Annotated in this window: 216 protein-coding genes and 2 pseudogenes (2 of these 218 running past the window's edge); 133 read left to right on the top strand and 85 right to left on the bottom strand. The window is 64.7% G+C overall.

The window, feature by feature from the left end:
- A protein-coding gene (locus WN72_RS26785; RefSeq protein WP_092213998.1) for a hypothetical protein crosses the window boundary here: on the top strand, positions 1-659 show its 3' portion. It extends 64 nt beyond the left edge of the window; 659 of the gene's 723 nt are visible here — the last part of the coding sequence; the start codon falls outside the window, past its left edge; its stop codon occupies positions 657-659.
- 244 nt (positions 660-903) lie between these two features.
- On the opposite strand, the gene WN72_RS26780 is transcribed toward WN72_RS26785, so the two are convergent.
- The 4 genes and pseudogenes from WN72_RS26780 to WN72_RS26765 form a co-directional block, all read right to left on the bottom strand.
- Positions 904-1929 carry an ABC transporter permease gene (locus WN72_RS26780; RefSeq protein ID WP_027559462.1) on the bottom strand — a complete coding sequence of 342 codons (1026 nt, stop codon included), beginning with the start codon at positions 1927-1929 and terminating at the stop codon, positions 904-906.
- Between the two features lie 11 nt (positions 1930-1940).
- Complete coding sequence (locus tag WN72_RS26775) at positions 1941-3443, bottom strand: sugar ABC transporter ATP-binding protein (protein WP_092214000.1); 1503 nt, start codon at positions 3441-3443, stop codon at positions 1941-1943.
- Between the two features lie 6 nt (positions 3444-3449).
- Positions 3450-4472 (bottom strand): sugar ABC transporter substrate-binding protein, encoded by a 1023-nt coding sequence (locus WN72_RS26770; RefSeq protein WP_027559460.1) that lies wholly within the window; start codon positions 4470-4472, stop codon positions 3450-3452.
- Positions 4473-4613: 141 nt separating this feature from the next.
- A pseudogene (locus WN72_RS26765) lies at positions 4614-5016 on the bottom strand (globin).
- A gap of 475 nt (positions 5017-5491) precedes the next feature.
- On the opposite strand from WN72_RS26765, the gene WN72_RS26760 reads away from it, so the two are divergent.
- The 11 genes from WN72_RS26760 to WN72_RS26710 all read left to right on the top strand — a co-directional run bounded on the left by WN72_RS26760 (position 5492) and on the right by WN72_RS26710 (position 16705).
- Positions 5492-5869, top strand: coding sequence for a DUF2946 family protein (locus tag WN72_RS26760; RefSeq protein ID WP_027559459.1), 378 nt, complete (start codon positions 5492-5494; stop codon positions 5867-5869).
- Between the two features lie 84 nt (positions 5870-5953).
- The gene (locus WN72_RS26755) at positions 5954-8353 is read left to right on the top strand and encodes a TonB-dependent receptor family protein (protein ID WP_092214002.1); all 2400 of its coding nucleotides are present in this window, start codon (positions 5954-5956) and stop codon (positions 8351-8353) included.
- Between the two features lie 26 nt (positions 8354-8379).
- Positions 8380-9591 carry a sialidase family protein gene (locus tag WN72_RS26750; RefSeq protein ID WP_092214004.1) on the top strand — a complete coding sequence of 404 codons (1212 nt, stop codon included), beginning with the start codon at positions 8380-8382 and terminating at the stop codon, positions 9589-9591.
- On the top strand, positions 9588-10085 hold the full coding sequence (locus WN72_RS26745) for a TlpA family protein disulfide reductase (RefSeq protein WP_092214006.1): 498 nt from the start codon (positions 9588-9590) through the stop codon (positions 10083-10085). The genes WN72_RS26750 and WN72_RS26745 overlap by 4 nt, the downstream gene beginning before the upstream one ends.
- A gap of 29 nt (positions 10086-10114) precedes the next feature.
- Positions 10115-10645: a copper chaperone PCu(A)C gene (locus WN72_RS26740; protein WP_092214008.1), complete on the top strand. Its 531-nt coding sequence runs from the start codon at positions 10115-10117 to the stop codon at positions 10643-10645.
- Positions 10646-10656: 11 nt separating this feature from the next.
- Positions 10657-11079 (top strand): hypothetical protein, encoded by a 423-nt coding sequence (locus WN72_RS26735; RefSeq protein ID WP_231164036.1) that lies wholly within the window; start codon positions 10657-10659, stop codon positions 11077-11079.
- A gap of 20 nt (positions 11080-11099) precedes the next feature.
- A complete protein-coding gene (locus tag WN72_RS26730) occupies positions 11100-11618 on the top strand; it encodes a YcnI family copper-binding membrane protein (protein ID WP_092214342.1) in 519 nt (172 codons plus the stop codon).
- Positions 11618-13180 (top strand): copper resistance CopC/CopD family protein, encoded by a 1563-nt coding sequence (locus WN72_RS26725; protein ID WP_092214009.1) that lies wholly within the window; start codon positions 11618-11620, stop codon positions 13178-13180. The genes WN72_RS26730 and WN72_RS26725 overlap by 1 nt, the downstream gene beginning before the upstream one ends.
- Positions 13181-13322: 142 nt before the next feature.
- Complete coding sequence (gene proS / locus WN72_RS26720) at positions 13323-14642, top strand: proline--tRNA ligase (protein WP_092214011.1); 1320 nt, start codon at positions 13323-13325, stop codon at positions 14640-14642.
- A 73-nt stretch (positions 14643-14715) separates the two neighbouring features.
- Positions 14716-15996, top strand: coding sequence for a lipoprotein-releasing ABC transporter permease subunit (locus WN72_RS26715; RefSeq protein ID WP_027559450.1), 1281 nt, complete (start codon positions 14716-14718; stop codon positions 15994-15996).
- A gap of 7 nt (positions 15997-16003) precedes the next feature.
- On the top strand, positions 16004-16705 hold the full coding sequence (locus WN72_RS26710) for an ABC transporter ATP-binding protein (RefSeq protein ID WP_027559449.1): 702 nt from the start codon (positions 16004-16006) through the stop codon (positions 16703-16705).
- Positions 16706-16835: 130 nt separating this feature from the next.
- Here the strand turns inward: WN72_RS26710 and WN72_RS26705 are convergent, their stop codons facing one another.
- Positions 16836-17915 (bottom strand): MDR/zinc-dependent alcohol dehydrogenase-like family protein, encoded by a 1080-nt coding sequence (locus WN72_RS26705; protein ID WP_092214014.1) that lies wholly within the window; start codon positions 17913-17915, stop codon positions 16836-16838.
- 111 nt (positions 17916-18026) lie between these two features.
- On the opposite strand from WN72_RS26705, the gene WN72_RS26700 reads away from it, so the two are divergent.
- Entirely contained in the window at positions 18027-18800 is a 774-nt protein-coding gene (locus WN72_RS26700) for a helix-turn-helix transcriptional regulator (RefSeq protein ID WP_027559447.1), read from the top strand.
- Between the two features lie 196 nt (positions 18801-18996).
- Positions 18997-22143, top strand: coding sequence for a GAF domain-containing protein (locus tag WN72_RS26695; protein WP_092214016.1), 3147 nt, complete (start codon positions 18997-18999; stop codon positions 22141-22143).
- Between the two features lie 32 nt (positions 22144-22175).
- Here WN72_RS26695 and WN72_RS26690 read toward each other — a convergent pair whose 3' ends face one another.
- On the bottom strand, positions 22176-23432 hold the full coding sequence (locus tag WN72_RS26690) for a hypothetical protein (protein WP_092214018.1): 1257 nt from the start codon (positions 23430-23432) through the stop codon (positions 22176-22178).
- A 108-nt stretch (positions 23433-23540) separates the two neighbouring features.
- Positions 23541-24947 (bottom strand): MocR-like pyridoxine biosynthesis transcription factor PdxR, encoded by a 1407-nt coding sequence (gene pdxR, locus WN72_RS26685; RefSeq protein ID WP_092214020.1) that lies wholly within the window; start codon positions 24945-24947, stop codon positions 23541-23543.
- Positions 24948-25065: 118 nt separating this feature from the next.
- On the opposite strand from pdxR, the gene WN72_RS26680 reads away from it, so the two are divergent.
- The gene (locus WN72_RS26680) at positions 25066-25527 is read left to right on the top strand and encodes a carboxymuconolactone decarboxylase family protein (RefSeq protein WP_092214022.1); all 462 of its coding nucleotides are present in this window, start codon (positions 25066-25068) and stop codon (positions 25525-25527) included.
- A 50-nt stretch (positions 25528-25577) separates the two neighbouring features.
- The gene (locus WN72_RS26675; protein WP_092214024.1) at positions 25578-26216 is read left to right on the top strand and encodes an HD domain-containing protein; all 639 of its coding nucleotides are present in this window, start codon (positions 25578-25580) and stop codon (positions 26214-26216) included.
- Between the two features lie 12 nt (positions 26217-26228).
- Here the strand turns inward: WN72_RS26675 and WN72_RS26670 are convergent, their stop codons facing one another.
- The 4 genes from WN72_RS26670 to WN72_RS26655 form a co-directional block, all read right to left on the bottom strand.
- Entirely contained in the window at positions 26229-27539 is a 1311-nt protein-coding gene (locus tag WN72_RS26670; RefSeq protein WP_167380695.1) for an MFS transporter, read from the bottom strand.
- Between the two features lie 173 nt (positions 27540-27712).
- The gene (locus WN72_RS26665; protein WP_143130560.1) at positions 27713-29044 is read right to left on the bottom strand and encodes a hypothetical protein; all 1332 of its coding nucleotides are present in this window, start codon (positions 29042-29044) and stop codon (positions 27713-27715) included.
- A gap of 106 nt (positions 29045-29150) precedes the next feature.
- On the bottom strand, positions 29151-29399 hold the full coding sequence (locus tag WN72_RS26660; protein WP_092214032.1) for a DUF3551 domain-containing protein: 249 nt from the start codon (positions 29397-29399) through the stop codon (positions 29151-29153).
- 1 nt (position 29400) lies between these two features.
- Entirely contained in the window at positions 29401-29703 is a 303-nt protein-coding gene (locus tag WN72_RS26655; RefSeq protein WP_092214035.1) for a DUF3551 domain-containing protein, read from the bottom strand.
- Between the two features lie 253 nt (positions 29704-29956).
- On the opposite strand from WN72_RS26655, the gene WN72_RS26650 reads away from it, so the two are divergent.
- The 19 genes from WN72_RS26650 to lpxB all read left to right on the top strand — a co-directional run bounded on the left by WN72_RS26650 (position 29957) and on the right by lpxB (position 53941).
- A complete protein-coding gene (locus WN72_RS26650; protein ID WP_092214037.1) occupies positions 29957-30676 on the top strand; it encodes an outer membrane protein in 720 nt (239 codons plus the stop codon).
- Positions 30677-31129: 453 nt separating this feature from the next.
- Entirely contained in the window at positions 31130-34633 is a 3504-nt protein-coding gene (gene dnaE / locus WN72_RS26645; RefSeq protein ID WP_092214039.1) for a DNA polymerase III subunit alpha, read from the top strand.
- Positions 34634-34740: 107 nt separating this feature from the next.
- On the top strand, positions 34741-35268 hold the full coding sequence (locus tag WN72_RS26640; protein ID WP_092214041.1) for a DUF2846 domain-containing protein: 528 nt from the start codon (positions 34741-34743) through the stop codon (positions 35266-35268).
- Positions 35269-35327: 59 nt separating this feature from the next.
- Positions 35328-36068, top strand: coding sequence for a carbonic anhydrase (locus WN72_RS26635; protein ID WP_092214043.1), 741 nt, complete (start codon positions 35328-35330; stop codon positions 36066-36068).
- Between the two features lie 179 nt (positions 36069-36247).
- The gene (locus tag WN72_RS26630; RefSeq protein WP_092214344.1) at positions 36248-38698 is read left to right on the top strand and encodes a caspase family protein; all 2451 of its coding nucleotides are present in this window, start codon (positions 36248-36250) and stop codon (positions 38696-38698) included.
- A gap of 311 nt (positions 38699-39009) precedes the next feature.
- Complete coding sequence (locus tag WN72_RS26625) at positions 39010-40005, top strand: 30S ribosomal protein S2 (protein ID WP_027559432.1); 996 nt, start codon at positions 39010-39012, stop codon at positions 40003-40005.
- Between the two features lie 132 nt (positions 40006-40137).
- Entirely contained in the window at positions 40138-41061 is a 924-nt protein-coding gene (gene tsf / locus WN72_RS26620) for a translation elongation factor Ts (protein WP_027559431.1), read from the top strand.
- Between the two features lie 60 nt (positions 41062-41121).
- Positions 41122-41838 carry a UMP kinase gene (gene pyrH / locus WN72_RS26615; RefSeq protein WP_027559430.1) on the top strand — a complete coding sequence of 239 codons (717 nt, stop codon included), beginning with the start codon at positions 41122-41124 and terminating at the stop codon, positions 41836-41838.
- Between the two features lie 65 nt (positions 41839-41903).
- Positions 41904-42467, top strand: coding sequence for a ribosome recycling factor (gene frr, locus WN72_RS26610; RefSeq protein ID WP_027559429.1), 564 nt, complete (start codon positions 41904-41906; stop codon positions 42465-42467).
- A gap of 10 nt (positions 42468-42477) precedes the next feature.
- Positions 42478-43236 (top strand): isoprenyl transferase, encoded by a 759-nt coding sequence (locus WN72_RS26605; RefSeq protein WP_027559428.1) that lies wholly within the window; start codon positions 42478-42480, stop codon positions 43234-43236.
- Positions 43233-44075, top strand: a complete 843-nt coding sequence (locus WN72_RS26600; protein WP_092214045.1) for a phosphatidate cytidylyltransferase — start codon at positions 43233-43235, stop codon at positions 44073-44075. Before WN72_RS26605 ends, WN72_RS26600 begins: the two co-directional genes overlap by 4 nt.
- 4 nt (positions 44076-44079) lie before the next feature.
- The gene (dxr, locus tag WN72_RS26595; protein WP_027559426.1) at positions 44080-45303 is read left to right on the top strand and encodes a 1-deoxy-D-xylulose-5-phosphate reductoisomerase; all 1224 of its coding nucleotides are present in this window, start codon (positions 44080-44082) and stop codon (positions 45301-45303) included.
- A gap of 45 nt (positions 45304-45348) precedes the next feature.
- Entirely contained in the window at positions 45349-46500 is a 1152-nt protein-coding gene (gene rseP / locus WN72_RS26590) for an RIP metalloprotease RseP (protein ID WP_027559425.1), read from the top strand.
- A 188-nt stretch (positions 46501-46688) separates the two neighbouring features.
- Entirely contained in the window at positions 46689-49244 is a 2556-nt protein-coding gene (bamA, locus tag WN72_RS26585) for an outer membrane protein assembly factor BamA (RefSeq protein WP_027559424.1), read from the top strand.
- A gap of 137 nt (positions 49245-49381) precedes the next feature.
- The gene (gene lpxD, locus WN72_RS26580) at positions 49382-50449 is read left to right on the top strand and encodes a UDP-3-O-(3-hydroxymyristoyl)glucosamine N-acyltransferase (protein ID WP_092214047.1); all 1068 of its coding nucleotides are present in this window, start codon (positions 49382-49384) and stop codon (positions 50447-50449) included.
- Positions 50446-50907: a 3-hydroxyacyl-ACP dehydratase FabZ gene (gene fabZ, locus WN72_RS26575; protein ID WP_092214049.1), complete on the top strand. Its 462-nt coding sequence runs from the start codon at positions 50446-50448 to the stop codon at positions 50905-50907. The genes lpxD and fabZ overlap by 4 nt, the downstream gene beginning before the upstream one ends.
- A gap of 190 nt (positions 50908-51097) precedes the next feature.
- Positions 51098-51889, top strand: a complete 792-nt coding sequence (lpxA, locus tag WN72_RS26570) for an acyl-ACP--UDP-N-acetylglucosamine O-acyltransferase (protein WP_092214050.1) — start codon at positions 51098-51100, stop codon at positions 51887-51889.
- A gap of 19 nt (positions 51890-51908) precedes the next feature.
- On the top strand, positions 51909-52766 hold the full coding sequence (locus tag WN72_RS26565) for an LpxI family protein (protein WP_167380719.1): 858 nt from the start codon (positions 51909-51911) through the stop codon (positions 52764-52766).
- A complete protein-coding gene (gene lpxB, locus WN72_RS26560; protein ID WP_027559419.1) occupies positions 52763-53941 on the top strand; it encodes a lipid-A-disaccharide synthase in 1179 nt (392 codons plus the stop codon). The genes WN72_RS26565 and lpxB overlap by 4 nt, the downstream gene beginning before the upstream one ends.
- 136 nt (positions 53942-54077) lie before the next feature.
- Here lpxB and WN72_RS26555 read toward each other — a convergent pair whose 3' ends face one another.
- The 8 genes from WN72_RS26555 to gltX all read right to left on the bottom strand — a co-directional run bounded on the left by WN72_RS26555 (position 54078) and on the right by gltX (position 63433).
- Entirely contained in the window at positions 54078-54848 is a 771-nt protein-coding gene (locus WN72_RS26555) for an SDR family NAD(P)-dependent oxidoreductase (protein WP_027559418.1), read from the bottom strand.
- The gene (locus tag WN72_RS26550) at positions 54845-55954 is read right to left on the bottom strand and encodes an ABC transporter ATP-binding protein (RefSeq protein WP_027559417.1); all 1110 of its coding nucleotides are present in this window, start codon (positions 55952-55954) and stop codon (positions 54845-54847) included. The genes WN72_RS26555 and WN72_RS26550 overlap by 4 nt, the downstream gene beginning before the upstream one ends.
- A 10-nt stretch (positions 55955-55964) precedes the next feature.
- Entirely contained in the window at positions 55965-56822 is an 858-nt protein-coding gene (locus WN72_RS26545) for a carbohydrate ABC transporter permease (protein ID WP_167380696.1), read from the bottom strand.
- A complete protein-coding gene (locus WN72_RS26540; protein WP_167380697.1) occupies positions 56815-57738 on the bottom strand; it encodes a carbohydrate ABC transporter permease in 924 nt (307 codons plus the stop codon). Before WN72_RS26540 ends, WN72_RS26545 begins: the two co-directional genes overlap by 8 nt.
- A complete protein-coding gene (locus tag WN72_RS26535; RefSeq protein WP_027559414.1) occupies positions 57735-59021 on the bottom strand; it encodes an ABC transporter substrate-binding protein in 1287 nt (428 codons plus the stop codon). The genes WN72_RS26540 and WN72_RS26535 overlap by 4 nt, the downstream gene beginning before the upstream one ends.
- Before the next feature lie 62 nt (positions 59022-59083).
- Positions 59084-60262 carry an ROK family transcriptional regulator gene (locus tag WN72_RS26530; protein ID WP_194483051.1) on the bottom strand — a complete coding sequence of 393 codons (1179 nt, stop codon included), beginning with the start codon at positions 60260-60262 and terminating at the stop codon, positions 59084-59086.
- 278 nt (positions 60263-60540) lie between these two features.
- The gene (gene gltA / locus WN72_RS26525; RefSeq protein ID WP_027559412.1) at positions 60541-61845 is read right to left on the bottom strand and encodes a citrate synthase; all 1305 of its coding nucleotides are present in this window, start codon (positions 61843-61845) and stop codon (positions 60541-60543) included.
- A gap of 157 nt (positions 61846-62002) precedes the next feature.
- Positions 62003-63433 carry a glutamate--tRNA ligase gene (gene gltX, locus WN72_RS26520; RefSeq protein ID WP_092214060.1) on the bottom strand — a complete coding sequence of 477 codons (1431 nt, stop codon included), beginning with the start codon at positions 63431-63433 and terminating at the stop codon, positions 62003-62005.
- 67 nt (positions 63434-63500) lie between these two features.
- Between gltX and WN72_RS26515 the strand changes: the two genes are divergently transcribed.
- From WN72_RS26515 to WN72_RS26495, 5 genes are all read left to right on the top strand, one after another.
- On the top strand, positions 63501-64076 hold the full coding sequence (locus tag WN72_RS26515) for an NAD(P)H-dependent oxidoreductase (protein WP_092214063.1): 576 nt from the start codon (positions 63501-63503) through the stop codon (positions 64074-64076).
- 79 nt (positions 64077-64155) lie between these two features.
- A complete protein-coding gene (locus tag WN72_RS26510; RefSeq protein ID WP_092214065.1) occupies positions 64156-65832 on the top strand; it encodes a glutamine--tRNA ligase/YqeY domain fusion protein in 1677 nt (558 codons plus the stop codon).
- 9 nt (positions 65833-65841) lie between these two features.
- The gene (locus tag WN72_RS26505) at positions 65842-66228 is read left to right on the top strand and encodes a nuclear transport factor 2 family protein (protein WP_092214067.1); all 387 of its coding nucleotides are present in this window, start codon (positions 65842-65844) and stop codon (positions 66226-66228) included.
- A gap of 179 nt (positions 66229-66407) precedes the next feature.
- Positions 66408-66641 carry a DUF2171 domain-containing protein gene (locus tag WN72_RS26500; protein ID WP_027559407.1) on the top strand — a complete coding sequence of 78 codons (234 nt, stop codon included), beginning with the start codon at positions 66408-66410 and terminating at the stop codon, positions 66639-66641.
- A 96-nt stretch (positions 66642-66737) separates the two neighbouring features.
- Positions 66738-69020, top strand: coding sequence for a ComEC/Rec2 family competence protein (locus WN72_RS26495; protein ID WP_092214070.1), 2283 nt, complete (start codon positions 66738-66740; stop codon positions 69018-69020).
- Between the two features lie 9 nt (positions 69021-69029).
- Here the strand turns inward: WN72_RS26495 and WN72_RS26490 are convergent, their stop codons facing one another.
- From WN72_RS26490 to WN72_RS26455, 8 genes are all read right to left on the bottom strand, one after another.
- Positions 69030-69971, bottom strand: a complete 942-nt coding sequence (locus tag WN72_RS26490; RefSeq protein WP_092214071.1) for a GAF domain-containing protein — start codon at positions 69969-69971, stop codon at positions 69030-69032.
- 203 nt (positions 69972-70174) lie between these two features.
- Positions 70175-70609, bottom strand: coding sequence for a hypothetical protein (locus WN72_RS26485; RefSeq protein WP_027559404.1), 435 nt, complete (start codon positions 70607-70609; stop codon positions 70175-70177).
- Positions 70610-70803: 194 nt separating this feature from the next.
- Positions 70804-71016 (bottom strand): hypothetical protein, encoded by a 213-nt coding sequence (locus tag WN72_RS26480; protein ID WP_092214073.1) that lies wholly within the window; start codon positions 71014-71016, stop codon positions 70804-70806.
- A gap of 202 nt (positions 71017-71218) precedes the next feature.
- Positions 71219-71920 carry a transcriptional repressor LexA gene (gene lexA, locus WN72_RS26475; protein WP_027559402.1) on the bottom strand — a complete coding sequence of 234 codons (702 nt, stop codon included), beginning with the start codon at positions 71918-71920 and terminating at the stop codon, positions 71219-71221.
- A 176-nt stretch (positions 71921-72096) separates the two neighbouring features.
- Positions 72097-73308, bottom strand: a complete 1212-nt coding sequence (locus WN72_RS26470; RefSeq protein ID WP_092214075.1) for a molybdopterin molybdotransferase MoeA — start codon at positions 73306-73308, stop codon at positions 72097-72099.
- Between the two features lie 231 nt (positions 73309-73539).
- Positions 73540-73734 carry a hypothetical protein gene (locus WN72_RS26465; protein ID WP_027559400.1) on the bottom strand — a complete coding sequence of 65 codons (195 nt, stop codon included), beginning with the start codon at positions 73732-73734 and terminating at the stop codon, positions 73540-73542.
- 167 nt (positions 73735-73901) lie between these two features.
- Positions 73902-74531 carry an HAD family hydrolase gene (locus WN72_RS26460; RefSeq protein WP_167380698.1) on the bottom strand — a complete coding sequence of 210 codons (630 nt, stop codon included), beginning with the start codon at positions 74529-74531 and terminating at the stop codon, positions 73902-73904.
- Positions 74532-74539: 8 nt separating this feature from the next.
- On the bottom strand, positions 74540-75673 hold the full coding sequence (locus tag WN72_RS26455) for an alpha-hydroxy acid oxidase (protein ID WP_092214076.1): 1134 nt from the start codon (positions 75671-75673) through the stop codon (positions 74540-74542).
- Positions 75674-75992: 319 nt separating this feature from the next.
- On the opposite strand from WN72_RS26455, the gene WN72_RS26450 reads away from it, so the two are divergent.
- Positions 75993-77330, top strand: coding sequence for a S41 family peptidase (locus tag WN72_RS26450; protein ID WP_027559397.1), 1338 nt, complete (start codon positions 75993-75995; stop codon positions 77328-77330).
- 73 nt (positions 77331-77403) lie between these two features.
- Here the strand turns inward: WN72_RS26450 and WN72_RS26445 are convergent, their stop codons facing one another.
- On the bottom strand, positions 77404-78159 hold the full coding sequence (locus WN72_RS26445) for an SDR family oxidoreductase (RefSeq protein WP_092214078.1): 756 nt from the start codon (positions 78157-78159) through the stop codon (positions 77404-77406).
- 318 nt (positions 78160-78477) lie between these two features.
- A pseudogene (locus WN72_RS26440) lies at positions 78478-81197 on the bottom strand (bifunctional diguanylate cyclase/phosphodiesterase).
- 312 nt (positions 81198-81509) lie between these two features.
- Here WN72_RS26440 and WN72_RS26435 point away from each other — a divergent pair.
- Positions 81510-81674 carry a Flp family type IVb pilin gene (locus tag WN72_RS26435; RefSeq protein ID WP_027559394.1) on the top strand — a complete coding sequence of 55 codons (165 nt, stop codon included), beginning with the start codon at positions 81510-81512 and terminating at the stop codon, positions 81672-81674.
- Here the strand turns inward: WN72_RS26435 and WN72_RS26430 are convergent.
- Both WN72_RS26430 and WN72_RS26425 read right to left on the bottom strand, forming a co-directional pair.
- Complete coding sequence (locus WN72_RS26430) at positions 81655-82911, bottom strand: MFS transporter (RefSeq protein ID WP_092214084.1); 1257 nt, start codon at positions 82909-82911, stop codon at positions 81655-81657. The two genes, WN72_RS26435 and WN72_RS26430, sit on opposite strands and share 20 nt — an antisense overlap.
- On the bottom strand, positions 82908-84323 hold the full coding sequence (locus WN72_RS26425) for an amidase (RefSeq protein ID WP_092214086.1): 1416 nt from the start codon (positions 84321-84323) through the stop codon (positions 82908-82910). Before WN72_RS26425 ends, WN72_RS26430 begins: the two co-directional genes overlap by 4 nt.
- Positions 84324-84427: 104 nt before the next feature.
- Between WN72_RS26425 and WN72_RS26420 the strand changes: the two genes are divergently transcribed.
- On the top strand, positions 84428-85021 hold the full coding sequence (locus tag WN72_RS26420; RefSeq protein WP_027559391.1) for a CGNR zinc finger domain-containing protein: 594 nt from the start codon (positions 84428-84430) through the stop codon (positions 85019-85021).
- A gap of 3 nt (positions 85022-85024) precedes the next feature.
- Here the strand turns inward: WN72_RS26420 and moaC are convergent, their stop codons facing one another.
- From moaC to WN72_RS26400, 4 genes are read right to left on the bottom strand one after another with little or no spacing between them, the layout of a single operon-like run.
- Complete coding sequence (gene moaC, locus WN72_RS26415; RefSeq protein WP_027559390.1) at positions 85025-85543, bottom strand: cyclic pyranopterin monophosphate synthase MoaC; 519 nt, start codon at positions 85541-85543, stop codon at positions 85025-85027.
- Position 85544: 1 nt separating this feature from the next.
- On the bottom strand, positions 85545-86366 hold the full coding sequence (trpC, locus tag WN72_RS26410) for an indole-3-glycerol phosphate synthase TrpC (protein ID WP_092214088.1): 822 nt from the start codon (positions 86364-86366) through the stop codon (positions 85545-85547).
- Positions 86367-86373: 7 nt separating this feature from the next.
- Complete coding sequence (gene trpD / locus WN72_RS26405; protein WP_027559388.1) at positions 86374-87387, bottom strand: anthranilate phosphoribosyltransferase; 1014 nt, start codon at positions 87385-87387, stop codon at positions 86374-86376.
- A gap of 14 nt (positions 87388-87401) precedes the next feature.
- Positions 87402-89300, bottom strand: coding sequence for a SurA N-terminal domain-containing protein (locus WN72_RS26400; protein WP_092214090.1), 1899 nt, complete (start codon positions 89298-89300; stop codon positions 87402-87404).
- A gap of 224 nt (positions 89301-89524) precedes the next feature.
- On the opposite strand from WN72_RS26400, the gene tpiA reads away from it, so the two are divergent.
- From tpiA to pyrG, 3 genes are all read left to right on the top strand, one after another.
- Positions 89525-90280: a triose-phosphate isomerase gene (tpiA, locus tag WN72_RS26395; RefSeq protein WP_027559386.1), complete on the top strand. Its 756-nt coding sequence runs from the start codon at positions 89525-89527 to the stop codon at positions 90278-90280.
- Positions 90281-90419: 139 nt separating this feature from the next.
- Complete coding sequence (secG, locus tag WN72_RS26390) at positions 90420-90806, top strand: preprotein translocase subunit SecG (protein ID WP_027559385.1); 387 nt, start codon at positions 90420-90422, stop codon at positions 90804-90806.
- Between the two features lie 166 nt (positions 90807-90972).
- Complete coding sequence (gene pyrG / locus WN72_RS26385) at positions 90973-92604, top strand: CTP synthase (protein WP_027559384.1); 1632 nt, start codon at positions 90973-90975, stop codon at positions 92602-92604.
- 4 nt (positions 92605-92608) lie between these two features.
- Here the strand turns inward: pyrG and WN72_RS26380 are convergent, their stop codons facing one another.
- From WN72_RS26380 to WN72_RS26370, 3 genes are all read right to left on the bottom strand, one after another.
- Complete coding sequence (locus WN72_RS26380) at positions 92609-93271, bottom strand: class I SAM-dependent methyltransferase (RefSeq protein ID WP_027559383.1); 663 nt, start codon at positions 93269-93271, stop codon at positions 92609-92611.
- Between the two features lie 112 nt (positions 93272-93383).
- Positions 93384-94760, bottom strand: coding sequence for a sensor histidine kinase (locus WN72_RS26375; protein ID WP_092214095.1), 1377 nt, complete (start codon positions 94758-94760; stop codon positions 93384-93386).
- Positions 94757-95431, bottom strand: a complete 675-nt coding sequence (locus tag WN72_RS26370; protein WP_027559381.1) for a response regulator — start codon at positions 95429-95431, stop codon at positions 94757-94759. Before WN72_RS26370 ends, WN72_RS26375 begins: the two co-directional genes overlap by 4 nt.
- Before the next feature lie 187 nt (positions 95432-95618).
- Here WN72_RS26370 and WN72_RS26365 point away from each other — a divergent pair, with 187 nt between their 5' ends.
- The 3 genes from WN72_RS26365 to WN72_RS26355 all read left to right on the top strand — a co-directional run bounded on the left by WN72_RS26365 (position 95619) and on the right by WN72_RS26355 (position 98146).
- Positions 95619-95945, top strand: coding sequence for an NIPSNAP family protein (locus WN72_RS26365; protein WP_027559380.1), 327 nt, complete (start codon positions 95619-95621; stop codon positions 95943-95945).
- A gap of 126 nt (positions 95946-96071) precedes the next feature.
- On the top strand, positions 96072-96935 hold the full coding sequence (gene kdsA / locus WN72_RS26360) for a 3-deoxy-8-phosphooctulonate synthase (protein ID WP_092214097.1): 864 nt from the start codon (positions 96072-96074) through the stop codon (positions 96933-96935).
- Positions 96935-98146, top strand: a complete 1212-nt coding sequence (locus WN72_RS26355) for an MFS transporter (protein ID WP_092214099.1) — start codon at positions 96935-96937, stop codon at positions 98144-98146. Before kdsA ends, WN72_RS26355 begins: the two co-directional genes overlap by 1 nt.
- A gap of 132 nt (positions 98147-98278) precedes the next feature.
- Here WN72_RS26355 and queF read toward each other — a convergent pair whose 3' ends face one another.
- Together queF and WN72_RS26345 are read right to left on the bottom strand one after the other, a co-directional pair.
- Positions 98279-98752, bottom strand: coding sequence for a preQ(1) synthase (gene queF / locus WN72_RS26350; RefSeq protein WP_092214100.1), 474 nt, complete (start codon positions 98750-98752; stop codon positions 98279-98281).
- A 96-nt stretch (positions 98753-98848) separates the two neighbouring features.
- A complete protein-coding gene (locus tag WN72_RS26345; protein ID WP_092214102.1) occupies positions 98849-99826 on the bottom strand; it encodes a Vgb family protein in 978 nt (325 codons plus the stop codon).
- A gap of 174 nt (positions 99827-100000) precedes the next feature.
- Between WN72_RS26345 and eno the strand changes: the two genes are divergently transcribed.
- Both eno and WN72_RS26335 read left to right on the top strand, forming a co-directional pair.
- The gene (gene eno / locus WN72_RS26340; RefSeq protein WP_092214348.1) at positions 100001-101284 is read left to right on the top strand and encodes a phosphopyruvate hydratase; all 1284 of its coding nucleotides are present in this window, start codon (positions 100001-100003) and stop codon (positions 101282-101284) included.
- Between the two features lie 48 nt (positions 101285-101332).
- Positions 101333-102466 (top strand): zinc-binding dehydrogenase, encoded by a 1134-nt coding sequence (locus WN72_RS26335; RefSeq protein WP_092214104.1) that lies wholly within the window; start codon positions 101333-101335, stop codon positions 102464-102466.
- A gap of 35 nt (positions 102467-102501) precedes the next feature.
- Here the strand turns inward: WN72_RS26335 and WN72_RS26330 are convergent, their stop codons facing one another.
- Positions 102502-103239, bottom strand: coding sequence for an SDR family oxidoreductase (locus WN72_RS26330; RefSeq protein ID WP_092214105.1), 738 nt, complete (start codon positions 103237-103239; stop codon positions 102502-102504).
- Positions 103240-103362: 123 nt separating this feature from the next.
- On the opposite strand from WN72_RS26330, the gene WN72_RS26325 reads away from it, so the two are divergent.
- From WN72_RS26325 to WN72_RS26250, 16 genes are all read left to right on the top strand, one after another.
- Complete coding sequence (locus WN72_RS26325) at positions 103363-104307, top strand: AraC family transcriptional regulator (RefSeq protein ID WP_035729687.1); 945 nt, start codon at positions 103363-103365, stop codon at positions 104305-104307.
- A gap of 118 nt (positions 104308-104425) precedes the next feature.
- The gene (locus WN72_RS26320) at positions 104426-105424 is read left to right on the top strand and encodes an MBL fold metallo-hydrolase (protein ID WP_027559370.1); all 999 of its coding nucleotides are present in this window, start codon (positions 104426-104428) and stop codon (positions 105422-105424) included.
- A gap of 183 nt (positions 105425-105607) precedes the next feature.
- A complete protein-coding gene (locus tag WN72_RS26315) occupies positions 105608-106159 on the top strand; it encodes an NADPH-dependent FMN reductase (RefSeq protein ID WP_027559369.1) in 552 nt (183 codons plus the stop codon).
- Between the two features lie 190 nt (positions 106160-106349).
- Positions 106350-106667 carry an FtsB family cell division protein gene (locus WN72_RS26310; RefSeq protein ID WP_027559368.1) on the top strand — a complete coding sequence of 106 codons (318 nt, stop codon included), beginning with the start codon at positions 106350-106352 and terminating at the stop codon, positions 106665-106667.
- 215 nt (positions 106668-106882) lie between these two features.
- Entirely contained in the window at positions 106883-107842 is a 960-nt protein-coding gene (locus WN72_RS26305) for a helix-turn-helix domain-containing protein (protein WP_167380699.1), read from the top strand.
- Positions 107843-108032: 190 nt separating this feature from the next.
- Entirely contained in the window at positions 108033-109550 is a 1518-nt protein-coding gene (gene adh / locus WN72_RS26300; protein ID WP_027559366.1) for an aldehyde dehydrogenase, read from the top strand.
- A gap of 166 nt (positions 109551-109716) precedes the next feature.
- Positions 109717-111096, top strand: coding sequence for a glycerophosphodiester phosphodiesterase family protein (locus WN72_RS26295; protein ID WP_244553696.1), 1380 nt, complete (start codon positions 109717-109719; stop codon positions 111094-111096).
- Positions 111097-111353: 257 nt separating this feature from the next.
- Positions 111354-112376, top strand: a complete 1023-nt coding sequence (gene pdhA / locus WN72_RS26290; RefSeq protein ID WP_092214108.1) for a pyruvate dehydrogenase (acetyl-transferring) E1 component subunit alpha — start codon at positions 111354-111356, stop codon at positions 112374-112376.
- A 29-nt stretch (positions 112377-112405) separates the two neighbouring features.
- Positions 112406-113788, top strand: a complete 1383-nt coding sequence (locus tag WN72_RS26285; protein WP_092214110.1) for a pyruvate dehydrogenase complex E1 component subunit beta — start codon at positions 112406-112408, stop codon at positions 113786-113788.
- A 3-nt stretch (positions 113789-113791) separates the two neighbouring features.
- Positions 113792-114094, top strand: coding sequence for a DUF5076 domain-containing protein (locus tag WN72_RS26280; RefSeq protein ID WP_027559362.1), 303 nt, complete (start codon positions 113792-113794; stop codon positions 114092-114094).
- Between the two features lie 2 nt (positions 114095-114096).
- Positions 114097-114549, top strand: coding sequence for a nucleoside deaminase (locus WN72_RS26275; protein ID WP_027559361.1), 453 nt, complete (start codon positions 114097-114099; stop codon positions 114547-114549).
- Positions 114550-114612: 63 nt separating this feature from the next.
- Positions 114613-115968, top strand: a complete 1356-nt coding sequence (locus tag WN72_RS26270) for a pyruvate dehydrogenase complex dihydrolipoamide acetyltransferase (RefSeq protein ID WP_092214112.1) — start codon at positions 114613-114615, stop codon at positions 115966-115968.
- Positions 115969-115976: 8 nt separating this feature from the next.
- Complete coding sequence (locus tag WN72_RS26265; protein WP_027559359.1) at positions 115977-116210, top strand: hypothetical protein; 234 nt, start codon at positions 115977-115979, stop codon at positions 116208-116210.
- A gap of 17 nt (positions 116211-116227) precedes the next feature.
- Positions 116228-117649: a dihydrolipoyl dehydrogenase gene (gene lpdA / locus WN72_RS26260; protein WP_092214114.1), complete on the top strand. Its 1422-nt coding sequence runs from the start codon at positions 116228-116230 to the stop codon at positions 117647-117649.
- A 186-nt stretch (positions 117650-117835) separates the two neighbouring features.
- The gene (locus WN72_RS26255; RefSeq protein ID WP_092214115.1) at positions 117836-119077 is read left to right on the top strand and encodes a threonine synthase; all 1242 of its coding nucleotides are present in this window, start codon (positions 117836-117838) and stop codon (positions 119075-119077) included.
- Positions 119078-119262: 185 nt separating this feature from the next.
- The gene (locus WN72_RS26250; protein ID WP_167380700.1) at positions 119263-120234 is read left to right on the top strand and encodes a tripartite tricarboxylate transporter substrate binding protein BugD; all 972 of its coding nucleotides are present in this window, start codon (positions 119263-119265) and stop codon (positions 120232-120234) included.
- Positions 120235-120263: 29 nt separating this feature from the next.
- Here the strand turns inward: WN72_RS26250 and WN72_RS26245 are convergent, their stop codons facing one another.
- From WN72_RS26245 to WN72_RS26235, 3 genes are all read right to left on the bottom strand, one after another.
- Entirely contained in the window at positions 120264-120650 is a 387-nt protein-coding gene (locus WN72_RS26245) for a response regulator transcription factor (protein ID WP_027559355.1), read from the bottom strand.
- A gap of 97 nt (positions 120651-120747) precedes the next feature.
- Positions 120748-121419 carry a response regulator transcription factor gene (locus tag WN72_RS26240; protein ID WP_027559354.1) on the bottom strand — a complete coding sequence of 224 codons (672 nt, stop codon included), beginning with the start codon at positions 121417-121419 and terminating at the stop codon, positions 120748-120750.
- Positions 121416-123398 (bottom strand): PAS domain S-box protein, encoded by a 1983-nt coding sequence (locus tag WN72_RS26235; protein ID WP_035729692.1) that lies wholly within the window; start codon positions 123396-123398, stop codon positions 121416-121418. Before WN72_RS26235 ends, WN72_RS26240 begins: the two co-directional genes overlap by 4 nt.
- Before the next feature lie 1113 nt (positions 123399-124511).
- On the opposite strand from WN72_RS26235, the gene WN72_RS26230 reads away from it, so the two are divergent.
- Positions 124512-124700 (top strand): hypothetical protein, encoded by a 189-nt coding sequence (locus tag WN72_RS26230; RefSeq protein WP_092214119.1) that lies wholly within the window; start codon positions 124512-124514, stop codon positions 124698-124700.
- On the top strand, positions 124697-125059 hold the full coding sequence (locus WN72_RS26225) for a hypothetical protein (RefSeq protein ID WP_051377871.1): 363 nt from the start codon (positions 124697-124699) through the stop codon (positions 125057-125059). Before WN72_RS26230 ends, WN72_RS26225 begins: the two co-directional genes overlap by 4 nt.
- Before the next feature lie 75 nt (positions 125060-125134).
- Here the strand turns inward: WN72_RS26225 and WN72_RS26220 are convergent, their stop codons facing one another.
- The gene (locus WN72_RS26220; protein ID WP_092214121.1) at positions 125135-127321 is read right to left on the bottom strand and encodes a lytic transglycosylase domain-containing protein; all 2187 of its coding nucleotides are present in this window, start codon (positions 127319-127321) and stop codon (positions 125135-125137) included.
- Positions 127322-127643: 322 nt separating this feature from the next.
- Here WN72_RS26220 and WN72_RS26215 point away from each other — a divergent pair, with 322 nt between their 5' ends.
- The 4 genes from WN72_RS26215 to WN72_RS26200 all read left to right on the top strand — a co-directional run bounded on the left by WN72_RS26215 (position 127644) and on the right by WN72_RS26200 (position 130390).
- A complete protein-coding gene (locus tag WN72_RS26215) occupies positions 127644-129380 on the top strand; it encodes an adenylate/guanylate cyclase domain-containing protein (protein ID WP_167380701.1) in 1737 nt (578 codons plus the stop codon).
- A gap of 103 nt (positions 129381-129483) precedes the next feature.
- Complete coding sequence (locus tag WN72_RS26210; protein ID WP_167336499.1) at positions 129484-129660, top strand: hypothetical protein; 177 nt, start codon at positions 129484-129486, stop codon at positions 129658-129660.
- A gap of 153 nt (positions 129661-129813) precedes the next feature.
- On the top strand, positions 129814-130026 hold the full coding sequence (locus WN72_RS26205) for a hypothetical protein (RefSeq protein WP_027559349.1): 213 nt from the start codon (positions 129814-129816) through the stop codon (positions 130024-130026).
- A gap of 106 nt (positions 130027-130132) precedes the next feature.
- Positions 130133-130390, top strand: a complete 258-nt coding sequence (locus WN72_RS26200; protein ID WP_084334326.1) for a hypothetical protein — start codon at positions 130133-130135, stop codon at positions 130388-130390.
- Positions 130391-130684: 294 nt separating this feature from the next.
- On the opposite strand, the gene WN72_RS26195 is transcribed toward WN72_RS26200, so the two are convergent.
- On the bottom strand, positions 130685-131083 hold the full coding sequence (locus tag WN72_RS26195; protein WP_027559346.1) for a hypothetical protein: 399 nt from the start codon (positions 131081-131083) through the stop codon (positions 130685-130687).
- Positions 131084-131437: 354 nt separating this feature from the next.
- Here WN72_RS26195 and WN72_RS26190 point away from each other — a divergent pair, with 354 nt between their 5' ends.
- The 3 genes from WN72_RS26190 (at position 131438) to WN72_RS26180 (ending at position 134887) form a co-directional block, all read left to right on the top strand.
- Entirely contained in the window at positions 131438-131632 is a 195-nt protein-coding gene (locus WN72_RS26190; RefSeq protein WP_027559345.1) for a hypothetical protein, read from the top strand.
- 716 nt (positions 131633-132348) lie between these two features.
- The gene (gene ilvD, locus WN72_RS26185; protein ID WP_092214126.1) at positions 132349-134073 is read left to right on the top strand and encodes a dihydroxy-acid dehydratase; all 1725 of its coding nucleotides are present in this window, start codon (positions 132349-132351) and stop codon (positions 134071-134073) included.
- Positions 134060-134887 carry a tetratricopeptide repeat protein gene (locus WN72_RS26180; protein WP_027559343.1) on the top strand — a complete coding sequence of 276 codons (828 nt, stop codon included), beginning with the start codon at positions 134060-134062 and terminating at the stop codon, positions 134885-134887. Before ilvD ends, WN72_RS26180 begins: the two co-directional genes overlap by 14 nt.
- Positions 134888-134948: 61 nt before the next feature.
- Here WN72_RS26180 and xth read toward each other — a convergent pair whose 3' ends face one another.
- Positions 134949-135746 carry an exodeoxyribonuclease III gene (xth, locus tag WN72_RS26175; protein WP_035729702.1) on the bottom strand — a complete coding sequence of 266 codons (798 nt, stop codon included), beginning with the start codon at positions 135744-135746 and terminating at the stop codon, positions 134949-134951.
- A 136-nt stretch (positions 135747-135882) separates the two neighbouring features.
- On the opposite strand from xth, the gene WN72_RS26170 reads away from it, so the two are divergent.
- On the top strand, positions 135883-138213 hold the full coding sequence (locus WN72_RS26170) for a hybrid sensor histidine kinase/response regulator (RefSeq protein ID WP_092214127.1): 2331 nt from the start codon (positions 135883-135885) through the stop codon (positions 138211-138213).
- A gap of 1088 nt (positions 138214-139301) precedes the next feature.
- On the opposite strand, the gene erpA is transcribed toward WN72_RS26170, so the two are convergent.
- Positions 139302-139631, bottom strand: coding sequence for an iron-sulfur cluster insertion protein ErpA (gene erpA / locus WN72_RS26165; protein WP_092214129.1), 330 nt, complete (start codon positions 139629-139631; stop codon positions 139302-139304).
- A gap of 136 nt (positions 139632-139767) precedes the next feature.
- Between erpA and WN72_RS26160 the strand changes: the two genes are divergently transcribed.
- From WN72_RS26160 to surE, 12 genes are all read left to right on the top strand, one after another.
- On the top strand, positions 139768-140976 hold the full coding sequence (locus WN72_RS26160; RefSeq protein WP_092214130.1) for a deoxyguanosinetriphosphate triphosphohydrolase: 1209 nt from the start codon (positions 139768-139770) through the stop codon (positions 140974-140976).
- Between the two features lie 9 nt (positions 140977-140985).
- Positions 140986-142776, top strand: a complete 1791-nt coding sequence (argS, locus tag WN72_RS26155; protein WP_092214132.1) for an arginine--tRNA ligase — start codon at positions 140986-140988, stop codon at positions 142774-142776.
- A gap of 140 nt (positions 142777-142916) precedes the next feature.
- The gene (locus WN72_RS26150; protein ID WP_092214355.1) at positions 142917-144506 is read left to right on the top strand and encodes an SPOR domain-containing protein; all 1590 of its coding nucleotides are present in this window, start codon (positions 142917-142919) and stop codon (positions 144504-144506) included.
- A 46-nt stretch (positions 144507-144552) separates the two neighbouring features.
- Positions 144553-145581, top strand: coding sequence for a beta-N-acetylhexosaminidase (gene nagZ / locus WN72_RS26145; RefSeq protein WP_027559336.1), 1029 nt, complete (start codon positions 144553-144555; stop codon positions 145579-145581).
- Positions 145578-146417: a segregation and condensation protein A gene (locus WN72_RS26140; RefSeq protein ID WP_025036467.1), complete on the top strand. Its 840-nt coding sequence runs from the start codon at positions 145578-145580 to the stop codon at positions 146415-146417. Before nagZ ends, WN72_RS26140 begins: the two co-directional genes overlap by 4 nt.
- A 21-nt stretch (positions 146418-146438) precedes the next feature.
- Positions 146439-147191, top strand: a complete 753-nt coding sequence (gene scpB, locus WN72_RS26135; protein WP_027559335.1) for an SMC-Scp complex subunit ScpB — start codon at positions 146439-146441, stop codon at positions 147189-147191.
- A gap of 167 nt (positions 147192-147358) precedes the next feature.
- The gene (locus tag WN72_RS26130) at positions 147359-147595 is read left to right on the top strand and encodes a twin-arginine translocase TatA/TatE family subunit (RefSeq protein WP_027559334.1); all 237 of its coding nucleotides are present in this window, start codon (positions 147359-147361) and stop codon (positions 147593-147595) included.
- An 88-nt stretch (positions 147596-147683) separates the two neighbouring features.
- On the top strand, positions 147684-148214 hold the full coding sequence (gene tatB, locus WN72_RS26125) for a Sec-independent protein translocase protein TatB (RefSeq protein ID WP_027559333.1): 531 nt from the start codon (positions 147684-147686) through the stop codon (positions 148212-148214).
- Positions 148211-149023 (top strand): twin-arginine translocase subunit TatC, encoded by an 813-nt coding sequence (gene tatC / locus WN72_RS26120; protein WP_027559332.1) that lies wholly within the window; start codon positions 148211-148213, stop codon positions 149021-149023. The genes tatB and tatC overlap by 4 nt, the downstream gene beginning before the upstream one ends.
- Before the next feature lie 138 nt (positions 149024-149161).
- Complete coding sequence (gene serS, locus WN72_RS26115) at positions 149162-150493, top strand: serine--tRNA ligase (RefSeq protein ID WP_027559331.1); 1332 nt, start codon at positions 149162-149164, stop codon at positions 150491-150493.
- A gap of 256 nt (positions 150494-150749) precedes the next feature.
- Entirely contained in the window at positions 150750-151112 is a 363-nt protein-coding gene (locus WN72_RS26110; protein ID WP_027559330.1) for a hypothetical protein, read from the top strand.
- 102 nt (positions 151113-151214) lie between these two features.
- Complete coding sequence (surE, locus tag WN72_RS26105) at positions 151215-151982, top strand: 5'/3'-nucleotidase SurE (RefSeq protein WP_027559329.1); 768 nt, start codon at positions 151215-151217, stop codon at positions 151980-151982.
- Between the two features lie 3 nt (positions 151983-151985).
- Here surE and WN72_RS26100 read toward each other — a convergent pair whose 3' ends face one another.
- The gene (locus tag WN72_RS26100) at positions 151986-152357 is read right to left on the bottom strand and encodes a response regulator (RefSeq protein ID WP_027559328.1); all 372 of its coding nucleotides are present in this window, start codon (positions 152355-152357) and stop codon (positions 151986-151988) included.
- A 241-nt stretch (positions 152358-152598) separates the two neighbouring features.
- Between WN72_RS26100 and WN72_RS26095 the strand changes: the two genes are divergently transcribed.
- From WN72_RS26095 to WN72_RS26065, 7 genes are all read left to right on the top strand, one after another.
- Positions 152599-153249, top strand: coding sequence for a protein-L-isoaspartate(D-aspartate) O-methyltransferase (locus WN72_RS26095; RefSeq protein WP_027559327.1), 651 nt, complete (start codon positions 152599-152601; stop codon positions 153247-153249).
- A 109-nt stretch (positions 153250-153358) separates the two neighbouring features.
- On the top strand, positions 153359-154744 hold the full coding sequence (locus WN72_RS26090; RefSeq protein ID WP_027559326.1) for a LysM peptidoglycan-binding domain-containing M23 family metallopeptidase: 1386 nt from the start codon (positions 153359-153361) through the stop codon (positions 154742-154744).
- Positions 154745-155122: 378 nt separating this feature from the next.
- The gene (locus WN72_RS26085; RefSeq protein WP_092214139.1) at positions 155123-156118 is read left to right on the top strand and encodes a formylglycine-generating enzyme family protein; all 996 of its coding nucleotides are present in this window, start codon (positions 155123-155125) and stop codon (positions 156116-156118) included.
- 15 nt (positions 156119-156133) lie between these two features.
- Positions 156134-157912 carry an arylsulfatase gene (locus WN72_RS26080; RefSeq protein WP_231164033.1) on the top strand — a complete coding sequence of 593 codons (1779 nt, stop codon included), beginning with the start codon at positions 156134-156136 and terminating at the stop codon, positions 157910-157912.
- 178 nt (positions 157913-158090) lie between these two features.
- A complete protein-coding gene (locus WN72_RS26075) occupies positions 158091-159128 on the top strand; it encodes an HAD family hydrolase (RefSeq protein WP_092214142.1) in 1038 nt (345 codons plus the stop codon).
- Between the two features lie 360 nt (positions 159129-159488).
- Positions 159489-160919, top strand: a complete 1431-nt coding sequence (locus WN72_RS26070) for an outer membrane protein (protein WP_092214144.1) — start codon at positions 159489-159491, stop codon at positions 160917-160919.
- Between the two features lie 82 nt (positions 160920-161001).
- Positions 161002-162087: a SphA family protein gene (locus tag WN72_RS26065; RefSeq protein ID WP_092214146.1), complete on the top strand. Its 1086-nt coding sequence runs from the start codon at positions 161002-161004 to the stop codon at positions 162085-162087.
- A gap of 315 nt (positions 162088-162402) precedes the next feature.
- Here WN72_RS26065 and WN72_RS26060 read toward each other — a convergent pair whose 3' ends face one another.
- On the bottom strand, positions 162403-163395 hold the full coding sequence (locus tag WN72_RS26060) for an ATP-binding protein (RefSeq protein WP_092214148.1): 993 nt from the start codon (positions 163393-163395) through the stop codon (positions 162403-162405).
- Positions 163396-163577: 182 nt separating this feature from the next.
- Between WN72_RS26060 and yajC the strand changes: the two genes are divergently transcribed.
- From yajC to WN72_RS26030, 6 genes are read left to right on the top strand one after another with little or no spacing between them, the layout of a single operon-like run.
- Entirely contained in the window at positions 163578-163934 is a 357-nt protein-coding gene (gene yajC, locus WN72_RS26055) for a preprotein translocase subunit YajC (protein WP_027559319.1), read from the top strand.
- Between the two features lie 49 nt (positions 163935-163983).
- Complete coding sequence (secD, locus tag WN72_RS26050) at positions 163984-165588, top strand: protein translocase subunit SecD (protein WP_027559318.1); 1605 nt, start codon at positions 163984-163986, stop codon at positions 165586-165588.
- Positions 165589-165598: 10 nt separating this feature from the next.
- Positions 165599-166618 (top strand): protein translocase subunit SecF, encoded by a 1020-nt coding sequence (gene secF / locus WN72_RS26045; protein ID WP_092214150.1) that lies wholly within the window; start codon positions 165599-165601, stop codon positions 166616-166618.
- 60 nt (positions 166619-166678) lie between these two features.
- Positions 166679-167062 carry an Mth938-like domain-containing protein gene (locus tag WN72_RS26040; protein WP_027559316.1) on the top strand — a complete coding sequence of 128 codons (384 nt, stop codon included), beginning with the start codon at positions 166679-166681 and terminating at the stop codon, positions 167060-167062.
- Complete coding sequence (locus WN72_RS26035) at positions 167059-167919, top strand: phytoene/squalene synthase family protein (protein ID WP_092214153.1); 861 nt, start codon at positions 167059-167061, stop codon at positions 167917-167919. Before WN72_RS26040 ends, WN72_RS26035 begins: the two co-directional genes overlap by 4 nt.
- Positions 167920-167964: 45 nt before the next feature.
- Complete coding sequence (locus WN72_RS26030; protein ID WP_092214155.1) at positions 167965-169209, top strand: threonine ammonia-lyase; 1245 nt, start codon at positions 167965-167967, stop codon at positions 169207-169209.
- A 13-nt stretch (positions 169210-169222) separates the two neighbouring features.
- On the opposite strand, the gene WN72_RS26025 is transcribed toward WN72_RS26030, so the two are convergent.
- Positions 169223-170401, bottom strand: a complete 1179-nt coding sequence (locus tag WN72_RS26025; RefSeq protein WP_092214157.1) for an aminotransferase class V-fold PLP-dependent enzyme — start codon at positions 170399-170401, stop codon at positions 169223-169225.
- A gap of 200 nt (positions 170402-170601) precedes the next feature.
- Here WN72_RS26025 and WN72_RS26020 point away from each other — a divergent pair, with 200 nt between their 5' ends.
- The 5 genes from WN72_RS26020 (at position 170602) to WN72_RS26000 (ending at position 175775) form a co-directional block, all read left to right on the top strand.
- Positions 170602-171558, top strand: coding sequence for a LysR family transcriptional regulator (locus WN72_RS26020; protein WP_051378460.1), 957 nt, complete (start codon positions 170602-170604; stop codon positions 171556-171558).
- A 113-nt stretch (positions 171559-171671) separates the two neighbouring features.
- Positions 171672-172865, top strand: coding sequence for a CaiB/BaiF CoA transferase family protein (locus tag WN72_RS26015; protein ID WP_027559311.1), 1194 nt, complete (start codon positions 171672-171674; stop codon positions 172863-172865).
- A complete protein-coding gene (locus WN72_RS26010) occupies positions 172862-173803 on the top strand; it encodes a hydroxymethylglutaryl-CoA lyase (RefSeq protein ID WP_092214159.1) in 942 nt (313 codons plus the stop codon). Before WN72_RS26015 ends, WN72_RS26010 begins: the two co-directional genes overlap by 4 nt.
- Positions 173804-173843: 40 nt before the next feature.
- Positions 173844-175175: an MFS transporter gene (locus tag WN72_RS26005; protein WP_092214161.1), complete on the top strand. Its 1332-nt coding sequence runs from the start codon at positions 173844-173846 to the stop codon at positions 175173-175175.
- Between the two features lie 126 nt (positions 175176-175301).
- Positions 175302-175775, top strand: a complete 474-nt coding sequence (locus WN72_RS26000) for a VOC family protein (RefSeq protein ID WP_027559308.1) — start codon at positions 175302-175304, stop codon at positions 175773-175775.
- Between the two features lie 12 nt (positions 175776-175787).
- Here WN72_RS26000 and WN72_RS25995 read toward each other — a convergent pair whose 3' ends face one another.
- The 4 genes from WN72_RS25995 to WN72_RS25980 all read right to left on the bottom strand — a co-directional run bounded on the left by WN72_RS25995 (position 175788) and on the right by WN72_RS25980 (position 179247).
- The gene (locus WN72_RS25995; protein WP_167380703.1) at positions 175788-176342 is read right to left on the bottom strand and encodes a CAP domain-containing protein; all 555 of its coding nucleotides are present in this window, start codon (positions 176340-176342) and stop codon (positions 175788-175790) included.
- A 97-nt stretch (positions 176343-176439) separates the two neighbouring features.
- Positions 176440-177534 (bottom strand): serine/threonine protein kinase, encoded by a 1095-nt coding sequence (locus WN72_RS25990; protein ID WP_167380704.1) that lies wholly within the window; start codon positions 177532-177534, stop codon positions 176440-176442.
- Between the two features lie 7 nt (positions 177535-177541).
- A complete protein-coding gene (gene trmFO / locus WN72_RS25985; protein WP_092214167.1) occupies positions 177542-178969 on the bottom strand; it encodes a methylenetetrahydrofolate--tRNA-(uracil(54)-C(5))-methyltransferase (FADH(2)-oxidizing) TrmFO in 1428 nt (475 codons plus the stop codon).
- A gap of 125 nt (positions 178970-179094) precedes the next feature.
- Complete coding sequence (locus tag WN72_RS25980; protein WP_007590701.1) at positions 179095-179247, bottom strand: DUF1127 domain-containing protein; 153 nt, start codon at positions 179245-179247, stop codon at positions 179095-179097.
- 665 nt (positions 179248-179912) lie between these two features.
- Between WN72_RS25980 and WN72_RS25975 the strand changes: the two genes are divergently transcribed.
- Entirely contained in the window at positions 179913-180239 is a 327-nt protein-coding gene (locus tag WN72_RS25975) for a hypothetical protein (RefSeq protein ID WP_027559304.1), read from the top strand.
- A 73-nt stretch (positions 180240-180312) separates the two neighbouring features.
- Here the strand turns inward: WN72_RS25975 and WN72_RS25970 are convergent, their stop codons facing one another.
- Both WN72_RS25970 and WN72_RS25965 read right to left on the bottom strand, forming a co-directional pair.
- Complete coding sequence (locus WN72_RS25970; RefSeq protein ID WP_027559303.1) at positions 180313-181137, bottom strand: lytic murein transglycosylase; 825 nt, start codon at positions 181135-181137, stop codon at positions 180313-180315.
- Between the two features lie 135 nt (positions 181138-181272).
- Positions 181273-182181 (bottom strand): DUF2189 domain-containing protein, encoded by a 909-nt coding sequence (locus WN72_RS25965; protein ID WP_092214357.1) that lies wholly within the window; start codon positions 182179-182181, stop codon positions 181273-181275.
- Between the two features lie 333 nt (positions 182182-182514).
- Between WN72_RS25965 and WN72_RS25960 the strand changes: the two genes are divergently transcribed.
- A complete protein-coding gene (locus WN72_RS25960) occupies positions 182515-182916 on the top strand; it encodes a DUF3597 domain-containing protein (protein WP_027559301.1) in 402 nt (133 codons plus the stop codon).
- A 76-nt stretch (positions 182917-182992) separates the two neighbouring features.
- Here the strand turns inward: WN72_RS25960 and WN72_RS25955 are convergent, their stop codons facing one another.
- Positions 182993-183268: a GNAT family N-acetyltransferase gene (locus tag WN72_RS25955; RefSeq protein ID WP_027559300.1), complete on the bottom strand. Its 276-nt coding sequence runs from the start codon at positions 183266-183268 to the stop codon at positions 182993-182995.
- Positions 183269-183372: 104 nt separating this feature from the next.
- Here WN72_RS25955 and WN72_RS25950 point away from each other — a divergent pair, with 104 nt between their 5' ends.
- Together WN72_RS25950 and WN72_RS25945 are read left to right on the top strand one after the other, a co-directional pair.
- Positions 183373-184308: a tetratricopeptide repeat protein gene (locus WN72_RS25950; RefSeq protein ID WP_092214171.1), complete on the top strand. Its 936-nt coding sequence runs from the start codon at positions 183373-183375 to the stop codon at positions 184306-184308.
- Between the two features lie 199 nt (positions 184309-184507).
- Positions 184508-184906, top strand: a complete 399-nt coding sequence (locus tag WN72_RS25945; RefSeq protein ID WP_027559298.1) for an SPW repeat protein — start codon at positions 184508-184510, stop codon at positions 184904-184906.
- Positions 184907-184953: 47 nt separating this feature from the next.
- Here WN72_RS25945 and WN72_RS25940 read toward each other — a convergent pair whose 3' ends face one another.
- The 3 genes from WN72_RS25940 to WN72_RS25930 form a co-directional block, all read right to left on the bottom strand.
- Positions 184954-185229 (bottom strand): GNAT family N-acetyltransferase, encoded by a 276-nt coding sequence (locus tag WN72_RS25940; protein ID WP_092214173.1) that lies wholly within the window; start codon positions 185227-185229, stop codon positions 184954-184956.
- 11 nt (positions 185230-185240) lie between these two features.
- Positions 185241-185756 (bottom strand): DUF3828 domain-containing protein, encoded by a 516-nt coding sequence (locus tag WN72_RS25935; protein ID WP_092214175.1) that lies wholly within the window; start codon positions 185754-185756, stop codon positions 185241-185243.
- 86 nt (positions 185757-185842) lie between these two features.
- Positions 185843-186205 carry a hypothetical protein gene (locus WN72_RS25930; protein WP_167380705.1) on the bottom strand — a complete coding sequence of 121 codons (363 nt, stop codon included), beginning with the start codon at positions 186203-186205 and terminating at the stop codon, positions 185843-185845.
- Between the two features lie 95 nt (positions 186206-186300).
- Between WN72_RS25930 and WN72_RS25925 the strand changes: the two genes are divergently transcribed.
- From WN72_RS25925 to WN72_RS25915, 3 genes are all read left to right on the top strand, one after another.
- Positions 186301-186798: a hypothetical protein gene (locus WN72_RS25925; RefSeq protein ID WP_027559294.1), complete on the top strand. Its 498-nt coding sequence runs from the start codon at positions 186301-186303 to the stop codon at positions 186796-186798.
- A 105-nt stretch (positions 186799-186903) separates the two neighbouring features.
- Positions 186904-188511 carry an acyl-CoA synthetase gene (locus tag WN72_RS25920; RefSeq protein ID WP_092214177.1) on the top strand — a complete coding sequence of 536 codons (1608 nt, stop codon included), beginning with the start codon at positions 186904-186906 and terminating at the stop codon, positions 188509-188511.
- 9 nt (positions 188512-188520) lie between these two features.
- Positions 188521-189381, top strand: a complete 861-nt coding sequence (locus WN72_RS25915; RefSeq protein WP_027559292.1) for a PCC domain-containing protein — start codon at positions 188521-188523, stop codon at positions 189379-189381.
- Between the two features lie 117 nt (positions 189382-189498).
- On the opposite strand, the gene WN72_RS25910 is transcribed toward WN72_RS25915, so the two are convergent.
- Positions 189499-191562: a DUF1217 domain-containing protein gene (locus tag WN72_RS25910; protein ID WP_092214179.1), complete on the bottom strand. Its 2064-nt coding sequence runs from the start codon at positions 191560-191562 to the stop codon at positions 189499-189501.
- A 1011-nt stretch (positions 191563-192573) separates the two neighbouring features.
- Here WN72_RS25910 and WN72_RS25905 point away from each other — a divergent pair.
- Positions 192574-193140 (top strand): SRPBCC family protein, encoded by a 567-nt coding sequence (locus WN72_RS25905; RefSeq protein ID WP_027559290.1) that lies wholly within the window; start codon positions 192574-192576, stop codon positions 193138-193140.
- Between the two features lie 2 nt (positions 193141-193142).
- Positions 193143-194096 carry a YVTN family beta-propeller repeat protein gene (locus tag WN72_RS25900; protein WP_092214181.1) on the top strand — a complete coding sequence of 318 codons (954 nt, stop codon included), beginning with the start codon at positions 193143-193145 and terminating at the stop codon, positions 194094-194096.
- A 67-nt stretch (positions 194097-194163) separates the two neighbouring features.
- Here the strand turns inward: WN72_RS25900 and WN72_RS25895 are convergent, their stop codons facing one another.
- The 6 genes from WN72_RS25895 to WN72_RS25870 form a co-directional block, all read right to left on the bottom strand.
- Positions 194164-195090 carry a nucleoside hydrolase gene (locus WN72_RS25895; RefSeq protein ID WP_092214183.1) on the bottom strand — a complete coding sequence of 309 codons (927 nt, stop codon included), beginning with the start codon at positions 195088-195090 and terminating at the stop codon, positions 194164-194166.
- A gap of 36 nt (positions 195091-195126) precedes the next feature.
- Complete coding sequence (locus tag WN72_RS25890; RefSeq protein WP_092214184.1) at positions 195127-195771, bottom strand: HAD-IA family hydrolase; 645 nt, start codon at positions 195769-195771, stop codon at positions 195127-195129.
- Between the two features lie 53 nt (positions 195772-195824).
- The gene (locus WN72_RS25885; RefSeq protein ID WP_027559286.1) at positions 195825-196388 is read right to left on the bottom strand and encodes a DinB family protein; all 564 of its coding nucleotides are present in this window, start codon (positions 196386-196388) and stop codon (positions 195825-195827) included.
- 47 nt (positions 196389-196435) lie between these two features.
- On the bottom strand, positions 196436-199411 hold the full coding sequence (gene uvrA / locus WN72_RS25880; RefSeq protein ID WP_092214186.1) for an excinuclease ABC subunit UvrA: 2976 nt from the start codon (positions 199409-199411) through the stop codon (positions 196436-196438).
- 311 nt (positions 199412-199722) lie between these two features.
- Positions 199723-200475 carry an outer membrane protein gene (locus tag WN72_RS25875; protein WP_027559284.1) on the bottom strand — a complete coding sequence of 251 codons (753 nt, stop codon included), beginning with the start codon at positions 200473-200475 and terminating at the stop codon, positions 199723-199725.
- A 168-nt stretch (positions 200476-200643) separates the two neighbouring features.
- Positions 200644-201333 (bottom strand): outer membrane protein, encoded by a 690-nt coding sequence (locus tag WN72_RS25870; protein WP_092214189.1) that lies wholly within the window; start codon positions 201331-201333, stop codon positions 200644-200646.
- Between WN72_RS25870 and WN72_RS25865 the strand changes: the two genes are divergently transcribed.
- On the top strand, positions 201248-201544 hold the full coding sequence (locus tag WN72_RS25865) for a hypothetical protein (protein WP_167380684.1): 297 nt from the start codon (positions 201248-201250) through the stop codon (positions 201542-201544). The two genes, WN72_RS25870 and WN72_RS25865, sit on opposite strands and share 86 nt — an antisense overlap.
- A 24-nt stretch (positions 201545-201568) precedes the next feature.
- Here WN72_RS25865 and WN72_RS25860 read toward each other — a convergent pair whose 3' ends face one another.
- Positions 201569-202330, bottom strand: coding sequence for an outer membrane protein (locus tag WN72_RS25860; RefSeq protein WP_027559282.1), 762 nt, complete (start codon positions 202328-202330; stop codon positions 201569-201571).
- Between the two features lie 423 nt (positions 202331-202753).
- On the opposite strand from WN72_RS25860, the gene WN72_RS25855 reads away from it, so the two are divergent.
- The 3 genes from WN72_RS25855 to gyrA all read left to right on the top strand — a co-directional run bounded on the left by WN72_RS25855 (position 202754) and on the right by gyrA (position 206755).
- Positions 202754-203251, top strand: coding sequence for a single-stranded DNA-binding protein (locus WN72_RS25855; RefSeq protein ID WP_027559281.1), 498 nt, complete (start codon positions 202754-202756; stop codon positions 203249-203251).
- A 198-nt stretch (positions 203252-203449) separates the two neighbouring features.
- Positions 203450-203848: a DUF2306 domain-containing protein gene (locus WN72_RS25850; RefSeq protein WP_027559280.1), complete on the top strand. Its 399-nt coding sequence runs from the start codon at positions 203450-203452 to the stop codon at positions 203846-203848.
- A gap of 168 nt (positions 203849-204016) precedes the next feature.
- Positions 204017-206755, top strand: coding sequence for a DNA gyrase subunit A (gene gyrA, locus WN72_RS25845; protein WP_092214191.1), 2739 nt, complete (start codon positions 204017-204019; stop codon positions 206753-206755).
- A 225-nt stretch (positions 206756-206980) separates the two neighbouring features.
- Here gyrA and WN72_RS25840 read toward each other — a convergent pair whose 3' ends face one another.
- Positions 206981-208834 (bottom strand): potassium transporter Kup, encoded by a 1854-nt coding sequence (locus WN72_RS25840; RefSeq protein ID WP_092214359.1) that lies wholly within the window; start codon positions 208832-208834, stop codon positions 206981-206983.
- Between the two features lie 197 nt (positions 208835-209031).
- Entirely contained in the window at positions 209032-209289 is a 258-nt protein-coding gene (locus WN72_RS25835) for a hypothetical protein (protein ID WP_027559277.1), read from the bottom strand.
- 258 nt (positions 209290-209547) lie between these two features.
- On the opposite strand from WN72_RS25835, the gene coaD reads away from it, so the two are divergent.
- From coaD to queA, 5 genes are all read left to right on the top strand, one after another.
- Positions 209548-210045 (top strand): pantetheine-phosphate adenylyltransferase, encoded by a 498-nt coding sequence (gene coaD, locus WN72_RS25830; RefSeq protein ID WP_092214193.1) that lies wholly within the window; start codon positions 209548-209550, stop codon positions 210043-210045.
- A gap of 37 nt (positions 210046-210082) precedes the next feature.
- Complete coding sequence (locus WN72_RS25825; protein WP_027559275.1) at positions 210083-210670, top strand: peptidylprolyl isomerase; 588 nt, start codon at positions 210083-210085, stop codon at positions 210668-210670.
- A gap of 14 nt (positions 210671-210684) precedes the next feature.
- Positions 210685-211095 carry a hypothetical protein gene (locus tag WN72_RS25820; protein WP_092214194.1) on the top strand — a complete coding sequence of 137 codons (411 nt, stop codon included), beginning with the start codon at positions 210685-210687 and terminating at the stop codon, positions 211093-211095.
- A complete protein-coding gene (locus WN72_RS25815; RefSeq protein WP_027559273.1) occupies positions 211092-211556 on the top strand; it encodes a peptidylprolyl isomerase in 465 nt (154 codons plus the stop codon). The genes WN72_RS25820 and WN72_RS25815 overlap by 4 nt, the downstream gene beginning before the upstream one ends.
- A 115-nt stretch (positions 211557-211671) precedes the next feature.
- On the top strand, positions 211672-212745 hold the full coding sequence (gene queA, locus WN72_RS25810; RefSeq protein ID WP_027559272.1) for a tRNA preQ1(34) S-adenosylmethionine ribosyltransferase-isomerase QueA: 1074 nt from the start codon (positions 211672-211674) through the stop codon (positions 212743-212745).
- A gap of 128 nt (positions 212746-212873) precedes the next feature.
- Here the strand turns inward: queA and WN72_RS25805 are convergent, their stop codons facing one another.
- The 4 genes from WN72_RS25805 to WN72_RS25790 all read right to left on the bottom strand — a co-directional run bounded on the left by WN72_RS25805 (position 212874) and on the right by WN72_RS25790 (position 217017).
- On the bottom strand, positions 212874-213911 hold the full coding sequence (locus tag WN72_RS25805) for an aspartate-semialdehyde dehydrogenase (RefSeq protein WP_092214196.1): 1038 nt from the start codon (positions 213909-213911) through the stop codon (positions 212874-212876).
- A 217-nt stretch (positions 213912-214128) separates the two neighbouring features.
- Positions 214129-214731, bottom strand: coding sequence for a PepSY domain-containing protein (locus WN72_RS25800; RefSeq protein WP_092214198.1), 603 nt, complete (start codon positions 214729-214731; stop codon positions 214129-214131).
- 251 nt (positions 214732-214982) lie between these two features.
- Complete coding sequence (locus tag WN72_RS25795; RefSeq protein WP_167380706.1) at positions 214983-215729, bottom strand: TetR/AcrR family transcriptional regulator; 747 nt, start codon at positions 215727-215729, stop codon at positions 214983-214985.
- Positions 215730-215859: 130 nt separating this feature from the next.
- Positions 215860-217017 carry a patatin-like phospholipase family protein gene (locus WN72_RS25790; RefSeq protein ID WP_167380707.1) on the bottom strand — a complete coding sequence of 386 codons (1158 nt, stop codon included), beginning with the start codon at positions 217015-217017 and terminating at the stop codon, positions 215860-215862.
- Between the two features lie 231 nt (positions 217018-217248).
- Here WN72_RS25790 and tgt point away from each other — a divergent pair, with 231 nt between their 5' ends.
- Positions 217249-218382, top strand: a complete 1134-nt coding sequence (gene tgt, locus WN72_RS25785; protein ID WP_035729719.1) for a tRNA guanosine(34) transglycosylase Tgt — start codon at positions 217249-217251, stop codon at positions 218380-218382.
- Between the two features lie 14 nt (positions 218383-218396).
- On the opposite strand, the gene WN72_RS25780 is transcribed toward tgt, so the two are convergent.
- Entirely contained in the window at positions 218397-218615 is a 219-nt protein-coding gene (locus tag WN72_RS25780; RefSeq protein WP_092214361.1) for a hypothetical protein, read from the bottom strand.
- A 229-nt stretch (positions 218616-218844) separates the two neighbouring features.
- On the opposite strand from WN72_RS25780, the gene cysK reads away from it, so the two are divergent.
- A complete protein-coding gene (gene cysK, locus WN72_RS25775) occupies positions 218845-219834 on the top strand; it encodes a cysteine synthase A (RefSeq protein ID WP_092214203.1) in 990 nt (329 codons plus the stop codon).
- A 3-nt stretch (positions 219835-219837) separates the two neighbouring features.
- Positions 219838-220080 (top strand): BrnA antitoxin family protein, encoded by a 243-nt coding sequence (locus tag WN72_RS25770; RefSeq protein ID WP_092214205.1) that lies wholly within the window; start codon positions 219838-219840, stop codon positions 220078-220080.
- 188 nt (positions 220081-220268) lie between these two features.
- Here the strand turns inward: WN72_RS25770 and WN72_RS25765 are convergent, their stop codons facing one another.
- Positions 220269-221696 carry a caspase family protein gene (locus WN72_RS25765; protein ID WP_027559263.1) on the bottom strand — a complete coding sequence of 476 codons (1428 nt, stop codon included), beginning with the start codon at positions 221694-221696 and terminating at the stop codon, positions 220269-220271.
- Between the two features lie 202 nt (positions 221697-221898).
- Positions 221899-222774, bottom strand: coding sequence for a DMT family transporter (locus WN72_RS25760; RefSeq protein WP_027559262.1), 876 nt, complete (start codon positions 222772-222774; stop codon positions 221899-221901).
- A gap of 147 nt (positions 222775-222921) precedes the next feature.
- On the opposite strand from WN72_RS25760, the gene WN72_RS25755 reads away from it, so the two are divergent.
- Positions 222922-223320 (top strand): RidA family protein, encoded by a 399-nt coding sequence (locus WN72_RS25755; protein WP_092214207.1) that lies wholly within the window; start codon positions 222922-222924, stop codon positions 223318-223320.
- Between the two features lie 51 nt (positions 223321-223371).
- Here WN72_RS25755 and WN72_RS25750 read toward each other — a convergent pair whose 3' ends face one another.
- The 3 genes from WN72_RS25750 to WN72_RS25740 all read right to left on the bottom strand — a co-directional run bounded on the left by WN72_RS25750 (position 223372) and on the right by WN72_RS25740 (position 224999).
- A complete protein-coding gene (locus WN72_RS25750; protein WP_027559260.1) occupies positions 223372-223917 on the bottom strand; it encodes a hypothetical protein in 546 nt (181 codons plus the stop codon).
- Positions 223862-224212 carry a hypothetical protein gene (locus WN72_RS25745; protein ID WP_084334320.1) on the bottom strand — a complete coding sequence of 117 codons (351 nt, stop codon included), beginning with the start codon at positions 224210-224212 and terminating at the stop codon, positions 223862-223864. Before WN72_RS25745 ends, WN72_RS25750 begins: the two co-directional genes overlap by 56 nt.
- A gap of 199 nt (positions 224213-224411) precedes the next feature.
- Positions 224412-224999, bottom strand: coding sequence for a formyltransferase family protein (locus WN72_RS25740; RefSeq protein WP_027559259.1), 588 nt, complete (start codon positions 224997-224999; stop codon positions 224412-224414).
- A gap of 204 nt (positions 225000-225203) precedes the next feature.
- On the opposite strand from WN72_RS25740, the gene WN72_RS25735 reads away from it, so the two are divergent.
- On the top strand, positions 225204-225488 hold the full coding sequence (locus WN72_RS25735; protein WP_092214210.1) for a hypothetical protein: 285 nt from the start codon (positions 225204-225206) through the stop codon (positions 225486-225488).
- Positions 225489-225825: 337 nt separating this feature from the next.
- Complete coding sequence (locus WN72_RS25730) at positions 225826-226062, top strand: hypothetical protein (protein ID WP_027559257.1); 237 nt, start codon at positions 225826-225828, stop codon at positions 226060-226062.
- 4 nt (positions 226063-226066) lie between these two features.
- Here WN72_RS25730 and WN72_RS25725 read toward each other — a convergent pair whose 3' ends face one another.
- Entirely contained in the window at positions 226067-226369 is a 303-nt protein-coding gene (locus WN72_RS25725) for a hypothetical protein (RefSeq protein WP_011087444.1), read from the bottom strand.
- A 206-nt stretch (positions 226370-226575) separates the two neighbouring features.
- Here WN72_RS25725 and WN72_RS25720 point away from each other — a divergent pair, with 206 nt between their 5' ends.
- On the top strand, positions 226576-226788 hold the full coding sequence (locus WN72_RS25720; RefSeq protein WP_027559256.1) for a hypothetical protein: 213 nt from the start codon (positions 226576-226578) through the stop codon (positions 226786-226788).
- 105 nt (positions 226789-226893) lie between these two features.
- On the opposite strand, the gene WN72_RS25715 is transcribed toward WN72_RS25720, so the two are convergent.
- The 3 genes from WN72_RS25715 to WN72_RS25705 form a co-directional block, all read right to left on the bottom strand.
- Positions 226894-228939 (bottom strand): acetoacetate--CoA ligase, encoded by a 2046-nt coding sequence (locus WN72_RS25715; RefSeq protein ID WP_092214211.1) that lies wholly within the window; start codon positions 228937-228939, stop codon positions 226894-226896.
- A 142-nt stretch (positions 228940-229081) separates the two neighbouring features.
- The gene (locus tag WN72_RS25710; RefSeq protein WP_027559254.1) at positions 229082-229306 is read right to left on the bottom strand and encodes a hypothetical protein; all 225 of its coding nucleotides are present in this window, start codon (positions 229304-229306) and stop codon (positions 229082-229084) included.
- A 129-nt stretch (positions 229307-229435) separates the two neighbouring features.
- Positions 229436-229657: a hypothetical protein gene (locus WN72_RS25705; RefSeq protein WP_027559253.1), complete on the bottom strand. Its 222-nt coding sequence runs from the start codon at positions 229655-229657 to the stop codon at positions 229436-229438.
- Positions 229658-229802: 145 nt separating this feature from the next.
- On the opposite strand from WN72_RS25705, the gene WN72_RS25700 reads away from it, so the two are divergent.
- Positions 229803-230686 carry the 5' portion of an AI-2E family transporter gene (locus tag WN72_RS25700; protein WP_027559252.1) on the top strand. 202 nt of this gene lie beyond the right edge of the window, so the window shows 884 of its 1086 coding nt (coding positions 1-884); the start codon lies at positions 229803-229805; the stop codon falls past the right edge of the window.

The raw sequence follows: 230686 nt of genomic DNA, 5'->3' as shown, positions 1-230686 counted from the left end.
AGATCATCGCACAGGCAGAGGACTTGAGACGACGGGCCGATGCCGCCGGCCGACATCAGGTGATCCGTGACCAGGTGGCCCTCCAGCTTGGCTCCCTTGGAATATCTCCCGGCTTCGGCGGCGGCTTCCTGGGCTTCAATCCGGATCAGGCCATGTTCATCTCTGTGATGGCCATGATCCGCCAACACAATGGCGATCCGCCGGCCGGATCAACCGACGTGATCGCGGTGGCAGAGCCCGTCCTGACGGGGCAAAGGCAACCGCACGATGCACTGATCGCCGCCGCGCCTCCGGAGGCGCGGCAACTATACGCAATACTGCTTCCCGTCGTCAGACAGTTCGGTTTCGAAAAACTGTTTCTGGTCGCGTCGTACGTGCAGGCCACGTTTGCGCTCCCGCGCGAGCGCATTATCCACCTGCTGCCCGACGCAAATCGTCTGCGACTTCAATCGCTCTACGAGCTCGTGCAGAACGGGCCGCTGAACGAAACGGATCGACCAAAGATGTATGCCGTTTTTCTTTGGTTCGTCGGTGAGTTGATCGAGAGCGGCGCTATTTCGAATTTCGGTATGACCAAAGAGCAGATCACGCAGAGCCAACCCTACGATCATGTCGTCCGTCGGCTGTTCGAGCTTGGCTGGTTAACTGTTGAGTCGTGATTCAAACGCCTGGGAATGAGTGTGGCGTGAAAGCGCGGATGAGGTCACAAGTCGCCACGACGGAAGAGCTGCCGCCGGTCTAGGCTCACTGCTTGAGCGCTTGACCGATGATGACATCATGCTCCTGTTTTGCCCGACGAGTCAAATGTCGCCACGGCGTCGGCTCAGACTCGCTCCGCGCCAAATTCCGCAATGATTTGTACTGTGCATGGGGTTGTTTTCGTACTTTTGTTTGGGCGGCCGTCTATTCCGCCGTTTTTTCTCGCAAGCGCTGCGCATAGACGTTGATGACCAGCGCCGCCAGCAGGATCAGGCCACGGATCAGGATCTTCAAGAAGCTGTCGATGTTGACGTGGTCGAGGCCGTTATTGAGAACTCCGAGAACGAAAAGCCCGACGATGGTGTTGCCGATGCCGCCGCGGCCGCCGAACAGGCTGGTGCCGCCGACCACGACCGCAGCGATGGAGTCGAGCAGGTACGTGTCGAACTCGTTCTGCTGCGCGCTGCCGAAATGGGCAACGCCGAGCATGCCGCCGATGCCGGAGCACACCGCCGAGATCACCATGACGGCGCCTAGGATGAGCTTGACGTTGAGACCGGCATATTCGGCAGCCTCGCGATTGCCGCCGACCATGTAGACGTAGCGGCCGAAGCGCGTGTAGGTCAGCACGAGGTGGCCGCCGAGCAGCATGATGGCGGCGACGATGACGATCCAGGGGATGCCGCCGATCGAGCCCGAGCCGAGCGTCGTGATCAGGCTCGGCACCTTGTAGGCGATCTGGCCGCGCACCAGCAGCGCCGAGATGCCGGCCGCGATCTGCATCATTGCCAGCGTCATGATGAAGGAGGGGATACCGATCACGGTCAGCCCCAGCGCATTGACGAGGCCGAGCAATGCGCAGAGCAGGATCGAGAGGATGATCGCGACCGCGCCGGGCAGGGGGATATTGGCGATGTTGACGTAGGACTCCTGCAGCGTGAAGTAGGCGACCGCGATGCCCGTGACGTTGGCGATGCTGGCGATCGACAGGTCGATCTCCGCGCAGAGGATCACGAAGGTGAGGCCGACGGCGATGATGCCGGTCACTGACACCTGCGTCAGGATGTTGCCGAGATTGTCGAGCGTGGCGAAGGAGGGACTTGCGAAGGCGAAGAAGGCGGACAGGAAGATCAGCGTCAGGAACGGGGCGATGTTGCGCATCTGCGAGCGCAGGAAGGGTGCAAGGCCCCGCGCCCGCTGCCCCGCCGCCAAAGCCGTCTCGCTGCTCATGTGCTTCTCCGTCACGCCGCTTCCAGCAGGCGGTCCTTGCTGACCGGCTCGTTCCTGAATTCCCGTACCACTTCGCCGCGCTTGAGCACGAGGACGCGGTCGGCCAGCGACAGTACCGTTTCCGGCTCGGTCGACAGCACGATGATCGCGAGCCCTTTTGTGCGGAGGTCGCGGACGATGTTGATGACGTCGTTCTTGGCGCCGACATCCATGCCGCGGGTCGGCTCGCACAGCACAAGGAGCTTTGGCGGGTAGGTCAGCCATTTCGCCAGCGCGACCTTCTGCTGGTTGCCCCCGGAGAGCATGCCGAGGTCGAGGCCGACCACCGGCGGCCGGATCTGCAACTGCTCGACCTGGCACTTTGCGATGTCGCGCTCCTGCGCCGGCTTGAGCAGCAGGGAGGAGATGCGATCGAGAATGCTGATCGAGATGTTCTTGTAGACCGGCTCCTGGTGAAACAGCATGTCGCGCCGGCTCTCCGGCACCAGCGCTACCCCGGCGCGCCGCGCCGCCGCCGTACTGGCGAAGGATTTTGGCGTGCCCTCAACGGCAAGGGTGCCGCTATCAGGCTTGAGCTTGCCGAACAGGATGCGGGACAATTCTTGTTGCCCGCAGCCCATGAAGCCGTAGATGCCGAGCACCTCGCCGGCACGCGCCTCGAAGGAGATGTCCTTCAGGCTGCGCGACAGCGACAGCTGGTCGACCTTCAGGACCACCGCGTTGTCGCTCGGCTGCGGCAGCATCAGATCGTCGGTGTAGCTGTGCTCGAGCGCCTCGCCGCCACGGCCGATCATGGCCTCGATCAGCGCGCCCTTGCTGGTCGCGGCGCTTGCTGTCTCCGCGACCTTCCGTCCGTTGCGGAACACGGTCACGGTGTCGGACACGCGAAGGATGTCCTCGATGAAATGCGAGATGAAGACGATGCTGGTGCCTTCCTCGCGCAAGCGCCGGAGGGTTGCGAACAGTCGCTCGACCTCGGGCGGCGAGAGGGCGGAGGTCGGCTCGTCCAGGATGACGATGCGGGCGCCGGAAAACAGCACGCGCGCGATCTCGATCAGCTGCTGCAGCCCGATGGGTAAGTCACCCAGCCTCGTCATCGGATCGACGTCGATGCCGAAGCGGGCAAGCTGCTCGCCGGCCTCGCGCGCCATCCGCCGCCATTGCACGAGGCCAAGCGCGTTGGTCGGCTGGTTGCCGAGGAAGACGTTCTCGGCGACCGTCAGGTCAGGCGCGACGGAAAGCTCCTGATGCACCATGGCGATGCCGGCGGCATGCGCGTCGCGGGCCGAGCGGAAATGTGTCTCTTGGCCATCGATCAGGAAGCGGCCGGAGAACTCGGTGTGCACGCCGGCGATGATCTTCATCAGCGTGCTTTTGCCGGCGCCGTTCTCGCCGACGAGACCGTGGATCTCGCCGGGATGAAGCGCGAAGTCGACACCACGAAGCGCTTCGACGCCGCCGAAGCTCTTCGTGATGCCCTGCAGTTCCAGGATGGGCGAACGACCCGCTGACATGGAAGCTCAGATCAGGAAGTGATCCTGCATCCACTGCATCCCGGCGGCGTTGGCCTTGGTCACGACCGGGCCGTCGGTGACGACGTTCTTGGGGATGCCCTGGCCGCTCTTCTCGCCGCCGACCACGGCGGAGACGCCCGCGATGATGGCGCCGCCATGGATGCGGCAGGACGGATTTCGGACGGTCGCGAACATGCGGCCCTCGCTCACCGCCTGGATCGCCGGCGGCATGGCATCGACGCCGCCGATCAGGATGTTGGTGCGATTGCGGGCCTTCATGATGTTGGCCGCCGCAAGCGCCATGTCGTCATTGTGGAAGAACGCCGCGTCGATCTGCGGATACTTGGTGAGATAGGTTTCCCAGAGGCGCGCAGTCTTGGAGACGTCCCAGTCCGCCGGCTGGGTGTCGAGCACCTCGATGTTCGGGAACTGCTTCACCACAGTGTTGAAGCCTTTCGCGCGCCCCTGCGCGCCGGTGTGGCCGAGCGCGCCTTGCGTCATGATGATCTTGCCCTTGCCGCCCATGGCGTTGCACAGCGCCTGCGTCACCGAGGCGCCCATGAACTCGTTGTCGGGGGCGAGGAAGGAGTGGACGTTAATTTGATCGAGGGGAGCAATAAGCGTGTCCATGTCGATCACGGGCGTGCCGGCGTCGATCATCTTCTGCACGGGCTGGGTGAGGGTGCCGATGCCGAAGGCCTGGATCGCGACGAAATCCCATTTCTGCGAGGCCATGTTGTCGATCGCGGCGCGCTGCTTCACCGCGTCGAGCTGGCCGTCGAACCAGGTGACCTCGACATTGAACAGCTTGCCCCAGAATTCCGCGGCCTGCTTGCCTTGCGCGCACCAGGTCGCCTGGAGGCCTGCATTGGAGAACGCCGCCTTCAGCGGCTTCTCGCTGCGTCCGACCTCGGCTGCCAATGCGGGGTTTATGCCCATGCTGCCGAAGAGGGCAGCCCCGGCGCCGGCGGCCGCTGCCGCCTGAAGAAGATCGCGCCTCGTCGTCGAGAAATCTTTCGTCCCGGACATCGCTCGCTCCCATATCTCTTATCGTCGGCGCGTCATTGCTTGCGCGACCGATGTCCGAAAGTCTCTCACAAGAGTTGGTGCCACTCAATCTGCAATCAGCCGCGGGATCGCCGCAGCTTTGCGTTGGTGCAGCGCAAAGCGTCAGGCGGGAGCGGTGGCGAATGCATCGATATCTGGGAGCAGCTGGTCCCAGGCCTGCGCCATCTCGGCCGACCATTCGTCGCCGAGGAGATCGCACAGCGTATCCCTGATGATGCCGAAGAAAGCGATGAACAGCTCGCGCGGCGTGCCGTAACCATCGTGCGAGGCGACTTCGCAGGCGATCAGCCGGAAATGCCCGCGGCGCTCACCCGCAAAGTCGAGGATTGCCTCGATGGTCAGGGCAAGCATCGCTCCCATCACCAGCTCGCGGCCTTGCGCGCGGAACATCGTGCGTTTCCGGATGCTGTTCGAACAGACGCTGGTAGACGAGCGGCGTGAGATCGGCGCAGCGCGATGCCGCGATCTCAAAACTCTGTTCGATCGGATCAGAGGAAGCGCTCACTGGAGCCACCCAGACAAAAAAAGAGCGGGGCCCTGGCCCCGCTCAAAAATTGTGTCGACCCTATTATCCCCGATCTTAAGATTTGATCTTGATTGACGGGGCGACGCTGCGTTTTGCGCGCCAGGGGCTCCTCCCGAGACTTGGACCACCAGACGTCGACCTCGCGGTCAGGCCTGAGCAAGAGGATGCTAGATCAACTTTTCTCACTTGTCATCATTTTCGGCAACGAATGTTCAAAATTCGAGCAATGGACGAAATGATCGGGCTGTTTACCTCGTAAGCATATGACAAATATAAGAAATCTGTGGATAGGGCAGGCTTTGGCCGCTGCCTCAAATGCCGGGCGCCCGGTCCCGTGGGGCGGCCCGATCACAGTTTCCGGCAAATTTGCGCTGGACCAAGAAGGCGGCGGAACTGACCTCGACTCGTCCCCCGGCCGGGTGTTTAGTTAGCGCACGAACGAACGGTCCGGTGGATGCGCGCACGGCTGCAAAAATTCCTGCCTCTCGTCCTGCTCGCCCTGGCGATGCAGGTGCTGGCACCGATCGCCGCGTGCTGGTCGGCCGGCCAGGCCGTGGCCGATCCGTTGTCGGCCGCCGTCATCTGCCACAGCGTGGGCGAACAGGGCGGTGGTCCGAACGATCGGACCGGCACACCGACCGCGCATGGCGCGGCCTGCGCGTTGTGTTGCCTGGCGCAGGCGGGCGCCTCGCTCGATTCGCCGCCGCAGCTCGCATTCTCCGTTCCCCTCCGCCACGCCGAGCGCGTGTCGTGGCGTGCCGCCGAGGTGACCCTCGTTGCCGCCGATAAGGGCTCGAACACCCAGGCGCGCGCGCCTCCTCATCTTTCCTGACGACCCTCGTGATCGCCGCGGTCCGTCCGGCGGCGATTGATGTTGTCGATTGGCCGGAGCGAAAGCCGGCATCAGGAATGCCCCATGTCAGTTTGTCATGCCCGTCGTGGCGTGAGCCTCGTTGCCATTCAGGCCGCGCTGCTTGCGTCGTCGAGCGGAGCCTTCGCGCAAAGCCGCAACACTGAGCTCCCCGCTGTGACTGTCGAGGCGCCGCAGGCGGCTCGCGCCAAACCGGTCGTCCGGGCCTCGAAACCGCGATCCGTGTCCGCGAGCCGCGCGCCGAAACCCGTTGCGCCGAGCGCAAGCGCCGGTGCGCCGACCCAGAACAGGACCGTGACTGCCAGCGCAGCGCGCGACAGTCTCAATCAAGCGCCATCCGGCCAGACCGCGACGACCATCGATCGCAGCCAGTTCGATAATCGTCCCGCGTTCTCGGTCAGCGACGTCCTGCGGGACAGCCCGGGCATCTCGATCAAGCAGGGGAATGGCCCGCGCGATTTCGGCATCTCGATTCGCGGGTCCAACGCGAGGAACGGCTTTGGTATCCGCAATCTCGTGATCTTCGACGACGGCTTTCCGGTGACGCAGCCGGACGGCCTGTCGCGGAGCGACCTGATCGACCCCCATGCCTATGGTGCGATCGACGTCGTCCGTGGTCCCTCGTCGGCGCTCTACGGCAACTACGCGACCGGCGGCGCGCTCAATTTCCGGACGCGGCCGGGCGGCACGATCGACGGCGTCGAATATGGCGTCGACGGCGGCAGCTACGGCTATCTCAACGATTACCTTGCCGCAGGCAAGAAGGTCGGAAATTTCGAGGGCTCGCTATTCGCGAGCGACACACGCGGCGACGGTTACATCGGCAACAGCTGGTTCAACACGCAGACCGTCAACTTCCTCGGCACGCTCAAGGCGACGCCGGACGATCGCTTCACGGTCAAGATCATCAACAACGACCTCAGCGCGCGGCTGCCGATCCGGCAGTCGCTGAACCAGTACTATCAAAACCCGTTCCAGCAGGGCTGCGCGACCGGTGCCACGGCCGCGGCCGGATGCGGTACGGTCACGCTGTTCAACAACGGTTTTAATACGGCGGCAGGCACGGACAAGGAAACGGCTGTGCAGGCCGGGCTCGGCCGCAATGATCGCCGCACCATCGTCGGTGGTCGCTGGGAGCACGATTTCGACAACACCACGACCTGGCGCAATCAGTTCGTCTTTGACGACAGGAACATCAACCAGCCGACCGGCGCGACCAGCGCCATCGGAGATTTTCCCTCATACAATTTTATGAGCGACGTCACCAAGCGCGGCGAGATTGTCGGCCTCGAGTCCACCACGTTCTTCGGCGCCTTCTACAATACTCTGACGGCCTCGAGCGATACGTGGAACGTGATGCCGGGTGGCAATGCAACGCTCGGCAGATTGTCGAGCAATCTCTATAGCGAGACCACCAACTATGGTGTTCGTGCCAGGGAAGAGCTCAAGCTCACTGCGGCACTGACTGCGGTCGCCGGCATCGGTTGGGAGACAACCCTCCTGAAGGGTATCAACACGGCATACGCATACGCCGGCCCCACCGGCATTACCACCACAACCCTCACGACGGCGGATCGGCAGTTTCAGAATGCCGCGCCGGAGTTGGCGCTCCTCTACAATCTCAACAACGAGTGGCTGTTCCGCGGACGGGTCGCCACAGGATACGGCACCCCGCAGGTCTCTAATCTTTTCGTCCTTCCGACCGGCTTGTCGGGCAACAATACACAGCTTCAAACCCAGAAGAATCTTGGCTACGACCTCGGATTCGACTGGACGCCCAACAATGCGCTCAAGCTGAGCGCGACCGGCTTCTACGAGTTCTTCCGCAACGAGATCGTCAGTCAGGCAACTCCGATCAACGGCATATCCTATACCTTCAACGCCCCGCGATCGGAGCATCGCGGCGTCGAGCTTGCGGCGGATTGGAAGTTCTATCCGGGCTGGCGGTTCATGGCGGCATATACCTACCTCGACGAGGTCTACACCGAGTATGTCGAGAACATCACCAATGGTGCGGTGTTCAGCTTCAACCGGGCAGGCAACAAGATCCCCGGCATCTCGCCCAACGAACTGACGGCCCGGGTCGGCTACGACGAGTTCGCCGGGTCGCTGGCGGGCCTTGGTGGCTTCGTCGAGATCCAGTGGAAGGACTCATTCTACATGGACAACGCGAATCTGCTGAAAGCGCCAGGCTATGAGCTGGTGAATGTGAACGTTCACTACAAGACCGATCTTGTGTCGGACACATTCAGATCGCTGAACCTGTTTCTCGAAGTCAGGAACGTGTTCGACCGCACCTACGTTGCCTCGGCAAACAACATCGCCAACACGGTGACAGCAGCAGGCCTTCAAAATCCTGCGAGCGTCCTCGCAAATACGACCGGTTCGATCTACGCAGGCTCGCCGCGCACCTTCGTTGCAGGTATGAAGGTGGCATTCAAATGAGCCGGGCTCTCGAAGGGAATCGGGCCATGATCCGAACTGGCTTGCTCGCAATCGTCACTCTTGCGTTCTTGCATGGTGCGGCGCTCGCACAGATGCACGGTCAGCATGCATCGGAGGCGGCTTGCGACGAGCCGACGCTACGCTGTGCGACCAAGGTGACACCCGCATTCGCTCCGGACGGTACATTGTGGTTGGTCTGGATGGCGGGCGGGCAGGTCTCTGTGGCAAGCTCGCGGGATGCGGGGCAGAGTTTCTCGGCTCCCGTCCAGGTCACGACGAAGCGGCTGAACCTCGACTGGGGCCCGGACGCGCGGCCGAAGATCGTGGTCGATCGCAAGGGTGGCATCGCGCTCGCGTTCTCGATCTTCAGGGATGAGGCCTTCAACGGCCAGGTGCTCTATACGCGCTCGGCCGATGGCGGGAAGAGCTTTGCCGAGCTGAAGCCGATCACCGCCAGCAACGAGAGCCAGCGTTTTGAGGCGCTGGCGCTCGATCAGGACGGAACGGTCTTCGCGGCATGGCTCGACAAGCGCAATCGCGTTCTCGCGAAGGAGGCGGGACAGAAGTACGAGGGGGCGGGGCTGTTCTTTGCTTCGTCCAGCGACCGCGGCACCACCTTCGCGGAGGCCCGATTGGCGCGCGAAGGCACCTGCGAATGCTGCCGGTTGGGACTGACATTCGCGGCGCCTGGGCGACCGGCCGTGATTTTCAGGAACATGTTTGAAGGCGGCGTCCGCGATCATGCGGTCATGACCTTCACCGACGTCGCGACTCCAGGCGACATCCGCCGGGTCAGCAACGATGAGTGGCAGATCAACGCCTGCCCGCATCACGGGCCGAGCCTCACGGTTGCGCCGAACGGGACCTATCACGTCGCCTGGTACACGAACGGCAAGGCGCGGAAGGGATTGTTCTACGCGCATTCGCGCGACGAAGGCCGCACGTTCTCTTCGCCGATGGGGCTGGGGAAGCCCGGCCGCAATCCGACGCGCCCCTACGTGCTCGCGGGCCCCGCCGGAACGGTGATGGTCTGGAAGGAGTTCGATGGCGAGAAGACCTCGGTCCAGATGACGATCTCCCGAGATGACGGAGAGAGCTGGTCGCCGCCGAAGACGATATCGAGCACGACAGACACCTCCGACCACCCCTTGCTGGTGTCCAATGGCCGGCAGGTCTACCTGTCATGGATGACGAAGGCGGATGGCTATCGGCTTACAGCGATCGAGGATCAACCATGACATATCGATTTGCCGGCATTCTGGGCCTGGGGATCCTGGTCGCGTCGGCCGCTACGCTCGCGGCGGCGCCGGCCCTCAAACCGTTTGAGCGTGGTACGTGGCAAAGCATGCTGAAGGGCCATGCCGGCCGCCCGACGCTGGTGCATTTCTGGGGCGTGACTTGCGGGCCCTGCAAGGTCGAGCTGCCGGAGCTTGGGCGGTTTGCAAAGGACCATCCCGGGATCGATGTGGTCACAATCAGTGCCGACCTCGTGCCGAATCTGCCGGCCGCCACGCAGTCGATGCTCGACAAGGCGGGGCTATCGTCGACCGAGAATTTCATCTTCAGCGACGGCTTCGTCGAGCGCTTGCGATTCGAGATTGATCCTGCCTGGCAGGGCGATATCCCTCGGACAATGCTGATCTCGCGGGACGGGACCGTCACGACGATCGAAGGCTCGGCCGAGATGGCCGATCTCGAAAAATGGTCGGGCCAACAGCTCGGCACCCACTGAAATTCAATCTGCAAAACGGGAAGACCGATATGAAGACGATGTTGAAAGATGTGATGCTCGCGGCGGTCGCGCTCGCACTTTGCGCGGCACCTGCGGCCGCCGAGGACGTCAAGGCCGGCGATCTCGTCATCTCGCAGGCGTGGAGCCGGGCGACGCCGGGTGGGGCCAAGGTCGCCGGCGGTTACCTGACGATCGAGAACAAGGGAACGACGGCGGACAAGCTGGTCAGTGTGTCCGCCGATATCGCCGGCAAGGCCGAGGTCCATGAGATGGCGATGGACAATGGCGTGATGAAGATGCGTCCGCTCGACAAGGGGCTCGTGATCGATCCCGGCAAGACGGTAAAGCTCGCCCCCGGCGGCTATCATTTGATGCTCCAAGAGCTGAAGGGGCCGTTCAAGCAGGGCGACAAGGTGCCGCTGACGCTGGAGTTCGAAAAGGCCGGCAAGGTCGCGGTCTCGCTCGACGTGCAGGGCGTCGGCGCGCAGGCGCCTGGCGATGCAGGCCATTCCGGCCATGAGATGAAGAAAACGCCGGATCATTCGGGAATGAAGATGTGATGAGGCCGATCATGCTTCCCATGACCTCGCGTCGAAATCTTGCGGGCCTCGCGCTCGCGATGGCTGCGTTGCTGTCGGTTGCCGCCACACCGCTTGCGGCGGCGACCGACGACGACAGCTTCTTCACCCATCTGCACACCGAGAAGGCGATGGCCAATGTCACGGTCTCGCCAGGCCGCGCCGGCCCGGTCGAGATCGCGATCCAGCTTGAAACCACCGACGAGACGCCGCTCTCGGCGAAAGCCGTGTCGGTGACCCTCGTCGATACGCAATCCGGCCGGAAGCTCGCGCCGGTCGAGGCGTCGCGCGACGGTGAAGACAGCTGGCGCGTGAAGGTGGCGCAGTTGACGCCCGGGCGTTGGATGCTGGGTCTCGGAATCTCGATCTCCGACGCCGACCATGTCAGCGTTGAATCGCCGATCCTGATCAAATGACCCCGCTGAAGAGGTTGAACATGTCGAAGCGATCCTGCCTGATCCTGATGGCCGCGCTCACCGCGACCCCGGCGGCGGCGCATATCACACTGGAGACCAAGCAGGCGGCGGTTGGCTCCTATTACAAGGCCGTGTTCGCCGTGCCACACGGCTGCAAGGGCTCGCCCACGGTGAAGATCCGCGTGCAGATCCCGGAAGGGGTGCTCGCGGTGAAGCCGATGCCGAAGGCGGGCTGGAGCGTCGATGTCGTCGAGGGCAAATATGCCAACGAGTACGACTATCACGGCAACAAGCTCTCCTCCGGCGTCAAGGAGGTGGCCTGGTCCGGCGGCAAGCTGCCGGATCACAATTACGATGAGTTCGTCATCAGCAGCTTCCTCACCGACAGCTTGAAGCCAAACACGACGCTGTACTTCCCCGTCGTCCAGGAATGCGAGACCGGCGTCAGCCGCTGGATCGAGATCCCGGCGGAAGGGGCAGGGCATTCGCATGAGGGCAACTCGCCCGCGCCTGGCGTGAAGCTGCTGCCCAAACCCTGATGCGCCTCATCGCCGCGCTTGCGACGCTGCTTCTCACTGTCGGCTTCGCGACCGGGGCGTCGGCGCATGCGGCGCTCGTCTCGGTCGAGCCGGCGAGCGGCAGCATGCTTGCGAGCGCGCCGAAAGCGGTGGAGCTGCGCTTCAACGAGGCGGTGACGCCCGGCGCGATCCAGCTGATCGACGGCACGGGCAGGGCGCGGGACGATGCGCGCGTCAATGCATCGGGTGAGACCATCTCGGTCGCGATGCCGCCGGACCTGCCGCAGGGGACGGCCGTGGTCAGCTACCGCGTGATCTCGCAGGACGGTCATCCCGTCTCGGGATCCGTGATCTTTTCGATCGGCATGCCGACGGCGACAAAGCCTCCGGTCACCTTGGGTGGCGCCTTGAACGCGCTGATCTGGCTGGCGCGGATCGGCCTCTACCTAGGTCTGTTTGTCGGTGTCGGCGGCGTGTTCTTTGCGCGCTGGATTGCGTGGTCGATGATCGGCATGACCGTTCCGCGCGTCGCGCTCGCCATCGGCCTTGCGGGCGCAATTGCGTCCCTTGGCGCGTTGGGCCTCGATCTGCTCGGCCTGCCGCTGGCGGCGCTTGCGACGGCCGCTCCCTGGAAGGTTGCGTTCGCGACCAGCGCCGGCCCCGCGCTGCTCATTGCCATCGCGGCGATGCTGCTCGCTTGGATGGCGCTGCGGAGCGCATGGTACGCGCGGGCTCTCGCGATCGTCGCGTTCATCGGCGTCGGTCTGTCGCTCGCCACGACCGGGCACGCTGCAACGGCTCCGCCGGAGGCGCTGACCCGGCCGGCGATCTTTCTCCACGGGCTCGGCGTCACCATCTGGATCGGTGCCCTCGCGCCGCTCATCGCGCTGATGTCGAAGCCGGCGACTGCATCGCTCCCCGTCGTGAACCGCTTCTCCCGCCTCGCTGCGCTGGCGGTTGGCGTGCTGGCCTCGACCGGTCTCGCGCTTGCGATCGTTCAGCTCGAAAAGCCGGCAGCGCTGGTCGAGACCCGCTACGGGCTCGTCCTCTCGATCAAGCTTGTACTCGTCACGGGATTGCTGGCGCTTGCGGCGTTGAATCGGTTCCGGCTGACACCCGCTCTGGCCCGGGACGAGACATCGACGCCTGCGCTCAAGCGCTCGATCCTGCTCGAATGCAGCATCGCGCTCGCCATCTTCGCCACCGTCGCCGGCTGGCGGTTCACGCCGCCGCCGCGGACCATTGTTCCGGACACGCCGCTGGCGATCCACATTCATAGCGACAAGGCGATGTTCCAGGTGCTGGTCTCGCCGGGCAAGGCTGGCATCGACGACTTCGTGCTCCAGCTCATGACCGGGGAGGCGACGCCGCTTGCGGCCAAGGAGGCGACCTTGACCCTGAGCCTGCCCGAGCGCGGCATCGAGCCGATGGAACGCAATGCTGAGCTCGGACCGGACGGCTATTGGCACGTGCGCAAGGTCGAGCTGCCCTTTGCCGGCCGCTGGCATGTGCGGATCGACGCGCTGGTGACCGATTTCGAGAAGATCACGCTCGAGGACGATCTCGAGGTGGCGCCACCCTAGACGAGGTTCAAGTCGAACCTGAAGGCAACGGAAAAATGACAGGAATTTCGCCGCGTTAGCGGCTTTTCCTCATTCCCGGCCTTGTGTTTTCGCTCCCAATCCGCTTTCACTGCAAGCCCTCACTGATTCCTCGAGTATTGCCATGCGGTTGTCGCGGTTCTTTCTGCCCATTCTGAAGGAAAATCCGAAAGAGGCGGAGATCGTCTCGCATCGGCTGATGCTGCGCGCCGGCATGATCCGGCAGGAAGCGGCCGGCATCTATGCCTGGCTGCCGCTCGGCTTCCGCGTGCTCAAGAAGATCGAGCAGATCGTGCGCGAGGAGCAGGACCGCTCCGGTGCGCTGGAACTGCTGATGCCGACGCTCCAGCTCGCCGACCTCTGGCGCGAGAGCGGCCGCTACGACGCCTACGGTCCGGAGATGCTGCGCATCGCCGACCGCCACAAGCGCGAGCTGTTGTACGGGCCGACCAACGAGGAAATGATCACCGAGATCTTCCGCGCCTACGTGAAGTCGTACAAGAACCTGCCGCTCAATCTCTATCATATTCAATGGAAATTCCGCGACGAGCAGCGTCCGCGTTTCGGCGTGATGCGCGGCCGCGAGTTCCTGATGAAGGACGCCTATTCGTTCGACCTCAACGAGGCCGCGGCCCGCGTCGCCTACAACAAGATGTTCGTCGCTTATTTGCGCACCTTCGCGCGGATGGGGCTGAAGGCGATCCCGATGCGCGCCGAGACCGGCCCGATCGGCGGCGATCTCAGCCACGAGTTCATCGTGCTTGCGGAGACCGGCGAATCCGGCGTGTTCATCAATCGCGACGTGCTGGACCTGCCGGTGCCGGGCGAGGACGTCGACTATGACAGCGACCTGACGCCGATCATCAAGCAGTGGACCTCGGTCTATGCGGCGACGGAAGACGTCCACGACGCTGCGCGCTTCGAGCAGGAAGTGCCGGCGGAGAAGCGGGTGAACACCCGCGGCATCGAGGTCGGTCAGATCTTCTATTTCGGCACGAAGTATTCCGACGCGATGAAGGCGCTGGTGGCGGGTCCCGATGGCGTCGACGTGCCGATCCATGGCGGTTCCTACGGCGTCGGCGTCTCGCGCCTGCTTGGCGCCATCATCGAGGCCTGCCATGACGATGCCGGCATCAAATGGCCGGAGGCGGTGGCGCCGTTCCGCGTGGCGATCCTCAACCTCAAGCAGGGCGATGCCGCGGTCGATGCGGCCTGCGAGAAGCTCTATGCGGAGCTCACCGCCAAGGGCGTCGACGTGCTCTACGACGACACCGACCAGCGCGCCGGCGCCAAATTCGCCGCCGCCGACCTGATCGGCATCCCCTGGCAGATCATGATCGGGCCGAAGGGCCTCGCCGACGGCAAGGTCGAGATCAAGAAGCGCAATGACGGCGCCCGCGAGACCATGTCGCCTGCGGACGCGGTCGCCCGCCTGGTCGGCTGAATATTGTTCATCGCCCGAGATCGCGGCCGCCAATCCGGCCACAATTGACCCCGAATCATGGGATTATCGAGCGATGGATGAGACCATGACCGAAACCAAGCAAACCGCGCCTTTCGCGCCATTCGAGTGGATGCTGTCGGCGCGCTATTTGCGGGCGCGCCGCAAGGAGGGATTCATCTCGGTCATCGCCGGGTTCTCCTTCCTCGGCATCATGCTCGGCGTGGCGACGCTGATCATCGTCATGGCCGTGATGAACGGCTTCCGCAAAGAGCTGCTCGACAAGATCCTCGGCCTCAACGGCCACATCCTGGTGCAGCCGCTGGAATCCCCGCTGACCGACTGGAAGGACGTCGCCGACCGCATCAGCCAGGTCCAGGGCATCCGGCTTGCCGCGCCCGTGGTCGACGGCCAGGCGCTGGCGTCATCGCCGTGGAACGCCTCGGGCGTGCTGGTGCGCGGCATCCGCTCCGACGACCTCAACAACCTCACCTCGATCGCCAAGAACATCAAGCAGGGCTCGCTCGAGGGCTTTGACGAGGGGCAGGGCGTCGCGATCGGCCGGCGGCTCGCCGACCAGCTGTCGCTGCATGCCGGCGACAGCGTGACGCTGGTGGCGCCGAAGGGCGCGGTCACGCCAATGGGCACGACGCCGCGCATCAAGCCGTACAAGATCGTCGCCGTGTTCGAGATCGGCATGTCCGAATACGATCTCGGCTTCGTGTTCATGCCGCTGGCGGAGGCGCAGGCCTATTTCAACCGCAGCAGCGACGTCACCTCGATCGAGGTGTTCACCACCAACCCCGACAAGATCGACGCCTTCCGCACGGCGGTGACGGAGGCCGCGGGCCGCCCGGTGTTCCTGGTCGACTGGCGGCAACGCAACTCGACGTTCTTCAATGCGCTCCAGGTCGAGCGCAACGTGATGTTCCTGATCCTGACCATGATCGTGCTGGTCGCCGCCCTCAACATCGTCTCCGGCCTGATCATGCTGGTGAAGGACAAGGGCAGCGACATCGCGATCCTGCGCACCATGGGGGCATCGCAAGGCTCGATCATGCGCATCTTCCTGATCACCGGCGCCTCGATCGGCGTGGTCGGTACGCTGGTCGGCTTCTTCGTCGGCCTCGTGATCTGCCTCAACATCGAATCGATCCGGCAATTCCTGTCCTGGCTGACCTCGACCGAGCTGTTCTCGCCGGAGCTCTACTTCCTGTCGAAGCTGCCTGCCGAGATCGACATCGGCGAGACCACGGCGGTCGTCATCATGGCGCTGACGCTGTCGTTCCTGGCGACGCTCTACCCGTCCTGGCGCGCCGCGCGCCTCGATCCCGTCGAAGCGCTCCGGTACGAGTGAGGGGCTGATGGAGCAGCAGGGGGCTGACGATGTACCGGTCATTTATCTCCACGAGATAAAGCGGCAGTACTTGCAGGGCGAGGTGCCGCTGACGATCCTCGACGGCGCCAAGCTCGCGCTGTGGCCGGGCCAGTCCGTCGCGCTGGTGGCGCCCTCGGGCTCGGGCAAGTCCACGCTGCTGCACATTGCGGGGCTGCTCGAGGCCCCGGATTCCGGCGAGGTCTACGTCAACGGCGCGCCGACCTCGCAGCTGCCCGACATCGAGCGCACCCAGCTGCGCCGCACCGACATCGGCTTCGTCTACCAGTCGCACCGCCTCCTGCCGGAGTTCTCGGCGCTGGAGAACGTGATGATGCCGCAGATGATCCGCGGCCTGAAGAAATCCGAGAGCGTCAAGCGCGCCAAGGAGATCCTCGGCTATCTCGGCCTTGGCGACCGCATCACCCATCGCCCGGCCGAGTTGTCAGGCGGCGAGCAGCAGCGCGTCGCGATCGCGCGCGCGGTCGCCAACGCGCCGCGCGTGCTGTTTGCGGACGAGCCGACCGGCAATCTCGACCCCGGCACGGCCGAGCACGTGTTCCAGGCGCTGATGCAGCTGGTCAAGGCGACCCAGGTCTCGATGCTGATCGCGACCCACAACATGGAGCTCGCCGGCCGCATGGACCGGCGGGTGTCGCTGTCGAACGGCCAGGTCGTCGAGCTCGAATAACAAACTTACGAAAACAACCCCATGCACAGTAGCCGGACACTGCCGGCTGCAAGCGGGATGACGCATGCCAATCCCTTGACGTGTCAGGTCAACCCGCCGCGACGGCGCATCGCCGCAGCGGGCAGGCCGATTACGGCCTGATCACCGTCAATCTGAACGGTCCGCCATTGGCCGCGGCATGGGCCACCGCCTCGTTGGCATGGTCGAGATCGAACGCCGTCGTCTGGTATTCGTCGAGGCGCAGCAGCCCGGACCGCACCAGCGCGATCAGGCGGCTTGCTGCATCCGGCGGATACATCCAGACGCCGTGGATGCTGATGCAGTTGCGCATGAGCCAGGGGTAGGGCAGTTCGAGGCCGGGACCACCGGCCATGCCGACGCCGCCCATCAGCACGACACGGCCATAGGCGCGCACCGTCATCACGGCCGCGCGCACGACAATCGGGCTCACCGAGGGCGGCATGATGTCGAACACGCAATCGATCGGCCCCGGCGCGGCGCGCTTCATCGCTTCGCGGTCGTCGTCCTCATTGCCGGTGAGCCTGACCGGCTTCACGCGGCTGCCGAAGCGGCGGACGAGGTCGGCGAGGATCTTTTCGTTGCGGCCCGGCGTCACCACGCAGGCGGCGCCCATCGCGAGTGCGACCGACACCGCAGCGCTGCCGAAATTGCCGGTGGCCCCGCTCACCAGCACGGTTTCGCCTGCTTGCAGGTTGGCGGCGAGGAAGCCGCCATAGGGAACCAGCAGCGTCCCCAGCGCGCACCATTGCGTGGCTTCCTCCGACGTGATTGCGCCGAGGCGTTTGACGTTCTCGGTCGGCACGCGCATCTGCTCGGCGAACGAGCCGTGGCGAAAATGCCGTTGCAGGCGCATGCCGCCGGGGCCGGCGGCCGTGAGCCCCTGCAGCGCGATATCAGGCGCGACGACATCGTCGCGCGAACGCACGGTCGGATCGCAGAACACCCAGTCGCCGACGGCAAGCTTGGTCGCATCCGGACCGATCGCGCGCACCCGCCCGATGCCGCCGGGGCCCGGGATGATCGGCAGGTCGAGCGCGTAGTTGCGGGTCCCGTCGAACACCTCGTTCATGTAGGACAAGACGCGCGTCGCGACGACGTCGACGACGACCTCGCCGGTGCCGAGCACCGGATCGGGGGCATTCTCGATCACCAGCGGCGATCCAAAGGATTTGAGTACGGCAGCTTTCATGATGTTTCACCTCAAAGTCGGGTGAAGCGGATATGCGCCGCCTTGGAAGGGCCAGGAAGGCCTGGTATTATCCTAGTATTCCAAAGACCCTCCATCGCGAGGAGCGACATCATGGCCGACCCACGCCGCGTCGAATTCGGCGACTTCCTCAGGTCCCGCCGCGAGAAGCTGTCACCGAAGACCGTCGGGCTTCCGGCCGGCCGCCGGCGGCGCACCGCGGGGCTGCGCCGCGAGGAGGTCGCCCAGCTCGCCGGCATCGGTGTCGACTGGTACATCCGCCTCGAGCAAGGCCGCACCGTCAGTCCCTCCGTCACCACCATCGACGCGCTCGCCCGCGCGCTGCGCCTGACCAAGACCGAGCACGCGCATCTGAAGGCGCTGGCGCGCGACGGCGACAAGCGCGCGTTCACGCGCGAGGTCGTGCCGGCGCCCATTCGGCGCATGATCGAGAGCCTGCCACATCCGGCCTACATCACCGGGCGGCGCTGGGACGTATTGGCCTGGAACGATGCCGCCGAGGAGGTCTTCGCCTTCGGGCAGTTGCCCGAGCAGGATCGCAATACGCTGCTGCTGGTGCTGACCAACAAGCAGACGCGAAAGTTCTACGGCGCGGGCTGGAGCGACGTCGCCAAGAGCATGGTCGCGATGTTTCGCGCCACCCACGACGTCTGGGCCGGCGATCCCGCCTTCGCCGAATTGCTGATGCGGCTGCGCGAGGGCAGTCCGGAGTTCGTCAAATGGTGGGAGGCGCACGAGATCCGCAGCACCTCGTCGGGCCTCAAGACCATGAACCATCCGACCAGGGGCCTGCTCCGGTTCGAGCACACCAGCTTCCAGGCCAATGACGATCCCGCGCTGAAGCTCGTGATCTATACGCCGGTGTAGGGGCATCGAGCACAACGACGACGTCGGGAGCCGAGCGCGAGGCAAGCACGCCGGCAGTCTCTCAACGCAAGGGAACCTAAACGCCCTCAGGTAGTTAGAGGGCAGTCGGGTGGGCCATCTCCTGAAGTGGAGAGTGGCGCGAATGGTCGTTTCCATCCAGATTTGGCCGGGAGAGGGAATTGTCGGGGGTGGAGCGATGACGACGGCGACCGGGGCGCATTTGACCGATCGCAACTCCGTCCTTGCCACCCTTGGCGACTACATCCGGGAGATCAGCAATCCCGACGATCTCGCCTATGCCGCGGCGGAGCTGCTCGGCCGCAGCCTCGATGTGAGTCGGGCGGGCTACGGTACGGTCGACACGTCGGCCGAAACCATCACCATCAACCGCGATTGGAATGCGCCCGGCATTTTGAGCCTCGCCGGCGTGCTGCACTTCCGCGACTATGGCAGTTACATCGACGACCTCAAGCGCGGCGACACCGTCATTTGTGCCGACGCAGAGAAGGACCCGCGCGTCGGCGATCGCGCGCGGGCGCTCGAGGCGATCTCAGCCCGTGCATTCGTCAATATGCCGATCTCGGAGCCCGATGGGGTCGTGGCTCTGCTCTACCTCAACCATGCAACGCCTCGGGAATGGATCTCGGAAGAGCTCGAGCTCATCCGCGAAGTTGCCGAGCGCACGCGCACGGCCGTCGAGCGTCGGCGCGCGGAGACGTCCGTCCGCGAGAACGAAGGACGCCTGCTCTTTTTGGATGCGCTCAACAAGGCGACCGCCAAGACCCGCGATGCGGACGGTGTCCTTGCGGTGACGACAAGGATGCTCGGTGAGCATCTCGGCGTGTCGAGCTGCGCCTATGCCGATATGGACCCCGACGAGGATGGCTTCACCATACGCGGGGATTGGGCGCCCCCGGGGGCGATCCACATCGTGGGGCACTACAGCCTCGCCGATTTCGGCAAGAAGGCGGTTCAGGAGCTGAGTGCCGGCAGGCCGCTCGTCATCAATGACAATCTGAAGGAGATTGCACCAGAGGAAGCGGCCACGTTCCAGAGGATCGGCATCGGCTCCACGATCTGCATGCCCTTCGTCAAGGAGGGGCGCCTGACCGCGTTGATGGCAATTCATCACCGCGGGCCGCACCTTTGGACCCGGCGCGAACTCGTTCTGCTCACCGAGGTGACCGAGCGATCTTGGGCGCACATCGAGCGCGTTCGATCGGAAGAGGCTGCGCGGGAGGCTGCCGAACGGCTCAGTCTTGCGAACGGCGCTGCCGGGATCGGCACCTGGGACTATGACCCGATCAACGACGTCTTGCGATGGGACGACCGCTGCAAGGCATTGTTCGGTTTGTCCGCCGATGCGGACGTCAGCTATGAAGGGGCCTTCCTGAAGGGCCTGCATCCCGAGGACAGGGACCGCGCGCATGAGGCTGTTTCCAAGGCCCTGTCGCCGGAGTCCCCGGCAACCTACAACATCGAGTATCGGACGGTCGGCATCGAGGACGGTGTCGAACGCTGGATCGCCGCCACCGGCGATGCTCTCTTTTCCAACGGTCGCGCTGTCCGGTTCATCGGCACGGTCCTGGATATCACCGAGAAGAAAAAGTCCGAGCGTCATCTGAGAATTCTGAACGACACGGGCGCCTCGGTCGCGCGCGAACGTGAGCTCGAGAGGATCGTTCAGGTCGTCACGGACGCCGGCGTCGAACTGTCGGGCGCGCAGTTCGGGGCGTTTTTCTACAACGTGCTGACGCAGGACGGCGGCAGCTACATGCTCTATGCATTGTCTGGCGCGCCTAGATCCGCGTTTGAAAACTTTCCGATGCCGCGCAACACCGCCGTGTTCGAGCCGACCTTCAAGGGGACGGCGGTGGTCAGGTCCGACGACATCCTGCAGGACCCTCGCTATGGCAAGAATGTGCCGCGGAAGGGCATGCCCGAGGGCCATCTTCCCGTTCGATCCTATTTGGCAGTCCCCGTGGTCTCGCGAAGCGGTGAAGTGCTCGGCGGACTGTTCTTCGGTCACGGTGAAACCGGAAAATTTCAGGCCGAACACGAGTCCGCGTTGCTCGGCATCGCCGGCCATGCCGCAACCGCCATCGACAATGCGCGCCTTCTGGCCCGGCTCCAGATGCTCAATGCCGAGCTGGAGCAGCGGGTTGCCGACGAGATTGCCGAACGCATGAAAGCCGAGGAGCAGCTGCGGCAGGCTCAAAAGATGGAAGCCGTGGGGCAGTTGACCGGAGGCATCGCCCACGACTTCAACAATATGCTGGCCGTCATTCTCGGCAGCTTGAACCTCGCCAAGCGGCGGCTCGGAAAGGGCGAGGTCAACATCGACCGCTTCATCGATGGGGCCATTGACGGAGCGAACCGCGCAGCCACCTTGACGCAGAGGCTGCTGGCCTTCTCCCGCCAGCAGCCGCTTGCGCCTGAAATCATGGACATCAACAAGATGATCGGCGGCATGAGCGAACTGCTCGACCGATCGCTTGGCGAGCTCATTCGACTCGAAACGGTTCTGGCGGCCGGTCTCTGGCGCGTCAGAGCGGACCCTGCGCAACTGGAAAGCGCGGTGCTTAATCTGGCGGTCAATGCCCGCGATGCCATGCCCAAGGGCGGCAAGCTGACCATCGAAACAAGCAACGCGTCGATCGATCAAAGATATGCTCGCGAATACGCACTGGCGCCCGGGCAATATGTCCTCATTGCCGTGACGGATAACGGCGTCGGAATAGCGAACGACGTGCTGGGCAGGGTGTTCGACCCGTTCTTCACGACCAAGGAAGTGGGCAAGGGGACCGGCCTTGGACTGAGCCAGGTCTATGGTTTCGTGAGGCAGTCAGGCGGCCACGTGAAAATCTACTCGGAGGTCGGCGTCGGCACGACCGTCAAGGTCTACCTGCCGCGCTTCGTCGGCGATGAGAAAATTCGGGAGGCCTTGGAGAGCACGGTGCATCCCGGCGCGGACTTCAAGGAGACCATTCTCGTCGTCGAGGATGATGAACGTGTGCGCAACATCTCGTCGGAAAGTCTGCGCGAACTCGGCTACACCGTCTTCGAAGCGGCAGGCGCGAAAGAGGCGATCAGGAAGATCGAAGACGGTCCCGTTCCGAATCTGCTGTTTACGGATGTCGTGATGCCTGAAATGACGGGCGCCGAGCTGGCAGCCGAGCTGTTGAAACGACACCCTGGACTGAAAGTGCTGTTCACAACAGGCTATACGCGCAATGCCATCGTTCATAACGGCATGCTCGATGCCGGCAAGCATCTGCTCTCCAAGCCGTTTGCGATCGAAGATCTGGCAGCCAAGGTCCGCAGTCTGCTTGACGAGCTTTGATCCGCCGGCTCCATCCAAACCGGGGCTTCCACCTATTGCGCCGGCGCGGCCGCCGGTTTGGCGCCGGCGCCCGGCGGAATTGCCGGCCAGGGACTCTTCGGCTTGGCCGCCACCGACGAACACGCCGTCACAAGCCGTGGCCACATGGGCGCCAGGCCTGTCAGGTCGATGGCTAGTCCTGTCGTGTCGGTCTTTTCGTCCGGCATGGTCGTGGTTTGACGGACATGCAGCGAGCGAGATGCCAGTATCGTCGAGACCATGTCGCGGTCGACGCTGCCACTCCACATTTCGTACTTCCCGGCGTTTACAGGAGACCCTCCCGCCTCCTTGTTCGGGTCGGCATCCGCCGTCATCGATATCGTGCTTTTGCCGGTGCTCGCCTTGTCGATGTCACCCGCGAACATCAGCGGCACGCGATTCCTGCTTTCGCAATACATGCGCCACTCCATCGTCCGGAATGACGAGCCGTTTTCCGTCTTCGTCACGGCGATCTTGCTGATGAAGGGCCGTGCCCCCGTCTCCAGCCTCCACATCCCTTCGGCAAAGGGCCGCGTGTCGATCCCGAAACGATAGAGCTCGGCGCGCGTCAGCACGTGCAGGTTTTCGTAGGTTACGGTCCGGATGAGGTCATCGAGCTCGCGGCTGATCCCCATCGCCGCAATGAACGCGGCGCGGACGCGTTCGGCAGTCGCCATCCGGCGCTGCCTGATTTCTGCGAGCACCTCCGGAGGCGGTTCTCTTTGAATGTTGAGGACGAGCCGGGAGTTATGGACCGCCAGCACCGCATCGGGCGCCACCTCGCGCGATGTCGCTCCGAGAAACAGGTAACCGCAGGCCGAGTTGCACATCGCATGGTAGGTGGTGAGCTGGGCCTCGATCTCGCCGCCTGCAGTCTTCAGCTTCAGGCACTCAGCGTCCACCTGCGTCTCCGCGGCGCACGCGGTCACGATGGTTCGGCCGACCCGGGCGACCGCCTTGCGGCTGCGCAGCAGCCGCCCGATGAGATAGGATTGCTCCACGTTGCCGCCGGGTGAATGGAGGTAGATCGGACGCTGCGTATCCTTGACAGCGGCCAGGAAGTGGCGAACGCGCGCTGCGGCGTTTTCGTCGATCTTGCCCTCGATGGCGATCCAGCGGTCGCAGCCCGGCCCGCACGCGTCCGGCGCTCCCCTGGCAAGATAAATCGTCAACGTGGGCGCAAATCCGGCCTTCTCAGCCGCTGTTTCTTCGGCGTGCAATGCGCAGGGAAGCGACAGTGAAGCCACGAGAAACAGGATACGGGCAAGCATGTGATGGGGCACGCGGGGAACGGTTGTCGCCGATATTACGTGAGGGCCGGTTTACTTACAACTTTCGGTGACGTCATTGCTCCGCTTTGGCGACAATGGCCGGATCGGTCATACTTGGCGTTCGATGATCTCGAATAGCTTCTCGCAGGACGCCTCGATGCGCTTTTGTGGAGATGTGGCGATACCCAGCAGCAGTCCCGGCCGCGCCGATGCCTCGGACGCATACCACAGCGACAGCGGCGTAGGCGCCAGTCCGAACGATGCCGCTTCCCTGGCGATGGAGAGGTCGGATGTTCCGTTCGGCAGGCGCAGGACTGCGGCCAATCCTGCAAGTGCGACATTGGCGGTGCGGGCGCGGAGCAGTTTCAGCAACGTATCGGCTTGCGCTGCGTAGGCCCGCTTGGTGCGTCGAAGATGCCGCAGATAATGACCCTCGCGGATGAAATCGGCCATCGCCAGCTGCACCGCGGGCCCGGGCGCCGGCGCAAGGCAGGCTGCGGCTTCGGCAAAGCGCGAGGCGAGAGCTGTGGGCGCAACGACAAAGCCGAGCCGTAACGTCGGCGTCACGGTCTTGCTGAAGGAGCCGATGTGAATGACGCGGCCGGCGCGGTCGAGCGAGGCGAGCGCCGGCGTGGCGCGGCCCTTGAGCTGGAGCTCGCTGAGATAGTCGTCCTCGATCACCCACGCCTTGCCCTGTGCGGCCCAGTCGAGCAGACGCGCGCGTCTTTCCAGCGACAGCGTCGATCCGAGTGGCGCCTGCTGCCCTGGCGTCACGACGGCCAGCGCAGCGTCAGGGGCATGTTGCAGCCCATAAGTGACGTCGATGCCATCCGCATCGACCGGGATCGGCACGACCGATAATCGCGCCAGCTCGAGGCCGTGGCGGGTGAACGGGAAGCCCGGGTCCTCCATCCACACCTTCTCCTGCTCGAGGCCGAGCACCCGGAGCGCGAGACCAAGGCCGCCGCTGAAACCGCCGGTGATGACGATCTGGGACGGCGCGCACGCGATTCCGCGTGCCAGCGCAAGGTAGGCCGCGATCTCGCGCCGCAACTCCAGCTCGCCGCGCGGATCCGGATAGATCGCCGGCGCGCTCATTTCGACGCGAACCGCCTGTGCGCGGATCCTCGCCAGCAGCGTTGCAGGCAAGGTTGCCTGGCCGGGCACGCCCATCTGGAAGAAGGCCGGCCCCGCGGTGAGCTCGCGGTACATTTCCATGAACGAGCCGGGGTCCGGGGCCTTGTCCTGCCGAACGGGGAAGGAGAGCCGATCGGCGACATGCGTTCCGGTCGCGCGGCCGGCGACGATCAGCTGGGCGGAGGAGAGCTTTTCATAGGCCGAACGCACGGTGCCGCGCGCGACGCCAAGCTGGGCGGCGAGGTCCTGCCAGGAGGGCAGACGGGCGCCCGGTGCGAGCACGCCGTTCTCGATGGCGGCCCTGATCCCGTTGTGGATCTGCTCTGCCAACGGCGTCCTGGCGGACCGATCGAGCTCCAGCCGCAGCGGTTTGGTCATGCCCCTTGGTACACGATTTTTGTGCGTTCTTGGTGCTTTTCCTTGGACTACGGCAGGGGCACCTAGGGAGGGAGAAAAAGGGCCAGACCCTCACGAATGATCATCAAGGAGCAAGACAATGACTGGGCGCCTCGACTACGACCGCATCGCACCGGCAGGCGTGAAAGCGTTGGGCGGCGTCTACGGCTACATCATGCAGAGCGATCTTCCCGCGGCGTTGTTCAACCTCGTCTATCTGCGGGTATCGCAGATCAACAACTGCGCCTACTGCCTCGACCTGCACATGCGCGATCTGCTCAAGAGCGGGCTGAAGATCGAAAAGCTCGCCCTGCTGCAGGCGTGGCCGGAAGCCGGTGATCTCTTCGACGCGCGCGAGCGCGCGGCTCTGGCATGGGCCGAGACGGTGACGCGCGTTGCGGATACCGGCGTGCCGGATCAGGCCTATGAGGCCGCCCGGACGGTGTTCGAGGAGCGCGAGCTCGTCGATCTCACCATCGCGATCGGCCTGATGAACACGTACAACCGCATGGCGATCAGCTTCCGCAAGACGCCGCGGGCCGTATCGGAAAAGGCAGCCTGACGCGCCGCGAGCGCAATCGATCGACCTTGTTGCAAAGCAGGAGCTTGAAGATGACGAGCGTGATCTCCGGCGTGAAGATTCCCGACAGCAAGCTGGCGCGCGAGGCAACAGAACTGGTGCGCAGTTACGAGGACGAGATGCTGTTCAACCATTCCGTTCGCGTCTACGTGTTCGGCGCGATGAAGGGACAGCGTCAAAAGCTGAAGTTCGATGCCGAGCTGCTCTATGTCGCGGCGCTGTTCCACGATCTCGGCCTGGTCGATCACTACCATACGCAGACCAAGCGGTTCGAGGTCGACGGTGCGGATGCCGCGCGTGACTTCCTCCGGGCGCGCGACATCGGCGAGGCGCAAGCCGATCTGGTGTGGGAGGCGATCGCGCTGCACACCACTCCCGGCATTCCGCAATATATGCGGCCGGAGATCGCGCTCACCAACGCGGGAGTGCTGGTGGACGTCGTCGGCGTTGGGTTCGACGAGTATACGCCGGAGCAGCGCGAGCAGGTGATATCAGCGTTTCCGCGCGGCGATTTCAAGAACGAGTTCCTGAAGGTGCAGACCTGCTCAGCGCTGAAGAAGCCGCAGACCACGTTCGGGACGGTGAACTTCGACTACATCGAGGATCACGATCCCTCCTTCCGCAAGCCGAACGCGTGCACGCGCATCCGCAACACGCCCTGGCCAAGCTGAGCCGAAGTCGCGCTATGCGACCGGATCCTTTGCACGGCTGCGGTGATCCGGCGCAAGCGGTGGCGCCGGTCGTGCTGGAGCCAAGGGCGAGGTCAAGGGCGGGGTATTGACCACGACCGGCGCAGACTTGGCGTCTCGCCAGGCGACGATCCAGATCAGGAAACCGAGCAGCGCAAGCACGGCGCCGACTGGCCCGGTCGAGGTCCAGCCCAGCCCCTCGCGAATGGCGAGGCCGCCGAGGAAGGGACCGAGCGCATTGGCGGTGTTGAACGCCGAATGGTTCAGCGCGGCAGCGAGCGCCTGTGCATCGCCCGCCACGTCCATCAGCCGGGTCTGGAGGATGGCGCCGAGCGAGACGCTGGCGCCGATCGCGAAGACGTCCGCCGCGAGCAGCCAGGGATTGCCGGCGGCCAGCGGAAACAGCAGCAGCGCGACCGCAGCGAACAGCAGGATCACGCCCGCCGTCGGCATCAAGGCGCGGTCGGCGAAGCGCGGCACGAACAGATTGCCGAGCGTGGCGCCGATACCGAATATCGCGAGAAAGAACGGGATCACGGCAGGGCTGACCCTGGTGACCTCGATCAATGTCGTCGCCAGATAGGTGTAGACGGCAAACATGCCGCCAAAGCCAATGGCGCCGATCGCCAGCGTGATCCAGACGCGTCCGCTTCGGAGTGCACCGAGCTCGCGCAGCGGGTCGGACTTGCCGGCCTGGTCGCGCGGCGCGAACAGCGCGCAAAGCAACACCGTCAGCAACGCCAGCACAGAGACGAGACCAAAACTCGCGCGCCAGCCGACCGCCTGGCCGATCAGATTGGCCAGCGGCACGCCGATGATCGTGGCTATGGTGAGGCCAAGCATGACCTGGCCGATCGCCTGGGAGCGGCGATGCTGGGGAACGAGCGAGGCCGCGACCAGCGCAGCGATGCCGAAATAGGCACCATGCGGCAGCCCCGAGAGGAAGCGTGCCGCGATCATCCAGCCGAAGCCAGGTGCCAGCGCGGTGAGAGCGTTGCCGAGCGCGAACACGGCCATCAGCACCAATAGCTGCGTGCGCCGCGCGAAGCGTGCGCCAGCTACGGCAATCAGCGGTGCGCCCAGCACCACGCCGAGCGCATAGGCGCTGATCGCGTGTCCTGCGGCCGGCTCGTCGATATGGAGGTCGGCGGCGAAGAACGGCAGCAGGCTCATCGACGCGAATTCGGTGGTTCCGATCGCAAAGCCGCCCATTGCGAGCGAGAACAGGATGACGGCGAGGTGAGGGGGCGCGGAAGCCGAGGATGAGTTCGCGCGGGGCGAGGTCGCGGAGTGCGAGGTCGTCATGTGTCCTGCATTGGTGGCGTCAACGGGAACCAGCCCAGCGAACGTCACCATCCCTGCAAGATTTGTCCGTTGAACTTAAACCCGGATCAGCCCGCGTCAACACTACGGCTGCAATGCGGAGCCTGCCGCATAGCTGCATCCCGGTTTGGGCGTGGCCATTCCGCGCCCGAGCGTCATTGCGCGCGGGAATCGAAAGCATAGAGCGCGGTCGAGCCTTCGATATAGTCGTGTATCCATATGCCGCGGTCTCCTCCAAGGAAGCCGATCGCGTCCACCGGTCCCGATCCCGGCGGGCGGATGCGCTGCACGACCTTTCCATCGCTCATGGCAACCAAGGCAATTGCAGCGGGCGCATCGGTGCCTTCGTACGGAAGTCCGACGAGCGCATAGCGCCCATCCTCGCTGATTGCCGGATTTGGATGAAAGCCGGGTCGGTTGACTGTGGCCCGAACGTCCCAGAGCTGATGCCCCGTGTCGAGATCGTACAGCGCCGCGACGACGCTTTCGACCGGCTTGCAGGCTGGCGAGGGAGGCCTTCTACGAAAAGGGGGGCCTGTCTCGACATCGACGGTGCCAGCGTCGCAGCGGAGCCGCGCGACCAGGAGGCGGGATCCGTCGCGCGAGATGACCATCTTGTTGTGGCGCTCACCGCGATCGGGATACGGGCTGGCGAGAATGTGAGGCGGTTCGCCCTGCGTCCACACGACCCACTGGTCGAGCGCGCTCAACAGAGCGCGCAACTTGCCGTTTTGCAGCCTTGTGACCGCAGCGTTGTTGACGTTAGCGATGTAGTAGGCGTCCTTGAGGCCCTTGAAGACATCGAACGGAAGCGTGTCCAGCACAGCGGCGCGTTTTGCATCGATCATTGCGAATGTTGGATGTCTATCGTGGCGCTGCGGCTGATATGACGGGCCTCTTGCACCGAAATAGGCGAGGGCCAGTCCGTCGCCGCCCGCCCACAACAGGCCGTCCAGCGGACCCGCCTCGTGACGAGGTGGATCAAACAGTCGGATGCTGCCGTCTTCAAGCGAGATGAACAGGGGTTGCAGGCCTGAGCCGGAAATTCCGCCGGGGCCGATCTCTTCCCGTGTTGCGGTCCAGATGCCCGATGAATCGGACGCCCATCCATAAGCCGGGATAGAATTGTCGGCCCCGCCGAACTGCCACAACGCGCCCATGTTCAATGCGTAGCTGCTCCAGCCATCCTGCGTATCCAGCCGCGCGACATGCAAGAGCTTGCGTTCCACCGCGAAGTGGCTGCCGCCCTGAAGGTACATGATGGCGCGACCATCCGGCGAGACCATCGAGAGCTGCCTGAAATCGATTTGCATCCTTTGATGAAACAATTTTGCGAGCCTGAGCGGGCCCGGACCCACCGGTGCAGCATCCTGCGTTTGGCTGGCTGGATCGTTACCATTTATCCGCTCGACAGCGCCGACCGTCAGCAGCGAGCCGAGATACGAGATGATGGCACAAAGGGCTGAGGCGATGAGCTGGCGTCGCATGACCGCATTCTCGGGCACAAACGTTAAGGGGCTCCAACGTAACTCATTCAAAGGCCGTCATCGCACGTCCTGATGCGCCTAAACGTTGAGGATGACGCAAGCTACCCTAATTGGCGCGTCTCGACCGCCGAGCAGGTTTTGCCTGAGCGAAATACGGGTTCACGACGCAGCTCGCCGAACGTCCGACGGCGAGAAACTTGCACTGCTCGAGCGAGGCGTAGCGGCAATCGAAATAGCCGACCTGACCGTAGATCTGCATGCAGACGGGATAGTTCGGATCATAAGTCTGCGCGCGCGCATGCGTGCTCATGAAGAGCGCGCTGATCGCAACGAGCGCAAGGGATGTGCGGTGCATCTCAGCGCGACGAGAAATAGCCCGGCGTGAATGTGCGCGGTCGGTTCTGATACGCATAGGGATCATCGCTCTGGCCTGCGAAGTAGGGATTGGCGATGCAGGTCAGAGCGCGGCCCGATGCGCTTGCCTGACACTGCGCGTAGCTGTCGAACCTGCAATTGCTCAGTCCCGGCCATTCGTCGCCCGTGAGGCAGAACGCATGATTGGTTCCGAACGCGCGCGCGGGCGTGCTTGCGTCGAGCGCGAATGTGGCGAGAGCGAGCGAAAATGTGGCGACAATGGGGAGAGTAATTCGTCCACGCATTTCAATTCTCCAATCACGCGTTTGTGCGCGCGACTTCGTTACGCGCGCACGCGATGAATGTCGTGTAGTCGACATTGGAACTCGTGAAAACACTTGTTTCAAAGAGTTTCCCGCGCGCGCTGCTAAACATGCATTAACGTAGCAAGGGCCTTTGGCTCTCACTGTGGCGTCGAGGTTACAGCAATTCTGTCGATCACTGCTATGACGACAACACGGCCCGGGGGCCTACTGAAGAAACTGGAACGGGAATCAAATGAAAAAGAATCTGTTGCTTGCCGCTGTGAGCCTCGTCGCGCTCAGCGCGACTGCGCCGGCGCTGGCTGCTGATCTCGCTGCGCGTCCTTACACCAAGGCGCCCGCGATGGTCGCGACGATCTATGACTGGAGCGGCTTCTACATCGGTATCAACGGCGGCGGCGGTTCCTCGCATGCGACCTGGGATTTCGTCGGCGTCGGCCGCGAAGGCTCGCACGATGCGACCGGCGGCACGGTCGGTGGCCAGGTCGGCTATCGCTGGCAGTCCGGCCAGTGGGTGTTCGGCGTTGAAGGCCAGGGCAACTGGGCCGACTTCTCCGGCGACAACGCCAGCGCGCTGTTCGCCACCCGCAACCGCACCAAGATCGACGCGTTCGGTCTGATCACCGGCCAGGTCGGCTACGCCTGGAACAACGTGCTCATCTACGTCAAGGGTGGTGCGGCTGTGGTCAGCGACAAGTACGAGATCTTCGCGCTCGGTGGTCCGCTGCTCGCTTCGACCAGCGACACCCGCTGGGGCGGCACGGTCGGTGCCGGCCTCGAGTACGGCTTCGCTCCGAACTGGTCGGTTGGCGTCGAGTACAACCACATCTTCCTGTCGGGCAAGGACGTCACCTTCGCTGGCTTCGCCGGCTCCGAGCACATCAAGCAGGACGTCGACATGGGTCTCGTCCGTCTGAACTACAAGTTCGGCGGCCCGCTCGTCGGCCGTTACTGATACCGATCGCTCTTTTTGAGCGATCGTCGAAAGCCCCGGCCGTCGGCCGGGGCTTTTTTATTATTTGATTTCAGTAAGTTAACCATCAAATTTCGATGTCGTTGAGATTGCTTGACTCCAAAGAACGAAATGAGAACAATGTTCTTCATACGTTCTAGTGATGGAGCCAGCCATGTTCAGGATTTTCGTGGAAGAAGCCGCCGCACTCGCCTCGATCACGCTGTTCGTCGGGATGATCGCGATCTGGGCGCAGGTGATTCCGCAGCTCTGATTCCCAGTTCTCGGCAGGCCCGGTTGGGGAAAAGCGGGACGACGCGGCGGATCGGCCGGTCCGGCGTGGACTCTCGCGGCGCGACACCCCACCATTGTGAGGCGAGTCGGCCGGGCAAGTGCATGATGCCTTGAGGAGCCGGCAACCGCTCCATCCCATCTGCAAGAGGCCGTCACGCGACCATGCCGAGCGCCGGATTTGTCCACCTTCACGTTCACTCGGCCTATTCGCTGCTCAAGGGCTCGATCAAGATCGCCAAGCTCGCCGAGCTTGCGAAGAAAGACCACCAGCCGGCGCTGGCGCTGACCGATACCGACAATCTGTTCGGGGCGCTGGAGTTCTCCGACAAGATGGCGGGCTCCGGCATCCAGCCGATCGTCGGCCTGGAACTGGCGATCGATTTCGGCGACCAGGACCCGACCGCGCGCAACGCGATGGGGCCCTCGCGCGTGGTGCTGCTGGCGGCGCAGGAGCGCGGCTATCGCAGCCTGATGCGGCTGAACTCGCGCGCGTTCCTCGAATCGCCCGACACCCATGCCCCGTTCATCAAGTTCGACTGGTTCGACGGCGAGACCGAGGGCCTGATCGCGCTGACGGGCGGACCGGACGGGCCGATCTCGCTGGCGCTGGCCGGCGGCATGGCCGAGCTCGCCGCGACGCGCTGCGAGCGTCTGGCCAATCTGTTCGGCGACCGCCTCTATATCGAATTGCAGCGCCACAACGTCGACAAGGAGCGGCGCATCGAGGGCGGCTTGATCGACATCGCCTATGCGAAGGGCTTGCCGCTGGTTGCGACCAACGAGCCGTATTTCGCCGCGACCGACGATTACGAGGCGCATGACGCGCTGCTCTGCATCGCCGGCGGCCGGCTGATCGCCGAGACCGATCGCGTCCAGCTCACGCCGGATCATCGCTTCAAGACCCGCGCCGAGATGGCGGTGCTGTTCGCCGACATTCCGGAGGCGCTGGCCTCGACGGTCGAGATCGCCGAGCGCTGCTCGTTCCGCCCGATGACGCGCAAGCCGATCCTGCCGTTCTTCACCGTCGGCGCCGCCGCCAGCTCCGATGCCGCCGCGGTCGAGGCCGCCGAATTGAAGCGCCAGGCGGAGGAGGGGCTCGCCAACCGCCTGCGCGTCCATGGCCTGTCGCAGGGCACCACGGAGGAGGACTACAGCAAGCGCCTGGCGTTCGAGCTCGACGTCATCATGCGCATGAAGTACGCGGGCTACTTCCTGATCGTGTCCGACTTCATCAAATGGGCCAAGGCGCACGGCATTCCGGTCGGGCCGGGCCGCGGCTCCGGCGCCGGCTCACTGGTGGCGTGGGCGCTGACCATCACCGACCTCGACCCGATCAAGTTCGGCCTGCTGTTCGAGCGCTTCCTCAATCCGGAACGCGTCTCGATGCCGGACTTCGACATCGACTTCTGCCAGGACCGCCGCGGCGAGGTGATCAAGTACGTGCAGGAGCGCTACGGCCGCGACCAGGTCGCGCAGATCATCACCTTCGGTACGCTGCAGGCGCGCGGCGTGCTGCGCGACGTCGGCCGCGTCTTGCAGATGCCCTATGGCCAGGTCGACAAGCTGACAAAACTGGTGCCGCAGAATCCGGCGGCGCCCGTGACGCTGGCCGCCGCGATCGAGAGCGAGCCGAAGCTCCAGGCGTTCCGCGACGAAGACCCGGTGGTGGCGCGCGCCTTCGACATCGCCCAGCGCCTCGAAGGCCTGACCCGCCACGCCTCGACCCATGCGGCCGGCATCGTGATCGGCGATCGCCCGTTGAGCGAACTCGTGCCGATGTACCGTGATCCGAAGTCGGATATGCCGGTGACCCAGTTCAACATGAAATGGGTCGAGCCTGCGGGCCTCGTCAAGTTCGACTTCCTCGGCCTGAAGACGCTGACCGTGCTCGACGTCGCGTGCAAGCTGCTCAAGCCGCGCGACATCCATGTCGATCTCGCCACGCTGCCGATCGACGATGCCGAGAGTTACCAGATGCTGGCGCGCGGCGAGGTGGTCGGCGTGTTCCAGGTTGAAAGCCAGGGCATGCGCCGCGCGCTGGTCGACATGCGGCCCGACCGTTTCGAGGACATCATCGCGCTGGTCGCGCTCTACCGACCGGGCCCGATGGCGAACATCCCGACCTATTGCTCGCGCAAGCACGGCGACGAGGAGCCGGAATATCTGCACCCCGTGCTGGAGCCGATCCTGAAGGAGACCTTCGGCGTCATCATCTACCAGGAACAGGTGATGCAGATCGCGCAGGTGATGTCGGGCTATTCGCTCGGCGACGCCGACCTCCTGCGCCGCGCCATGGGCAAGAAGATCCGCGCCGAGATGGACAAGCAGCGCGACATCTTCGTCGCGGGCGCGGTGAAGAATGGCGTGCCGAAGGGGCAGGCCGAGACCATCTTCGAGCTGCTCGCCAAGTTCGCCGACTACGGCTTCAACAAGAGCCACGCGGCGGCCTATGCGCTGGTGTCCTACCACACCGCCTATATGAAGGCGCATTATCCCGTGGAGTTCATCGCGGCGTCGATGACGCTCGATCTCAACAACACGGACAAGCTCTCCGAATTCCGCTCCGAGGCGCAGCGCCTCGGTATCAAGGTCGAGCCGCCGAACATCAACCGCTCCGGCGCGACCTTCGAGGTCGGCGACAAGGTCATCTACTATGCGCTCGCCGCGCTCAAAGGCGTCGGCATCCAGGCGATCGAACAGATCATCGAGGAGCGCACCAGGCGGGGACTGTTCACCTCGCTCGCCGACTTCGCCGCGCGGGTCAATCCGCGCGCGATCAACAAGCGCATCATCGAGAGTTTAGCTGCCGCCGGCGCCTTCGACACGCTGGAGCCGAACCGCGCCCGCGTCTTTGCCGGTGCGGACGCGATCCTGGCCGCCTGCCAGCGTTCGCATCAGGCCGAGACGATCGGCCAGAACGACATGTTCGGCATGTCGGCTGACGCGCCGACCATCATGCTGCCGCAGATCGAGCCCTGGCTGCCGGCCGAGCGGCTGCGCCGCGAGTATGACGCGATCGGCTTCTTCCTGTCCGGACATCCGCTCGACGATTACGCCACCGTGCTCAAGCGCCTGCGGGTGCAGTCATGGGCCGAGTTCTCGCGCGCGGTGAAGACGGGCGCCACCGCCGGCAAGGTCGCTGCGACCGTGGTGTCGCGCATGGAGCGGCGCACCAAGACCGGCAACAAGATGGGCATCATGGGGCTGTCCGATCCCACCGGCCATTTCGAGGCGGTGCTGTTCTCGGAGGGCCTTGCGCAATATCGCGACGTGCTGGAGCCGGGCGCGGCCGTGCTGCTTCAACTCGGCGCGGAATTGCAGGGCGAGGACGTTCGCGCCCGCGTGCTGCATGCCGAGCCGCTCGATGACGCCGCCGCGAAGACGCAGAAGGGCCTGCGCATCTTCCTGCGCGACACCAAGCCGCTGGAGTCGATCGCCAAGCGTCTCGCCGGCCCCGAGATGGCGGCCAGCAACGGTGCCGCGCCGAAGATCGGCAGCCCCGGCATCGCACCGCGCTCCAATGGCGACGGCGAGGTCTCGCTGGTGATGATGCTCGACCTCGAGACCGAGGTCGAGATGAAGCTGCCCGGCCGCTTCAAGGTCTCGCCGCAGATCGCCGGTGCGATCAAGGCGGTCGCGGGCGTCGTGGACGTGCAGCAGCTCTAGCCGCGCGCCGCTGTGGCGGGCGGGCCTTGCGAGGTTGTCATACCGGCTTGGTTGCAACCTTTCGCTGTTTCCGGCTAGCATGCCCCGGGGAATGAGCTGGGGTTGTCATGCTGCGATTGGGCGTGCTGTTGCTTGCCGTTGGTGCCGTGCTTGCCGGATGCGTGAGCGATCAGGTCGGGACCGATTTTGCATCGGTGTCGCAAAAGATCGGTCCGCCGCGCGCGGGACAGTCGCGCGTGGTTTTCTTGCAGGACAAGCGGCAAGGCCTGAGCATGGCGCTCTGCGCCTGCGAGGTGAAGCTCGACGGGGCGCCGCTCGGGAAAATCATCGCCGGCAAATACGCCTATGCCGATCGTCCGGCCGGCCGTCACGAATTGCTGGTCACCGAAGCGCTATTCCCGGGCGACACCAAGCGAGAGATCGTGATGGAATCCGGCCGCACGCATTTTTACCTCATCAAGAGCAGTCCCCGGCATGACGCCGCGACCGGCGGAGCGGTGCTCGGCGGACTGATCGGGCTTGCGGCCGTGTCCGTCGCGACGGCTGGAGAGGCGAACCCGGGACCGGCCGAGCTGGTCCTGCTCGACGAGGCGACCGCACGAACCAAGCTCGCCGAGTTGCAAGCCGTGGACTAAGATGCGGTGTGCCCGCCTCTCTGCTTCGACGAAGGCGGCTCGGTGCGGAGGAACAAAGCATGTGCGAGACCTGCGTTCGTGATCGCAATGTCCACAGCGGGCCTTCGCGGAGATCGCTCATCCACTCGAGCGTCGCCGCCCTCGGCCTGGCCTTTGCCGGCAAAGCGCTGGCCAAGGAGACCAAGCCGCCGCCGAAACCGCAGAACGTGCTTTCGCCCGACGCTTCGTTGAAGCGTCTGATGCAGGGCAATGCACGCTACGTTGACGGCGTGGCGCGGCGTCACGATTTCAAGCACGAGCGCGAAGCGCTGGCGGGCGGCCAGAACCCGTTTGCGGCCGTGCTGAGCTGCGCCGATTCGCGCATCGCGCCGGAATACGCCTTCGACACCGGCCGCGGCGATCTCTTCGTGTGCCGCGTCGCCGGCAATTTTGCCGGCACCGAGACCATCGCCAGCATGGAATACGCGGTCGCCGTGCTCAACACGCCGCTCATCCTCGTGCTTGGCCATGAGGCCTGCGGCGCGATCGATGCGACGCTGAAGGCGATCAAGGACAACACGTCGCCGCCGGGACACATCCCCTCGCTGGTCGATGCGATCGCGCCTGCCGCCAAGGCTGCGATGCAGCAGGGCGGGGAGGTGCTCGACCATGCGATCCGGCAGAACGTGATCGACAATGTCGCCAAGCTGAAATCGGCGGCACCGATCCTCAATGCGGCCGTGGAGCAGGGCAAGCTGAAGGTCGTGGGCGGCATCTACCGGCTCACGACGGGAACGGTCGACGTGATCGCGCAGGGCTGAACGAGCGGACTCGCGCCGTCTTTGCCGATGCGAAGCTTGCGCGGGCCTGACACCGGCGCTTGACGTCGGCTGGGCGCCATGCCACCGCCTCAATCCGGGCATCTCGTTCAACCGCCATTCAGCCAGCCGCGCGTCTGATGCGCGCTGGCACCTCAACGACAAAGCCGGGCAAGCAAGCCATGCGTGGGACGCTCAGAGCCTTCATCTGTCTTCTCCTGCCGCTCGCGGTCCTTGTCGCGGGCGCGCCGGATCAGGCGCGCGCACAGCAGCCGGAAAAGCGCATCGCACTCGTGGTCGGCAACGGCGCGTATGCCAAATCGCCACTGGCGACGACCGCAAACGATGCCGGCCTGATCGCGCAGACGCTGCAGGCGGCGGGCTTCGACGTCGTCGGCGCGCGCGATCTCGATGGCGACACGCTGCGCAAGAGCTTTCGCGATTTCATCCAGAAGGCCCAGGCCTCCGGCCCCGGCACCGTCGCGATGATCTATCTGGCCGGCTACGGTGTGCAGCTTGCGGGCGAGAACTATTTCATCCCGGTCGATTCCAACATCAGCCGCGACACCGACATTCCGACCGAAGCCTTGCGCATTAGCGACTATGTGCGCCAGCTCGCGTCGATCCAGCTCAAGGCCAACATCGTTGTGCTCGATGCGGCCCGCGCCCAGCCCTTCATCGAAGGCGGCCAGCCGATCGCCAGCGGCCTGGCGCTGGTCGAGCCCGAGGCGAACATGCTGATCGCCTTCAACGCCGCGCCCGGCACGGTCGCGCCGGAGGAGCCGGGGCCGTACGGCATCTATGCGCAGTCGCTGGCCGAGATGATCCGCACTGGCGGGCTGGCGCTTCCCGACGTGTTCGACCGTGTCCGCCTGCGCGTCAACGAATCCTCCAAGGGCGCGCAGGTGCCCTGGAACGAGCAGAAGATCTCGGCGCAGTTCTCGTTCTTCGAGCGCGGGCCCGATGCGCCGCCGCCGGCGGTTGCGCCCGACCAGGTCGCCGCGATCCGGAGCAAGCCGATGCGTGATCTCGGCGTGCAGGATGCCTATGCCGCCGCGCTCGCACGCGACACGCTGCCGGCCTATGAGGAGTTTCTCGGGGCCTATCCCGGCGATCCCTTGTCGAAGCGCGTGATGGCGATCGTGGCGGCGCGCCGCGAGGCGATCACCTGGCGGCGGAGTTATCGCGCCGACACGCCGGATGCCTATTGGTCCTATCTGCGCCGCTATCCGCGCGGGCCGCATGCCGGCGACGCACAGCGCAGGCTTGCGATCCTGACTGCGCCGCTCGAGCCGCCGCCGAGCTTCGCCATGCTGGATTACGACGTGCCGCCGCCGCCGCCGGAGGAGGTGGTCTATGTCGACCGTCCGGTGCTGTACTTCAGCGACCCCGATTTCGGCTTCGCACCGCCACCGCCGCCGCCGGTCTATTATCTGCCGCCGCCGCCGCCGGATTTCGTCGTGCTGCCGCCGCCGCTGCCGGTGGTCGGGCTGTTCGTGCTGCCGCAGCCGGTGTTCGTGCCGATCCCGGTGTTCGTCCGCCCGCCGATCTATGTCGCGCCGCCGCCGAACAACATCATCTACCAGAACATCCACAACACGACCGTCATCAACACCGTGATCAATCGCCCGCTGGCGCCGCCGCCGGGATTCAGCCCCGGAGCGGCAAGCCTTGCGCCGGCGGTGGCCGGTCGCGCCAACCCCGCAGGCGCGGCGGTGCCGCAGGCCGTCGTCCAGCGCGCCGCTTTGATCCAGCAGGGCAAGGCGCCGATGCCGCAGAGCGCGACGATGCGGCCGATGGCAAGGCCGGGTACGCCCCCGGCGACACCGGCGAATGTCGCCCCGAGCGCAGCGCCAGCCGCCGCGCCGCCGGCCAGATTGCCCCAGGCCAACACGCTGCCGGTTCCCGGAGCCCAGGGCGGTCCGCCCGCGCCTCCGGCGGGGGCCGGGTCTCTACCTGGTGGCAAGCCCGCGCCGACCGCGGCTGCACCCGGCACGACAGCGCCGGAGCATCCGAGGGCGCCGACCGCCACGGCTCCCGGCACAACGCCGCCGACCCATCCCGGTGCGCCAACGACAACCGCTCCAGCCGCTGCACTCGCGCCGAGCAACCCGACGGCTGCACCCGGCCAGGCGCCCAAGCCGCCAGCTGCGGGAGTGCCGCCCGGAACCGGGCCTGCGGATCGCGCAAAGTCCGCAACCCGCGAGCCGGCCGGCTTGCCGCCGCCGGCTGCCGGCACATCGGCGGGCCCGGCGGGACGACCGGCCGCGCCGCCACCCTCCGCTGCGCGCGAGCCGGTCAGGCCGCCGCATGCTCCGTCGGCGGCACCAGCGCAGGTGACCCGGCCCTCGGCGCCAGCACCGCGGCCCCAGGCTGTGGCGAGACCGACGCCTCCGCCAGCAGCCGCCGCGCGCCCGGCACCACCGCCTCCGCCGCGCGTCGCAACGCCTCCACCGGCCCGGGTGGCTCCGCCGGTTGCGGCTGCGCGGCCTGCGCCGCCGCCACCCGCAGCCCGGCCGGCGCCCCCGCCGCCACCCCGGATGGCCGTTGCCCCGCCACCGCGGCCGGCCGCGCCGCGTCCTGCGGCACCAGCGGCCGCCAAGAAGTGCCCGCCCAACCAGCCGAAGTGCTAAAGCGCGATGAGACTGGGATGGATTGTCATCGCGCTTTAGGTTGTTGTTTGAGCATGATCTTTTCGGAAAACCGCTGCGCACTTTTCCGGATCATGCTTTAGGGCAGGGCGGAGGCCTCACGGAAACAGCCTTCGGCGGGCGAAAACCGCCCCCGAATGGCCCTTATTTCCTTGCTTCTGGCCGAAATGGCGCTATATAGCGCGCCATCTCACACGGAAACATGGCTCACAAGGCCGTCCGGTGGCAACCGGGGCGAGAACGCTCCGTTTTGCTCACACGTTTCCGGAGGAACCAACCGGAGAATTAGAACGATGGCACTCCCCGATTTCACTATGCGTCAGCTGCTCGAAGCTGGCGTGCACTTTGGTCACCAGTCTCACCGCTGGAATCCGAAAATGGCTCCCTTCATTTTCGGCACCCGCAACAACATTCACATCGTCGATCTTGCCCAGACCGTGCCGATGCTGCACCAGGCCCTCCAGGCCGTCAGCGACACGGTTGCCAAGGGCGGCCGCATCCTGTTCGTCGGCACCAAGCGCCAGGCGCAGGACGGCGTTGCCGATGCGGCCAAGCGCTGCGCGCAGTATTTCGTCAATTCGCGCTGGCTCGGCGGCACGCTGACCAACTGGAAGACGATCTCGGCCTCGATCAAGCGTCTGCGTCATCTCGACGACGTGCTCTCGGGCGGTGAAGCCAATTCCTACACGAAGAAGGAGCGCCTGACGCTTCAGCGCGAGCGCGACAAGCTCGATCGCTCGCTCGGCGGCATCAAGGACATGGGCGGTCTGCCCGACCTGATCTTCGTGATCGACACCAACAAGGAAGACATCGCGATCCAGGAGGCCCAGCGCCTCAACATCCCGGTCGCCGCGATCGTCGACACCAATTCGGATCCGAAGGGCATCACCTATGTGGTGCCGGGCAATGACGACGCCGGCCGCGCCATTTCGCTGTACTGCGACCTGATCGCGCGTGCGGCGATCGACGGCATCTCGCGCGCCCAGGGCGATTCGGGCATCGACATCGGCGCCTCCGCCCGTCCGCTCGCCGAAGAGCTGCCGGCCCCGTCCTCGAGCGGCTTCCAGGGCCTTGCCGGTCCGCGCGGCACGGCCGACGACCTCAAGAAGCTCCCGGGCGTGTCGGGTGCGATCGAGAAGAAGTTCAACGACCTCGGCATCTTCCATTACTGGCAGCTCGCCGAGCTCGACCACGACACCGCGCACACGATCGGCGAAGAAGTCGGTCTGCCGAGCCGCGCGGATGCCTGGGTGGCCAAGGCCAAGGCGCTGACCGCGGAAGCGGAATAATCAGAGCGATCGGTTGGCCGGATCGGATCCGGCCACCATTTCATTCAGTTGACGCGAATTCCTGAGATGGACCGCGGCGGGGCAATTGGAGCCACGCCGCGGCAAACCGGCAGGCAAGAAGGATTTTCAACGATGGCAACGATCACTGCTGCGATGGTCAAGGATCTGCGCGAGTCCACCGGCGCGGGCATGATGGACTGCAAGGCCGCGCTGACCGAGAACGACGGCAACATGGAAGCGGCGCAGGATTGGCTGCGCAAGAAGGGCCTGTCGAAGGCCGCCAAGAAGTCCGGCCGCGTCGCCGCCGAGGGTCTGATCGGCGCGCTCACCAAGGGCACCAAGGGCGTTGTGGTCGAGGTCAACTCCGAGACCGACTTCGTGGCTCGCAACGGCCAGTTCCAGGGCCTGGTCAAGATGATCGCCCAGGTTGCCTTCGACGCCGGCGCCGATGTCGAGAAGATCAAGGCCGCCAAGGTCGGCGACGTCACCATCGAAGCCGCGATCAATGACGCGATCGCCACCATCGGCGAGAACATGACGCTGCGCCGTGCCGCTGCGCTTGAAGTCAGCCAGGGCGTGGTGTCGCACTACGTCCACGGTGCCGTCATCGACGGCGCCGGCAAGATGGGCGTGATCGTGGCGCTGGAATCGCCCGGCAAGGCCGACGAGCTCGCAGCGCTCGGCCGCCAGATCGCGATGCATGTCGCCGCCGCCAACCCGCTGGCGCTCGATCCGTCCGGCCTCGATCCGGCGGTCGTCAAGCGCGAGAAGGACGTGCTCGCCGACAAGTACCGCCAGCAGGGCAAGCCGGAGAACGTGATCGAGAAGATCGTCGAGTCCGGCCTCAAGACCTACTACAAGGAAGTCTGCCTGCTCGAGCAGGCCTTCATCCACGACACCGGCAAGTCGGTGGCGCAGGCGGTGAAAGAAGCCGAAGGCAAGGTCGGCGGCGCTGTGAAGATCGCCGGCTTTGTGCGCTATGCTCTCGGTGAGGGAATCGAGAAGCAGGAAAGCGACTTCGCGGCCGAGGTCGCGGCGGCCAGCGGCAAGAAGTAAGCGCCGGAACGTTCCTTCCGGCGTGCCGCCGGAAGCGGCGCCCGGACAAGGAAAGTGCTCATGACTGATCCGGTCTATCGTCGCGTCGTGATCAAGCTGTCCGGCGAATATCTCGCGGGGCAGCAAGGCTTTGGCATCGATCAGCCGACCATGGACCGGGTTGCGGACGATCTGATCGCCGCCCGCCATCTCGGCACCGAGGTCGCGGTCGTGATCGGCGGCGGCAATATCTTTCGCGGCGTCGAGGTATCCTCCCGCGGCGTGTCGCGCCCGACCGGCGACACCATGGGTATGCTGGCCACCATGATGAACTGCCTCGCGCTCGAAGCCACGATCGAGCGCAAGGGCGCGCCGGCGCGGGCTCTCTCGGCGTTCGTCATGCCCGAGGTTTCCGAGCTGTTCACCCGTGCGGCGGCGCACAAATATCTCGCCGAGGGCCGGATCCTGCTGCTTGGCGGCGGAACCGGCAATCCGTTCTTCACCACCGACACGACAGCAGTGCTGCGCGCCGCCGAGATCGGCGCCCAGGCGGTGCTGAAGGCGACCAATGTCGACGGCGTCTACTCGGCCGACCCCAAGAAGGATCCGTCGGCCACGCGTTTCGAGCGGCTGACGCATTCCCAGGCGATCGAGGGCGGCTACAAGGTGATGGATGCGACCGCCTTCGCGCTTGCCCGCGAGACGTCGCTGCCTATCATCGTGTTCTCGATCGCGGAGCCGGGGTCGATCGGTGCGATTCTGCGCGGCGCCGGCCACGGAACCATCGTCGCCGGCTGAGGCTCATCTCGCGCGCCCCGAGGAAGGGCGCGGAGAGGTCGCCGGGATTTTGAAGGAGAAACGTGATGTCCACGGGTAATTTCGACCTCAACGAAGTGAAGCGCCGTATGCAGGGCGCCGTCCAGTCGCTCAAGCACGAGCTCGGCGGTCTGCGCACCGGCCGCGCCTCCGCCTCGATGCTCGATCCGGTGCAGGTCGACGCCTATGGCAGCCACATGCCGCTCAACCAGCTCGCCACCGTCAGCGTGCCGGAGCCGCGCCTGATCTCGGTGCAGGTCTGGGACAAGTCGATGGTCAAGGCGGTAGAGAAGGCGATCGTCGATTCCAATCTCGGCCTGTCGCCGGCGACCGAAGGCCAGGTGCTGCGCCTGCGCATCCCCGAGCTCAACGAGGAGCGCCGCAAGGAGCTGGTCAAGGTCGCGCACAAATACGCCGAAGCCGCCAAGGTCGCCGCGCGCCATGTCCGCCGGGACGGTCTCGACGTTCTCAAGAAGCTCGAGAAGAATCACGAGATGTCGGAGGACGATCAGAAGCGTCACGCCGACGAGGTGCAGAAGGCGACCGACGGCACCATCACCGAGATCGACCAGCTGCTGGCCGCCAAGGAAAAAGAAATCCTGACTGTTTAAGGCTGCCTCCATGTCCAACGCCGCCGCGCCCGCAACGGAAGGACCCGACCGGTCCGACGCGCCTGCGCATGTCGCCATCATCATGGATGGCAACGGGCGTTGGGCGGCCGCGCGCGGCCTGCCGCGTGCGGAAGGGCATCGCCGCGGCGTCGAGGCGTTGCGCCGCGTGGTGCGGGCCTCGCATGAGCTCGGCATCCGCTATCTCACCATCTTCTCGTTCTCGTCGGAGAACTGGTCGCGACCGGCGAGCGAGATCGGCGATCTGTTCGGCCTGCTGCGGCGCTTCATCCGCAACGATCTGGCGAGCCTGCATCGCGATGGCGTCAAGGTGCGCATCATCGGCGAGCGGGAAGGGCTCGAGAGCGACATCTGTGCGCTTCTGAACGAGGCCGAGGAGCTGACGCGCGACAACACGCGCCTGACGCTCGTCGTCGCCTTCAACTACGGCTCGCGGCAGGAGATCGCGAAGGCGGCGCAGAAGCTTGCGCGCGAGGTCGCGGAAGGCAAGCGCGATCCCAGCACGATCGACGCCGAGACGCTGGGCGCGCATCTCGATGCGCCCGACATTCCCGATCCCGATCTCATCATCCGCACCAGCGGCGAGCAGCGCCTGTCCAACTTCCTGATGTGGCAGGCCGCCTATAGCGAGCTGGTGTTCGTGCCGATCCACTGGCCCGATTTCGACAAGGCGGCGCTGGAAGGCGCGATCGCCGAATTCGCCAGGCGCGAGCGCCGTTTCGGCGGTCTGGTCGCGAAAACCGCCTCGTGAGCGAACCCGACGCCGCATCGGCGGGCGAAAAGCCTGCCCCGAGCAATCTCGTGATGCGGGTCCTCGCAGCGCTGGTGCTGGCACCGCTCGCCATTGCGCTGGCCTATGCCGGCGGCTGGCTGTGGGCGCTGCTCGTCACCCTGGTGTCGATCGGACTGTTCGCGGAATGGCTGATGGTGGTGGGTGCGGGCTCGACCGCGCTGACCGGGGCAGGGACGATCGCCATCGCCATGATGGGCTTGTGCGTGGCCGCCGGCGCGCTCAAGACCGCAATCATCGTTGGCTGCATCGGCGGCGTGATCGTGATGCTGATCGCGCGCGGCAAGTTCGTGTGGGCGGCGACCGGCTTTGCCTACGCAGCGGCGGCGCTGCTGGCCTCGATCCTGGTGCGGAAGGATCTCGCCAACGGCTTCTCGGCGCTGATGTTCGTGCTGCTGGTGGTGTGGGCGACAGATATCGGCGGCTATTTCGCGGGGCGCAGCATCGGCGGGCCGAAGCTGTGGCCGCGCGTCAGCCCGAAGAAGACCTGGTCCGGCGCGCTCGGCGGCTTCATGGCGAGCCTTGCGGTGGCGGGCGGGTTTGCGGCCTGTGGGATCGGCAAAGCTATTCCGCTGCTGCTCGTCAGCGCCATCCTGTCGGTGGTATCGCAGGCCGGCGATCTGTTCGAATCCGCGGTGAAGCGGCGCTTCGGCGTCAAGGATTCCAGTCACTTAATTCCCGGCCATGGCGGCCTTATGGACCGCCTGGACGGCTTTGTTGCCGCTATCCTGATGGCATGGATTATCGGCTTTGTTCGCCATGGTGCGCATAGCGCCGGAAGCGGTCTTATGGTTTGGTGAGGATATGAGCGCAGTCCCATTGCGTAACAACAGGCTTGCTGCGTCCGACGTCCGCAGCGTCACGGTTCTCGGCGCCACCGGCTCGATCGGCGACAGCACGATGGATTTGCTGCGCGCCTCGCCCGAGCGCTACCGCGTCGAGGCCCTGACCGCGAACGGCAATGTCGCGGCGCTGGCCAAGCTCGCGAAGGAATTCTCCGCGCGCTACGTCGCGATCGCCGACACCTCCAAGCTCGCCGAGCTCAAGGCCGCGCTCGCCGGCACCAGCACCGAATGCGGCGCCGGCGAAAGCGCCGTGATCGAGGCCGGTGCGCGTCCGGCCGATTGGGTCATGGCCGCGGTCAGCGGCGCCGCCGGATTGAAGCCGGCTCTGGCCGCGGTCGATCGCGGCGCCCATGTCGCGCTCGCCAACAAGGAATGTCTGGTTTGCGCCGGCGACTTCTTCATGCAGCGCGCGGCGAAAGCGGGCGCCTGCATCCTGCCGGCCGATTCCGAGCACAACGCGCTGTTTCAGGCCTTGGCATCGGGCAATCGTGACGAGCTGGTCCGCGTCATCATCACGGCGTCGGGCGGCCCGTTCCGCACCTGGAAGGCGGCCGACATCGAGCAGGCGACGCTCGAGCAGGCCCTGAAGCATCCGAACTGGAGCATGGGCCAGAAGATCACGATCGACTCGGCCTCGATGATGAACAAGGGCCTCGAGGTGATCGAGGCGTCCTATCTGTTCGCGCTCTCGCCCGACGAGATCGATGTTCTCGTGCATCCGCAGTCGATCATTCACGGCATGGTCGAATTCTCCGACCGCTCGGTGATGGCCCAGCTCGGCGCGCCCGACATGCGCACACCGATCGCGCACTGCCTCGGCTGGCCCGACCGGATCAAGGGACCCGCGGCGAAGCTGGACCTCGCCAAGATTGGCCAGCTGACCTTCGAGGCGCCGGACTTCGAGCGCTTCCCCGGATTACGGCTGGCCTTCGATTCGCTCCGGACCGGGAAGGGGGCGACCACCGTCTACAACGCCGCCAACGAGGTCGCGGTCGCCGCTTTCATCGCCGGCAAGATCCGGTTCGGCGCGATTGCGCGGCTGGTGGAGGCGACGCTCGATGACTGGATCCGCGGCGGCAACCAGGCGCCGATGACCTCCGCGGATGATGCAATCTCTGTTGACCATGTTGCTCGAAATAGAGCTGCCGCCCTATTGCCTCAAATTGCCTTAAAGGCATCCTAGATGGCTTCGGGCCAGGGCCTTTGCGGCGCTGGATAAGAGGAATCGATGATCGACTTTTTCGTCCATAGTTTCAATGCCTTGAGCCATGGGCTTCTCGGTTACGTGGTTCCCTTCCTGTTCGTCCTGACCATCGTCGTGTTCTTTCACGAGCTCGGCCATTTCCTGGTCGCGCGCTGGGCAGGCGTTCGCGTGTTGACCTTCTCGCTCGGTTTCGGACCTGAGCTGGTCGGTTTCAACGATCGCCACGGCACCCGCTGGAAGATCTCGGCGATCCCGCTCGGCGGCTACGTCAAGTTTTTCGGCGATGAGAGCGAGGCCTCGACCCCGTCGGCCGAGACGCTCGCGGCCATGACCGAGGAGGAGCGCGCCGGCAGCTTCCACCACAAGAAGGTCGGCCCGCGCGCCGCCATCGTCGCGGCCGGCCCGATCGCCAATTTCATCCTGGGCGCGCTGATCTTCGCCGGCATGGCGCTGTATTACGGCAAGCCGAGCACGATCGCGCGCGTCGACGGCGTCGTTGCGGAAGGTGCGGCGGCCGCGGCCGGCTTCAAGATCGGCGACGTTGTCGTCCAGATCGACGGCAAGCCGATCGAGAGCTTCGCCGACATGCAGCGAATCGTTGCGATGAACGCTGGTTCTGCGCTTGCGTTCCAGGTGAAGCGGGACGGCGCCATCGTGTCGCTGACCGCCACCCCCGCACTGCTCGAGCGCAAGGATCCCTTCGGCAATAGTCACCGCGTCGGCGTGCTCGGCGTCGAGCACAAGTCACAGGCCGGCGAGGCCTCGACCGCCCCGGTCGGTGTCGGCGAAGCGCTCAAGATCGGCGTCGAGCAGGTCTGGTTCATCATCACCAGCACCTTCAAGTTCCTGGGCTCGCTGTTCGTCGGGCAGGGCAATCCCAACGAGGTCAGCGGCGTCCTGGGAATCGCGAAGATGTCGGGGCAGGCGGCCAGCGCCGGGTTCCAGTTCGTGATCAACCTCTGCGCGGTGCTGTCGGTGTCGATCGGTCTGCTGAATCTGTTCCCGATTCCGCTGCTCGATGGCGGTCACCTTATGTTCTATGCGGCCGAAGTGGTGCGCGGCAGGCCCTTGTCCGAGCGGACTCAGGAGATGGGGTTCCGAATCGGCCTCGGTTTGGTGCTGATGCTGATGGTGTTTGCGACCTACAACGACATCCTTCGGATGGCGGCTTCCTGATAGGGGCTTTTTTGTGGCGCGACTGATGGCGTTGCTGTTCAGCAACGTCTTGGAATGAAATTGAAATCGCGGCGCGCTCGGCCGTTTGCGGCGTCGGTGAAATTGGCTACAAGCGGCCTGAACTTGGGGAATCTCCCAGACCGGCGTTGGGGTTGGGTCTGGTACGGAATGATAAGGGCGCGTTGCGCATGAAGTTTGGACTGCGACTCCGGGGGGGCTTGCTCGCAACCCTAATCATGTTCGGCGCGCCGGTGGTTGCCCCGGTCGGGGCTGTTTTCGTGTCTTCGTCTGCGCTCGCTCAGACCGTTCAGTCGATTTCCGTCGAAGGGAATCGCCGTGTCGAGGTGGAGACGATCCGCTCCTATTTCAAGCCGGGTCCGGGCGGTCGCCTGGATCAGGGCGCCATCGACGACGGCCTCAAGGCTCTGATCGAGACCGGCCTGTTCCAGGACGTCAGGATCAACCGCGGCGCCGGTGGCCAGATCATCGTTTCCGTTGTGGAAAACCCGGTGATCGGCCGCATCGCCTTCGAGGGCAACAAGAAGATCAAGGACGAGCAGCTCACCGCCGAGGTTCAGTCCAAGGCGCGCGGCACCTTCTCCCGCGCCATGGTGCAGTCCGATACGCTGCGAATCGCCGAGATCTATCGCCGGTCCGGCCGCTACGACGTGCGCGTCACGCCTGAAATCATCGAGCAGCCGAACAACCGCGTCGACCTGATCTTCACGATCGACGAGGGCGCCAAGACCGGCGTCAAGTCGATCGAGTTCGTCGGCAATAACGCGTTCTCGTCCTATCGCCTCCGCGACGTCATCAAGACCCGCGAATCGAATCTGCTGAGCTTCCTCGCCAGCGGCGACATCTACGATCCCGATCGCGTCGAAGCCGACCGCGACCTGATTCGCCGCTTCTATCTCAAGAACGGCTTTGCCGACGTGCAGGTCGTGGCCGCGCTCACCGAATACGATCCGGAGAAGAAGGGCTTCAACGTCACCTTCAAGATCGAGGAAGGCTCGCAATATCGCGTCGGCGCGGTCGATTTCCGCTCCAGCATTCCGAACTTCGATCCCACCTCGATGCGCGCCTATTCGCGCGTCAATGTCGGCTCGCTCTACAACGTCGAATCGGTCGAGAAATCGGTCGAGGAAATGCAGATCGAGGCCTCGCGCCGCGGCTACGCCTTCGCCGTGGTCCGTCCCGGCGGCGACCGCAATTTCGAGGCGCACACCGTCTCCGTCGTGTTCAACATCGACGAGGGCCCGCGCACCTACATCGAGCGCATCAATCTGCGCGGCAACACCCGTACGCGCGACTATGTCATCCGCCGCGAGTTCGACATCTCCGAGGGCGATGCCTACAACCGCGCCCTGGTCGACCGCGCCGAGCGGCGCCTGAAGAACCTCGACTACTTCAAGAGCGTGAAGATCACGACGGAGCCCGGCTCGTCGAGCGACCGCGTCATCCTGATCGTCGACATGGAAGAGAAATCGACCGGCGACTTCTCGATCTCGGGCGGCTACTCCACCACCGACGGCGCGCTGGCCGAAGTCTCGATCTCCGAGCGCAACCTGCTCGGCCGCGGCCTGTTCGCCAAGGCGTCGGTGACCTATGGCCAGTATGCCCGCGGCTACTCGCTGTCGTTCGTCGAGCCGTATCTGCTCGACTACCGCGTCGCGCTCGGCCTCGACCTCTATCAGCGCCAGCAGCTGTCCAACAGCTACATCTCCTACGGCACCAAGACGCTCGGCTTCTCGCCGCGCCTCGGCTTCTCCTTGCGTGAAGATCTCGCGCTCCAGCTGCGCTACTCGATCTACCAGCAGGAAATCTCGCTGCCGGGCTACCTTGCGAACTGTAACAACATCCAGTTCCTGCCGGATGGGACGCCGAATCCGGCCTTCAACCCGAGCCCGGCCTTCTCCAACGCAACTGGTATCCCCCTTGCCGCTTCGACCAACGGCCTCGGCTGCTACAGCGACGGCGAAGCCTCGCTGCCGGTCCGCAAGGAGCTTGCTGGTGGCAAGACCCTGACGTCGGCGCTCGGCTACTCGCTGACCTACAACACGCTGGACAACAACAAGAACCCGACCGACGGTCTGCTCATCGACTTCCGTCAGGACTTCGCCGGCGTCGGCGGCGACGTCTCCTACCTGAAGTCCGTGATCGATGCGAAGTACTACGCTCCGCTGGTGTCCGACGTCGTCGGCCTCGTGCACGTGCAGAGCGGCATGCTGAACAAGATCGGCAACAACGATCTGCGCATGCTCGATCACTTCCAGATGGGCCCGAACCTCGTCCGCGGCTTCGCCCCGAACGGCATCGGTCCGCGCGACATCAATCCGTTCGACACGCAGGACGCGCTCGGCGGCACCAAGTACTGGGGCGCTTCGCTCGAATTGCAGATGCCGTTCTGGTTCCTGCCGAAGGAAGTGGGTCTGAAGGGTGCGGTCTATGCCGATGCCGGCGGTCTGTATGACTACAAGGGACCGACGACGTGGAGCGTGACCGGCGAAACGACCACGCCAGCCAACTCGAACTGCATCCCCTCGACCACCAATCCGGTGAGCGCGGGAACCTGTACCGGCCTGATCTATGACGACAGCAAGGTGATCCGCTCGTCGGTCGGTGTCGGTCTGATCTGGCAGTCGCCGTTCGGTCCGCTGCGCTTCGACTACGCCGTGCCGCTCAGCAAGGGCAAGTACGACCGTACCCAGGAGTTCCGGTTCGGCGGCGGTACCACGTTCTAATTCGATCAGCAGGGCATGATCCGGCCCCCTGGGATTTCCCTTGGGGCCGGTCGCCAAAAAGATCGTGCTCAATCCATGAGATGAGGCATGATGCGGCCTGGCCGCTTCATGCCGAAGCCGGACCGCGACGGGGTGGAATGGCGCAGCCGACCTTCTTCACAAAACCGCCTGCTACAGCACTGGCCGATGTCGCCACGCTGACCAAGGCGCAGCTTGTCGACCCCGGCAGGGGCGGCCAGATCATCACAGGCCTCGCTTCGCTAGACGAAGCCGGCCCGATGCATCTGGCGTTCTTCGACAACCTCAAATATGCCGACCAGCTCAAGGCGACCAAGGCCGGCGCCTGCCTCGTCAGCCCGCGTTTCGAGGCCCAGGTGCCCGCGCATGTGGCCGTGCTGCGGGCGGCGCAGCCGTTCCGCGCCTTCGTCAAGATCGCCCGGGAATGGCACAGCGAGGCGCTACGGCCGCAATCCTGGACCGGCAATGCCGGAATCGCGCCCTCCGCCATCATCGACCCCACGGCGCGGCTTGAGGACGGCGTGATCGTCGATCCCCTGGCCGTGATCGGCCCCGACGTGGAAATCGGCAGCGGCACGCTGGTCGGCGTCGGCGCCGTGATCGGCCCGGGCGTCAAGATCGGCCGGGACTGCAATGTCGGCGCCCGCACCGCCATCCAGTGCGCCCTGATCGGCAACAACGTGCTGATCCACCCGGGCTGCTCGATCGGCCAGGACGGCTACGGCTTCATCTTCTTCGGCCCGGAAGGCCATCTGAAGGTGCCGCAGACCGGTCGGGTGCTGATCCAGAACGACGTCGAGGTCGGTGCAAATACCACGATCGACCGCGGCTCCTTGCGGGACACCGTGATCGGCGAGGGGACCAAAATCGACAATCAGGTCCAGATCGGCCACAATGTGACGATTGGCCGGCACTGCCTGCTGGCAGCCCAGATCGGGCTGGCCGGCAGCCTGACCATCGGCGACAACGTGGCGCTGGGAGCGAAGGTTGGCATCAACAACCACCTCAAGATCGGCGACGGGGCGCAGGTAACAGCCATGAGCGCCGTCAAGGACGACATCCCACCGGGCGGGCGTTGGGGCGGGCATTTCGCCAAGCCGACCAAACAGTGGTTCAAGGAGATCATCGCGGTGGAGCGCCTGGTACGCGACAGCAAGGCCGATCCGAAAGACGAGGGACGGGAATGACGGAGGAATCACCTGTTAAGTTCGAGCTGGTGGACATCAACGCGATCCTCCAGACGCTGCCGCACCGTTTTCCGATGCTGCTGATCGACCGCGTCATCAACATCCGCGCCGATTACAGCGGCATCGGCATCAAGAACGTCACGTTCAACGAGCCGGCCTTCCAGGGGCACTTCCCCGAGCGCCCGGTCTATCCCGGCGTCATGATGATCGAGGCGATGGCGCAGACCGCGGGCGTGATCGGCATCAAGTCGGTGGAAGGCACCGAGAAGCCGCGCGCGGTCTATTTCCTCACCATCGACAAGTGCAAATTCCGCAAGCCGGTGTTGCCTGGCGACACCATCGAATATCACATGCGCTCGCTCGGCCGCCGCAAGACGATGTGGTGGTTTCACGGCGACGCCAAGGTCAACGACCAGGTCGTTGCGGAAGCCGACGTCGGCGCCATGCTGACGGATTGAGGGCGCTTCCGGCGCGCTTCTTCATGCGGAGGATGAAGTCGTTCACGTGCCGAGGCGGCTGCTTCGACCGGCCGGTGAAACGCGCCGATATGATACGTCACTGGACAGATCGGGTCTGGTCGCGCTAACCACCGGAAAAACGAACGACTTCAACACATAAGCAGACCTTCTTGATGAGTAAGATTGCTTGATGAGCAAGATTGATCCCACCGCTCGCGTGGCGGACGGCGCCGTGGTCGGCCCGGGCACCGAGATCGGGCCCTATTGCATCATCGGCCCGCATGCCGTGATCGGCGCGAATTGCAAGCTGATCGGGCAGGTCACGGTCATCGGCCATACCTCGGTCGGCGACAATTGCGTGATCTCGCCGTCCGCGGTACTCGGCGGCGCGCCGCAGGACCTCAGCTACAAGGGCGAGCCGACCACGCTCGAGATCGGCTCCGGCAACACCATCCGCGAAGGCGCGACGATGAACGTCGGCACCGTCAAGGGCGGGGGGAAGACGCGCGTCGGCAACGACGGCTACTTCATGAACAACAGCCATGTCGGCCATGACTGCATCGTCGGCAACAACGCGATCTTCGCGACGTCGGCGACGCTCGGCGGGCACTGCGAGATCGGCGACGCCGTCTATATCGGCGGCCTCTCGGCGGTGCATCAGTTCACGCGCATCGGCTCCTATGTGATGGTCGGCGGCCTCTCGGGCGTGCGCGACGACATCATCCCGTACGGATTGGCCAACGGGCAGTATGCGGTGCTGGAGAGCCTCAACCTGATCGGCATGAAGCGGCGCAAATTCACCAAGCAGCGGCTTGCCGCCGTGCGTGCGTTCTACCAAAAGCTTTTCTACGGCCCCGGCACCTTCGCCGCGCGGCTGGAGGCGGCGCGACCGCTCGCGAGCGAAGATCCGGCCATTGCCGAAATCCTCGACTTCATCGGCAAGGGCAAGCGCCCGCTCTGTCTTCCCGCCATCGCAAAGTGATCCTGACATGGCCGCGGGCATGACATCGGCGGCTTCGGAGTTTTCATCGCCGGTCGGAATTGTCGCCGGCGGCGGCGCGATGCCGTTCGCGGTCGCCGACTCGCTCGCCGCGCGCGGCATCACGCCGGTGCTGTTCCCGCTGCGCGGGGCCTGCGATCCAGCGCGGGTGGAGAAATTCCGCCATCGCTGGATCTCGGTCGGCCAGCTCGGCCGCGCCATGCGGCTGTTCCGCGAGGAAGGCTGCCGCGACCTGATCTTCATCGGCACCTTGGTGCGGCCCTCGCTCTCCGAGATCAGGTTCGACATCAAGACGCTGCGTCTGCTCGGCAACGTCATCCGCGCCTTCCGCGGCGGCGACGATCATCTGTTGTCCGGCGTCGGCCGCATCCTCGAGCAGGATGGCTTTCGCATGATCGGCATCAAGGATGTCGCGCCCGATCTGCTGATGCCCGAGGGCTGCATCACCCGCGCCTGGCCGGCCGACAATGCCAAGGCAGACATCGAGCGCGGCCGCGCGGTGCTGACCGCGCTCGGCCCGTTCGACATCGGTCAGGCTGCGGTGGTGATCGACGGCCATGTGGTGGCGGTCGAGGACATCGAGGGCACCGACGCGCTGCTGGCGCGCGTCGCACGCCTGCGCGAGGAGGGGCGGATCCGCGCCGCCACGGGCCGCGGCGTGCTGGTGAAGGCGCCGAAGAGCGGCCAGGATCTGCGCTTCGACCTGCCGACGATCGGCCCGCGCACCATCGAAGGTGTCGCCAAGGCCGGCCTTGCCGGCATCGCCGTCATCGCCGGCAACACCATCGCCGCCGAGCCGCAGGCGATGATCGCGCTCGCCGACGCAAAGTATCTCTTCATCATCGGGCTGACAGCGTGATGCAGGGCCGCGATCCCAAGCGCAGGATCTTCCTGATCGCGACGGAGGAATCCGGCGACAGGCTCGGCAGCGCCCTGATGAAGGTGCTGCGCCAGCGCCTCGGCGATGGCGTGCAGTTCGAAGGCGTCGGCGGCCGCACCATGGCGCGCGAGGGGCTGGAGTCGCTGTTTCCGATCGAGGAGCTGTCGATCGTGGGCTTCGCCGCAGTGGTGCAGCAACTGCCGAAAATCCTGCGGCTGATCCGCCAGACCGTGGACGCCGTGGTGGAGGCCGCGCCGGACGCGCTCGTCATCATCGACAGCCCGGATTTCACCCATCGCGTCGCCCGCCGCGTGCGCGCGAAGAATCCCGCGATCCCGGTGGTCGATTACGTCTCGCCGCAGCTCTGGGCGTGGCGGCCGGGACGGGCGCGGACCATGCTCGGCTATGTCGACCATGTGCTCGGCCTGCTGCCGTTCGAGCCGGAGGAATACCGCAAGCTCGGCGGGCCGCCCTGCAGCTATGTCGGCCATCCCCTGATCGAGCAATTGGCCTCGCTGCGCCCGAATGCCGACGAGCAGCGCCGCCGCGATGCCGACCCGCCAGTGCTGCTGGTGCTGCCCGGCAGCCGCCGCAGCGAGATCCGGCATCATCTCGAGGTGTTTGGCGCAACCCTCGGACGGCTTCAGGCGGAAGGGCGTGCGTTCGAATTGATGCTGCCGACCATGCCGCATCTCGAAGCCACCGTGCGCGAGGGCACCGCGAACTGGCCGGTCAAGCCGCGGATCGTGGTCGGCGAGAACGAGAAGCGCGCAGTCTTCCGTCTGGCGCGTGCGGCGCTGGCAAAGTCGGGAACGGTGACGCTCGAACTCGCGCTGTCGGGCATTCCGATGGTCACGGCGTACCGCGTCGGCGCGATGGAAGCCTTCATCCTGCGCCGCGCGATCCGCGTCTCCTCGGTGATCCTCGCCAACCTCGTGATCGGCAAGGACGTCATTCCGGAGTTCTTGCAGGAGGATTGCACGCCCGAGAAGCTCGCGCCGGCGCTCGCCGACGCACTGACGGACTCGCCGCTGCGCCGGGAGCAGGTCGAAGCCTTTGCGCAGCTTGATCAGGTTATGTCGACCGGCAACAGATCGCCGAGCGTGCTCGCCGCGGACATCGTGCTGGCGACGATGCGGAAGGGCCGGCGCTAAGACGACGGTCTTGTAGGGTGGGCAAAGCGAAAGCGTGCCCACCTTTTTTCTCTTAGCTGCGGAAAGGTGGTGGGCACGCTGCGCTTTGCCCACCCTACGATACCGCGCATGTTGCGCTAGCGTGGCCGGATCATGCCTAACCCAGGCCACCATCGACCCGGAAGCACTGGCTGGTGATCCGCTGGCTCTCGTCGGATGCGAGAAACAGCGCCATGCTCGCGATGTCCTCCGGCGTCACCGCGTCAGGGACCGCCTGTCGGGTGCGGCGAATCTCGGCGATGGCTTGCTCGTCCGGATACCACAGCCGGCGCTGGCGCTCGGTGATCACCATGCCCGGTGCGATCGCGTTGACGCGGATGCGGTCGGGGCCGACGGACCGCGCCAGCGAATTGGTGAAGCCGACGATCGCCGCCTTCGCCCCGGCATAGACCGGCAGTTGCGGCGCGCCGCGCATCCACGCCACCGATGACATGTTGATGATCGAGCCGCCGCCGCGCGCCTGCATCTGCGGCACCACGGCCTGTGCGGCAAAGAAGACGTGCTTGAGGTTGACCCCGATCGTCCAGTCGAACTCGGCCGGCGTCACCTCGGCCAGCGCCTGACGCTGGTCGTTGGCGGCGTTGTTGACGAGGACCGCGGTGTCGCCGAGTACCTGTTGAACCTGCACGATTGCAGCGCGCAAGGCGTCGATATCGAGGAGGTCGCAGGGCACGAAGAGAGGGGCGCTGTCGGATGCGGCGGTCACTTCTCGTACCAACGCCTTGCCCGCATCCTGATCGATGTCAAGGAAGGCAACACGGGCTTTCTGGGCGGCGAAGGCGCGCACGAAGGCCGCGCCGATGCCGCTGGCGCCGCCGGTGATCAGCACCACGCGGCCGGCAAGGCTGGAATAGGTGACTTCAGTCATGCGATCAGTCGCTCCGTCTCTGGGTCGAACAGGCAAATGCGGCGGGTGTCGAGCGCGAAGGACGCGGTCGCACCCGGCGCGGGGCGGATATCCGGTGAGATGCGCGCCTGCGCCGGCTCACCGCCAAGCCGCAGCAGGACGATGGTCTCGGCGCCGGTCGGCTCGACCATCTCAACTGGCGCATCGACAAGGACGGGGGCTTCTGCGGAAAAGACGCGGCCGGCCTCGGCGATGCATTCCGGCCTGATCCCGACGACGACGTCGCGGCCGACATAGGACGCTGCTCCGTCGTGTCCCCGCAGGCGCAGACGAACTTCGTCCGGTCGTCCAGGGCCGATCACGGCCACCGGCCCGCTGCTATCTGCCTCGAGCCGGGCCGGCATGGTGTTCATCGGCGGCGAGCCCATGAAGCGGGCGACGAACAGATTGGCGGGATAGCGGTACACGGTATCGGGGTCGGCGAATTGCTGCACGCTGCCCTGATGCATCACGGCGATCCGTGTCGCCATCGTCATCGCCTCGATCTGGTCGTGGGTGACATAGATGATGGTGGCGCCGATGCGCTGGTGCAGCCGCTTGATCTCCATCCGCATCTCGACGCGCAGTTTTGCATCGAGGTTGGAGAGCGGCTCGTCGAACAAAAAGAGCAGGGGATCGCGCACCAGCGCGCGGCCCATCGCCACGCGCTGGCGCTGGCCGCCTGAGAGCTGCGACGGCTTGCGGCCGAGCAGCGGCTCGATCTGCAGCAGTTTTGCGACATTCGCGACCGCCTTCTCCTGCTCCGCCTTCGGGACGTGGCGGCATTCCATGCCAAAGGTGATGTTCTGGCGCACCGTCATCGACGGGTAGAGCGCGTAGGACTGGAACACCATGGCGATGTCGCGGTCTTTTGGCGGGACGTCATTGACGACACGTCCGCCGATTTCCACCGTGCCTGCGCTGGCGCGATCGAGCCCGGCGACGATGTTGAGCAGCGTGGACTTGCCGCAGCCGGACGGCCCGACCAGCACGGTGAACTCGCCGCTCTCGATGTCGAGGTTGATGCCCTTCAGCACCTCCAGATTGGCGTAGCGCTTCGACAGGGCGCGAATGCTCAGTGCTGTCATGACAGATCCATCATTTCACTGCGCCTGCGGTGAGGCCGCGCACGAAGTACTTGCCGCCGATCAGATAGATCAGCAGCGTCGGCAGGGCGGCGATCATGACCGCGGCGCTTTGTACGCCATGCTGCGGGATATCGGCGACCGCGGCGGAGAGCGCGATCAGCGCTGCTGTGACCGGCTGCTGCTGACCGGTCGTGAATGTCACGCCATAGAGGAACTCGTTCCAGATATGCGTGAACTGCCAGATCACGGTGACGACTAGGATCGGCGGCGAGAGCGGCAGGATGATGCGCCAGAAAATGCGAAAGAACCCTGCGCCATCGATGCGCGCGGCTCTGATCAACTCCGGGGGGATGGCCACGTAGTAGTTTCGGCAGAACAGGGTGGTGAAGGAAAGCCCCTGGATCGTGTGGATCACGACCAAGCCGGTGAGCGTGTTCATCAGGCCGGTGTCGCGCAGCACGATGGTCCAGGGCAGCAAGCGCATCTGCTGCGGCAGGAAGATGCCGAGCGTGACGATGCCGTAGATCCAGCTGTCGCCGCGAAAGCGCCAGAGCGTGACCGCGTAACCGGCGACCGCGCCAAGCAGGGTGGAGAAGATCGTCGCGGGAATGGTCACGATCGCGGAGTTCAGCATGTACGGCCGGATGCCGGCACAGGTCTCGGCGACGCAGAAGCCGCTCCAGGCGGCGGCGTAGTTGCTCCATGCCAGGTGCTGCGGCCAGCCGATCATCGAGCCCTGCGCGATCTCCTCGTTGCTGCGGAGCGAATTCAGCACGACAACGGCTAATGGCGCGAGCCATGCGACGGCGATCAGCGAAACGACGAGATAGATCAGGATCCGGCTTGGGGCGAAGGTCCGCTCACGCATGGATCGCCCGCCGCCGCTGGATATAGCGCCACGCTGCATAGGGCAGCAGCACCGCAAGAAGGATGAGCAGCATGAGCACCGCCGCGGCCGCGCCCCGGCCGAGCAGGCTGCGCTGGAACATCAGATCATAGACGACGAGCGCCGGCAGTTGGGTCGCGATCCCAGGCCCGCCATTGGTGAGCGCGCGGACGAGGTCGAAGGTCGATATCGCGAACTGTAGCTGGATGACTATGACGGTGACGGTGATCGGCCAAAGCGTCGGCAGGATGACGCGCCGGTACATCCTGATAGGTCCGGCGCCGTCGATCTGCGCGGCCTTGATCAGGTCGGCATCGACGGAGCGGAGGCCGGCGAGGAAGAGCGCCATGGCAAAGCCGGAGGATTGCCAGATCGCCGCGATGACGATGGTCCAGATCGCCATGTCGCGGTCGATCAGCCAGTCGAACCGGAAGGAGGTCCAGCCGAGGTCGTGGACCAGCTTCTGGATTCCCAGGCCGGGATTGAGCAGCCAGCTCCAGACCGTGCCGGTGACCACGAACGACACCGCCAGGGGATAGAGGAAGATGGAGCGCAGCACGTTCTCGCCGCGGATGCGCTGATCGAGCAGGATGGCAAGGACGAGGCCAGTCGCCAGACTCAGCAACACGAAGGCGCTGCCAAACAGCAGCAGATTGTCGAGGGCGATCTGCCAGTTCCGTGAGGCCGCGACCGCGGAATAGTTGCGCAAACCCACCCAGCCCGTAACAGGAACCAGCGTGGATGGTGTGAACGATATCCAGATCGTCCACAGCGAGAACGCGATGAGGTGCGCTGCGGACAGCAGCAGCGGCACCCAGATCGTGAGAATTTCGGGCAGCCGGCGGACCATGTCAGACGCCGCCGGCCGGCCCGGTCTTGTCGAGACGGCGATGGTCAACGGGCACTCTCGACGGCTTCGGCGAGGCGCGTGGCTGCTTGCTCCGGCTTGATCGTCTTGTTCTTCACGAACTCCGTGATCACGTCGATCATCGCTGCCGTCATGCCGTTTTCCTGCGCCATGTTGTGCGCAAGACTGAGGACGGCCTGATTGCTGGCGATCGCGTCCTTCAGAGCTGCGGCGGTCCGCCGTTGACCGTCCGACCAGCCTTCACCGGAGAGATCGACATCGGTGCGCACTGGGATCGATCCCGTGATCTGCGAGTACATCGTCTGGATCGCCGGATCCATGACGAGCTGGGCCATCAGCGTCTGCCCGGCTTGCAGGTCTGCCTCCTTGCGCTGCCAGAAGATGAAGGCATCGGCATTCAGCAGAAAGACCGGCTTGCCATTGTCGCTCGGGCCCGGGGCGATCATGAAGTCCTCGAACTTGAAGCCGGCGTTGCGCAACACGCCCTGCGCCCAGCCGCCCATGATCATCATGCCCATGTCGCCGTCGACGAAGCGCTTCAGATTGGTCGAGAAATGCTGGGCACCGACGTTCGGGTCCATCCAATCGGCGATCTTACGGACCTGCACGAACGCAGCCTTGATCTCGGGGGCCTTCAGGGCCTTCTCGTCGAGATTCATGATGGCCGTACGATAGACGGCCGGACTGATGCCCGCCAAAGCGGCCTCGAACTTCTGCCCATCATCGGGTCGGGTGCCGCCGTTGGCGACGGGATATGCGACGCCGCCCGCTTTCATCTTCTCGGCGAGATCATTGAACTCGGCCCAGGTGACGGGGATCTTGTCGGCCTTGGCCTTATCCATCGCGCGCTTGGAGAGGAACAGCATGTTGGTGCTGTAGATCTGCAGCGGCAGTGCGATCCACTTGCCGGCCGGCTTGTGCAGTTTTGCAAGGTCCGGCGCGACGACCTTCTCATAGCCGGCGGCCGCGACAAGTGCGTCTAGATCGACGGTCGGAGCAATCTTCGACCAGGCCGCAATCTCGGGGCCCTTGAGCTGCGAGCAGGCCGGCGGATCGCCGGCGATGATCTGGGCGCGCAGCTTGTTCATCATCTCGGTGGTGAAGCCGGGGACGGGCGAGTGCTGCCAGACGCCGCCTTTCTCCTCGAACTTCTTCCCGAGCGCGGTGATGGCAGCGCCGTCGCTGCCTGCCGACCATTGCGAGATTGCGGTGAGGCGCGGCTTGACGGCGCCTTGGGCGCGGGCAAAGGCCGGCAGCGCAAGCATGGCAGCAGATCCAGCGAGCAGACGACGCCTTGTTGTTGTGATCGGCATGGCAAGTTCCTCCCGGGTGTGAACTTTCTTGTTGAGTGCCTGAGGCTGCGCGTCAGGACATGTCAGGCGGCCTCCGTCGAGGCCGCGGGCATTCCGCCGCGGCTGGCGAGGCAGAAGGCGGCAAAGGCGAGGGCAGCCTGCGGATCGTTGCCGTTCGAGGGCGGCACGAAGGCAAGCGACACCTGCGCCAGCTTCCGCCCGCCCAGCAGGCAGGCGTCGATCCCGTCGACCACGGCTTTGCGATCCTCTTCAGAGAGAGCCGATGGCCATCCGCTGACGACGACGCCGCGGCATGGCTTGACGTTCAACGTGTTGCCGATGGCAAGGCCCAGCCTGAACAACCGCTGCCGCAATTCCTGGCGCACCCGCGATGTCAGGGGGATCGTGGTCACCCATTCACTGCCGAGCCGGAGCAACTCCGCTTCGTTGGTGCGCAGAAGCTCGGCCAGCGCCGGCAGGGACGTATAGGCTTCGACGCAGCCGTGATGGCCGCAGCGGCAGCGCGGTCCGTCGGCGCCGAACACCATGTGGCCGAGCTCGACCGGCTGGAGCGTATCCTCCTCGATCGGATCGTCCATCCACGTCGCCGCGACGCCCTGGCCGACAAAGACGAACAGATGCGCATCGCTGAACGGATAGCTCTCCGTGCGGCATCGATGGAAGGTGGCGTGCGCCACCACCGAATTGGTGAAGGCGACCGGAACGTCCGCGAACAGCTCGCCGAACATGTTGCCGATCCGCCCGACGTCGCAGGGAATGATCGGGTTGCCGAACTCGCTCAGGCGGCCGAGGCCGGGAATGGTGATGCCGATCTGCGCCAGCGTGATGCGGCGGCGACGCGTCCAGTCGCGCAGCAAGGTCAGCGCTTCGCGGAACACGTTGCCGACGCTCTCGACCGTCACTGTTTTCGGCAGCGGCACGCGCTCGGTGTAATGCAGATCGCCCGACAAGCCGCCGACGCCGATACCGAGCCACTGGCCGGTCAGCTCGAGGGCCGCAAGCGCCACGGTGCGATCGAGCGACACGAGGCCCGTCGGGCCGCCGACATAGGGGGCGGGGCGCCTGACCTCCTCGATCAAGCCCTCGGCTTTCAGGTCGAGCAGGATGCGCGACAGGCTCGCTTCCGACAGGCGCACGGCCTTGGCCAGCGGCGGCCGGAACGAGCCGCCCGACTGAAGCAGATGAGTCAAAATGGCAGCGCGCGTCTGCCGCCGACTTCTCGGCTGCTCCGGCATTTCCATCCCTGTCGTCATTCTTACTTAGAGTAAGAATTTGCGCGCGGAGTGTTTCGACTGTCAAGCGCTGGGTGGCGCGATGGGCGGACTTGTTGTTGTGCGTGGCAGCAACGGGCGCGGATTCGGCCGGTCTCGTAAGGTGGGCAAAGCGAAGCGTGCCCACGGTTTCGTTCCCATCACGGAGAGGTGGTGGGCACGCTGCGCTTTGCCCACCCTACAAGGACGCAAACAAAAACGGCGCCATCCTGCGATGGCGCCGTTTCGAAAGCCGTTTCGGCTAGGACTTACTTGCGATCCTTGATCGCGACGTAGTCGCGGCGGGTGACGCCGGTGTAGAGCTGGCGCGGACGGCCGATCTTCTGCTGCGGGTCCTCGATCATCTCGCTCCACTGGCTGATCCAGCCGACGGTGCGGGCGACCGCGAACAGCACGGTGAACATCGAGACCGGGAAGCCCATCGCCTTCAGCGTGATGCCCGAATAGAAGTCGACGTTCGGGTACAGCTTGCGGTCGATGAAGTACTGGTCGCTGAGCGCGATCTTCTCGAGCTCCATCGCCACCTTCAGCATCGGATCGTCGCCATGGCCGGTCTCCTTGAGAACGGCGTGACACATCTTCTGCATGATCTTGGCGCGCGGATCGTAGTTCTTGTAGACGCGGTGACCGAAGCCCATCAGGCGGACTTCGCTGTTCTTGTCCTTCACCTTGGCGATGAACTCGGGGATCTTGTCCACGGTGCCGATCTCGGCGAGCATCGCGAGCGCGGCTTCGTTGGCGCCGCCATGCGCGGGGCCCCACAGGCAGGCGATGCCGGCGGCGATGCAGGCGAACGGGTTGGCGCCCGACGAGCCGGCGATGCGCACGGTCGAGGTCGAGGCGTTCTGCTCGTGGTCGGCGTGCAGGATGAAGATCTTGTCCAGCGCGTCAGCGAGCACCGGGTTGATCTTGTACTCCTCGCACGGCACGGCGAAGCACATGTTGAGGAAGTTCTCGGCGAAGGAGAGCGAGTTCTTCGGATACACGAAGGGCTGGCCGACCGTGTACTTGTAGGCCATCGCGGCCAGGGTCGGGATCTTCGCGATCATGCGCATGGAGGCGATCATGCGCTGCTTTGGATCGTTGATGTCAGTCGAGTCGTGATAGAACGCGGCGAGCGCGCCGACGGAGGCGACCATCACGGCCATCGGATGGGCGTCGCGGCGGAAGCCCTGGAAGAAGCGGGCCATCTGCTCGTGCACCATCGTGTGATGGATCACGCGGTCGTCGAAATCCTTCTTCTGCGCGGCGGTCGGGAGATTCCCGTAGAGCAGCAGATAGCAGGTCTCGAGGAAGTCGCCGTTCTCGGCGAGCTGCTCGATCGGGTAGCCGCGGTATTCGAGGACGCCGGCGTCGCCGTCGATATAGGTGATCTTGGACTGGCAGCTCGCGGTCGAGGTGAAGCCCGGATCGTAGGTGAACAGGCCGGACTGGCCGTAGAGCTTGCCGATATCGATGACATCAGGCCCGACGCTGCCGCTGTGAATCGGAAGATCGTAGTTCTTGTTTCCGACCGTCAGCGTGGCGGTCTTGTTGCTTGGTTTTGCGTCCATCAGAGGTCCCCGATGTATGGTGAAACGGGCCGGACCCGGAAGGCCCCGATGACATGGTGGGGCAGGCCGGATATTCCAGAAGGTACGGGGGAGATGGGTATATTATTGCTGTGTGCGCTGCAAGATCATGGCAGCCATGGCCTACTTACGTCGTAGACTATTCCTTGGCCTGATCCTTAAGACGGCCAAGGCTCTCCTGGCGTCCCAGCACGTCCAAAACCTCAAATATACCAGGCGACGTGGTGCGGCCGGTCAGCGCCGCCCGCAAGGGCTGGGCGACCGCGCCGAGCTTGAGACTTTTTTCCTCGGCAAAGGTACGCAGTGCGGCTTCGGTGGTTGCGCCGCTCCAGGTGTCGACTTTCTCCAGCGCGGAATGAAGCTGGCCGATCAGCTTGCGGTTTTCCGGCGTGAGCAGGGCGGCCGCCTTGGGATCGAGCTCCAGAGGCCGGTCGGCGAAGATGAAATAGGCGCCGTCGATCAGCTCGATCAGCGTCTTGGCGCGCTCCTTGAGGGCCAGCATGGCCTTGAGCAGTTGCGCCCGCGTGGTGTCGTTCAACTTGGCCTTGATATCGTCGCGGGCCGGCACGACGTGGTCGAGCACGTCCTCGAACATCTTCACGAGCGATTGATCGTCGGCATTGCGGATGTAGTGGCCGTTGAGGTTTTCCAGCTTGGCGAAATCGAACCGGGCGGCGGCGCGGCCGACATTGGCGAGATCGAACGCGGCGATCATCTCCTCGGTCGAGAAGATTTCCTGGTCACCATGGCTCCAGCCGAGCCGGACGAGGTAGTTGCGCAGCGCGGCCGGGAGGTATCCCATGGCGCGGTAGGCATCGACGCCGAGCGCGCCGTGGCGCTTGGAGAGTTTTGAGCCGTCCGGGCCGTGGATCAGCGGGATGTGGGACATGCTCGGCAGCGCCCAGCCCATCGCATCATAGATCTGCTTCTGGCGGGCGGCGTTGATCAGATGGTCATCGCCGCGGATGACGTGGGTGACGCCCATGTCGTGGTCGTCCACCACCACCGCGAGCATGTAGGTCGGGTTGCCATCGCCGCGCAGCAGCACGAGATCGTCGAGATTCTCGTTCTGCCAGACCACGCGGCCCTGGACCTGATCCTCGATCACGGTCTCGCCGGTCTGCGGGGCGCGCAGTCGGATGGTCGGCTTGACGTCGGCAGGCGCGGTTGCCGGATCGCGGTCGCGCCACATGCCGTCATAGAGGCGGGTGCGGCCCTCCGCGCGCGCCTTCTCGCGCATTGCGGTCAGCTCCTCGGCGGTGGCGTAGCAGCGATAGGCCTTGCCGTCGGCGAGCAGCTGCTCGGCGACCTCGCGGTGGCGCGCGGCGCGGCTGAACTGGTAGATGACCTCGCCGTCCCAGCCGAGCTCGAGCCACCTCAAGCCGTCGAGGATGGCGCCGATCGCGGCTTCCGTGGAGCGCTCCCGGTCGGTGTCCTCGATCCGGAGCAGCATCTTGCCGCCGTGCTTCTTCGCATAGAGCCAGTTGAACAGCGCCGTGCGGGCACCCCCAATATGGAGGAAGCCGGTCGGGGAGGGAGCGAAGCGGGTGACGATTTGAGGTGTGGTCATTCGATAGTGAGCTGGGACGGTCAAGGTGTGGGGCGACCGTGTATCATAGGGTTGGGAGATTTTGCCAATGCTAATCCAGGTGGTTCATAGCCATCCACTCGCGGACAGCTACAATCACGCGCTGTTCCAAACCATCGTCGAGACGCTGAAGCGCCGGCATGAGGTGATCGCGACCGACCTTTACCGTGCCGCGATGACCGAGGCGGAGCGGCGTAGCTACTATCAGGGCTCCTATACCGAGGGTGCGGTGGCACGCCTCATTGCGGATTTGCGGCGCATCGACGGCATCATCTTCTGCTTCCCACATTGGTCGTTTTCGATGCCTGCCATGCTCAAGGGCTATTTTGACCGGGTCTGGGCGCCAGGAACGGCGTTTACCCACGATCTGAAGGGCGGGCGTATCAGGCCGTTGCTCACCAACATTCGAACGTTCGGCGTCGTGACGAGCTACGGCTCGCCCTGGTGGCTGACCCGGATTGTCATGCAAGACCCCGGCCGCAAAGTCCTGTTTCGTGCGCTGAAGCCGATGTGCGGCGCCGGTGTTCGCTCGTTCTATCTGGCGCACTACGATATGGATCGTTCCACCCCGGCGTCCCGGGCGGCCTTTGTCGAACGCGTCCGCACCAGGATCGCCGAAGTTTGATCGGGGGGCTGCCATGGGGCTTGGCCTTTCGGCACGAATTTGGCAGAAGGGCCGCTGATTTCCCTACAGGATTTTCGTAATGACAGAACCGGTGGCAGGCGAGGTTGGGCGCGATTTCATTCGTGACATCATCCAGGCCGACCTCGATCAGGGCAAGTACAAGGAGATCGTGACCCGGTTCCCGCCGGAGCCGAACGGCTACCTGCATATCGGCCACGCCAAGTCGATCGCGCTCAATTTCGGCATCGCCCAGGAGTTTCCGGGGCGCTGCCATCTGCGCTTCGACGATACCAACCCGGTCAAGGAAGAGCAGGAATATATCGATTCCATCCAGGCCGACGTGCGCTGGCTCGGCTTCGACTGGGGCAAGAACCTGTTCTTCGCCTCTGACTATTTCGACCGCCTGTACGAATGGGCCGAGCAGCTGATCCGCGACGGGCTCGCCTATGTCGACGACCAGACCCAGGAGGAGATCCGCCTCTCGCGCGGCACGCTGACCGAGCCTGGCAAGAACTCGCCCTTCCGCGACCGCAGTGTGGACGAAAACCTCGACCTGTTCCGCCGCATGAAGGCCGGTGAATTTCCGAACGGTGCCCGCGTTTTACGGGCCAAGATCGACATGTCCTCGGGCAACATCAACCTGCGCGATCCCGTGCTCTACCGCATCCTTCATGCGCACCATCCGCGCACCGGAACCAAGTGGAGCATCTATCCGAGCTACGACTACGCCCACGGCCAGTCGGACGCCATTGAAGGCATCACGCATTCGATCTGCACGCTGGAGTTCGAGGACCATCGGCCGCTCTACGACTGGTTCATCGAGAAGCTGCCGGTGCCGTCCGAGCCGCACCAGTACGAAATGGCGCGGCTCAATCTGACCTACACGCTGCTGTCCAAGCGCGTGCTGACCCAGCTCGTCCGCGACGGTCATGTCGCCGGCTGGGACGATCCGCGCATGCCGACCGTGGCGGGCATGCGCCGCCGCGGCGTGCCGCCGGCCGCCTTACGCGAATTCGTCAAGCGCATCGGTGTGGCCAAGGCCAACAGCGTCGTTGATGTCGGCATGCTCGAGTTCTGCATCCGCGAGGAGCTGAACCGCACGGCGCAGCGCCGCATGGCGGTCTTGAGGCCGCTCAAGATCGTCATCGAGAACTATCCGGAAGGGCAGACCGAGGAGCTCGAGGCGATCAATCATCCCGACGATCCCTCGGCCGGCACGCGCAAGATCACGTTCGGCCGCGAGCTCTATATCGAGCAGGACGACTTCATGGAGAACCCGCCGAAGAAGTTCTTCCGCCTGTCGCCGGGCAACGAGGTGCGCCTGCGCTATGCCTATTTCGTCAAGTGCACCGGCGTGATCAAGAACGACAAGGGCGAGGTCGTGGAGCTGCGCTGCACTTACGACCCGGCGACCAAGGGCGGCAACGCGCCCGACGGCCGCAAGGTCAAGGCGACCATGCACTGGCTGCCGGCGGCAGCATCGAAGCCGGCGGAGATCCGCATCTACAACCAGCTGTTCGCCAATCCGAGCCCGGACGCCTCGAACTTCGCGGCCGATCTCAATCCGAACTCGCTGGAGATCCTCTCCGATGCGCGGGTCGAGGCATCGGTCGCCGAGAGCAATTCGATGGAGCCGATGCAGTTCGAGCGCCAGGGCTATTTCGTGCGCGACAAGGACTCGACGCCGGGCAAGCCGGTGTTCTCCCGCACCATCGGCCTGCGTGATACGTTCGCGAAGGAAGTCGCCAAAGGCTGAGGATCTGAGATGAGTAGTGAAGCCGACGCCATCGTTTCCGCCATCATCGCGAAATGGTGCGCCGGCTTCGCAACGCTCGACGCCGGCGCGCTGTCGTCGCTCTATGCGAAGAATGCCTTCTTCTTCGGCTCGAATCCAAAGCTCTATCAGGGCAGGGACGGCGTTGCCGATTACTTCAACGGCCTGCCGCGCTGGCGCAAGCCATCTGCGGCCTTTTCCGAGGTGAACGCGGCGCAGGCCGGCCCTGACCTGATCAACATGGCAGCCACCATCACGTTCGACCTCGCAGGCGAGCGGGACGATCTCATCGTCAAGATGAGCTGGGTCATCATGCGCGAGGACGGCGACTGGAAGATCGTCAATCACCACGCCTCGTCGCAGCTGCCGCTGATCTAGCGCACCGTATTCCATTGGCTCCGTCATTCCGGGATGGCCCGAAGGGCCGGGCCCGGAATCCATAATTCCGGCTCGTGGTTATGGATTCCGGGCTCGCGCCAAGGGGCGCGTCCCGGAATGACGATGGAAACGAACGCGCGTCGGCTGCGTTGAGATGGATTCCCAACCAAGGATCCGCCATGCAGAACATCGCAGAGCATATGGAAGTCATCGGCGCCGACGGCGTCCACATCGGCACCGTCGACCGGGTCGAGGGCAATCGCATCAAGCTGACCAAGAAGGACAGCGGCGAGGGCAGCCACAAGGGGCACCATCACTTCATCGACAAGGGCCTCGTTGCCGACGTCGAAGGCAACAAGGTGCGCCTGTCGGCGAAAGCGGATGTCGCTGTGACGATGGAAGAGGAAAAGTAGGGCGGGCCTCCGTCCGTTCCTGATCCGTACCGCTATTCGTCCGCCTGCACGTTCCGGTAGCCTCGGCACCCGTCGCGTATCGCAGGGTGCTAGGGGATGGCGGAGCCGGGCCGGCCGCAGCGTGTCTCGCAAGGGATCGCGGGAACTTGGCCGACGGGCCGAACCGCCTCGGCGGGCGGCTTTGCGCCGGCGGGCTCCGGCCTTTGGCCCGCGATCGTCGAGACGCTGCGCGAATGGGCGCGCGCGGAGGCCGGCGCCGGGCGGCTGTTGCCGTGGGTGCCTGTCGCGTTCGGCGGCGGCATCGCGCTGTACTTCGCGGCCGATCATGAGCCGGTGCTGTGGGTCGTTGCCGCCACCGCGGTCGCGCTCATCTGTGGTGCGGTCCTGTTGCGGCGGAGCCGGTGGTTTGCGCCTGCGCTCCTGATCGCGACGGTCGCGGCCGGCCTGGCCGTGGCGACCTGGAAGACGGCGCGTATCGCGCACACGGTGCTGGCAAAGCCGCTCTATTCGGTCTCGCTGTCGGGCTTCGTCGAGACCCGCGACATCCGCGAGCGCACCGACCGTTTTGTCCTTCGTGTTACCGCGATGGAGGCGCAGCGCAGTGATGTAAAACTCGAGCGCGTGCGCTTGTCGGTGCGCAAGGGGACCGCGCCCGAGGTCGGCAGCTTCGTGCAGCTGAAGGCGCGGTTGTTGCCGCCGATCTCGCCGGTGCGACCCGGCAGCTACGATTTCTCGCGCGACCTGTTCTTCCAGGGCATCGGCGCCTCCGGCTTCGTGATGGGCGCGATCACGGCGTCCGTGCCACCGGATACCGGTGGCCTGCGGCTGCGCTATGCCGCGTTCATGCAGGGCCTGCGCGATGCGATCGACGCGCGCATCCGCGCGACGCTCGAGGGCGACAATCGCGCCATCGCGACGGCGCTGCTGACCGGTCGGCGCGATGCGATCTCGACGCCCGTCAATGACGCCATGTTCATCTCGGGGCTGGGGCATGTGCTGTCGATCTCCGGCTACCACATGGCGGTCGTCGCCGGCGTCGTGTTCTTCGCCGTGCGCGCGCTGCTGGCCTTGATTCCGCGGCTTGCGGCCGGCTTCGCCATCAAGAAATGGTCGGCGGCCGCGGCACTGGTCGCGGCGGCGTTCTATCTGCTGCTGTCGGGCGCGGAAGTCGCGACGCAAAGATCGTTCTTCATGACGGCGGTGGTGCTGATCGCAGTGATGGTCGACCGCCGGGCCATCACGTTCCGCACGCTGGCCGTGGCAGCGCTGATCGTGCTCGCGGTCGCGCCGGAAGCACTTGTGCATCCGAGTTTTCAAATGTCCTTCGCCGCGACGCTGGGACTTGTTGCGCTGGTGCAGATCGGCATGCCCAATTTGTTTGCCTCGCCCGATCATTCCACGACCGCGCGGATCGCGCTGTGGGGCGGGCGCGAGATCGCGATGCTGTTCCTGGCCTCGCTGATCGCGGGGCTTGCGACCACGCCCTACGCCGCCTTCCACTTCCACCGCGTCACGCCGTTCGGCGTGCTCGCCAATCTCGGCGCCATGCCGGTGGTCTCGGCGCTGGTCATGCCGGCCGGGCTATTGAGCCTGCTTGCGGCACCGTTCGGGCTCGACGGCGTGTTCTGGTGGCTGATGGGGATCGGCATCGACTGGATGATCGCAGTCTCGCGCTGGGTGGCGGGCTTGCCAGGCGCGGTCGGCCGCATCCCGGCCTTCGGCATAGGCCCGCTGATCGCGGCGAGCCTCGGGGTCATCGTGATGGGTTTGTTGCGCACGCCGCTGCGCTGGTCCGGCGCCGTGGTGCTGCTGGCGGCGATCCTCTGGGGCCTCGCGGCGCGCCAGCCCGACATTCTGATTGCCGGGGACGGCCAGAGCGTCGCGGTGCGGGGCAGGGACGGGCGCCTGCATCTGATCAGGGCCAGCAAGGACGGTTTTCTGCTCAAGGAGTGGCTCGCCGCCGACGCCGATGCGCGCGAGGCCGGCAGTGCCGCATTGGCTGACGGCGGGTCATGCGACGAGGCCGGCTGCGTCACGCCGCTCGCCGACGGGCGGCTGGTGGCGCTGTCCCTTCGGATCGACGCGCTGGCGGATGATTGCAGTCGCGCTGCACTGGTGGTGACGGCAAGGCCCGCGCCGCCGGATTGCGCGGCGATGGTGGTCGACCGGCAGCGTCTTGCCGCACAAGGAGCGCTCGCCCTGACACATCGCGGCGACGGCTTCGCGGTCCAGGCAGTGAAGGCGAGGGGCACGGACCGTCCATGGTCGCCGGCGATCGCGAGCGAGGCTGATTTCGGGACGAGCCTTGCGCCGCAGGCGGCGACGCTCCGCAACCGGGACGCAACGCCGTCCGAGGCCGACTTGCAGGCCGATGACTGAGCAGATCGGCTACAAGTACCAGGCCAGCACGGCGTCGAGTCCCGCACCTCCGATCACCGGTAGCGCCACCATCCGGCTCAGTCCGGCTGTTTGGGCCTCGGAGCCGGAGATCGAGCCGTCATGCGCGAGATCGTCATTGAGCGCGGGCATGCCGGTGGCCCAGGCGCCGCCGATGCTGCCCTCGCTCCTGGCGATGGATTTGTTCGCATAGAGCGCGGAGAGGTCGGTCTGCGCGCCACAATCGCCGGCGTGGAAGACCAGCGCCGAACGAATCTCGTTCGGCACCCAGATCTCGAAGCGCCGCGCAATCGGCGTTGCCTGCGCGGAGAGGAATGTCAGAACCCAGGTCTTCTCAGTGCCGGCTCGGTAGGGGATGCCGACGCCGAGGTTGATCCCGACTTCGGCCGCGTCCTCCCAGCGCAGAAAGCTCTTGGCGTTGTGCAGGTCCTTGATGATCAGCGGCAGGCCCGCTTTCCAGGTGCGTCCGGGCAGGCCGAAGCCGCGCGGAAACCTGGTGTGGCGGGAGTTGAACTCGAACATGTCGGCGGTGCCATAGTAGCCGTCGACGAGCCTCATCTCGTGGGACGTATCGGCGTCGTTGTGCCAGAGCTCGATGGCGCCGACATGCGCCTCGTCGTCGCCGCAGAACAGCACCATCACCGCTTGCAGGAATTCGCCTGCAAAGACCGGCACCGCGACGCCGCAGGTGAGACCGGCTGCAAGGGCTTGGTCGGTCCGTTTGAAATAGGAGTTGGCGAATTTGGTGAGGATCACCGGGTGGCCGGACGCCCAGGCCTTGCCGGGGAGCCCCTCGTCATATCCGAAGTGCAGATCTTCGCTCACAGCCCTGAACGCGGACAGCCCTTCGCCGTAGAGGCCGCCGCCGAATTCCAGACGCATGCGCGTCCTGTCGGGCACCCAGAGTTCAACGACACGAATGAAGGTTTTCATCGAGTCCGTCCGCCGTCCCAAGCCGGAACAGCATCGGCCATTTGCCTGTGAAACGGACGTTCAAAATTCAGGCAGCGCCGCGCAAACTTCGTGCGACGGGAAGGTGGGATATCGAGAGACACAAACAACACCACGTCGCCGGCCGCGGCCGGCGATGGCGATCTCAATTCCGGGCTCCGACCTGGCGGCCGGGGATATCTGCTTCAACCGATCGGCAGACGCGGCGTTGTCGGGCGGTTCTCGGCACTGACCTGCGGCTTGTGCTCGCGCTCGCCGAGCGGCTGGGTCACGGGCAGTTGCAGCACGGTTGCCTGCTGGCCTTCGACGAGCTGAGTCACCAGGACGTATTTGCCGTCGGGGAATTCGATCGCGTCATGATGGCGATCGGGAATGTGCGGATCAATCTTGCCGAACTTGCCGACACGCGAGTTGACGGTGCGCGTCCAGATCCAGCGATTGTCGTAGCGGACGTTGTCGGCGAAGGCGAGCTCCGTTCCCGGCAGCAGGCAGACCGCGACGGTCGGATCGGCCGCGGAGGCAAAGCCGCGCGTCGAGGTGCCGCGGAACGTTGTCGTCACGATCGTCTCGCCGACCTCGGCAGGGCGCGATGCGACGGCATGCAGGCTGTAGTCACACATCGTGGGTGCTCCTCATGCGGAGATAGCAACCCGCGCCTCTGTCTTACGAGGCGCAGGCCTCTATCAGAGTGGAAGCATCATAGCGTCTGCCCGGTTATAGGCAAATCTGCGGCTCGCTGCCGCAGCGTGCGATCACATTATCTTTCCCGAATCCCCCGGGAACAAAGCCTGCTTTCGTGCATTCGGTGGGCGTATCAGTGGCCAGCCGGCGCCGACCAACCGGAGTATGGCCAGACCGGTTGTGATGGTTGCGTGAGCGCATTGCGCGCGTTGCGGACTTGCTCGCTCATGGTCGTTTCCTTGGCCGTCTCCTTACGGACATGGCGGTGCGATGGTGCGGCAACGGCTTGCGATGCTGATGCTGCGATCAGCGCCGCTGCTACTGTGCTCAGGATGATCTTGCGCATGACATCTCCTCCAACCTTCGAAAGCCGATCCGGAGCGGTGCTGCTTCGTGCGGCGTGGCGAGGATGTAGCGCTAGAGGAGGGGCCGGATAATCTGCGCGAAACCAGAAAGACTATCCAGCGGGAGCGGACAATCATCCGCTCCGATCTCTGGTCGGCGATGCCGATCGAAGCGCGCGGACAGCGCGCTTAGTACTTGCGGTATCAGTACTTCCGATAAAGCCCGATCAGCTTGCCCTGAATCTTGACCCGGTTCGGCGGCAGGATGCGCACCTCATAGGCCGCATTGGCGGGCTCGAGCGCGATCGAGGCGCCGCGGCGGCGGAAGCGTTTCAAGGTCGCTTCCTCGTCGTCGATCAGCGCCACCACGATGTCGCCGGTGTCGGCGCTCTCGTTGCGCTGGATCAGCGCCATGTCGCCGTCGAGGATGCCGGCTTCCACCATGGAATCGCCGCGCACTTCGAGCGCGTAGTGCTCGCCCGAGCCGAGCATATCGGGCGGGACGCTGATGGTGTGGCTGCGGGTCTGCAACGCCTCGATCGGCGTGCCGGCCGCGATCCGGCCCATCACCGGCACCGCGACGGGACGCTCGCCCTCGTCCGCAGGCGGGCTGGAGGTCGTGCGGACCTTGCCGAGATTGCCCTCGATGACGCTCGGCGTGAAGCCGCGGCGATTGCCGGCGGCCGCCTGCAGCTCGGGCAGCTTGATCACCTCGATGGCGCGGGCGCGGTTGGGCAGGCGGCGGATGAAGCCGCGCTCCTCGAGCGCGGTGATCAGGCGATGGATGCCTGATTTCGAGCGCAGATCGAGCGCGTCCTTCATCTCGTCGAAGGAGGGCGGTACGCCGCTTTCCTTCAGTCGCTCGCTGATGAACCGCAGGAGCTCGTACTGTTTGCGCGTTAACATCTCGACCAAAATCCCCCGGTTGATGTCGTTCGATTCCGAGACGCTGAATTCAGCGATAAGCCGCTGCATGCTCGAAACAAATCATGAACGGACACTATATGTTCGATACATGTTCCGCAACTGCTTAATTTACCGTGAACGCGACAAAGTTCGCGTCACGCGTGTGGCCAGCGCGTTCAGACCGGCAGGCGCAGCACCTCGCAAGGTGTGCCGGCTTCGGCCTTCGGCGCGAACGGCGCGCGCACGAGAAGTGCCTGTGCCGCAGCGAGATTCGCAAGCAGCGAGGAATCCTGGTGATTGACGGGAAGGGCGATCAGCGTGCCGTCGTCGCGCGTCTCCAGGCGTGCGCGCAGATAATCTTCGCGCTGGTCGTTGGCGCCGACGTCGCGGCCCAGCACCGCGCGCTCGCGGCGATGGTGAATCACGGAGCGGCCCGACAGCGCCCGAATCAGCGGCACCATGAACAGGAAGGCGCACACATAGGATGACACGGGATTGCCGGGCAGGCCGATCACGCGCATCGCCGCCAACCTTCCATGCATCATCGGCTTGCCGGGCCGCATCGCGATCTTCCAGAACGTCATCGCGGTGCCCTCGGCCTTCAGCGCCTGCTGGACCAGATCGTGGTCGCCGACCGAGGCGCCGCCGGTGGTGATCAGGATGTCGGCGCCGCTCGCGCGGGCGCGGCGTATGCCCGCGGTGGTGGCGTCCAGGGTATCGGCGGCAACACCGAGATCGACGGTATCGGCGCCCTCGCTGCGGGCGAGCGCGTGCAGGGCATAGCCGTTGGAATAGACGATCTGGCCGGGGCCAGGCGTGGTGCCCGGCATCACCAGCTCGTCGCCGGTGGCGAGAATCGCGACCTTCGGGCGGCGGTGGACGGGTAGAAACGGGTGATTCATGCCGGCGGCGAGCGCGAGGTCGCGCTCCGTCAGCCGGATGCCCTTGCGCAGCAGCACGTCGCCCTCGCTGAAATCGACGCCGGCGGGGCGGATGTGTCGTCCCGTCACGGCCGCTTCCTTGATCGTGATGCGCCTGCCGTCCGCAACCGTGTCCTCCTGGATCACGATCGCGTCTGCGCCGTCGGGAACGACGCCGCCGGTGAAGATCCGCACGGCTTCGCCGGCGCCGACCGATCCTGCAAACGGCCGCCCCGCCGCGACCTCGCCGATCACGGTAAGCTGGGAATCGATCTTGGCGGCGTCGGCCGCACGCACCGCATAGCCATCCATCGCCGACATCGCCTGCGGCGGCTGGGTGCGCCGCGCCGCGACGTCGTGGGCAAGCACGCGCTGGAAGGCCTGGTCGAGGGCGAGCATTTCTTCAGGCAGCGGCTCTGCGCCGGCAAGCACCGCGGCAAGCGCGTCAGAAACCGGCATCAGGGCCACGGGTGAAAACTCCAGCTGCGCCCGTTCGGGCAAATCGGCGGCGAGAGTTCTAGCCGAGTGCAGGCGCAGAGGCAAAAAGGCGATCACGCAGGATGATTCATCCTGCGTTGTCCGCTCTGCAGTGAAGGATAGACGTCAAGTCCGCCGCGGCATGATCCAGAAGGCGAGACAGACCGGGACGAGGATGGCCATGGCGAGGACGAGAAGGACGAGTGCCACGGCCAGCATCGGTCAACTCCCCGGCTGCTCGTCCGGACTGACGTCCGGCGCTTTGGGACTCTGATCCTTGTCGGGCAGCGGATCGGCCTGCGATTTCAGGTCGGCGGCCTTGCTGATCAGCTTGGCGGAGAGCTCAGAATCCGAGGTGGTTCTGGCGTATTTCATCAGCAGCGAGGCCTGCTTGGTGAGGTAGGTTTTGCCCAACACGACGATAAGCCTGATGTAGAATTCCCAACGGACTCATGAGTCCGGAAGCCGGTATTCGTTCCGGGAACTCCGTACAAAATTGCACAAAGTGATTGGGTTCCTCATTTTGCGCCAAATTAGGTCCAGCACCGGCGCGCCCCAGCGACGGGCCGAACCGGCCCCCAACGTCAAACCCCGAGTGCCTTCAAGGCGTTCCCGACATCGGTGGGCGAGGTCACATGCACCGCGGTCAAGCCGCGGGCGCGGGCTCCCTCGATGTTCTCGGCAAGATCGTCGAAGAATACGATCCGGTTGGCCGGCACGCCGATGGCGGCCACGACATGGTCGAAAGCCTCCGCGTCCGGCTTGCGCAGGCCGATGCTGGAGGACAGGTAGACCTCGCGGAAATGGCCGAGCAGGTCGGCATATTCCTTCGAGAAATAGTCCACGTGCGGCCGGTTGGTGTTGGAGAAGGCGTAGAGCGGCATTTGCCGCGCCGCGCGCGGCAACAGCTCGGCAATGTCCGGCATCTCGCCGGCGAAGATCGCGTTCCAGCCCTCCAGGAACTGCGCGTCGGAAATGCCGATCCCGAGTGAGGTGCGCAGCGAGGCGAAATAGTCCTCGTCGCTGATCTTGCCGACCTCGTGCAGCCGGTAGGCCTCGTCGCGCACATAGCGCGCGACGATGGCTTCGGGCTTGCAGCCGGCATGTCCCGCCCAGCAGTCGATCGCCTTGGAGAAATCGATGTCGAGCACCACGCGCCCGAGATCGAACAGAAGCGCATCGGCGCTGCCGGGAGAGAGCGAGGTCACCTGCATCCTTTCATTCAGTACCGGTAGGGGTCGTGATCGAACAGCGGGAACCCGCTGAACACGCCCGGCGCATTGGTCGCGGTCGCCGGATGCAGGCAGGACTTGCTGACCTCGGCGAAGGATGTGGCGCCCAACAGGCCGAGGCAGCGCAGCACCTCGTCCTCCAGCAGTTCCAGCATCCGCGTGACGCCGGCTTCGCCCGCCGCCGCCAGCGCCCAGCATTGCAGCCGGCCGATACCGACGAGATCGGCGCCCGCCGCTACCGCCTTGACGATGTCGGTGCCGCGGCAGAAGCCGCCGTCGACCATGATCTTGGCGCGGCCCTTCACGGCCTCGACGATCTCAGGGAGCACATGCATGGCGCCACGGCCGTGATCGAGCTGGCGCCCGCCATGGTTGGAGACGTAGATCCACTCGACGCCATGGTCGAGCGCGATCAGCGCATCCTCGGCGGTGGCGATGCCCTTGAGGATCAGGGGTATCTTGAACTTGTCCTTGATCATCTTCACGGTCCGCCACTCCAGGCCCTTCTGGTAGTCGCCCCCGGTGGCGCGCAGGCGGCTCTCGCGAACATAGCGCTTGGCGATGTCACGTTCGCGACGGCTGTAATGGGCGGTGTCCACGGTCAGGCAGAACGCGGCGTAGGCGTTCTTCTCGCTCCTGGCGACGACATCGGCGACGAAGGCATCGTCACCGCGGACATAGAGCTGGTAGAGGCGCAGCGCATCGGGGGCAGCCTCGGCGGTCTTCTCCAGACCAGGCTCCGACACCGAGCTCAGCATATGCGCCGCACCGAAGGTGCCGGCCGCGCGCGCGACGCTCGCGGCGCCATCGGGGTCAAAAATCTCGAGCGCGCCGACCGGGGCCAGCACCACCGGCAGGCGCATCCTGCGGCCAAACTGCTCGACCGAGCCGTCGACCTTGCGGACGTCACGCAGCACGCGCGGGCGGAAGGCGATCTCGTCCAGCGCCATGCGGTTGCGGCGCATCGTGGTCTCTGTCTCGGCGGCGCCGACGATGTAGTCCCAGGCATTCTGGTTGAGGTTGGCACGCGCCTTCCGGACGAATTCGTGCAGATTTTGGAACGGCTCGTTGCTGGCGCCGAGCTCGACGTTCCGTTCCGGCCGGATGCGGGGTGCTTCGTTCATTGTTATCCTCCCGAGAATTTGAAGCCTTGTCTCATCGCCTTAGCCCGTCCGGACCTGCAAAACCATCCTAAGATCGCATACCTGCGAGGCGTGGCCCATCCGACCGATTCCGCTGTGCGTGAAACGATTTCGGAACGTTGCCAAAAGTTTAGGTCTCGGGCCAAGGCTTTTTGGCGAGAGGGATTTTTGCCATGCACCCGCCAGCGTGGCAGCCCGGCCATGAAGAAACCTGAATGGTGTTGTGAGAAGCGGGCTGGATCGCCATTTGCATGGCGGCTTCCAGACCTCCAAAGAGAACCGCCAGCTAAGAAGGCCCTCCATGCGGAAATCCCTGCTGTTCCCCCTGGGCGCGCTCACCGGAGCGTGTCTGACCCTTCTGGTAGCGAGCCCCCATGGCGGCGTATGGGCGGCACGGGCGGCAGCGAGCGCGGATGATGCGTATAACCAGCTCAACCTGTTCGGCGAGGTCTTCGAGCGCGTGAAGGCGAGCTATGTCGAGAAGCCCGACAATGCCAAGCTGATCGAAGGTGCGATCACGGGCATGGTGACATCGCTCGATCCGCATTCGCGCTACATGAACGACAAGGCCTGGACCGAGATGCAGGAGACCACCTCCGGCGAGTTCGGCGGCCTCGGCATCGAGGTCACGATGGAGGAGGGCCTGGTCAAGGTCGTCTCGCCGATCGACGACACGCCGGCATCCAAGGCCGGCATAATGTCCGGCGACCTCATCGCCAAGATCGACGGCGAGGCCGTGCAGGGCATGACGCTCGAGCAGGCCGTCAACAAGATGAAGGGGCCGGTCGACACCAAGACCAAGCTCACGATCGTGCGCAAGGGCGCGGATGCGCCGCTCGATGTCGCGATCACGCGCGAGATCATCCACGTGCGCCCGGTGCGATTCCATGTCGAGAATGGCGACATCGGCTATATCCGCGTCACTTCGTTCAACGAGCAGACCACCGACGGGCTGAAGAAGGCGATCGCCGCGATCTCCAAGCAGGTCCCGCAGGAGAAGCTCGTCGGCTATGTGATGGACCTGCGCAACAACCCGGGCGGCCTGCTCGACCAGGCCGTGTCGGTATCGAGCGCCTTCCTGCAGCGTGGCGAGGTCGTCTCGACCCGCGGCCGCAATCCGGAAGAGACTCAGCGCTTCACCGCGCATGGCGGCGACCTCACCAAGGGCAAGCCGCTCGTGATCCTGGTCAATGGCGGTTCGGCTTCGGCCTCGGAGATCGTGGCCGGTGCGCTGCATGATCACAAGCGCGCGACGATCATCGGCACGCGCTCGTTCGGCAAGGGCTCGGTGCAGACCATCATCCCGCTCGGCACCGGCAACGGCGCGCTGGCGCTGACCACCGCGCGCTACTACACGCCGTCGGGCCGCTCGATCCAGGCCCAGGGCATCGCGCCCGACATCGAGATCCTCCAGGACGTGCCGGCGGAGCTGAAGGGCCGGATGGACACCATGGCGGAGTCGCAGATGCGCGGCCACCTCTCGGCTGCCGACGGCACGGAGCAGACCGGATCGCAGTCCTACGTTCCTCCGAAGGAGGAGGACGACAAGGCGCTGCACGCGGCTTACGATTTCCTCCACGGCCAGACCGCGAATGCGGTCGCCGCCAAGCCCGCGCCGAAGGCTGCGGTGCCGAACTAAACCCTACAACGTCGAGACATCGATCGCCCGGGAGTGGATACCGCTCCCGGGCGAATTCGTTTTGGGCGCCGGCTCAGCTCGGATTCATGGCTGCGAAGGTCGCCTCGTAGCGGCCGTCGCGCTCGGCCCAGCGGCGGGCGCGGTCGCGCTCGACCAGCACCTCGTCGCGAGGGTGAACCCGCAGCTCCAGCAGTTGCATCACTTCCGCGATGTAGGCGGCAAGCGGCATGGCGCGCGCGTCGCTGGCCTGCTGCGTGCCGGTGAGCTCGGTCTGCACATAGGGCGGCGCGAGCTCCAGCACCTCGACCGGAATCCTGCGGAGCTGGTGCCGCAATGATTGCAGCCAGGAGTGCAGGAACGCCTTGCTGGCGCAGTAGGTCGGGAAGTCGGCGCGGGGCACGAAGGCAAGGTTCGAGCTGGTCGCGATGATCGTGGCGTTCCGCTGCGTCTTCAGGAGCGGCAGAAATGCCGCCGTGACGCGCAGCACGCCGACAATGTTGGTCGCGACGATGGCTTCTGCATCGGAAGCATCCCAGCCGTCCGCCGTCATGTCCTCCGGCCGCGAGATGCCGGCATTGGCGATCAGCACGTTGAGCTCGGGGAAGCGCGCGCACAGATCAGCCGACAGGCGCGGTAGCTCCGTGGCATCATCGAGGTCGAGCGGCAGGCCGATCAGGCCGGGGCGTTCAGCCGCGATCTGATCGAGCAGGGCCTGCCGCCTGCCGGTGACGATGACGCGATTGCCGCGGTCGTGGAAAGCTTCGGCCAGCGCGCGGCCGATGCCGCTGGTGCCGCCGGTGATGAGGATCGTGTTGCCGGTCATCTTCATGGTTGCCGCCTTTCGATGGAGGTGAAGGCCACGGCAACCCAGAAGACCCCGGCAGCGAGCAACCCGACAAGACCGCGAACATCCAGGCGCACAGGACTCGCGCTGGAATCGACGTCTTGAACGGGGAAATGTCCGCAAGCGGGGAAAGTGATGGCATGACCGCGGCGTCTCGTGAATCGAGATCTCCCAGCCGGGATCCTCTCGACAAAGGACGCGTTGGATGACGGTAACGCCTACGGCAGCGGCGTTTCGGCGGCTGCAAGTGCTGAAATACTTTGGCCTGATGCCACCGTCAAGCACGGCGGGCAGGCCGAATGGCTAGCTCGCCTCGCGGCGGCGGCTTTCCGCGCCGTTGCGCTTGGCGAGCCGGCTGCGATGCAGGGTGAACAGCTCCAGCACCTGGTCGGCGGACTTCGCGGCGCTGAACAGATAGCCCTGCATCTCCGAGCAGCCGAGCGCGCGGAGCAGGCGCTGCTGCTCCTCGGTCTCGACGCCCTCGGCCGTGGTGGCCATGCGGCGGGCGGCAGCCAGATTGACGACGGCCTGCACGATGCTGGCGGAGCCGTCGGGACCGGCGATGTCCTTGACGAAGCAGCGGTCGATCTTGATCTTGTCGAACGGGAAGCGGTGCAGATAGCTCAGCGACGAGTAGCCGGTGCCGAAATCGTCGAGCGCGATGCGCACGCCGATGGCGCGCAGCTGGTGCAGGATCGCGAGCGCCGCATCGTCGTCGCGGATCAGCACCGCCTCGGTGATCTCGAGCTCGAGCCGGCTCGCCGGCAGATTGGAGGCGGCGAGCGCCGCCATGATCTTCAGCGCCAGCGTGCCGCTCTTGAACTGTACCGGCGAGACGTTGACGGCGAGGCGAATATCGTCGGGCCAGCCCGCCGCATCCCGACAGGCAGTCGCCAGCACCCATTCGCCGATCTCGTTGATCAGGCCGGTATCCTCGGCGATCGGGATGAACTCGGCCGGCGAGACCATGCCGCGCTCGGGATGGCGCCAGCGCACCAGCGCCTCGCAGCCGGTGATGCGGTCGTCCTTCAGGCCGAGGCAGGGCTGGTAATAGACCTCGAGGCCTTCATGCGCGATGGCGTGGCGAAGGTCGATCTCGAGCTGCCGCCGCTCGTGCACCTTGGCGTCCATCTCCGGCTCGAAGAAGCGATAGGTGCGGCGTCCGGCGGATTTGGCCGCATACATCGCCATATCCGCGTTCTTGAGGATCTGGTCGAGCACGGTGCCGTGCTCCGGTGCGAGCGCAATGCCGATGCTGGCATCGGTGGTGAGATGATGGCCCATGCAGTCGTACGGGGCGCGGATCGCCTGAAAGACCCTCGCGACGAGCTCGTTGACCTGGTCCGGCGACGTCACGGCGCTCTGCACGATGGCGAATTCGTCGCCGCCGAGCCGCGCCACGAAATCCGCGGGGCCAATGCACCGGCTCAGGCTCGCCGCCACCGACTTCAGCAGCTCGTCGCCGACGAGATGGCCGAGCGCGTCGTTGACGCCTTTGAACTCGTCGATGTCGATATAGTGCACCGCGACCTGTTCGCCGGCCGTGACGCCAGCCAGCTCCGCGCGCAGATGCTCGTGGAACATGGCGCGGTTGGGCAGGTCGGTGAGCGCGTCGTAGTGGGCGAGATGGGTGATGCGCTCCTCGATGCGCCGGCGCTCGGTGATGTCCTCGTGCGTGGCGACCCAGCCGCCGTCGGCGAGCGGTTCGTTGAGAATGTGGATCGAGCGGCCGTCGGCGGTGTCGACCACCATGGAGTTGCGGACATGGATGTCGCGCAGCACGCGCGCGACATAGTCCTGGACGTTGCCGGTGAAGGAGCCGGTCGCCTTGCGATGGGCGATGATGTCGTCGAAGCTGGAGCCGGGCTTCACCACGTCCGGCGACAGTCCGTACATCTCGATGTAGCGCTGGTTGCAGACCACGAGCCGCCGTTCGGCGTCGAACAGCAGCAGGCCCTGCGTCATGTTGTTGACGGCGCGATCGAGACGCTGCTTCTCCAGCGTCAGCAGCTCGCGGGAAGCGCGATGCTGCTCCAGCAGCTTGCGCACGATGGCGATCAGAACGCCGGCGATGGCGAGCGCGGAGGCGCCGGCGACCGAGATCAGGATGCTGATCTGCTCGCGCCAGTCAGTCAGGGCCGCGGCGCGCGTCGTGGTGGCCATGATCAGGATCGGGAAGTGGGGCAGGGCCCGTGCCGAGGCCAGCCGGTCCTCGCCGTCGACCGGGCTCATGAAGCGGCCGGCGAAATGATCGAGGCCGAAAATCCTCTGCTGCTCGAACGAGCCGGTCTTGAAATTCCGTCCCATCAGCTCGCCGGAATGGGGATAGCGGGCGAGCAGCGTGCCGTCCCGGTGCAGCATCGAGATCGTCGCGCCATCGCCGAGGACGACGGAGGCGAAGAACTTCTCGAAATTGGCGGGCTCGATGCCGCGTCCGACCACGCCCATGAACTCGCCGTTCGGCCCCACGATCTTGCGGACGATCAGGATGGTCCAGGCGCCCGAGATGCGGCTGTGCAGCGGCTCGATCAGGACATCAGGCGAATAGGGATCGTATTTGAAGGTGCGGAAATAGGCGCGGTCGGCGACATTCACTTTCGGGGCCGGCCAGGCCGTCGACGAATTGATCAAGTTTCCTTCGGCATCGATGATGTTGACGCCGCCGATGTATGGCAGGGCCTCGATCTTCGAGCGCAGCATGCGGTGGACCTCCTGGCCGGAGAGACGCTTGCGATAGTCCTCCGCGGAGTTGATTCCGGTGGTGCGGACGTGGTCGACGAAATCCTTCTGGATGACCGCGAAATCCTGCAGTTGCTGATCGAAATGGTGGGCAAGCAGCAGTGCGGTGTTTTCCAGCTCGCGGCCGGCGTTGCGCAACGCGCGCTCGCGGAAATTCTGCGCCATCAGCGTCGCGCCGACGGCGATCGCCGCGATCAAAAGCGTGCCACCCACCACCAGCCAGCGGATCGGTCCGCTACGCACAAAGGCCTGGTCAAAAAGGCGGAGCCAAATCTCGTCATCATGCTGGATCATTGCCGTGCACACGTCAGGGTCAATTCTTGAGCCCGAAAACATCCGTTGGTTTACGGGAACGGTGTGGAGGCGAAGTTAGGAAGGCTGGTTAATGCGACATGAAGGAACGCGCGCAAATGCAATCGATGTGCGCGAGAATGGCGATGCAGGAATTGCCGGACGTCCCGACCATGCCGGTCAATTTCTGCCGCACGGGCCGCGATCAACCAAGGCTTAACCATCTAAGTTGCTGGCGATCCTTACGGCGACTTTGGCACGTGATTTGCGAAAAGCCCTGCGAACGAGACAGAGAGGATGCGATCGTGAAAAACGTTTTGAAGAACTTCATTGCCGACGAATCCGGGGCGACCGCCATCGAATACGGCCTGATCGCCGCCGGCATCGCGCTTGCGATCATCACCGTCATCAACGGGATGGGCAGCAAGCTCAGCGCAAAATTCGGATCGATCAGCTCGTCGCTGAAGTGACCGTGCGCGCTCCGCTGCGCGCCAATATCGCCATCACGATCAGCGCCGCGATGATGTTCGCGGCGGCGCTGAGCAGGATCGGCAGCGCGTAGCTGTGGCTCGAGTCATAGGCAAAGCCGGCGGCGCTCGGGCCGACCAGCGTGCCGAAGGCGACGCTGGTGTAGAGAACGCCGATGATGCCGCTGACATTGCGTCCGCCAAAATAGTCCATCACGACCGCCGGCAGGACCGCGACCCAGCCGCCGTAGAACACGCCATAGACGAAGGCGAAGGCGGCGAGTGCCCAGACATCTGCCGCGACGGCCCAGATCACCATCGCGAACGCCATTCCGATCAGCACCATGATCAGCGAGCGGTCGCGGCCCATCCGGTCGGCAAGCGCGCCGAGGAAGAACCGGCCTGCGGTGCTGCCGGCCCCGATCATCCCGAGCAACAGCACGGCCGATGATGCCGCGACCCCGCGGTCGCGCGCGTAGGGCACGAGATGGACGAACGGAACGAAGGCGCCGAAGGAGCAGACGAGGCATGACACATAGAGACCGGCAAAACGCGTCGATCGGACGGCCTCACGCACGGAGGCGCCGCCTGCGTTGGTGGCAGCGGAGGCTTCGCGAGGTGGATCGCCGTCCGGGCCGAGGTCCCGGTCCTTCGGATCGTTCTCGATCAGCAGAGCGAGCCCGCCGCCGAGCACCAGTGCGATCGCGCCCAGCGCCAGATAGGCGCCGCGCCAGCCGACCGATGCGATCAGAAGCGAGGCTAGCGGCGGCATCGCCAGCGTGCCGAGCCCAATGCCGCTGACCGCGAGCCCGGAGGCAAAACCGCGGCGCCGCACGAACCAGCGTTGCACCGCGCCGATCGCGGGAACATAGGCGCAGCCGACCCCAATGCCGACGCCCAGCCCATAGGCGAGATAGACCTCGACGAGCGAGCGCGCGATGCTTGCGGCCGCAAGCCCGACCGCGACCAGGATCATGCCGGCGACCGCGAGCGGCCGCGAGCCGAGCCGATCGGCAAGGGGACCACTGACGAGACCGAGCGCGAAGTAGAGGAAGCCCGCGATCGAAAACACCAGCGAGATCGAGCCGCGCGAGGCGCCGAAATCGCGCTGGAGCGGCTCGAGAAAGGCGCTGAACGTGTAGGCGGAGCCGAAGCCGACGAACATGACGGCGAATGCCGCTGCGACGACGAACCAGCCGTGGAAAATGCTCCGATGAGCCCGCGTGGATTGATTGGTCAATGTTGCCTCCGCGAGGTGAGAGAAGGATGGCGACGATGCCAGGACGTCGCGCGCTGGAATGCGGCGCCGGAACGGACGAGCACGGCTTCGTCGAGATGGGCCGCGACGAGCTGGAACGCGATCGGCATTCCATCCGCCGATACGCCGCCCGGCAGCGTGATCGTGGGATGACCGGTCATGTCGAACGGGCAGGTGTAGCGCTGCAGCTTTGCGATCAGATCCGGCCGGTCGCCGAGCGTGCTGATCATGGCGAGCGTCACAGGCGGCAACGGGTGCACCGGGATCAGCAGCACGTCGATGGTCTCGAACAGTGCAACCACGCGTCCGCGCAGCGCGAGCCGCCGCAAAAGGATCTTCTGGTAATCGAGCGCGGAGAGCGCGCGACCGGCCTCGATCACCGCGGCGAGGATCGGGCCGTACTCGCCCTTGCGGGCGGGATAGGTCGCCTCGTGCGCGACCGCAGCCTCGATCGCGCAATTCGGCGCCCAATCAGCGATCGCCTGCGTCACGTCGGGAAATTTGACATCGACGATGTCAGCGCCGAGCGAGCGGAAGACGTCGATGGCGTCCGCCAGCACGCGCTGTGTGGTGACCTCCACGTCGTCATTGTTCCAAGCCGCGTCGACACCGATCCGCAAGCCGCGCACGTCCTGTGCAGCCGCGGCGAGAAAGTCGGGCACCGGATCGCACAGCGACGTCGGATCGTTCGAGTCGTGTCCGGCGATCACGCTGAGCAGCGCGCCGGCATCGGCCGCGCTGCGAGCGATCGGGCCGACATGGTCGAGCGTCGCGGCTAGCTCGAACGCACCGTGACGGCTGATCCGCCCCCAGCTGGGCTTCAGTCCGGTCAGGCCGTTGGCCGCCGCCGGCCACCGGATCGAGCCGCCGGTGTCGGAGCCGAGTGAGGCGAAGCAGAGCCCGGCGGCGGTCGCGACCGCCGCGCCGCTGGATGAAATGCCCGGCCAGTAAGCCGCATTCCATGGATTCTTCGGCGGCGTCACCAGCGGATGGTGATCGGAATAAGCGCCCTCCGTGAGCTGCACCTTGCCGAGCACCACTGCGCCGGCGTCCTTGAGCCGCCGCACGACGGTCGCATCGTCACCCGGACAAAAGTTGCGATGAACTGTGGTGCCGGCCGCTGTCGGAATACCCTTGGTCCAGAACAGATCCTTCAGCGCTACCGGCACGCCGTGCAGCGGGCCCCGGTATCGGCCATGTGCGATTTCGGCGTCCGCGGCTTCCGCCGCGGCAATCGCCGTTTCCGCCATCACGTGGACGTAGCTGGAGAGCTCACGGTCCAGAGCGTCGATACGGCCGAGTTGCGCGCGAGTCACCTCCAGCGCGGAGATGTCGCGCGCCTTGATGCGCGCCGCGAGCTCGGTGAGTTCGAGATAGTGAAGGGCTTCGGTCACGGTTCGCGTTCTCCATTATCGACGCCTGTAAAAAGATTATACCGGTGTTGGTTGCTGTCAACCGGTAAATCTGTTTTACTGGTGTTCCAATCCCCGGTGGTCCGATGTCGAAAGAGTCCCGCAAATTCAAGGTTCCCGACGCGCTGGCGAACGTCTACGACTTCGCCAACACGCTCGATGTCCGCCATTTCACGCATTTCGGCGTGGCGCACCCGCAGGGCGACGAGCTCGGCGGGCCGAAGCAACTGGCGGACTGGATGCGGGAACGCGGTCTTGGGGGGGAGGGCGGACGTGTCACGCCCGCAATGCTCGAGACTGCGCTACAGCTGCGCGGCGCCTTGCGCGATTATCTGCAGTGCGAGCCCGCCGAGCGGCGCCGCAACAAGGACGTTCTCGACGCGCTTGACCGCGCTCTCGCGCCGTTTCCATTGCGGGTGGAGGCGCGTGCCGGGCGCGGCGCAATATTGTCGGCGGCACGCGAGGATGCGCTTGGCGGCCTCTCGACGATCGCGATTGAGCTTCACGATGCCACGCTGCTGGGAACGCTCGACCGACTGAAGATGTGCGCGTCCGAGGAATGCTGCCGGGTGTTCTTCGACCGCTCGAAACCATCGACGCGGCGCTGGTGCATGTCGACGCTGTGCGGAAACCGCGTCAAGACGCGTGCCTATCGCGAGCGGCAACGCGAGGCGAAATAGATCTCAGGCGCGGTAATGGCCCGACTTGCCGCCGAGCTTCTCGACGAGATGGATGCCCTCGATGCGCACCCCGCGCTCGACCGCCTTGATCATGTCGTAGATGGTCAGGCACGCGACCGACACGGCCGTGAGCGCCTCCATCTCGACGCCGGTCGGTCCCGTCACCTTCACGCTGGCGCGGACGAGGCAGCCGGGCAGCTTCTTGTCGGGCTCGATGTCGACGGTGACCTTCGACAGCGCGAGCGGATGACAGAGCGGGATCAGCTCCGAGGTGCGCTTCGCCGCCATGATGCCGGCGATGCGCGCGGTGCCGAGCACGTCGCCTTTCTTGGCGTTACCCGAGACGATCAGGTCGAGCGTCGCCCTGGTCATGACGACGCGGCCTTCGGCGACGGCGAGCCGCTCGGTCGCGGGCTTCTCCGAGACGTCGACCATCCGCGCCTCGCCGGAGGCGCCGATATGGGTGAGGGCAGGGCTGGCCTTCGCTCTTGACGGCTTGGATGCAGACGGCTTGCGCGCCATGTCAGCGCGTGCCCGTGGCGCGCGCTGCGGTCTCACGCGTGAGCAGGGTGCGCGTGGCGGCGGTCACGTCGGCCTGCCGCATCAGGCTTTCGCCGACCAGGAAGGTCGACATGCCGACGCGCTCGAGCCGCGCGAGGTCTGCGGGCGTGAAGATGCCGCTCTCGCCGACCATCAGCCGCTCGCCGGGGATCAGCGGCGCCAGCGTCTCGCTGGTGGCGAGCGTGGTCTCGAAGGTGCGCAAATTGCGGTTGTTGACGCCGATCATCGGTGAGCGGAGCTTCAGCGCGCGGTCGAGCTCGGCGCGGTCGTGGATTTCGATCAGCACGTCCATGCCGTAGGCGAGCGCCGCGTCTTCGAGATCTCTTGCCGTGGCATCGTCGAGCGCCGCCATGATGATCAGGATGCAGTCGGCGCCGTGCGCGCGCGCTTCCGCCACCTGATAGGTGTCGAACATGAAATCCTTGCGCAGCACCGGCAGCGACGTCGCCGCGCGTGCGGCCACCATGAAGTCTAGATGGCCCTGGAAAGAGGGTGTGTCGGTCAGCACCGACAGGCAGGCCGCGCCGCCGGCCTCATAGGCCTTGGCGAGCACGGGCGGATCGAAGTCGGCGCGGATCAGGCCCTTGGAGGGCGAGGCCTTCTTCACCTCGGCAATCAGCGCGAAGTCGCCATTGGCGTGCTTGGCCTTGATGGCGCGGACGAAGCCGCGGGGAGCAGCTTGCGCCTTGGCCCTGGCCTCGACGTCCGAGAGCGGCTGCGCGCGCTTGGCGGCGGCGATCTCTTCGCGCTTGTAGGTTTCGATCTTGGTCAGGATGTCCGACATGGGAAACTCAGCCGTTCGAGACCGCGATCAGATGCTTCAGCCGCGCGCTTGCCGCACCGCTGTCGAGCGATTTCGCACCGATCGCGACGCCTTCCTTCAGATCCTTGGCGCGGCCGGCCACGACCAGCGCGGCCGCGGCATTCATCAGCGCGACGTCGCGGTACGGGCTCGGCTTGCCGTCGAGCACGTTTTGCAGCGCGACCGCGTTGGCGTCGGCGTCACCGCCCTTGAGCGCACCGGGCTCGCAGCGCGACAGGCCGGCCTCTTCCGGCGTCACCTCGAAATTCCGGATCTCGCCCTTGTGGAGCGCGGAGACGAAGGTCGGGCCGGTGAGGGTGATCTCGTCGAGACCGTCGGAGCCGTGCACGACCCAGGCGGATTCGGAGCCGAGGTTCTTGAGCACCTGCGCCAGCGGCTGCACCCATTGCCGCGAGAACACGCCGACCATCTGCCGTTTCACGCCGGCCGGGTTGGACAGGGGCCCGAGCAGGTTGAAGATCGTGCGGGTCGCAAGCTCGACCCGGGTCGGGCCGACGTTCTTCATCGCGGGATGATGGGCGGGCGCGAACATGAAGCCTATGCCGCATTCGCGCACGCAGCGACCGACCTGCTCCGGCCGGAGGTCGATCTTGACGCCGAGCGAGGCCAGCACGTCGGCGGCACCCGAGCGCGACGACAGCGCGCGGTTGCCATGCTTGGCGACCGGCAGGCCGGTGCCCGAGACGATGAAGGAGGCGCAGGTCGAGACGTTGACCGAGCCGGAGCCGTCGCCGCCGGTGCCGACGATGTCGACGGCATCTGCCGGCGCATCGACGGTGAGCATCTTGGAGCGCATCGCAGACACTGCGCCGGTGATCTCGTCCACGGTCTCGCCGCGGACCCTGAGCGCCATCAAGAGGCCACCCATCTGCGAGGGCGTGGCCTCGCCGGACATCATGGCGTCGAAGGCGGAAGCGGCTTCTTCACGCGACAGGCTGGCGCCGGTCGCCACTTTTCCAATTATCGATTTCAGGTCGTCCATCGCGTGCTTTCAACTCACTGGTTCGCGCCGGTCACCTGCGCGAAGGCGGCCTGATTAATGGTGGTCCCGATGTCGGTTTCAAGCTTGTTGACGTAGGCGGCGACCTGCTCCTCGGTGAGCGCGCGGTCGAGGCTGTCCTTCAGCTTCTTGACCGCATCCGAGGCGGCATCGACCGTGGGGTCGATGATGTCGGTGACGCGGAAGACGATCACCTCGCTGCCGCCGCTCGCGGGCGTCTGCCCGACGCCGTCCTTGGCGGTGCGGAACGCGGCCGCCACGACGGCCGCGGGCACGCCCGCGGGCGAGTCGTCGCGCTTGAAGCCCGAGGCGGTCTCGACCTTGACGCCGATCGCGGCGGCTTCATCGGCGAGCTTGCCGCCGGCTTCGAGCTTCTGCACCATCTCGGTCGCCTTGGTCTTCAGCTTGGCGGCGATCTGATCCTGGCGCCAGCGCGCCTCGACCTGGTCGCGGACCTCGTCGAGATTCCGGTCGCGCGAGGGCGTGATGGCGAGCACGTCGTACCAGACATAGCCGCCCTTGAACGAGATCGAGTCGTTGTCGACGCCGACATCGGTGTTGAAGGCCTGCGACACCACGTCGAGCCCCTGCGGGATGTTGGCGACCGGCTGGCCGTTGGGCGCGCGGCCGGAGCGGTCGACGGCGTCGATTGTCACGGCGGTGAGGCCGAGCTTCTGCGCCGCGTCGATCACGCTGGAGCCGCCGCCGCGCTCGTCCTCCATCTTGTCGCGGAGATCGGCGACCTTGACGCGTGCGCGCTCGGTGGCGATCTCGCGCTTGATGTCGGCTGCGACCTTTGCAAAGTCCGGCTCGACACCGGGCTCGATCTTGTCGACCTTGACGATGGAGACGCCGAGGGCGCCCTGGATCGGCTGGCTGATCTCACCTGCGGGCAGCGCGAAGGCGGCATTCCCGACCGCGGAGTCGAGCGACGATTTGGTCACGAGCCCAAGGTCGACGTCCGAGGCGCTCAGCCCGCGCTCCTTGCCGAGATCCTCGAACGACGTGCCGGCGACCAGGCGCTCGCGAGCGACCTGCGCATCGGCGGCGTTCGGGAATACGAGTTGCTGGATTTGGCGCCTTTCGGGTGTGCCGAACCGGTCCTTGCGCTGATCGAACACCTTCCTGGCGTCCTCGTCCGACACTTCGGTCCACTTGCCGATCTCCTCCGGCGAGACCACGACGAAGGCAATCTTGCGATATTCGGGGGCGCGGAACTGGACCTTGTGATCCTCGAAATAGGCGGCGAGCGCCTCGGGCGAGGGCGCATCGATCTGACCCGCCTGCGCCGCGTCGAGCCTGACGAACTCGATGGCGCGCTGCTCGTTCTGGAACCGCGTCAGCACGTCGATCATCGCCTTCGGCGGCTCGAGGCCGGCGCCGATCGTGCCGGTGAGCTGCCGGCGCAGCGACACCTTGCGCTGCTCGGAGACGTAGCGCTGCTCGGTGTAGCCGAAATTGCGGATCACGGCCTGGAAGCGGTTGGCGTCGAATTTGCCGTCGACGCCTTTGAAGTTGGGGTCGTTCATGATGACCTGGCGGATCTGCTCGTCGGACTGGCCGAGCCCGAGCCGGCGCGCCTCTTCGTCGAGCGCGGCCTCCGCGATGGTCTGCTGCAGCACCTGGCGATCGAGGCCGAAGGCGCGCGCCTGGTCAGGCGTCAGCGGGCGGCCGAACTGGCGGCTGATCTGCTGCAGACGGTCGGTGTAGATCTGGCGGAACTCGTTCAGCGAAATCTCGGTGTGGCCGATCTTGGCCACCGTGGACTGACCGAAGCCCTTGAAGATGTCGGCGATGCCCCAAATGCCGAAGCTGATGATCAGCACGCCCATCACGATCGCCATAATGGTCTTGCCGACCCAGTTTGATGAGGCCTTGCGCATTCCTCGAAGCATTTGGTCCAACTTGTTTTGGTCAGGAGGGGAACGGGAGCGCGTCTTAATGCAGATTCCGCAAAAGCGCCTCACCAAATTGATCAATCATCATAAAGTGGTGGCTTTGCCCCCGCAACCTCAGGTCAGGCGGTCCCCCAGAGCTGCGGTTAAAGGCCTCTGGTCTCTGGAACTGCCGCGACAGCTCTGCTAGCGCATGCGCAAACCTCATTTTGCTGGAAATTGACATGACCGATGCCATCCGACCCCTGATCGCCGGCAACTGGAAAATGAACGGCCTGAAAGGTTCGGCTGCCGAATTCGACGCCATGCTCAACGGCGCGGCAGATGTGGCTGCCAAGGCCGACCTGCTGGTCTGCCCGCCGGCGACCCTGATCGCGGCCTTTGCCGACAAGGCGCGGGGCAAGATGGTCGCGGTCGGGGCCCAGGATTGCCATCCCAAGGCCTCGGGCGCCCATACCGGCGATATCGCCGCCGAAATGCTGGCGGATGCGGGGGCGAGCGCCATCATCGTCGGCCATTCCGAGCGCCGCGCCGACCACGGCGAGGGCGATGCCCTTGTCAGGCAGAAGGCGGAAGCCGCCTGGCGCGCCGGCTTGGTCGCGATCGTCTGCATCGGCGAGACCCAAGGCCAGCGCGATGCCGGCCAGACCCTGGATATCCTGCGCGGCCAGCTCGACGGCTCGCTGCCGGACGCCTCTACCGCCGCCAACCTTGTCGTGGCCTATGAGCCGGTCTGGGCGATCGGCACCGGTCTCACCCCCACGGCCCAGGATGTTGAGCAGATTCATGGCTTTATCCGGGAGTTCCTGACCTCACGGTTTAGGGCCGAAGGGGCGAAGATGCGCATCCTCTATGGCGGCTCGGTCAAGCCGTCCAACGCGGCCGAGCTAATGGCGGTCAAAAACGTCAACGGCGCCTTGGTCGGCGGTGCCAGCCTGAAGGCGGCCGATTTCCTTGCGATTGCCAAGGGCTGCCCCTAGCTATTTCAAACCGTCGGCATGAGCCCGATCGGGGGTGGCAATGCCCCTCCCGATCGTGTAACACCGCGCAACTTCAGGAAAACCCGCGAAGCGCGACCGGCCGCCGTCAGGCGCTGCCCGCTTGTGACGGAAGGACATTATGCAGACCGTTGTCATCGTCATCCACCTCATGATCGTTGCCGTCATGATCGGCGCCGTCCTGCTCCAGAAGTCGGAAGGCGGCGGCCTCGGCATGGGCGGTGGCGCGGGTTTCATGTCGAGCCGCGGCACCGCGAACCTTTTGACGCGGACCACCGCGATCCTTGCTGCCGGCTTCTTCCTGACGAGCCTGTTCCTGTCCTGGCACGCCGGGTACAACCGCGCACCTTCGTCGATCATTGGCCAGCCGGCCTCGCAGAGCCAGCCGGCCGGCGGCGCGCCGATCTCGGCGCCGACCTCGGGCGGCATCCTCGACACGCTGAAGAAGGCCGACGAGCAGCAGCAGAACCAGGCGCCGTCAGGCCCGCAGGTGCCGCGCTCGCAATAAAGCAGGGGGGCCATGCAGGGCGGTGGCTACCGTCCTGCATCAACAATCCCCATCAAGGCTCTGTCAGCACTCTCAGTTTCGGATCACCCACAGGCCCGCAGAATCTTTGGGGCGGAATACGAATCGCTTTGGCGAATCGAATTCGAGGGATTAGAGGTTAAGTCCCATGGCGCGGTACATATTCATCACCGGCGGCGTGGTTTCCTCGCTCGGCAAGGGTCTGGCTTCAGCGGCACTCGGTGCGTTGTTGCAAGCCCGGGGCTACAAGGTCCGCCTCCGCAAACTCGATCCCTATCTCAACCTCGATCCCGGAACGATGTCGCCGTATCAGCACGGCGAAGTGTTCGTGACCGATGACGGCGCGGAGACCGATCTCGATCTCGGTCACTACGAGCGCTTCACCGGGCGGCCGGCCACCAAGGCCGACAACATCACGACGGGGCGCATCTACCAGGACATCATCTCCAAGGAGCGCCGCGGCGATTATCTCGGCGCGACCATCCAGGTGGTGCCGCACGTGACCAATGCCATCAAGGAGTTCGTCCTCGACGGCAATGACGAGTACGATTTCGTGCTGGTCGAGATCGGCGGCACCGTCGGCGACATCGAGGGCCTGCCGTTCTTCGAGGCGATCCGCCAGCTCAAGAACGAGTTGCCGCGCGACCACGCCGTCTACATCCATCTCACGCTGCTGCCCTACATTCCGAGCGCCGGCGAATTGAAGACCAAGCCAACGCAGCATTCGGTAAAGGAGCTGCGCTCGATCGGCATCCAGCCGGACATCCTGCTGTGCCGTACCGACCGCGAGATCCCGAAGGAGGAGCGGCGCAAACTCGGTCTGTTCTGCAACGTGCGCGAAAGCGCCGTGATCGAGGCGCGCGACGTCGACAACATCTACGCCGTCCCCGAGGCCTATCACAACGCCGGCCTCGACGACGAGGTGCTCGCCGCCTTCGGCATCGCCTCGCGGATTCCGCCGGAGCTGCGCAGCTGGCAGCAGATCAACGAGCGCGTCCGCAATCCCGAAGGCAACGTCACCATCGCCATCGTCGGCAAATATACCGGCATGAAGGATGCGTATAAGTCGCTGATCGAGGCGCTCTCGCACGGCGGCATCGCCAACAAGGTGAAGGTCAATCTCGACTGGATCGAGAGCGAGATCTTCGAGAAGGAAGATCCGGCGCCGTTCCTCGAGCACGTCAACGGCATCCTGGTGCCCGGCGGATTCGGCCAGCGCGGCGCCGAAGGCAAGATCAAGGCGGCGCAGTTCGCGCGCGAGCGCGACGTGCCGTATTTCGGCATCTGCTTCGGCATGCAGATGGCGGTGATCGAGGCCGCGCGAAACCTCGTCGGCATCGAGGACGCCAACTCCACCGAGTTCGGCCCGACCAAGGAGCCCTTGGTCGGCCTGATGACGGAATGGCTGCGCGGCAACGAGCTCGAGAAGCGCTCGCAGGCCGGCGATCTCGGCGGCACGATGCGGCTCGGCGCTTATCCCGCCGCGCTCAATCGCGGCAGCCGTGTCTCGCAGGTCTATGGCGGCGCGACTGAGATTTCCGAGCGCCACCGCCACCGCTACGAGGTCAACACCGCCTATAAGGATCGCCTCGAGCAGCACGGGTTGAAATTCTCCGGCCTGTCGCCCGACGGTGTGCTGCCTGAGATCGTCGAGTACGAGGATCATCCCTGGTTCATCGGCGTGCAATTCCATCCGGAGCTGAAGTCGCGGCCGTTCGAGCCACACCCGTTGTTCGCCTCGTTCATCCAGGCGGCGATGGTGCAGAGCCGGCTGGTCTGACGGCTCAGCGCGCGGTCGAATAGCCGCGCGCTTGCTGCATCGGCGCCAACGCGACCCGCGCTGATGGTTCGGGCGCAAGCGATCCCGTGATCAGCTTCATCTGCGGCCGCCGCGTCAGGCGGTAGACCGCGGCGGGCGGCACGTTCAGCAGGGCGCGGTCCACGAGCTTTGCGCGCAGGCCCAGCCGGTCGAGCACGGGCCGCGGCACCGGGCAGCTCATGCCGTAGGTGAACTGGTAGAAGGCGCCGCCGGGGCGGACGTAGCTGAACGCGCCGCTGAGGATCGACATCACCTTGCGTCTCGACATGTTGAGCAGCGGCAGGCCGCTCACGACCGCGCCGACGGGTGCGCCGTCATAGAGGCGCTCGGTTGCGAGCCGTGCCGCGTCCATCCACAGCACGCGCGCGCCGGGAAAGCGCATTTGCAGCAGCTTCATGAAGTCGGAGCCGTATTCGATCAGCGTCAGATCCTGCGGCCGGACGCCGCGTTTGAGCAGCTTGTAGGTGAACGCGCCGGTGCCGGGACCGAGCTCGAGGATCGGACCTGTCGTTGCAGAGATCTCGCGCGTGATGAGATCGGCGAGCGCCGCACCCGATGGTGCGATGGCGCCGACCTGACGCGGAGACGACATCCAGGACAGGAAGAACGAAAGAAAATCGTTGGGCATGCGCACTCCGGCATCTGGTTTGCACCTCCTAAAGATTCGAGGTGTGACGGATGCAATGTTGCGGAGGCGCATTGCGACAGCATTGCGCTGCCAGAAGCGGATGCGGCTTGAATCAGCTCTGTCGCGCCGGCGGCAGCGTCATCCTGAAACAGGCGCCACCATCCGGTCCGTCCGTCACCGAGACGTGGCCGCCATGCAGCTGCACGATTTCGCGCACCATGTTGAGGCCGAGTCCGGCACCGCGATCGAGCGGCGCCAGCCGGTAGAACGGCTCGAAGATCTGCTCGCGCTGATCGGCGGGAATGCCGGCGCCTTCATCGGTGACCTCGATGCTCCCAGGGCTGCTGACGCGAATTCCGATAATGCCGCGGCGAGGGCCATGCTGGATCGCATTCTGCACGAGGTTGGTCAGCGCGCGCTCAAGCGCCGCCGCATCGCCGATCGTCTCGATCGGTGCCGGTGGGGCATCGAGCGCCAGCTCGTAGCCTGCGGCGATCGCCAGTGGCGCGAGGTCGGCGGCTACGCTTTGCGCGACGGCTGCGAGATTGACGCGCGTGAAGGGATGGCCGCAGCGGTCGAGCCGCTGGATGTCGAGCAATTGCTCGGCAAGGGTTGCGAGCCGCGCGGCATCCTCGAGCAGGCGGGTCTTGTCCGGCCCCGGCGCAAGCGACTCCAGGCGCGTGTTCAGGATCGCGATCGGCGTGCGCAGCTCGTGGGCTGCGTCGGCGACGAAGCGCTTGTGGCGCGCATAGCCCTGGTCGAGCCGTGCCAGCGCATCATTGACCGCAGTCACGAGCGGCACGACTTCCAGCGGAATCCGCTCCACCGAGAGCCGCGCGCCGCGCTGATGGATGTCGATGCGCCGCGCCTCGTCCGCCGTGGTATCGAGCCCCCTGAACGCGCGCTGCACGATCATCGGCGTCGCGATGAATGTCGCCGTCCCCATCAGCAGCAGGCCGGGCAGGGCGATGCCGAGGAACGCAAGCGACGTCGTCAACAGCGCCTTGGCGCCCGTCAGTCGTCCCTGCGTCGCCGTGATGATTTGCACATTGCCGGCATCGGTGTCGACCCGCTTCAGCCGCGCCGCCGGCTTGCGCGGATCGTCCTCGAACATCTGCCAGCCGAGCCGGGCCTGGCTGATCTGGTCGAGGCCGGCGCCGATCGCGGCGAATTCGGCCGGCACGGCGCCTTCGCTGAGGACGCGACCCTGCCGGTCGCGGACCAGGAACCAGAGATCGGGCGTCTCGCCGCGCAACTGCGTCAGCTCGGCCGTCGGCCGCAGGGCCAGCGCGCCTTGCGCATCGCGCGTGAGCGCGCGCTGGACGACATCGATGACACGGTCCTCGTCGCGCCCGGCGAGCACGAAGCCCGATGCGCACAACGCTCCGACCACGACCGCAACCAGTGCAAGGAGCAGTGCGGCCTGGAGCGATAGCAGGCGCCAGCTCAGCCGTGAGCGCAGGCAATAGGGATCGTGGTGTTTGCTCATGGCAGCTTCTTGAGGAGATAGCCAACGCCGCGAATCCCATGGATCTCGACGCCCGCCTCGGCATCCGCGAGCTTTCGCCTGAGCCGCGAGACGTGCGTGTCGAGCGCGTTCGACTGGATCTCGTCGTCGAAATTGTAGACCGCTTCTTCCAGGGCCGAGCGCAGCACGGTGCGCCCCATGCGGCGGATCAGGGCTTCGAGCACCAGGAGCTCCCGGCGCGGCAGCTCGAACGGCGCACCGTCGATGCTGGCTTCGCGATGACTGAGGTCGAAGGCGATGCGGCCGGCACGGATGATTTCGGGAGACAGGCCCGCGGGCCGCCGCAGCACTGCACGCAGGCGTGCGAGCAGCTCCTCGACCGCGAACGGTTTTGCAAGATAGTCGTCGGCGCCGCTGTCGAGCCCGGCAATGCGGTCGGCGAGTTCGCCGCGCGCGGTGAGGACGATGATCGGCACGCCGTCGGCGCGCGCGCGAAGCTTGGGGATCAACGCGAGGCCGTCGCCATCGGGAAGCTGGCGGTCGAGCAGGACCGCGGCATGGACGTCGGCGGAAATGGCCTCTTCCGCCTCGGCGAGCGTCGGGGCATGGTCCACCACCATGTCGTAGCGCTTCAGCGCCGAGGCCAGTGCGCCGGCCATTTCCGCCTCATCCTCGACGAGCAAGATCCGCATGTATGGGCACCTGAACCACAACTGAGCCTTTGTAGCGGCCCGATCATTGCGGCAGCATTGCGGGGTCTGCCGCAGTACCGGAAGCTCAAGCCATGCGCAGAACGCCACAGGGGCGGCCGGGCGGCGCTCAAGACACCGTCGGGGCCAGCCGCTATAACCGCCCGACCTGTTCAGGGAGGAGCCAAGAATGATCTACGAAATGCGCATCTATCGCTGCGTGCCCGGCCGCCTGCCGGCGCTCTTGAAGCGGTTTGAGACGGTCACGCTGAAACTGTGGGAGAAGCACGGCATCAAGCAGGCCGGGTTCTTCACCACGCTGATCGGCGAATCCAACCAGGAGCTGACCTATTTCCTGGCCTGGGACTCGCTCGCCGAGCGCGAGACGAAGTGGGGCAAGTTCATGACCGATCCGGACTGGATGAAAGCACGCGCCGAGAGCGAAGCGGATGGCCAGATCGTCGGCAACATCGTCAGCCAGCTCCTGACGCCGACGGCCTTCTCGGCGGTGAAGTAGGAACCTGCCGATACTAGGGCGGCGCCGGCAGCCCCGGCGCAACCCTGATATTCTGACAGCCCGCGCCGAATAGGGTTGATCCGACCCTCATGGCGGCTATGGTCGCGCCGAAACGAGGGATTTGCCTTGAGCTCTTCGACGTCAGCGGCGCCGGTCGTCACCATCGGCAAGGTCAATTTCGGCAATGACCTGCCGATCTCGATCATTGCAGGACCCTGCCAGCTCGAAAGCCGCCAGCATGCGCTGGAGGTGGCCTCCGCGCTGAAGGAGATCGCCGCGCGGCTGAACATCGGTCTCGTCTACAAGACCTCCTTCGACAAGGCCAACCGCACCAGCGCGTCCGCCGCGCGCGGCCTTGGTCTTGCGCAGTCGCTGCCGATCTTCGCGGAGATCCAGTCCTCGCTCGGCCTGCCGGTCCTGACCGACGTGCACGAAGCCACGCAATGCGCCGAGGTGGCGCAGGCCGTCGACATCCTGCAGATCCCGGCCTTCCTGTGCCGGCAGACCGATCTGCTGCTGGCGGCGGCCGCCACCGGCAAGGTCGTCAACGTCAAGAAGGGCCAGTTCCTGGCGCCCTGGGACATGGCCAATGTCGTGACCAAGATCACGGGCGCGAACAATCCGAATGTGCTGGTGACGGAGCGTGGCGCGTCCTTCGGCTACAACACGCTGGTCTCCGACATGCGCGCGCTGCCGATCCTGGCGCGCACGACCGGCGCGCCCGTGATCTTCGACGCCACCCATTCGGTGCAGCAGCCGGGCGGGAAGGGGACGTCCTCGGGCGGCGAGCGCGAATTCGTGCCGGTGCTGGCGCGCGCGGCGGTGGCGGTCGGCGTTGCCGGCGTCTTCATCGAGACCCATCCCGATCCCGATCGGGCGCCCTCCGACGGCCCCAACATGGTGCCGCTGCGCGAGTTCGAGGGGCTGATCGCTCAGCTGATGGCGTTCGACGCGCTGGCCAAGAATACGTCAAAGGGCATCACGCGCTGATGCACCAGCCTGTGATAGGGCCGTCCTCCGATCAGAAGTTTCCGCCCGCGATCAACATCATCGCGCTCGCCAGCTTCTCGGCGGCGTTGTCGACGCGGGCGCTCGATCCAGTTCTGCCGCATGTCGCCGAGGATTTCTCGGTCAGCATCACGACCGCCGCCAGCATCGCGGCGGGCTATGCCTTGATCTACGCGCTGGTCCAGCCCGTGATCGGCGCGGCTGCCGATCTGTTCGGCAAGGCGCGCCTGATGACGCTGTGTCTGGCGCTGCTCGGCGTCGCCTGCATTCTCGGCGCGATCGCGACGACTTTCTCGGGCCTGTTCGCAAGCCGCATCCTGGCCGGCATCGCCTCCGGCGGCGTGTTTCCGGTTGCGCTCGGTCTCACCGCCGACCTCGTCGCGCCAGCCAAGCGGCAGGTCGCGATCGGGCGCACGCTGGCGGGGTCGATGACCGGCAATCTGCTCGGCGCGAGTGCCTCCGGCATCATCGGCGATCTCATCGGCTGGCGCGGCGTGCTCATGATCCTCGGCGGGCTCGGTCTGATCGCAGCCGTTGCCGTGGCCGCCGGCTTCCGCGGTGCCGCGCTGACGGCGCCCCCGAAAACCGACCTGAAGACCTTGCGCCAGGGCTACCGCACCATCTTCGCCAATCCCAACACGCGCTATTGCTACTCGGCGGTGTTCGTCGAGGGCTGTTGCGTGTTCGGCCTGTTTCCCTTCATCGCCGCGCTGCTGTTCGATCTCGGCGAGAAGTCGCTGTCGATCGCGGGCATCGTGATCGCGGGCTTTGCCATCGGCGGGCTGTTCTACACGTTCACAGTCTCGCGCTTTCTGCCCTGGCTAGGCGTCAAGGGCATGATGATCGCGGGCGCGAGCCTCGTCGCCCTCCAGCTCGGCGCGCTTGCCTTCGGTCCCGGATGGAAGCTGCAATTCGCCAGCATGCTGGCGATGAGCTGGGGCTTCTACATGATCCATGGTTGCTTGCAGGTGTTCGCCAGCGAGCTGTCGATCGGCGCGCGGGCGACGGCGATGTCGCTGCATTCGTTCTTCTTCTTCATGGGGCAGACGGTTGGCCCGATCGCCTATGGCTTTGGCCTTGCGCATGCCGGCAAGGTGCCGACCCTGAGCGTGAGCGCGGCGATCATGGTGCTGCTGGGCCTCGTCTGCGCCCGGCTGCTCAAGCCGCGGGCGCCGTCGGACGCGCGGGCCTGACGGAAGTATCGAGCTACCGGCTTTCGGTATTTCTTCCGGAAAGAACGGTCGATCACGAAGAACACTGGCTCTGCTTGCCACGGTAGGCGCCGCATAATCATATGGACGCGCCCCTCAGCGGTTGAGCTCGCGCTAGCCCCGCCCGCGATACGGCGCGACACCCTGCTCGGGCACCCACAGGCCCTTCGGCACGCGGCCGGTCTGCCAGAACACGTCGATCGGGATGCCGCCGCGCGGATACCAATAGCCGCCGATGCGCAGCCATTTCGGCTTGATCTCGCTCGCGATACGCTTGCCGATCATCACGGTGCAGTCCTCGTGAAAGGCGCCGTGGTTGCGGAAGCTCGCGATGTAGAGCTTGAGCGATTTCGACTCCAGCAGCCACTGGCCCGGCGCGTAGTCGATCATCAGATGCGCGAAATCCGGCTGCCCCGTGACCGGGCAGAGCGAGGTGAATTCCGGCACGGTGAAGCGCACCAGATAATCGGTGCCCTTTTGCGGATTGGGCACGCGGTCGAGCTGGGCTTCTTCCGGCGTGTGCGGCCATTCGACCGCGCGGCCGAGCTGGAGGGATTTTTTTGCCATCGTTACATCCTGTTCGAGCATGATCCGGTCTTCCGAAAGATCATGCTCAACGAAAAACCGGAACGCGATAAGATCGCGCTCCAGAGGGTGCCGGGATGGACGCAAATGCCGCTGCCGTCAACCGGCAGCGATCGTCTGGATCACGACGATCCGGTCGTTGCCGGACTCGCAGCCCCAGAGTTCGCCGGGGCGGCCGTCGAGTTGGCGGACATTGGCATTGGCCTTGTTGCTGGCGAACACGTTGAACGCCTCGGTGGCGGGATCGAAGCGGACGATCGCGTTGGCGGAGAAATCGGTGAGCCAGACCTTGTCCTTGTTATCGACATAAACCGCATAGGTGCGGGGGCGTTCGCCCGGCAGCTTCCACGTTTTCCATGAGCCGTCGGCGGGATCGTGCACCGACACGTGCCCGCTATTCCACTCGCTGACCCAGATCCGGTTCTTCGAATCCGACCAGACCCGCCGCGAGCCCTGGTCCGGCGTCGGCGGTTCGACCACGCTGGCGTTGCCGGTCGCAAGATCGATCCTGGCGATGTAGCTGCCGGCGAGCGAGGCGTACCAGACGTCGCCCTTGGGCGTCACCGCGATGCCGTAGGGGCCGACGCCCTTCGCTGCCTTGAACACATCCATCTCGCCCGACGTCGGCTTGAGCCGGCCGTAGTAGCCGGACTGGCCGGTGAACCAGTAGGTGCCGGTCTTGTCGAACACGCCGGTGTTGAGATTGGCGTAGGCGAACTTTTCCGGCAGTCGGAACAGCGTGACCTTGAGATCAGACGGATCGACCCGCGCGATCGCGTTCTGGCCACCCTCGGTGATCCAGGGCGCGCCGTCGGGGCCGATGGTGACGCCGTGCGGAGCGGCGCCCTGGCCGAGGCTGACGGTCTTGAAGCTGCCATCCCGGGGATCGAGCCTGCCGAGCAGGCCCTTGCCCTGGGCCGTGAACCAGACCGTGCCGTCGGGCGCGGGGGCGAGGTCGTGCAGGCCAATGCCGGCGCTAATGGGGAAATATTTCGTCCGGAACGGACCCTCCTGCGCAAAAGATGGACGGGTCGCGAGGAGGGCGGCGCTTGAGGCAAGAAACTGGCGGCGATTCATGGCGTTACCCCGACTGTCTCAGTTTGAGGTTGGACGCGCAGATCAGGCGGGGTGAAGCTTAGTCCGAGCCACTTCACGCGTCAGTCGAAGCCCGCCCTCCAAGCGTTCACATTTGCTTGCGGCCCGTGTAAGACCCGCGGCACCGATCAGCCCTAACGAACGGAAGTGCACATCATGACCGCCATCATCGACATTATCGGCCGCGAAATTCTCGATAGCCGTGGCAATCCCACCGTTGAGGTCGACGTCGTGCTGGAAGATGGCGCGCTCGGCCGCGCTGCGGTGCCCTCCGGTGCCTCGACCGGCGCCCATGAGGCGGTGGAACTGCGCGATGGCGACAAGACCCGCTATCTCGGCAAGGGCGTCACCAAGGCGGTGGGCGCCGTCAACGGCGAGATCTTCGAGGCCCTGAGCGGCCTGGACGTCGAGCAGCAGGCCCAGATCGACCAGATCATGATCGACCTCGACGGCACGCCGAACAAGAGCCGGCTCGGGGCCAATGCCATCCTCGGCGTCTCGCTCGCCTGCGCCAAGGCGGCCGCGAACTCGCTCGACATGCCGCTCTATCGCTACGTCGGCGGCACCTCGGCGCGGCTGCTGCCGGTGCCGATGATGAATATCATCAATGGCGGCGTGCACGCCGACAATCCGATCGACTTCCAGGAGTTCATGATCCTCCCGGTCGGCGCGTCCTCCTTCGCCGAGGGCCTGCGCTATGGCGCCGAGGTCTTCCATACGCTGAAGTCGGAGCTGAAGAAGGCCGGCCACAACACCAATGTCGGCGACGAGGGCGGCTTCGCGCCCAACCTGCCGTCGGCGGACGCCGCGCTCGAATTCGTCATGAACGCGATCGGCAAGGCCGGCTACAAGGCCGGGACCGACATCGTGCTCGGCCTCGACTGCGCCTCGACCGAGTTCTTCAAGGACGGCAAGTACGTCTATGAGGGCGAGGGCAAGACCCGCTCGATCTCCGAGCAGGCCAAGTACCTCGCGGACCTCGTCGGCCGCTATCCGATCGTGACGATCGAGGACGGCATGTCGGAGGACGACATGGACGGGTGGAAGGAACTGACCGATCTCATCGGCAAGAAGTGCCAGCTCGTCGGCGACGACCTCTTCGTCACCAACGTCAAGCGCCTCGCCGAAGGCATCAAGGCCGGCCGCGCCAACTCGATCCTGATCAAGGTCAACCAGATCGGCACGCTGACCGAGACGCTCGCCGCTGTCGAGATGGCGCACAAGAACGGCTATACCTCCGTCATGTCGCACCGCTCCGGCGAGACCGAGGATTCCACCATCGCCGACCTCGCGGTCGCCACCAATTGCGGTCAGATCAAGACCGGCTCCCTTGCACGTTCCGATCGCACCGCCAAATACAACCAGCTCCTGCGCATCGAGCAGCAACTCGGCAAACAGGCGCTCTATGGCGGCAAGGCGGCACTGAAGGCGCTGGCGTAAGCCAGCGTCACCGCGCGAAGCGCGAAACACGGACAGGGAGGATCGGACATGAGCGACGGCAAGACCGGACTGCAACTGCGTTCGCTGCTCAAGAAGAGCGGCGAACTGGAATTGTCCCTCGTGAATGTCCCGACTCCGGAGCCGGCGGACGACGAGGTCGTGGTCCGCGTCGAGGCGACGCCGATCAATCCGTCCGATCTCGGCCTGTTGATCGGCGCGGCCGACATGTCGGCCGCCAGGGCGTCCGGCACCAAGGAGATGCCGGTCATCACCGCGACGATGCCGGAGGGCGCGATGCGGATGATGGCGGCGAGGTTCGACCAGTCACTTCCGGTCGGCAATGAGGGCGCCGGCACGGTGATCGCGACCGGTGCGTCGGATGCTGCGAAAGCGCTGATGGGCAAGACGGTGTCGATGATCGGCGGCGCCATGTACACGCAGTATCGCGTGCTCAAGGTCCGCGACGTCATGGAGCTGCCGGCGGGCACCACGGCCGCAGACGGCGCGTCCTGGTTCGTCAATCCGCTGACCGCGCTCGGCATGACCGAGACGATGCGGCGCGAGAACCATAAGGCGCTGGTGCACACGGCCGCGGCCTCGAACCTCGGCCAGATGCTCAACAAGATCTGCATCAAGGACGGCATCGGCCTCGTCAACATCGTTCGCAGCAAGGAGCAGGCCGACATCCTGCACAAGATCGGCGCCAAGCACGTTGTCGATTCCTCCGCGCCGAGCTTCATGGACGATCTCACCAATGCGCTGGTCGAGACCGGCGCCACGATCGCCTTCGACGCCATCGGCGGCGGCAAGCTCGCAAGCCAGATTCTCACGGCGATGGAGGTCGCGGCCAACAAGACCGCGAAGGAATACAGCCGCTACGGCTCCAACGTGTACAAGCATGTCTACATCTACGGCAGCCTCGACACGCGTCCGACCGAGCTGAACCGGTCGTTCGGCCTGAGCTGGGGCGTCGGCGGCTGGCTGTTGACGCCGTTCCTCCAGAACATCGGTCCGGCCGAGATCGGCCGCCTGCGCCAGCGCGTGGCGTCGGAGCTCAAGACCACCTTTGCCAGCCACTACACCAAGGTGGTGTCGCTGACCGAGGTGCTCGATCCCGCCAACATCGCGGTGTACGCCAAACGCGCCACCGGCGAAAAATTCCTCATCAACCCAAATAAATAATCGTGACGTGCGGCGGCGTCCGGGCCTGATCGAACTTACGCCTGAGCGGTGGGGCGGATAACGATCTCGCCGACGTCCACGCTATCCGGCTGCGCTATCGCGAAGGCCATCGCTTCCGCGATGGCGCTAGCCGGAATTGCGATCGCCTTCATGCTTGCCTGCCCTTGCTCCCGTAACGCCGAATCCGTCATGGAGGACGGCAGTTCGGTGTCGACGTAACCGGGGGAGATGTTCGTCACCCGAAGGGCCGGGCCGGCTTCCTGACGAAGCCCTTCGGAGATCGCCCTGACGGCATTCTTTGATCCCGCATAGACGGCCATCGTTGGAACGATCTTGATGCCGGCGGTCGACAATGTATTGACGAAATGGCCGAAGCCCTGGCGACGGAAGACGGGCAGGGCGGCAGCTATTCCGTAGAGCACGCCCTTCACGTTCACGTCTATCATGTCATCCCAGTCGTCGACCCTCAGATCATCCAGTCGGGAAATCGGCGCGATCCCGGCATTGTTGATCAGGACATCCAGCTTTCCGTACCGGTCTCTCGCCAGATCGACCAGCGCGGCGACATCGTCGCGTCGTCGAACGTCAGTGACGCGAGACAAAGCCTCTCCGCCCGTTGACGCAATGCTCGCGGCCAGCGTTTCCAGCCTCTCGGCGCGCCTCGCGCCGAGGATCACGACGGCGCCCCGTTCGGCGAGAAGTCTGGCGGCGGCTTCGCCAATACCGCTGCTCGCGCCCGTAATCGCGATGACCTTGCCTGCGATACCCGTCATGGATGTTCCTTCCAGCGTGTTGCGAGATGAACTTCGCATCGGGATCGCGGATGATCTATGCTCAAAGCGCTCGAAAATCGTCGAGATCGGATCAAGCGATCGGATTGAGTATCGGATTGAGCCTTGGACCCAGCGCACGACCCTCTGTCTCAAGTCTTCTCGCTCCTGGATGTTCGCGCCGCGCGCTGCACGCGGTTCGCGGCCGGCGGCAATTGGTCGTATCGGTTCCCGGCCAAGCCCGCCCTGAAGTTCGGTGCGGTCATCCGCGGTGATTGCTGGATCGACTTCGGCGACGAAGCCAGTCACCGGCTCGCCACCGGCGACTGTTTTCTGCTGGCGAATGCACCGGCCTATGTCCTGGCCAATGACGAAGACGTGGCGCCCGAAGACGGGATAGCTTCGTTCGATTGGGCGCAATCCGACGTCGCGCGTCGCGGGGGCAGCGACACCGTTCTTCTTGCGGGTAGTTTTGCGATCGAAGCGTCAGGCGCCGAATTGCTGCTCGATGCGCTGCCCCGCTTTCTGCTCATACCGTCGCGCAGTCCGTCGGCAACCGTCATTCAGTCCACGCTGCAGATTCTCGATCTCGAGATCAGGGGAACGGGAATCGGCGCGGACGTTCTCACCGACAGGCTCGCCGACGTCCTGCTCATCCAGGTGCTCCGTGCGGCGCTGGATCAGAGCGCCAGCGAAGGCTTCGGATGGATCGGCGCATTGGTCGATGCGAGGATCGGCAAGGCGATCAGGTTGATGCATGCGGACGTCGCCCACCCCTGGACCCTGGATGCGTTGGCCGGCGCAGCCGCCATGTCGCGATCCGCATTTTCGAGGCGGTTCAAGTCATTGGTGGGGCTGGCGCCGCTCGACTATTTGCTTCGATGGCGCATGCGACTTGCATGCGATCGGCTGCGTCGTGGAGCGACGAGTTCGGCAACCGCGACGCAGGTCGGGTACTCTTCGGAGAGCGCCTTCGGGCATGCCTTCAAACGCGTCTACGGCCATGCACCGAAGCGGTATTGGCGCAGACATGCCACTGGCGAAAAATTCCCCACCACTTCGAATAAATAATCGTGACGAGCGGCGGCACGTCACCGAAAGAAGGTCTTGCCTTCTGAGCGAAGCTGGAGATTATTCCGCCGCCATTGAAAGCGGAAAAACCGCAGGGCGCTCAGAAGGGGACCTCTCCATGACTGATCTCAATCGCCGTCATCTGCTCGCAGGCGCCGCCGCCATCGGCGCGGCTGCCGCCACCGGGCTTCGCCCGACCATCGCCGATGCCTCGGTGCCGCCAGCCGGGACACAGGCGCCGGGCTTCTATCGCTACAAGGTCGGCAGCATCGAGTGCACCTCGATCAATGACGGTGCGCGCACCTTCCCGATGCCCGACAAATTCGTCAGCAACCTGTCGAAGGAGGAGGCGCTCGCCGCAGGCGAGGCCGCCTACATGCCCAAGGGCATGGTCACGGTGCCGTTCAACCCGCAGCTCATCAACACCGGCCCCAAGCTGGTGCTGATCGACGCCGGCAACGGCGTCGCCAATCTCGAGCCGAGCAAGGGCGCGGTCGGCCGCACGCTGCAGAACCTCCAGGCCGCCGGCGTCGATCCCAAGAGCATCGATGTGGTGCTGCTCTCGCATCTGCATCCCGACCACACCAACGGCATTCGCCTCGCCGACGGCGCGCTCGCCTTCCCGAATGCGGAGATCATGGTGCCGGGCAAGGACTGGGAGTTCTGGACCAGCGCTGACAACGCCGCCAAGGCCGAGTCCAATCCGATGATGAAGAACTACTTCGCCAACGTGAAGAAGACCTTTGACGGCCTCGAGTCCAAGGTCACGAAATACGAGTGGGGCAAGGAAGTCGCGCCGGGCATCACCTCGATCGCGACGCCGGGCCACACGCCGGGTCACACCTCGTTCGCGGTCGCCTCGGGCGACAAGAAGGTCCTGATCCAGTCCGACGTCACCAACATTCCGGAATTCTTCCTGCGCAATCCGGATTGGCACGTAGCGTTCGACAACGATCCCGCGCTGGCGCAGGAGACCCGCCACAAATTCTACGACATGGCCGCGGCGGAGAAGGCCACTGTCGTCGGCTTCCACTTCACCTTCCCCTCGGTCGGCCATGTCGAGAAGGACGGCGCCAAATATCGCCTGATCCCGTCGGCGTGGAATCCGACGATCTGAGTGGATTTGCAGATTCGCACGAAAGATCGGGCCGCCACTTGGCGGCCCGATTGTTTTTGGTCACCATCTGCTTTCGCGAAACGCAGCGTTTCCAAATCGGACCGGTTCATGCACTTGCATCCATCGATCCGGATCGCTTAAGTGCCGCCCCGGCACTCCCGCTCAAGCCCTCAAGGACACTCCATGGCCTACAACATCGTCGTCATCGCCGGCAGCCTGCGCAAGGACAGCTTTTCGCTGAAGATCGCCAATGCGCTGGCAAAACTCGCGCCTGCCTCGCTCAAGCTCGAGGTCGTCACCCTCGGGGGCATCTCGTTCTTCAACCAGGACCTCGAGGGCGCGCCGCCGGCCGACTGGCTGGCCTTCCGCGACAAGCTCCAGAAGTCCGACGGCGTCATCTTCGTCACCCCCGAATACAACCGCGCGATCCCGGGCGTCCTCAAGAACGCCATCGACGTCGCCTCGCGCCCCTATGGCAAGAGCTCGTTCAACGGCAAGCCGGTCGGCATCGTCTCGAACTCGCCGGGCCCGCTCGGCGGCGTCAGTGCGGCCAAGACGCTGCAGAACATCCTGCCGGGCATTGCCGGCCCGATCATGCAGCAGCCGGAGACCTATCTGAACGCGGTCGGCGATGCCTTCGATGCGGAGGGCAACCTGACCAAGGACTCGCTCAAGCCCGTGCTCCAGGCCTATATCGACGCCTTCGCCGCGCACGTCGCGAAGCACCACGGCTGAGGCTCTCCGCTTAAGCTTGCTCAACCTCTCCGTCATGCCCGGCCTTGTGCCGGGCATCCACGTTCTTCGTCGCCGCGGGCCAAGGCGTGGATGGCCGGGACAAGCCCGGCCATGACGATGGGGTCGGCAGACCGACGAACGGGCAGGGCGCACTAACACTCCCTTAACCAAGCTGCCCCATCTTCCCGAGATGGTCTCCCGCGCGCGCCTGAAATCGATCCTGACCGGCCTTGCCCTCTATGCGATGGCGGTCGCGATCGTCGGCTATTTCGGCGTCAACGCCTATACCGGCAAATACGGCCTCAACGCCCGCCAGGAGCTCGACCAGGAGATCATCGCGCTGACGAGCGAGCTGGCGCAGCTCAAGCGCGAGCGCGCCAGGAGCGAGCAGCGCGTGTCGCTGCTGCGCACCGACAAGATCGATCCCGACATGCTCGACGAGCGGGCGCGCTTCCAGCTCGACTACGTCAATCCGCATGATCTCGTTCGGATGATCCCGGCCAAGTAGCGCTTTCCGCTCCATTCGAAAGCCGCATCGAAAGCCGCTGCCGAAATCCGGCACGCGTCGATCAATTCTACCGAAAGCCGCAAGCGTGGAACCGGACTGCCGCTTGACGGCAGTGCCGGTGCGGGCTCATGCCTTCCCACGCTGTCGGCCTGAGTTGACGCAGATCAACCGGGTCGTGCCGGCACAGCCTAGACTGCCACCCGGAGGAAACAGTGATGAATGGGCCAATGTCCCGGCATCACGCGGCCCGTGTCGAGGCCGCCATTGCGTCAGGCCAGGCCGCGCGGTCCGCGCTGGTGGCCTCATGGTGCCGTTCGTCCCGATTGCATCATCTCGATCCCGCCGGCCGCAATCTGCCGGTGTGGCTCAGCGACGCCGAGTTGCGGCAGGCGCGCGAGCGCGTCGCGCCGCTGCTTGCCGCCGCGCAAGGCGCCATAGACCGGCTCTATCAGGCTGTCGGCGCGGCCGGCTGCTGCGTGCTGCTCGCCGACGTCGAGGGCGTGCCGGTCGACCGCCGCGGCACGCCGGCCGACGATGCCACGTTCCAGTCCTGGGGCCTGTGGACCGGCGCGCTCTGGAGCGAGGAGTATGAGGGCACCAACGGCATCGGCACCTGCGTCGTCGAGCAGCGGCCGCTGACGATCGACCGTGATCAGCACTTCTTCACCCGCAACACGCTGCTGAGCTGCACCGCCGTTCCGATCTACGATCACGAGGCAGCTTTCGCCGGTGTGCTCGACGTCTCCTCCTGCCGCGCCGACCGCACCGATGCGTTCTCCAGCCTGATCGCGCTCGCGGCCGGCGAGGCGGCAAGGCGCATCGAGGCCGACTTGTTTCGCCGGGCGTTTGCTCATGCCCGCATCGTGCTGACGCAAGGTCCGGACGGCCAGTCGATCGGCCTCGTCGCGGTCGATGCGGACGATCTCGTGATCGGCGCGACCCGCACCGCCCGCGCGGGACTGGGGATCGCGCCGGGCAGGGCGATGCGGCCGGTGCCCGCGGCCGATCTGCTCGGTGGCGATGCCGCGCATGATCACCTTGCCGGCGGCCAGCGCGCGGTGTTGCAGCGGGCGCTGCTCCGCGCCGGCGGCAATGTCTCGGCCGCCGCCAAAGCCCTCGGCGTCAGCCGCGCCACGCTGCACCGGAAGCTGAAGCGGTTCGATATCAGGCATTAGGCCATCGTCCTCGCAATGACGATGTGGAGGCCGCGAGCGTCCCATCTCCCCCGCGACTGTCGCAGAACTGCGACACTCCCGCCCGGCCATCGTTTCTATCAGGGCTGACAGAAACCATCTCCCGCGAGATCGTCGGCGCAAGTCGTGAACACACGGCGGATCGCGCAAACATCAACATTGGGAGTGAGCAATGAACAAGGTGGAATTCCTCGGCGTCACCCAAAGCCCCTTCGCCGAACGCTACGACAATTTCATCGGCGGCAAGTTCACAGCACCCATCGCCGGCAAATATTTCGACAATGCCTCGCCGGTGAACGGCCAGATCGTCTGCAAGATTGCGCGCTCCGATGCGCAGGACGTCGAGGCCGCGCTCGATGCGGCCCATGCTGCCAAGGCCGCGTGGGGACGCACCAGCGTCGCCGAGCGCGCCGCGATCCTGAACAAGATCGCCGACCGCATGGAGGAGAATCTCGAGCGCCTCGCAATCGCCGAGACCTGGGACAACGGCAAGCCGATCCGCGAGACCCGCGCCGCCGACCTGCCGCTGGCGATCGATCACTTCCGCTACTTCGCCGGCGTCGTCCGCGCGCAGGAAGGCTCGATCGGCGAGATCGACCACGACACCATCGCCTATCATTTCCACGAGCCGCTCGGCGTGGTCGGCCAGATCATTCCCTGGAACTTCCCATTGTTGATGGCGTGCTGGAAGCTCGCCCCCGCGCTCGCCGCCGGCAATTGCGTGGTGCTCAAGCCGGCCGAGCAGACGCCGGCATCGATCATGGTCTGGGCCGAGATCATCGGCGATCTCCTGCCCCCAGGCGTCCTCAACATCGTCAACGGTTTTGGCCTCGAGGCCGGCAAGCCGCTCGCCTCCAGCCCGCGGATTGCGAAGATCGCCTTCACGGGCGAGACCACGACCGGCCGGCTGATCATGCAATATGCCAGCCAGAACCTGATCCCCGTGACGCTGGAGCTCGGCGGCAAATCGCCGAACATCTTCTTCAGCGACGTCACCGCCGAGGACGACGATTTCTTCGACAAGGCGATCGAAGGCTTCGTCATGTTCGCGCTGAACCAGGGCGAGGTTTGCACTTGTCCGAGCCGGGCGCTGGTCCACGCCGACATCTATGACCGCTTCATGGAGCGCGCGCTCAAGCGCGTCGCCGCGATCAAGCAGGGCGATCCGCGCGCGGCCGACACCATGATCGGCGCACAGGCCTCCAGCGAGCAGCTCGCAAAGATCCTCTCCTATATCGACATCGGCAAGCAGGAGGGCGCCAAGGTGCTGGCCGGCGGCGGACGCGCCGAGCTCGCGGGCGATCTCGCCGGCGGCTTCTACGTCCAGCCGACGGTGTTCGAAGGCAACAACAAGATGCGCATCTTCCAGGAGGAGATCTTTGGCCCCGTGGTCTCGGTCACGACCTTCAAGACCGACGATGAGGCGCTCGCGATCGCCAACGACACGCTCTATGGCCTCGGGGCCGGCGTCTGGAGCCGCGATGCCAACCGCTGCTACCGCTTCGGAAGGGCGATCCAGGCCGGCCGGGTCTGGACCAACTGCTACCATGCCTATCCCGCGCATGCGGCCTTCGGCGGCTACAAGCAGTCCGGCGTCGGGCGCGAGACCCACAAGATGATGCTCGATCACTATCAGCAGACCAAGAACCTCCTGGTCAGCTATAGCCCGAAGAAGCTCGGTTTCTTCTGATCGGCAAGCCCTGATGGCAAGGCACAGGCGGCGTCATGGCGGCGGCGCCTGTGCGCATCTATCATTGCGCACCCGCCGTCATCCGCCTGTCAGAGAATTGGGACAAGACGACAGGCTCGCCCTTGTGGCGTTTTGACGCGATGCTGCGCAAAGATGGAGGCTTGTCATGCAGGACAATCGTTCACGTCGAACGGTGCGTATTGGAGCGATGCTGTTCGGCGCGGCGCTCCTTCCTTTGTCGATGGCCTTCGCACAGACCGGCCCGGCTCCGGCTGGTGCCAAGCAGGTCCCGACCCTCGACGGCAAGCCGCCGCTGATCCTCGGCCATCGCGGCCTGCCGGGGTTGGTGGCCGAAGAGACCGAGGCATCGTACGAGCTTGCCGCGGCACTCGGCACCGACGCGCTCGAAGAGGATTTGCACCTGACCAAGGACTGCGTCCTGGTGGTGCGCCATAACCCCTGGCTCAGCGACAACACCAATGTGGCCGAGGTCGCCAAGACCAACGCGACTGTTGCGGCCCGCAAGCGCACCGTGCCCGGCGTGCGCGTCAAGGCGCCGGCTTCCCCGACCGCGCCTGCTGATTATCTGACTGATCTTACGGATCCCGCCGATCCGAAATCGGTGCTGAAGTCGCTGATCGTGGACGGCGAGGACCACACCAATGACTGGTCGATCACCGACTTCACCATGGCCGAGCTGAAGGAATGGATCGCCGGCACGACCTACGATGCCGCCAACGAACGGCCAAAAGTCTTCAACGGCAAATTCCCGGTCATCAGCTTCCAGGACGTCATCGACATCGCCAAGGCCAAGGGCAAGGCGACCGGGCGTCCCATCCTGGTCTATCCCGAGACCAAGAACCCGACCTGGAACAATGCCCAGGCCATCGCAAACGGCTGCGGTGCGCCCGGCAGCCGTCCGCTCGAGGATGCCCTGATCAAGATCATCAAGGACAATGGCCTCAACACCAAGGATGCGCCCATCCTGGTCCAGAGCTTCGAGCCCGGCAGCCTGAAATATATGCGCAGCCATGGGCTTCAGACGCGGCAGGTTCAGCTCATCGACGGCAACGGCATCGACTTCAAGACCGGCAAGGTGCTGCTCAACAACATCACGAGCTCACGTCCGTTCGACTGGACGGTTGCGGGTGATGCGCGCCTCTACGATGCGATGCTGACCCCTGAGGGCCTTGCCGAGATCAAGGCCTATGCCGACGGCATCGGGCCGTGGAAGGCCTATATCGTGCCGCTCAAGATCGTGCCGTGGAAGGACAGCAACGCCGACGGCACGCCCTACAAGGGATCGACCCCGGAGGCATCGACGCAGGAGCCGACCAGCCTCGTTGCCGGCGCGCACAAGCTCGGCCTGTTCGTGCACGTCTTCACATTCCGGAACGAGAAGAAATATCTCGCCGCCGATTATCACGGCGATCCCGGTCTCGAATATCTCAAATTTTTCCGTCTCGGCGTGGATGGGGTCTTCACCGACTTCACGCACACCGCCGTTGCCGCCCGCACAGCCTATCTGCGCGAGCTCGGCTGGTAAGGCCGACGGTACGAATCGGACACGCGCCAAGGGTCTCTGCTCGTGGGATGCGCGTGTCCGATATGCTTGCCGCATCTGCTGGCACGGCCTGTATTGGCGCGGAGCTAATGTTGCCCAATCGGCGCCAAAGGTTTTGCAAAGTTTCGGCCACGTTGCAGTGCGGCATAATGAAAATCGTGCTATTCCGTTGCGGTGCTTTCCAACCGCGTTTGACTTGGGTTAGAGAGGGCTGAAGTTTTCTCTGACCCGGAATTCCCATGGCCGCACCCAAGAAAGCCGCCGCAGGCGCTGCGCAGGACAAGACCGACGGCGGTTCGCCCCCGGAATTCACCAGGGAACAGGAGCTCAAGGCGCTCCGCGACATGCTCCTGATCCGGCGGTTCGAGGAAAAGGCCGGCCAGCTCTACGGCATGGGTGCGATCGGCGGCTTCTGCCATCTCTATATCGGCCAGGAGGCCGTGGTGGTCGGCATGCAGATGGCTCTGAAAGAGGGCGATCAGGTCATCACCGGCTATCGCGACCACGGCCATATGCTCGCCACCGGCATGGACGCCAACGGCGTCATGGCCGAGCTCACGGGCCGCCGCGGCGGCTATTCCAAGGGCAAGGGCGGCTCCATGCACATGTTCAGCAAGGAGAAGCACTTCTACGGCGGTCACGGCATCGTCGGCGCCCAGGTCTCGCTCGGCACGGGCCTCGCCTTCGCCAATCACTATCGCGGCAACGACAGCGTCAGCGTCACCTATTTCGGCGACGGTGCGGCCAACCAGGGCCAGGTCTATGAGAGCTTCAACATGGCCGAGCTGTGGAAGCTGCCGGTGATCTACGTCATCGAGAACAACCGTTACGCCATGGGCACCTCGGTCTCGCGCGCCTCTGCCCAGCAAGACTTCTCCAAGCGCGGTGCGTCCTTCAACATTCCCGGCAGGCAGGTCGACGGCATGGACGTCCGCGCCGTGAAGGCTGCGGGCGACGAGGCGGCGGCCTGGTGCCGCGCCGGCAAGGGCCCCTTCATCCTGGAGATGCAGACCTACCGCTATCGCGGCCACTCGATGTCCGACCCTGCAAAGTATCGCACGCGCGAGGAGGTCGAGAAGGTTCGCCACGACCAGGACCCGATCGAGCAGGTGCGCAACCGCTTGCTCGCGGCCAAGGTCAGCGAGGCCGATCTCAAGGCGATCGACGCCGAGGTGCGCGACATCGTCAATGCGTCCGCCGACTTTGCCCAGCATGATCCCGAGCCGGATGCCGCCGAGCTCTGGACCGACGTTTACCGCTGAACGCGCGCAAGCTTTCTTTTGGAGTCGATATGCCAATTCAAGTGCTGATGCCCGCGCTGTCGCCCACGATGGAGAAGGGCAACCTCGCCAAGTGGCTCAAGAAAGAGGGCGAGCAGATCAAGTCTGGCGACGTCATCGCCGAGATCGAGACCGACAAGGCGACGATGGAGGTCGAGGCGACCGATGAGGGGACGCTCGGCAAGATCCTGATCCCCGAGGGGACCGCCGACGTCGCGGTGAACACGCCGATCGCGACCATTCTCGCCGATGGTGAGAGCGCGGCTGATCTCGCGAAAGCCTCTGCACCGGCCGCGAAGGCTGCGGAGTCCGCGCCGCCCGCCGCCGCAAAGGCCGAGGCGCCAGCTCCCAAGGCTGCACCCGCGCCGCAGGCCGTCGCCGAGCCCGATCCGGAAGTGCCCGCCGGCACCGAGATGGTGACGCAGACCATCCGCGAAGCGCTGCGCGACGCCATGGCCGAAGAGATGCGCCGCGACGCCGACGTCTTCGTCATGGGCGAAGAGGTCGCCGAATATCAGGGCGCCTACAAGGTCACGCAAGGCCTGCTCCAGGAGTTCGGCGCCAAGCGCGTCATCGACACCCCGATCACCGAGCACGGCTTCGCCGGCGTCGGCGTCGGTGCCGCCATGACGGGCCTCAAGCCGATCGTCGAGTTCATGACCTTCAACTTCGCCATGCAGGCGATCGACCAGATCATCAACTCCGCGGCCAAGACGCTCTACATGTCCGGTGGACAGATGGGCTGCTCGATCGTGTTCCGTGGGCCCAACGGTGCGGCAGCCCGCGTTGCCGCCCAGCACAGCCAGGATTATTCGTCCTGGTACTCGAACATTCCGGGCCTCAAGGTCGTCGCGCCGTTCTCGGCCGCCGATTACAAGGGCCTGCTCAAGGCCGCGATCCGCGACCCCAATCCGGTGATCTTCCTCGAGAACGAGGTGCTTTACGGCCACACCGGTGAGGTGCCGAAGCTCGACGATTTCGTGATCCCGATCGGCAAGGCGCGCATCGTGCGCTCGGGCTCCCACGTCACCATCATCTCGTGGTCGAACGGCATGACCTATGCGCTCAAGGCCGCCGACGAGCTCGCCAAGGAGGGCATCGAGGCCGAGGTGATCGACCTGCGCACGCTGCGCCCGATGGACACCGAGACCATCGTCAACTCCGTCAAGAAGACGGGGCGCGCCGTCACCGTGGAAGAGGGTTGGGCCCAGAGTGGCGTCGGCGCCGAGATCGCCGCGCGCATCATGGAGAACGCCTTCGACTATCTCGACGCGCCTGTTACGCGCGTCTCCGGCAAGGACGTGCCGATGCCCTATGCCTCCAACCTGGAGAAGCTCGCGCTGCCCTCGGCGGCGGAAGTCGTCGAGGCCGCCAAAGCCGTCTGCTACAGGTAGACCATGGCGGGCCCCAAGGAGCAGCCACTGCCACCCGACGTCATGACCCGCGAGGATGCGGTCGAGATCCTGCGCGTGTTCGTGCTGGACGGCGGGCTGTCGATGGCGTTCCAGCGGGCCTTCGAGGAGCCCGACATGTGGGGGCTGCTGCTGGTCGATCTCGCCCGCCACGCCGCGCGCGCCTATGCGCGCGAGAGCGAATATACCGAGGAAGACGCGCTGAACCGGATCCTCGACATGTTCCAGGCCGAGATCGAGCGTCCCACCGACACCGGCACGACGACGCCGCGCGGGAAGGGGCACTGACCGTGGCGATCGAATCCCATCATTACGATTTCATGCTCGAGGCGATCCGCGAGGCGCAGGACTCGATTGCGCAGGGCGGCCTGCCGATCGGCGCCGTGCTGACGCGCGACAACAAGATCATCGCCCGCGGCCACAACAACCGCGTGCAGGAGAACAACGTCATCCTGCACGGCGAGATGAGCTGCCTGCGTGCGGCCGGCGCGATCTCGTTCCACGACACCGTCATGTACACCACGCTGTCGCCGTGCTCGATGTGCGCCGGCGCGCTCGCTTTGTTCAAGGTCAAGCTCGTGGTGATCGGGGAATCCGTCACCTTCGAGGGCTCCAAGGACATTCTCGACAAGTTCGGCATCCCCTGGATCGATCTTGCCGACGACCGCTCCATCACCATGATGAAGACGTGGCGTTCCAATCCCGCCAATGAGCGCCTGTGGCAGGGCGACATCGGCAACTAAACCTGGTCCTGTTCGTCCTCGCTCTCGGGGACGACGTTTTGAGAAGTTCTTCGTGAGGTCAGCATGCCTATCAACATCCTGATGCCCGCTCTCTCGCCGACGATGGAGAAGGGCAACCTCGCCAAGTGGCTGAAGAAGGAAGGCGACAAGGTCAAATCCGGCGACGTCATCGCCGAGATCGAGACCGACAAGGCGACCATGGAGGTCGAGGCCATCGACGAGGGCACGATCGCCAAGATCCTGGTGCCCGAAGGGACGCAGGACGTGCCCGTCAATGACGTGATCGCGGTGCTCGCCGGCGAGGGCGAGGATGTGAAGGCGGCCGGTGCCGCCAAGCCGAGCGCCTCAGCCGCGCCGCCGAAAGCCGCTGAGGCTCCCGCGGCTGCTGCAGCTCCCGCGCCTGCGCCCGCCGCGCCCAAGGCTGCGCCGCCGCCTGCTGCCGCAGCTGCGCCGCAGGCTGCTGCGCCCGCCGCGCAAGCCAACGGCCATGGCGGCCGCGTGTTCTCCTCGCCGCTGGCGCGCCGTCTCGCTAAGGAAGCCGGCATCGATGTCGGCATGGTCGCCGGCACCGGCCCGCACGGCCGCGTGGTGGCGCGCGACGTCGAGCAGGCCAAGTCCGGCAAGGGCCTCAAGGCACCTGCCGCGGCGCCGTCAGGCGCGCCCTCGATCGCGCCGACCATGTCGGACAAGCAGATCCTGTCGCTGTTCGAGCCGGGCTCCTACGACATCGTCCCGCATGACGGCATGCGCCGCACCATTGCGCAGCGCCTGACTGCGTCGATCCAGAACGTTCCGCACTTCTATCTCACCATCGACTGCGACATCGGCAAGCTGCTCGCCGCGCGCGAGGAGATCAACGCCGCTGCGCCAAAGGACAAGGAGAAGAAGCCGCTCTACAAGATCTCGGTCAACGACTTCGTCATCAAGGCGATGGCGGTGGCGCTGCAGAAGATCCCGAACTGCAATGTCAGCTGGACCGAAAGCGGCATGGTCAAGCATCACCATTCCGACGTCGGCGTCGCGGTCGCGATGCCCGGCGGCCTGATCACGCCGATCATCCGCAAGGCCGAGACCAAGACGCTCTCGACCATCTCCAACGAGATGAAGGATTTCGCCGCGCGCGCCCGCTCGCGCAAGCTGAAGCCCGAGGAGTATCAGGGCGGCACCACGGCGGTCTCCAACCTCGGCATGTACGGCATCAGCCACTTCACCGCCGTGATCAACCCGCCGCATGCCACGATCCTCGCGGTCGGCACCAGCGAGGAGCGTCCCGTCGTGCGCGGCGGCAAGATCGAGATCGCGCACATGATGAGCGTGACCTTGTCCTGCGATCACCGCGCCATCGACGGCGCGCTCGGCGCCGAGCTGATCGGCGCGTTCAAGCAGCTGATTGAAAATCCCGTCATGATGATGGTTTGAGATGGCGCATGACGACGCGCTGGCCCTGGATCTCGATGCTGGTTTCGCTGATCCTCACGCTCAGCCCGTTCGGCCGCGAGATCATTGAGGCCGCCTTCTTTGCCGGTGAAGCGCTGTCGCGCAACATCTGGGGGCCGATCGCGCTCACCATCTTCGCCATCATGGCGGCAGTCATTCTCTTGGAATGGCTGATCAGAACCTTCGTCTTCAAACGCCGCGCCCGCGGCGCAACGACCGCTTGAGTTGAATGGGAGCCGCCATGGCCGACACGTCTTTCGACATCATCATCATCGGCTCCGGTCCCGGCGGCTACGTCACCGCGATCCGCGCCGCGCAGCTCGGCTTCAAGACCGCGATCGTCGAAAAATCCTATCTCGGCGGCATCTGCCTGAACTGGGGCTGCATCCCGACGAAAGCGCTGCTGCGTTCGGCCGAGATCTATCACTACATGCAGCATGCCAAGGATTACGGCCTGTCGGCGGACAACGTCTCGTTCGACCCGAAGGCGGTGGTGCAGCGTTCGCGCGGCGTCTCGAAGCGGCTGAACGACGGCGTCGGCTTCCTGATGAAGAAGAACAAGGTCAGCGTGATCTGGGGCGCCGCCTCGATCGACGCGGCCGGCAAGGTCACCGTGAAGAAGTCCGATGTCGAGGGCCCCAAGGGCTCGCTGGGCGAGGGGACTTATCAGGCCAAGCACATCATCGTCGCGACCGGTGCGCGGCCGCGCGTGCTGCCAGGGCTCGAGCCCGACAAGAAGCTGATCTGGACCTACTTTGAAGCAATGGTGCCGGAGAAGATGCCGAAATCGCTGCTGGTGGTCGGCTCCGGCGCGATCGGCATCGAGTTCGCCTCGTTCTTCCACACCATGGGAAGCGACGTCACCGTCGTCGAGGTGCTGCCGCAGATACTGCCCGTCGAGGACGCCGAGATCGCGGGCCTTGCGCGCAAGCGGCTGGAGAAGCAGGGCATCAAGATCATGTCCTCGACCAAGGTGACGAAGCTGGAGAAGAAGGCCGACAGCGTCGTTGCCACCATCGATGACGGGAAGGGCAAGCCTGTCACGACCGAGTTCGAGCGCGTCATCTCGGCGGTGGGCGTTGTCGGCAATATCGAGAATCTCGGCCTCGAAAAGCTCGGCGTGAAGACCGATCGCGGCTGCATCGTGATCGACGGCTACGGCAACACCAACGTGCCCGGCATCTACGCCATCGGCGACGTTGCGGGCCCCCCGATGCTCGCGCACAAGGCCGAGCATGAGGGTGTGATCTGCGTCGAGGCAATCAAGGGCCTGCATCCGCATCCCATGGACAAGAACATGATCCCGGGCTGCACCTATTGCCAGCCGCAGGTCGCTTCCGTCGGTCTCACCGAGGCCAAGGCCAAAGAGAGCGGCCGCGAGATCCGCGTCGGCCGCTTCCCCTTCGTCGGCAACGGCAAGGCGATCGCGCTCGGCGAGGACCAGGGCCTCGTCAAGGTGATCTTCGACAAGAAGACCGGCCAGCTGCTCGGCGCCCACATGGTTGGCGCCGAAGTGACCGAGCTGATCCAGGGCTACGTTGTCGCCATGAACCTGGAGACCACGGAAGAAGAGCTGATGCACACGGTGTTCCCGCATCCGACGCTGTCGGAGATGATGAAGGAAGCCGTGCTGGATGCGTACGGACGGGTGTTGAATATTTGATGGGCGAGCGCGCCGCGATTGGACCCGTCATCCTGAGGTGCTCGCGCAGCGAGCCTCGAAGGATGCACGGCCGAGCTCCTGCAGCCGGGCCCGCCGCCCTTCGAGGCCTCCGCTTCGCTCCGGCACCTCAGGGTGACGGGATCGAATAGAGAATGAAACAACACAACAACAAAAGGGAATGAACCCATGCACGACAACGACAATCTCACCATCGAACGGCCGACCTTCGTCACCCATCTCGAATGCGCGATGGAGGGCGATCATTACGCCGCCGACCAGGTCCACAACCTGTCCAAGGCCGGCAAGCCGCTCTTGGTGCGCTACGACCTCGCCGGCGTAAAGAAGGCGCTGACCAAGGATGCGCTTAGCGACCGTCCGGCCGACATGTGGCGCTACCGCGAGCTGCTGCCGGTGCGCAAATGCAAGGACATCGTCTCGCTCGGTGAAGTCACGACGCCGCTGATCCGGCTGCCCAAGCTCGGCAAGAAGCTCGGCGGCGGCGAGATCATCGTGAAGGATGAGGGGCGCCTGCCGACCGGCTCGTTCAAGGCCCGCGGCCTCGTGATGGCGGTGTCGATGGGCAAGGCGCTCGGCATCAAGCACATGGCGATGCCGACCAACGGCAATGCCGGCGCGGCGCTGGCGGCTTATGCGACCTCCTGCGGCATCAAGACCACGATCTTCTGTCCGGCCGATACGCCCGAGGTGAATGTCAGCGAGATCGAGCTGCAGGGCGCGACCGTCTACCGCGTCAACGGCTATATCGACGATTGCGGCAAGATCGTCGGCGAGGGCAAGGCCAAGGTCGGCTGGTTCGACACTTCGACGCTGAAGGAGCCGTACCGTATCGAAGGCAAGAAGACGATGGGCCTCGAGCTCGCCGAGCAGCTCGGCTGGGACGTGCCCGATGTGATCTTCTATCCGACCGGCGGCGGCACCGGCCTGATCGGCATGTGGAAGGCGTTCGACGAGCTCGAGAAGATCGGCTTCATCGGAAGCAAGCGCCCGCGCATGGTCGCAGTGCAGGCCTCCGGCTGCGCACCGATGGTGCGCGCTTATGAGGCCGGCACCGAGCATGCGACGCGCTGGGAGGACGCCCACACCATCGCGTCAGGCATCCGCGTGCCGCAGGCGATCGGCGATTTCCTCATCCTGCGCGCGGTGCGCGAGAGCAAGGGCTTTGCCATCGCGGTCGACGACGACAAGATCTCGGCGGCGCTCAACGAGGTCGCGCGCGAGGAGGGGCTGTTGCTCTGCCCCGAAGGTGCTGCCACCTACGCGGCCTACAAGGAGAGCCTTGCCGACGGCCGCGTCTCGAAGGGTGACCGGGTGATGCTGTTCAACTGCGCGAGCGGCCTGAAATACCCGCTGCCGCCGGTCACCCGCACGCTCGATCGCCACAAGCCGATCGACTACTCGCAGTTCTAGAAATCTCTCCCTCTCCCCGTTCTTACGGGGAGCGGGCTGGGGTGATGAGGGCCTCTCTCCGCGAATGAGATATTCGTGAGACCTGTACCCCCTCACCCGAATTCGCGCTGCGCACGAATTCGACCTCTCCCCGCAAGCGGGGCGAGGTGAAGAAAAACAACAACGACATCGCTGGGGAGAACACAATGAAGAAGGCCATCTGGGCCGGGCTGATCGGTATTCTCGCTCTCACTGGCGCCGCGCGCGCCGACGACTATCCCTCGCATCCCATCACCATCATCGTGCCCTTTGCGGCCGGCGGTCCGTCGGATGCGATGGCGCGCGTGCTCGCAGAGCGCATGCGCGTGACGCTCGGCCAGCCGCTGGTGATCGAGAACGTCACAGGTGCGGGTGGTTCGATCGGCGTCGGGCGCGCCGTGCAATCGCCGCCTGATGGTTACACCATCTCCTTCGGTCATCTCGGCACTCACGTCGCCAACGGGGCCGTCTACAAGCTCAAATACGATCTCGTCGCCGATCTCGAGCCCGTGGTGCTGCTGCCCAGCAACCCGATGATCGTGGTCAGCAAGAACGCGGTGCCCGCGACCTCACTGAAGGAGCTGCTGGAATGGCTGAAGTCGCGGCCGTCACCGCCGACCGCAGGCACGGCCGGCGCAGGCTCCGGCAGCCATATCGCCGGCGTCTATTTCGAGAGCGTGTCCGGCATCAAGCTGCAATACGTGCCGTATCGCGGCACCGCGCCCGCGCTGAACGATCTCATCGCCGGCCAGATCGACGTCATCGTCGACCAGACCTCGAACTCCATCAACCAGGTCCGCGCGGGCACCATCCGCGCCTACGCCATCACCGACGACAAGCGTTTGGCCTCGGCGCCCGATATTCCGACTGCGGAGGAGGCGGGGCTGAAAGGCTTCAACATGACGCTGTGGTCGGGCATGTGGGTGCCAAAGGGGACGCCCAAGGAGATCGTCACCAAGCTCAATGCGGCTGCCGTCGAAGCGCTGAACGATCCCGCGGTGAAGAAGCAGCTCGAAAGCCAGGGCCTGGAGATGACGCCAAAGGATCAGCTCACCCCCGAAGCCTTGGGCAATCGCCAGAAGGCCGAGATCGCCAAATGGTGGCCGATCATCAAGGCGGCGAACATCAAGGTGGATTGAGGCGGACCGTCGCGTTTGCTGGCCGACAATCACCCCCTGGTTTCGCCGCCTGCCGCCAACGCCCGGTCCAGGCATTGCATCATGTCCGTGGGGGCAAACGGCTTACCGAGAAAACAGACCGCCCCGGCTTTGAGCGCGCGCACGCGCACGCTCTCATCCGGAAAAGCCGTGATGAAGATGAACGGCGTCGCCGAACCCTGAGCACGCATCTGCGTCAGCAGATCGATGCCGGTCATGAACGGCATCTGCACGTCGGCGATCACGCACGAGGCGTCAGTCGAATCTGTCGACCTCAGAAACTCATCGGCGGAGGCGAATGTATGGACGGTGTATCCGCGGGATTCCAGGAGATTGTTGATCGCGGCCCGCACATAAGGGTCATCGTCAAGCACCGAAATGACCGGAGGCACCGACAAGACGTCCACTCCTAGCCCGAGGTTACGCGCTTGCCGTCGCCACGGCTACACATGAGCGCGCAGGGTGGACCTGCCAGTCACCATTGGAAACTCATACTTAGGTTTGTATGTCGGGCTTGCTGGGTCGAATTCCGAGTGCCTCGCTCATTCTGACCAGATCGGCCAGCGACTTCGCGCCCATTTTCCGCATGATCTGGCCGCGATAGATCTTGACGGTGATTTCCGCCAATCCGAGCTGGGCGGCCACTTGCTTGTTCATCAGGCCGGACGTCACCAGCGACAATACGTCTCGCTCCCGCGAGGACAGTGACTCGAAGCGTGACTTGACGGTCGAGACCGTCTTGTTGAGGTCGCGGCGCTTGCGATCTCGCTCGATCGCGGCCTGGACTGCGTCGAGGATGTCCTGGTCGCGAACCGGCTTGGTCAGGAAGTCGATGGCGCCACTCTTCATGGCCCGAACTGTCATGGGAATGTCACCATGACCGGTGATGAAGATGATGGGCGTTTGGATGTTTGCCTTGGCAAGATCGGACTGCAGGTCCAGGCCGCTGGCTCCGGGCAGGCGGATGTCGAGCACCAGACAACTGGGGACTTCCGGCGGCCTGGCCTGAAGCAGTTGCGCTGCCGAGCCGAAGGCTTCGACCTTGAGGCCGACCGACTCGAAAAGATTGGTGAGCGCACGACGCATGGACGCGTCGTCGTCGACGATGAAGACGACCGGCTGGTCGCCGTCCTCCTGCGACGGCGAAGGCTCCGCGCGCTCGGTCACGACGTTTCCTCTCGATGGCGGGGCAGGGTGATCTGAAAAGTCGCGCCGCGGTCCTGGTTCGATGCGCCGGAAAGTCGTCCGCCATGGGCCTCGATGATGGAGCGGCAGATCGACAGCCCCATGCCCATGCCGGAGGACTTCGTCGTGAAGAATGGCGTGAACAGGCGGTCCATCGCCTGTTCACAGATGCCGACGCCGCAGTCGGCGACGCTCACCAGCACCGCCTCGTCGTCACACGCCGCTGAGCGGATGTCCAGCTCGCGCGGACGATCATCAACGCATTCCATCGCTTCGATGCCGTTCATGATCAGGTTGATGAGGACCTGTTGCAATTGGATCCGATCGCCAAAGATCTTGGGCAGCGCGGACGACAGCTCCATCCGTACCGACACGGCGTGGCTGGCCATCTCGCGCTGAACGAGCGCGACCGCCTCGCGCACGACCGCGTTTGCGTCGAGCGGAGCCATCTCGATGTCGGACCGCTTGGCGAGCGCCCGCACGTGGCGGATCACATCGCTGGCGCGCGTGCCGTCCTCGATGATCCACTCCACGGAGCGGCGGGCTGCGTTGAAATCGGGCGGACTGCGCTTCAGCCAGGTGAGGCAGGCGTCGGCGTTTGCGATCACTGCGGCGAGCGGCTGATTGATTTCATGGGAAATGGAAGCGGTCAGCTCACCCAGCGTCGTGACGCGCGTCACATGGGCAAGCTCGGCCTGGGCCTTGCGCAGCGCCTCTTCGGCCTGATCGGCGCGGATCGCCGCGGTCACGTCGGTACAGACGCCACGGTAGCCCAGAAAGCTCCCGTCGGCGTCGAAGAACGGCTTGCCGCTGGTCCGGACGTAGATCGGCTGCCCGCTGCGGTCCTTGCTGCGATACACGAGGTCGCGGAATGGAACGTGGGCGTCGAGCGCGGCCCGATGTTCTCGCCATTTTTCGGGTTCGAGATCCGCGTCCGGAGCGATGTCCCAGCGGGTGAGCCCGATCAGGCCTGCTGGCGCGGTGATGGTATCGGAGTGCTCCGAGATCAAGGTGACGCGATGGTCTGGCCCTGTCTCCCAGAACCAATCGGACGCGGTTTCGGCATAGTCGCGAAAGCGCTGCTCGCTCTCACGAAGCCTGCGCTCGGCCTCCTTGGTTGCCGTGATGTCGCTCACCGATCCCACGAACTCCACCTGGCCGCCGGAATCGCGCGTGGCCCGGGCCACCGCGCGGACGTACTTGATGGAACCATCGGCCATCACGAGCCGGTATTCGTGATCGTAGTCTTTTCCCTCGCGCGCAGCCCGGCCCGTCATGCGTTGCACTGCAAGCCGGTCCTCCGGATGGATCCGCTCGAGCATGACCGGGATCCGTGGCTTGCTCCCCTCATCGCATTCGAAGATGCGATAGGTCTCCTTGGACCAGCTGATCTCGCCGGTTGCAGCCCTCCAGCCGAAACTGCCAGTGTGGCTCAATTCCTGCGCCTGGGCGAGATAGGCCTCGCTCTGTCGCAGCGCATTCTCCGCTTCCTTGCGCTCGGTGATGTTCTCGCAGGCCACCAGCACGATTGGCCCGCCATCGGCCCGCTGCATGGTCTTGGCGTTCTCGCGCACCCAGAGCACCGACCGGTCCTTGCGCACCTTCCGGATTTCCCAGGTGTGGGACTGGTCGACCGTCTCGAGGCACAGCGCGACACATGCGCGGACGAAGTCGCGATCCTCCTCGAAGAAGACATCCAGCACTGATCGGCCGATCAACTCCGCGGCCGTATAGCCCAGTTGCGCGGCGCCGAACGTATTCACGTTGATCACGGTTCCGGCCGGATCGACCATGAAATACATGACCGGATTGTGCTCGAACACTTGCTGCCACTGCTTGACCGCTTCGAGCAAGCCGCCATCGGGATCGGTGTGCGGCTTGGCGGTTACAGTCTGCTTGACGCAGCCGGCGAGGAATTGCGCGGCTGACTTCCCGAACGACACGGCCCGGCGAGGCTTCATCGCAGACGCTCCCGGCAATCTATCTGCGTGATAACAAGTAGAGCACGTTGCCGCGAGAGGAGCAATTCCGGCCAAAGTCGGATTGGGGTCATGGCGTTCGCCCTTGAATCGACCGCTCGCCGCACTGGCCATCGCAGCGCGTTACGTGCGCCATGCCGACTGAGATTTCACCGTGCCCGTGCAGCCGGAGCATCATGCGCCGTCTCGTTGAACATGAATGAGCGCGGGCGCCCCCGGGCGAATACGGACAAACCTAGGTATAGCTCCTCCAATCCAAGTCATGTCGGGCATTTACCTCCGTACAATTGAGCGCTTCGTGCCCGGCGGACTATCCTCACGACCAATCGGGAGTGTCGACCAGCCGATCGCAGCGAGCGTACGAGAACGTCTCTCCGTCGGGCAGCGATCACGGACGAGGCCGCCGCACTTCTCGACGGGCAACCGCAAGCAACAGAGGGAGACAGCAATGTGCGATGCATCCGTACTTCCTGAGCGTGGCCTATCCCAGTCCGAACGTTGCTCTTCAGTCAATGGCTGCGCGGTGTGCGGCGGCAAGTTTGGTCTGATCCGCCACTACTCGTGGCGCACCGCGCTCTGCTCGAAGACATGTGTGGATCGCTTCCGCACCCGCCGCGAGCGCGACCGCCGGTGGCTGTTTCGGGCTCAGTTCGCGTGAGGCTGAATTGGAGAGCTGACATCGTTCTCTGATCCGGGAGCCCGTATGTTGAGCCGCTCATGCAAGCTCTTGTGGCCGGTGGTTCTCCTCTGCTCCAGCGCGACGATCGAGGCGCAGGAGACGGGACACGGTGCCGCTCATCGCCAGCACCCACCCCAGGACCAGGAGCTGCACGAAAAATTCTATTCGACCTGGCACATGCCGGACAATCCGAGCCTGAGCTGCTGCAACAGCGCCGACTGCTATCCGACCGAGATCAAGTACGTCGACGGCAAGATATTTGCACGACGCAGGGAGGACGGGAGGTACATCCTCGTCCCGCCGCAAAAAGTGGAGCGACACAGGGACAATCCGGACGGCCGAAACCATCTTTGCGCTCCACCGCCCGCATTGTCTCCGTTGGACAGCGTCTACTGCTTCGCCTTGGGAGGTGCCACATGAGATTCGCCTTCGTGCTGGTGAACGACCGGATCCCGTTCCGGCGGATCGGGTGCATGCAGTGCTCCGAGCCGGTCAGCGACAGCTATCTCCGCGAGATCGCGACCGGTCTGCGTTATTGCGACCATCAGTGCTACGCGTTGTTCTGCGAGGTCCTGGCGAAAGATCGCGTGAGGGCGGCTTCATGAAATTCGTGCTGGTCAATCACGAGCCCCCGTTGTGCGCGGCCACGTGCAGCACATGTTCGCGGTCGATCCGGTCCGGCTATGTCCGGCATGTGCGGACACAGCAGCGCTACTGTGACTACGATTGCTATCGGCGCGGCGAATTCACGACGTTCTTGATGCAATGGCCGCTGCCCGGGCGCACAGAGCCGGCCGCCGGAAACGTCGAGGCCGCTGCCCGAAGCATGATCGAGACGTTGGCGGTCCTGAGTGCCATCTCGTGCTGGAGTTGCACGATACAGACCTGGACCTTCGCGAGAGCCTTGACCGGCGCATACCTGGACGGCCGCGACCTGATCACGACGGAAGGAGGTGATACCTAGCCGCGCGACCGCACTCGCGTGGAAGCCGCAGCAACGCAGCCTTGCGAGCGCCGTGTCCAGCCCCGGCGGCGCCGACTAGGGAGCGGTTGCTGCGGCCGCCACGGGCGCGGTTGCGCCGGCCTGCTGCGTCACCACGCGCTGATCGCTCTTGCTGGCGACCACGCCGCCATCCTCGAGCCGGGCGCGGTACACCAGCACGTTCTCCATCACGCGCTGGACGTAGTTGCGCGTCTCCGACAGCGGGATGCGTTCGACCCAGTCGACCGGATCGACATTGGGATCCCTGGGATCGCCCCGCGCCTGCACCCATTCGCGCACCCGGCCGCGGCCGGCATTGTAGCCGGCGAACGTCATGATCTGGTTGCCGCGATATTCCGACAACAGCGCGCTGAGCTCGGCCGCGCCCATCTGCGTGTTGTAGACGGGGTCGGAGACCATCCGGTCCCAGTCATAGGTCAGGCCGAAGCGCTTTGCGGTGTCGCGCCCCGCTTCCGGCGTCACCTGCATCAGGCCGACCGCGTTGGCGGGCGACTTGTCGCGCTGGTCGAACGAGCTTTCGGTGCGCGCCACCGAATAGATCACGCTGGTCTCGATCGCGGGCGCGACCTGCTTGTGCTCGGGGATGCCGATGGTCGGGAAGGCGTAGTGGTCGAGCGCGAGCCCGCGCGCCAGCGCCGACTTGCCCACCTCCAGCATCACCCGTGCGTCGTTGCGCCGGCCGGCGAGCTCGCCGAGCGCTTCGAGCGCCGCGACGTCGGTGCTCTCCTTGGCGAAATCCTCGGCGTAGTAGAACACCATGTCGCGCTCGCCGATGCCGTAGAGCATGTCGACGGCGCGCACGCGCTCGTCGGCGGGCGGCGTGTCGGCGGAGGCCAGCACGGGCGAGGGCGCCCGCAGCTCGATGCGGTCGATGCCGAGCTTGGCACGCGCGAGCTGGCCGTAATAGGCGGTCGGATAGCGTGCCGCGGCCTCGTAGCTCATGCGCGCGTCGGCGGTTGCGCCCATGGCCTCGGCAGCACGGCCGCGCCAGTAATGCGCGCGCGACAGCGCGATCGGATTGACCGAGCCCTCGTCGATGGCGGCGAAGTGCACCATCGCGGTCCTGGGATCGTCGAGATAGCGCAGCGCGATCCAGCCGCACATGAAGTGATAGTCGATGCGGTAGACTTCCTTCTCGGGCACCGCCGCGGAGCGCACCACGTCGTAGGCCGTCTTGAATTTGCCCTGGTCGAGCAGCTTGCGCGCCAGCAGGCGCCGCTCGCGCCACCAGGCATCCGTGTCTTGCGCCGCCATCATGCCGGGCGCGGCGGCGAGGATCACCTCGGCCGCGTCGTCGATCCGGTCCTTCTGGAGGTGCCACTGCGCGCGGCACAGCACATAGCCGAGATCGGCGCGCGCATCGGCCGGCACGTCGTCGAGATAGTCCTTGGCCTTGTTGGCCTTGCCCGTGACGGCGGCGCAGGCCTTGACGATCGCGAGCGCGTCCTCGCCGAGCCGTTTTGCCGCGCGGCGCGCAGCGCCATAGTCTTTGGCACCGAGGCGCTTGTCCATGCGCGCGCGGTGATCCTCGGCGGCGAGGAGATCGCGGAACGCCTCGTAGGAATCCTCCTCGCTGCGTTCGGACAACTCCTCACTGCGCCAGGCCTCACGCACCAGACGAGCGGCCCGGTCGGCATCGCCTTCGCTGAGCAGCACGCGGGCCAGCGCAAACTTGCCCTTGGCGCTGGTCGGCCGGTCCATCGTGAATTTGTGCACGGTCGCCGCGTCGCTCTTCTCCTGCCACAGCCGCGCTTCGGCGCGGCGGCGCAGCAGCGCGCTGCTCGGCCAGTCCGGATTGGCGGCGAGGAAGCCGGCGTAGCGCCTGAAAGGTGCGGTGCTCTCGGAATGACGCAGCATGAACCAGTCGGCGAGCTTTTGTCCGGCGGGATCCGCGATGCGGTCGCGCGCGGCGGTCGCATCGTCGCTCTTGCCCTTGCGGGCGAGGTCGATCGCGTCCTTCAGCGCGGCGAGATCGCCGGTCAGCGGCGGCGGAGCCGGCTTGTCCGCGGGTTCGTCATCCTGCTTCTTCGATTTGCGCTTGGCCTCGGCATGCTTGCCGTGCCGCGATTTGGCCGCGGCGTGGCGCTGCTTGCCGGCTTTCGCCTCATGCGTCTTCTTCGGCGCGGATGATTTGTGACTGCTCTTCGCCGCCAGTTCAGTGGGAAAGAAGGCCATCGCGGCCACGGCAACGACACACGCGAGCGAGCGTAGGCACTGGTTCATTGGATGGTCCCCCTGCGAAACCACTACAAACCAAGGTCCGCGACGACATGCGGCTTGAGAATCAACGACGACACCAAAACGATGTCACGACATCGTCTCGCATTCCTCACGCTCACGCAACAATGCGGCAAAATACGGATGCAGACGGGAACTTCCGAAACGGCGGAAAAGGCAGTATCTTTAATCTTTGTTAACGAATAAGGCTCGCGCGACGGTTGCGGCTGCTGGCGGCGCCATGAAGAGCCGGATTGCGCGTGTTCCCGCCGCCAAATCCGGTATATTGGGTTCCATCCGTCCTCTCAGCACTTTGTCCCAATCGCTCATGCCGCTTTTCAACCAGTCGATCCGGCGCAAGATCGTCGGCATCGCCCTCGGATTGATCGTCCTGATGCTGGTCACCTCGATCCTGTCGATGGTGATGTCGAGCCAGGTCGGCGTCCTCCTGGACGAGCTGACCAACCGCTACATCCCCGCCTATGGCGATCTGGCGCGCGCCAATATCCGCTCGCTGGAGCGGTCGGTGGCGCTGCGCCGCATGGTCATGATGAAGATGCAGGAGGCTCCGGACGAGGAGGCCTACGCGGCGCGGCTGAAGGAGTTCGAGGAAGCCGACCGCAGGATCGAGCAGGAGACCTCGGACGCGCGCAGCCACATCAACGCGATCATCGACGATACCAGGACGCCCTCGGACAATGCCGCGCTGGCGCGGATCGACGCCCACATCGAAACCGCTGTCTCCGAACTGCGTCGTGGCATGAACGAGGAGCATGCAAGGCTCCTCAAGCAAATCGATGCCAAGCAGATGCCGGAGGCGCGCGGCACGCTGGAGCGTCTCGACGTCCTGCGCGACCAGTTCAATCAGAGGATCGACGGCATTCGTGGCGACATGCTCAAGCAGGTCTTTGCCTCAACGTCGACGGTGATCGGCCGGCAGCATCAGGCGATCATCATCTCGGGCATCGTGACCTTGCTCGCAGCGATCGTCGGCTTTGTCTTCGCGATGCTGGTCTCGAGCGGCATCACGCGGCCGGTGCGCCTGCTGCTCGCCGGCACCCGCGAGGTCGAGGCCGGGCGCTTCGACAAGCCCATCACGGTCTCGACAAAGGACGAGATCGGCGAGCTCGCTGCCGCCTTCAACCGCATGGTCGAGCAGCTCCGCCACAACGAGCGCATCCGCGAGACCTTCGGCCGCTACATCGACCCCAAGGTGGTGCAGGGGCTGATCGACCGGCCGGAGGTCGCCATCGACGGCCAGCGCCGGGTCATGACCATCATGTTCTGCGACATGAGCGGCTTCACCTCGATGAGCGAGGGCATGACCCCGCGCGGCCTCGTCAAGGTGATGAACCACTATTTCACCGTGATGTCCGGTCCGATCAGGAGCAATCGCGGCGTCATCGACAAATATATCGGCGATGCCGTGATGGCCTATTGGGGCCCGCCCTTCATCGACGAGGACGAGCCCGCGCTGCTCGCGGGCCTTGCCGCCATCGACATGGCCGAGCAGGTGCCGGCGCTCCAACGGCAATTGCCTGACCTGCTCGGCATCCGCGCCATGCCCGCGCCGTGCGATCTGCGGATCGGCATCGCCACCGGCGAGGTCCTGACCGGCAGCATCGGCTCCGAGCTGATGATGAGCTTCACCGTGATGGGCGACGCGGTGAACCTCGCCTCGCGGCTCGAGGCCGTCAACAAGACGTACGGTACCCGCATCCTGATCGCGCAGGCGACCGCAGAGGCGATCGGCACGCAGCTCGAGCTGCGCGAGATCGACCGTCTCGCGGTCGTGGGCCAGACCATCCCGCAACCGATCTTCGAGGTGATGGCACGCTCCGGCGCGCTCACCGGCGCGCAAGCGAGCCTGCGCGCGCATTATGCCGAAGGCCTTGCCGCCTACCGTGCCTGCCGTTTCGACGAGGCGCGTGCCGCCCTCAACGCGGCGCTCGAAGCCGTCCCCGGCGACGGTCCCTCGCGCACGCTGCTCGGTCGCATCGCACAGTTCGAGACCGATCCGCCCGACGAGGGATGGGACGGCGCCTGGCGTTTGGAGCAGAAATAGCGGCGCGCCGGAATAATTGATTCTACTTCATAACGATGTTCGCCGTGACCTATTTCCCGGGCTTAGGTTTGCTGTCCCTAAGGCGTTTGATGGGGACACGCCGATGACAGAACTTCAGGACAGGCTGGAACGGTTCGAGACGCTCACCGCCGAATGCGAGCTCATCACCAAGCTCGCCACCGACAGCGCCAAGCGCGAGTTCTATCTGAAACTCTCGGAACAGTATCGCCAGCTGGCGCTGGACACGCGGCGGGCGATCGCGACCAGGGCCGCGGCCTGACGTGGGGCGGCAATCCGTTCTTAAGGTTTGGCACGCATCCTTGCCGGATGTGAGCGTCGCGGTTCGCGATGGCTCGCAGCGGGAATGCCGGGAGCCGTTGCGATACAGCGTTCCCTGATGACGTCCTTTGCCGATCGCTCCTGGGGCAATCGCATGCGCCTTCTTGCGGTGATCATCTTCGCGCTGATGACGGCGGCCTGCAATCAGGAGCAGGACATCACCGGCTCGACGCCGGCGTGCCCGATGCGGACCTACAGCTCCTTCAATCCCCGCGACATGAACCAGTGCGTTGCCGCCTGCAAGGCGTGCGACCACGGCAACACCGTGACCTGCACCACTTCCTGCACCCTCAAGGGCGCGCACTGAGCCGCGGGCCGGGGGCGGCTCGCCGAGGGCCGACGGTGCCCAGCCACCGGAACGATTCACATGGGTTAATCATTGAAGGGGCGGGCAGGACGCGGAGTCCTATGGAATGGGTATGCTCGATCCCGGTCGGTTCCTGGTGTCGTGCTCGCACTGTGACGCCTGGCCGATGGCGGCGAACCTGAAACGTTCGAGTTGGTCGGCGACCCCGCACGAGGTCCGTTTCGTGTGTCCGCGCTGCCGCAGCGAGGAGACCGCCATCGTCTCCGCGTCCGGCGAACTGACCCCGATCAAGCGCATCGAAGTTCCGCCACGCGACGTGACCGCCGCCTGGGCCCTGGCCCAGCGCCCGCGGGGGCGGGGCTGAGCGGCTAGCCGCGTCCCGTGCGCGGCTTCAACCATTGCATGATCACGCCGCATGGCGACTGGCGGCTGCGTGGCAGCCTGTGCCTCGCGCTCGCGTCTCTTGCGAAAGCGAGGGCCTGCTGGAGCGATCGCCGCTGCTCGGGCGCACGTGCCATCCACTCGCGTATGACGGCGCGCCGTATCCTCGACTTCAACATGGGAGAGGTCTCCACGAGATGGATCAGGGAGAGCGGATCGGGGAGCGGCAGGATCAAGCCGCGCGGCTGCTCCGGTCTCGCCATGATCGGCAGCGTGCCTATGCCGCCTTTTGCATCGGATAGGCTTGCGATCGTCGCGCGAGCAGGGCACTGCCGCACGGATGTTCGGCGCCCTGCAGGACGACGAAGCCACGCTTCGCCACCGCGGCGCGAAGGTTGTCCTTCGCTTGCGCTTTCTGCGCGTCGAGCCAGATCACCAGCACGGCACGGGGCCCGAGGAAGCCGTCGAGCCAATCCATCGCCGCATCGAGCGCGCTGAGCGGGCGTCGTCGCCAATCCACGAGAGCTGCGTCGTACTGGGCGGCCGGGAGGCCGCAATTGCCGGCCGAGGCAGCCAGAAAATATCCGCGCCTTTGCAGATCCATCATCAATTCCATGCTCTTCGCGCCGACCACGACAATGCGCTGCCGGGGTGAGCAGCCTGCGAGCGCGATCATCGGTTCAATGATCCTGTCGCTGACCTCTGAGGTAGACATGAGTTCACCGGTTCGGTTGTTGTTGTTGCCAGGCAGGGCAGGCCGAAGCTTGCGGGATGGATCGTGGCGGCTCGCCACGCCACGCGCGGTTCGCATTCCCTGCGATGCGTCACGCGGACAGGCGTGACCGGCTCGATATGTTGCTGGTCGCGATATGATTTCGAGATGAGCGCGGTCCCGATTGTATAGGTTCCGCATAGGACCGGTGCGGCCACTATGCCGCCCCTACAAACCGGCGCTCCGATCCTCATCGAATTCAGATTTGCCCGGCGTCATGTTCTGACGTGGAGCTGCAATTCTTTTTCGGAGATCAGGATGCCGGCATATCGCGCATTTGTGGTGGGACGCCACAGCGTACCGATCGGGGTGGTTCAAATGGACTGCACCGACGATGAATCGGCGATCTCTCGCGCCGCCAAACTCGTTGACAGCCACGATGTGGAGCTCTGGCAACTTGATCGGCCGGTCGCGAGATTCGAAGCGCAGTCCGGACACATGCACAGGAAATAGTCCTGGTTCGCTCGGGACGGTGATCTTGTCGTATCGAGACGTGTTGCCCGACGGGCAAAACACCTGCGAGGCTGTCAATCGATCTTTGTAGAATTATTCCACTTTACCGAAATTCGGATTTAAGCCGGCGAGGCCGGAAAGGTGTCTGCGAGGCCGCAGGATGGGTAGAGCGGAGCGAAACCCATCATGCTTCGGTGCCGACGAGAGTCGATGGGTTTCGCTGCGCTCTACCTCAGATGCTGTACCCCGTCATGGCGAGCGCAGCGAAGCGATCCAGCATCGTAGGGTGGAGCGGTGGTGGGCACGGCACTTTGCGCCTTTGCCCGCTCCACGGCACTAACGGTGAGGGATCGACCCAAATGTGGATACGCGGTCATTGCGCCGAAGCCGGGCGCGCTGCTCGTGTCATAAAATCTCAAGTTGTGGATTGTCATTTTCGCTACGGTATCAAGGTAAGCCAACCCGTGTCTTCCCGGTAACGATTGTGCTGTTCACGCAACACTCACGGCGGATTTAACTCTCGTCACTGCCGGTTCGCATCAGCGCCGCTTTTTGGCCACACCTGAACATGAATAAAATCGCTCTAAAGTTTGAGAGACAGCGGCGGTCCGAACAAGGCGACGGGAAATCCAAGGGTCGATTCGAATCTTGGTCGATTCAAATCTTGGCTCTGATTTTTCGGGTCTGAAAGGGTTAGCCGGGGAAACTGGTTTGCAATGGACGCGAAGGCCAACATCAAGCAGAGGCTGCCGAGCCGTCACGTGACGGAAGGCCCTGCGCGCGCGCCGCACCGGTCCTACTTCTACGCCATGGGTCTGACCACCGAGCAGATCCACCAGCCTTTCGTCGGCGTCGCCTCCTGCTGGAACGAGGCCGCTCCCTGCAACATCGCCCTGATGCGCCAGGCCCAGGCGGTGAAGAAGGGCGTCGCGTCGGGCGGCGGCACGCCCCGCGAATTCTGCACCATCACCGTCACCGACGGCATCGCCATGGGCCATGACGGCATGCGCTCCTCGCTGCCGTCGCGCGAATGCATCGCCGACTCGGTCGAACTGACCGTGCGCGGCCATGCCTATGACGCCCTCGTCGGTCTCGCCGGCTGCGACAAGTCGCTGCCGGGCATGATGATGGCGATGGTCCGTCTCAACGTGCCCTCGATCTTCATCTACGGCGGCTCGATCCTGCCCGGCAATTTCCGCGGGCAGCAGGTCACCGTGCAGGACATGTTCGAGGCGGTCGGCAAGCACTCGGTCGGCGCCATGTCGGACGAGGACCTCGACGAGATCGAGCGCGTGGCGTGCCCCTCGGCGGGCGCCTGCGGCGCGCAGTTCACCGCCAACACCATGGCGACCGTCTCGGAAGCTATTGGCCTCGCGCTGCCTTACTCGGCCGGTGCCCCGGCGCCCTACGAGATCCGCGACGCCTTCTGCATGACCGCAGGCGAGAAGGTGATGGACCTGATCGCCGAGAACCTCCGGCCGCGCGACATCGTCACCCGCAAGGCGCTGGAGAATGCCGCTGCCGTGGTCGCAGCCTCCGGCGGCTCGACCAATGCTGCACTGCACCTGCCGGCGATCGCGCACGAGGCCGGCATTAAGTTTGACTTATTCGACGTCGCCGAAATCTTCAAAAAGACACCTTATGTCGCGGATTTGAAGCCGGGTGGTCGTTATGTCGCCAAAGACATGTTTGAAGTAGGTGGCATACCGCTTCTGATGAAGACGCTGCTCGACAACGGATTTCTCCACGGCGACTGCATTACGGTCACCGGTCGAACGATCGCCGAAAACCTCAAAAGCGTGAAATGGAATCCGCACCAGGACGTGGTGCACCCGGCAGACAAGCCCATCACCGTGACAGGCGGTGTGGTCGGTCTGAAGGGGAATTTGGCGCCAGAAGGTGCGATCGTGAAAGTCGCGGGAATGTCTAACCTCAAGTTTACCGGTCCGGCCAGGTGCTTCGACCGTGAGGAGGATGCTTTCGAGGCGGTCCAGAAGCGCACCTATCGCGAAGGCGAAGTCATCGTGATCCGCTACGAGGGGCCCAAGGGCGGTCCCGGCATGCGGGAAATGCTCCAGACCACCGCGGCGCTGACCGGCCAGGGCATGGGCGGCAAGATCGCGCTCATCACCGACGGCCGCTTCTCCGGCGCCACCCGCGGCTTCTGCATCGGCCATGTCGGCCCGGAGGCGGCGGTCGGCGGCCCGATCGGGCTGCTCGAGGACGGCGACATCATCGAGATCGATGCGGACGTCGGTACCCTTAACGTAAAATTGAGTGACGCTGAGCTCACTCAGCGCAAGACCAAATGGAGCGCTCGCGCGACTAACCACACGTCGGGTGCGCTCTGGAAGTATGCTCAGCAGGTTGGACCAGCAGTCGGAGGGGCAGTAACCCATCCGGGCGGCGCGCACGAGAAACAGTGCTATGCGGACATCTAGGCGTGCCATTGTTGCGTTTGTGTTGGGGGCCGGTGCGCTGGCCGCGCCCGCGCTCGCCTTTGATGGCGCGCCGGTCAACAAGGACGCCACCATCCCGGTCGTGACCACCTTGCCGGGTGCCGCGCCCGCCGTGCGCAGCAAGGTGCCGGCGCCGGTGACCGCGCCTCAGGAGACCAGCCTCAGCGCACTGCAATATGCCGCCGAGGGCGGTCATCCCATCGCGCAGTGGAAGCTCGGCCGCATGTACGCCAATGGCGACGGCGTGGCCCAGGACGATGTCCGCGCCTTCGAATATTTCAGCCGGATCGCCAATGCGCATGCCGAGGACAGCCCGTCGGCGCCGCAGGCGCAGGTCGTGGCCAATGCCTTCGTCGCGCTCGGCCGCTACTATCTGAGCGGCATCCCGAACTCCAAGGTCAAGCCGGACCAGGACCGGGCGCGTGAGATGTTCTCCTACGCGGCCTCCTATTTCGGCAATGCGGATGCCCAGTACGATCTCGCCCGGCTCTACCTGAAGACGCCGGACGCTTCGCGCGAGGATTTCCGCTACGGCGCGCGCTGGCTCGGCCTTGCCGCCCAGAAGGGCCAGCACGAGGCCCAGGCGCTGCTCGGCCAGATGCTGTTCAACGGCGACCGCCTGCCGCGGCAGGCTGCGCGCGGCCTGATGTGGCTGACCCTGGCGCGTGACAGCGCAGGCGCCGATGAGACCTGGATCAAGGAAAGCTACAACCGCGCCTTCGCCAAGGCCTCCGACGACGATCGCGCCATGTGCCTGCAAATGCTGGAACAGTGGGTGCAGGGCCGCCGCGAGTAGGGCAGCGACCTCGGTGCCGTAGGGTGGGCAAAGCCCAGCGTGCCCACCAACCCTGCGAACGTTACGCCGCCTCTAGATCCAGATCCGCCCACACCGGCACGTGATCCGACGGCTTCTCCCAGCCGCGCACATAGCTGTCGATGCCGACATTGGCGAGCTTGTCGCTGGCCTGCGGCGACAGCAAGAGATGGTCGATGCGCAGGCCCTGGTTCTTCTGCCAAGCGCCGGCCTGGTAATCCCAGAACGTGTAGAGCCCACCCTCGTCGGTCACCGCCCGCAGGGCATCGGTCAGGCCGAGGCTGAGCAGGGACTGAAAACTCTCGCGCGTCTCGGCCTTGAACAGGGCGTCCTCGGTCCAGGCCGCGGGATTGTGGACGTCGCGGGCATGCGGAATCACGTTAAAGTCGCCTGCGAGGATCAGCGGCTCCTCGGTCTTGAGGCGCTCCTTCGAATACTCAAGAAGCCGCGACATCCATTTGAGCTTGTAGGGATATTTCTCGGTCCCGACCGGATTGCCGTTGGGCAGATAGAGGCAGGCGATGCGCAGGACCCCACGCTTGAGCGTCACCACGCCCTCGAGGAAGCGGGCATGGACGTCCTCGTCGTCGCCGGCGAGGCCCGATTTGGTCTCGTCGAAGCGGAGTTTTGAGAGCAGGGCGACGCCGTTGAACGTCTTCTGCCCGTGCGTGACCACGTTGTAGCCCAGCGCCTCGATCTCCAGCCGCGGGAAAGCCTCGTCGACACACTTGATTTCCTGGAGGCAGACGATGTCCGGCTGGCACTCCTTCAGCCAGGTCAGCAGCAGGTCGATCCGCTGCCGGACCGAGTTCACGTTCCAGGTGGCAACTCTGATGGGCATGTCGGTGGGGCTCCGGACCAAGGGCCATGGTTAGAACAAACTGCAAACACGCCCGTCAAGGACGCCGCAGAATCTCCCACAAAATTAACCCGGCTTAAGCAGGCCGCAGGCCATTGATACGGAAAAGGTTCCGCGGATGGGATGGCCGGATAAATCGTTGGGACAGACTGAGCCGCGCGACGGCCTGATCGGCGCGTTCCTGTACTGGCTCGGCGGCTTCGAGATCGAGGACGGCCTGACCGCCGGCCTCAGCGAGCGCGAGCTGCGCCGGATCCGCGCCAAGCAGATCGACGCGGTGATGCGGGCCATCCCGGTGACGATGGCCGTCACCATGCTCAATGTCGCCATCGTGCTCATCCTGTTCTGGGGCAGGGGCTGGAACGATTTCCTCGCGATCTGGGGCATGACCCTTGCCGTCACCGCCTCGCTCGCCGTACGCGCCTGGCGCCGCTCGCACCAGAGCCCACCGCAGGAGGCCTCGCCCCGCGCCGCGCGTCAGATGCTGCGGCAGGCGTTTTTCCTCGCCGCGATCTGGGGCACGCTGCCGCTGGCACTGTTCAGTCGCATCGAGCCGACCAGCCAGCTCATCCTGGCTTGTCTGATGGTGGGCATGATGTCGGGCGGCGCCTTCACGCTGTCGACCTTCCCGCGCGCCGGCCTCGTCTATCTCGCCACCATGACGGTCGCCTGCGTCGGAGCGCTATTGCTGTGCGGAAGCGGGCCATACCCGGTGACCGCGGTGTTTCTGCTGCTGTTCGCGTTCTTCATGGCGCGCAACATCGTCTCGCAGGGCAACCTGTTCCTCGGCAACCTCAAGGCCCGGCTCGAGCTCGAGCGCCAGACCGAGATCATCTCGCTGCTGCTGAAAGACTTCCAGGAGAACGCCAGCGACTGGCTGTGGCAGACCGACGCCGAGGGGCATCTCGTCGACGTGCCCCAGCGCTTCGCCGACGTCGCGCAGCTGCCGCTTCCGCTGCTCAAGGGATCGCAATTCGCCGACGTGCTCGACATGCTCTGTCCCGAGGACAAGAGCGCCGTCTACAACATCGTCGGCCTGATGGAACATGCCGAGCCGCTGCACGAGATGAACCTCAAGGTCGTCGCCGGCGGCGAGGCGCGGCTGTGGTCGCTGACGGCGAAACCGGCCTATGACCGCGACGGGCAATTCTTGGGCTATCGCGGCTTCGGCCGCGACGTCACAGAGCGCTGGCGCGCCGAAAAGGCCGAGGCCGCGAGCCGCGCGAAGTCGGATTTCCTCGCAGTCATGAGCCACGAGATTCGCACGCCCATGAACGGCGTGCTCGGCCTCGCCAGCATGCTGCTGGAGACGAAGCTCGATCCGGAGCAGCGCGAGGCGGTCACCACGATCCGCGAGTCCGGCGACAATCTCCAGCGCATCCTCAACGACATCCTCGACCTCTCCAAGCTCGAGGCGGGCCGCTTCCAGTTCGAGGCGATCGACTTCGCGCCGCAGGCATTGGTCGAGACGGTCGCGACCGTCGCGCGCGCCAGCGCCAAGAGCAAGGGGCTCACGGTCAAGGTCGAGCTCGATCCGAACCTGCCGCCGACATTGCGCGGCGACGTCGCGCGCATCCGCCAGGTGCTGCTCAACCTTGCCTCCAACGCCGTGAAGTTCACCGATCAAGGTGAGGTGACGATCGCTGCGACCTGCCAGGCGCGCCGCGACCTGCTCGCCACCGTCGAATGGACCGTGACCGACAGCGGCATCGGCATCGCACCCGAGAAGGTCGGGCAGCTGTTCAGCGACTTCGCGCAGGCCGATGCCTCGATCAGCCGCCGCTTCGGCGGTACTGGACTTGGCCTTGCGATCTCCCGCCGCATCATCGAGCAGATGGGCGGCACCATCGGCGTCACCTCGATGCCGGGCGAGGGCTCGACCTTCCGTTTCACGCTGGTGCTGCCCTGGAGCCAGGCGCAGGCATCCGACCAGGCGGCCGGCGCCGACGAGGCCGACGCGCTCAAGGCGCGCATCGCCGGGCTCGACCGGCCGCTCAAGGTGCTGGTCGCCGAGGACGATGCGGTCAACCGCATGGTCGTGAGCAAGATGCTGGGTGCCTTCGATGTCGAGCTGAAGGTCGTGACCGACGGTGTCCAGGTCGTCGCGGCGGCCGCAGAGGGCGATTACGATGTCGTGCTGATGGACGTGCGGATGCCCGACATGGACGGCCTTGCCGCGACGCGCGCGATCCGTGCGCAAGGCGGTCGCTTCGACGCCTTGCCCATCGTCGCGCTGACCGCCAATGCCTTCCCCGAGGACGTCAAGATCTGCCGCGAGGCGGGGATGTCGGACTTTCTGGCAAAGCCCTTGCGCAAGCCCACCCTGGTCGCGGCCTTGCTGCGTTCGCTAGACGGTTACGCGATGTCGGAGGACGCGCCGCTTCAGCCGGAGCTGATGCCGGTTGAGGTGGAGTGGACGGACGAGGAAAGGCAGATGACGGGCGCGTAGAGCTTTCCATAGACCCGCGCGGCGACCGCCTTCAGGCGCTCGACCGAGCCGGACTCTGGATGCCGCTTGACCGGGGCGAACAGGATCGAAGCCTGCCCCTTCGATGCCGGCCCTTTCGATCAATCCCGGGAACGGCCTGATGAGCCACAAGGCGACATGGCTGTAATAGGAAGGAGGCCGCCAACTGAGGCGGCATTGCACCCGAAATTATCCTAACATGACACGAGATCACGAAGCCATTGAACGAGTTCGATCCGATGGTCGGTGGAAGGCCCTTGCGATTGGTCCAGACAGAGAGCTTAAAATTGCCTTCCTGATCCGCGGGGATGATTGGCGTCCTCTGAGAGCACCTTGGTGGCATGGCAAGGATGTCTCGATTATTGGCGCCGACCTCAACGGCAACTTCATCCTTCGCCATTGCGACGGCTCAGTCCGACTGTGGGATCATTCAAAGCAAACCGACGAAGTTATTGCATCAGGCGTCGTGTAATTCTGCAGTCGCCTCGGAACGCAACTAGGACAGCACAAAAATCAACCTAGTGCCGGGGCGCAAATGCAGCAGCGCAAAAATGGCTATTCTCACAATAGAGCTCGATGCCGGCAGTTGGAAAACTGCTTATGATTTTCGATCAGCCCTCAAGGCAGCAATAGGGGCACCGGAATGGCATGGTGATATAGCGGCTGCTTTCCTAGATTCAATTTTCGGGGGCGGCATGAATGTCCTCAAGCCTCCTTACGTCATCAAGGTCGTGAAGACGGTGCACCTTGCGCCACCGCGATCTTTCGTCAGCGATGGAGGACACGCGAATGCGTCGGCTTGCCCGTACAGGTGAGGACGTTGCGGCTAGTCTTGAAATCGCGAGTTAGGATACTCGCGACCCCTGACTGGTCCGCTATCGACAATCCCCGACATTACCGACCGAAACCTGGGGAGCAAGGTCGAACGCCCCAACTTTGGGGATCTCGCGACGATGACATCCTACCCCTGTTTTGCCCGACGGGTCAAATTAATTTCGTAAAATCAGAAGCGCATCGTGCCGGCTTCCCGGCTACTGTGCATGGGGTTGTTTTTCAGATTTTGAGTCGGACTAGATCGAGAAGCTGGTCCCGCAGCCGCAGGACGCCGTCGCGTTCGGATTGTTGACGCGGAACGAGGCGCCGATCAGGTCGTCGACGAAATCGACCTGCGAGCCCGCCAGGAACGGCTGCGAGGCGGAATCGACCAGCACCACCGCATTGTCCTGCTCGATCACGAGATCGTCGTCGGTGCGGTCGCGGTCGATGTCGAACTTGTACTGGAAGCCGGAGCAGCCGCCGCCCTCGACGGAGATGCGCAGCATCGCACCTGTGCCTTCGCCCTTGAGGATTTCCCCAATCCGGCGTGCGGCGCGGTCACTGATGGTCACGTCAGTCGTCATGGCTCGTCTCCGATAGTCCCGCAGTCATACCAAATTCACTTGGCAGGTTCACTTGCCCAATTCAGTTGGTATCCCGCGCCCGTCATAGTTAAGTGCAAGGATACGCAGAATCAAATGGATAGGGACTAAATTCGTCGTGTCCGTCGGAATGGCAGCCCCCCGCGCGCCCTATGCCTGCGACCCCGATCGCAGCCGTGGCCGGCTTGTCGCCGAGCCGCCGAGCCGGACCCGCAGCCCGTTCCGGCGGGATTGCGACCGGGTGATCCATTCCACCGCCTTCCGGCGCCTGAAGTACAAGACCCAGGTGTTCGTGTTCCACGAGGGCGACCATTACCGCACCCGGCTCACCCATTCGCTGGAGGTGGCGCAGATCGCCCGGGCGCTGGCCCGGCAGCTTGGGCTGGACGAGGACCTCACGGAAACCCTGGCGCTCGCCCACGATCTCGGCCATCCGCCTTTCGGCCATGCAGGCGAGCGGGCCCTGGATGCCTGCCTGAAGCAGTTCGGCGGCTTCGACCACAATGCCCAGACGCTTCGCGTCGTCGCCGCGCTGGAGCACCGCTATCCTGAATTCGACGGCCTGAACCTGACTTGGGAGTCGCTTGAGGGCATCGTCAAGCACAACGGCCCCTTGACCGATCGCAGCGGCGCGCCGGTCGGGCGCTATCGCGAGCACGGCGTCCCCGTCGGCATCGCCAACTACATCAAGAAGTACGACCTCGAACTGTGGAGCTTCGCCTCGCTCGAAGCCCAGGTCGCCGCCATCGCAGATGACATCGCCTACGACGCCCACGACATCGACGACGGGTTGCGGGCCGGCCTGTTCCATCTCGACGATCTCAAGGTGATGCCGCTCACCGCGGAGATCATCGCCGAGACCTCCGCGCATTACCCTGACCTCGAAGACGTCCGGCGCGGAGCCGAGCTGGTGCGCGAGCTGATCTCGCACCTGATCGGCGCGGTGTTCGCGGAGGCGCAGAAGAACCTCAATGCCGTGAAGCCGCAATCGGCCCAGGACGTGCGCCAGCAGAGCAGGGCGCTGATCGCGTTCCCGGCCGAGGTCGCCGAGGAAGAAGCCGCCATCAAGGCCTTTCTCTACCAGCACATGTACCGCCACAAGCGGGTGATGCGGGTCATGGGGGAGGCCGAGCAGATCCTGTTCGACCTGTTCGCCAAATACCTGACATCGCCGGCCGAGCTGCCGCCGGAATGGCTCACGGGGGCGGAGGCGGACAATGAGGGCGACCGGGCCCGGCGGATCGGCAATTTCATTGCCGGAATGACCGACCGTTTCGCCCTGACCGAGCACCAGCGGCTTTTTGACTCGACCCCGGATTTGCGTTAGGCGGCGGCCATGCCCCAGACATCCTCATCCCTGCATTTGTTCGCCGACGTGCTCGGACGCGTGCACGCCGCCTGCCGCGCGCTCGCGGCGGACGCCAACTGGCCCGAGGGCATCGATTTCTCCCGCGTGGTGGTCGAGCCGCCCCGCGATGCCTCCCATGGCGACATGGCGACCAACGCCGCCATGGTGCTTGCGAAAGAGGCAAAGGCAAAACCCCGCGATCTCGCCGAGCAGATCGCCGAGCGGCTGCGAGCTGACGCGCTGATCGCCAAGGTCGACGTCGCCGGTCCCGGCTTCATCAATCTGACCTTGAAGCCGGCCGCCTGGGCCGAGGCGCTGCGCACGGTGCTGCGTGAGGGCGCTGACTACGGCCGCGTCCGCGGCGGCGCCAAGGTCAACGTCGAATACGTCTCGGCCAATCCGACCGGGCCGATGCATGTCGGTCATTGCCGCGGCGCCGTGTTCGGCGATGCGCTGGCGAGCCTGCTCCAGTTTGCCGGCCACGACGTCACCCGCGAATATTACATCAACGACGCCGGCGCGCAGGTCGACGTGCTCGCGCGCTCTGCGTTTCTCCGCTACCGCGAGGCGCTCGGTGAGGACATCGGCGCGATCCCGGAAGGGCTCTATCCCGGTGACTATCTGAAGCCGGTCGGCGAGGCGCTGGCGAAGGAGCACGGCGACAAGCTGCTCGCAATGAGTGAGGCGCAGTGGCTGCCGACGGTACGCGCCAAGGCGATCGCGATGATGATGGATGAGATCAAGGACGATCTCGCCGCGCTCAACATCCGCCACGACGTGTTCTTCTCCGAGCGCTCGCTGATCGAGACCGGCAACAACAAGGTCGCCGAGACCATCGATTTCCTGAAGGCCAAGGGCGACATCTATGAGGGGCGCCTGCCGCCGCCGAAGGGCGCGCCGGTCGAGGATTGGGAAGACCGCGAGCAGCTGCTGTTCAAGGCGACCGCCTATGGCGACGACGTCGATCGTCCGCTGATCAAGTCGGACAATTCCTATACCTACTTCGCCTCCGACATCGCCTACCACAAGAACAAGTTCGACCGCGGCTTTGCCGAGATGATCGACGTCTGGGGCGCCGACCATGGCGGCTACATCAAGCGCATGCAGGCCGCGGTGAAGGCGACGACGTCGGGCAAGGGCGCGCTCGACGTCAAGATCGTCCAGCTCGTGAAGTTGCTGCGCAACGGCGAGCCGGTGAAAATGTCCAAGCGGAGCGGGGACTTCGTCACCTTGCGAGAGGTGGTGGATGAGGTCGGCCAGGATGCCGTCCGCTTCATGATGCTGTACCGCAAGAACGACGCGGTGCTCGACTTCGACCTCGCCAAGGTCATGGAACAGTCGCGCGACAACCCGGTGTTCTACGTCCAGTACGGCCATGCCCGCGGCCACTCAATCTTCCGCAACGCGCGGGCGGAGGTGTTCCCGGACCTGCCGGAGGACGCCGAAAAGCGCATTTCCTGGCTCAGTGAGTCGGCGGTGGATCGGCTGTCCGACCCGGTCGAGCTCGATCTTCTCAAGCGCCTCGCAATTTATCCGCGCATGCTGGAAGCGGCCGCCGCGGCCCATGAACCGCACCGAATTGCCTTTTATCTCTATGATTTAGCCAGCGAATTTCACGCGCTTTGGACGAAGGGGCGCGATTTGCCCTATTTACGCTTCATTATCAATAATGATGCAGATCTTACGAAGGCGCGGCTGGCCATGGTCCAGGGCGTCGTCTCTGTCCTGGCATCGGGCCTCGCCATCCTCGGCGTCCATGCTCCGGACGAGATGCGGTAGTTTGGGGCGAACTACTTAATGGGAATTCGGGGGTAACCGGCAGAAGCCGGATCGCTTAGACTTGGTTGAAAGCCTTGTGGGTCGAAAGCCGTGCCTTGGTCGAGGGGCGCGCGGCTTTCCCGAAGGGACGCATCATCACGATGGCCGAACGATATCACAACAGACCGTTTCCTTCCGATGACTATGGTCGCGGCGGCGACCAGCATGGGAAGACGGAAAGCGATCCCTTGGCCGAGCTCGCCCGCCTGATCGGTCAGACCGATCCGTTCGCTGCGCAGTCGCAGCCCAGCGCCCGCCCGCCGGCAGCGCCGGCGCCCAGCCAGAGCTATCACGACGACAATTATTCGCAGGATGACTATCAGCAGGACCATGCCGAGCAGGCTCCGCCGCCTCCGTCCGGGCCGCCGTCGTGGATGCGGCGCGCCAACGTGCAGCCGCAGCCGGCGCCCGAGCCCGACTATCCCGTCTCTGTGAGCCCGGTTCATCCGCTGCATCGCTATTCAGCCCAGCCGGCCACGCCCGCGCCTGATTACCATCAGCCGCAGGCCTATCCCGATCACGGCTACCAGGATCAGGCTCATCAGGCTCAAGCCTACCCGGATCAGGCCTACCAGCAGCACGGTCAGGCCCAGCAGGAGCAAGCCTATCAGGAGCCGTATCCGCAGCCCGATCCGTCGCGCTACGACGATGCGCTCTACGGACGCTTGGAGGCGGGCGAGCAGGACTATCAGCGCGATCCCGCCTATCCTGATGATCCCTACGCGTTCCAGAGCGACTATCCCGAATCCGATCTCGACGAGGAGGAGCCGAAGAAGCATCGCGGCGGCATGATGACGGTCGCGGCGATCCTCGCGCTCGCTGTTGTCGGCACGGGCGCGGCCTTCGCCTACAAGACCTATGTGGGCTCGCCCCGCAGCGGCGAGCCGCCGATCATCCGGGCCGACAACACGCCGACCAAGATCGTGCCGGCGCCGACTGACTCCTCGGCCAAGGTGCCGGATCGGATGGCGAGCGGCGACGGCTCCGAGAAGATCGTGCCGCGCGAAGAGGCGCCGGTCGACGTCAACGCCAAGGCCAGCGGCCCCCGCGTGGTGTTCCCGCCGCTGAACCAGAACGCCAATCCGCCGTCGGTGGCGAGCGTCTCGCCCTCCGCGGTGCCGCCGAGCGCAGGTGGAGTTCCAAGCAACGGTACGATGCCGAACAATTCGCCGCGTCCGATCAGGACCGTGGCTGTGCGGGGCGACCAGACCGATACCGCTGCGTCGCAAGCCGCGGCCGCCAAGCCTGCGGCGACGGCGCCGAAGCCGGTCGCCGCGCCTGCCCCCGCACCAGCCGCGCCGCGCAATCCGCCGACCTCGGCCAATGCCAGCGCCAATCAGCCGATGTCACTGGCCCCGCAGGCAGCGCCTGCCGAACCGCCGCAGCGGATGGCTGCGACCACTCCGACGCAGATCGCGCCGGCCAGCAGTGGTGGCGGCTACGTCGTGCAGGTGTCCTCGCAGCAGACTGAGGAAAGCGCTCACGCCTCCTATCGGGTGCTTCAGAGCAAGTATGGCAGCGTGCTGGGCTCCCGCGCGCCTGTCGTCAAGCGGGTCGACCTTACCGACAAGGGCAAGGGCATCGTCTACCGCGCCTTCGCTGGTCCCTATGGATCGGCCGAGGAGGCGACGCAGGCCTGCAACAGCCTGAAGTCCGCAGGCCTGTCCGCCTGCTTCGTCCAGAGGAATTAACGGCCGTTTCCTTGACCCCCTCGCAGGGCAGGGTTAATCGGCCCTTATGAGCACGCGGGCCTTCATTACCGGCGTTTCCGGAACGGAACTGACCGCCGCCGAGCGGGAGTTTATCCGCAGCGAACGCCCATGGGGTTTCATCCTCTTCAAGCGCAATGTCGCGACCCCGGCGCAAGTTGCTGCGCTAGTTGCGGAATTACGGGCCGTTGCAGGCGCCGCTGACGCCCCCGTCCTGATCGACCAGGAGGGCGGACGGGTGCAGCGGCTGGGCCCGCCGCACTGGCCGGTCTATCCGCCAGGCGCCGTATTCTCGACCCTGTACGACACTGATTCGGCGCTCGGTCTGACCGCTGCACGGCTCAGTGCCCGCCTGATCGCGGCCGATCTGGCCGATCTCGGCATCACCGTGGACTGCTTGCCGCTGGCCGATGTGCCGGTGCCTGGGGCCGATGCCGTCATCGGAAACCGGGCCTACGGCACCTCGCCGGACAAGGTCGCGGCGATCGCCCGCGCGGTCACCGACGGCCTGGAGCAGGGCGGCGTGCTGCCGGTGCTCAAGCACATTCCCGGCCATGGGCGGGCCACCGCCGACACCCATTTCAAGCTGCCGACGGTCGACACGGCCAGGGACGAACTCGAGCGGACCGACTTCGCGGCGTTCAGGCCGCTGGCGGGCCTGTCGATGGCCATGACTGCACATGTTGTGTTTAGCGCCGTCGACCCCGCCCATCCGGCGACGACTTCTGCGACAATGATCGCTCAGGTGATTCGCGGCGCAATCGGGTTCCAGGGTTTGTTAATGAGTGATGACGTGTCGATGAACGCGCTGGCGGGCACGATCGCCGATCGGACCCGCGCCATCTTCGCGGCTGGATGCGACATGGCCCTGCATTGCAACGGCAACATCGAGGAGATGCGCGAGGTCGCCGGTCAGACACCTGAACTGTCGGGCAGGGCGCTGGAGCGGGCGAACGCCGCGCTCGCCGCACGCAAGCCGCCGCAGCCGTTCGACCGAACGGCCGCGCGCACTGAGCTGGACGCATTGATCGCACGGGCAAACACGGCATCCGCATGACCGCAGAAATCCTATCGTTTGAAACCGGGCGGCCCGCAGAGCTCGCCGAGGGTGAACCGGCGCTCGTGGTGGACGTCGAGGGCTATGAGGGCCCGCTCGACCTGCTGCTTGCGCTGGCGCGGCAGCAGAAGGTCGATCTCGCCAAGATCTCGATCCTGGCGCTGGCGGACCAGTACCTCCATTTCATCGAAGCGGCGCGGAAGATCCGGCTGGAGCTTGCCGCCGACTACCTCGTGATGGCAGCCTGGCTCGCTTTCCTGAAGTCGCGCCTGCTGCTGCCGGAGCCGCCGAGTGCGGAGGGGCCGAGCGCGGAGCAGATGGCGACGGCGCTCGCCAACCGTCTGCGCCGTCTGGAAGCCATTCGCGAAGCCGCCAACCGGCTGATGAACAGGCCGCAACTGCAGCGCGACATCTTCCCGCGCGGCGAGCCCGAGCAGATCGCCGAGATCAAGCATCCGAAATACACCGCAACGCTCTATGACCTGCTCACCGCCTATGCCGCGCAGCGCCAGTCGCGGGTGCTGGCGAGCGTGCATCTGGCCAAGCGCACGGTCTGGTCGCTCGCGGAAGCGCGCGCCACGCTGGAGCGGCTGGTCGGCAGCATCACCGAGCAGGACGATTGGGGCGTTCTCGACGACTTCCTGATCCGCCATGTCGCTGATCCCACGCAGCGCGCCACCGTGTTCGCCTCGAGCTTCGCCGCCGCGCTCGAGCTGGTGCGCGAAGGTCAGCTCGAGCTCAATCAGAAAGAGGCGTTTGCGCCCATCTATTTCCGAAAAGGGCGTCCTAAACCGGTTCCGGACGCAGCTCCTGCGCCCGATGCGCCGGTCGCTTAAGTGCAAGAAGGAGAATCTGCCATGGCAAGCCTGGCTGAAGTGCGGGTAGAAGAGGCCGAGCCGATGGAGAACGAATCCCAGGCACGTCCCGAAGAATTGCGGCTGCTGGAAGCGCTGCTGTTCGCCTCGAGCGAACCGCTGGACACCGCGACGCTGGCCAAGCGCATGCCCGAGGGCGTCGACGTCAAGGCCGCTCTGGAGCAGCTCCAGGCCGACTATGCCCTGCGCGGCGTGAACCTCGTCCGCGTCGCCAACAAATGGACCTTCCGTACCGCCGGCGATCTGGCTTGGCTGATGACGCGCGAGAGCCACGAGACGCGCCGCCTGTCGCGCGCGGCGATCGAGGTGCTGGCGATCATCGCCTACCACCAGCCGGTGACGCGCGCCGAGATCGAGGAGATCCGCGGCGTCGTGACCTCGAAGGGCACGCTCGACGTGCTCTTGGAGACCGGCTGGATCAAGCCGCGCGGCCGTCGCAAGACGCCCGGCCGCCCGCTGACCTTCGGAACCACCGAGGACTTCCTGTCGCAGTTCACCCTGGAACAGCTCGGCGATCTGCCGGGCCTGGAAGAGCTGAAGGGCACCGGCCTGCTGGATTCGCGTCTACCGACCGGATTCAGCGTGCCGACGCCGTCGGACGACCCGGCATTGCGTGAGGACGAAGATCCGCTGGAACCGGGCGAGGACCTTGATCTCGCTTTGGCGCCCGCGGTCGAGCCCGAAGCGCCGGAAGGCGGCAATGAGGGTGGTGGCGAAGGCGGCGCTGAAGAGTGATGTCCGGGCCCGTCGCGGGCTACCTGCGACCAGTTAACACTAGCAAGATTACGTAGCGCCAACAGCGAATTGGCGCTGCCTTGGTCCTTGTTTTTGACACCCGCCAAGCCTAGGTTTCGGTAAAGATCGGCCGGGTCCCCGGCCATGCGCGTTTGGAGGGTTGCAGGATGGGTTCACTCAGCATTTGGCACTGGATCTTGGTGATCGCAGTGGTCCTGCTGCTGTTCGGCCGCGGCAAGATTTCGGATCTGATGGGCGACGTGGCGCAGGGCATCAAGGCGTTCAAGAAGGGTATGCAGGACGACGACAAGCCTGCCGACAAGCCCGCCGAGCCGGCCAAGTCCATCGAGCACAATGCCGCGCCGACCGCGGCGCGCTCCGACGTCGGCAGCAAGGCCGTCTGAGCCAGAGAGCACGCGAGACGCGGGTAGCGGCCCGATCCTGCGCGCAAGGGATTGGGCCGGCAGCGGCCTCGCGTGAACGGAAGACCTCATGTTCGACATCGGGTGGAGTGAACTGGTCCTGATCGGGGTCGTGGCCCTGATCGCCATCGGCCCGAAAGAGCTGCCGGGCGTGCTGCGCATGGTCGGGCAGTGGATGGGCAAGGCGCGCAAGATGGCCGCCGAATTCCAGGGCCAGTTCCAGGAAGCGATGCGCGAGGCCGAAATGGCCGACCTCAAGAAGAGCTTTGACGAGGTCAAGGAAGCAGCCACCGGGTTCAATCCGCTGACCTCGCTCCAGAAGGACGTCAGCGACGCGCTCCGTGTCGATGCGCTGGACAAGCCGGCCGAGACGTCGACGACGACTGCTGTCGAGCCGCCGGCGACTTCAAGTGAGGCGCCGGCGACGCCAACCACACCGGAGGCCCCGACGCCCGAGACCTTCGTGGAAGCCGAGGTGCATGCGGCCGTGAACGAGCCGCTCGCGATCACCCGTGAGGTCGAGCAGGCACAGGCCGCCCAGACCCCGGTCACTCAGGACACTGCGCCACCCGAGGCGATCAAGGACGCCAAAGCGTCATGACCGACGCCGATATCGAGGCCAGCAAAGCCCCGCTGATGGACCATCTGATCGAGCTGCGCTCGCGGCTGATCAAGGCGCTGCTCGGCTTTGGCGTGGCTTTCATCTTCTGCTTCTTCTTCGCCAAGCAGATCTACAACGTGCTGGTCTGGCCGTTCGTGTGGGTCGCAGGGCCCGAGAATTCCAAGTTCATCTACACCGCGCTGCTGGAATATTTCATCACGCAGCTGAAGCTTGCGCTGTTCGGCGCCGGCTTCATCTCGTTCCCGATCGTCGCCACGCAGATCTACAAGTTCGTGGCGCCAGGGCTTTACAAGCACGAGAAGCAGGCCTTCCTGCCGTATCTGGTTGCGACCCCGTTCTTCTTCGTGCTGGGCGCGGCGCTGGTCTATTTCGTGGTGCTGCCGATGCTGGTCCGCTTCTCGCTCGGCATGCAGCAGGCCGGCAGCGACGAGACTGCGCAGATCCAGCTCTTGCCCAAGGTCGGCGAATATCTGTCGCTGATGATGTCGCTGATCTTCGCCTTCGGCATCGCCTTCCAGCTTCCGGTGATCCTGACGCTGCTCGGCCGCGTCGGCATCATCACCTCGAAGATGCTGCGCGAGAAGCGCCGCTATTTCATCGTCATCGCCTTCGTGATCGCGGCCGTGCTGACCCCGCCCGACGTGCTCAGCCAGTGCTCGCTCGCGATTCCCCTGCTGGCGCTCTACGAGGGCTCGATCATCGCGGTGGGGATGGTGGAGAAGAAGGCGGCGGCTTCGCAGGCCGCGACCGGCACCGACGTGTCGACGCCGGCCAATCCGGCCGAGTAGGGGCACTTTCGCTCTATGATGTCGCTGCTCAGCCCATGATTCGTCATGCCCGGGCTTGACCCGGGCATCCACGACTTGATCTAAGGCGGCAGACACGTGGATGGCCGGGATAAACCCGGCCATGACGGGAAGACAGCCATGCACGACATCAAATCGATCCGCGACAATCCGCAAGCCTTCGACGCCGGCCTTGCCCGGCGTGGCCTGAAGCCGTTGTCGGCCTCGCTGCTCGCGATCGATGAGCGCCGCCGCGCGGCTATCCTGGCCTCGGAGCAGGCGCAGGCGCGCCGCAACGCCGCTTCCAAGGAGATCGGCGACGCCAAGAAGGCGAAGGACGAGGCGCGCGCCGCCAAGCTGATGGCCGAGGTCGCCGAGCTCAAGACCACGATGCCGGAGCTCGAAGCCGCCGCGAAAGCGGCCGACGAGGAGCTGACGAAAGAGCTGTCGGCGATCCCGAACATTCCGTTCGACGAAGTCCCCGATGGCATCGACGAGCATGGCAATGTGCAGCACCACGTGTTCGGCAGCAAGCGCAGCTATGGCTTCACACCGAAGCTGCACGACGATCTCGGCACCGCGCTTGGCTACATGGATTTCGAGGCGGCGGCAAAGCTCTCCGGCGCGCGCTTCGTCGTGCTGAAGAAGGGGCTGGCGCGGCTCGAACGCGCGATCGGCCAGTTCATGCTCGACCTGCACACCAATGAGCACGGCTACACCGAGATCAACCCACCGCTGCTGGTGCGCAACGAGGTGATGTTCGGCACCGGGCAATTGCCGAAATTCGAGGACGACCAGTTCTGGGCGATCAAGGGCGAGCTTCTCGCATCACCCGATCATGAGCGACTGAAGACCGAGCGCCTCGGCCTCATCCCGACCGCGGAAGTCTCGCTCACCAATCTCGTGCGCGAATCCATTCTCGACGAGAAGCAGCTGCCGATGCGCCTCACCGCGCTGACGCCGTGCTTCCGCGCTGAGGCGGGCGCGGCCGGGCGCGACACGCGCGGCATGATCCGCCAGCACCAGTTCACCAAGGTCGAGCTGGTCTCGATCACAACGCCTGAGACCAGCAAGGACGAGCTGGAGCGGATGCTGTCCTGCGCGGAGCAAGTGCTCCAGAAGCTCGGCCTGCACTACCGCGTGATGACGCTGTGCGCAGGGGATATGGGTTTCTCGTCACAAAAAACCTATGACATCGAGGTCTGGATGCCCGGGCAGGGCGAGGGCGGCATGTTCCGCGAGATTTCGAGCTGCTCGGTCTGCGGCGACTTCCAGGCGCGGCGCATGGATGCGCGCTCGCGCGGGCCGGACGGCAAGCCGCGCTTTGTGCACACGCTGAACGGCTCCGGCACTGCGGTCGGCCGCGCGCTGATCGCCGTGATGGAGACCTATCAGCAGGAGGACGGCTCGATTGCCGTGCCTGATGTGCTGCAGCCCTATATGGGCGGCTTGAAAGTGGTCGGGCGCGACTAAAGCGCGATGAGATTGGGATGAATCGTCATCGCGCTTTACGTTGTTGTTTGAGCATGATCTTTTCGGAAAACCGCTTCGCACTTTTCCGGATCATGCCCTAGAGCGTCGTCGCGCGAAGTGGATACCGCCTCGCGCAAAGAAAAGGCGTCAAGCAAGAATTGCGCGTTGCTCGCCTGAAACCAGAGAAACGTTTGGTTGCGAAGATCGGGCGGCTGGTTATCCTGCCGGCCACCCGACAATGCGAACCCGACCGTTCATGGCCTTGCACCGCGATATTTTCTGGGTCGGCAGACAATGGGCGGTGACGGGTGCCGGCATCCAGGCCGTCGATCAGCGGCTGCGCGGCGTGCTCGACATCGAGATCGCGCGGCTCTGGGACGACGATCTCGTGGGGAGCCGGCGGGCCAAGCCCGGCGTCAATGCCGGTGATTTCGACAAGGCGCTGACGGTGGCACGCGAACGTTTTCCGCAGTCGCCGAGCGCGGACCCGATCGTTGCGCAACTGGAAGCACTCGGCGTGATCGACGCTCCCGTCGTGAGCGCGGTCGTGCCGGCGATGAAGCTGCGTGCCGAAGGCCGGCTCGCGCGCTTCCTGCCGCAATGGCGCATCCGCCGGTAGCCGGCGGTCCGGGAACCGGATGCGCCCAGGCTGCCCGGTTTGCCTGATCGGGCATAGCCGGTTAAGACGGCTCGGACCAAGCTTCAGGAAACGACCTTTCGCATGCGCATTCTCTGCACCAATGACGACGGTATCCATGCCCCCGGCCTCAAGGTCGTGGAGGAGATCGCGCAGGCGCTGTCCGATGACGTCTGGGTCGTCGCGCCCGAGCTCGACCAGTCCGGGGTGTCGCATTCGCTATCGCTGAACGACCCCTTGCGCCTGCGCGAGGTCGGCCCGCGGCACTTCGCCGTGCGCGGCACGCCGACCGACTGCGTCATCATGGGCGCGCGGCATATCCTCGGCACCAAGCCGCCGGACCTTGTGTTGTCGGGCGTCAACAAGGGCCGTAACGTCGCCGAGGACGTGGTCTATTCCGGCACCATTGCCGGTGCGCTCGAAGGCACCATCCTGGGGCTGCCGTCATTCGCGCTGTCGCAGGAGTTCAGCGTCGAGACGCGCGAACGGCCGCCGTGGGACACCGCGCGCAAGTTCGGCCCGGACATCCTGCGCAAGGTGATCGCCGCCGGCATCCCCAAGGACACCGTCATCAACGTCAATTTCCCGTCCTGCGCGCCGGAGGATGTGCTGGGCATCCGCGTCACGCGCCAGGGCAAGCGCAATCTCGGCTTCCTCAGGATCGACGAGCGCAGGGACGGCCGCGGCAATCCCTATTTCTGGATCGGCTTCGAGCGCGCGGCGATGATGGACACGCCGGCGGACGGCACCGATCTCGCGGCACTTCGCGAGCGCTACGTCTCGGTCACCCCGCTCCGGCTCGACCGCACCAATGAGGCGTTTTCCGAAGCGCTGAGCGCGACGCTGAAATAGCGGCTAGCCGCCGCGAAGCGCGGCTTCGATGGTCTTGCCGAGCGCGTCGAGCTGGAACGGCTTCTGCAGCGCCGGGCGATCGCGGTACTGCTCGGGCAGGCCGGAGGAGCCGTAGCCGGTGGCGAAGATGAACGGGCAGCCCTTCGCCTTGATGAGGTCCGCGACCGGCGAGATGACCTTCCCGTTGACGTTGACGTCGAGAATGGCGATGTCGAACTCGGTCGCCTGGGCGAGCCGCATGGCTTCGGTGATATCGCCGGCCTCGGCGGCGACCTTGTAACCGAGCTCTTCGAGCATGTCCGCGACCATCATCCTGATCATCACCTCGTCCTCGACGAGGAATACAGAGCGGCCCGAAAGCCCTGTCGCAGTCATTGTCGTTCAGTCCTTGCCCATTTGCAGAAAACGTTCGCAGATAACGCGAATCGACGCAATGCGCGTTTCGGCGAACGGACGCCTGAAAATGGCCTTTGCGGTCAGGCCTATGCAAGCCAATTTGTGGTCAAATACTCCAGCAAAAAAGCTATCATGGGTTCCTGAGCAGGAACAAGATTCTTGGCGCGGGTCTTAGCAATGGGCGCGACGATCCGGACCTGACGAGACGATACAAATAGCGATGACCCCCAATCAGCACCCGCCGGAAAAGATGATGTTTCAGCTCACGCTGAGGCGTCGGGGCATCAGCGATCAGGCGGTGCTGCGGACCATGGAGGAGGTGCCGCGCGACGAGTTCGTCGATGAGGCCGATCGCGAGGGGGCCTATCGCGACAGCGCGCTGCCGATCGCCTGCGGGCAGACCATCAGCCAGCCCTTCGTCGTCGCCTACATGACCGAGCAGCTCCAGCTCCAGAAGCAGCACCGCGTGCTCGAGATCGGCGCCGGCTCCGGCTACCAGGCCGCGGTGCTGTCGCGGCTCGCAGGGCAGGTGCTGACGGTCGAGCGCTATCGCAGGCTTGCCGACACGGCGCGCGCCAGGCTCGAAAAGCTCGGCTGTCACAATGTCGAGGTGATGCTCGGCGACGGTCTCAACCTGCCGCCCAATATCGGCCCGTTCGATCGCATCATCGTCACCGCTGCGGTGGAGCAGCTTCCGGAGAATCTGGTCGAGCGGCTCGAGGTCGGCGGCATCCTGATCGCCCCGGTCGGCCCGCATCAGGGTGTGCAGACCCTGATCCGGCTGACCCGGACCGAAGCGGGGATCGAGCGCAGGGAACTCGTCGAGGTGCGCTTCGTGCCCGCGCTGCCGGGCGTGGCGCGGGAGCTGTAGAATTCCGGATCGGCTGTGCTGCCAACATCTTATTGGGAGGGTTAAGCCGTTATTTACTCGGCGGGTGTTTACTTAAAAGACCAGTTCTGTTGCGTACGAGTGAGTAACCATGTCTGTCGTCGCCGAGTTGCTTTACTCGCGCCGCGTGCCGCAGGTCGCGGTGCTGGCGCTGATTTCCTTCAGCTTCGCAGGGTGCAGCGCCGACATGTCGTCGCGGCTGTCCCAATCGAACTTCTCCAATCCCTTCTCGTCTGAGCAGACCGGTTCGGTGCAGCAGGCCCCGCCGCCGCAGCGTGAGCTGCCGCAATATGCGCGGCCTCAGACCCAGCCCGGCTACTACCAGTCGCAGCCTTTGCCGCCGCCGGCCGTGTCCGCACCGCAATCCTATCCCGTCACATCGGGTGGGGGCGTGTCCGGAGGCGGGCGGGGTGTCAGCTCCTATGCACCCCCGGCACAGCCCCACCTCGAGACCACCGCCACCGTGCCGCCGCGCTCGGTCGCGGCAGCCCAGCCGGCCGGCGGGACCAAGATCATCGTCGGCACCAGCGACACGCTCGACGTGCTCGCCAAGCGGTATCACGTCACGCCGCAGGCGATCCTCGCCGCCAACGGTTACAAGGGCCCGCGCGCGCTTTCGCCGGGTCAGCAGCTGATCATTCCGCATCCGGCCACGGCGGCTGCACCGGCGCCTGCTGCGGTCGCGGCGGCTCCGGCGATGGCGCCTGCTGCCAAGCCCGTTGCGGCCGTCGCCGCGCCGCCGAGCATCCACTTCGTCAATCGCGGCGACACGCTCGCCAGCATCGCCCGCAAGAACCACATCTCGGCGACCGAGCTCGCCCGCGCCAACGGCCTCGAGCCGTCGGCCAAGCTCAAGCTCGGCACCAAGCTGAACGTGCCCGGCGCCAAGACCGTCGCGGTTGCCGCGCCGGTTGCTCCGGCCCCCGTCGCGGCTGCGCCGGTTGCGGGCACGCTCCAGCCCGTCGCGGCCGCTCCCGTTCCGGCGACCAAAATGGCGGCTGCCGCTCCCGTGCAGAGCGCGCGTCTGGCCCAGGCTACCAATGTCGAAGAGAAGCCCGTCGAGACGCCGGCGAAGGCTGCGGAAGCCACCGGCGCGCTGCCGACCTTCCGCTGGCCGGTGCGCGGCAAGGTGGTCACGACCTATGGCGCCAAGACTAACGGCAAATCCAATGACGGCATCAATCTCGCGGTGCCCGAGGGCACCCCGGTCAAGGCGGCTGAAGACGGCGTCGTTGCCTATTCCGGCAACGAGCTGAAAGGTTACGGCAATCTGGTCCTGGTTCGGCACTCCAACGGCTACGTCACCGCATATGCCCATGCGAGTGAGCTGTTGGTGAAGCGCGGTGACACCATCAAGCGCGGTCAGGTCATTGCCAAGTCGGGTCAATCCGGTGAGGTGGCGTCGCCGCAGCTCCACTTCGAGATCCGCAAGGGATCGAGCCCGGTTGACCCGCTTCAATTCCTGAACGGGGCGTGAGGCAAGGGCCCACGGAGTCGGGCGCGCAATCACCACAAATATGCTGTCATCGCCCGCCTTGTGCGCATTGCGCACTCGAGCGGGCGATCCACTATTCCAGAGGCGGCGGTCGCCAAGCCGAGATGTTGCCTCGAACCATGGCTCACTGAGTCTTTTGCGAGCGGAAAATCAAATTTCGAAAAACAACCCCATGCAAAGTAGCCGATGGCTGTCGGTGCGATCTTCTAGTGTTTTGAGTTTGCTTCGGTTTCGACGGCGCAGCGGAGAGTGCCAGCGTGAAAGACCCGATCCGGTACCCTTGATCTAGATCAACCTAGAAGAGTGGCGTTCCGTTTCCGTAGCGGCGCAGGCCAATGACGCACGGGTCCGGAGATTGGCATGAAGCTGGTTGATACGAAATCACCGCCTCACTCCGGACAATCGCTCCAGCATCCAGCAGATGAGGGAATGCTGTACGTGCCGGGCGGCACGTTTCGCATGGGTTCGGATCGGCACTATCCGGAGGAAGCGCCGGTCCACCGCGTCACCGTGGATGCGTTCTGGATGGATCGCCATCCAGTGACGAACCGGCAATTCAAGGCGTTCGCCAGAGCTACCGGCCACGTCACCGTTGCCGAGATCACGCCCGATCCAAAGGACTATCCCGGAATGCTCCCGCATATGATCTACGCGGGTTCGCTGATGTTCTCTCCGCCCGCGTATCCGGTCAGTCTCCAGGATTTCAGCCAGTGGTGGACCTTCGCCAAAGGCGCGGACTGGCGGCATCCCTACGGGCCGGGCAGCGACATTCGTGGGCTGGACGATCATCCCGTCGTGCATGTGGCGTTCAGCGACGTGATCGCCTACGCAAAATGGGCCGGCAAGGATTTGCCGACCGAGGCGGAATGGGAATTCGCGGCGCGCGGCGGGCTGGATGGCGCCGAGTTCGCATGGGGAAATGAATTTGCGCCCGAGGGCCGTCACATGGCCAACACCTGGCAGGGCGAATTTCCACGCCAAAATACCGGCGACGATGGGTACGAACGGACATCGCCGGTCACCGCATTTCCGCCGAACGGATACGGGCTGCACGATATGATCGGCAACGTCTGGGAGTGGACGTCCGACTGGTACTCGCCTCGGCATGAGGCCGACGCTGCAAAAGCCTGCTGCATTCCAGAGAACCCGCGCGGCGGCCGCGAGGCCGACAGCTACGACCCCAGAACGACCAACGTCAAGATTCCACGCAAGGTCATCAAAGGCGGCTCGCATTTGTGCGCGCCGAACTACTGCCGGCGCTACCGGCCGGCTGCGCGGCATCCCGAGCCGGTCGACACATCCACAAGTCATCTTGGATTTCGGTGCATCAGGCGAGGTGTCTCTAACGCATCATAACGGGAGAGCAATGCCATGTTGAATTGCATATTCAATGACAAGCTTTCGGTTGCAACGCCGGGCAAGACGCGGAGCTGGATCAAGCGGTCCTGTCTAGCGCTGCTCAGTGCGACAATAATGATACCGTCGCAGGAATTGGTCAGCACTCCGGCAGCCGCCCAGCAGCCGGCGCAAAAGCCCAACATCCTCTTCATCATGGGTGATGACATCGGCCTGTATCAGCCGAGCATCTACCATCGCGGCCTGATGGTCGGCGAGACGCCCAACATCGATCGCATCGGCAACGAAGGAGCGATCTTCACGCATTACTATGCCGAGCAGAGCTGCACCGCGGGCCGCAATGCCTTCTTCACCGGCATGCATCCGCTGCGAACGGGAATGATTCCTCCGCAATTGCCCGGCAGCCCGTCCTATTTGCGGCCCGGCACCCCGGCGCTCGCCAAGTTCTTGCTCGATCTCGGCTACAACACCGGCGAATTCGGCAAGAACCATCTCGGCGATCACACCGACGCACTGCCAACCGCGCACGGCTTCCAGGAATACTGGGGCTACCTGTATCACCTCGATGCTATGCAGGGCGTGAGTTTCCCTGACATCAACAAGTCCCCCACCCAGCAGACGGTTGCTCCGCCATGCAAGAATACGCCGATCCCCGGCATCCCGGAGGTACCGGGCGCGGTCGATCCGAAAACGGCGGTTTGCCTGACGCCTCCGCGCAACATCCTGTCGTGCAAGTCCGATGGTACGGGCAGGACTCAGCAGTGCGTCGACCAGGGCCCGCTGACGCTCGAGCGATCGAAGGGTGTCGATGAGGAAATCTCGGCCAAGGTCATCGACTTCCTCGATCGCAATGATCCGAAGACGACAGGCAAGCCTTTCTTCGTCTGGTACAACCCAGCGCGCATGCACATCACGACCGTGCTGAATGACAAGTACGCGGCCATGGTCGGCGAGCCCGGTGGCAAGGACTGGGGCCTCAACGAGGCCGGCATGAAGCAGCTGGATGACAACGTCGGCTATGTGCTGAAGAAGCTCCAGGACATGGGACAACTCGACAACACGATCGTCGTGTTCACGACCGACAACGGTGCCGAAACCATCACCTTTCCGGACGGCGGCACCACGCCGTTCAAGGGCGGCAAGCTGAGCACCTGGGAAGGCGGCATGCGCGCACCGGCGCTCGTTCGCTGGCCGGGGGTCATCAAGCCCGGTACCATCAAGAACGACATCTTCGCGTCACTCGACTGGCTGCCGACGTTTGTCAGCATCGCGGGCGGCGCAAAGGGAGACGAGTTGAAGAAGCGCATCGAGGCCGGCCAATATCCCGGCATCGTCAAGACGACGCTCGATGGCGTCGATCAGGCCGAGTACCTTTCCGGACGTTCGGAAAAGTCGGCGCGCGATACCTTCTTCTACTATTCGGGCAAGGATCCGTCGGCGGTGCGCTACAAGAACTGGAAGATCTACTTCACGATGGTGTCCGACGCGCCGCAGGGCTTTATTGCCGGAGCGCTTCCTTATCACTGGGCCCAGGTCGTCAATATCAAGCGAGACCCGTTCGAGACCTCCATTGGTGCACAATACAAGACACTCATGGGCCTGGGCGGCGTCATCGGCTCCCCTTCTACAGCCTACGTCTATGACTGGAACATGCTGCCCATCGGCCAGGCGCTCTGGCTGAAGGAACTGGAGAGCTATATTCCGTACCCGCCGCTCCAGGACCCGGCGAGCTACAACCTCGAGCAGGTGCTGCAACAGGTCAAGCAGGCCAAAATCGCCGGTCGCAGCGACTAGTGGATCAGTATGAATGGCGGGCGTCGCTTTCGGCGCTCGCCAATCCACTGCGGTCCGAATCCAACTGCTCGCGAAGCAGCATATCGGCAAGCGTGCGACGAACAGCAGCGCTACGCCAGCCTCGCACGCACCTTCAATGTTGGCCGGTGGGGACCGCACAATCGAAAACGGATCGACAATGAAACAGATCATGCGATTTCCACGCCTTGACCGTCGCGCGCTGCTCTCGTCTCTGGCGATGCTTCCGTTTCTATCTGCCGCCCTGCGTTCCACGTCGGCCATGGCCCAGACGCAAGCCGGACCTCTGCCATCTTGGAATGACGGCCCGACGAAAGCTTCGATCGTCGACTTCGTCGCACGGATCACGGAGAGTGGCGGGCCCTATTTCGTACCGCCCGATCAACGCATCGCGACCTTCGACAACGATGGGACGCTTTGGATCGAGCAGCCGATGTATGTGCAGCTCGCTTTTGCGCTGGATCGCGTGAAGGTTCTTGCGCCCATGCATCCGGAATGGAAGGAAAAGCAGCCCTTCGCGGCCGTGCTGAACGGCGACCTGAAGGCGCTCGCAGCTTTCGGAGAAAAGGGCGTGGCCGAGCTGGTGGCGGTGACTCACGCCGGCATGACGACAGCGGAGTTTGAGAAGATCGTCACAGAGTGGCTTGCGACCGCGCGTGATGGTCGCTTCAAACGCCCCTACACCGAACTCGTTTATCACCCTATGCTCGAATTGCTCGCTTACCTCCGCACCAACGGCTTCAAGACCTTCATCGTGTCAGGTGGCGGCATCGAATTCATGCGGCCATGGACCGAGACGACTTATGGAGTGCCTCCCGAGCAGGTCGTCGGATCGTCAATCAAGACTCGCTATGAAATGCGCGACAGCACGCCGGTTCTATTTCGCTTGCCCGAGGTCGATTTCATCGACGACAAGGCCGGCAAGCCGATCGGGATCAATAGCCACATTGGCCGGCGTCCGATCGCCGCCTTCGGGAACTCCGATGGCGACCTCGAAATGCTGCAATGGGCGACGCTCGGTACCAGCGGCGCGCGGTTCGGCCTGATCGTCCACCATACCGACGCGGAACGTGAATATGCCTACGATCGCCAATCACATTTCGGCAAGCTCGATGTCGCTCTCGATGCTGCAGCGCTGAACAGGTGGACCGTTGTGGACATGAAGAAGGACTGGAAGAGGATCTTTTCGTTTGACTAGAGGCGAGATCGTAAGGCTCCTGGCCGCGCGAATGTGCGAATCAACCATCAAGCTAAATGCACGCTATTGGGCAGAGCACGCCAACTAAGTTTCGGGTTGTGGCCAATTCACAACGGACATCGGGCCTGGAACATGGCCGACGCACCCGTCGCTTCCGGTCTACCCCATAAGCGGACAATTCTGAGCCGGTTGGTCTGTCTCAAACGGGCCAAAAGCGGCCTCGTGTGCGGTAAGCACCCAGCCGATCGACATTCTCGCCGGGTGTGTCCCGTAAGAGACAGTCAAAAATAACCAGTTGTAGTTGAATGAGGAAGCGACGGGAAATTCTGGCAATATCGTTACCCCATATGGGAGCGTGCCATGAAGTCGTTCCTTGCGGCTCTGCTTGCTATCTTGGTGAGCGTCACTGCGCGTGCTGCGGATATGCCGGTGAAGGCTCCGGCCGCTCTTCCGCCGCCATACAATTGGTCAGGGTTTTATCTTGGCGCAAATGTCGGTGGGGCCTGGACCAGCGGCAGCCTGAACATTCCAGGCAACAATTTATATGGCGGGCTGACGGAATTCATCGGTGGCGTTCAGGCCGGCTACAATTTCCAGGCCGGCCATCTTTTGTTTGGCGTGGAAGGTGATTTCGATGGGGCGACATTTGGTCATCCCGTGCTTCCGACTCCTACGCTCGGCTCGGTGAGCCAGAACTGGATCGGAACGGTGGCAGGCCGCGTCGGGCTCGTGGAAGACCGCTGGCTTTTTTACACCAAGCTTGGCGGTGGCTGGGTGCGCAGCAATGCCTCGTTGAACTTCCCCGGCGTCGCTTGGCAGGGGTCCAACACCAGCTCTGGCTGGCTGGCTGGCGTCGGTATCGAGTACGGCTTCAAGGCGAATTGGACGCTCAAACTCGAATACGATTACATTGGGCTGGGACAATGGACTTCGCCCACCGTCCCGCCCATCCCGCTGAACCGCGACCTTCAGATGGTCAAGCTTGGTGCGAACTACAAATTCGAGAGCGGGCTTCCCGATACGGTCGCGCCGGCAAGAACCGCGCATTCTGCCGAGCACTCCGAAGATGAAGACCTAGCCAAGAAATCACAGAATCCTATCGCCGATCTCGTCAGCGTTCCGTTCCAAAGCAATACGAATTTCAACGCCGGGCCGTTCAATCGCACCCAGGAAGTCCTCAACATTCAGCCAGTCATACCGCTGCGCATCAACGCGGACTGGAATGTGATCTCGCGCACCATCATGCCCGTGATCAGTCAACCTAGTCCGTTTTTTAACAACAACACGAATGGAATTGGCGACATTACCCAGCAGTTCTTTTTCACCCCCACCCATCCAGGCACTCTGATCTGGGGCGTCGGTCCCGTCTTCACGGTTCCGTCCGCGAGCGATCCGATTCTCGGAACCGGTAAGGTGTTGTTCGGTCCGACCGCCGTTGCCCTCGTGACGCCCGGACATTGGGTGATCGGCGTGCTGGTCAACAATCAGTGGTCAGTTGGCGGCAATCCATTGCGGCCGCCCGTAAACGCATTTCTCGCGCAGCCGTTCGTCAACTACAACATGGCGCACGGGTGGTACCTGACAAGCTCACCTGTGATCACCGCGAACTGGCTGGCGGCCCCCGGTCAGCAGTGGACCGTACCGATCGGTGGCGGTTTCGGCCGAATCTTCAAGATCGGCGACCAGCCAGTGAGTGCAAATATAGCCGGCTATTACAACGTCGTTCGTCCAACCGGCACGCCGAGTTGGCAGTTGCGGGCCGAATTGTCACTGCTCTTCCCCGAGAGGTGAGAGGTGCTTGCTTCGAGATTGGGAGATTTCTGGTCACGCAATCCGGCTCCGTTGCAGACCGTGAAAGGATGGGAGATCCGCGATGAAGAGCAAGAAATTGACACCAAGGACTGGTTTCGTTTGTCGGCTGGGCGCGGCGGCAATTGCCACCTTACTCGCGCTCCCCAATGACGCGGCGCGAGCCGATGAAGGCGGTGTCAGCTTCTGGATACCCGGCTTCTTTGGCAGCCTCGCCGCCGCCCCCGCGCAGGCGCCCGGCTGGTCGGTGACCTCGATTTATTATCATACCTCGGTTTCCGCCGGCGGCGACGTGGCGCGGGCACGGGAGATCACGATCGGTCGCATTCCCGCGAATCTGAACGTCAACGTGAATGCGAACGTTAAGGCGAATGTGGATCTTGGCCTTTTAGTCGGGACCTACACCTTTGCGACACCGGTGCTGGGCGCGCAGGCGCAGGCCTCCCTGCTGGGTGTCTACGGCTCCAACTCGACGTCGTTGGCGGGATCACTGGTGGGGACAGTGACGGGACCAGGAGGCGGAGTATTGCCATTCTCGCGCTTCGACAGCATCGACAGCTCGATCACTGCATTTGGCGATCTGCTTCCGATGTTCCAGCTGAAATGGAACGCCGGTGTTCACAACTACATGACCTACATCACCGGGGACATCCCGGTTGGGGCCTATCAGTCGGATCGTCTTGCAAATTTAGGGCTCGGGCATTGGGCAATCGACGCTGGAGGTGGCTATACTTATTTCAATCCAAAGACCGGGCACGAGTTTTCAGGGGTGCTGGGATTTACATACAACTTCGTCAACCCCTCCACTCAATATCAAAGCGGCGTCGACATGCACTTCGACTGGGGCGCGTCGCAATTCCTGACCAAGCAGTGGCAGGTCGGCCTCGTGGGTTACGCCTATCAGCAGCTCGGCTGCGACAGCGGCTCCGGCGATCGCGTCGGCTGTTTCCGGTCGCGAGTGCTCGGCGCTGGACCGCAGGTCGGCTACATTTTCCCGGTCGGAGACATGCAGGGATATCTGAACCTGAAGGCCTACGGCGAATTCGCCAATGAAAATCGGCCAGCGGGCTGGAACGTCTGGCTGACGTTCAATCTTTCGCCCCCGGCGGCAACGCCGCCGACACGCTCGAGGCACATTATTACTAAGTAGGATCAGCGATGCCCCTACGGCAAATCGCGCCTCTTCTACGCGATTTCGTCCGCCGCGCCGGAAAGCACCGTTGCGCCGACCCGGCACAGGGTGATGAAGTAAGCGGATCAACCGGAGAAGGGAGCTCTGCGCGCGACCTGCGCAAGCGCGCTCGCGGGTGAGGGCACGCGCCTGCTCAACATCAATGTTGAAGCGCAGTGTACAAACTCGGCCCCCCAGGTCCCTAAACGCCGCCAGAGGCGGGTTTGATACGTACGCGTCCTTGATTCCCCATCTTCGGGGAAAGACAGCCGCAACCGGGGTGCGATCCGACCGCTACGTCGCCGTCAGCTTCACACCCAGCCGTCCTGCAAGCTCCTGCACGAACTGCCAGGCGACGCGGCCAGAGCGCGAGCCGCGCGTGGTCGACCATTCCAGCGCCTCGCGCTCGAGCGCCTCGTCGTCGACCTTGATGCCGAAATGGCTGCAATAGCCGCGCACCATGGCGAGATATTCGTCCTGGCTGCAGCGATGGAAGCCGAGCCACAGGCCGAAGCGGTCCGACAGCGAGACCTTCTCCTCGACTGCTTCGCCGGGATTGATCGCGGTCGAGCGCTCGTTCTCGATCATGTCACGCGCCAGTAGGTGGCGGCGATTGGAAGTGGCGTAGAGGATGACGTTCTCGGGCCGGCCCTCTATGCCGCCTTCGAGCACGGCCTTGAGCGACTTGTAGGACGCGTCATTGCCGTCGAAGGAGAGGTCATCGATGAACACGATGAAGCGGAAGCTGGCGTCGCGGAGCTTCTCCATCAGCATCGGCAGCGTTTCGATATCCTCGCGATGGATCTCGATCAGCTTCAGCTTGTCTGCCGGCTTGCGTTCCGCATTGATGCTGGCATGCGCGGCCTTCACCAGCGACGACTTGCCCATGCCGCGCGCGCCCCAGAGCAGGGCGTTGTTGGCGGGCAGGCCGTTGGCGAAACGCTCGGTGTTCTCCATCAGGATGTCCCGCATCCGGTCGACGCCCTTGAGCAGGAACAGCTCGACGCGGCTGACCCGCGGCACCGGCGCGAGGCGGCCATCGGGGTGCCAGACATAGGCGTCCGCCCGGTCGAACGAGGCGGGTTCAGCGATCGGCTTGCCCTGGGCGGCAAGGTGTGCCGCGATCGTCTCCAGCGCGCGGACGACACGCTCCTGGTTAAGGTCTGGGGCTGCTGTCGCGGCTGCCTTGACGGCCCCCTTGGGGCGATTTGCCGCGAGGCGGGCAGGCTTCTTGGCAGGGGTACGGGGGCCTTTGCCGGCCGGGCTTTTGCTTGGTTTTTTGGGCATGTCCGAAGTTCCTGAGAACGCAGCCTTATCGGGCCTGACGGCGCGCCGCAAGGTGGCCAAATCGACGGTCTGGCAGCGTTGCAATTGGGGCGGTGGCCGCTATAGTCCGCGCGAATTTGACCGAACCGGTCGCCTTTGAGGGCCTGACCGGCTGTCCCCCGTTCTCACGAGGATCGTCCGAAATGTTGATTACCCCTGCGTATGCCCAGGCTGCGGGCGCCGGTGACACCAACAGCATGTTGATGTCGCTGCTGCCGTTCGCCCTGATCTTCGTGATCATGTACTTCCTGATTCTGCGTCCGCAGCAGAAGAAGGTCCGCGACCATGCCGACCTCGTGAAGAACATCCGCCGCGGCGACACCGTCGTGACCTCGGGCGGCCTCGTCGGAAAGGTCACCAAGGTCGTCGATGACGACCAGATCGAATTCGAGATCTCCGATGGCGTGCGCGTGCGGCAGATGCGCCAGATGATCTCCGGCGTGCGTGCCAAGGGCGAGCCGGCCAAGGAAAGCGCAAAGGACGACACCGCGGCCAAGTGAGCGCTTTGCCGCGAGCATCTCAAGTCTCCTGATCTGACAGGTCCAGTCGATGTTGTATTTCACGCGGTGGAAGGCGCTCGGGATTATCCTGACGGCGCTGATCGTGTGCCTCTGCGCGGTCCCGAACTTCTTTCCCGAAGCGCAGGTCAAGACCTGGCCGGCCTGGGCGCAGCGCCGGCTCGTGCTCGGCCTCGACCTCCAGGGCGGCTCCTATCTGCTGCTCGAGGTCGATTCTGCCTATGTGAAGAAGGAGCGGCTCGACCAGATCCGTGACGACGTGCGCCGGACGCTGCGCGATGCCAAGATCGGCTTCACCGGCGGCGTCACCGTACGCAACGACGCGGCCGAGGTGCGTATCACCAAGGAGACCGACGTGCAGCCGGCGCTCGCCAAGCTGCGCGAGCTGTCCCAGCCGCTGGGCGGTCTGATGGGATCGAGCGGTCAGCGCGACCTCGAGGTGACCGATGCCGGCGGCGGCGTGATCCGCCTGACCATCCCGCAGGCCGCGATGCTCGACCGCATGCGCAAGACCATCGAGCAGTCGATCCAGATCGTCGAGCGCCGCGTCAACGAGCTCGGCACCGTCGAGCCCGTGATCCAGCGCCAGGGCAACGACCGCATCCTGGTGCAGGTCCCCGGCCTCCAGGACCCGACCCGTCTGAAGGAATTGCTGGGCAAGACCGCGAAGATGGAATTCCGCATGGTCGATACCTCCGTGCCGCCGGATCAGGCGCAGCAGGGCAGGTTGCCGCCGGAATCCGAGCTGTTGATGAGCGCCTCGCCGCCGCCGACGCCTTACGTGGTCAAGAAGCAGGTGCTGGTTGCCGGCGGTGACCTCACCGACGCTCAGGCGAGCTTTGACCAGCGCACCGGCGAACCGGTCGTCAGCTTCAAGTTCAACACGTCGGGGGCGCGCAAATTCGCGCAGGCGACGCAGGAAAACGTTGGGCTGCCCTTCGCGATCGTGCTCGACAACAAGGTGATCTCGGCGCCCGTGATCCGCGAGCCCATCACCGGCGGCCAGGGCCAGATCTCCGGCAGCTTCACCGTGCAATCGGCCAACGATCTCGCCATCCTGCTGCGCGCCGGCGCGCTGCCGGCGCCGCTGACCGTAGTCGAGGAGCGCACCGTCGGCCCGGGCCTCGGCCAGGACTCGATCGAGAAGGGTGAGCTTGCGGCTTACGTCGGCTCGATCCTCGTGATTGTGTTCATGCTGCTGACCTACCGGCTGTTCGGCGTGTTCGCCAACATCGCGGTGACCATCAACGTCGCCATGATCTTCGGCCTGCTGTCGCTGCTCAACGCCACGCTGACGCTGCCCGGCATCGCCGGCATCGTGCTCACCGTGGGCATCGCGGTGGACTCCAACGTGCTGATCTATGAGCGCATCCGCGAGGAGCTGCGCGGCGGCCGCAACGCGATCTCGGCGATCGACGCCGGGTTCAAGCGCGCGCTCGCAACCATCCTCGATTCCAACATCACCACCTTCATTGCTGCCGCGGTGCTGTTCTACATCGGCACCGGCCCGGTGCGCGGCTTCGCCGTGACGCTCGGCATCGGCATCATCACCACGGTGTTCACCGCCTTCACCCTGACCCGGCTGATCGTCGCTTGGTGGGTGCGGTGGAAGCGGCCGCAGAGCGTGCCGATCTAGGAGCCTGATCGTGACTCACACCGTTCTCATCGGGCTCGGCGTCCTCATTGCCATTCTCACCGTGGTCGCGGCGCTTGGCCTGTTGCCGTCGCTGCGCATCGTTCCGGACAACACGCATTTCGACTTCACGCGCTTCCGCCGCATCAGCTTCCCGATCTCGGCGGTGCTGTCGATCGTCGCGATCACGCTGTTCTTCACCCACGGCCTGAACCTCGGTATCGACTTCAAGGGCGGCACGCTGCTCGAGGTGAAGGCGAGGTCCGGCACTGCCGACATCGCGGCGATGCGCACCACGCTCGACGCCCTGGGTCTCGGCGAAGTCCAGTTGCAGCAGTTCGGCGGCCCCGAGAACGTCCTGATCCGTGTTGCGGAACAGCCAGGGGGCGACGCCGCGCAGCAGGCAGCCCTGCAGAAGCTTCGTGGCGCGCTCGGCGACAGCGTCGACATTCAGCGCACCGAGGTGCTCGGTCCGCGCGTCGCCGGAGAGCTTTTGGCCTACGGTATGCTCGGCCTGATGCTCGCGATCGTCGCGATCCTGATCTATCTCTGGTTCCGCTTCGAATGGCAGTTCGCGTTGGGCGCCATGATCGCCAACGTGCACGACATCGTGCTGACGATCGGCTTCATGTCGATCAGCCAGGTCGATTTCGACCTGACCAGCATCGCCGCGCTGCTGACGATTCTGGGCTATTCGCTCAACGACACCGTCGTCATCTACGACCGTATCCGCGAGATGCTGCGCCGCTACAAGAAGATGCCGATGCCGCAGCTGCTCAACGAGTCCATCAACTCGACGCTGTCGCGGTCGATCATCACCCACGTCACGGTGACATTGGCCCTGCTGGCCCTGCTGCTGTTCGGCGGTCATGCCATCCACAGCTTCACCGCGGTGATGATGTTCGGCGTCGTGCTGGTCGGTACCTACACCTCGATCTTCATCGCAGCTCCGATCCTGATCTATCTCGGCGTCGGCGAGCACCGCGAGGATGCGCCCGATACGGCTGCGCCGGCGAAGAAAACCAAGGCGTGATCCGAACCCTATGCCCTCGCACGAGTTTGCGAGGGTAGTCAGCCCATTCGGACGAAGTTCATGGCCGGCGATCCCAACGCTCCGCATTTCCCGCGCTCGGCGCCGATCGAGGCTTATGGCAAGGGCGGTTTCGCCTTTGCCGGCATGTCGCATCGCGGCTCGCTGCTCTGCCTGCCCGACGCGATCTGGGCCTGGGACGTGACCGATCCCGCCAAGATCGACCGCTATTCGCTGGACCGGGTGTTCGCGGCCGCCAACGGCATCGACACGCTGCTGATCGGTACCGGAACCGGGCTCTGGCTGCCGCCGCCGGAGCTGCGCCAGGCGCTCAAGGCGGTGAGGGTGGTGCTGGACACGATGCAGACCGGCCCTGCCGTGCGCACCTACAACATCATGATCGGCGAACGGCGCCGTGTCGCGGCCGCGCTGATCGCCGTGCCATGAGCAGCGCCGCGCCGCCGGACACCGTGACTTACTGCGCCGATCTGCTGCGCAGCCATGACTTTCCGCGCTATGCCGCGACGCTGTTCGTGCCTGCCGCCGAGCGCCGCGCGCTGCTGGCACTCTATGCTTTCAACGTCGAGATCGTCCGCGTCCGCGACCAGGTGAGCCAGCCCTTGCCGGGCGAGATCCGCTTTCAATGGTGGACCGATCTGCTCGCGGGCCATGTCCATGGCAGCGCCGAGGGCAATCCCGTGGCGGCAGAGCTGCTCCGCGCGATCCGCGATTTCGACCTGCCGGTCGAACCTCTGTCGCTGCTCGTCGACGAGCACCAGTTCGATCTCTACAACGATCCGATGCCGACCACGACGGCGCTGGAAGGCTATCTGGCAGCGACCTCGTCGGCGCTGTTTGCACTCGCGGCCCGCATCATGGCGCCGCCTTCGGACGCGGCCGAGCATCTCGCCCGTCACGCCGGGCTGGCGCAGGGCATCGCGCAGGTCATCGCGAACCTGCCGCGCGATGCGGCGCACCGGCAATTGTTCCTGCCCCAGCAGGTGCTGGCGCGCCACAATTGCAGCATGGAGGACGTGTTCGCCGGCAAGGACACGCCGAACCTGCGTGCCGTGCTGGACCAGCTCACGGGCGAAGCGCAGCAGCATCTGGCGACGGCGCTATCGCTGCTGGCGGAGCTGCCAACCGCGGCCCGGCCGGCCTTTCTGCCGCTCGGGCTGGTGCGGGCCGATCTCAAGCGCCTGGCGCAGCCAGCGCGCAATCCGTTTACGCCGCAGCCGGCCTCGCGGCTGCGCACGCTGTGGACGCTCTGGCGCGCCTCGCGCTCCCGGGAATTTACCAAATAGCGGCCGGCTTATCGCCTGAGCCGGCTAAATGCTCTATGCTGTCCTATGGCTGAGTTGTCCCAAAACACGTCCGCGGATCCCGGTGGCTATCCGGTCACACCTCGCGACATCCATGCCGCCGCCGAGACCATCCGCGGCGCCGTCGTCGAGACGCCCTGCAGCTACAGCCGCACGCTGAGCAACATCTGCGGCTGCGACATCTGGCTGAAATTCGAGAACCTGCAGTTCACCTCCTCGTTCAAGGAGCGCGGCGCGCTCAACCGGCTCACCGCGCTGACGCCGGAAGAGCGTGCGCGCGGCGTCGTCGCGATGTCGGCGGGCAACCACGCCCAGGGCGTCGCTTATCATGCGAGGCGCCTCGGCATTCCCGCCACCATCGTGATGCCTGTGGGCACGCCGATGGTGAAGATCGAGAACACCAGGCACCATGGCGCCGAAGTGGTGGTCACGGGCGAAACTCTGGAAGAGGCGGCGGCGTTTGCGCGCAGCCATGGCGAAGCCCGCGGCATGATCTTCGTCCATCCTTACGACGATCCGCTGGTGATCGCGGGCCAGGGCACCGTTGGCCTTGAGATGCTCAAGGCCGTGCCGGGGCTCGATACGCTGGTCGTCCCGATCGGCGGCGGCGGGCTGATCAGCGGCATCGCCATCGCCGCCAAGTCGATCAAGCCGTCGCTGCGCATCCTGGGCGTCGAAGCCTGGCTCTATCCCTCGATGTACAACGCCATCCACGACGGCAATCTGCCGGCGCGCGGCGACACGCTCGCCGAGGGCATCGCCGTGAAGTCGCCGGGTAAGATCACCACCGAGATCGTCCGCGGCCTCGTCGACGACATCGCGCTCGTCAACGAAGCCGAGCTCGAGCGCGCGGTCGCGACCCTGATCTCGATCGAGAAGACGGTCGTCGAGGGCGCCGGCGCCGCCGGCCTTGCCGCGCTGATGTCCGATCCCTCCCGCTTCGCCGGCGAGAAAGTTGGCCTGGTGCTGAGCGGCGGCAACATTGATACGCGGCTGATCGCATCCGTTCTCACCCGCGAGCTCGCGCGCGAGGGGCGGCTGACCCAGTTGTCGCTCGATATCCCCGACAGGCCCGGGCAGCTCGCTGCGGTGGCGGGGCTGCTGGCCGAGGCTGGCGCCAACATCATCGAGGTTTCGCATCAGCGGACCTTCTCCGACCTGCCGGCCAAGGCGACCCTGCTGCAACTCGTCATCGAGACCCGCGACGCCGCGCATCTCGACGAGGTCATGGCGAGGCTAAGTGCATCCGGACTGAGCGCGCGCTGCACCTGAGCAGTGCGCGCCGCTACCGCGCCGCCGAACCCGCGAGGTGATCGACAAGCCGATCGATCTCGGCTTCCGTGTTGTAGTAATGCGGGGATGCACGCACGAGCGGCGGCAGCGCGCGGATTTCGGCGTCGATGCGGGTGCTCGCCGGATCCGAAGCGCCGATGGCGATGCCGGCCGCAGCGGCGCTGCGGACGATGGCATCCGCTTCATGCCCCTCCATCGTGAAGCTGACGATCGCGCCCGGCGTGCGACCGAGGTCACGAATTGTGACGCCACGAATGGATGCAAGGCCGGCACGCAGGCGATCGGCGAGCAGGCGGCAGCGCTGCTCGATCGGGCCAAGACCGATATCGAGGGCGTAGTCCACGGCAGCGCCCAGCCCCAGCCGGGCCGCGTAGTTGTTCTCCCAGGTCTCGAAACGGCGCGCATCGTCGCGCAGCCGGTATTCATTCCGTGCGACCCACGGCGCCGCGAAATGGTCGATCATCGGCGGTTCGAGCTGCTGCAGCAGCGCGCGGCGGACATAGAGAAAGCCGGTGCCGCGCGGGCCGCGCAGGAATTTGCGCCCCGTCGCCGACAGCATGTCGCAGCCGATGGCCTCGACATCGACCTCCATCTGGCCGACGGCCTGGCAGGCATCGAGCAGGTAGGGAACGCCGTGCTCCCGCGCAATCTTGCCGATCGCCGCCGCGGGATTGACCAGCCCGCCATTGGTCGGGACCCAGGTGATCGCGATCAGCTTCACGCGCGCGTCAATCATGCGTTCGAGCGCGGCGACATCGAGCTCTCCGCTGGCATCGCTCGGCACGATATCGATCGTCGCGCCAGTTCGTTTCGCGACTTGAAGAAACGCGACATAGTTGGCGGCATATTCCGCTTCGGCGGTGAGGATCCGATCGCCCTGGCGAAATGGAAGCGAATAGAACGCCATCTGCCAGGCGACCGTCGCGTTCTCCATGAGGGCGACCTCGTCGGGCGCCGCATTCAGCAGGCGTGCGACCGAGCCGTAAACCGCATCGAGCTGTTCGGCCTCGTGGTCGGCGGCGGCATAGCCTCCGATCTCGCTCTCCAGATCAATATGCTGCTTCATGGCATTGACGACGGCGGTCGGCATGAGAGCCGCTCCGGCATTGTGGAGGTACGCGAGCCGGCCGGCGGCCGGCGTGTCGGCACGAATCTGGTCGATGTCGATCAAGTGCTGGTCTCCGCCACTGCTATCCCGGTCATTTGAATTAGGCGCGATCACAAGCGCGAGCAAGCGATGCGCCGCTTGGAACAAAATCGCAGATTGCTGCCTCCTATTGGTATCAGATTCCAAACCGGAGGGCGCCCGCCCCGGATTTTGAGAAATCCATGGGCGCCGAACGCGATATCCTCCCGGATGAGAAACCGACCATGCAAGAGAAATCGCAATCGTCGCGCCCAGCGAGCGGGGCGGCCAAGATCAACATCGCCCGACGGATCGACCTCACGACCCTCAGGCTGTTCATCGCCATTTGCGAAGAGGGCAATCTGACGCGCGCCTCCCAGCGCGAGGCGATCGCGCCGTCGGCCGTCAGCAAGCGCATGCATGACCTTGAGGAGATGCTCGAGGTCGCCCTGTTCGAGCGGCATCCCAACGGCATGGCGCTGACGCCGGCCGGCGAATCGCTGCTGCATCATGCGCGGGTGACCTTGCTCAACGTCGAAAAGATCGCCGTCGACATGGCCGAGCACGCGAGGGGTGTGCGCGGGCATGTGCGGATGCTGGCCAATCTGTCGTCGATCGTCGAGTTCCTTCCCGACGATCTGCCCGGCTTCTTCCGCGCGCACGAGCTGGTGCGCCTCGACCTTCAGGAGCGTCCGAGCGCCGATGTCGTTCGGGGCGTCGAGGAGGGCGTAGCCGAGATTGGCATCTGCTCGGCGGATGTCTCGACCCGCGGGCTGGAGCGGTTCGCCTACCGGCGGGATCGCCTCGTCATCGTGGTGCGCACGGATCATCCGCTTGCGGGCGCGACGGACGTGTCGTTCGCCGATACGCTCGACTACGACCATGTCGGCCTGTTTGCGACCAGCTCGATCTATCTTCGTTCGCACTACACCGCACAGCAGATCGGCAAGTCGATCCGGCTGCGAGTCCATGTGCCGGGTTTCGATGCGGTGTGCCGGATGGTGCAGGCCGGCATGGGCATCGGCCTCATTCCGGACCGTGCGTTCGAGGTCCTCAGTCACGGCATGAACCTGACGGCGATCGAGCTGACGGACGACTGGGCCGATCGCGAGCTGGTGCTGGTCGCGCGAGATCCGGCAGGATTGTCGGCGACGAGCCAGCTGATGCTCGAGCATCTGCGATCGCCTGGCAGGCCGCATTGACGCCGGCCTCAACCTCGTTCGTCATCCGCGAACGCGTGTTCATCAAAGGATATTGGACATAAGACCCTGCGCTCGGCGACACCACGATCAAAGAAGATCGAGGAGCGCCGAACGTGGACGGACCACTATCAGGAATACGGGTCGTCGAACTCGGAACATTGATCGCTGCGCCATTTGCTGCGCGGCTATTCGCCGAGTTCGGCGCTGAGGTCATCAAGATCGAGCAGCCCGGCAGCGGTGATCCCTTGCGCACATGGCGCAAGCTGCATCAGGGCACCTCGCTCTGGTGGTATCTGCAATCGCGCAACAAGAAGTCGATCGCGATCGATCTGAAATCGCCGGATGGACGCGACGTGGCGCTGCGGCTGGCCGCGCAAGCCGATGTCGTGATCGAGAATTTCAAGCCGGGGAGCCTCGAGAAACTTGGCCTCGGCTGGGATGTGCTGTCGAAGCTCAACCCCGACCTTACGCTGGTGCGCATCTCCGGCTATGGGCAGACCGGGCCTTATCGCGACCGCTCCGGGTTCGGTGCAATCGGCGAGGCCATGGGCGGACTGCGCTTCACCACGGGTGATCCGGACAGTCCGCCGGCCCGCGTCGGCATCAGCATCGGCGACAGCCTCGCCTCGCTCCACGGCGTGATCGGTGCGCTGATGTCGCTGCTGCGCGTCAAGACCGGGCAGGGGCGAGGGCAGGTCGTCGACGTCTCGCTCTACGAGAGCGTGTTCAATCTGATGGAGAGCCTCGTCCCCGAATATGATCTCATGGGGCACGTCCGGACCCGCACCGGCGGGGCCCTCCCGGGCATCAGTCCCTCAAATACGTATCCGAGCTCCGATGGCCGCCACGTCGTCATCGCCGGCAATAGTGATGCGATCTTCAAGCGCTTGATGCAGGTGGTCGGCCGTCCGGACCTTGCCGACGATCCGGCGCTCGCCAGCAATGACGGACGCGTCCGCAGCAACGCCTTGCTCGATGCCGCCATCGCCGCGTGGACGTCGGAGCGGACGATGGACGAGATCCTCGCGCGCCTCGATGCGGCTGATGTTCCTGCGGGCCGGATCTATTCGGTCGCCGATATCGTTGACGATCCCCACTACGCCGCCCGCGACATGATCCTGCCGACCGAGCTGCCGGGCGACGTCACCGTGAAGATGCCGGGCATCGCGCCAAAGCTCTCCGACACGCCCGGCGCGGTCAGATGGTCCGGCCCGACGCTGGGACAGCACACCGACGAGGTGCTGACGGCCCTTGGCCTGCAGCCTGCCGATATCGCGCAGCTGCGCCGCAGCGGAGCGGTGCAATGATGGCAACACCGCCCGATATCATGATCCAGGAGGTGGCCCCGCGCGACGGCCTCCAGATCGAGGCGCAATGGGTCGAGACCAGCGACAAGGTTCGGCTCATCAATTCGCTGTCCGCGATCGGCTTCGGCCGCATCGAGGTCTCGTCGTTCGTGTCGCCGGCCGCGGTCCCGTCGCTGCGCGACGCGGCGGACGTCTTCGCCGGCATCGAACGCCGTCCGGGCACGATCTACACGGCGCTCGTGCCGAACCGGAAGGGCGCCGAGCTGGCGGTGGCGGCCCGCGCTGACGAACTGAATTTCGTGATGTCGGCGAGCGAGACGCACAATCGCGCCAACATGAACATGACGCACGCGCAATCGCTCGCTGCGCTCGCCGAGATCGTGAAGCCGGCCCATGCCGGTGGTGCCATGGTCAACGCCACGGTTGCGACCGCGTTCGGCTGTCCGTTCGAGGGCGTTCAGCCGTTCAAGAAGGTTCTCGACATCGTCAAACGCTATCTCGACCTCGGTGTCGACGGCGTCACGCTTGCCGATACCACGGGCATGGCCAATCCCAACCAGGTCTCGAAGCTGGTGGCCGAGGTCCTGATGCTCGTCCCCGCGGACATGCTCACGCTTCACTTCCACAACACGCGCGGGCTCGGACTGGTCAATGTCCTCGCGGCCCACGACACCGGCGCGCGCCGCTTCGATGCGGCCCTCGGCGGTCTCGGTGGATGTACATTTGCGCCGGGCGCCACCGGCAATGTCTGTACCGAAGACCTCGTCAATCTCTGCCATGAGATCGGCTTGCGGACCGGTCTCGATCTGCAGCGCTTGATCGATCTGTCGTTACGATTGCCCGGACTGGTTGGACATGAGGTGCCGGGGCAGGTCGCCAAGGCCGGCCGTCCCCTCGATCTGCATCCCATACCCGAACGACTGCGCCGCTCCGGCTGAGTGGCCACCATCAAAATCCCAAAACAAATTGGAGGAAACCATGACGATTGCCACGGCGGCGACGGCCGACCTCGATACTGGAATTACCGAGCATCAAGTCATCAAGAAGATCGCGTGGCGGCTGATGCCGCTGATCATCGTCTGCTACTTCTTCGCGTTCTTCGACCGCGTCAACATCAGCTTCGCCAAGGCTGCACTCCAGGCGGATCTTGGCCTCAGCAACACGGCCTATGGTTTCGGCGCCAGCCTGTTCGTGGTCGGCTATGTCCTCCTGGAAGTGCCGAGCAACATGCTGCTCTATCGTTTCGGCGCACGGCGCTGGATCGCCCGCATCATGATCTCCTGGGGCCTGGCGACGGCTGCCATGGTCTTCGTCAACAGCGAGTGGCAGTTCTACGCGCTGCGCTTTGTGATCGGCGCGATGGAAGCCGGCTTTGCGCCCGGCATCCTCTATTACCTGACACTGTGGTTTCCAAAGTCGCATCGTGGCCGCATGACGTCCGTGTTCTTTCTCGCCACCGCATTCTCGGGGATCATCGGCGCACCGATCTCGGGTCTCATCCTCAATTATCTGCACGGGCTGCATGGCCTCGCCGGTTGGCAATGGCTGTTCCTGGCCGGCGGCATTCCTTGCGTCGCGCTCGGCATCGTCGTGTTATTGCGCTTCGATGACGGGATCGAGCAGGCCGAATGGCTGAGTGACGACGAGCGGAGGCTGATCTCGGTGCAACTGGATCGCCAGAAGGGCCAAATTGGCGAGCATTCGGCGTGGCGCTCCTTGCTCATGCCTGGCGTGCTTTTGCTCGGGTTCATCTACTTCCTGATCCAGATCGCGTCTTACGGTCTCAATTTCTGGGCGCCCGATCTGATCAAGGCGGCCGGCGGCGGCAGCGCGGCTGCGATTGGCTTCCTCACGGCGGTGCCCTACATCTGCGGCGCCATCTGCATGATCGTGGTCGGGCGATTGTCGGATGCCTCGGGCGAGCGCCCGAAGTTCGTCGCGGGCCTGATCCTGGCCGCAGCGGTCGGCTTCTTCGCGTCCGGCGCATTCGACCGGAACGTGGTCACGCTGGTTGGCGCGCTTGCGATCCTTGGCGGTGGTGTGGTTGCGGCCATTCCAACCTTCTGGACGTTGCCTCCGAAGATTCTCGCCGGCGCCGGCGCAGCGAGCGGGATCGCGCTCATCAATACGCTGGGGCAGGTCGGCGGCATCGTCAGCCCGATCATGGTCGGCTCGGTGAAGGACTGGACCGGCAGCACGACGCCCGCGCTCTACGTCATCGGTGGTTTGTGCGCGCTCTGTGCAGTCCTGTTGCTGACGGTGCTGCCGCGCGACTTGAAAGCCAAGGATTTGGCGGAACCAGCACGGTAGGGCTGCGGCAATCGGCGCGCCTTGGTGGCGCGCATCCAAGAGGGTATCTAGCGTGAAGAAGATCGCGCCACTATCCGTTCTCAACGAATGTCGGTGCGATCGTCTTGGAACCGAAGGGGATACACGATGGCGAAGAACACGATTTGCCTCTGGTACGACAGGGATGCCGAGGCGGCTGCCCGCTTCTACGCCGCGACGTTCCCCGACAGCACGGTGAGTGCCGTACACCGCGCGCCGAGCGACTATCCGTCTGGCAAGGCTGGCGACGTGCTCACGGTCGAGTTCACCGTCGCCGGCGTCGCCTGTCTCGGCCTCAACGGTGGGCCGATCTTCAAGCACAACGAAGCCTTCTCATTCCAGATCGCCACCGACGATCAGGAGGAGACCGACCGCTATTGGAACGCCATCGTCGGCAATGGCGGGCAGGAGAGCGCCTGCGGCTGGTGCAAGGACCGATGGGGCGTTTCCTGGCAGATCACGCCGCGCATGCTGACCGAAGCGCTTGCCGCCGGTGGTGCCGAGGCCAAGCGCGCGTTCGATGCGATGATGGAGATGACGAAGATCGACGTCGCAGCGATCGAGGCCGCGCGCCGCGGCTGAAATCGTCCGACCTCAGATGCAGAGGCTGAGCAGCTTGACGTGGCAGCCGCTGGATTTAGGCTTGCTCGCGGGTGCAGTCTCGCGCTTCACGGCGACCAGCGGCTCCTTATCTTTATTCTTCTTCTTGCCCTTGGGCTCGTAATCGCCGGCGATCACCATCGCCCAATAGGTGCGCTTGCCGCTGGCGTTCTTGGCGCTGGCGATGCCGACGCGGGAAGCGTTGTGCAGCAACAGGTTCTTGCGGTGCCCGGAGGAGTCGATCCACTGTCCGAGCGTCTTCTCGAAATTGTCGTAGCCGTAGGCGATGTTCTCGGCGGCGCGGCCCGCGCCGGCCGGGGCGACGCGCCGGTTGAACGGGCCGAGAGCGTCATGGCTGAGGTCGTCCTTCGCCGCCATCGCGCGCGCCTGGTCCATGGCGATGCGGTCCAGCGTTGCGTCGCGGACGACGCGGACTTCACCGTGCTTGAGGCGGAAGCTCGAGATCTGCTCGGCCGGAGACTCGGCCATGGCCGGGGCGGCCACCAGCAGCAGAAGGCTGGCGACCAGGCCGCCAACCACACCATGCATCGTCGTCCCCCGCGTCCCCATGATTCCGCCAAAGCCTGCCTTCGTTTGACCGCTTCTCTATCGCCATTGTGGACGCTTCAAGGCAGAGGGCCCCGCGCTAGGTGGTTGGCAGGTCCGCCTCGAAATTGAAGCGGTCGCGGAGGTTCTTGCGCTGCTCCAGGATGTCCTTGAGGAAGGCGCGATCCTGGTCGTTCCTCATCATCGGCTCGATCAGGTCGAGCTGGTTCATGGCGACCAGCTGCAGTATCTCCGTGCGCGGCTTGCCGCTGGGATCGCGCGGAAGGGCGTGCACGACCTGGATGTGTTCCGGCGGCTTCGGGCCTTTCGCGGCGGTCAGCTCGTTGCGGAGCTGGCCTTCGAGCGTGGCCTGATCGGCCTCGACGAAGGCATAGAGCCCGACGCCCGAGCGGCGGTCGGCGAAGGCGACGATGGCGGTATCGCGCACGGCGGGATTCTTGCGGATCAGCTCGGCCAGCACCGGTGCATCGTTGACGAGCCGGCGGCCGCCGCCCTCGCGGTCGGTGAAGTTGAACAGGCCGCGGGTGATGGCGCGATAGACCTTCTTGCCGGTGGCAAGCCACAGGCTCGCGGCGAACGACTTCTTCGCAAGGACCTTTCGCTCGCGCGGAGTCAGCGCCTCGGGCGCGTAGGAGCGCTTGTGCTTGAGCAGATGCCTGAGGTCTTCATAGGCGAGGATGCGATAGAGCCGGCCGCGCCGTTTGAAGCACGCTGCGAGCTGGAAGTCGGTCACGTAAGCGAGGCCGTCGCGGCCGACCAGCCAGTTCTGTTCCTTGGCGAGATCGTTGTGGCAGATGCCGGCGCGGCGCAGCCGGCGCAGCACCGCCTTGGCCGAGCGAAAATAGGCGAGGTCGCCATGGGGCTTTGCCAGATGCAGCGCGACGCCGTCGACGAAGCCACGCACGAGCGCGCGGCGTCCGGCCCACAGCAGCTCGGGGCCGACGTTCAGGCCCTTTGCGAGCGCCAGCGCATGCTTCTCGCGCGCGAACAGATGGCGCGCCAGCAGGAAGGACCACCATGGCACTTCATCGAGCCGGCGCAGCACCGCGTCAACCTCGCCGTTCTCGCCGCGGAAGCGGCCGCGCTCGACGGTCGAGAACACGTCGCGCTTGAGCAGAACGCCCTCGGTCCAGCGCGCCGACAAGGTCGCGGCGTCGTCTTTGGGGAGGCTCATCTGAAACTCACGCCGCGGTGGCAATGCGCAGGTGATCGGCGATCCAGCGATCGAGATCGGCGAGCGCCCGCGCACTCATCGCTTGCTTCTTGGCCACCGTCTTCTCGTTGCCGCGCAGCCGCGTGCCGTCCGGTTTCTTGGTCGGTGCGCTCGCGAGCGGCGGAAACAGGCCGAAATTGATGTTCATCGGCTGGAACGAGCGGGTACCCGGCTCGATGGTTTCGATGTGGCCGCCCGTGATGTGGCCGAGCAACGATCCCAGCGCCGTGGTGCCCGGCGGGCTCGCCGGCGTCTCGCCGCGGGCGTCGGCTGCCGCGTAGAGGCCGGCGATCAGGCCGACGCTGGCGGATTCCACGTAGCCCTCGCAGCCCGTCATCTGGCCGGCGAAGCGCAGCCGCGGCTGCGCGCGCAGGCGCAGCTGGCCGTCGAGCAGCTTTGGCGAGTTGAGGAAGGTGTTGCGATGCAGGCCGCCGAGGCGGCCAAACTCGGCCTTCTCCAGCCCGGGAATGGTGCGGAAGATGCGCTGCTGCTCGCCATATTTCAGCTTCGTCTGGAAGCCGACGATGTTGTAGAGCGTGCCGAGCTTGTTGTCCTGGCGCAGTTGCACGATCGCGTACGCCTTGGTGGCGGGATCGTGCGGGTTGGTGAGGCCGACCGGCTTCATCGGGCCGTGGCGCAGGGTCTCGGGGCCGCGCTCCGCCATCACCTCGATCGGCAGGCAGCCGTCGAAATAGGGCGTGTTGGTCTCCCACTCCTTGAACTCGGTCTTCTCGCCGGCGATCAGCGCGCCGACGAAGCCGTCATACTGCTCCTTGGTCATTGGGCAGTTGATGTAGTCGGCGCCGTTGCCGCCGGGGCCGACCTTGTCGTAGCGCGACTGGAACCAGGCTACCGACATGTCGATGGACTCGCGATGCACGATCGGCGCGATCGCGTCGAAGAAGGCGAGCGCGTTCTCGTCGGTCAGCTCGCGGATGGCATCGGCGAGGGGGGCAGAGGTGAGGGGACCGGTCGCAACGATGACGTTGCTCCAGTCGGCCGGCGGCAGGCCCGCGATCTCGCCGCGGGCGATCTCGATCAGGGGGTGGTCGTTCAGCGCCTTGGTGACGGCGGCCGAGAAGCCGTCGCGGTCGACCGCGAGCGCGCCGCCGGCGGGCACCTGGTTGGCGTCAGCCGCGCGCATGATCAGCGAGTCGAGCCGGCGCATCTCCGCATGCAGCAGGCCGACGGCGTTGTTGGCGGCGTCGTCCGAGCGGAACGAATTGGAGCAGACGAGCTCGGCCAGACCGTCGGTGCGGTGCGCCTCGGTCATGCGGGTCGGCCGCATCTCATGCAGCACGACGGGCACGCCGGATTTCGCCACCTGCCAGGCGGCCTCGGAACCGGCAAGGCCGGCACCGATCACGTGCACGATGTTCGATTGGGGTCCTGTCATGGGGCGGACAGGTAGCGCTTTTCGGCGGAGAGTGGAATCGCCGAGATCGAGTTTTCTGCCATCAGAAACGACAACGCCCGCACGAGGCGGGCGCTATCGGTTCGTCCGGTAAGGGCTGAACGATATCAGCCCTGATACTGACCGGCGGCAACGCGCGGGATGTCCGAGCGATCGAGGCCGATGTCGGCCAGTTCGCGATCGCTGAGCTGGGACAGCTCGGCAACATTGCGCTGATAGTCCCGGAAAGCCTGGATCATGCGGATGAGCGAGAGCAGCATTGGTAGTCTCCTGTAGTTCGATTCAGCCTTTCCCAAGGCCTCATCGTTGAAATGAATATAGATGAGAGTGGTGCACTGCGAAAGTTCCGATGTTGCGATGCAGCTAAGCGTCGGATGCATAGCGCCGGTAACGGACGATTAACCCGGAGGCAAGCTCGCACAAGGAGTGGGCGAGCGAGACGTCAGATTGTCATAAATGTCCGTGAATACACGGGCTTATGATTACAATCGCGGTTCCCTTCGAGACCGAAATAAGTCGTGTTCCCCTCCCACGCAAGGCGACCGGTCAGCTACTGGGCCCAAGTCTCGCATGCGCGAATCGCATGTGTGGTTGAGTCTAAATAATGAACATTAATTCATTATAAGGGGCGGGCTGAGCACGAGCAGACAGCTCCTCGATGGGGCGCCGCCACCGATTCGTCAGCTCTTTAGCCGGTGGGCCGAACGACGGAGACCAAGGAACCGGCAGGGACAGAGGGAGCTGATCCGGGCGTGGTTCGCGTCTTGACCTCTCCCGGCGCGGTGCGCACACGTCAGGGGTGTGGTTTTATTACCAAGTTGTAATGAAAATCAGAAATTTCGCATGCGCCTCTGCGCAGCGCGCAACATCACGCAATTCTCGCGGGGAATTTATTGCGGCAAGTTGCCGCGCCCGGAGGAAAGTCATGCCGCAGATTCCGGCAATGTCGCTGGATCTGTCTCAAGAACAAGAGAAGGAAAGTAACATCATGACGAAGTTACTCGGGGTTATCGCAATTGCCGCCGTCGCATTCGCCGTCGCGCCGGCCCAGGCCGCCAAGCACGCCATGGGCGGCTGCAGCTCGGCCAATCTGGAGAAGACCGAAACCGCGATCGAAGCCATGGCCGACGGCGACAGCAAGTTCGTCGCGCAGAAGGAGATCGCTGCGGCGCAGGACGCGCTCCTCAATGGCAAGATGGGTGTGTGCGGAGCGCATTTGAACAAGGCGATGCACGCCACCATGGGCAAGTAAACGGGTAGGTAAACGCACTCAAGAGAGGGCCGGTCGCCGGGCGATCGGCCCTATGCGTTTGCAGAGTGTTGTCTTAAGGAGCGCGCGCGAGCTGAGTGGCGAAATAGGCCACGGTCTTCGAATAGACCTCGCTCTTGTTCCACTGCTGGAGCACCGCGAAGTTCGGGCTGCCGGGCTGCCAATCCTTACCCTTCTGCCAGCCATACCCGGCGAGATAATTGGCGGTGGACGCCAGCACATCGGGCGCATTGTGCAGGAGATCGCGCTTGCCGTTGCCGTCGAAGTCGACGGCATATTTCATCCAGGACGACGGCATGAACTGGGTCTGACCGAGCTCGCCGGCCCAGGCGCCCTTCATGTCGCCGGGCGCCAGGTCGCCGCGCTGGACGATGCGCAGCGCATCCATCAGCTCAGCACGAAATTGCTCGGAACGCCGGCAGTCATAGGCCAGCGTCGCCAGCGAGCGGATGGTGGCGAACTTGCCGGTGTTGACGCCGAAATCGGTCTCGAGCCCCCAGATCGCGACCAGCACCTCGCCGGGCACGCCGTAGGTCTGCTCGATCCGCGAGAGCACCGAGCCGTATTGCTTCATCATGTTGGAGCCGCGCGTCATCCGCGGCGGCACCATGCGGCCGGAAAACTCTTCAAAAGTCTGGGTGAAGACCTTTTGCGACTTGTCACGATTGAGCACGCTCTGGTCGAGCGTCACGCCGGCAAGCCCGGCGGTGATGGCCTGCTGCGAGATGCCCTTGGCCGCAGCGTCGGCTTTGAAGTCGGCAAGCCAGGCGTCGAAATTGCCGGAGCCGCAGGCGACCGCGGCAAGCGCTGGCTGGGCGGACAGGATGGACGCGGAGAGGGCGAGGGCTGCGAGAGCGAGACGAGAAATCGTCGGGGTCATCAGATGAAATAGATTCCGTGAAGTGATCTGACCGGCAGGCGCAATCTCGATTGTAACCGCGGCCAAAGCAAGGCGTATGACAGTTCGCGATCCCGCCCGAGCCGGGCTCGGGCAGGATCGCATGTCACGATGGCGTCAGGCGTCTGACCTGTTACGCCAGGGGAAGAGGTTGGCGGGGAAGTCGGCGGCCGGCTTGCGCGGGCGATGCGGCGGGGGCGGCACCGGGCGCGACCCGGGCTCCGAGGCGATCACCTTGCGGTAGAGGTGCCAGGTGGCGTGGCCGAGCAGGGGGATCACCACGGCAAGGCCGAGGAAGGCCGGGATCGTACCAAACGCCAGCAACACCGCCACGATCAGACCCCAAGCCGCCATCGGCACCGGGTTCTTGGCGACGACGCGCAGCGAGGTGACCATCGCCTCGAACGCGCCCGCATGGCGGTCGAGCATGAGCGGGAATGACACGGCGCTGATGCAGAGCGCGGCGAGGGCGAACAGGAAGCCGGCGCCGCAGCCGACCACGATCAGCCACCAGCCTTGCCGGGTCGTCAGCACGCGCGTCATGAAATCGGAGATTCCGGTCACGCCCTCATAGCCGAACGCCGACACATAAATGGCCTGCGCGGTCGCGACCCAGGTCACGAACAGGGCGAGCAGCAACGTGCCGAGGCCGAGCATGGCGCCGAACGAGGGCGAGCGCAGCACCTCCATGGCATCCCAGGCACTTGCCTCTTCGCCGCGTTCGCGCCGGCTGGAGAGCTCGTAGAGACCGAGCGCCGCGAACGGCCCGATCAGCGCGAAGCCGGCGGCCAGAGGAAACAGCAGCGGCAGCACCGAATGGCCCATCACCACGCGGGCGAGCACGAGGCCCAGCACCGGATAGATCACACAGAGGATGATGGCGTGGCTCGGAACCGCCTTGAAATCTTCCCAGCCGCGCTTGAGCGCATCGTGGAGGTCGGAGAGTTGGATGGTTCGGATCACCGGTCCAGCCGCGTCAGTCGGCTGGGCCATCGTTGGGACATTGCCCCGGTAGAATGTGGCCATGGTCGCTAGCTCCCTTGCCGGGCGGCCGCATTCGGCGCCGGCAACGGCGCAAGCGGCCGCCATTCTCTGAGTTGCGCGATCCCGACCAGACGCGAATTCCGGAAGACATCGCGAGCTGAGCGAGAAGCGTACGCCCATTTCCGAGTCCTGTCCCTCACGCTTGGGTGAAATTCGATGTCGCAGTGCAACCTCGAATGTGTCATTCGGTCGTCATTTCGCCGCAGATAAGCTGATGCTGCTTGTTCGTTCACAGGAACGCGGGCGCAACGCGGTAACTTCGTCTATAAGTGCCACTCAAGGCCCTTCCAACGGATCCTTTTTCGGGGAGCAGACATGAGCATTTTCGGGAAAATCATGGGCGCGATCTTCGGCAGCCATCCGGCTGCCGCCGCACCCGCAGGCAGCGCACCGTCGCCCAGCGCGCCCGCCAGCGCCGCGCCGGCTGGATCGGCGCCTGCTGCCGCGCCGGCGGCAACGGTCGACGTCGCTGCGATCGTCGACAAGGCCGCGGCCGCGCACAAGGGCGAGAAGCTGGAGTGGCGCACCTCGATCGTCGACCTCATGAAGGCGCTCGACATCGATTCCAGCCTTGCCGCGCGCAAGGACCTCGCCAAGGAGCTCGGCTACAGCGGCGACATGAATGACTCCGCCAGCATGAACGTCTGGCTGCACAAGCAGGTGATGTCCAAGCTCGCCGCCAATGGCGGCAAGCTGCCGCCGGAAATCAAGCACTGACCGCTTGATCGGTCATTGCCAAGGGGATTGAGCTAAGGGATGAGAAGGGCTCGCGATTTCGCGGGCCCTTTTGCTTTCAGGCGACGAGGTCGGCATCTTCCGGATGCCGCTCGAGATAATCGACGACGAAGCCGCAGCCGGCGATCACCTTCTTGCCGTCGCGGCGGATCAGCTCCAGCGCGCCCTTCACCAGTTCGGACGCGATGCCGCGGCCGCGCAGCGCACGCGGCGTCTCGGTGTGGGTGATGATCACCGCCGACGGCGTCAGCCGGTAATTGGCGAAGGCGACCTCGCTGCCAACGTCGAGCTCGAAGCGGCCCTTCTCCTTGTTGTCGCGTACCGATGCCGCCATGCAATATCCTTCCGAAGCGCTGCCTCTTTCCTGATCTAGGCGCCTGAACCGGCCCTTGCCAAGGTGCGACCAAGGGAGGTTGCCGCAGGGGAGATATCTCGAAAATGCGTGTCCCGCTCAGCCTCATGGCGTTGCTCGCCGCGCTTGCTTCGACGGCGCCGCTGCCGGCTGCGGCCGAAGGCGGTCCGGTCTGGGACGCATGCGTCGGGCTGACCAGCACGCCGGAGGAGCGGGTCAAGGCGTGCTCGACCGTGATCGAGACCAGGAGCGAGAGCGGCCACCGGCTCGCCGGCGCCTATTGCAATCGCGGCCATGGTCTCACCGAGAAGCGAGAGCTCGACGCGGCGCTGTCGGATCTCGACGAGGCGGTCAGGCTCGCTCCCGACTATGCCTGCCCCTTCAACAATCGCGGCCGCGTCTACAGCTTCAAGCGCGACTTCGATCACGCCATCGCCGACTACGATCAGGCCATCAAGCTCGATCCCTCGCTGGCGCTGGCCTACAGCAATCGCGGCGAATCCCGCTACAACAAGGGCGATCTCGACGGCGCCTTCGCCGACTTCGATGCCGCGATCAAGCGCGATCCGAACTATGCCACGGCCTACACCAATCGCGCCTTGGTCTACTACCGTAGGCACGACATGGCGCATGCGCTCGCCGACTACACCACGCGGATCAAGCTTGCACCCAGCCTGCTCGCCTATATCGACCGCGGCAACGTCTATCGCGACAGCGAGCAACTCGACCGCGCCGCCGCCGACTATGGCGAGGCGATCCGCATTGCGCCGACCGATGCGCGCGGCTGGCGCAACCGCGGCATGATCCGGCTCTACCAGGGCGACGACAAGGGCGGTCTTGCCGACTACGACAAGGCGCTGCAATACGATCCCTCCGACGTGTTCTCCTGGAACAATCGCGGCCAGGCCAAGCTTCGGCTCGGCGACAAGCAGGGCGCGATCGCCGACTTCAGGAAGGCGCTGGAATTGAAGCCCGGCCTGCCGGTCGCGCGCGAGGCGCTTCAGAGGCTCGGGGCCCTGTAGCCGCAGCGCGATATGAGTTGGTGACCGGCGAACATCGCGGCGGCCATCGAAATAATCCTCGCATTCGCTCTTGCGCGGTCGCCGGCGGCTCCCACGTCTTTTGCAGGACATACGCCGAATGCGGCAGGCAGGGTCGCTAGATATTCGGTGTGTCATGATCGCCAGCCGCAGACGTATGCCTCTGTCGTAGGAGGGTACGATGTCGGACTTTGGTTTCTTGAATACTCATCGAACATGGGAAGACTGGTGCGGGATGGTGCTGGGCGCACTGATCGTCGTCTCGCCGTGGTTTCCCATCCAGGAACAACCCGCGATCGCCGCAGACTCAATGGTCATCCTGAACGCGGTTGCAGTCGGCCTGGTCGTGTTTGGCATCAGTCAGCTCGAATATGTCGCGCTGCAACGCTGGCAGGAGGTGGCGACGATCCTGGTCGGATTGTGGCTCATCGCCTCGCCCTATTTCCTCGGCTATTCCGGTGAAGGGTTCCTGCGCATCTACCACACCAGCCTCGGCGCGGTGACGGTCCTCCTTGGCATGCTGCTGCTGTGGCAGGACTGGGATCTGACTGACCAGGACATGCTCAAGCACGGGCGATAGGCCGTGGACGTCGGCAGGCCCGCCCGGCTACAGGCGGGCCTGTGCCCTCATCGCCTCACCAGGTCCTGGTACTCCGGATGCTTCTCGATCCACGCCTTCACGAACGGGCATTGGGGGATCAGCTTCAATCCTGCCGCGCGGACCTGGTCGAGCGCGCCTTGCACCAGCTTTGAGCCGACGCCCTTGCCGCCGAGCTCCTTCGGCACGTCCGTATGCTCGAAGGTGATGACTTCGCCGTCGAGCTTGTAATGCTCGGTCGCGAGATGGCCCTCCACCTCGAGCTCATAGCGGTGATGGGCCTTGTTGTTGATGACGTCGCTCATGTCGTCTCCGGTCAGCTCTTCAGCGAGTCCGTCAGCATCTTGCGGATCGACCAGGCTTCGCCGTCGGAGGAGCCCTTGATGTCGTCGATCTTCCAGCTATTGGCCTCGCGCACGAAGTCGTAACGCACGATCTGGTCGGCGGGTTTCCGGTCGTTGCGGTGGCCGGTGATGGTCACCGCGACCGTCGCCTTGTCCGCTTCCATCTTCTCAGCGTCAACCTTGAACGACTTCACGTCCGGTTCCTGCGAATTGGTGACCGGATCGAAATCGACCGGCCCGACGTCGCCTTTCGGCGTGTGCGCATCCGCCTTGGCCCACAGCGTGACCAGCGATTTGGAGAGGTATTTTGACTTCGCTGCCTTGTTCTCGATGACGAAGGCGGCGCCACCGTCGCCCTTGCCCTTGGCGGCGCGGGTATAGATCGCGGTCAGGATGGCGACGGGATCCGTGCGAGCGGGAGTCTCGGCGAAAGCCGGGGCGATTCCGGCAAGCAGAGAGGCGGCGACGAAAGTCCGACGGGTGAGCATGAACTGTCCCTGAGATGACGGCGCGCGACAACAGGCCGGAGTGGCCGGCGCGTATCCTCTGTAGACCGATGGACCGGCCGTTCGGTTCAATCACTCGCCTTGGCGAGCCTGGAGTCTTCCGGCTGGGGCTGTTGGCGGAGGCAACCCTGGCAGATGACGAGGGAGCGGTTGACCCTGGCGTCCTGCTCGGCCTCGATGCCGTCCTGCACCTGCCACCATTCCCTAGAATAGGGCTGAAGTCCGGCCTGCGATCTGGTGCGATCGGCCGCCGCTGCGGCGCGCGTTGCACGCGATGAGGCAGAGCGCGGCTGGTTGGGATTCTCGCCGGCGCCGTCCCAGGCGTAGCGTGCAGGCTTGAAGGCGGGATCGGGTGCGAGATGGGCTTGCGGGGCGACGGCACATCCGGCGAGCGCCAGCGACAACAGGAGGAGGGCGGGCGCTTTGACCATGATGCGGCACTCTGTACGCGAGAACTGAGCGAAGGTTGCGCTGATCATGTTTAAAATTCCCTGAACGATCGTGCCCGCACCGCCGACAAACGCGCATGCGCTATCTCATCCTCCTGCTCGCTCTGTTCGCTTCCACTGCGCGCGCCGACGATGCGAAGCCGTTCAACCCGGCCGACTATCCTCCCGCCGTGCAGAAGGCGCTGCATTATGCCAACGAGGAATGCGAGAGCCAGGATGGGGGCGTCGTGACCTTCGCCTCGGATACCGTGCGCAAGGTCGATCTGACCGGTGATGGCCGCGAGGACTACATCGTCGATTTCCGCGACGCCAAATGCGGCGACCGCGAGACCACCTATTGTGGAACCGGCGGCTGCGTCATGACCATCCTGGTGACGCTGCCTGACGGCAGCGTGCGCCCGGTGTTCGACGGCTATATCCGCAGCTACAAGATCCTGGCGCCGCCGATCAAGCGTGGCGCCGCGCGCACCGTCCGCTTCGATCTGCACGGTAGCTATTGCGGCGGTTTTGGCACGCAGGCCTGCGTCAAGGAGAGGGCGATCACGGCAACGCCGTTCGCATTCAAGCAGCCGTAGGGCAGGCGCGCGGCCGATGGTCTTGCTACGTCGCTGGCGATGGCGATAAATGGGCTTCAATGAGCGGGCGGCTTGCGCGCCGACCGCACTCGAAGAGGAAGCCCGATGCAGCCCCTGCGCATGTCCCGCCGCGTCATGAATCTCGCTTACATGCTGACCCAGAATGCGCGGCGGCATGGATCGCGCCCCGGTTTCGTCTGGGGTGACCGATCCTGGACCTGGCGCGAGATCGATGCGCAGGTCTCCGCGCTGGCCGCGGCGCTCGCCGCGCGCGGCATCGCCAAGGGCGATCGCATCCTCGTCCATTCCAAGAATGGCGACGAGATGTTCTTCTCGATGTTCGCCGCGTTCCGGCTCGGCGCGGTCTGGGTTCCCACCAATTTCCGCCTGATGCCGGACGAGGTCAGCTATCTCGCCGAGGCCTCCGGCGCGAAGGCATTTTTGTGCCATGCCGATTTTCCCGAGCATGCCGCGGCGGTGAAGGGTGGGGCGCTGGAATTCATTTGGAGCGTCGACGGCAAGGCGTCGTTCGGCGAGACGTCGGTCGCGGAGGCCATCGCGTCGAAGGCGGGTAACGCGGTCGAGAACGTCGCAGTCGAGCACGACGATCCCTGCTGGTTCTTCTTCACCTCCGGCACCACCGGCCGTTCCAAGGCTGCGGTACTGACCCACGGCCAGATGGGCTTTGTCGTCACCAACCATCTTGCCGATCTCACCCCAGGTGTGACGGAGGCGGATGCCTCGCTGGTGGTGGCGCCGCTGTCGCATGGTGCCGGCGTGCATCAGCTGGTGCAGACCGCGCGCGGCGTCTGCACCGTGCTGCTGCCGACCGAGAAGTTCGACATCGACGAGGCCTTCCGCCTGATCGGGAAGCATCGCGTCGCCAATCTCTTCACGGTGCCGACGATCCTGAAGATGATGGTCGAGCACCCCGCGATCGACAAATACGATCATTCCTCGCTGCGCCACGTGATCTACGCCGGCGCGCCGATGTATCGCGAGGATCAGAAGACTGCGCTGAGGAAGCTCGGCAAGGTCATCGTGCAGTATTTTGGATTGGGCGAGGTCACCGGCAACATCACGGTTCTGCCGGCGGCACTGCACGATCCAGAGGACGGCCCATATGCGAAGATCGGCACCTGCGGCTTCGAACGCACCGCCATGCAGGTGTCGATCCAGGACGATGAGGGCCGCGAGCTCGCAGCCAACCAGAGCGGCGAGATCTGCGTGATCGGACCTGCGGTGCTTGCGGGCTACTACGACAATCCCGAGGCCAATGCGAAAGCGTTTCGCAACGGCTGGTTCCGCACCGGCGACCTCGGCCACATGGACGAGGAAGGCTTTGTCTACATCACCGGCCGCGCCTCCGACATGTACATCTCCGGCGGCTCCAACATCTATCCGCGCGAGATCGAGGAGAAGATATTGACCCATCCCGCGGTCGGCGAAGTCGCCGTGCTCGGCGTGCCCGATGCGACCTGGGGCGAGGTCGGCGTCGCCGTCTGCGTTGCGCGGGAAGGCGCGAAGGCCGTGAGCGAGGCCGAGATGGCGGCGTTCCTCGGTCCGAAGGTGCCGCGCTACAAGATGCCAAAGCGCTTCTTCTTCTGGGAGGCGTTGCCGAAGTCGGGCTATGGCAAGGTGCCGAAGCGGATGGTGCGCGACGAGCTCGAGGCGCGCGGCCTGCTCGATCTCGACAAGACGAAGGCGGGCTGAGCGTACGCGATGCGGAATATCAAGCAGCCGGGCGCGCCGCTTCCCGAACGCATCCAGTGGGTGGAGGCGAGGGGGCGCGCCTTCGCGTTCACGCTTCAAGCCGGCCTGCCGTTGCTGGAAGCCGCGCGCCGCGGCTTTGCGGCGGAGGGATTTGCCGGTGGCGTGCTGAATTTCGGCCGCGGCACGCTCGGGCCGTTCGCCTATGTGATGCCGGCGCTGTCGAAGACCGGCGAGAACGCGGCGTTCTACAGCGATACATTTCGGCCGGGCGGCCTGACGCGCACCAAGCTCGGCAGCATGACGCTCGGCTCGCGCGACGGTGCGCCGTTCTTTCATTGCCACGGGCTCTGGACCGAGGCGGACGGCAAGGCGAGCGGCGGCCACATGATGCCGGACGAGACCATTGTCGCCGAGCCGTTCGAGGTCGAGGCGTTCGGCCTCGATGGCGCAGCGTTCACTGCCGAGGTCGATCCGGAGACCAACTTTAGGCTGTTCGGACCTTTGGCTTCCGCGAGCACCGGTGCGCGCACGACGAGCCGCGCCTTTGCCTTGCGGCTGCGGCCCAACCAGGATTTTGCCGGCTGCCTCGAAGACTTCTGCCGCGCGCATGGCATCGCCCGCGCGAAGATTCACGGCGGCGTCGGCTCCACCATCGGCGCGCGCTTCACCCATGGCGGCGTGACCGAGCCGTTCGCGACGGAGCTGGCGGTGACGGCGGGGACGATTGCGCCGGGCGCTTCGGGCGCACTCGAGGCGGCGCTCGACATTGCCTTGATCGATTATACCGGCGGCGTCGCGGATGGCCGCTTGATCCGTGGCGACAATCCCGTGCTGATGACCATGGAGCTGGTGCTCGAGGTCATGGGCTAGAGCATGATCCGGAAAAGTGCGCAGCGATTCTCCGAAAAAATCATGCTCAACTAATAACCTAAAGCGCGATGACGATTCATCCTGATCTCATCCCGCTTTGGGATCGCCGAGCGATCATCAGTGCGAACGTAGCTTGGCAATGGCCAGGTACGTCGAGTCACTTAACCCCGAGTTCGATCCCTGAAAGAGGTTGAGCAGGGGGGATTGACCTTGACCTGTGCTCTGGCTGTTTCTGATGTCGTACATCGCGGAGAAACGGTTCAACAGCTTTGCAACCTTGGTGGGGTCGGACAGATCCGTGATCTTCATGAATCTGTCCACGAACTTGGCCTGCTGATCGATCGGCATCGCCGCCATCGAGTCAGGTAAATCGAACGTGGTCCTGAACACCTCCGAGAGGGCCTTGTCGGCGAGAATGTCGTAGGCGGAGGTGATTTCACCCGCCTTGCGCTGGAAATAGAGCGCGAGGCGCACGCCGGGATTCGTCTCACCCTGCTGCTGCTCCAGGCTTTGCTGGAGATAGTTCGCCTGTGTTTCCCGGAATTGATCCCGCTTCTGGGGACCCATCATCGGCAGGCGTGCGACGTTGCCTTTGCTATCGAAGTTGAACGATGCCACGATTTCAGCAAAGCGAGGATCGCTCTGCGTGTTCGCGAAGCTCTTGGGATTGCTCAGATCGGAGGCGAAGATCTTCTCGAGAAATTCGGAGCTGACCTTCTTGGGGTCCAAGCCTTTGGCGACGAGAATGAAATCGACCATCTTCCGGTTATCAAGCAGCTCGGAAACGCTGTCGATGCCAGCGATGGCTTCCTGATAGGACGTCGCGTCCTTCTGGGCTTGTGCCCGAACTGCCTTCTGCTGATCGGGGCTTGCCTGCTTCACTGCTTGAATGACGTAGTCCTTCGCAATATCGAGGACTTCAGCCGGGTCCTGAGCCACCAGGGGCGTCGTCAGGTTGCCCTTTGCGTCGAAGTTGAAGGCGCGCGCAAGCTCGACGTAGCGATTGTCCTTGAGCGTATAGACGTAGCTCTTGGGATCGCTGAGGTCGCTTTCGAGCACCTTCTCGACGGTGTCCTGCGAGACCTTTGCGGGATCGAGGCCGACGGCGCCCAGCGCGAAGTCGTACACGGCTGGAGTCGATACGAACGTCTGGAGCGAATTGATGGTGAGGATGGCCGTTCTGAACTGCCTGATGGCGAAAGCTTCGTTCAGCGGGCTTGCAGCCGCATAGACCGCGGACTTGCTGTCGTCGTACGCCTTTGTCGTGAGCGTGACGTTTGCAGCAGTCTGGGCGGACACGCCTGACGGAAGCGACCCGTCAGGCGAAAATTCGAACGCGCCGGCCAAGTCTACAAAGTTGCCAATCGTCGCGATCTGGTCGCCGAGGTCGGATACGCTCTTCGTGTATGATTCCAGGTGATATTTTTCGACCAGGATCTGGACCTTCAACTGGGACACGTCAGCGCCCGGCTGCGAGAGTTGGGCCGTGTAGTCGGTGATCTTCGTATTGGTGGCGCTCACGTCCGATTTGGCTTGAGCGAGCTGGGCGTTGAGGCCAGTCAATTGAGATGCGAATGTGGTGTTGACGTAGCTGTTTGGATCGGATGGATCGCTGCGCAGGACCTGGCTGATCGTGTCGCGCGGCCACTTGCTTTCATCGATCCCGAACGCTGAATAGACGTAGTTGCGAAGACGATCGTCGTTCAGGAGCTGGTCGGCACTGGTGATGGTGCCGATCTTGGCGTTGTAGTAGTTGGTGTCGTCGGCAAGCGCGTCGACTTGGCTCTTCTTGGTCGCGGTGTACAGGCCGATCATCTCATCGGTCTGGTCGTCCGATTGCGCGACCGGCGTTGCAGTGCCGTTGAAGGAAAATGCCGCGGCAAACTCCTGGTAGCGCTTGTCGACCAGCTTGTTGACGAAGCTCTTGGAGTCGTTGAGGTCGCTCTCCAGCACCTTTTTCATGAAAGCCTTGGCGTAGGCCATGTCCTCCAGGCCATATGCCTTCATCGCATAATGATAGAGGCGATAGTCCTTCATGAAATCGTCGACGGTCTTCACCTTGCCGATGTTGGCCTTGTAATAGGCGGCCTCTCGCGCGACGTCCGTCTGCTGTTCGACGCGCGTCAGAGACTGCTTGAGGTTGCGCGTGATGTAGCTGTAGCTGAAATAGGTTGTGACCATCGCGCATTCCTCGCGGCTTTAGTGTCCCGGACGTCCGTCAATCATTGCCGGGGTCGCGAGGTGGGAGCTGGCCTCATGCCAGCAAGCTGTCTTACGTCGTCTCGGGGCGTTTCTGGCCTGCAATCTCAAGTGTTAGTTCGCGCCCAGTAACGCTTGCCGGGTCTATTTCTGTTTATTTCTAAATGTTTCTCAGATGCAGCTTTCGCGAGGATTGTGTTCCCGATATGTTCTAGCCGGGCGCTGCCCAGGTTGCGGTGACATGCTTCGCCTTCATTTGGTGTTTGAGCGCGCGGACGCACTTTCCCGTTCTCGCGGCAGGTCGTGCCCGAGCTTTGCGATTGCCCCCGAAAATGCCGAGGGCGCAGGGAAGGCCGGGTGCCGGCCGGGCACCCACGGTCCACTGTGCGAAAGGTGGCAACAAAAAATTGCACAGCGGCATACAGGTGAAGCCAAACATCCGGCCTTCCCTGCGCAGAGGTTTGACGGCTTATGTCGCGCTCTCCCCGGGGAGCGATGCACTATTGCCCCCGTCGCCTTGCCGCTCGCTGACGCGCGTGCCCGGTTGGGCCGCAGCATCACAGCAGGACTTGGCGCACAGACCCCGGGCGCCGGGACCACACGATTTTGCCGTACGCAGGCTGCACCGGTCGTGCGCGCGCTAGCCGTCGCTCACGGTGTGAACCGCCCTGCAAACCGCCTTCGCGCCGACGCCGCCTGCGTCCACCACGTCCCATCCCGCGTGTCGTGACGATCGCGATACGCCCCTCGGCCCGGGCTGGGATGTCCAAATCATGCGATATTTCCGAATTCGCATAAAGCGAATTGTTTTCGCCTGGGTGCATTGACCTTGCTCTTGCGTGTGTTGCCTGTCGGGCAACGCAACGGATGGTGTGGATGGGCGAGCGCCTCCGCCACAGCCGCGCCGCGAACCGGTCTCGCCATGGTCCAAAAATGCGCTACCATGACCTCAGCGCGCCCCAAGTCGCGCGGATTGAGGAGTGAGGAAACGGTATGAGGACGAGAAGCGGAACGGCGATCGCCGGGGTGGCGGCGCTGGCGGTGGCGGGGATGGCTCTGACGGCTGTGTTTGAGCCGGTCTGGGCCCACGGGCCGACCCGGCAGAAGGTGCGGGAATCCATCGAGATCAACGCGGCCCCGGCCAAGGTGTGGGCGGCGATCGGCAATTTCCAGGACATGGGCTGGCTTCCGCCCGTCACCAAGACCGAGGGCGAGAAGGGTAACGAGATCGGCGCGACGCGGAAGCTGACGCTGACCGGCGGCGCCACGGTCGATGAGGAGCTCTACAAGTTCGACGCGGCCGCGATGACCTATTCCTACCGGATCACCACCGTCGACGTGAAGGTGCTGCCGGTCACCAACTATTCCTCGACGCTGACGGTGACGCCGAGCGCGGACGGCAAGGGTGCGACGCTGGAATGGGCCGGTGCGTTCTACCGCGGCTATCCCAACAACGATCCGCCGCCGGAGCTGAGCGACGAAGCCGCCAAGACCGCGGTGAGCGGGCTCTACAAGACCGGCCTCGAGGCGCTGAAGAAGAAGATCGAGAGCGGAAGCTGACCGTGCGCGCGCTGGCTCTGGCGGCGCTCACCGCCAGCCTCTGCATTGCAGTTCCCGGCTGCGCATCCGCCGAAGAGGCGTTCGTCACCAACCAGCTCAGCGACGATCTGATGGTCGTGGACCTCGCGACATCACGCGCGGTTGCGACCATCCCGATCGGCGGCAAGCCGGCGGGCGTTGCCGTCAGCCCGGACGGGCGCTTTGCCTACGTGACGAGCCCCGACGCCAAGGCGGTGACGGTGGTGGACGCCGCAACGCGGCAGGTCGCGGGCCGCATCGAGGTCGGCGGCGGCCCGCTTGGCATTGCGGTCGCGCCCGACGGCCGCACCGTCTATGTCGCCGACTGGTATGCGGCGGCGGTGCGGGTGATCGATGCGGCCTCGCGGCGCCTCACCGCCAGCATCGCGGTCGGCGCTTCGCCCTCGGGGCTCGCGGTGACGCCCGACGGCAAGCTGCTGCTCTCGGCGGACCGCGACGACGACAGCGTCTCGGTCGTGGACGCCGCGACGGGCCAGCGCAAGGCGACCATCAAGGTCGGCACCCGCCCGTTCGGCGTGACCATCGATGCCGAGGGTAAGCGCGCCTACACCGCCAATGTCGGCTCCGACGACGTCTCGGTGATCGATATCGCCGCGGGTGCCGAGATCGGCCGCGTGCCGGTCGGGATGCGCCCCTATGCGGTGGCGCTGGCGCAGGGCCGCGGCTTCGTCACCGACCAGTATGGCGGCACCGTCAGCGTATTCGATCTTGCGAGCCTGAAGCCGGTCAAGCGCATCAATGTCGGCGACTATCCTGAAGGCATCAACGCGACCGCCGACGCCAAGCGCATCATCGTCGCCTGCTGGGAGAGCAACACGCTCGATGTCATCGACGCGGTCGAGCTGAAGGTGATCGGCGAGGTCAAGACCGGCGACGGCCCGCGCGCGTTCGGAGCGTTTTTGCGGAAGACGGAGTAGGGGGCTGTAGCCCGCATGAGCGGAGCGACATGCGGGACGCTCCCGGATAACGCTTCGCTCATCCGGGCTACGGCACCTTTGACGCAGCGAAGTCTCGCAGCTTCACGAAAAAATCCTTCAGGATCGGGTTGCGGTCCACATAGGTCACGTAGCGGATCGGATGCCGCCTGCGGTCGACGCTCCACGTCATCTGATCCGTGATGACCGGAGCGGGGATGATCACGCTCGGCGCCCACGCGGGGTCGAGCAGCCAGCCGACCGCCGCCATGTCCCAGATCTCCTTGGCCCAGCCCATGTGGTCGGACGAATATTCCTTGAAGCGCATGGCGAGAAACGCGCCGATGTTGCCGTGGGGTTCGACGTAGCGTTCGATCTCCGGCACCGTCGAGTGCAGGCGCGAGGTGACGCCCATGCACGGGACGAGGACGAGCGGCACGCCACTGTCGAGCAGCACCTGCGCGCCGCCGACGTCCTGCTTCAGATTGAACTCGACCGTGTGGGGCCATTCCAGCGCATGGCCGCCGAGCCAGACCACAACGATACGGTCGATGATCTCGGGCGCTCTCAGCAGCGCCGAGGCGACGTTGCTGATGGCGCCGATGGCGACGACGTAGAGCGGATTGTCCGGCGTGCCCGCGCGCGCCCGGGCGATGAGGTCGTCCACGGCGGGGGCCGTCCGCGCCGTCTTGCCGGGGCCGACATAATCGGTGACGCCGCGGTGAACCAGGCCTTCCGGCGCGACGTTCAGGCGCTCCAGCAGGCGCAGGATTTCCTGATAGCTCAGCTCCATGCCGTGGCCGGGACTGTCCGCGCGCGCATTGAAGAACGGCGCGGCGTAGATCGCCTCGACATCAAAGCGGTCCTTCGACAACAGCATCTGCACGAGCGCGAACTGATCGTCGATTTCGTTATAGGTGTCGGTGTCGAGCGCGACCCGCAACCGGCCGACCGGCGGCTCCAGGAGCTTGAGGCGGCTTGCGTCCGTGAGTGTCATCGGGCGTCTCCCTTCGCCGTGCGCGGCGATTGCGGATCAGGCGCTCTGCGAAATCCGGCAGACCACTTCGGCAATCTCCTCCATCTGCGCGAACATGTGATCCGGCGCAAGCGCCCGCAACGCCGCCGGGGCCGCGTAGCCCCAGCACACGGCGCCACAGGCGATGCCGACGGCACGCGCCGCCTCGATGTCGCGGACCTCGTCGCCGATCGCGATGACCTTGCCCGGCTCTACGCCCGCGCGCCGGATGACACGTCGGAATTTCGCGGGCTTGCCGAACAGCGATGCAGAACAATCGAAATGCGCGAACAGCGCCGCGGCATCGCCGAGCTTCTCACGCGCATTGGCTTCGCTGTCGGATGTCACCAGCGCGAGCTGCACGCCGCTCTCGATCAGGGTCCGCAGCATGGCCTCGACACCCGCGAACAGCGGAATCTCGCTAGCTGCCTCCGCCTTCAGCCGCCGCGCATGCCGCGCGATTGCCGGCAGCTTCCACAAGGGCACCTCGAGCCGGGAAAGGATCTCCCGGGTCGAGGCATGCCGCAGCCCCTCGACGTCCTCATCGGCGACGCGGCGAAAGCCGAAGCGATCGGCGACGTCGTTGATGGTGCGCAGGAACCAGGGAAAGCTGTCGACGAGCGTGCCGTCGAGATCGAAGATGGCGAGGGTGTAGGGAGGCATCCGGGGAGCTGACGACGGGTAACAAGGGCAGGCGAACCTGCCAGGTTCGTCCGCTATGATATCCAAACGGTGCTCTCGGTCCAGCCGAGTTCGGCGAACTCGGCGGCCCGGAGCGGTGCTTCTCCCTCCGCGAAGAATTCGTCGAGTTGAGGCGGCGCGACGGCCGTTGCGGACAGCATGGCGTGCGCCTGCCCGCGATGATGAATCTGATGCTGAAAGAGATGCATGAGCAGCCGGTCGCGGCGCTCGGTCTGAATCCGCGAATCTCGGTTGATCCTGACGACCCCGTCGAGAAGGTTCGGCGTCAGCGCATCGCAGACTGCGATCAACCGCCTGTCGATCGCGGCTTGAGCGGGTTTCAACGCGGCCAGCGATGGGTACGGGACTTCGTTCTCCCAGGCCGCAGGTCCAAGCCATCCACCCTCCAGCGCATCGACATAGAAGAGGTCGATGACATAGATGTGGTTCAGCGTACGCTGCAGGCTCGGGAAAAAGCCGGTTCGCTCGGCTTCAAAATCGCCTTGGCTCAAAGCGGTGCAGGCAGTCAGCAGCCGGTGGTTCGCCCAGCCATTGTTGTGGGCGAAGGCGCGGTAGGTTTGCACAAAGCCAGCGGACAAGCTTGATCTCCCTTGGACCAATTGTCGGCGGATTTCGCTCGGTTCGCTTACTCCGCCGCCTCGCTCGTGCTCCTTCGCTTCGGCTTCCGCGCCTTCTTCAGCACCGGCTCCAAAAACTTGCCGGTATAGCTCCGTGGCGCCTTCGCGATATCCTCCGGCGGGCCCCAGGCGACGATCTCGCCGCCGCCGTCGCCGCCTTCGGGGCCGAGGTCGATGACCCAGTCTGCGGTCTTGATGACCTCGAGATTGTGCTCGATCACCACGACCGTGTTGCCCTGTGCCACCAGCTCGTGCAGCACCTCCAGGAGCTTCTTGACGTCGTGGAAGTGCAGGCCGGTGGTGGGCTCGTCCAGGATGTAGAGCGTGCGGCCGGTGGCGCGCTTGGACAGCTCTTTTGCCAGTTTGACGCGTTGCGCTTCACCGCCTGACAGCGTCGTCGCTTGCTGGCCGACGTGAATGTAATCCAGCCCGACGCGGTGCAATGTCTGAAAAGTCTCGCGCACGCGCGGCACTGCCTTGAAGAACTCGGCGGCTTCCTCGACGGTCATGTCGAGCACGTCGGCGATGGACTTGCCCTTGAACAGGACCTCCAGCGTCTCGCGATTGTAGCGCTTGCCCTTGCAGACGTCGCAGGTGACGTAGACGTCGGGCAGAAAGTGCATCTCGATCTTGATGACGCCGTCGCCCTGGCAGGCCTCGCAGCGGCCGCCCTTGACGTTGAAGGAGAAGCGGCCGGGCTCGTAGCCGCGCGCCTTGGCTTCGGGGAGGCCCGCGAACCATTCGCGGATCGGCGTGAAGGCGCCGGTATAGGTCGCAGGGTTCGAGCGCGGGGTGCGGCCGATCGGCGACTGGTCGATGTCGATGATCTTGTCGATGTGCTCGAGACCCTCGATGCGGTCGTGGGGAGCGGCGCCTTCGCTGGCGCCGTTCAGCTTGCGGGCGATGGCGCGATAGACCGTGTCGATCAGCAGCGTCGACTTGCCGCCGCCGGAGACGCCGGTGACGCAGGTGAACAGGCCGAGCGGAATCTCGGCGGTGACGTTCTTGAGGTTATTGCCGCGCGCGTTCACCACCTTGATGGTGCGGCGATGGTTCGGCGGGCGCCGCTCCGGCACCTCGACCTCGAGCTCGCCGGTCAGGTACTTGCCGGTCAGCGATTTCGGGTTGCGCATGATCTCGGCGGGCGTGCCTTCGGCGACGATGTTGCCGCCATGCATGCCGGCGCCGGGGCCGATGTCGAGGACGTAGTCGGCAAGCCGGATGGCGTCCTCGTCATGCTCGACCACGACCACGGTGTTGCCGAGGTCGCGCAGGCGCTTGAGGGTGTCGAGCAGACGCGCATTGTCGCGCTGGTGCAGGCCGATCGAAGGCTCGTCCAGCACGTAGAGCACGCCCGTCAGGCCCGAGCCGATCTGTGAGGCCAGGCGAATGCGCTGGCTCTCGCCGCCGGACAGCGTGCCGGAGGAGCGGGACAGGGTGAGATAGTTGAGGCCGACGTCGAGCAGGAAGGTGAGGCGCTCGCGGATCTCCTTCAGGATGCGCCCGGCGATCTCGTTCTGCTGCGCGTTGAGCGCCGCCGGCACGGTCTCGAACCATTCGCCGGCCTTCCTGACCGACAGCTCCGAGATCTCGCCGATATGCTTAGCCCCGACCTTGACGCAGAGCGCCTCGGGCTTGAGCCGGAAACCGTTGCAGGCGCCGCAGGGCACGTCGTGGAAGTATTTCGCGAGCTCCTCGCGCGCCCATTCGCTCTCGGTTTCCCGGTAGCGGCGGTTGATGTTGGTGATGACGCCCTCGAACGGCTTCTTGGTGTCGTAGGATCGGACGCCATCCTCGTAGGAGAACTTGATCTCGTCCTCGCCCGACCCATGGAGGATCGCGGTCTGCGTCTTCTTGGGCAGATCCTTCCATTTGGTGGTCAGCGTGAACTTGTAGTGCTTGCCGAGCGCCGTCAGCGTCTGCGTGTAATAGGGCGACGACGATTTGGCCCAGGGCGCGATCGCGCCCTTGCCGATGGCGAGCTCCTTGTCGGGGATGACGAGGTCCTCGTCGACATGCTGCTCGACACCGAGGCCGCCGCAGGCCGGGCAGGCGCCATAGGGGTTGTTGAACGAGAACAGGCGCGGCTCGATCTCGGGGATGGTGAAGCCGGAGACGGGGCAGGCGAACTTTTCCGAGAACAGGATGCGCTCGGGGCCGCTCTTGTCGTGGATCTTTGCGGTCTTCTTCTTTTCCTCGGCAGGCGCGGCTGCGGGCGCATCGGCGAACTCGACGACGGCAAGGCCCTCGGCGAGCTTCAGCGCGGTCTCGAAGCTCTCGGCGAGGCGCTGGCCGATGTCGGCACGGACCACGATGCGGTCGACCACGACGTCGATGTCGTGCGGGAATTTCTTGTCGAGGCTGGGCGCTTCGGCCAGCTCGTAGAAGGTGCCGTCGATCTTGACGCGCTGAAAGCCCTTCTTGAGCCATTCGGCGAGCTCTTTCCGATACTCGCCCTTGCGGCCGCGCACGACCGGGGCGAGCAGATAGAGGCGGGTGCCTTCCGGCAGCGCCAGCACGCGGTCGACCATCTGCGAGACGGTCTGGCTTTCGATCGGCAGGCCCGTGGCCGGCGAATAGGGCACGCCGACGCGGGCCCAGAGCAGGCGCATGTAGTCGTAGATCTCGGTCACGGTACCGACGGTCGAGCGCGGATTCTTCGAGGTCGTCTTCTGCTCGATCGAGATCGCCGGCGACAGGCCGTCGATCTGGTCGACGTCAGGCTTCTGCATCATCTCAAGGAACTGGCGGGCATAGGCCGAGAGCGACTCGACGTAGCGGCGCTGGCCCTCGGCATAGATGGTGTCGAAGGCGAGCGAGGATTTGCCGGAGCCGGAGAGCCCGGTGAAGACCACGAGCTTGTCGCGGGGAATCTCGACGTCGATGTTCTTGAGGTTGTGCTCGCGCGCGCCACGGATCGTAATTGCGCGCAGGCTCGAGCCCGCGTTCTGCTGTTGGCGCTTCGCCTTGATCACTTCATCCATCCGAGTTGCCCTCAAGGAATCCCAAAAGCGCGCGATCGCGCCAACGAAAAGGCACGCTTCGCCCGGAACCGGGATCGGCGCCGATGGGTATGGCAGCGAACGTAGGAAGAACGGCGACGGATTTCCAGAGGCAGTTGCGAATCGTCAACGGATTGTTGGCGCGCTGGCGGCATCTGGCAGGAGCAGGGCGCGGAACAGGCAAAGGGCCGGCACGTGGCCGGCCCTTTGTTCGCGTTTAGATGCGGATCTTGGGGGCAATCCGCATTCAAGCAGGACCTGGAGGAGTCCCTTGGGGATTGGTCTTTGGCGGATCAGTATTTGGCGACGACGGGGCCGCCCCAGCGATAGTTGACGCGGATCAGTCCGATATCGATGTCCTGGCCGATCCGTTCGGTACGCACGGGTGGGACGAGGATCGCGCTGGCGAGGTCGCCGCCGTGATGCCCGAGGAACAGATGGTCGTACTCGCCGCCGACGGACCAATTCTCCGCGAAGGCGTATTCCACGCCAAAGCCGGCGCTATAGCCCCAGCGGGTCTGGCTCAGGGTATTGGACACGACGCCAACGCCCGGAATGAATTCGTCGTACCTGTCGTGCGCGACGGCTGCGCCCGCCTTGCCGTAGAACAGCAGGCTGTTCACGGTGTAGCCGAGCTGGCCGGTGAACAGGCCAAAGCTGTTGATCGTGGTCCGGTTGTTGAGCGGCGCCAGCACGAAGCTGACATTGCTGCCCTTGAAGTCGGCCCAGTTGCCCTGAGCTTCCACGCCGAGCACCCAGCGCGCCTTCTGCCAGCGATATCCGAGTTGAGCACCCACTGTGCCGCCACTCGCATTGTGACAGCCCTCGCCGACGGCCGGGTCGATGGGAACGCCGGCGACAGCGACGACGCTCCAGCAGGCGTGCGCAAGGCCGCCGCCGCCATTGATGCCGACATAGGCGCCGATCCAGTCATAGGCGAGCACGGGCGCCACCGGCGCCTTGTACAGCGGCAGATCGGCAGCACCGGCCGGTGCGAGCGCGCCGAGCGCGAGCAAGCTGACCGAGGCCAGCACCAACGTCTTCATGTCAATTCCCCAACGCATCGGAGCCAATCAGCGGCGCAATGCACACCGCACTCTCGATTCCATGACGGTTGGGCGCGAGGTCGCGCGAAAACAAAAAGGCCGGCGCGAGGCCGGCCTTTCGTGACGATGTGACGTCGGTCGTGAGACGAAGCTCAGTACTTCTTGAGATCAGTACTTGGCGACGATCGGGCCGCCGAAGTGATAGTTCACGCCGACCTGCACGGTGTGGAAGTTGAGCGTGCCGGTGGGCAGGGCGCCGGCGAAGTAGGTCTCGCCAGCGAGGCTGCGATACAGGTACTCGCCCTTGATCGACCACTGCGGCGCGATGAACGCTTCGACGCCCGCACCGACGGTCCAGCCGGAGTGCCACTTGCTGTCCGACGCGCTCACGCCGAGCGCGGAGAGGGTGATCTTGTTGTCGATCCAGGCGTAGCCGCCCGTGCCGTAGAACAGGACGTTGTTGACGGCCCAGCCGATGCGGCCACGCACCGTGCCCATCGCGTCGGTCTTCGAGGTGGCGGTCGCGGTCACGACGCCGAAGCCCGGGACGACGGTCGCGCCGGTCGCCGTCGCGCTGACGTCAGCCCAAGCGCCGTCGGCCTCGATGCCGAACACGACATTGCCGGTCTGCCAGTTGTAGCCGGCGGTGCCGCCGACGAAGCCACCCTTCATCTTCGGGTCGCCCGAAGCGTTTTCCCAGGCGCCGCCGCCGACGATACCGAGGTAGAAGCCGGTCCAGTTGTAGACCGAGGCCACAGCCACCGGAGCCTTCGTGTACGGGCGAGCCGCGAGATCAGCCGCCGACGCGGGGGCAGCCAGAGCGAACAAACAGGCCGAAGCCAACAAAACCTTCTTCATCTCAATCAAAATCCCAGTCCCAGTTTCTGTTGTTGCCTTCCGCGCGCAGAAGGGCATCGGACGCTGTGGTCCAACTGACGGCGTGCTTACACCACCAAAGCCGCAAGTTGTGTCTCTCAAAAGCCACGACACCCACAAAACGTCACAATTGCTGACAGATTGTCGCGCCACCCGCATCCAGCAAAAAGGCCGGCGCGAGGCCGGCCTTTGATCTCCAAATGATATCAGATGGATATCAGTATCTCGCGATGGCCGGGCCGCCCCAGCGATAGTTCACGCGAACGAGGCCCATATCGACGTCCTGGCCGATGCGTTCGGTCTGAACGAACGCGCCGCCGAAGGTGAAATCGACGTTACGATGGCCGAGGAAGATGTGATCATACTCGACGCCAACCGACCAGTTTGGGGCGAAGCCAAATTCGAGACCCGCGCCGACCGTTCCGCCCCAGCGGGTTTCCCGGGCCGAACCGAAGGTAGTGCCCGCACCCACGAAACCTGGCCCGACGATGAGGTCGTATTTGTCGCCCACGACCGCGCCACCGCCCTTTACGTAGAACAAAACATTATTCCAGGCATAGCCGACCTGGCCAGTAATCAGGCCGAAGGCATCGATCCGCGTACGGTCCTGCTGAGCCGGGGCGGTCGGGCTGACGTTGTTTCCGCTGAAGTCAGCCCAGTTGCCTTGGCCTTCCACGCCAAACACCCAGTTGGCGGACTGCCAACGATAGCCGATCTGACCACCGACCGTGCCGCCCGATGCGTCATGGCAACCGTCTGTGATCAGCGTGCCGACGACAGGCGTCACGAAGTCCCAGCAATTGCGGCTCGTACCCCAGCCACCGTTGATGCCGATGTAAAAGCCACTCCAGTCATAGATAGTGGCAACCATCGGCGGCGGCGCCTTGGTGTAGGGACGCGCCGCAAGATCCGCTGCACTCGCAGGTGCAGACAGACCCAACGCAACGATACCAATTGTGCCAAACAGAATTTTCTTCATTGCAGTCTCCCCAGTGTCGTCCGCTCCAGAGGTCCCCAAAGCGGTCAATCAGGCGCGACGCCCATATGAACAATTCCAACGTAACTTTAGCTCAACCGGCAGGCAGAATCCGTCGCTGGAATGCAACAGTCGCTGGGCAATTGTCTGCGAGTAACCTAATGAATGTTAAGCGTTTTTCCGTGCGGTCGGGTTCCAATTCATTGTGACGTGCACAGTGGCACTGGGTTCCGGTATGCACGTTTGGGTTGCATAATCTTTCAGTAGGAACAAATCTGGAACAAAATTCGGGCCCATGCTATATGTGGGGATAACCGAGGGTGTGGCGGGCCGATCGGCGCTCGTAAGCGTATAGGTCGGCTCAACAAGGCGGCAGCGCGGGCGCGCCGTTCCGGAATTCAGTGGCATTTGGAGTGGAGAGCGGCGATGGCGGGAAGCGTCAACAAGGTCATTCTGGTTGGAAATCTCGGCAAGGATCCTGAAATCCGCCGCACCCAGGACGGGCGGCCGATCGCGAATTTGAGCATCGCCACCTCGGAGACCTGGCGCGACAAGAACAGCGGCGAGCGCAAGGAAAAGACCGAGTGGCACCGCGTCGTGATCTTCAACGAAGGTCTTTGCAAGGTCGCCGAGCAGTACCTGAAGAAGGGCGCCAAGGTTTACATCGAGGGCGCGCTCCAGACCCGCAAATGGACCGACCAGAGCGGCGCTGAGAAGTACTCCACCGAGGTCGTGCTGCAGGGCTTCAACTCGACCCTGACGATGCTCGACGGCCGCGGCGGCGGCGGAGGAGGCGGCAGCTTCGGCGACGAGCCGGGCGGCGATTTCGGCTCCTCGGGCCCCGTCAGCAGCGCGCCGCGCCGTCCCGTGGCCGCTGGCGGCGGTGGCCGCAACAGCGACATGGACGACGACATCCCGTTCTGAGGCTCGCGAGCGTCTCTCCACGAGCGGCGCCCGCTCGCGTAAAGCGACAGGATCCCTACCAATTGGCGGGCAAGGCTCGGTTTTTCCGGGCCTGCCTCAAGTGCTGCTTCAAGCCTTTGACCGGCGATGATGTGAATGGTATTAACTTAATGTTAATCCTGTTTACATGGCTCTCCCGCCGATCGGAGGACGCGTCGCATGAACCTCGCGCCGCTGCTTGAGGCCGCTCCAGCGATCCCGCTGCATGCCTTTGCCGCAATGGCCGCCTTCGTGCTCGGCCTCGTCCAGTTCGCCGCGCCCAAGGGCACGCTGCCGCACCGGACCATCGGCTGGATCTGGGTCCTCCTGATGGTCGCGGTAGCCGCCTCGTCGTTCTGGATCCACCAGATCCGTCTGGTCGGGCCGTTCAGCCCGATCCATCTGTTGTCGATCTTCACGCTCGTCGTGCTGCCGCTCGCGGTGTGGCGGGCGCACACCCATCGCGTCGCCGATCACCGGCGGATGATGATCTTCATTTTCGCCGGTGCCCTGGTGGTGGCGGGGCTGTTCACGCTGGTGCCCGGGCGGATCATGCACCGGGTGATTTTCGGGGCTTAAGGCGCGGTTTGCGCCGGCCGATTTCGAGCCTTGTTCCAGCACCGGCGCGGAGTGCGTAAGTCTCTGGAAAAACAGTCGGAAAAAGCGCTTCCCTTGGCCCTGCAAGGGTGGTTATCGGGGGGGCGATGCGCTATATGATTCCCAGATAAAACCTCACCGGATTTCCCCTTGGCTGACGACGACAACAAGCCCGGCGACCAGCCGGCGCAACCCTCGGACATTCGCCCCGTCTCGATCTACGAGGAGATGAAGAAGTCCTACCTCGATTACGCCATGAGCGTGATCGTGTCGCGTGCGCTGCCCGATGCGCGCGACGGGTTGAAGCCGGTGCATCGCCGCATCCTCTACGCGATGAACAATCGCGGCGACACCCCGGACAAGAAACACAAGAAGTCCGCCGGTGCCGTCGGTGAGGTCATGGGTAAGTACCACCCCCATGGCGACCAGGCGATCTACGACGCGTTGGTGCGCATGGCGCAGGACTTCTCGATGCGCGCGCCCCTGATCGACGGACAGGGCAATTTCGGCTCGGTCGACGGCGATCCGCCGGCGGCGATGCGCTACACCGAATCCCGCCTGACCAAGATCGCGCTGAAGCTGCTTGAGGACATCGACGACGACACGGTCGATTTCCAGGACAACTATGACGGCTCCGAGCGGGAGCCGGTGGTCCTGCCGGCGCGGTTCCCGAACCTGCTGGTCAACGGCGCCGGCGGCATCGCGGTCGGCATGGCCACCAACATCCCGCCGCACAATCTCGGCGAGGTCATCGACGCCTGTGTCGCGCTGATCGAAAACCCCTCGCTGACCATCGACGAGCTCAACAACATCATTCCGGGCCCGGATTTCCCGACCGGCGGCATCATCCTGGGTCGCCAGGGCATCCGCAGCGCCTATCATCTCGGCCGCGGCTCGATCGTGATGCGCGGCAAGGTCACGTTCGAGACGGTCCGGAAAGAGCGCGAGGCGATCGTCATCACCGAGATTCCGTATCAGGTGAACAAGGCGACGATGGTCGAGCGCATCGCCGAGCTCTACAAGGAAAAGAAGATCGAGGGTATCTCCGATCTGCGCGACGAGTCCGATCGCGACGGCTACCGCGTCGTCGTCGAGCTCAAGCGCGACGCCGTGCCCGACGTGGTGCTGAACCAGCTCTACAAGTTCACGCCGCTGCAGACCTCTTTCGGCGTCAATGCCGTCGCGCTCGACTCTGGCCGTCCGCAGACGATGAACCTGAAGGACATGCTGACGATCTTCGTCGGCTTCCGCGAGCAGGTCGTCACCCGCCGCACCAAGTACAAGCTGCGCAAGGCGCGCGAGCGCGCGCATGAGCAGGTCGGCCTTGCGATCGCGGTCGCCAATATCGACGAGATCATCCGCGTGATCCGGCATTCGCCGACGCCGGCTGCCGCACGCGAGACCCTGATGACGCGCGACTGGCCTGCGCGCGACGTCGAGGACATCATCACGCTGATCGACGATCCCCGCCATCGCATCAACGAGGACGGCACCATCCGACTGTCGCTGGAGCAGGCGAGGGCGATCCTCGAGCTGCGGCTGGCGCGCCTCACCGCACTCGGCCGCGACGAGATCGGCGAAGAGCTGGCAAAGCTCGCCGGCGAGATCGGCGACTATCTCGATATCCTGCGCTCCCGAGCGCGCATCCTCGACATCATCAAGACCGAGCTTGCCGAGGTGAAGGCCGAGTTCGCCACCCCGCGCCGCACCGTGATCATGGAGCAGGAAGGCGAGGTCGAGGACGAGGACCTGATCCAGCGCGAGGACATGGTCGTCACCGTCTCGCACGCCGGCTACGTCAAGCGCGTGCCGCTGTCGGCCTACCGGGCGCAGCGCCGCGGCGGCAAGGGCCGCGCCGGCATGCAGACCCGCGACGAGGACTTCGTCAGCCGGCTCTTTGTCGCATCGACTCATACTCCGGTGCTGTTCTTCTCGTCTCGCGGCCAGGTCTACAAGGAGAAGGTCTGGCGCCTGCCGATGGCTGCGCCGAACGCGCGCGGCAAGGCGCTGATCAACATCCTGCCGCTGGAGCAGGGCGAGCGCATCACCACCATCATGCCGCTGCCCGAGGATGAGTCCACCTGGGCCCAGTTGGATGTGATGTTTGCGACGACCGGCGGCAACGTCCGGCGCAACAAGCTGTCCGACTTCGTCGACGTCCGCCGCTCCGGCATCATCGCCATGAAGCTCGACGACGGCGAGGCGATCGTCGACGTCCAGATCTGCACCGAGCGCGACGACGTGCTGCTGACCGCTGCGGGCGGCCAGTGCATCCGCTTCCCGGTCCCCGACGTGCGCGTGTTCACCGGCCGCACCTCGATGGGCGTGCGCGGCATCGCACTCGGCGAGGGCGACAAGGTGATCTCGCTGGCGATCCTGCGCCATGTCGAGACCACATCCGACGAGCGTTCGGCTTACCTGAAGATGCGCCGCGCGGTCGCCGGCGAAACCGCGGCCGAAGAGGGGGCGGCGGATACGGAGGCCGAGGAGACCTCCGGCAGCTTCCAGCTCCCGCAGGAGCGCTATGTCGAGATGTCGGCGCAGGAGCAGGTCGTGCTGACCGTCTCCGTCAACGGCTATGGCAAGCGGACCTCGTCCTACGAGTACCGCACGACGGGGCGCGGCGGCAAAGGCATCGTCGCCATGAGCGTCAACAACCGCAACGGCAACCTGGTTGCGTCCTTCCCCGTGGAGGATGCGGACCAGATCATGCTGGTCACCGACAAGGGCCAGCTGATCCGCTGCCCGGTCGAAGGCATCCGCATCGCCGGCCGCTCGACCCAGGGCGTCATCGTGTTCGATACCGCCGAGGACGAGCACGTGGTCTCGGTCGAGCACATCACGGAAGAGGCCGAGAGCGGCAACGGCGAGAACGGCAACGGGGCGTAGCGCGCGCCCCACACACTCCACTGTCGTCCCGGACAAGCGCGCCCTTAGGCGCGCGCAGATCCGGGACCCATAGCCACAGGGAGAAGTTGTCGCGCGAGATTTGCGACCGCGAGTCTTCGCCAAACCACTTCCTGTGGTTATGGGTCCCCGCGTTCGCGGGGACGACACCGACAGTGTCGCGCCCGTATCCCGGATTACGCTTCGCTCATCCGGGCTTCGGCTGCGCTAAATCTCCAGCTCCGTGCCGAACTCCACGACCTGCTTTGTCGGCACGCCGAAGAAGGCGGCGGAGCGTTCGGCGTTGCGCTGAAGGAAGGCGAACAGGCCTTCGCGCCAGACCCACATGCCGGGAACGTCCTCGCGCGGGATGATGGTCTCGCGGCCGACATAATAGGTGATGTCGGAGAGGTCGATGCCGGGCAGCTTGCCCTGGCGGCAGGCGAGCGTCAGTCCCTCGTAGATCGTCGGGTTCTGCATGAAGCCGTAATGCAGGATCACGCGGGTGATGCCGGAGATGATCTCGCTCACCTCGGCGCGGTCCGCTTCGGCGATGTGTGGGGATTCCTCGATCAGGACGGTGACGAGGACGATGCGCTCGTGCAGGACGTGGTTGTGCTTGACGAACTGCGTCAGCGCCAGCGGCACGCCTTTCGCTGCCGAGGCCAGGAACACGGCGGTGCCCGGCAGCCGTGCGCTGCACTTGTTCACCGCCGTCTCGATCAAATCCTCCTCGGGCTGGCGCAGGCGGCCGCGCGCGGCCTCGACCAGCTTCACGCCGCTGCGCCAGGTCAGCATCAGGAAGGCGACGAGCGCTGCGAGCAGCAGCGGAAACCAGCCGCCCTCGAACAGCTTGATCGAATTGGCGGAGAAGAAGATCACGTCGATCACGAAGAAGAAGCCGTTCACGACCACGACCAGCCAGGGCGAATAGCCCCACTGGATCGCAACCAGGGCGGCGAGCAGCGTCGTGATCGCCATCAGCAGCGACACCGCGATGCCGTAGGCGCCGGCGAGCGCGTCCGAGGTGCCGAAGCTCAAGACCGCGCCGAGCGTTGCCGCCGCCAGCAGCCAGTTCACCAGTGGCACGTAGATCTGGCCGATCGCATGGCTCGTGGTGTGGCGGATCTGCATGCGCGGCAAAAAGCCGAGCTGGATCGACTGCTGGGTCAGCGAGAACACGCCGGAGATGATCGCCTGCGACGCGATCACGGTGGCGACCGCGGAGAACGCGACCAGCGGATAATGCAGGGCATCGGGGCAGAGCTGGAAGAACGGATTCTCGATCATGCTGGGATCGGTGATCAGCAGCGCGGCCTGGCCGAAATAGTTCAGCACCAGCGCGGGCAGGCAGATCGCGAACCAGGCGAGCCGGATCGGCAGGCGGCCGAAATGCCCCATGTCGGCATACATGGCCTCGCCGCCGGTCACCGCGAGGAAGGCCGCGCCGAGGATTCCGAACGAGATGTGGAAGTCCTGGTGGATCAGGAAGTTGAAGGCATAGAACGGGCTGAGCGCGGCCAGCACCGCCGGCGCCTTGACAATGCCGTGGACGCCGAGGGCGGCGAGTACGGCGAACCAGGCCAGCATCACCGGCCCGAAGATGCGGCCGATGAAGCCGGTGCCCTGCTTCTGCATCATGAACAGCCCGATCAGGATGGCGACGGTGACGGGCACCACCACAGGCGCGAGCGAGGGCGCGTCGACCTTGAGGCCCTCGATGGCTGACAGCACCGAGATCGCCGGCGTGATCGCGCCGTCGCCATAGAGCAAGGCGGCGCCGACGAGGCCGACCACGAGCAGATGCGCGCGCCAGGTGCCGGACTGGGCGTTGCGGGCGTGGAGCAGGGCCAGGAGAGCGACGATGCCGCCTTCGCCGCGATTGTCCGCGCGCAGGATCAGCAGCGCGTATTTCAGCGAGATGATCAGGAGCAGCGCCCAGAGGATCAGCGAAGCAACCCCCAGGACAGCGTCGTGACTTAGCGTGCCGCCATGGGCTGCCGCCTTGGCGGCTTCCTTCAGGGCGTAAAGGGGGCTGGTGCCGATATCACCATAGACCACCCCGAGGGCGCCCATGGTCATGGCAAGCGGCAGCGGATCAGGATGATGATGGCCGGAGGCGATTGCGGGTGTACTGGACAATGGCGACCCCCCGATGGGATCGCGCCCGGCGGGCCATTCCGACGGGCGCGAACATCAGACAGTCTGCGACGAGACGTCGCAAATATCCATGAAATTTATATCAGGAAGCTTTTCTGACGCGAAGCTGACAACCGCAACTACGGCGTGCGATCCGCGGTCACGAGGCGCGCCTCGCGGACATCAGCCTTGGTGCCGGCGCGGCGCAGGCACGAGGCTTCGAAATTCGGCCAGGCCTGCTGGGAGCAATCCTTGCCGATGGTGCGGATATCGAGACGGTCGCTCTTGGCCAGCGGCTGCGGAACGCTGGCCTCGACCTTCGGGGCAAAGCCGGGCAGGAGGGTGAGGGCGGCAGCAACACACGCAGAGATGGCGATCGCCGAGAGAGCCTTGATCATTGACAGTCCCCTGTGATGCGGCCGCGACGCCCAGTGTGCGGCCCGTCGTTTGTTGGGCGGATTAGTAACCATGGCCAGTTTCCGGACGTCTTCGCGGATGTCGGAAATGGTTTCGTTCGCGCTCCGTTTTGTTTCGTGGCCGCCCCGAGGACGAAACAAATGGGCCGCCGCCGACAGGATGGGCGGTAGAATCTGCGGGAAACGGGCAGGGAACCTGTCTGGCTTGCCGCGCCGGGCCGGGCGCGGTAGGACGTGGCCATGCTGCGCATTGCCTTCTACCCAGGTTCCTTCGACCCCATCACCAACGGCCATCTGGACGTGGTCCGGAGCAGTGTCCCGCTGTGCGACCGGCTGGTGGTCGCGGTCGGAATCCATCCCGGCAAGAAGCCGCTGTTTTCGACCGAGGAGCGGCTCAAGATGCTCCATGACGTCTGTGGGCCGGTGGCAGCCCAGGGCGGCTGCACGCTCGAGGCCGTGACCTACGACGATCTCGCCGTCACCGCGGCGCGCAAATACGGTGCGACCATCATGATCCGGGGCCTGCGCGACGGCACCGACCTCGACTACGAGATGCAGCTCGCCGGCATGAACGGCACGATGGCGCCCGAGGTGCAAACCGTCTTCCTGCCGGCCTCTCCGCTGGTGCGCCCGATTACCGGCACATTGGTGCGTCAGATCGCCGGCATGGGCGGAGATGTCTCGGCCTTCGTCCCGCCGCTCGTCGCAAACCTGCTCAAGGCAAAATTCGCCGGATAACGGCGCGCTTTTTCATCTCACCTGATCCGGAGTTTCCATGATCCGTCGTCTCGCAATTCTTGCCACGATGTTCGTCGCGCTCGTGGCCGTTCCCTTGAGCGCGGTCCCGGCGGTGGCGCAGCAGCTGCCGGCCAATCTCGACAAGGCCAATGCGCTCGTGATCGACACCACCAAGGGCCGCATCGTCATCAAGCTGCGGACCGACATCGCGCCCCAGCATGCCGAGCGCCTCAAGCAGCTCGCGCGTGAGGGCTTCTACAACAACGTGCCGTTCCACCGCGTCATGGACGGCTTCATGGCCCAGACCGGCGACGGCCAGAACGGCAACGGCACCGGCGGCTCGAAATATCCGAACTTGAAGCAGGAATTCTCCAAGGTGCATTTCGCGCGCGGCATCGTCGGCATGGCCCGGCGCGGCGACAGCGTCGATAGCGCCAACTCGCAGTTCTTCATCATGTTCGCCGACGGCGGCAGCCTCGATAACCAGTACACCGTGATCGGCGAGGTCGTGCAGGGCATGGACGTCGTCGACAAGCTGAAGAAGGCTCCGCCCGGCTCCCCCGGCGGCACCGTCACCGATCCCGACAAGATGGTGAAGGTGCAGGTCGCCTCCGACATCAAGTAGTCAAGGATGGAGCCATGGCGCGCTGCGGCAAAAGGCTTCTGCTGACTGCCGCGGTGCTGCTCTTCGGCGTCTCCAGTGCGGCCGCCGAGGACGCGCCGGTCAACACCATCCAGGACATCTTCCGGCACCTGCGGACCTGCTGGAAGCCGCCGCCGCCCGCCAAGGCCCGCCCTATCGACATCACCGTCGTCGTGAGCTTTAACCGGTCCGGAAACATTCTGGGCCATCCGAGGATTACCTATGAATCCGCGGAGGCCTCCGACAATGACCGGCTGCAATACCGGATCGCTGTGATGGAGGCGTTGCAACGCTGCACGCCAGTGCCATTTACCGATGCAATGGCCGGCGCGGCCGCGGGGCGTCCATTCGTGATCCAGTTCCGTAATCGTAAGACTTCACCTCCAACGCAAGAGAGACGAGCATGAGCGCCACCGAAAACACCCTGATCCTCGAGACCACGCAGGGCCCCGTTACCATCGAGATGCGGCCTGACCTCGCGCCCGGTCATGTCGCGCGCATCAAGGAGCTGGTCCGCGAAGGCTTCTACGACGGCATCGTATTCCACCGCGTCATCGAGGGTTTCATGGCGCAGACTGGCTGCCCGCACGGCACCGGCACCGGCGGCTCCGGCAAGAAGCTGAAGGCCGAGTTCAACAAGGAGCCGCATGTGCGCGGCACCGCCTCGATGGCCCGCGCCGCCAACCCCGATTCCGGCGACAGCCAGTTCTTCATCTGCTTCGACGACGCCCGCTTCCTCGACAACCAGTACACGGTGTGGGGCAAGGTCACCGAGGGCATGGAGAACGTCGACAAGATCAAGCGCGGCGAGCCGGTGCAGAACCCCGACAAGATCGTCAAGGCGCGGATGGCGGCGGACAAGGAATAGTTGCCCGTCATTCCGGGGCGCGCGAAGCGCGAACCCGGAATCTCGCACCACAATCTCGGGATTCCGGATCGCCGCGCTCGAGGCGCGGCGTCCGGAATGACGGCGCTAGTGAGACATGCGCACCGATCTCTTCGACTTCGATCTGCCCGCCGAGCGCATCGCGTTGCGCCCGGCGAGCCCGCGCGACTCCGCGAAGATGCTGGTCGTGGAGGGCGGCGCGCTGCGCGACCAGTCCATCGCGGATTTGCCGCAATGGCTGAAGGCGGGTGACCAGCTCGTCGTCAACGACACCAAGGTGATCGCGGCACAATTGAAGGGTCGCCGCATCGGCCGCGAGACCGAGCCGAAGATCGAGGCGACGTTGATCAAGCGTCTCGACGGCTCGCGCTGGCAGGCGCTGGTGAAGCCGGCGAAGAAGCTTGTTGCCGGCGACCGCATCCGCTTCGGCAATGAGGGCAAGATCTGCCTGCTCGGCCATCTCGACGCCGAGGTCGAGGCCAAGGGCAGCGAGGGCGAGGTGACGCTGTCGTTCTCGTTCCATGGGCCCGCACTCGACCAGGCCATCGCCGATCTCGGCAGCCCGCCGCTGCCGCCCTACATCGCCTCCAAGCGCACGCCCGACGATCAGGATCTTGCGGACTACCAGACCATGTTCGCGGCCAATGAAGGCGCGGTCGCAGCGCCGACCGCGGGCCTGCATTTCACGGCGGCGCTTGAGCAGGCATTGCACGCGCGCGGTGTCGGCATCAACCGCGTCACGCTGCATGTCGGGGCGGGGACGTTCCTCCCCGTGAAGGTGGACGACACCGACGGCCACAAGATGCATGCGGAGTGGGGCACCATCTCGGCCGAGACGGCGGAGCGGCTCAACACCGCGCGGAAGAACGGCGGCCGCATCGTCGCCGTCGGCACAACGTCGCTAAGGCTGCTCGAAAGCGCGGCGAGCGAAGACGGCACCATCCAGCCGTTTACGGCGGAGACCTCGATCTTCATCACGCCTGGCTACCGCTTCCGGGCCGTCGATGTCCTGATGACGAATTTCCACCTGCCGAAGTCGACACTGTTCATGCTGGTGTCGGCATTCGCGGGGTTGGAGACGATGAAGCAGGCCTATGCGCACGCCGTTGCGAATGAGTACCGGTTCTACTCGTATGGGGATGCGTGTCTGCTGTTCCGGGCAGACGGCTAGCGCCGGCGCCGTAGGGTGGGCAAAGCGAAGCGTGCCCACGTCTTCTTTCTTGAATGCACGAGAGAAGTGGTGGGCACGGCGCTTGCGCGCCTTTGCCCACCCTACGATACCTGTTCCTACAGCACCGGTTACGCCATCACCCGCTGCGGCAAGAGCTCTGCGATCTGCACGGCATTCAGCGCGGCGCCCTTGAGCAGTTGATCGGCCGCCACGAACATCGAGATCGAATGCCCGGAGGGATCGCTGAGATCCTTGCGGATGCGGCCGACGAGGACGTCGTCTTGCCCTGAGGCGTCGATCGGCATCGGGAAATAGTTCCTGGCGCGGTCGTCGACCACCTTCACGCCGGGCGCCTGCGCCATGATCGCGCGAACCTGGTCCTCGGTGATCTCCTTCTCGCATTCGAAGGTGATGGCCTCGCAATGCGCGCGCAGCACCGGCACGCGGACGCAGGTCACACCGATTGCGATCTTCTCGTCCTCGAAGATCTTGCGGGTCTCCTTGATAACCTTGGTCTCTTCGTCGTTGTAGCCGGTGTCAGGGTCGATGGCCGTATTGTGGTTGAAAAGATTGAAGGCGTAGGGGTGCGGCATCACCTTGGGCGTATAGACCTGCCCGTTGAGATTGGCGCGGGTGGATTCGACGAGCTCCTCCATCGCTGCGGCACCGGCGCCGGAGGCCGCCTGATATGTCGAGATGATGACGCGCTTGATGCGGTTCTTCTGGTGGATCGGCCAGAGCGGCACCAGTGCGGTGATGGCGGCGCAGTTCGGGTTGGCGATGATGCCCTTGTGGTCGCGGATGCGGTTGCCGTTCACCTCGGGGATCACCAGCGGCACGTTCGGATCCATGCGGAAGGCGGAGGAGTTGTCGACGACGACGGCGCCCGACTTGACCGCAATCGGCGCGAACTTCTTGGAGATGCCGCTGCCGGCCGAAAACAGCGCGATGTCGACGCCCTCGAAGGCGCGCTCGGTCAATTCCTCGATGACGACGGTCTGGCCGCGGAACGACACCGTCTTGCCGGCCGAGCGGGCGCTCGCCAGCGCCTTGAGCTTGCCGACGCGGAAGCCGCGCTTGTCCATGGTGGCGATGAATTCGGCGCCCACCGCACCGGTGACGCCGACAATCGCGACGACGGGATCGTTACTCACTTTGTCCTCCATTGAGATCGATTGAGACAACAAAAAAGCCCCGGACCATCGAGGGCGGGGCTTCGGTAGACCTGATGCGTTTTAGTCGACGACTACACGCGCACGCCTCCCCGGGCCCCGAAGGCCGTGGTGGTTTTGGTCGTGCGTTTGGTGGTCGTGAACATGGCGGCGACTTATGCGGGAGAGTCTGGCGCCCGTCAATGGCTTTTCGGCGGGAATGTGGCCGCCGCTACTTGGCCCGGGCACCCGGCGGCTCGAGGGTGACCTCCTTGAGATCGTCGCCGCTGACGACGACGATCGAGAAATTCAGCCGACCGCGCTCGCGCACGAGGCCCCCGCTGATCGCCTTGCCCGAGGCGGCGCGCTCGGCGACGCGTACTGCGTCCACGAGGCGGTGCCTGATCGCGCCGAGCGCTGCGAGGTTGTCGCGGTCCTCGAGGTCGAGCTCGGCAGGGGGAAGGGCGGCCTCGCCGCCGACGAGCTCGCCGGTCCTGGCGTTGATGGTATGGCGCCAGATCCGGTCGTTGTGCAGGGTCTTCACGCGGTAGACCGGCACGCCGGAGCCGCCGTCAAAACTCACATCCGCGGTGGTGGCGCCGGCGTGACGGGCCTCGGCGATCGCCATGGCCTGGCTGATCGAGATCGACGAGCTGCGGAAGCGTTCGATCTCGCGGCTGACCGCTTGGCGGTCGGCCTCGGCATCCCCATCTGTGTCGCTGTGCAGGGAGGTCGGCGTCCCCGCGGTCACGATCGCTCGCGCGGGCGCGGCCAAGAGAAGCGCGGACAGGCTGATCGCCAGCAACGGCAAGGTCCATCGTGTGGCTGTCGTCATGCTCGAAACCTTTGGTCGGCGAGCGGGCTTGGTCACCCAGAGTAGACGCGGCCGACCTTGGGCATCGGTCGGCCGCGGAGCGTCGTGGCGGGCTGTACCCGTCGCGGCGATCTTGGCGATACGAACCTCTTTTGGGGCTGGTGAAAAAAGCGGTTCGCCTCACCTATAACTAAACCATACCGTATCGTTTTATTTTGGTCAATGGCAAGGGCGCGCTCGCCCAGGGGATAGATCGCAAGCTCACGGAATTGTCAGCGGGAGGGACGCCGCCGTTGCGGGCCTTTAGCCGCGTCTTGGACGCGGGCCGCACGGCCGAGCGCACCGGCCAGGAACAGCTTGATGGCGGCGCGCATGCGCTTTTCCGCCGGCTTCATCTCGAGCGCCATTCCGAACGTCGCCATGCGGTGGGTGTGGCCGACGACGACGTCGAGGAACACTTCCGCTGCGATCGTCGTGTCCTCGAGGTCGAGCGCGCCTTGCGCCACCAGATGGTCGAAGAAGCGCGCCGTGGTGGAGACGGCCTTGAGCCAGCCTTCCTCCTTGCCGAGCTTGGCGACGTCGGGGAAGTTGATGGCCTGTGACGTCATCATGCGGCTGAAGGCGACGGCATCGGGTCCGCAGGTGAAGGTCAGCATTTCGCGCCCGATCTCGACCAGGCGCTGCTCGACAGGGATATCCGAGGCGCTGGAGAGCTGCGTCTCCGCCGCCGCCGACAGCGGCGCAAGCCAGCGCTCGATCTCGCGCCTCAGCACGGCGGCAAACAGGCCGCGCTTGTCGCCGTAACGGGAATAGACGGTCGGCTTGCTGACCCGTGCAGCTTCGGCGACCGCGTCGAGCGAGGTCGCATCAAAACCGCGGTCCAGGAACAGGCGGGTGGCGACCTCGATCAGCCGCTGGTCGCGCTCGATCGCGGCGGTTTTGGTCGGCCGGCCGCCACGCGATTTCGGCACCTCGCGCCGTTGCGCTGCCGATCTTGTCCTGGTCGCAGTCAATCCCATGCCCAATGATTCCTGCGCGTTGCCTGTCATTCGCTCTATATCGCGCGGGAGCGAGGGCGTCATCGCGAATCTGGCCGAATTGGCCGTATCGTCAACGGTCTCGATACGACCTCGTTCCGTCACGACGTGCTCATGGGAGCGTCGAGGTCCAGGCCTCGCCCGCCGCCGCCTTCTCATATCCGTACTGGTACAGCGCCCGCATATAAGCGGTGTCGAACCCTTCCGACGGCGGCGCGGGATAATCGCGCGCGATGTAGGACAGATGGAAGCCAAGGCGGTTGCGCTTGGCGAAATCGTAGGTGGAGAAGATGATCGAGCGCGTCTGCGACTGCGTGATCGCCGACAGGCTGCGCGAGGCGACGTCGATGGTGCTGTTGGAAACCAGCTCGAAATTGCGTTCGATCTTCTTGTTGACGAGGATGTAGATGTCCATCTTCGCGGTGCCCGGCAGGCGGCTGCCCTGGAATAGCAGGGCCTCCGGCAGCGTCAGCACCGGCGACGTCACGCCGCCGTCGACGTGCATCTCCTGAAATTTGCGGCCCTGGCCTTCGGCGTCGATCATGATCGGTGGAAACACCAGCGGAATGCTGGCGGAAGCCGCCATGACGTCGCGAAACAGCTTGAGCGCCTCGGGCGTGCCGACGGCTGCGATCTTGCCCATGTCCCAGATCGCGGTCCGCTGGGTGTCGAGATCGGTCGTGACCACCAGCAGCCTTCGGCCCTTGGCATTCTCGCGCGCGACCTGCGCCAGGATTTCCGGCCCGACATAGCGGGCGACCAGCTCGCGCAGCCGCGTGTTGCCGAACAGGCCAGATCCGAACAGCACCCGCACGATGCTGGGGTCGTTCAGGAGGCTCTCCGCGATGCCGCTGGTGTAGACCTCTCTCAGCGTGTCGTCGTATTGCGGCCCCAGAAACGCGAATGGCGCGATCAGGCCACCGGTGCTTACGCCCGAGACGACCGAGAAGGTCGGACGGGTTTTGGCCGCGGTCCAGCCGTTGAGCACGCCGACGCCATAGGCACCGTCGGCGCCGCCGCCCGAGAGCGCCAGATAGGTTTTCGTCGCGGTGCTGGTGTCCTTCTCGAAGCTGAATTTCGTGACCGGCTCGTCGGCATAGCGCCTGAGGCCGTCGATATCGAGCACACGCGATGCGCTGGCCTCAGCTGCCGTATAGGGCGTGCGGGGCAGGGACGTGCAGGCCGCGAGCGCCAGACTGCACGTCAGGGCCAGGGCGCCGGTCAGGCGGGCACCTGCCTGCGTGATCCAGCCGCGCGTGGGGCCGGACATCTCGGTCGAACATGAAGCGGGGGGCATCGTCGGTGGCTGGCGATCACGCATCTAAGGCCGCCGGCAACTTTGCCGCGGCATCTCGTCCAGCCCCACGGTAAAACTACACTGTATCGTTTTATTTAACAAGCGCGGCGCGTGGAAATATCCGCGCCCGTTGTGTCCCAGTCTGGAGCATGGCGCGGTCCGGGCGGGTTGATCGGCATCCCCCGACACGCAATAAGCACGGCCATGACTCTACCCAATCATTTCGAACTGCTCGCCACCGATGGCGCCGCGCGCACCGGGCGCCTGACCACGCCGCATGGCATGGTCCGCACGCCCGCCTTCATGCCGGTCGGAACCGCCGGCGCCATGAAAGGCATGCACTGGCGCGAGGTGCGCGAGGCCGGCGCCGACATCGTGCTCGGCAACACCTATCACCTGATGCTGCGTCCCGGAGCGGAGCGGATTGCGGCGCTCGGCGGATTGCAGCGGTTCACCGGCTGGAACGGGCCAATGCTGACCGATTCCGGCGGCTTCCAGGTGATGTCGCTCGCCGACTTACGCAAGGTCAGCGAGCACGCCGTGACTTTCCGCTCGCATATCGACGGCGCCAAGGTCGAGCTGTCGCCGGAGCGCTCGATCGAGGTGCAGCGCTTCCTCGGCTCCGACATCGCCATGCAGATGGACGAATGCGTGCGGCTGCCGGCCGAGCGTGACGATATCGAGCGCGCGATGCGGCTGTCGCTGCGCTGGGCCGAGCGCTCAAAGCGCGCCTTCGAAAGCGCGCCTGACGGTTACATGCTGTTCGGCATCGTGCAGGGCGGCGACATCCCGCAGCTTCGTCACGCGAGCGCGCAGGGCCTGGTCGAGATGGGTTTCCATGGCTATGCGATCGGCGGCCTTGCCGTCGGCGAGCCTCAGGCGGTGATGCTGGCGATGATCGACGAGACCGCGCCGGCGCTGCCGACCGACCGGCCGCGCTATCTGATGGGCGTCGGCACGCCTGACGACATCCTCGAAGCAGTGAAGCGCGGCGTCGACATGTTCGATTGCGTGATGCCGACGCGCAATGGCCGCCATGGCGTCGCCTTCACGCGCTTCGGCCAGGTCAATTTGCGCAACGCGCGCCACGCCGACGATCCGCGTCCGCTCGATGAGGCGAGCACGTGGCCGTCGGCGCGCAACTACGCGCGCGCCTATCTGCACCATCTCGTCAAGGCCGGCGAGACGTTGGGGGCGATGCTGCTGTCCGAGATCAATATCGCCTACTACCAGTTCCTGATGCAGGGCATCAGGGACGCGATCGCACACGGAACGTTCGAGGAGTTCTATCAGCGTACGCGCGCAGACTGGTCGAGGGGCGACATCGCCCCGCGCTGATCAACGGCGCAACGTCAATTGCAGACGATCCGTTGCTTGACGGCGTGCTTGGTCACGAAGCCGTAGCCGCAATTGTCGCAGGTCCAGAGATACGAGATCATCTGGTCCGAGACGTAGGCAGATGCCTCGGCGGCGACCATGGAGTCAGCGCAGACTGGACAGGTGGGCAACTCGCTACAACGCGGATCGCGATGATACGCGACGGTCGACAACACTTCAGCAACTGCTGACATCGTGGTGACCTCCCTGCTTCCCTGCTTGAGACCTAAGTCTAACATAAGCAGAATCAGTTGACGAGGTCGCAACACAAATGCGTTGGTTTTCTGATAATTACTGCTCACGCAATTTTGCGATGCAGCGTATTTAACATGTGCCGCATTGTCGCTTGCGTGCCGTCGCAAGCTGTCCGTAACTGCGCAAGAGCTGTGAAAGAAGCGCGAATATCGCCACAGGGAGTTCATCATGGACGCATCGTCCGAAAAGGCCGCAAACACGGGTGCAGCGCACCAACCCGGCCGCGGCCGGATCTATTCTTCGATCGTCGAGGCCTTTGGCGACACGCCGATCGTGCGCTTGCGCCGGCTGCCGGGCATGCACGGCGTGAACGCGACCATTTTGGCAAAACTTGAATATTTCAACCCTGCCGCGAGCGTGAAGGATCGCATCGGTGCGGCCATGATCATCGCGATGGAGAAGGCGGGGATCGTCAAGCCCGATACCGTGCTGATCGAGCCGACCTCCGGCAACACCGGCATCGCGCTCGCTTTCGTCGCCGCTTCGCGCGGCTATCGGCTGAAGCTGGTGATGCCGGAATCGATGTCGATCGAGCGGCGCAAGATGCTGGCGTTCCTCGGTGCCGAGCTGGTGCTGACGCCGGCCGCGCAAGGCATGAAGGGCGCGATTGCGACCGCCGAGGAGCTCTTGAAGACAACGCCGAACTCGGTGATGCCGCAGCAATTCAAGAACCTCGCCAATCCCGAGGTGCATCGCCGCACCACGGCGGAGGAGATCTGGAACGACACCGCAGGCAATATCGATTTCTTCGTTGCCGGCGTCGGCACCGGCGGCACCATCACTGGCGTCGGCCAGGTGCTCAAGCCCCGCAAGCCGTCGTTGCGCGTCGTTGCCGTCGAGCCGGAGGAGAGCCCGGTGCTGTCGGGCGGCCAGCACACGCCGCACAAGATTCAGGGCATCGGCGCGGGTTTCGTGCCTGACATTCTCGACCGCTCGGTGATCGACGAGATCGTGAAGATCAACTCGACCACCGCGATCGAGACCTCGCGCGCGCTGGCGCGGCATGAGGGCATTCCCGGCGGCATCTCCTCGGGCGCGGCGATCGCGGCAGCGCTCGAGATCGGCAAGCGGCCGGAAGCTGCGGGAAAAACCATCCTGGCGGTGGTGCCGTCCTTCTCCGAACGTTATCTTTCGACGGCTCTGTTTGAGGGAATCTAGAACATGGCGGATCAACCACCGAGGCGGCCACGCACGCTCGGCGATGCCAGGACCGAGGCCGAGGCGGCGTTCAAGAAGGTGACGACCAAGGTCGCCGCGGCGCCGCCGAAGCAGACCGCCGTCCCCGGCATCAAGGAGCAGGTGACGCTGCGCATCGACCAGGACGTGCTGGAGTTCTTCCAGGAAGGCGGCCCCGGCTGGCAGGATCGCATCAACGAGGCGCTGCGCAAGGCGGCGGGGAAGTAAGTCTCAACTCCTCATGGTGAGGAGGCGCGTCAGCGCCGTCTCGAACCATGAAAGGCCCCGCTGCTGCCGGCCGGGCCTTTCATCCTTCGAGACGCGCGCTCCTGCGGAGCGCTCCTCAGGATGAGGAGCGACCAAAAGAAAAAAGCCCGGCGCGAGCCGGGCTTTTGTGTTTCGCGAACTGGCCTGCCTCAGCGGCGGAACATGCCGCCCATCATGCCGCCGACGACCCCGCCGACGAAGGCTGCGCCGGCCGCATCACCGGGGCTGCTGCGCTGGGGAGCCGGAGCCGGCGCGCTGCTGCCTGCGGGGGCGCTAGCACGGCGGGCCGCTTTCTGGCTGTTATCGCTCGCGGTCGGCGGCGCGGCCACGACCTCGGCGAGCAGGGCCTTATGCTGGGGCTTGTTGAGATAGCCCGACGAAGGATAGCCGCGCGCGGCCTGCCAGCGCTTGATGACGGACCGGGTCTCCTCACTGAACACGCCGGTCTGCTTGGTGTCGAAGCCGAGCCCGGTGAGGCGGCGCTGCACGTCGCGGCGCTGGTTCTTGTCGAGGCCGATCTGGTCCTCGGTGAGCTGAGAGGCCTCATCGGTAAAGGCAGCGGGATCGACGCCAGCATTGAGGGTGCGGGTCGTGGTCGACGGGCCGCTCTTGATCGCGGCGATCCGCGCCAGCGCGAGCGCCTTGAACTGGCCGTTCGGATAGGCCGCGAGATAGGCGTTGAGCTCTTCCGGCTTGTTGCTCTCCTTGACCGAGCGCCAGTATTCGAGCTCGACGCCGTCATTGCTGCCGCTCGCCGCCGGTACGACGCCGGCAGCGGTGGGGGCCGCGTTGGCAACCTGGGTGGTCGGAGCCTGGTTGAGATAGACCGCGCCGATCAGATTGGTGTGGCCCCAGGGCAGCTGGCCCTTGTGGGTCTCTTCGTTGACCTGGGCGCGCACCGACGTCATCGCCTGCTGGATCTCGACGCCGGGCTTGGTGATGTTGTCGATCAGCGCGCGGGTGAACGGGCTGTTGTTGCCTTCCTGGCCGTCGAGCGCGGTCTGGCCGGGGCCGGTGGCGAACGCGATCAGCGTGCCTTCACCGGACTTCATCTCGGCAAGGCCGCTCTGCACGTTGACGCTGCGGGTCGCCGAGTTCGACTTGATCTTGGCGGCGAACGGATTGTCGCGGCAGGCATCGAGGAACACGAGCTTGACCTTGGCATCGCCCATGGTCTGCTCGAGCGTCAGGTCGATGTTGATGGCGGCGCCAAGCTTGACGTCCATCTCCGACTTGATGTCGGCGTCGACGGGCAAGAGATAGTTGGTGCCGCCGACGGCGATGCCGTGGCCGGCATAATAGAACAGCGCGATGTCGGAGCCCTGCGCCTTGCGGCCGAAATCGAGCAGCTTCTCGGTCATCTGGTCGCGGCTGAGGTTCGATCCTTCGATCACCTCGAAGCCGACGTTGCGCAGCGTCGATGCCATCGCCTTGGCGTCGATCGGCGGGTTCGGCAATTGCGCGACGTTCTTGTAGGAGCCGTTGCCGACGACGAAGGCGACGCGGCGGTCGGCTTTCGCGGCACTGACCGACAACGCCACGCACATCAACGAGGCGAGGAGGGTGAGAAAGCGCATCTGAAATCCCCAGAATCGAATTGCAGGCAGCAACAAATTGACAACGAAGCTACACGAAGTGCCCGACTCCGCGCCACCAAAACGGCAGGACGTCTCGTTGAACCCGCTGCTGTGTGGCCGAATGTGCACGTTGGAGGGGCTCTCCAACGTGATCCAAATCACGCTCGACCACTCTGTTTTGTCGCGCGAGGCGGCGCAGGGTTCACTGCGCGCGGGCGGGAACCGGCGAAGCCGGCTTCAAATTCAACAGATTGCCGGAGAGGATCAGTGCAGCGCCGAGCACGGTCCAGCTATCGAGCCGTTCGGAATACAGTAGCCAGCCGGCGGTCGCGGTCAGCGGAACCCGCAGGAAGTCCATGGGAACCACGATCGTGGCGTCAGCGTAGCGGAGCGCGCTGGCGAGGCAGTAGTGCGAGAATGTGCCGCAGACTCCGATGATGAAGAGCCAGCCCCAGAGATAAGTCGACGGCCAGGTCCAGACATAGAGCGTCGGCAGCAGGCCCACGACCATCTGCACCATGATCATCCAGAACAGGATCGACAATGCGCTCTCGGTCCGGGTCAGCGATTTCGCCAGGATCATGGAGATGCTGAAGCCGATGGCGGCGCCGAGTGCGATCAGCTGACCCGGATTGATCTCGCCGGTGGCGGGACGCACGATCATGACGACGCCGACGACACCGAGCACGACCGCGGCGATCTTCCAGACGGTCATGCGCTCGGACAGGAAGGTTGCAGCCAACAGCGCGGTCCAGATCGGCATGGTGAATTCGATCGCCACCACCTGGCCGATTCCGATCAGCGTCAGGGCATAGAACCAGCCGAGCTGTGCGAAATAATGAACCCCGTTGCGGGCGAGGTGCTGAGGCAGGCGTTTGGTCGCGACCGCCTTGAAGCCACCGCTGCGGTAGATGATCGGCAGCAGCAGCGTGAACCCGATCACCGAGCGCACTTCCATGATCTGGAAGACGTTGAGCTCGCGCGTGGTCTCGCGCCCGGCCACCGCCATGACCAGCATCAGTGCCAGCCAGCCGGCCATCCAGAGTGCAGCCATCGTTTTGGACGGTGTCGGGGTCATCGGCGGCGTGGGAGATCGAACGTGAGGGGACGGCCGGTATCGGCGACATCGGCACCGTTTGCAACGCCCAAATCTGCGGATGCAGCGATGCAGGATGGCGTGCTAAGGCTTGGGTGAACAACGACAAAAAACGGGAGAATATCGCTCATGCGTATCTTGCAGCCGGCCGAATGGAAAAAACCGCGCGGCTTTTCTCATGGCGTTGAGGTGGAGGGGCCGGGCCGCTGGGTAGTGCTTGCCGGGCAAACCGGCGGCGACGAGGCCGGCAACTACGTGCCTGACATGGCGGCGCAGGTTGCGACCGCGCTGAAGCGGATCATCAAGCTTTTGGGTGAGGCCGGCGCCGGTCCTGAGCACATCGTCCGCTTGACCTGGTACCTGACCAGCCGCAGCGAATATGAGGCTGCTGGCGCCGGCATCGGCGCGGCCTGGAAGGAAACGCTCGGGCGCAATTTCCCGCCCTCGACGCTGCTCTATATCGGAGGTCTCGTCGACGAGCGCGCCAAGGTCGAGATCGAGGTCACCGCGTTCGTGCCTGTCGCATAAAAAAATCGACCCGGCGCCGACGCCGGGTCGATTGTCGTGTCACTGATTGTCTTACTTCGACAGCGAGATGTTGGCGCCGCGGAACTGGCTGTCGGCGCGCATCGCGACGTTCTGCTTGTTGCCACTCGTCTTCAGCGAGATGTTGGCGTTGAAGCCGGCGGTGGAGGCGACCAGCTCGTAATTGCCGCCGGCGCCACGGCCCTGCAGCGATCCCGAGATGTTGCGGCTGGCCTCGGACCAGCTGCCGGCGATGGCGCCGCCTTCAGCCCTCACGTTGGCGCCGAGGTTGAACTTGTAGGCGTCGCTGGCGCAGGTCAGCGACATCTCCATGGTGGGGCCGATCGGGGCGTATTTGGCCCGGCAGCGGATCCGCTCGGTCGAGCCGTCGTCCAGCGTGACGGTGCCACCACCGCTCCACGTCCCCGCCAGCGAAGCAAACGGGCTGGACTGGGCCTTGCCTTCAGAATTGGCCAGCCCTGCCGCAAACAAAACGGCGGCCGCGATCAGCAGCCGCCGGTTTCGGGCGCGAGCCTCGATAGGTTTATTGGCGCGATGCTTCCCACCGCCCGCTGCACGGTATGCCTGCAGATGCTCCATTCCACTTCCCCGATCCGGCGTTGCCGTTGAGTTGACCGTTGGCATATGCACCATTGATCGAAACTTTCACAAGTCCCCCACTGCCGATGGTGCCGGAAACGTTAGCGCCGGGCGCGGTGATCTTGCCGTCGGCAACGGTGAGCATGGAGCTTGCGGTGGGCTCGCAGGAGCCGGTCTTGGTCACGATGGTGACATGCCAGTTGCCGTCATAGGGGCTCTGGGCGAAAGCGGGAGCGGCGAGGGTGCCGGCGACAACTGAAGCGGCACAGAACGCCGCGATGCGACCAAAACGCATGAATTCCGTCCTTGAACATGTCTGAGATGCTGACGCTTATTCGGACGAAATGTGACGGAAATTTGTTGCAATGCCAAAGCGAAAATTGTTCCTGTGGAAACAATAGTTTATTTGCGTTTCCGGCTCCAATTTTCGAAGCAAAATCAATGCGACCTCACGTTAATTGTAAACGTGAGGCGAGAGACTCAGGGGCGGGGATTTAGGAAAGGCTTGGTGCCGAGGTCGCGAACTGCTCGTCCTGGACTTTCGCCGGCAGCGCCTTGTGGACCTTGGCATAGTCGATCACGTCGGCCAGCAGCTTGAGGCCCAGGGGGGCGAGGGCGCGCTCCCAGAGCTCGCGGGCAGTCTCGCCCTTTTTCACGAAGCACCAGTCCTGGGCGGCGATGGCGCCGGCGTCCATGCGGTCGGCGAGATGATAGATCGTGCCGCCGGCGACCGGATCGCCCTCCTTGATGGTCCATTCCACTGCGGCCTTGCCGCGATGTCGCGGCAGCAGCGAGGGGTGATAGCCGATTCCGCCCAGCTTCGACGCAGCGAGGGCGTCCTTGCCGATCCGGGCATGGCTGTGCGCGGTGATGATCAGGTCGGTGTCGGGGGCGATCTCGGAGGCGACCACCAGCTTCGGATTGGCCTGCACCGCCACCTCGATCCCGGCCGCCTTGGCGGCTGCGGCGAGGCGGTCCTCGGCGTCGGCTACCACGACCCGGACGACCCCAACGCCGTGCTCCCGGAGCATGTTCAGGGTGGTCACGCCGAAATGGCGGGAGCCGACAAGGGTAATGCGCATGGGTGTCCGATCTCTCTCGCAACTGCGTCACACTCCCGATAACACGCTGGAGCATCCTGTCACCACCCACGAGGCGTTACGGCCGGTTATCAACAATGCGTCGGCCGGGGGCTGCGCCGAACTCGGCGATTGCGCGGCCGTCCGCGCCGGTGTTTCCATTGGCGCGTTTCGATGGGCGCACTTTCGAGGGCCAGGAGCGAGCGAATGCGAAGCGCGTGGTTTGTTGTTCTCGCCGCACTGATCGTGGCGGCTCCGGTGCAGGCCGGTGGGACATACCCGGCGATACCGCCCGAAATCGGGGTCGCGCCGTTCATCGGTCCGACTTGGGACGTTTATCGTTGCCCCGAAGGGGTGCCCTATAATTTCTACCACGGCGCCTATTACGGCGAGGAGCCGCCGGCGATCTATCGCGGCTACGCCTACCGGCCGTATTACCGCTACAGCGCCTATCGCAAATGGCCGCGCAAGTATTTTTGCGTGGTCGATTAAGCGTTGCCGCGCGGCCACGATCGGACGGCAAATGCGGATGCGCCGGTTCCTGTGTTTCTTTTCAGACAGAAGGCCATCCAGTGTGCCGCTAGACTAGCGTCCACCGGGGCTGGCTGCATTTCAATCCGAAGCCCTTTTCGAACCCGGCTTAAGCCGCTGGCGTTATCGCCAGCGGCTTTTTCATGCCGTGCATCACGAAATCACACGACGGTAACACGTTTTCAACCTGGCTGTCGTATCGACGAATCCGTCGCGGATTTGTATTGCGTACCGCGACACCAAGAATGTCCCGCCGGCGTGGGTGCGCCGCGCTGGCATTTTTGCCGGGACCGATTTCATGCCGAGCGCAATTGAGCAGATCGTGGACGCCTATGTGCGGCTGAAGAACCGCCGTGGGCTCGACGAACTCATGATGCACAGGCAGCGGCTTGCGGTCGATCTGAAGAGTAGGTCGGGCTACGATTTCAGCCGGCCGATCGAAAAGATCGACGAGGAGATCGCCGTCATCGAGGCGGGTCTCAGCCGGCTGAAGGCCGGGGATTCCGCCACATCGGGCGGCCGCCAGCCATTCTGACGGATTAGTCGCGCCGACCGCCGTCGATGACGGTGAACAGCGGCCGTGCCGGGGTCGGCTCGACCAGCAATTCCTCCACCAATGCGGTGGCTGCATCGACATATTTGCGCGTCGGCTTGTCGAGCTCGCGTTTCGCCTCGTCGTCGAGCGCGACCTTGGCGGCCTCGACCAGCTTGCGCATGCGCGCGGCGTGGTCGTCGCCTGCCGTCAGCGTCGCGCGCGCCAGCGAGCGCAGCACGAACAGCTCGCCCTCGAGGCGGAGCAGGCGGTCGTTGAGCCTGGTGAGGACGGCGTTGAGGTCGGCCATGGCAAACACTGGTTGCGGAGAGTTCATCCTGATCTAGCGGCGATCGGTGAACGGACTCCAAATGCAGTCGGCGCAATTGGGCGGATCTTTCGGACCGGCGGCACGGTCGATGCCGTCGATGTGACCGATCGTGAGCCACGGAGGCGTGGGGTGCAGCGTGGTCCGCACTACATGACATTGCGGGTGGACGTCTGGAGCACGGTTCAATGCGCTCTGTCCTGGTCCTGATTCTCGTGATCGCAACCGGCGCGCCGGCTGTTGCCGCGCCGGTCCGTCACGCCTACCCGCGCCATCATGTCGTGGTTCGTCCGGCCGAGGACGCGCCCGTGCCGCCAGGCTGGTACAAGTTTCCCGGCTATCCGCCGATCCCGCCATCGGAGAACAGGAATTTGGATCCGTCCAACTTCGGCGGCGGTTAAAGCATGATCCGGAAAATTGCGCAGCGGTTTCCGAAACGATCATGCGTCGACTACAAGCTCAAGCGCGATGACGATTTATCCTGATCTCATCGCGCTTCAGGCGGCTTATGCCATGGTCCGCGCGAGATATTTGCGCGCGAGTTCCAGATACCAGTCGAGGCAGGCGGGATTGGCCATCGCCTCCTTGTTGATGACTTTCTCGACGGGCTGGCCGAGCAGCAGCTTCTTGATCGGCAGCTCCTGCTTCTTGCCGGAGAGCGTGCGCGGGATCTCGGCGACGGCAAAGATCTCGTTCGGAAGGAAGCGCCGGGAAAGACTGGCTTCGATTGCCTTGTTGATCTTGGCCTGCATCGCGCTGTCGAACGCTGTTCCTTCGCGCAGCACGACGAACAGCGGCATGTAGCTGTCGCGGCCGAGATATTCGAGGTCGACGACGAGGCTATCGAGCACTTCGGGCAGCGCCTCGATCGCGGAGTAGAGCTCGCTGGTGCCCATGCGCAAGCCGTGTCGGTTGATCGTCGCATCGCTGCGGCCGTAGATGATGCAGGAGCCGTCCGGATTGACCTTGAGCCAGTCGCCGTGCCGCCACACCGGCCCGCGGCCACTGTCGTCGAAATTGTCCGGATAGGTCTCGAAATAGCTGGAGCGATAGCGCGCACCGTCCTTGTCGTTCCAGAAATAGAGCGGCATCGACGGCATCGGCTCGGTGCAGACGAGCTCGCCGACCTCATCCGTGACGGCGTGGCCCTGTTCGCTGAAGGCTTCGACCGCAGCGCCCAGCAGGCGGCACTGCATCGCGCCCGGCGTCTGCGGCAATTCGCGGTTGCCGCCGATGAAGGCGCCGGCGAAATCGGTGCCGCCGGAGATGTTGGCCCACCAGATGTCGGCCTGTGCCTTGCTGCCGTTGATCTTCGACAGCGCCGCGAAGCGGTCGTTGAACCAGGCCTGCGTATCGGCGCTCAGCGGCGAGCCGGTCGAGCCGAGGCAGCGCAGCCGCAACAGATCGCCGGCGGCGGCAAGATCGATCTCGGCCTTGGCGCAATTGGCGAAGAACGCAGCGCCAGCGCCGAAGAAGGTCGCTTTCGACTGCGCCACGAAGCGCCACAGCGTGGCCGAGTCCGGCTTGTCCTTGGTCCCGCCAGGGCTGCCGTCGAAAATGCAGCAGGTGGTGCCGCTGAGCAGGCCGCCAACCTGACTGTTCCACATGATCCAGCCGGTCGAAGAGTACCAGTGATAGCGCTCGCCGAAAGAATTCTCGTGGTAGGAGCAGCCGACGTCGTTGTGCAGGCCGAGCAGCGCCAGCACCACGATGACGATGCCGCCATGACCGTGCACGATCGGTTTCGGCAGGCCGGTGGTGCCGCTGGAGTAGACGATCCAGAGCGGATGATCGAACGGCAGCCACATCGGCTCGAACGCTTCGACCGCCGCGCCCGTCCTTGCGAGAATATCGGACAGCAGGGCGTCAGCGGCACCAGCAGCGGCCTCGCTGTGCAGGATCACGTGCTCGACGGTCGGCAGCGATCGCCGCAGCTCGGCCACCACATCGCGCCGGTCGTGCCGCCGCCCGGCATAGGTGACGGCATCGCAGGCGATCAGCACCTTCGGCTCGATCTGCTTGAATCGGTCGATGACGGCGGGCGCGGCCATGTCGGGCGCGCAGACACTCCAGACCGCGCCGATGCTCGCGCTGGCGAGAAACGCGATGATGGTCTCGGGGATGTTGGGAAGGTAGGCCGCGACGCGATCACCCGGCTTGATGCCTTTTTCCTTCAGATGCAGCGCGAGCGCAGCCGCCTTGCGCCGCAGCTCTAGCCAGCTCGTTTCTGTGAGGTTGCCGTCCTCGCCACTGCTGACGATCGCGGGCAGGCCGGCGGCGTTGGCCGCCTCGACATGCCGGAACACCTGCCGCGCGTAGTTGACCTGCGCGCCGGGAAACCAGACCGCGCCTGGCATCTTGCGTTCGGCGATCACGGCCTGGAACGGGCTCGGCGATTGCAGGTCGTAATAGTCCCAGATGCTGCGCCAGAACGCATCGAGATCGCGCACCGACCACTGCCGCATCTCCTCATAGCTCGCGAAGGTGAGGCCGCGCTGCGTGGCGAGCCAGTTGCGGTAGAGGGCGATCTGGGGAACGAAGGGAGCGGTCATTGCGGATCGGCTTCAGTTGCGGGAAGGGGAATCTAACCCGTGCCGCAGAGTAGCAGAAGCCGCAGTTCGCGCAGGCCGTTATGAGGGAGTGTGGAGCTTTCGCGGCAGGAGGAGCGGGCTACGAGACCATCGCCGGCAGCTATCACGCAACGCCGGCCCAGCGCCGTCCGAACACGGGGGGCTTGGTCTTCACGGCTTGCCAGCCGAAGAAGTGATGCTTGCCGGACCAGCTGTGCACAACGCCGCTGCAGATGCTGCATTTGAAGCTGCCGGAGTGCGCTTCGGCGTGCTCCTCGCGTGTCGCAGTGTAGTTCATGCTGCAACCCGCACAGGTGAATTCTTCGATCGTCCAGATGCTGTTGGCCATTTGCACGGAATGTTTCTTGGGACCTCGATCCCACGGTAGCCACGGGCATTTGCAGCGGCGTAAACCGGGCCGGGGAAATCCGGTTAACGAGCGTTAGCCAAGCCGCGCTGCGCCGATGCCGCCGCAAGCTCAGTCGTTGGTCTGACCATTCCGCATCTCCCGATCGATGCGCATCTGCACGCGCCTGATGGCGAGCAGCGCCAGCCTGCCTTGCACCCGGCCGGAATGGACCTTCTCGCCAATGGCGTAGGCGTAGCGCCAATAGCCGGGCGCGCCGTTCCGTCTCAGCGAATAGTGGACGCCGCGGTGGATTCCCGCGTGTGCATCGGGCTGTCTGGGAGGGGGCGCCATCAATCCGGAATGCGGATGGGCCCGATGCGTTCCTAATCGCCGGGGCGCGGGACAGGCCGGTTGTCTTGACGCCGGTGGCGCGGCTCGCAATAACGCCAAGGTTGCGCAAATCTCGGAACCCCGCGTTCATGCAGCAAGGAAGGTCGTGCCCGTGAAAAGTCTCCGTCAGCTCCTGACGGGAGAGGACATCATCCAGCTCCTGATCAGGGTCGTCCTGCTCGGCCTGCTGATCATCTGGACCTTCCTGATCATTCGCCCGTTCGTGCCGATCCTGGCCTGGAGCGGCGTGCTCGCGGTCGCGTTCTATCCGGCGTTCAGCTGGGTCGCCAAAGTCCTGGGCGGCCGGCCCAAGACCGCGGCTGCGATCCTCACCTTGATCACGCTCGGCATCGTCATTGGACCGGCGACCTGGCTCGGCATCAGCGCGGTGGATGGCGTGCGCGAGCTGGCGCGCCAGCTCGGCACCGGCGATCTCGCGCTCCAGTCGGCGCCGGAGCAGCTCAAATCCTGGCCGCTGGTTGGCCCGTGGCTCTATGACCTCTGGGAGCAGGCCTATAACAACATCCGCGCAGTGCTGCGCGAGGTGGCGCCGTATCTCCAGCCGCTGGCGGGACCGCTATTGTCGCTCGCCGGCGATGCCGGCGTCGGCACGCTGCAGTTTCTGGTCTCGGTGTTCGTGGCGGGCTTCCTGTTTCCGCATGGGCCGCGGCTGGTCGCGGCAGGCCGCGGCTTCCTGTTTCGCATCGTGCCCGAGCAGAGCGAGCATTTCCTCGAGCTCGCGGGCGCGACCATCCGCGCCGTGGCACAGGGTGTGATCGGCGTCGCGATCGTGCAGGCGCTGCTCGCCGGCATCGGCTTCAAGCTCGCAGCGGTGCCGAGCGCTGGCCTGCTCGCCTTCATCGTGCTGCTGCTCTCGATCGTGCAGATCGGCGCCTTCCTCGTGCTGCTGCCGGTCATCATCTGGATCTGGACCGCCAAGGACGTCACCACGGCGCTGCTGCTCACCGTGTTTCTCGTCCTGGTCGGCTT

The organism is Bradyrhizobium arachidis (genome assembly GCF_015291705.1).
Lineage (GTDB): Bacteria > Pseudomonadota > Alphaproteobacteria > Rhizobiales > Xanthobacteraceae > Bradyrhizobium > Bradyrhizobium arachidis.
The sequence above is the reverse complement of the archived record's forward strand: the minus strand, read 5'-3'. Positions and strand labels throughout refer to the sequence as shown.

Coding starts and splice junctions, on each gene's coding strand:
- WN72_RS26780 (WP_027559462.1), bottom strand. CDS start 1,929: ATGAGCAGCGAGACGGCTTTGGCGGCGGGGCAGCGGGCGCGGGGCCTT.
- WN72_RS26775 (WP_092214000.1), bottom strand. CDS start 3,443: ATGTCAGCGGGTCGTTCGCCCATCCTGGAACTGCAGGGCATCACGAAG.
- WN72_RS26770 (WP_027559460.1), bottom strand. CDS start 4,472: ATGTCCGGGACGAAAGATTTCTCGACGACGAGGCGCGATCTTCTTCAG.
- WN72_RS26760 (WP_027559459.1), top strand. CDS start 5,492: ATGCGCGCACGGCTGCAAAAATTCCTGCCTCTCGTCCTGCTCGCCCTG.
- WN72_RS26755 (WP_092214002.1), top strand. CDS start 5,954: ATGTCAGTTTGTCATGCCCGTCGTGGCGTGAGCCTCGTTGCCATTCAG.
- WN72_RS26750 (WP_092214004.1), top strand. CDS start 8,380: ATGATCCGAACTGGCTTGCTCGCAATCGTCACTCTTGCGTTCTTGCAT.
- WN72_RS26745 (WP_092214006.1), top strand. CDS start 9,588: ATGACATATCGATTTGCCGGCATTCTGGGCCTGGGGATCCTGGTCGCG.
- WN72_RS26740 (WP_092214008.1), top strand. CDS start 10,115: ATGAAGACGATGTTGAAAGATGTGATGCTCGCGGCGGTCGCGCTCGCA.
- WN72_RS26735 (WP_231164036.1), top strand. CDS start 10,657: ATGCTTCCCATGACCTCGCGTCGAAATCTTGCGGGCCTCGCGCTCGCG.
- WN72_RS26730 (WP_092214342.1), top strand. CDS start 11,100: ATGTCGAAGCGATCCTGCCTGATCCTGATGGCCGCGCTCACCGCGACC.
- WN72_RS26725 (WP_092214009.1), top strand. CDS start 11,618: ATGCGCCTCATCGCCGCGCTTGCGACGCTGCTTCTCACTGTCGGCTTC.
- proS (WP_092214011.1), top strand. CDS start 13,323: ATGCGGTTGTCGCGGTTCTTTCTGCCCATTCTGAAGGAAAATCCGAAA.
- WN72_RS26715 (WP_027559450.1), top strand. CDS start 14,716: ATGGATGAGACCATGACCGAAACCAAGCAAACCGCGCCTTTCGCGCCA.
- WN72_RS26710 (WP_027559449.1), top strand. CDS start 16,004: ATGGAGCAGCAGGGGGCTGACGATGTACCGGTCATTTATCTCCACGAG.
- WN72_RS26705 (WP_092214014.1), bottom strand. CDS start 17,915: ATGAAAGCTGCCGTACTCAAATCCTTTGGATCGCCGCTGGTGATCGAG.
- WN72_RS26700 (WP_027559447.1), top strand. CDS start 18,027: ATGGCCGACCCACGCCGCGTCGAATTCGGCGACTTCCTCAGGTCCCGC.
- WN72_RS26695 (WP_092214016.1), top strand. CDS start 18,997: ATGACGACGGCGACCGGGGCGCATTTGACCGATCGCAACTCCGTCCTT.
- WN72_RS26690 (WP_092214018.1), bottom strand. CDS start 23,432: ATGCTTGCCCGTATCCTGTTTCTCGTGGCTTCACTGTCGCTTCCCTGC.
- pdxR (WP_092214020.1), bottom strand. CDS start 24,947: ATGACCAAACCGCTGCGGCTGGAGCTCGATCGGTCCGCCAGGACGCCG.
- WN72_RS26680 (WP_092214022.1), top strand. CDS start 25,066: ATGACTGGGCGCCTCGACTACGACCGCATCGCACCGGCAGGCGTGAAA.
- WN72_RS26675 (WP_092214024.1), top strand. CDS start 25,578: ATGACGAGCGTGATCTCCGGCGTGAAGATTCCCGACAGCAAGCTGGCG.
- WN72_RS26670 (WP_167380695.1), bottom strand. CDS start 27,539: ATGACGACCTCGCACTCCGCGACCTCGCCCCGCGCGAACTCATCCTCG.
- WN72_RS26665 (WP_143130560.1), bottom strand. CDS start 29,044: ATGCGACGCCAGCTCATCGCCTCAGCCCTTTGTGCCATCATCTCGTAT.
- WN72_RS26660 (WP_092214032.1), bottom strand. CDS start 29,399: ATGCACCGCACATCCCTTGCGCTCGTTGCGATCAGCGCGCTCTTCATG.
- WN72_RS26655 (WP_092214035.1), bottom strand. CDS start 29,703: ATGCGTGGACGAATTACTCTCCCCATTGTCGCCACATTTTCGCTCGCT.
- WN72_RS26650 (WP_092214037.1), top strand. CDS start 29,957: ATGAAAAAGAATCTGTTGCTTGCCGCTGTGAGCCTCGTCGCGCTCAGC.
- dnaE (WP_092214039.1), top strand. CDS start 31,130: ATGCCGAGCGCCGGATTTGTCCACCTTCACGTTCACTCGGCCTATTCG.
- WN72_RS26640 (WP_092214041.1), top strand. CDS start 34,741: ATGCTGCGATTGGGCGTGCTGTTGCTTGCCGTTGGTGCCGTGCTTGCC.
- WN72_RS26635 (WP_092214043.1), top strand. CDS start 35,328: ATGTGCGAGACCTGCGTTCGTGATCGCAATGTCCACAGCGGGCCTTCG.
- WN72_RS26630 (WP_092214344.1), top strand. CDS start 36,248: ATGCGTGGGACGCTCAGAGCCTTCATCTGTCTTCTCCTGCCGCTCGCG.
- WN72_RS26625 (WP_027559432.1), top strand. CDS start 39,010: ATGGCACTCCCCGATTTCACTATGCGTCAGCTGCTCGAAGCTGGCGTG.
- tsf (WP_027559431.1), top strand. CDS start 40,138: ATGGCAACGATCACTGCTGCGATGGTCAAGGATCTGCGCGAGTCCACC.
- pyrH (WP_027559430.1), top strand. CDS start 41,122: ATGACTGATCCGGTCTATCGTCGCGTCGTGATCAAGCTGTCCGGCGAA.
- frr (WP_027559429.1), top strand. CDS start 41,904: ATGTCCACGGGTAATTTCGACCTCAACGAAGTGAAGCGCCGTATGCAG.
- WN72_RS26605 (WP_027559428.1), top strand. CDS start 42,478: ATGTCCAACGCCGCCGCGCCCGCAACGGAAGGACCCGACCGGTCCGAC.
- dxr (WP_027559426.1), top strand. CDS start 44,080: ATGAGCGCAGTCCCATTGCGTAACAACAGGCTTGCTGCGTCCGACGTC.
- rseP (WP_027559425.1), top strand. CDS start 45,349: ATGATCGACTTTTTCGTCCATAGTTTCAATGCCTTGAGCCATGGGCTT.
- bamA (WP_027559424.1), top strand. CDS start 46,689: ATGAAGTTTGGACTGCGACTCCGGGGGGGCTTGCTCGCAACCCTAATC.
- lpxD (WP_092214047.1), top strand. CDS start 49,382: ATGGCGCAGCCGACCTTCTTCACAAAACCGCCTGCTACAGCACTGGCC.
- fabZ (WP_092214049.1), top strand. CDS start 50,446: ATGACGGAGGAATCACCTGTTAAGTTCGAGCTGGTGGACATCAACGCG.
- lpxA (WP_092214050.1), top strand. CDS start 51,098: ATGAGCAAGATTGATCCCACCGCTCGCGTGGCGGACGGCGCCGTGGTC.
- WN72_RS26565 (WP_167380719.1), top strand. CDS start 51,909: ATGACATCGGCGGCTTCGGAGTTTTCATCGCCGGTCGGAATTGTCGCC.
- WN72_RS26555 (WP_027559418.1), bottom strand. CDS start 54,848: ATGACTGAAGTCACCTATTCCAGCCTTGCCGGCCGCGTGGTGCTGATC.
- WN72_RS26550 (WP_027559417.1), bottom strand. CDS start 55,954: ATGACAGCACTGAGCATTCGCGCCCTGTCGAAGCGCTACGCCAATCTG.
- WN72_RS26545 (WP_167380696.1), bottom strand. CDS start 56,822: ATGCGTGAGCGGACCTTCGCCCCAAGCCGGATCCTGATCTATCTCGTC.
- WN72_RS26535 (WP_027559414.1), bottom strand. CDS start 59,021: ATGCCGATCACAACAACAAGGCGTCGTCTGCTCGCTGGATCTGCTGCC.
- WN72_RS26530 (WP_194483051.1), bottom strand. CDS start 60,262: ATGGAAATGCCGGAGCAGCCGAGAAGTCGGCGGCAGACGCGCGCTGCC.
- gltA (WP_027559412.1), bottom strand. CDS start 61,845: ATGGACGCAAAACCAAGCAACAAGACCGCCACGCTGACGGTCGGAAAC.
- gltX (WP_092214060.1), bottom strand. CDS start 63,433: ATGACCACACCTCAAATCGTCACCCGCTTCGCTCCCTCCCCGACCGGC.
- WN72_RS26515 (WP_092214063.1), top strand. CDS start 63,501: ATGCTAATCCAGGTGGTTCATAGCCATCCACTCGCGGACAGCTACAAT.
- WN72_RS26510 (WP_092214065.1), top strand. CDS start 64,156: ATGACAGAACCGGTGGCAGGCGAGGTTGGGCGCGATTTCATTCGTGAC.
- WN72_RS26505 (WP_092214067.1), top strand. CDS start 65,842: ATGAGTAGTGAAGCCGACGCCATCGTTTCCGCCATCATCGCGAAATGG.
- WN72_RS26500 (WP_027559407.1), top strand. CDS start 66,408: ATGCAGAACATCGCAGAGCATATGGAAGTCATCGGCGCCGACGGCGTC.
- WN72_RS26495 (WP_092214070.1), top strand. CDS start 66,738: ATGGCGGAGCCGGGCCGGCCGCAGCGTGTCTCGCAAGGGATCGCGGGA.
- WN72_RS26490 (WP_092214071.1), bottom strand. CDS start 69,971: ATGAAAACCTTCATTCGTGTCGTTGAACTCTGGGTGCCCGACAGGACG.
- WN72_RS26485 (WP_027559404.1), bottom strand. CDS start 70,609: ATGTGTGACTACAGCCTGCATGCCGTCGCATCGCGCCCTGCCGAGGTC.
- WN72_RS26480 (WP_092214073.1), bottom strand. CDS start 71,016: ATGCGCAAGATCATCCTGAGCACAGTAGCAGCGGCGCTGATCGCAGCA.
- lexA (WP_027559402.1), bottom strand. CDS start 71,920: ATGTTAACGCGCAAACAGTACGAGCTCCTGCGGTTCATCAGCGAGCGA.
- WN72_RS26460 (WP_167380698.1), bottom strand. CDS start 74,531: ATGCAGGTGACCTCGCTCTCTCCCGGCAGCGCCGATGCGCTTCTGTTC.
- WN72_RS26455 (WP_092214076.1), bottom strand. CDS start 75,673: ATGAACGAAGCACCCCGCATCCGGCCGGAACGGAACGTCGAGCTCGGC.
- WN72_RS26450 (WP_027559397.1), top strand. CDS start 75,993: ATGCGGAAATCCCTGCTGTTCCCCCTGGGCGCGCTCACCGGAGCGTGT.
- WN72_RS26445 (WP_092214078.1), bottom strand. CDS start 78,159: ATGAAGATGACCGGCAACACGATCCTCATCACCGGCGGCACCAGCGGC.
- WN72_RS26420 (WP_027559391.1), top strand. CDS start 84,428: ATGTCGAAAGAGTCCCGCAAATTCAAGGTTCCCGACGCGCTGGCGAAC.
- moaC (WP_027559390.1), bottom strand. CDS start 85,543: ATGGCGCGCAAGCCGTCTGCATCCAAGCCGTCAAGAGCGAAGGCCAGC.
- trpC (WP_092214088.1), bottom strand. CDS start 86,366: ATGTCGGACATCCTGACCAAGATCGAAACCTACAAGCGCGAAGAGATC.
- trpD (WP_027559388.1), bottom strand. CDS start 87,387: ATGGACGACCTGAAATCGATAATTGGAAAAGTGGCGACCGGCGCCAGC.
- WN72_RS26400 (WP_092214090.1), bottom strand. CDS start 89,300: ATGCTTCGAGGAATGCGCAAGGCCTCATCAAACTGGGTCGGCAAGACC.
- tpiA (WP_027559386.1), top strand. CDS start 89,525: ATGACCGATGCCATCCGACCCCTGATCGCCGGCAACTGGAAAATGAAC.
- secG (WP_027559385.1), top strand. CDS start 90,420: ATGCAGACCGTTGTCATCGTCATCCACCTCATGATCGTTGCCGTCATG.
- pyrG (WP_027559384.1), top strand. CDS start 90,973: ATGGCGCGGTACATATTCATCACCGGCGGCGTGGTTTCCTCGCTCGGC.
- WN72_RS26380 (WP_027559383.1), bottom strand. CDS start 93,271: ATGCCCAACGATTTTCTTTCGTTCTTCCTGTCCTGGATGTCGTCTCCG.
- WN72_RS26375 (WP_092214095.1), bottom strand. CDS start 94,760: ATGAGCAAACACCACGATCCCTATTGCCTGCGCTCACGGCTGAGCTGG.
- WN72_RS26370 (WP_027559381.1), bottom strand. CDS start 95,431: ATGCGGATCTTGCTCGTCGAGGATGAGGCGGAAATGGCCGGCGCACTG.
- WN72_RS26365 (WP_027559380.1), top strand. CDS start 95,619: ATGATCTACGAAATGCGCATCTATCGCTGCGTGCCCGGCCGCCTGCCG.
- WN72_RS26355 (WP_092214099.1), top strand. CDS start 96,935: ATGCACCAGCCTGTGATAGGGCCGTCCTCCGATCAGAAGTTTCCGCCC.
- queF (WP_092214100.1), bottom strand. CDS start 98,752: ATGCTCGAACAGGATGTAACGATGGCAAAAAAATCCCTCCAGCTCGGC.
- WN72_RS26345 (WP_092214102.1), bottom strand. CDS start 99,826: ATGAATCGCCGCCAGTTTCTTGCCTCAAGCGCCGCCCTCCTCGCGACC.
- eno (WP_092214348.1), top strand. CDS start 100,001: ATGACCGCCATCATCGACATTATCGGCCGCGAAATTCTCGATAGCCGT.
- WN72_RS26335 (WP_092214104.1), top strand. CDS start 101,333: ATGAGCGACGGCAAGACCGGACTGCAACTGCGTTCGCTGCTCAAGAAG.
- WN72_RS26330 (WP_092214105.1), bottom strand. CDS start 103,239: ATGACGGGTATCGCAGGCAAGGTCATCGCGATTACGGGCGCGAGCAGC.
- WN72_RS26320 (WP_027559370.1), top strand. CDS start 104,426: ATGACTGATCTCAATCGCCGTCATCTGCTCGCAGGCGCCGCCGCCATC.
- WN72_RS26315 (WP_027559369.1), top strand. CDS start 105,608: ATGGCCTACAACATCGTCGTCATCGCCGGCAGCCTGCGCAAGGACAGC.
- WN72_RS26310 (WP_027559368.1), top strand. CDS start 106,350: ATGGTCTCCCGCGCGCGCCTGAAATCGATCCTGACCGGCCTTGCCCTC.
- WN72_RS26305 (WP_167380699.1), top strand. CDS start 106,883: ATGAATGGGCCAATGTCCCGGCATCACGCGGCCCGTGTCGAGGCCGCC.
- adh (WP_027559366.1), top strand. CDS start 108,033: ATGAACAAGGTGGAATTCCTCGGCGTCACCCAAAGCCCCTTCGCCGAA.
- WN72_RS26295 (WP_244553696.1), top strand. CDS start 109,717: ATGCAGGACAATCGTTCACGTCGAACGGTGCGTATTGGAGCGATGCTG.
- pdhA (WP_092214108.1), top strand. CDS start 111,354: ATGGCCGCACCCAAGAAAGCCGCCGCAGGCGCTGCGCAGGACAAGACC.
- WN72_RS26285 (WP_092214110.1), top strand. CDS start 112,406: ATGCCAATTCAAGTGCTGATGCCCGCGCTGTCGCCCACGATGGAGAAG.
- WN72_RS26280 (WP_027559362.1), top strand. CDS start 113,792: ATGGCGGGCCCCAAGGAGCAGCCACTGCCACCCGACGTCATGACCCGC.
- WN72_RS26270 (WP_092214112.1), top strand. CDS start 114,613: ATGCCTATCAACATCCTGATGCCCGCTCTCTCGCCGACGATGGAGAAG.
- WN72_RS26265 (WP_027559359.1), top strand. CDS start 115,977: ATGACGACGCGCTGGCCCTGGATCTCGATGCTGGTTTCGCTGATCCTC.
- lpdA (WP_092214114.1), top strand. CDS start 116,228: ATGGCCGACACGTCTTTCGACATCATCATCATCGGCTCCGGTCCCGGC.
- WN72_RS26255 (WP_092214115.1), top strand. CDS start 117,836: ATGCACGACAACGACAATCTCACCATCGAACGGCCGACCTTCGTCACC.
- WN72_RS26250 (WP_167380700.1), top strand. CDS start 119,263: ATGAAGAAGGCCATCTGGGCCGGGCTGATCGGTATTCTCGCTCTCACT.
- WN72_RS26235 (WP_035729692.1), bottom strand. CDS start 123,398: ATGAAGCCTCGCCGGGCCGTGTCGTTCGGGAAGTCAGCCGCGCAATTC.
- WN72_RS26230 (WP_092214119.1), top strand. CDS start 124,512: ATGAGATTCGCCTTCGTGCTGGTGAACGACCGGATCCCGTTCCGGCGG.
- WN72_RS26225 (WP_051377871.1), top strand. CDS start 124,697: ATGAAATTCGTGCTGGTCAATCACGAGCCCCCGTTGTGCGCGGCCACG.
- WN72_RS26220 (WP_092214121.1), bottom strand. CDS start 127,321: ATGAACCAGTGCCTACGCTCGCTCGCGTGTGTCGTTGCCGTGGCCGCG.
- WN72_RS26215 (WP_167380701.1), top strand. CDS start 127,644: ATGCCGCTTTTCAACCAGTCGATCCGGCGCAAGATCGTCGGCATCGCC.
- WN72_RS26210 (WP_167336499.1), top strand. CDS start 129,484: ATGACAGAACTTCAGGACAGGCTGGAACGGTTCGAGACGCTCACCGCC.
- WN72_RS26205 (WP_027559349.1), top strand. CDS start 129,814: ATGCGCCTTCTTGCGGTGATCATCTTCGCGCTGATGACGGCGGCCTGC.
- WN72_RS26200 (WP_084334326.1), top strand. CDS start 130,133: ATGGGTATGCTCGATCCCGGTCGGTTCCTGGTGTCGTGCTCGCACTGT.
- WN72_RS26195 (WP_027559346.1), bottom strand. CDS start 131,083: ATGATCGCGCTCGCAGGCTGCTCACCCCGGCAGCGCATTGTCGTGGTC.
- WN72_RS26190 (WP_027559345.1), top strand. CDS start 131,438: ATGCCGGCATATCGCGCATTTGTGGTGGGACGCCACAGCGTACCGATC.
- ilvD (WP_092214126.1), top strand. CDS start 132,349: ATGGACGCGAAGGCCAACATCAAGCAGAGGCTGCCGAGCCGTCACGTG.
- WN72_RS26180 (WP_027559343.1), top strand. CDS start 134,060: ATGCGGACATCTAGGCGTGCCATTGTTGCGTTTGTGTTGGGGGCCGGT.
- xth (WP_035729702.1), bottom strand. CDS start 135,746: ATGCCCATCAGAGTTGCCACCTGGAACGTGAACTCGGTCCGGCAGCGG.
- WN72_RS26170 (WP_092214127.1), top strand. CDS start 135,883: ATGGGATGGCCGGATAAATCGTTGGGACAGACTGAGCCGCGCGACGGC.
- erpA (WP_092214129.1), bottom strand. CDS start 139,631: ATGACGACTGACGTGACCATCAGTGACCGCGCCGCACGCCGGATTGGG.
- argS (WP_092214132.1), top strand. CDS start 140,986: ATGCCCCAGACATCCTCATCCCTGCATTTGTTCGCCGACGTGCTCGGA.
- WN72_RS26150 (WP_092214355.1), top strand. CDS start 142,917: ATGGCCGAACGATATCACAACAGACCGTTTCCTTCCGATGACTATGGT.
- nagZ (WP_027559336.1), top strand. CDS start 144,553: ATGAGCACGCGGGCCTTCATTACCGGCGTTTCCGGAACGGAACTGACC.
- WN72_RS26140 (WP_025036467.1), top strand. CDS start 145,578: ATGACCGCAGAAATCCTATCGTTTGAAACCGGGCGGCCCGCAGAGCTC.
- scpB (WP_027559335.1), top strand. CDS start 146,439: ATGGCAAGCCTGGCTGAAGTGCGGGTAGAAGAGGCCGAGCCGATGGAG.
- WN72_RS26130 (WP_027559334.1), top strand. CDS start 147,359: ATGGGTTCACTCAGCATTTGGCACTGGATCTTGGTGATCGCAGTGGTC.
- tatB (WP_027559333.1), top strand. CDS start 147,684: ATGTTCGACATCGGGTGGAGTGAACTGGTCCTGATCGGGGTCGTGGCC.
- tatC (WP_027559332.1), top strand. CDS start 148,211: ATGACCGACGCCGATATCGAGGCCAGCAAAGCCCCGCTGATGGACCAT.
- serS (WP_027559331.1), top strand. CDS start 149,162: ATGCACGACATCAAATCGATCCGCGACAATCCGCAAGCCTTCGACGCC.
- WN72_RS26110 (WP_027559330.1), top strand. CDS start 150,750: ATGGCCTTGCACCGCGATATTTTCTGGGTCGGCAGACAATGGGCGGTG.
- surE (WP_027559329.1), top strand. CDS start 151,215: ATGCGCATTCTCTGCACCAATGACGACGGTATCCATGCCCCCGGCCTC.
- WN72_RS26100 (WP_027559328.1), bottom strand. CDS start 152,357: ATGACTGCGACAGGGCTTTCGGGCCGCTCTGTATTCCTCGTCGAGGAC.
- WN72_RS26095 (WP_027559327.1), top strand. CDS start 152,599: ATGACCCCCAATCAGCACCCGCCGGAAAAGATGATGTTTCAGCTCACG.
- WN72_RS26090 (WP_027559326.1), top strand. CDS start 153,359: ATGTCTGTCGTCGCCGAGTTGCTTTACTCGCGCCGCGTGCCGCAGGTC.
- WN72_RS26085 (WP_092214139.1), top strand. CDS start 155,123: ATGAAGCTGGTTGATACGAAATCACCGCCTCACTCCGGACAATCGCTC.
- WN72_RS26080 (WP_231164033.1), top strand. CDS start 156,134: ATGTTGAATTGCATATTCAATGACAAGCTTTCGGTTGCAACGCCGGGC.
- WN72_RS26075 (WP_092214142.1), top strand. CDS start 158,091: ATGAAACAGATCATGCGATTTCCACGCCTTGACCGTCGCGCGCTGCTC.
- WN72_RS26070 (WP_092214144.1), top strand. CDS start 159,489: ATGAAGTCGTTCCTTGCGGCTCTGCTTGCTATCTTGGTGAGCGTCACT.
- WN72_RS26065 (WP_092214146.1), top strand. CDS start 161,002: ATGAAGAGCAAGAAATTGACACCAAGGACTGGTTTCGTTTGTCGGCTG.
- WN72_RS26060 (WP_092214148.1), bottom strand. CDS start 163,395: ATGCCCAAAAAACCAAGCAAAAGCCCGGCCGGCAAAGGCCCCCGTACC.
- yajC (WP_027559319.1), top strand. CDS start 163,578: ATGTTGATTACCCCTGCGTATGCCCAGGCTGCGGGCGCCGGTGACACC.
- secD (WP_027559318.1), top strand. CDS start 163,984: ATGTTGTATTTCACGCGGTGGAAGGCGCTCGGGATTATCCTGACGGCG.
- WN72_RS26040 (WP_027559316.1), top strand. CDS start 166,679: ATGGCCGGCGATCCCAACGCTCCGCATTTCCCGCGCTCGGCGCCGATC.
- WN72_RS26035 (WP_092214153.1), top strand. CDS start 167,059: ATGAGCAGCGCCGCGCCGCCGGACACCGTGACTTACTGCGCCGATCTG.
- WN72_RS26030 (WP_092214155.1), top strand. CDS start 167,965: ATGGCTGAGTTGTCCCAAAACACGTCCGCGGATCCCGGTGGCTATCCG.
- WN72_RS26020 (WP_051378460.1), top strand. CDS start 170,602: ATGCAAGAGAAATCGCAATCGTCGCGCCCAGCGAGCGGGGCGGCCAAG.
- WN72_RS26010 (WP_092214159.1), top strand. CDS start 172,862: ATGATGGCAACACCGCCCGATATCATGATCCAGGAGGTGGCCCCGCGC.
- WN72_RS26005 (WP_092214161.1), top strand. CDS start 173,844: ATGACGATTGCCACGGCGGCGACGGCCGACCTCGATACTGGAATTACC.
- WN72_RS26000 (WP_027559308.1), top strand. CDS start 175,302: ATGGCGAAGAACACGATTTGCCTCTGGTACGACAGGGATGCCGAGGCG.
- WN72_RS25995 (WP_167380703.1), bottom strand. CDS start 176,342: ATGCATGGTGTGGTTGGCGGCCTGGTCGCCAGCCTTCTGCTGCTGGTG.
- WN72_RS25990 (WP_167380704.1), bottom strand. CDS start 177,534: ATGAGCCTCCCCAAAGACGACGCCGCGACCTTGTCGGCGCGCTGGACC.
- trmFO (WP_092214167.1), bottom strand. CDS start 178,969: ATGACAGGACCCCAATCGAACATCGTGCACGTGATCGGTGCCGGCCTT.
- WN72_RS25980 (WP_007590701.1), bottom strand. CDS start 179,247: ATGCTGCTCTCGCTCATCCGCATGATCCAGGCTTTCCGGGACTATCAG.
- WN72_RS25975 (WP_027559304.1), top strand. CDS start 179,913: ATGCCGCAGATTCCGGCAATGTCGCTGGATCTGTCTCAAGAACAAGAG.
- WN72_RS25970 (WP_027559303.1), bottom strand. CDS start 181,137: ATGACCCCGACGATTTCTCGTCTCGCTCTCGCAGCCCTCGCCCTCTCC.
- WN72_RS25965 (WP_092214357.1), bottom strand. CDS start 182,181: ATGGCCACATTCTACCGGGGCAATGTCCCAACGATGGCCCAGCCGACT.
- WN72_RS25960 (WP_027559301.1), top strand. CDS start 182,515: ATGAGCATTTTCGGGAAAATCATGGGCGCGATCTTCGGCAGCCATCCG.
- WN72_RS25955 (WP_027559300.1), bottom strand. CDS start 183,268: ATGGCGGCATCGGTACGCGACAACAAGGAGAAGGGCCGCTTCGAGCTC.
- WN72_RS25950 (WP_092214171.1), top strand. CDS start 183,373: ATGCGTGTCCCGCTCAGCCTCATGGCGTTGCTCGCCGCGCTTGCTTCG.
- WN72_RS25945 (WP_027559298.1), top strand. CDS start 184,508: ATGTCGGACTTTGGTTTCTTGAATACTCATCGAACATGGGAAGACTGG.
- WN72_RS25940 (WP_092214173.1), bottom strand. CDS start 185,229: ATGAGCGACGTCATCAACAACAAGGCCCATCACCGCTATGAGCTCGAG.
- WN72_RS25935 (WP_092214175.1), bottom strand. CDS start 185,756: ATGCTCACCCGTCGGACTTTCGTCGCCGCCTCTCTGCTTGCCGGAATC.
- WN72_RS25930 (WP_167380705.1), bottom strand. CDS start 186,205: ATGGTCAAAGCGCCCGCCCTCCTCCTGTTGTCGCTGGCGCTCGCCGGA.
- WN72_RS25925 (WP_027559294.1), top strand. CDS start 186,301: ATGCGCTATCTCATCCTCCTGCTCGCTCTGTTCGCTTCCACTGCGCGC.
- WN72_RS25920 (WP_092214177.1), top strand. CDS start 186,904: ATGCAGCCCCTGCGCATGTCCCGCCGCGTCATGAATCTCGCTTACATG.
- WN72_RS25915 (WP_027559292.1), top strand. CDS start 188,521: ATGCGGAATATCAAGCAGCCGGGCGCGCCGCTTCCCGAACGCATCCAG.
- WN72_RS25910 (WP_092214179.1), bottom strand. CDS start 191,562: ATGGTCACAACCTATTTCAGCTACAGCTACATCACGCGCAACCTCAAG.
- WN72_RS25905 (WP_027559290.1), top strand. CDS start 192,574: ATGAGGACGAGAAGCGGAACGGCGATCGCCGGGGTGGCGGCGCTGGCG.
- WN72_RS25895 (WP_092214183.1), bottom strand. CDS start 195,090: ATGACACTCACGGACGCAAGCCGCCTCAAGCTCCTGGAGCCGCCGGTC.
- WN72_RS25890 (WP_092214184.1), bottom strand. CDS start 195,771: ATGCCTCCCTACACCCTCGCCATCTTCGATCTCGACGGCACGCTCGTC.
- uvrA (WP_092214186.1), bottom strand. CDS start 199,411: ATGGATGAAGTGATCAAGGCGAAGCGCCAACAGCAGAACGCGGGCTCG.
- WN72_RS25875 (WP_027559284.1), bottom strand. CDS start 200,475: ATGAAGACGTTGGTGCTGGCCTCGGTCAGCTTGCTCGCGCTCGGCGCG.
- WN72_RS25870 (WP_092214189.1), bottom strand. CDS start 201,333: ATGAAGAAGGTTTTGTTGGCTTCGGCCTGTTTGTTCGCTCTGGCTGCC.
- WN72_RS25860 (WP_027559282.1), bottom strand. CDS start 202,330: ATGAAGAAAATTCTGTTTGGCACAATTGGTATCGTTGCGTTGGGTCTG.
- WN72_RS25855 (WP_027559281.1), top strand. CDS start 202,754: ATGGCGGGAAGCGTCAACAAGGTCATTCTGGTTGGAAATCTCGGCAAG.
- WN72_RS25850 (WP_027559280.1), top strand. CDS start 203,450: ATGAACCTCGCGCCGCTGCTTGAGGCCGCTCCAGCGATCCCGCTGCAT.
- WN72_RS25840 (WP_092214359.1), bottom strand. CDS start 208,834: ATGACCATGGGCGCCCTCGGGGTGGTCTATGGTGATATCGGCACCAGC.
- WN72_RS25835 (WP_027559277.1), bottom strand. CDS start 209,289: ATGATCAAGGCTCTCTCGGCGATCGCCATCTCTGCGTGTGTTGCTGCC.
- coaD (WP_092214193.1), top strand. CDS start 209,548: ATGCTGCGCATTGCCTTCTACCCAGGTTCCTTCGACCCCATCACCAAC.
- WN72_RS25825 (WP_027559275.1), top strand. CDS start 210,083: ATGATCCGTCGTCTCGCAATTCTTGCCACGATGTTCGTCGCGCTCGTG.
- WN72_RS25820 (WP_092214194.1), top strand. CDS start 210,685: ATGGCGCGCTGCGGCAAAAGGCTTCTGCTGACTGCCGCGGTGCTGCTC.
- WN72_RS25815 (WP_027559273.1), top strand. CDS start 211,092: ATGAGCGCCACCGAAAACACCCTGATCCTCGAGACCACGCAGGGCCCC.
- queA (WP_027559272.1), top strand. CDS start 211,672: ATGCGCACCGATCTCTTCGACTTCGATCTGCCCGCCGAGCGCATCGCG.
- WN72_RS25805 (WP_092214196.1), bottom strand. CDS start 213,911: ATGGAGGACAAAGTGAGTAACGATCCCGTCGTCGCGATTGTCGGCGTC.
- WN72_RS25800 (WP_092214198.1), bottom strand. CDS start 214,731: ATGACGACAGCCACACGATGGACCTTGCCGTTGCTGGCGATCAGCCTG.
- WN72_RS25795 (WP_167380706.1), bottom strand. CDS start 215,729: ATGGGATTGACTGCGACCAGGACAAGATCGGCAGCGCAACGGCGCGAG.
- WN72_RS25790 (WP_167380707.1), bottom strand. CDS start 217,017: ATGTCCGGCCCCACGCGCGGCTGGATCACGCAGGCAGGTGCCCGCCTG.
- tgt (WP_035729719.1), top strand. CDS start 217,249: ATGACTCTACCCAATCATTTCGAACTGCTCGCCACCGATGGCGCCGCG.
- WN72_RS25780 (WP_092214361.1), bottom strand. CDS start 218,615: ATGTCAGCAGTTGCTGAAGTGTTGTCGACCGTCGCGTATCATCGCGAT.
- cysK (WP_092214203.1), top strand. CDS start 218,845: ATGGACGCATCGTCCGAAAAGGCCGCAAACACGGGTGCAGCGCACCAA.
- WN72_RS25770 (WP_092214205.1), top strand. CDS start 219,838: ATGGCGGATCAACCACCGAGGCGGCCACGCACGCTCGGCGATGCCAGG.
- WN72_RS25765 (WP_027559263.1), bottom strand. CDS start 221,696: ATGCGCTTTCTCACCCTCCTCGCCTCGTTGATGTGCGTGGCGTTGTCG.
- WN72_RS25760 (WP_027559262.1), bottom strand. CDS start 222,774: ATGACCCCGACACCGTCCAAAACGATGGCTGCACTCTGGATGGCCGGC.
- WN72_RS25755 (WP_092214207.1), top strand. CDS start 222,922: ATGCGTATCTTGCAGCCGGCCGAATGGAAAAAACCGCGCGGCTTTTCT.
- WN72_RS25750 (WP_027559260.1), bottom strand. CDS start 223,917: ATGGAGCATCTGCAGGCATACCGTGCAGCGGGCGGTGGGAAGCATCGC.
- WN72_RS25745 (WP_084334320.1), bottom strand. CDS start 224,212: ATGCGTTTTGGTCGCATCGCGGCGTTCTGTGCCGCTTCAGTTGTCGCC.
- WN72_RS25740 (WP_027559259.1), bottom strand. CDS start 224,999: ATGCGCATTACCCTTGTCGGCTCCCGCCATTTCGGCGTGACCACCCTG.
- WN72_RS25735 (WP_092214210.1), top strand. CDS start 225,204: ATGCGAAGCGCGTGGTTTGTTGTTCTCGCCGCACTGATCGTGGCGGCT.
- WN72_RS25730 (WP_027559257.1), top strand. CDS start 225,826: ATGCCGAGCGCAATTGAGCAGATCGTGGACGCCTATGTGCGGCTGAAG.
- WN72_RS25725 (WP_011087444.1), bottom strand. CDS start 226,369: ATGGCCGACCTCAACGCCGTCCTCACCAGGCTCAACGACCGCCTGCTC.
- WN72_RS25720 (WP_027559256.1), top strand. CDS start 226,576: ATGCGCTCTGTCCTGGTCCTGATTCTCGTGATCGCAACCGGCGCGCCG.
- WN72_RS25715 (WP_092214211.1), bottom strand. CDS start 228,939: ATGACCGCTCCCTTCGTTCCCCAGATCGCCCTCTACCGCAACTGGCTC.
- WN72_RS25710 (WP_027559254.1), bottom strand. CDS start 229,306: ATGGCCAACAGCATCTGGACGATCGAAGAATTCACCTGTGCGGGTTGC.
- WN72_RS25705 (WP_027559253.1), bottom strand. CDS start 229,657: ATGGCGCCCCCTCCCAGACAGCCCGATGCACACGCGGGAATCCACCGC.